The organism is Bifidobacterium pullorum subsp. gallinarum (genome assembly GCF_000741215.1).
Taxonomy (GTDB): Bacteria; Actinomycetota; Actinomycetes; order Actinomycetales; family Bifidobacteriaceae; genus Bifidobacterium; species Bifidobacterium pullorum_B.
Window position 1 is genome coordinate 57,277 of the sequence record NZ_JGYX01000007.1, and the last position, 173,252, is coordinate 230,528.

126 protein-coding genes, 3 tRNA genes and 4 pseudogenes (1 of these 133 running past the window's edge) are annotated in these 173,252 nt (G+C 63.6%); 93 read left to right on the forward strand and 40 right to left on the reverse strand.

Going from position 1 to position 173,252, the window contains the following annotated elements:
* From BIGA_RS08145 to BIGA_RS08170, 6 genes are all read left to right on the forward strand, one after another.
* On the forward strand, nucleotides 1-1,500 hold the 3' portion of the coding sequence (locus BIGA_RS08145; RefSeq protein ID WP_033506882.1) for a S1C family serine protease. It extends 348 nt beyond the left edge of the window; 1,500 of the gene's 1,848 nt are visible here — the last part of the coding sequence; the start codon falls outside the window, past its left edge; the stop codon is at nucleotides 1,498-1,500.
* Nucleotides 1,501-1,879: 379 nt separating this feature from the next.
* The gene (locus BIGA_RS08150; RefSeq protein ID WP_034259921.1) at nucleotides 1,880-4,261 is read left to right on the forward strand and encodes a heavy metal translocating P-type ATPase; all 2,382 of its coding nucleotides are present in this window, start codon (nucleotides 1,880-1,882) and stop codon (nucleotides 4,259-4,261) included.
* Between the two features lie 81 nt (nucleotides 4,262-4,342).
* Nucleotides 4,343-5,788 carry an FAD-dependent oxidoreductase gene (locus BIGA_RS08155; protein WP_033506878.1) on the forward strand — a complete coding sequence of 482 codons (1,446 nt, stop codon included), beginning with the start codon at nucleotides 4,343-4,345 and terminating at the stop codon, nucleotides 5,786-5,788.
* A gap of 182 nt (nucleotides 5,789-5,970) precedes the next feature.
* Complete coding sequence (htpX, locus tag BIGA_RS08160) at nucleotides 5,971-6,927, forward strand: zinc metalloprotease HtpX (protein ID WP_033506876.1); 957 nt, start codon at nucleotides 5,971-5,973, stop codon at nucleotides 6,925-6,927.
* Nucleotides 6,928-6,998: 71 nt separating this feature from the next.
* Nucleotides 6,999-7,072, forward strand: a tRNA-Gly gene (locus tag BIGA_RS08165).
* Nucleotides 7,073-7,325: 253 nt separating this feature from the next.
* Nucleotides 7,326-8,564 (forward strand): ATP-binding protein, encoded by a 1,239-nt coding sequence (locus BIGA_RS08170; RefSeq protein ID WP_051917195.1) that lies wholly within the window; start codon nucleotides 7,326-7,328, stop codon nucleotides 8,562-8,564.
* A gap of 25 nt (nucleotides 8,565-8,589) precedes the next feature.
* On the opposite strand, the gene BIGA_RS09625 is transcribed toward BIGA_RS08170, so the two are convergent.
* The gene (locus tag BIGA_RS09625) at nucleotides 8,590-9,804 is read right to left on the reverse strand and encodes a polysaccharide deacetylase family protein (RefSeq protein ID WP_033506874.1); all 1,215 of its coding nucleotides are present in this window, start codon (nucleotides 9,802-9,804) and stop codon (nucleotides 8,590-8,592) included.
* 117 nt (nucleotides 9,805-9,921) lie between these two features.
* Here BIGA_RS09625 and BIGA_RS09630 point away from each other — a divergent pair, with 117 nt between their 5' ends.
* The 11 genes from BIGA_RS09630 (at nucleotide 9,922) to ilvC (BIGA_RS08230) (ending at nucleotide 24,390) form a co-directional block, all read left to right on the forward strand.
* The gene (locus BIGA_RS09630; protein WP_161786260.1) at nucleotides 9,922-10,413 is read left to right on the forward strand and encodes a hypothetical protein; all 492 of its coding nucleotides are present in this window, start codon (nucleotides 9,922-9,924) and stop codon (nucleotides 10,411-10,413) included.
* Nucleotides 10,414-10,584: 171 nt separating this feature from the next.
* A complete protein-coding gene (gene fbaA, locus BIGA_RS08185; protein WP_033506870.1) occupies nucleotides 10,585-11,673 on the forward strand; it encodes a class II fructose-bisphosphate aldolase in 1,089 nt (362 codons plus the stop codon).
* Nucleotides 11,674-11,865: 192 nt separating this feature from the next.
* Entirely contained in the window at nucleotides 11,866-13,167 is a 1,302-nt protein-coding gene (locus BIGA_RS08190) for an adenylosuccinate synthase (RefSeq protein WP_033506868.1), read from the forward strand.
* A 168-nt stretch (nucleotides 13,168-13,335) separates the two neighbouring features.
* A complete protein-coding gene (locus BIGA_RS08195) occupies nucleotides 13,336-14,208 on the forward strand; it encodes a fluoride efflux transporter FluC (protein WP_161786259.1) in 873 nt (290 codons plus the stop codon).
* Entirely contained in the window at nucleotides 14,205-14,576 is a 372-nt protein-coding gene (locus BIGA_RS08200) for a fluoride efflux transporter FluC (protein ID WP_033506866.1), read from the forward strand. Before BIGA_RS08195 ends, BIGA_RS08200 begins: the two co-directional genes overlap by 4 nt.
* A gap of 223 nt (nucleotides 14,577-14,799) precedes the next feature.
* Complete coding sequence (locus BIGA_RS08205) at nucleotides 14,800-15,948, forward strand: LacI family DNA-binding transcriptional regulator (RefSeq protein ID WP_081929607.1); 1,149 nt, start codon at nucleotides 14,800-14,802, stop codon at nucleotides 15,946-15,948.
* Between the two features lie 228 nt (nucleotides 15,949-16,176).
* Nucleotides 16,177-17,691 (forward strand): sucrose phosphorylase, encoded by a 1,515-nt coding sequence (gene gtfA, locus BIGA_RS08210; RefSeq protein ID WP_033506864.1) that lies wholly within the window; start codon nucleotides 16,177-16,179, stop codon nucleotides 17,689-17,691.
* Between the two features lie 77 nt (nucleotides 17,692-17,768).
* Nucleotides 17,769-19,331 (forward strand): MFS transporter, encoded by a 1,563-nt coding sequence (locus tag BIGA_RS08215; protein WP_033506862.1) that lies wholly within the window; start codon nucleotides 17,769-17,771, stop codon nucleotides 19,329-19,331.
* A gap of 238 nt (nucleotides 19,332-19,569) precedes the next feature.
* Nucleotides 19,570-21,291 carry an MFS transporter gene (locus BIGA_RS08220; protein ID WP_051917197.1) on the forward strand — a complete coding sequence of 574 codons (1,722 nt, stop codon included), beginning with the start codon at nucleotides 19,570-19,572 and terminating at the stop codon, nucleotides 21,289-21,291.
* Between the two features lie 361 nt (nucleotides 21,292-21,652).
* A complete protein-coding gene (locus BIGA_RS08225; RefSeq protein WP_033506858.1) occupies nucleotides 21,653-23,011 on the forward strand; it encodes an MFS transporter in 1,359 nt (452 codons plus the stop codon).
* 326 nt (nucleotides 23,012-23,337) lie between these two features.
* On the forward strand, nucleotides 23,338-24,390 hold the full coding sequence (gene ilvC / locus BIGA_RS08230) for a ketol-acid reductoisomerase (RefSeq protein WP_033506856.1): 1,053 nt from the start codon (nucleotides 23,338-23,340) through the stop codon (nucleotides 24,388-24,390).
* A gap of 344 nt (nucleotides 24,391-24,734) precedes the next feature.
* Here the strand turns inward: ilvC (BIGA_RS08230) and BIGA_RS08235 are convergent, their stop codons facing one another.
* Nucleotides 24,735-25,973, reverse strand: a complete 1,239-nt coding sequence (locus tag BIGA_RS08235; protein ID WP_081929610.1) for an ATP-binding protein — start codon at nucleotides 25,971-25,973, stop codon at nucleotides 24,735-24,737.
* 311 nt (nucleotides 25,974-26,284) lie between these two features.
* On the opposite strand from BIGA_RS08235, the gene ilvC (BIGA_RS08240) reads away from it, so the two are divergent.
* From ilvC (BIGA_RS08240) to BIGA_RS09640, 4 genes are all read left to right on the forward strand, one after another.
* Entirely contained in the window at nucleotides 26,285-27,337 is a 1,053-nt protein-coding gene (ilvC, locus tag BIGA_RS08240; RefSeq protein WP_033506854.1) for a ketol-acid reductoisomerase, read from the forward strand.
* 535 nt (nucleotides 27,338-27,872) lie between these two features.
* Nucleotides 27,873-28,625 (forward strand): alpha/beta hydrolase family protein, encoded by a 753-nt coding sequence (locus tag BIGA_RS08245; RefSeq protein ID WP_237744093.1) that lies wholly within the window; start codon nucleotides 27,873-27,875, stop codon nucleotides 28,623-28,625.
* Between the two features lie 397 nt (nucleotides 28,626-29,022).
* Entirely contained in the window at nucleotides 29,023-29,304 is a 282-nt protein-coding gene (locus BIGA_RS09635) for a hypothetical protein (protein ID WP_051917199.1), read from the forward strand.
* 14 nt (nucleotides 29,305-29,318) lie between these two features.
* On the forward strand, nucleotides 29,319-29,585 hold the full coding sequence (locus tag BIGA_RS09640) for a ribbon-helix-helix domain-containing protein (protein WP_033506852.1): 267 nt from the start codon (nucleotides 29,319-29,321) through the stop codon (nucleotides 29,583-29,585).
* A 12-nt stretch (nucleotides 29,586-29,597) separates the two neighbouring features.
* Here BIGA_RS09640 and BIGA_RS10180 read toward each other — a convergent pair whose 3' ends face one another.
* From BIGA_RS10180 to BIGA_RS08270, 4 genes and pseudogenes are all read right to left on the reverse strand, one after another.
* Nucleotides 29,598-30,341 carry an SGNH/GDSL hydrolase family protein gene (locus BIGA_RS10180; RefSeq protein ID WP_394295750.1) on the reverse strand — a complete coding sequence of 248 codons (744 nt, stop codon included), beginning with the start codon at nucleotides 30,339-30,341 and terminating at the stop codon, nucleotides 29,598-29,600.
* Between the two features lie 18 nt (nucleotides 30,342-30,359).
* Nucleotides 30,360-32,852: pseudogene (locus tag BIGA_RS08260) on the reverse strand (glycoside hydrolase family 36 protein); the annotation flags it as partial.
* A gap of 41 nt (nucleotides 32,853-32,893) precedes the next feature.
* Nucleotides 32,894-34,618, reverse strand: a complete 1,725-nt coding sequence (locus BIGA_RS08265) for a sialate O-acetylesterase (RefSeq protein ID WP_051917200.1) — start codon at nucleotides 34,616-34,618, stop codon at nucleotides 32,894-32,896.
* 78 nt (nucleotides 34,619-34,696) lie between these two features.
* Entirely contained in the window at nucleotides 34,697-35,749 is a 1,053-nt protein-coding gene (locus BIGA_RS08270; protein ID WP_033506850.1) for an SGNH/GDSL hydrolase family protein, read from the reverse strand.
* A gap of 424 nt (nucleotides 35,750-36,173) precedes the next feature.
* Between BIGA_RS08270 and BIGA_RS08275 the strand changes: the two genes are divergently transcribed.
* From BIGA_RS08275 to BIGA_RS08315, 10 genes are all read left to right on the forward strand, one after another.
* Complete coding sequence (locus BIGA_RS08275) at nucleotides 36,174-37,538, forward strand: GH1 family beta-glucosidase (RefSeq protein ID WP_033506848.1); 1,365 nt, start codon at nucleotides 36,174-36,176, stop codon at nucleotides 37,536-37,538.
* A gap of 357 nt (nucleotides 37,539-37,895) precedes the next feature.
* Nucleotides 37,896-38,033: a hypothetical protein gene (locus tag BIGA_RS09570; protein WP_156098676.1), complete on the forward strand. Its 138-nt coding sequence runs from the start codon at nucleotides 37,896-37,898 to the stop codon at nucleotides 38,031-38,033.
* A gap of 67 nt (nucleotides 38,034-38,100) precedes the next feature.
* Nucleotides 38,101-39,795 carry an ABC transporter substrate-binding protein gene (locus BIGA_RS08280; protein ID WP_033506846.1) on the forward strand — a complete coding sequence of 565 codons (1,695 nt, stop codon included), beginning with the start codon at nucleotides 38,101-38,103 and terminating at the stop codon, nucleotides 39,793-39,795.
* A 102-nt stretch (nucleotides 39,796-39,897) separates the two neighbouring features.
* Nucleotides 39,898-40,887, forward strand: a complete 990-nt coding sequence (locus tag BIGA_RS08285; protein ID WP_033506844.1) for an ABC transporter permease — start codon at nucleotides 39,898-39,900, stop codon at nucleotides 40,885-40,887.
* Between the two features lie 86 nt (nucleotides 40,888-40,973).
* The gene (locus tag BIGA_RS09950; RefSeq protein ID WP_237744094.1) at nucleotides 40,974-42,794 is read left to right on the forward strand and encodes a dipeptide/oligopeptide/nickel ABC transporter permease/ATP-binding protein; all 1,821 of its coding nucleotides are present in this window, start codon (nucleotides 40,974-40,976) and stop codon (nucleotides 42,792-42,794) included.
* Nucleotides 42,791-43,603: an ABC transporter ATP-binding protein gene (locus tag BIGA_RS08295; RefSeq protein ID WP_033506840.1), complete on the forward strand. Its 813-nt coding sequence runs from the start codon at nucleotides 42,791-42,793 to the stop codon at nucleotides 43,601-43,603. Before BIGA_RS09950 ends, BIGA_RS08295 begins: the two co-directional genes overlap by 4 nt.
* Before the next feature lie 75 nt (nucleotides 43,604-43,678).
* Entirely contained in the window at nucleotides 43,679-46,399 is a 2,721-nt protein-coding gene (locus tag BIGA_RS08300; protein WP_033506838.1) for a glycoside hydrolase family 2 protein, read from the forward strand.
* A gap of 118 nt (nucleotides 46,400-46,517) precedes the next feature.
* Entirely contained in the window at nucleotides 46,518-47,558 is a 1,041-nt protein-coding gene (locus BIGA_RS08305; protein WP_033506836.1) for a LacI family DNA-binding transcriptional regulator, read from the forward strand.
* Nucleotides 47,559-47,640: 82 nt separating this feature from the next.
* Nucleotides 47,641-49,875, forward strand: coding sequence for an alpha-galactosidase (locus BIGA_RS08310; RefSeq protein WP_034259926.1), 2,235 nt, complete (start codon nucleotides 47,641-47,643; stop codon nucleotides 49,873-49,875).
* Nucleotides 49,876-49,980: 105 nt separating this feature from the next.
* A complete protein-coding gene (locus BIGA_RS08315; protein WP_033507284.1) occupies nucleotides 49,981-51,138 on the forward strand; it encodes a glycoside hydrolase family 26 protein in 1,158 nt (385 codons plus the stop codon).
* An 84-nt stretch (nucleotides 51,139-51,222) separates the two neighbouring features.
* On the opposite strand, the gene BIGA_RS08320 is transcribed toward BIGA_RS08315, so the two are convergent.
* On the reverse strand, nucleotides 51,223-51,735 hold the full coding sequence (locus BIGA_RS08320; RefSeq protein ID WP_152596021.1) for an aldo/keto reductase: 513 nt from the start codon (nucleotides 51,733-51,735) through the stop codon (nucleotides 51,223-51,225).
* 30 nt (nucleotides 51,736-51,765) lie between these two features.
* Here BIGA_RS08320 and BIGA_RS08325 point away from each other — a divergent pair, with 30 nt between their 5' ends.
* Together BIGA_RS08325 and BIGA_RS08330 are read left to right on the forward strand one after the other, a co-directional pair.
* Nucleotides 51,766-52,515: an alpha/beta hydrolase gene (locus BIGA_RS08325; RefSeq protein ID WP_033507286.1), complete on the forward strand. Its 750-nt coding sequence runs from the start codon at nucleotides 51,766-51,768 to the stop codon at nucleotides 52,513-52,515.
* A 193-nt stretch (nucleotides 52,516-52,708) separates the two neighbouring features.
* Nucleotides 52,709-53,512: a sulfite exporter TauE/SafE family protein gene (locus BIGA_RS08330; RefSeq protein ID WP_033507288.1), complete on the forward strand. Its 804-nt coding sequence runs from the start codon at nucleotides 52,709-52,711 to the stop codon at nucleotides 53,510-53,512.
* 91 nt (nucleotides 53,513-53,603) lie between these two features.
* Here the strand turns inward: BIGA_RS08330 and BIGA_RS08335 are convergent, their stop codons facing one another.
* Nucleotides 53,604-54,644: a LacI family DNA-binding transcriptional regulator gene (locus tag BIGA_RS08335; protein WP_033507290.1), complete on the reverse strand. Its 1,041-nt coding sequence runs from the start codon at nucleotides 54,642-54,644 to the stop codon at nucleotides 53,604-53,606.
* A 702-nt stretch (nucleotides 54,645-55,346) separates the two neighbouring features.
* On the reverse strand, nucleotides 55,347-58,643 hold the full coding sequence (locus BIGA_RS08340; RefSeq protein WP_033507292.1) for a glycoside hydrolase family 2 TIM barrel-domain containing protein: 3,297 nt from the start codon (nucleotides 58,641-58,643) through the stop codon (nucleotides 55,347-55,349).
* Nucleotides 58,644-58,949: 306 nt separating this feature from the next.
* Between BIGA_RS08340 and BIGA_RS08345 the strand changes: the two genes are divergently transcribed.
* The gene (locus BIGA_RS08345) at nucleotides 58,950-59,183 is read left to right on the forward strand and encodes a hypothetical protein (RefSeq protein ID WP_033507294.1); all 234 of its coding nucleotides are present in this window, start codon (nucleotides 58,950-58,952) and stop codon (nucleotides 59,181-59,183) included.
* An 86-nt stretch (nucleotides 59,184-59,269) separates the two neighbouring features.
* Here the strand turns inward: BIGA_RS08345 and BIGA_RS08350 are convergent, their stop codons facing one another.
* Both BIGA_RS08350 and BIGA_RS08355 read right to left on the reverse strand, forming a co-directional pair.
* Nucleotides 59,270-60,754 carry an amino acid permease gene (locus BIGA_RS08350; RefSeq protein WP_033507296.1) on the reverse strand — a complete coding sequence of 495 codons (1,485 nt, stop codon included), beginning with the start codon at nucleotides 60,752-60,754 and terminating at the stop codon, nucleotides 59,270-59,272.
* 106 nt (nucleotides 60,755-60,860) lie between these two features.
* A complete protein-coding gene (locus tag BIGA_RS08355) occupies nucleotides 60,861-61,421 on the reverse strand; it encodes a TetR/AcrR family transcriptional regulator (RefSeq protein WP_033507298.1) in 561 nt (186 codons plus the stop codon).
* 117 nt (nucleotides 61,422-61,538) lie between these two features.
* On the opposite strand from BIGA_RS08355, the gene BIGA_RS08360 reads away from it, so the two are divergent.
* From BIGA_RS08360 to BIGA_RS08370, 3 genes are all read left to right on the forward strand, one after another.
* Nucleotides 61,539-62,240: an ABC transporter ATP-binding protein gene (locus tag BIGA_RS08360; RefSeq protein ID WP_033507300.1), complete on the forward strand. Its 702-nt coding sequence runs from the start codon at nucleotides 61,539-61,541 to the stop codon at nucleotides 62,238-62,240.
* 12 nt (nucleotides 62,241-62,252) lie between these two features.
* Entirely contained in the window at nucleotides 62,253-65,855 is a 3,603-nt protein-coding gene (locus BIGA_RS08365) for an FtsX-like permease family protein (RefSeq protein ID WP_033507379.1), read from the forward strand.
* Nucleotides 65,856-65,998: 143 nt separating this feature from the next.
* Complete coding sequence (locus BIGA_RS08370) at nucleotides 65,999-67,525, forward strand: amino acid permease (RefSeq protein ID WP_033507302.1); 1,527 nt, start codon at nucleotides 65,999-66,001, stop codon at nucleotides 67,523-67,525.
* 73 nt (nucleotides 67,526-67,598) lie between these two features.
* On the opposite strand, the gene BIGA_RS08375 is transcribed toward BIGA_RS08370, so the two are convergent.
* Nucleotides 67,599-68,087 carry a MarR family winged helix-turn-helix transcriptional regulator gene (locus tag BIGA_RS08375; protein WP_033507304.1) on the reverse strand — a complete coding sequence of 163 codons (489 nt, stop codon included), beginning with the start codon at nucleotides 68,085-68,087 and terminating at the stop codon, nucleotides 67,599-67,601.
* Nucleotides 68,088-68,217: 130 nt separating this feature from the next.
* Entirely contained in the window at nucleotides 68,218-69,186 is a 969-nt protein-coding gene (locus tag BIGA_RS08380; RefSeq protein WP_237744095.1) for an FAD:protein FMN transferase, read from the reverse strand.
* Between the two features lie 179 nt (nucleotides 69,187-69,365).
* Between BIGA_RS08380 and BIGA_RS08385 the strand changes: the two genes are divergently transcribed.
* The 7 genes from BIGA_RS08385 to BIGA_RS08415 all read left to right on the forward strand — a co-directional run bounded on the left by BIGA_RS08385 (nucleotide 69,366) and on the right by BIGA_RS08415 (nucleotide 77,319).
* On the forward strand, nucleotides 69,366-71,087 hold the full coding sequence (locus tag BIGA_RS08385; RefSeq protein WP_033507306.1) for an FTR1 family iron permease: 1,722 nt from the start codon (nucleotides 69,366-69,368) through the stop codon (nucleotides 71,085-71,087).
* Between the two features lie 45 nt (nucleotides 71,088-71,132).
* Complete coding sequence (locus tag BIGA_RS08390; RefSeq protein WP_033507309.1) at nucleotides 71,133-71,771, forward strand: iron transporter; 639 nt, start codon at nucleotides 71,133-71,135, stop codon at nucleotides 71,769-71,771.
* A gap of 70 nt (nucleotides 71,772-71,841) precedes the next feature.
* Nucleotides 71,842-73,200 (forward strand): DUF2318 domain-containing protein, encoded by a 1,359-nt coding sequence (locus tag BIGA_RS08395; RefSeq protein WP_033507383.1) that lies wholly within the window; start codon nucleotides 71,842-71,844, stop codon nucleotides 73,198-73,200.
* A 15-nt stretch (nucleotides 73,201-73,215) separates the two neighbouring features.
* Nucleotides 73,216-74,517, forward strand: a complete 1,302-nt coding sequence (locus tag BIGA_RS08400; protein ID WP_033507311.1) for an ABC transporter permease — start codon at nucleotides 73,216-73,218, stop codon at nucleotides 74,515-74,517.
* Between the two features lie 19 nt (nucleotides 74,518-74,536).
* Entirely contained in the window at nucleotides 74,537-75,760 is a 1,224-nt protein-coding gene (locus BIGA_RS08405) for an ABC transporter permease (protein ID WP_033507384.1), read from the forward strand.
* Nucleotides 75,761-75,858: 98 nt separating this feature from the next.
* Complete coding sequence (locus BIGA_RS08410) at nucleotides 75,859-76,650, forward strand: ABC transporter ATP-binding protein (RefSeq protein WP_033507314.1); 792 nt, start codon at nucleotides 75,859-75,861, stop codon at nucleotides 76,648-76,650.
* A 117-nt stretch (nucleotides 76,651-76,767) separates the two neighbouring features.
* On the forward strand, nucleotides 76,768-77,319 hold the full coding sequence (locus BIGA_RS08415; protein WP_033507315.1) for an FMN-binding protein: 552 nt from the start codon (nucleotides 76,768-76,770) through the stop codon (nucleotides 77,317-77,319).
* Between the two features lie 19 nt (nucleotides 77,320-77,338).
* Here BIGA_RS08415 and BIGA_RS08420 read toward each other — a convergent pair whose 3' ends face one another.
* Together BIGA_RS08420 and BIGA_RS08425 are read right to left on the reverse strand one after the other, a co-directional pair.
* Nucleotides 77,339-79,516 (reverse strand): YhgE/Pip domain-containing protein, encoded by a 2,178-nt coding sequence (locus BIGA_RS08420; RefSeq protein WP_033507317.1) that lies wholly within the window; start codon nucleotides 79,514-79,516, stop codon nucleotides 77,339-77,341.
* Nucleotides 79,513-82,173, reverse strand: a complete 2,661-nt coding sequence (locus BIGA_RS08425) for a YhgE/Pip domain-containing protein (protein WP_051917203.1) — start codon at nucleotides 82,171-82,173, stop codon at nucleotides 79,513-79,515. Before BIGA_RS08425 ends, BIGA_RS08420 begins: the two co-directional genes overlap by 4 nt.
* A 249-nt stretch (nucleotides 82,174-82,422) precedes the next feature.
* Between BIGA_RS08425 and BIGA_RS08430 the strand changes: the two genes are divergently transcribed.
* Nucleotides 82,423-83,682 carry a putative ABC transporter permease gene (locus BIGA_RS08430; protein WP_051917204.1) on the forward strand — a complete coding sequence of 420 codons (1,260 nt, stop codon included), beginning with the start codon at nucleotides 82,423-82,425 and terminating at the stop codon, nucleotides 83,680-83,682.
* Between the two features lie 252 nt (nucleotides 83,683-83,934).
* Nucleotides 83,935-84,213: an Lrp/AsnC ligand binding domain-containing protein gene (locus BIGA_RS08435; RefSeq protein ID WP_033507319.1), complete on the forward strand. Its 279-nt coding sequence runs from the start codon at nucleotides 83,935-83,937 to the stop codon at nucleotides 84,211-84,213.
* Between the two features lie 5 nt (nucleotides 84,214-84,218).
* On the opposite strand, the gene BIGA_RS08440 is transcribed toward BIGA_RS08435, so the two are convergent.
* On the reverse strand, nucleotides 84,219-85,742 hold the full coding sequence (locus BIGA_RS08440) for a C69 family dipeptidase (RefSeq protein WP_033507321.1): 1,524 nt from the start codon (nucleotides 85,740-85,742) through the stop codon (nucleotides 84,219-84,221).
* A gap of 52 nt (nucleotides 85,743-85,794) precedes the next feature.
* Nucleotides 85,795-86,283 (reverse strand): peroxiredoxin, encoded by a 489-nt coding sequence (locus BIGA_RS08445; RefSeq protein ID WP_033507323.1) that lies wholly within the window; start codon nucleotides 86,281-86,283, stop codon nucleotides 85,795-85,797.
* A 311-nt stretch (nucleotides 86,284-86,594) separates the two neighbouring features.
* Here BIGA_RS08445 and BIGA_RS08450 point away from each other — a divergent pair, with 311 nt between their 5' ends.
* The 4 genes from BIGA_RS08450 (at nucleotide 86,595) to BIGA_RS08465 (ending at nucleotide 91,467) form a co-directional block, all read left to right on the forward strand.
* Entirely contained in the window at nucleotides 86,595-88,019 is a 1,425-nt protein-coding gene (locus BIGA_RS08450) for an APC family permease (RefSeq protein WP_081929618.1), read from the forward strand.
* Between the two features lie 55 nt (nucleotides 88,020-88,074).
* Nucleotides 88,075-88,881: an SDR family oxidoreductase UcpA gene (ucpA, locus tag BIGA_RS08455; protein WP_033507327.1), complete on the forward strand. Its 807-nt coding sequence runs from the start codon at nucleotides 88,075-88,077 to the stop codon at nucleotides 88,879-88,881.
* Between the two features lie 92 nt (nucleotides 88,882-88,973).
* Complete coding sequence (locus BIGA_RS08460) at nucleotides 88,974-90,173, forward strand: esterase/lipase family protein (RefSeq protein WP_033507330.1); 1,200 nt, start codon at nucleotides 88,974-88,976, stop codon at nucleotides 90,171-90,173.
* 94 nt (nucleotides 90,174-90,267) lie between these two features.
* Nucleotides 90,268-91,467, forward strand: coding sequence for a sensor histidine kinase (locus BIGA_RS08465; RefSeq protein WP_033507332.1), 1,200 nt, complete (start codon nucleotides 90,268-90,270; stop codon nucleotides 91,465-91,467).
* Here BIGA_RS08465 and BIGA_RS09575 read toward each other — a convergent pair.
* The 3 genes from BIGA_RS09575 to BIGA_RS08470 form a co-directional block, all read right to left on the reverse strand.
* Nucleotides 91,444-91,632 (reverse strand): hypothetical protein, encoded by a 189-nt coding sequence (locus tag BIGA_RS09575; RefSeq protein ID WP_033507334.1) that lies wholly within the window; start codon nucleotides 91,630-91,632, stop codon nucleotides 91,444-91,446. The genes BIGA_RS08465 and BIGA_RS09575 overlap by 24 nt on opposite strands.
* 481 nt (nucleotides 91,633-92,113) lie before the next feature.
* Nucleotides 92,114-92,269, reverse strand: a complete 156-nt coding sequence (locus BIGA_RS09700) for a hypothetical protein (protein WP_169743579.1) — start codon at nucleotides 92,267-92,269, stop codon at nucleotides 92,114-92,116.
* Nucleotides 92,270-92,810: 541 nt separating this feature from the next.
* Nucleotides 92,811-93,734, reverse strand: a complete 924-nt coding sequence (locus BIGA_RS08470; RefSeq protein ID WP_152596023.1) for a hypothetical protein — start codon at nucleotides 93,732-93,734, stop codon at nucleotides 92,811-92,813.
* Between the two features lie 1,206 nt (nucleotides 93,735-94,940).
* Between BIGA_RS08470 and BIGA_RS09955 the strand changes: the two genes are divergently transcribed.
* The 3 genes from BIGA_RS09955 to BIGA_RS08485 all read left to right on the forward strand — a co-directional run bounded on the left by BIGA_RS09955 (nucleotide 94,941) and on the right by BIGA_RS08485 (nucleotide 97,223).
* Nucleotides 94,941-95,462 carry a tyrosine-type recombinase/integrase gene (locus tag BIGA_RS09955; protein ID WP_237744096.1) on the forward strand — a complete coding sequence of 174 codons (522 nt, stop codon included), beginning with the start codon at nucleotides 94,941-94,943 and terminating at the stop codon, nucleotides 95,460-95,462.
* A 358-nt stretch (nucleotides 95,463-95,820) separates the two neighbouring features.
* Nucleotides 95,821-96,645 (forward strand): hypothetical protein, encoded by an 825-nt coding sequence (locus BIGA_RS08480; RefSeq protein ID WP_237744097.1) that lies wholly within the window; start codon nucleotides 95,821-95,823, stop codon nucleotides 96,643-96,645.
* A 2-nt stretch (nucleotides 96,646-96,647) separates the two neighbouring features.
* Entirely contained in the window at nucleotides 96,648-97,223 is a 576-nt protein-coding gene (locus BIGA_RS08485) for a hypothetical protein (protein ID WP_033507340.1), read from the forward strand.
* A 268-nt stretch (nucleotides 97,224-97,491) separates the two neighbouring features.
* Here the strand turns inward: BIGA_RS08485 and BIGA_RS08490 are convergent.
* The 3 genes from BIGA_RS08490 to BIGA_RS08500 form a co-directional block, all read right to left on the reverse strand.
* Nucleotides 97,492-97,564 (reverse strand) — tRNA-Lys (locus BIGA_RS08490).
* A gap of 198 nt (nucleotides 97,565-97,762) precedes the next feature.
* On the reverse strand, nucleotides 97,763-98,800 hold the full coding sequence (locus BIGA_RS08495) for a glycosyltransferase family 2 protein (RefSeq protein ID WP_033507342.1): 1,038 nt from the start codon (nucleotides 98,798-98,800) through the stop codon (nucleotides 97,763-97,765).
* 163 nt (nucleotides 98,801-98,963) lie between these two features.
* On the reverse strand, nucleotides 98,964-99,725 hold the full coding sequence (locus BIGA_RS08500; RefSeq protein ID WP_081929620.1) for a TetR/AcrR family transcriptional regulator: 762 nt from the start codon (nucleotides 99,723-99,725) through the stop codon (nucleotides 98,964-98,966).
* 258 nt (nucleotides 99,726-99,983) lie between these two features.
* On the opposite strand from BIGA_RS08500, the pseudogene ftsY reads away from it, so the two are divergent.
* The 4 genes and pseudogenes from ftsY to BIGA_RS08520 form a co-directional block, all read left to right on the forward strand.
* Nucleotides 99,984-101,033, forward strand: a pseudogene (gene ftsY, locus BIGA_RS08505) (signal recognition particle-docking protein FtsY); the annotation flags it as partial.
* 417 nt (nucleotides 101,034-101,450) lie between these two features.
* Nucleotides 101,451-102,734, forward strand: coding sequence for an ammonium transporter (locus BIGA_RS08510; protein ID WP_033507346.1), 1,284 nt, complete (start codon nucleotides 101,451-101,453; stop codon nucleotides 102,732-102,734).
* 1 nt (nucleotide 102,735) lies between these two features.
* Entirely contained in the window at nucleotides 102,736-103,074 is a 339-nt protein-coding gene (locus tag BIGA_RS08515) for a P-II family nitrogen regulator (protein WP_033507348.1), read from the forward strand.
* Nucleotides 103,075-103,247: 173 nt separating this feature from the next.
* The gene (locus tag BIGA_RS08520) at nucleotides 103,248-105,170 is read left to right on the forward strand and encodes a [protein-PII] uridylyltransferase family protein (protein WP_033507349.1); all 1,923 of its coding nucleotides are present in this window, start codon (nucleotides 103,248-103,250) and stop codon (nucleotides 105,168-105,170) included.
* Nucleotides 105,171-105,175: 5 nt separating this feature from the next.
* Here the strand turns inward: BIGA_RS08520 and BIGA_RS08525 are convergent, their stop codons facing one another.
* On the reverse strand, nucleotides 105,176-106,516 hold the full coding sequence (locus BIGA_RS08525) for an MATE family efflux transporter (RefSeq protein ID WP_033507351.1): 1,341 nt from the start codon (nucleotides 106,514-106,516) through the stop codon (nucleotides 105,176-105,178).
* Nucleotides 106,517-107,197: 681 nt separating this feature from the next.
* Here BIGA_RS08525 and BIGA_RS08530 point away from each other — a divergent pair.
* The 12 genes from BIGA_RS08530 to BIGA_RS08585 all read left to right on the forward strand — a co-directional run bounded on the left by BIGA_RS08530 (nucleotide 107,198) and on the right by BIGA_RS08585 (nucleotide 120,281).
* Nucleotides 107,198-107,506 (forward strand): hypothetical protein, encoded by a 309-nt coding sequence (locus BIGA_RS08530; protein WP_202805513.1) that lies wholly within the window; start codon nucleotides 107,198-107,200, stop codon nucleotides 107,504-107,506.
* A gap of 55 nt (nucleotides 107,507-107,561) precedes the next feature.
* Nucleotides 107,562-108,416 (forward strand): prolipoprotein diacylglyceryl transferase, encoded by an 855-nt coding sequence (locus BIGA_RS08535; protein WP_161786267.1) that lies wholly within the window; start codon nucleotides 107,562-107,564, stop codon nucleotides 108,414-108,416.
* A 250-nt stretch (nucleotides 108,417-108,666) separates the two neighbouring features.
* Nucleotides 108,667-109,248 (forward strand): LytR/AlgR family response regulator transcription factor, encoded by a 582-nt coding sequence (locus BIGA_RS08540; RefSeq protein WP_161786268.1) that lies wholly within the window; start codon nucleotides 108,667-108,669, stop codon nucleotides 109,246-109,248.
* A 121-nt stretch (nucleotides 109,249-109,369) separates the two neighbouring features.
* Nucleotides 109,370-110,632, forward strand: a complete 1,263-nt coding sequence (locus tag BIGA_RS08545; protein WP_237744098.1) for an ATP-binding protein — start codon at nucleotides 109,370-109,372, stop codon at nucleotides 110,630-110,632.
* A gap of 40 nt (nucleotides 110,633-110,672) precedes the next feature.
* Nucleotides 110,673-112,139, forward strand: a complete 1,467-nt coding sequence (gene dnaB / locus BIGA_RS08550) for a replicative DNA helicase (RefSeq protein WP_033507355.1) — start codon at nucleotides 110,673-110,675, stop codon at nucleotides 112,137-112,139.
* A gap of 2 nt (nucleotides 112,140-112,141) precedes the next feature.
* Nucleotides 112,142-113,740, forward strand: coding sequence for a Mur ligase family protein (locus tag BIGA_RS08555; RefSeq protein ID WP_081929624.1), 1,599 nt, complete (start codon nucleotides 112,142-112,144; stop codon nucleotides 113,738-113,740).
* A 9-nt stretch (nucleotides 113,741-113,749) separates the two neighbouring features.
* The gene (locus BIGA_RS08560) at nucleotides 113,750-114,526 is read left to right on the forward strand and encodes a type 1 glutamine amidotransferase (RefSeq protein WP_033507357.1); all 777 of its coding nucleotides are present in this window, start codon (nucleotides 113,750-113,752) and stop codon (nucleotides 114,524-114,526) included.
* Between the two features lie 192 nt (nucleotides 114,527-114,718).
* Entirely contained in the window at nucleotides 114,719-114,937 is a 219-nt protein-coding gene (locus tag BIGA_RS08565; RefSeq protein ID WP_033507359.1) for a phasin family protein, read from the forward strand.
* Between the two features lie 62 nt (nucleotides 114,938-114,999).
* Nucleotides 115,000-116,859, forward strand: coding sequence for an ABC1 kinase family protein (locus BIGA_RS08570; protein ID WP_051917207.1), 1,860 nt, complete (start codon nucleotides 115,000-115,002; stop codon nucleotides 116,857-116,859).
* Between the two features lie 109 nt (nucleotides 116,860-116,968).
* Nucleotides 116,969-117,529 carry a GNAT family N-acetyltransferase gene (locus BIGA_RS08575; RefSeq protein ID WP_051917208.1) on the forward strand — a complete coding sequence of 187 codons (561 nt, stop codon included), beginning with the start codon at nucleotides 116,969-116,971 and terminating at the stop codon, nucleotides 117,527-117,529.
* Nucleotides 117,530-117,570: 41 nt separating this feature from the next.
* Nucleotides 117,571-118,620, forward strand: a complete 1,050-nt coding sequence (locus tag BIGA_RS08580; RefSeq protein ID WP_033507361.1) for a glycerophosphodiester phosphodiesterase family protein — start codon at nucleotides 117,571-117,573, stop codon at nucleotides 118,618-118,620.
* 266 nt (nucleotides 118,621-118,886) lie between these two features.
* Nucleotides 118,887-120,281, forward strand: coding sequence for an ATP-binding protein (locus tag BIGA_RS08585; RefSeq protein WP_033507363.1), 1,395 nt, complete (start codon nucleotides 118,887-118,889; stop codon nucleotides 120,279-120,281).
* Nucleotides 120,282-120,522: 241 nt separating this feature from the next.
* Here the strand turns inward: BIGA_RS08585 and upp are convergent, their stop codons facing one another.
* The gene (upp, locus tag BIGA_RS08590; RefSeq protein WP_033507365.1) at nucleotides 120,523-121,167 is read right to left on the reverse strand and encodes a uracil phosphoribosyltransferase; all 645 of its coding nucleotides are present in this window, start codon (nucleotides 121,165-121,167) and stop codon (nucleotides 120,523-120,525) included.
* A gap of 142 nt (nucleotides 121,168-121,309) precedes the next feature.
* On the opposite strand from upp, the gene BIGA_RS08595 reads away from it, so the two are divergent.
* Entirely contained in the window at nucleotides 121,310-122,098 is a 789-nt protein-coding gene (locus tag BIGA_RS08595) for an HD domain-containing protein (RefSeq protein ID WP_033507367.1), read from the forward strand.
* 29 nt (nucleotides 122,099-122,127) lie between these two features.
* Here the strand turns inward: BIGA_RS08595 and BIGA_RS08600 are convergent, their stop codons facing one another.
* Together BIGA_RS08600 and BIGA_RS08605 are read right to left on the reverse strand one after the other, a co-directional pair.
* Nucleotides 122,128-123,183, reverse strand: coding sequence for an ATP-binding cassette domain-containing protein (locus BIGA_RS08600; RefSeq protein ID WP_033507369.1), 1,056 nt, complete (start codon nucleotides 123,181-123,183; stop codon nucleotides 122,128-122,130).
* Nucleotides 123,180-124,517 (reverse strand): FtsX-like permease family protein, encoded by a 1,338-nt coding sequence (locus BIGA_RS08605; protein WP_033507372.1) that lies wholly within the window; start codon nucleotides 124,515-124,517, stop codon nucleotides 123,180-123,182. The genes BIGA_RS08600 and BIGA_RS08605 overlap by 4 nt, the downstream gene beginning before the upstream one ends.
* 446 nt (nucleotides 124,518-124,963) lie before the next feature.
* On the opposite strand from BIGA_RS08605, the gene BIGA_RS08610 reads away from it, so the two are divergent.
* The 3 genes from BIGA_RS08610 to BIGA_RS08620 all read left to right on the forward strand — a co-directional run bounded on the left by BIGA_RS08610 (nucleotide 124,964) and on the right by BIGA_RS08620 (nucleotide 131,093).
* Nucleotides 124,964-127,015 (forward strand): DUF6541 family protein, encoded by a 2,052-nt coding sequence (locus tag BIGA_RS08610; RefSeq protein ID WP_237744099.1) that lies wholly within the window; start codon nucleotides 124,964-124,966, stop codon nucleotides 127,013-127,015.
* A 175-nt stretch (nucleotides 127,016-127,190) separates the two neighbouring features.
* Nucleotides 127,191-128,732 (forward strand): hypothetical protein, encoded by a 1,542-nt coding sequence (locus tag BIGA_RS08615; protein ID WP_152596024.1) that lies wholly within the window; start codon nucleotides 127,191-127,193, stop codon nucleotides 128,730-128,732.
* A 702-nt stretch (nucleotides 128,733-129,434) separates the two neighbouring features.
* Complete coding sequence (locus BIGA_RS08620; RefSeq protein WP_033507860.1) at nucleotides 129,435-131,093, forward strand: ATP-binding protein; 1,659 nt, start codon at nucleotides 129,435-129,437, stop codon at nucleotides 131,091-131,093.
* Between the two features lie 253 nt (nucleotides 131,094-131,346).
* On the opposite strand, the gene BIGA_RS08625 is transcribed toward BIGA_RS08620, so the two are convergent.
* Nucleotides 131,347-131,434: transfer RNA gene (locus BIGA_RS08625), tRNA-Ser, on the reverse strand.
* 192 nt (nucleotides 131,435-131,626) lie between these two features.
* Between BIGA_RS08625 and BIGA_RS08630 the strand changes: the two genes are divergently transcribed.
* Both BIGA_RS08630 and murA read left to right on the forward strand, forming a co-directional pair.
* A complete protein-coding gene (locus tag BIGA_RS08630; protein ID WP_033507859.1) occupies nucleotides 131,627-132,802 on the forward strand; it encodes a beta/alpha barrel domain-containing protein in 1,176 nt (391 codons plus the stop codon).
* A gap of 272 nt (nucleotides 132,803-133,074) precedes the next feature.
* Nucleotides 133,075-134,400 carry a UDP-N-acetylglucosamine 1-carboxyvinyltransferase gene (gene murA / locus BIGA_RS08635; RefSeq protein ID WP_033507858.1) on the forward strand — a complete coding sequence of 442 codons (1,326 nt, stop codon included), beginning with the start codon at nucleotides 133,075-133,077 and terminating at the stop codon, nucleotides 134,398-134,400.
* A 495-nt stretch (nucleotides 134,401-134,895) separates the two neighbouring features.
* Here the strand turns inward: murA and BIGA_RS08640 are convergent, their stop codons facing one another.
* Together BIGA_RS08640 and BIGA_RS08645 are read right to left on the reverse strand one after the other, a co-directional pair.
* Nucleotides 134,896-136,293 (reverse strand): MFS transporter, encoded by a 1,398-nt coding sequence (locus BIGA_RS08640; protein ID WP_081929626.1) that lies wholly within the window; start codon nucleotides 136,291-136,293, stop codon nucleotides 134,896-134,898.
* 295 nt (nucleotides 136,294-136,588) lie between these two features.
* Nucleotides 136,589-137,272, reverse strand: a complete 684-nt coding sequence (locus tag BIGA_RS08645; protein ID WP_051917211.1) for a TetR/AcrR family transcriptional regulator — start codon at nucleotides 137,270-137,272, stop codon at nucleotides 136,589-136,591.
* 218 nt (nucleotides 137,273-137,490) lie between these two features.
* Here BIGA_RS08645 and BIGA_RS08650 point away from each other — a divergent pair, with 218 nt between their 5' ends.
* From BIGA_RS08650 to BIGA_RS08685, 8 genes are all read left to right on the forward strand, one after another.
* The gene (locus BIGA_RS08650) at nucleotides 137,491-138,375 is read left to right on the forward strand and encodes a lysophospholipid acyltransferase family protein (protein ID WP_033507857.1); all 885 of its coding nucleotides are present in this window, start codon (nucleotides 137,491-137,493) and stop codon (nucleotides 138,373-138,375) included.
* Nucleotides 138,376-138,553: 178 nt separating this feature from the next.
* Nucleotides 138,554-139,549 (forward strand): NAD(P)H-dependent glycerol-3-phosphate dehydrogenase, encoded by a 996-nt coding sequence (locus tag BIGA_RS08655; RefSeq protein WP_033507856.1) that lies wholly within the window; start codon nucleotides 138,554-138,556, stop codon nucleotides 139,547-139,549.
* 218 nt (nucleotides 139,550-139,767) lie between these two features.
* On the forward strand, nucleotides 139,768-140,898 hold the full coding sequence (locus BIGA_RS08660; RefSeq protein WP_033507864.1) for a D-alanine--D-alanine ligase family protein: 1,131 nt from the start codon (nucleotides 139,768-139,770) through the stop codon (nucleotides 140,896-140,898).
* Nucleotides 140,899-141,321: 423 nt separating this feature from the next.
* Nucleotides 141,322-142,479, forward strand: coding sequence for an ABC transporter substrate-binding protein (locus BIGA_RS08665; protein WP_033507855.1), 1,158 nt, complete (start codon nucleotides 141,322-141,324; stop codon nucleotides 142,477-142,479).
* 34 nt (nucleotides 142,480-142,513) lie between these two features.
* Nucleotides 142,514-143,434, forward strand: a complete 921-nt coding sequence (locus tag BIGA_RS08670) for an ABC transporter permease (RefSeq protein WP_033507854.1) — start codon at nucleotides 142,514-142,516, stop codon at nucleotides 143,432-143,434.
* Nucleotides 143,425-144,303, forward strand: coding sequence for an ABC transporter permease (locus BIGA_RS08675; protein WP_033507853.1), 879 nt, complete (start codon nucleotides 143,425-143,427; stop codon nucleotides 144,301-144,303). The genes BIGA_RS08670 and BIGA_RS08675 overlap by 10 nt, the downstream gene beginning before the upstream one ends.
* 2 nt (nucleotides 144,304-144,305) lie before the next feature.
* Nucleotides 144,306-145,508 carry an ABC transporter ATP-binding protein gene (locus tag BIGA_RS08680; RefSeq protein WP_033507852.1) on the forward strand — a complete coding sequence of 401 codons (1,203 nt, stop codon included), beginning with the start codon at nucleotides 144,306-144,308 and terminating at the stop codon, nucleotides 145,506-145,508.
* Nucleotides 145,509-145,681: 173 nt separating this feature from the next.
* Entirely contained in the window at nucleotides 145,682-146,668 is a 987-nt protein-coding gene (locus BIGA_RS08685; RefSeq protein WP_051917212.1) for a CPBP family intramembrane glutamic endopeptidase, read from the forward strand.
* A 7-nt stretch (nucleotides 146,669-146,675) separates the two neighbouring features.
* Here the strand turns inward: BIGA_RS08685 and BIGA_RS08690 are convergent, their stop codons facing one another.
* The 3 genes and pseudogenes from BIGA_RS08690 to BIGA_RS08700 all read right to left on the reverse strand — a co-directional run bounded on the left by BIGA_RS08690 (nucleotide 146,676) and on the right by BIGA_RS08700 (nucleotide 149,062).
* Complete coding sequence (locus BIGA_RS08690; RefSeq protein WP_033507850.1) at nucleotides 146,676-147,461, reverse strand: mechanosensitive ion channel family protein; 786 nt, start codon at nucleotides 147,459-147,461, stop codon at nucleotides 146,676-146,678.
* A gap of 338 nt (nucleotides 147,462-147,799) precedes the next feature.
* Complete coding sequence (locus BIGA_RS08695) at nucleotides 147,800-148,240, reverse strand: hypothetical protein (protein WP_033507849.1); 441 nt, start codon at nucleotides 148,238-148,240, stop codon at nucleotides 147,800-147,802.
* 126 nt (nucleotides 148,241-148,366) lie between these two features.
* Nucleotides 148,367-149,062 (reverse strand): annotated as a pseudogene (locus BIGA_RS08700) (transposase).
* 393 nt (nucleotides 149,063-149,455) lie between these two features.
* Here BIGA_RS08700 and BIGA_RS09645 point away from each other — a divergent pair.
* Nucleotides 149,456-150,055 (forward strand): annotated as a pseudogene (locus BIGA_RS09645) (transposase); the annotation flags it as partial.
* A gap of 322 nt (nucleotides 150,056-150,377) precedes the next feature.
* Nucleotides 150,378-151,673: an integrase catalytic domain-containing protein gene (locus BIGA_RS08710; RefSeq protein ID WP_193345859.1), complete on the forward strand. Its 1,296-nt coding sequence runs from the start codon at nucleotides 150,378-150,380 to the stop codon at nucleotides 151,671-151,673.
* 31 nt (nucleotides 151,674-151,704) lie between these two features.
* On the opposite strand, the gene BIGA_RS09960 is transcribed toward BIGA_RS08710, so the two are convergent.
* A complete protein-coding gene (locus BIGA_RS09960; RefSeq protein ID WP_152596059.1) occupies nucleotides 151,705-151,941 on the reverse strand; it encodes a hypothetical protein in 237 nt (78 codons plus the stop codon).
* Nucleotides 151,942-151,948: 7 nt separating this feature from the next.
* Nucleotides 151,949-153,628: a glycoside hydrolase family 25 protein gene (locus BIGA_RS08715; RefSeq protein WP_033507949.1), complete on the reverse strand. Its 1,680-nt coding sequence runs from the start codon at nucleotides 153,626-153,628 to the stop codon at nucleotides 151,949-151,951.
* A gap of 349 nt (nucleotides 153,629-153,977) precedes the next feature.
* Between BIGA_RS08715 and BIGA_RS09060 the strand changes: the two genes are divergently transcribed.
* The gene (locus tag BIGA_RS09060; protein ID WP_162175556.1) at nucleotides 153,978-155,984 is read left to right on the forward strand and encodes an InlB B-repeat-containing protein; all 2,007 of its coding nucleotides are present in this window, start codon (nucleotides 153,978-153,980) and stop codon (nucleotides 155,982-155,984) included.
* A gap of 556 nt (nucleotides 155,985-156,540) precedes the next feature.
* On the opposite strand, the gene BIGA_RS08725 is transcribed toward BIGA_RS09060, so the two are convergent.
* The 4 genes from BIGA_RS08725 to BIGA_RS09965 all read right to left on the reverse strand — a co-directional run bounded on the left by BIGA_RS08725 (nucleotide 156,541) and on the right by BIGA_RS09965 (nucleotide 162,187).
* On the reverse strand, nucleotides 156,541-157,773 hold the full coding sequence (locus BIGA_RS08725; protein ID WP_081929630.1) for an ISL3 family transposase: 1,233 nt from the start codon (nucleotides 157,771-157,773) through the stop codon (nucleotides 156,541-156,543).
* A gap of 317 nt (nucleotides 157,774-158,090) precedes the next feature.
* On the reverse strand, nucleotides 158,091-160,223 hold the full coding sequence (locus tag BIGA_RS09065; RefSeq protein WP_162175557.1) for an InlB B-repeat-containing protein: 2,133 nt from the start codon (nucleotides 160,221-160,223) through the stop codon (nucleotides 158,091-158,093).
* Nucleotides 160,216-161,493 (reverse strand): tyrosine-type recombinase/integrase, encoded by a 1,278-nt coding sequence (locus tag BIGA_RS08735; RefSeq protein WP_081929633.1) that lies wholly within the window; start codon nucleotides 161,491-161,493, stop codon nucleotides 160,216-160,218. Before BIGA_RS08735 ends, BIGA_RS09065 begins: the two co-directional genes overlap by 8 nt.
* Before the next feature lie 151 nt (nucleotides 161,494-161,644).
* Complete coding sequence (locus BIGA_RS09965) at nucleotides 161,645-162,187, reverse strand: hypothetical protein (protein ID WP_237744101.1); 543 nt, start codon at nucleotides 162,185-162,187, stop codon at nucleotides 161,645-161,647.
* A gap of 513 nt (nucleotides 162,188-162,700) precedes the next feature.
* Here BIGA_RS09965 and BIGA_RS09970 point away from each other — a divergent pair.
* The 7 genes from BIGA_RS09970 to BIGA_RS09380 all read left to right on the forward strand — a co-directional run bounded on the left by BIGA_RS09970 (nucleotide 162,701) and on the right by BIGA_RS09380 (nucleotide 172,699).
* Nucleotides 162,701-162,931 (forward strand): hypothetical protein, encoded by a 231-nt coding sequence (locus BIGA_RS09970; RefSeq protein WP_237744102.1) that lies wholly within the window; start codon nucleotides 162,701-162,703, stop codon nucleotides 162,929-162,931.
* 129 nt (nucleotides 162,932-163,060) lie between these two features.
* On the forward strand, nucleotides 163,061-164,458 hold the full coding sequence (locus tag BIGA_RS08745; protein ID WP_156098680.1) for a glycosyltransferase family protein: 1,398 nt from the start codon (nucleotides 163,061-163,063) through the stop codon (nucleotides 164,456-164,458).
* Between the two features lie 21 nt (nucleotides 164,459-164,479).
* Nucleotides 164,480-165,442, forward strand: a complete 963-nt coding sequence (locus BIGA_RS08750) for a glycosyltransferase family 2 protein (RefSeq protein WP_237744103.1) — start codon at nucleotides 164,480-164,482, stop codon at nucleotides 165,440-165,442.
* Between the two features lie 102 nt (nucleotides 165,443-165,544).
* A complete protein-coding gene (gene rfbA, locus BIGA_RS08755; protein WP_033507915.1) occupies nucleotides 165,545-166,447 on the forward strand; it encodes a glucose-1-phosphate thymidylyltransferase RfbA in 903 nt (300 codons plus the stop codon).
* Nucleotides 166,448-166,550: 103 nt separating this feature from the next.
* Entirely contained in the window at nucleotides 166,551-167,366 is an 816-nt protein-coding gene (locus BIGA_RS08760; RefSeq protein WP_033507914.1) for an ABC transporter permease, read from the forward strand.
* A 16-nt stretch (nucleotides 167,367-167,382) separates the two neighbouring features.
* Nucleotides 167,383-168,582, forward strand: a complete 1,200-nt coding sequence (locus BIGA_RS08765; RefSeq protein ID WP_081929651.1) for an ABC transporter ATP-binding protein — start codon at nucleotides 167,383-167,385, stop codon at nucleotides 168,580-168,582.
* 28 nt (nucleotides 168,583-168,610) lie between these two features.
* A complete protein-coding gene (locus BIGA_RS09380) occupies nucleotides 168,611-172,699 on the forward strand; it encodes a glycosyltransferase family 2 protein (RefSeq protein WP_081929637.1) in 4,089 nt (1,362 codons plus the stop codon).
* Between the two features lie 165 nt (nucleotides 172,700-172,864).
* Here BIGA_RS09380 and BIGA_RS08775 read toward each other — a convergent pair.
* The coding region (locus BIGA_RS08775) for a transposase (RefSeq protein ID WP_034259935.1) at nucleotides 172,865-173,252 on the reverse strand (388 nt) is incomplete at its 5' end.

Consider the following 173,252-nt stretch of genomic DNA (forward strand, 5'->3'; position numbering starts at 1 on the left):
CCGCCGCAGAACAACCGCAACCCGTATCTGACCGGCAACCCGTTCCTGAACGGCAACAACGGTCCGGCCAATCAGGAGCAGGGCGGCACCGCGCCGAACAACGCCCCGACCAGTCCGTTCATGGCCCCGGTCAACGGTCCGCAGAACAACGGCAACGGGCCGAGCAACCCGCAGGGGTCGATCTTCCCGCCCGTACCGGGCTCCGGCGCGCCGAAGCCGAACCACGGTGGCGGTCGCACGGTCAGCGGTGTGATCATCGCCGTGGTGGCGGCCCTGGTCAGTGCGGCGCTGTGCTTGGGCGTCGGTTACATGGCGATCACCGAAGGCTGGGTCAAGGTGCCGACGACTAGCTCGATGCAGAACATCGACTCCGGCAAGTCCGGCGACGGTAGCGCGCCGATCACCAATGGCGAGGCCGTGGATTGGGCCGCCGTGGCGGACAAGGTCTCCCAGTCGGTGGTCTCGATCCAGACCACGCTGCAGAACGGCACGGCGGCCGGCTCCGGTGCGATCATCGACGAGCAGGGCCACATCGTGACCAACAACCACGTGATCTCCGGCGCGCAGAACATCCAGGTCACGCTCTCGAACGGCCAGATGTACACCGCGCAGGTCACCGGCACCGACACCACCACCGATCTGGCGGTCATCCAGCTGGATGATGCCCCCGACGGGCTGGTTCCGGTCGAATTCGCCGATTCGGATACGCTCGCGGTCGGCGAGCCGGTTATGGCTATCGGCAACCCGCTGGGCTACGACGACACGGCGACCACCGGCATCGTCTCCGCGCTGAACCGTCCGGTCAGCGTGATGGACGACAACAACTCGCAGATCGTGACCAATGCCGTACAGATCGACGCCGCCATCAACCCCGGCAACTCGGGCGGCCCGACGTTCAACGCGGCCGGACAGGTCATCGGCATCAACTCGTCGATCGCCTCCACAGCCAGCTCCAGCAGCGAGGCCGGCTCCATCGGCATCGGCTTCGCCATCCCGTCGAATCTGGTCAAGCGCGTATCCGACGAGATTATGAAGGACGGCCAGGCCACGCATGTGGCGCTGGGCGTGACCATCACCAGCGACACGGTCGAGGCTGACGGCGTGGTCCGCGGCGGCGCCCGCATCACCACGCCGAGCACCGGCGGCAAGGCCGTGGTGTCCGGCAGCCCGGCGGACAAGGCCGGCCTGCAGGCCAACGACACGATTGTGGCGTTCAACGGCAACGCGGTGAACAACAACTACTCGCTGCTCGGCTTCGTGCGCGCGGCGTCGCTCGGCGACACGGTGAAGCTCACCATCGTGCGCGGCGGCAAGACCATGGACGTGGACGTGACGCTCGACCAGCAGGAGGAAGCCGTCAACGGCACCAACCGCAGCGAGCAGAACAACGGCTCCGGCCAGCAGGATCAGCAGAACCAGCAGGATCAGAACGGTCAGCAGGACCAGAACGGCAACGGGTACGATGACGGTGGCCTGTTCGATCCGTTCGGCTTCTGGTAAACCGCACGCGGGCGTCACGATGTGACGTTCCGCGCCCACCTCGGAACGGCACCCCGACCAACGACCGGTGAGAACCGGTTCGGCGGCCGGGGTGCCGTTTTCGTTGCAAGAAGGCGGGACGACTTTCGTGCGGTTCGTGGCTTGGAGGGCGTGTGGCTGACACGCTGTCAGGGCACGCGTGGGTTGGAATCGCGGCGATCTGCTGGTACGCTCGTACGTGCGCCCCGCAGGACGGGCCGCAACTCAATAACTGAAGATGAATTGTTGATCTTTACGCCGTGTGTCGTGCGATTCATGTCGTCGATGGGCTAACAAGGCGTGAATCAAGCACCGGCTGTGCGGAACGTCCGTACGGTCGATACCGACGTAAGGAGAGACGATGAAGATATTCATCGCTATGTTGCACAGGATACTCAACGTGTGCAAGCTCGTTCCCATGCTGCCGATCGTGATTGTGTCGGCTCTGCCCATTGCCCTGTTGTGGGATTTCCGTCCGTGGGATAAGCCGTTCTGGTTCGTCAATCCGAGCATCGGCCAATGGATCGTGATCGTGCTGGTCGCCTATACCGTCATCAACACGCTGCGCGGCATGATCGACGACATCCGCCACGGTCACGTCGGCGTCGACATCCTGGCGGTGGTTGCGCTGCTGTCCACGCTGGCGGTGGAGGAATACTGGGCCAGCTGGGTTGTGGTGCTGATGGTGTTCTCCGGTTCCGCCATCGAGGCCTACGCCGAGGACAAGGCCAAGAACAACCTGACCGCGCTGATGGAGGCCGCGCCGCAGATCGCCCACGTCGCCGACCTGCCGGGGGTGGGTTCCGGCGCGCATGCCGCGTCCGGATCCGACGACGATGCGCGGACGATGTCCCGCGTCGACCGGGTGATGGCCGCCGACGCCCCGGAACCGGATGCGCGGACGGCGGAGGATGCCGGCGCGGATATCGCCCACGCCCCGTACCGCACCGTGCCCGTGGACCAGGTGCGGCTGGGCGACGTGCTCATCGTGCTTCCCGGTGAAACCGTGCCCGTTGATGGTGAACTGCTCAGCGGTTCGGCCACGCTGGACCTGAGCAACATCAACGGCGAACCGGTGCCGCGCGAGGTGTTCGCCGGCGCACGCGTGATGTCCGGCGCCATCAACGGTTCGGCCACGCTGACCATGCGCGCCACCGAGCTCGCCCGCGATTCGCAGTACCAGCGCATCATCGAACTCGTCTCGTCCGCGCAGGAATCGCGCGCCACCGTGGTCAAAACCGCCGACCTGATGGCCGTGCCGTTCACGGTGATCTCCTTCGTCATCGCCTGCACCGCGTGGATCGTGTCCGCCGACCCGACCCGATTCGCGCAGGTGCTCGTGCTCGCCACCCCATGCCCGCTGCTGATCGCGGCGCCTGTGGCGTACATCGCCGGCACCGGACGGCTCGCCAAGGCCGGCATCATCATCAAGACGCAGGAGGTGCTGGAGAACCTCGGCCGCGTCTCGCATGTGTTCTTCGACAAAACCGGCACGCTGACCGTCAAGAAACCGCAGGTCGTGCGCGTGGAGATCGCCGGCGCGGAATCGTCCGACGTGGTGCCGCCGTCCGCGCAGGGTGCGTCGGCCTCCGCGCAATCCGGACGCCGGCCGTATACGGGGCTGGACGCCGACCATATCCTGATGTACGCCGGCGTTGTGGAATCGTATTCGGTGCATATCCTGGCTAAGGGCATCGCCACGGGCGGCACGGCCGTTATGGACCGGCTCAAGGAACGCGCCGCGAACGGTGAAACGCTGGCGGCGGAGGACGAATGGCTGGTGGATGCGCGCAGCTACCCGGTGGTCCGCGGCGTGACCGAGGACGCGGGCAACGGTGTCAGCGGCGAGGTCAACGGGCATCGGATCCGCGTGGGACGGTTCGCCTTCGTCACCGCGACGGAGGATGGAACGGCTGCGGCTCAGACCGCGGCGACGCCGGATGTGGCGGGCCGTGGTGCGGCGGACGCCGGCGGTTTCCGGGCCACCGTTGACGCTGCGCGCAGGCGTCAGGAGGCCAAGGCATCGGCCCTGGCCGCGCGCAAGCTCACCGTGGCGCAGATGTTCGGCGAGCTCGCTCCCGACGAGATGGCCACCTATGTGGCGGTTGACGGCGAACTGGCGGCACGCATCGTGCTCAAGGACGTGCCGCGCGCCAATGCCAAGGAGTCCCTGGACAAGCTGCGTGGCATGGGTGTGGAGCGTCTGACCATGCTGACCGGGGACAAGCGCGCCTCCGCGGACATCATCGCCTCGGAGGTCGGCATCAATGACGTGCATGCCGAGCTGTTCCCGGAGGGCAAGGTGCAGGCCATCATCGACGCGAAGCGGGAGAACCCGAAGCGTCAGCCGTGGTGGGACAAGCTGATTGCGCGGTTCGTGGGCGAATCGACCACGCGGTCCATCACGATGATGGTGGGCGACGGCGTGAACGACGCCCCGGTGCTGGCGGCCGCCGATATCGGCATGGCCATCACCGACGGCACCTCGACCGCCGCCTCCGAATCCGCGCAGGTGGTGATCATGAATGATGACATCGCCGCCGTGCCGCGGGCCGTGGCCATCTCCCGGCGCACCAAGCGCGTGATGATCCAGGCCGTGTGCCTGGGGCTCGGACTGGCGCTGGTCGGCATGATCGCCGCCGCGTTCAACCTGATCCCGGTGGTCATCGGTGCGCTGATGCAGGAGGCCATCGACGTGGTGTCGATCCTGTGGGCCCTGACCGCCCTGATCGACCGCGACTGAGCCGTCCGTTTCGTGAGGATTCGTTGAATGTCGCGCGGCCTGGGCCTAGTGCGATTCGAGGTGTTGCGCTAGGCTGGTCGCGTGACTGAGAACAATGAACTTCGTATTGCCGTGATCGGCGCCGGCCCGGCTGGCGTCTACTCCTCCGATATCTTCCTGCGCCAGCTCAAGAAGACCGGCGCCGAGCTGGGATTGGGCGAGAACGCCCGCATCGATCTGTTCGAGAAGCTGCCCGTGCCGTTCGGCCTGGTCCGCTACGGCGTGGCCCCCGACCATCCGTCCATCAAGTTCATCGCCGACGCGTTGGAGAAGACGCTCGACAACCCGAACATCCACCTGTACTGCGATGTGGAGTTCGGCAAGGACGTGGCGCTGGACGAGCTGCTCGCCCGCTACGACGCCGTGCTGTTCGCCACCGGCGCCGTGGAGGACAAGCCGCTGGGCCTGCCCGGCGCCGACCTGGATGGCGTGTACGGCGCCGCCAAGTTCGTGGAATGGTACGACGGCTATCCGACCGGTGCCCGCATCTGGCCGCTGGAGGCCGAGGAGGTCGCCGTGATCGGCGGCGGCAACGTGGCCATGGACGTGGCGCGCGAACTCATGCGCAACGCCGACGATCTCAAGGCCCGCACCGACATTCCCGACAACGTGTATGAGGGCATCAAGGCCAACAAGGCGCGCGTGCTGCACCTGTTCATCCGCCGTGGCGTGGCCCAGGCCAAGTTCTCGGTGCAGGAGCTGCGCGAGATGGAGAAGCTGCCCGGCGTGCAGCTGATCATCAACGAGGACGACTTCGAACTCGACGACGATACGATCGAGGAGGCCGGCAAGGACAAGCTCACCCGCCAGATGGTGGAGGAGCTGTTCGCCATCCGCGAGATGGCCGAGGACATGGAGGACGACGGCGACGTCGACTTCGAGGGCAACCCGGCCGACCGCAAGTACTACATCCATTTCAACTCCGCACCGACCGAGGTGCTGGGCGAGGGCGGCAAGGTTGCGGCGATCCGCGTGGAGCGCACCGAAACCGGCGCCGACGGCAGGATGCGCCGCACCGGCGAGTTCGAGGACTACCCGGTGCAGGCCGTGTACCATGCGATCGGTTACCAGCCGGCATCGGCCCCGGGCATCGCCTACGACCAGCGTCGCGCCCACCTGGCGAACGCGAACGGCGACGGCCGCATCACCACCGAGGCCGAGGGCGGCGAGGTGCGTGAGCGCCTGTACGCCACCGGCTGGGCCAAGCGCGGCCCGGTCGGCCTGATCGGCTCGACCAAGTCCGATGCGCTGATGATCGTGACCAACATGCTGGAGGACCTCTCTAAGGCCGCCGAGGGCGGGTGTGTGGCGCCGGACCGTGATCCGGAGTCGATTGACCGCCTGCTGGCCGAGCGCGGCGTCAAGCCGATCGACTTCGCCGGTTGGAAGAAGATCGATGCGTTCGAGCGTGCCGAGGGCGCGAAGGAAGGCCGCGAACACAAGAAGGTCATCGACCCCGACCAGATGCGCGAACTGGCCCACGCCTGAGTCTGGGCCGTTGGGCCGTTCGGCCGTTCGGCGGGTGATTCGCCGAACGGGATGACGTACGGACTGTGCGTGAACGTATGGACGCTCACCGTTGCTTGGCTGCGGTCAAGCGACGGTGAGCGTTTTTTTGTTCGGAGCGTACGTCCAGCAAATATCCAGCCAATAAATTTAGGCTGAGCCGTATGGAAGGCAATCTGCGGGTGCGCGGCCATTACAATGGCCTGAAAACAACGATGTTGTTCGCGCTGATGTGGGCCGTGATCATGCTGATCTGGTGGTTGACCGGCGGCAGTCGCGGCACGTTGGGCATTTATATCGTCATCGGGTTGGCGACCACGTTCGGGTCCTACTGGTTCTCCGACAAACTCGCCATCGCCTCGATGCATGCGCGTGAGGTCTCCGAACAGGAGGCCCCGATGCTGTACAAGATCGTGCGCGAACTGTCCGCCAAAGCGGGCAAGCCGATGCCCCGCATCTACATCGCCCCCACCATGAGCCCCAACGCCTTCGCCACCGGCCGCAACGAACGGCATGCGGCGGTCTGCTGCACGCAGGGCATCCTGCAGATCCTCAATGAACGGGAGATTCGCGGCGTGCTCGGCCACGAGCTCATGCACGTTTACAACCGCGACATCCTGACCTCCGCCATCGCCTCCGCCATGGCCACCGTCATCACCTACCTCGGGTATTCGCTGATGTACTTCGGCGGCGCGCAACGGTACGACGACGACCGGGACAACGGCGGCTCCGGCGCGTTCGGCCTGATCGGCGTGCTGCTGAGCGCCATCCTGGCGCCCATCGCCGCCTCGCTGATCCAGATGGCGATCTCCCGCACCCGCGAGTTCGACGCCGACGAGGACGGCAGCGCGCTGACCGGCGACCCGGAGGCCCTCGCCTCGGCGCTGAACAAGATCTCCTACGGCGCGCAGGCCAATCGCATGCCGAAGACCGCGGCCACGCAGGCCGTCTCGTCGATGATGATCGCCAACCCGTTCTCCGCGGTCGGGTTCAGCAAGCTGTTCTCCACCCATCCGCCGACCGACGAGCGCATCGCCCGTCTGATGCAGATGGCGCAGGAGATGCGGGACGCCGGCATCGACGCGGGTTCCGGCGCAGGCGGCGCCCAGATCCGTTACTGAATGTCGCGTTTCACCTGTTCGAGGATTCGTGGTACGCTATGGTTTTGTGCCTGCCACAAGCGGGCCGACTTGCGGGCGTAGTTCATCGGTAGAATGAAAGCTTCCCAAGCTTTAGAGGCGGGTTCGACTCCCGTCGCCCGCTCCACTGTAAAACGTTGGAATATCAATCCGGCGTCAAATTCTCGGATTCTGATCTATCGCGACTCTGATGCAACTCGGCAAAACGTTGAAAAATCAAGGATTTGTAGCGAGGGTATAACGCTGATTGTATCAGAGTCACCAGACGTGTTTTTAGTATACTGAAAAATACTGCGTTCAGGCACTGTTGTCTTTAGTATACTAAAACTAATGCCCGTTAACGCCGCGCATTGTTAGTATCGTGCAATACCGAGGAGCCGATGATGTTGATTGATCGTCCTGCGCTGTTAGCGCGGTTGCGTGCTTACCGCAATACGGATCAGGTCAAAGTGCTGGTTGGTGTGAGGCGTTGTGGCAAATCTACGTTGTTGGACATGTTCAGGCAAGAGCTGGTGTCCGGCGGCGTTGAATTACGCAATGTGTTTGTCAAGCGTCTCGATGGGTTCGATGTCCCCATTGGATATTCGGCAGAAGATCTGCACAGCGAGCTTCAGGCAGCGATGGATGTCAGCGATTCCACGCTCCCTTTCTATGTGTTTTTGGACGAAGTCCAGGATGTATCCGGATGGGAATTGGTCGTAAGGCGGCTGCAATCCCGTGCCAATACCGACGTGTACATCACCGGGTCCAACGCACAGCTGTTGTCCGGAGAACTATCCACTCATCTTGCCGGAAGATTCGTGGAGATCCCTGTATATCCGTTGTCGTTCCGTGAGTTTGCGGGAATGGACAGCCATCGGGACATTTCCCCGGACACTCTGTTCGCTGAGTATATGCGGTATGGGGGTATGCCTGGATTGATGACGTTGGGCGATACCGATGAACGAACCAAGACGGATATCCTTGCGGCGATTTTCGAATCGGTCATCGTCAGGGATGTGGCGCAGCGGTACGGTATTCGTGATCTGTCATCACTGGATAAACTCAGTCGGTATCTGATGGCAACCTCGGGCAATCTGTTTTCCACTAATAGTGTGGTGAACACGTTGCGTTCCGCAGGAGTCAAAACATCATATGTCACGATTGACAATCAGATCCGTGCGTTGGAACAGGCGTGCGTCATCTACGCTGCTGAACAGGAAGGGATCCGCGGCAAGGAGCTGCTGCATCCGCAACGGAAGTTCTACGCGGTGGATAACGGGTTGCGGAATCTGACGAACAATTTCACGTTTTCGGATCGTGGAGCGCAGCTTGAGGGCATCATCTTCATGGAGTTGTTGAGACGCGGGTATCGAGTCACAATCGGCCGGAGCGGCACAGGCGAAATCGATTTTGTGGCGGTATCCGGGACCTCACGCGAATACATCCAGGTCACGCTGAGCATGCTGGAAGAATCGACACGAGAGCGGGAGCTGCGTCCCTTGCAGGGGTTGACTGATGCGTACCCGAGAACGGTACTCACGCTGGACCGGTTTAGCGATGGCGTGACCGAGGAGGGCATCCGCATCGTCAACGCGGTTGACTGGCTGCTGGAAAACGATGGCGCAACTGGCGAGTGATTGCCGATCGGTCCCGCACAGGCGTTTACGCCATCGCCGCCAACTGCTCGACGGTCACGAACTCGTAGCCCTGTTCGCGCAGTTTGTCGATGATATCCGGCAGCGCCTCGATATCCTGCGAGCGGTCGCCGCCGCCGTCATGCATGAGCACAATCGCGCCGTTATGCGCGTTGTCGAGCACCGTCTTGACAATCGCCTCGGCGCCGGGGCGCTTCCAGTCGAGCGTGTCGATATCCCACAGCACGTTCATATCGATCAGATCGGCCGCGTCCCGCCACTGCTGTTCGCCGAACGCACCGTACGGGGCCCGGAACACCTTGGTGTCCACATCGGCGGCGGCGCGTAGAGCATCGAACCCAGCACCGATGTCGGCGCGCATCGCATCCCGGTCCAGATCCGGCATGTTCGGATGGCTGTTGCTGTGCGAGGCGAGCTGGTGGCCCTCACTCACCACGCGCCGTGCGGCGGCCGCGTTGTTCGCCGCGTTCTGCCCGAGGTTGAAGAACGTGGCCTTGACACCCTTATCCTTCAGCACGTCGAGAATCCGCCCCGTATACTGGCTCGGCCCGTCGTCGAACGTCAGCGCGATCACCTTGCGGCCGGCCGGTCGCGGATTGATCGCCTCCACCACCAGATCGACCGGCTGCTCGATCACGCCCTTGTCCACCTCCTTCTTCGAGGAGCGGCCCACCCACACCTCGCGCACGCCGTCCTTGCCGGTCCGGACGAGCCGCTGGATCGAACCGCCGGAACCGACGTCCGCGCCGTGCGGCACCGGATCATGCCGGACATCGTACCCCTCGGTCACATCCCCGCCGGACGTCACCGTCACCGTAGCCGGCTCGGGCAACGGCGTCCCGTCGAACGATTCGGCCGCAACAGGCGAACCGTTCAACGTCACCGTCATCGGCTCGCCGCCGCGTTCGTCGACCACGTCACCGGTGATCGCCAGCAGCCGTCCCGGCTTATGGCCGAAGTCGTTGTTGTCGGCCAGCAACGCGCCCAGCGTCGTATCGACGCGGACCTTGAACGTCGCGTCGTTCACTCGGACCGGAACCAGCCGCCAGTGGTGATCCCACATCCAATATGCCCACGCGCCGCCGCACGCCAACAGCAATGTCGTCAGGGCCATCGCCAGAACGATTGGCCACCGGCGGCGCGGACGGCGTGGAACGTCATTGCCGTGATGCGGTACCCCGCGCGCAATGCCGTCGAACGACAGTTCCTCGATTCGCTCCATAATCCCCTCGCTCCAGTGGGTGTTCACACCATGATACGAGCGGGTGGACTTTGTTCGCGGACCGGTATGGGGGTGGACGACGGTGTTTGGGGCAGGCCGTCGGCTGATAGTCTGGTTGTGCGCGATCGCGCACAGACGCCAGGCAAGGCCGCCAAGGAGGATGATATGGGACTGTTCGACCGATTCAGGAAACCCAAGGACACGGGGCAGGTCAGCATGGACGGGGCGGTTGACGCCCGTTCCGCCGATACTGCCGCCCAGTCGGGGACGGCGCAGGCGGCTGGGGCGGTCGGCGCGGTCGGTGCGACCGGTGCGGCGGGGAGCGCGACTGGGGAGTTCCGGTTGCCGATCGCGGACGTGTTCACCATCGCCGGCAGAGGCGTGGTCGTCGTCGGACAGGTGGCGGTCGGTGCGTGCCGGAGCGGTGATGCCGCGGTCGTCGTGGGCGCGGACGGTGCGTCCGTGGTGGGCGATACCACGATCGTGGGCATCGAAGCGTTCCGCAAGCGCGTCGACGTGGCGCGGCAGGGCGATATGGTGGGGCTGATGCTGCGCGGGGTGTCCCGGGAGCAGGTGCACGCTGGCGATATCGTCGTTGTTCGACAGTAGGCGAGTGGCGGACTGCACCCGCCTCGTACCAGGCAATGCCGACGGTATGGGGCGGATGCATGCGTGTGACAGGGTTCTGGCATGCGATGGGTGCCGGTAGTGTGAGCGAACACACAGTGAATTTCGCCGTAGCGCGGCCCGGTGCCCGTTGCGGCGCGGGATAATGGCAGTATGACCATTGCAACTCCCGAACGATATGCCGAAATGCTGGACGCCGCGCGCCATGGGGGGTACGCGTATCTGGCGATCAACGTGACCAGCTCGCAGACGCTCAACGCGGCACTGCAGGGATTCGCCGAAGCGGAATCCGACGGCATCATCCAGGTGTCGGTCGGCGGCTCGGCCTATTTCTCCGGCAAAACCGTGCACGACCGCGTCGTCGGATCGCTGGCGTTCGCGGCGTTCGCACACGAGGTGGCCGCGCAGTACCCGAACATCACCATCGCCCTGCACACCGACCACTGCGCCAAGCAGTACCTGGACGAATGGGTGCGGCCGTTGCTCGACCATGAGATCGACCAGGTCCGCCACGGCCAGGAGCCCACCTTCCAGTCGCATATGTGGGACGGCTCCACCGTACCGCTGGAGGAGAACCTCACCATCGCCGCCGAACTGCTGGAGAAGTCGGTGCGCGCGCAGACAGTGCTGGAGATCGAGATCGGCGCGGTCGGCGGCGAGGAGGACGGCCACTCCGCGGAGATCAACGAGAAGCTGTACTCCACGCCCGCCGACGGCCTGCGCGTGGCCGAACGGCTTGGCTTGGGCGAGCATGGCCGGTACATGGCCGCGTTCACGTTCGGCAACGTGCACGGCGCTTACAAGCCGGGCGTGGTCAAGCTGCGCCCCGAACTGCTGCGCGATATCCAGACCGAGGTGTGGAACGCCACGCATGATGGGCGTCTCGGCAGCCTGGGGGCCTCAAGTGTGTCCTCCTGCGCGATTCCCGACCTGCCGGAGGGCAAGCCGTTCGCGCTCGTATTCCACGGCGGTTCCGGCTCCTCGCCCGAGGAGATCGCCGCGGCCGTCTCCTACGGCGTGGTCAAGATGAACATCGACACGGATACCCAGTACGCGTTCTCGCGGGCGATCGCCGGTCACATGTTCCGCAACTACGATGCGGTGCTCAAGGTCGACGGCGAGGTAGGCAACAAGAAGCTGTATGACCCGCGCTCCTGGGGCCGCGAAGCCGAGGACGCCATGGCCGCGCGTGTGGTGGAGGCCTGCGTGCAGCTCGGCTCCGCCGGCCGCGCGCTGAAGTAGCCCCCGCCCGGTATAGGGCTCAGGGTACGCTACTTGTGGCGAAAATGTGGCTGTATCCGCCAACGCGTGCCAGACATGTCAGGGTGTGCCGGACATGCCGAGCGCGCCGATGTTCGGGAGGCGCACCACGCATGCAAGCGTGCATGAGGGCGCGGCACCGGACGGGATCGCGGGTGCATAAGGAGGTGCGGAATGCCTGGAATCGTGTTGATCGGCGCTCAGTGGGGCGACGAAGGCAAGGGCAAGGTGACCGATCTGATCGGCACCAAGGTCGATTATGTCGCCCGCTTCAATGGCGGCAACAACGCGGGCCACACGGTGGTGGTCGGCGACGAATCGTACGCGCTGCACCTGCTGCCCAGCGGCATCATCAACCCGAACGTCACGCCGGTGATCGGCAACGGCGTGGTGGTGGACCCGGAGGTACTCTTCGAGGAGATCGACGGCCTGGAATCCCGCGGCCTGGACTGCTCCCGCCTGCTGGTGAGCGAGTCGGCCCAGATCATCGCCCCGTACCATCGCGTGATCGACAAGGTGACCGAACGTTTCCTGGGCAAGCGCAAGATCGGCACCACAGGCCGCGGCATCGGCCCGGCCTACGCGGACAAGATCAACCGCGTCGGCATCCGCGTGCACGACCTGTTCAACGCCGAGCACCTGCATGACAAGGTGGAGGCCAGCCTGCACCAGAAGAACCAGATGCTGGTCAAGCTGTACAACCGCCGCGCCATCGACGTGGACCGCACCACCGACGAGTTGCTTAAGCTCGGCGAACGCCTGAAGCCGTACGTGGCCAATACGAGCCTGGTGCTGAACCGGGCGCTGGACGCCGGCAAGACGGTGCTGTTCGAGGGTGGTCAGGCCACCATGCTGGACGTGGACCACGGCACCTACCCGTTCGTGACCAGCTCCAATCCGACCGCTGGCGGCGCCTGCACCGGCACCGGCGTCGGCCCGACCAAGATCAGTCGTGTGATCGGCGTCTCCAAGGCCTATGTGACCCGCGTGGGCGAGGGCCCGTTCCCCACCGAGCTGATCGACGAGCAGGGCAAGTGGCTGCAGCAGCAGGGCCATGAATTCGGCGTGACCACGGGCCGCCCCCGCCGTTGCGGCTGGTTCGACGCGGTGGTGAACCGCTACGCGGTGCAGGTCAACGGCCTGACCGACATCGTGCTGACCAAGCTGGACGTGCTGACCGGCCTCAAGGAGATCCCGATCTGCGTGGCCTACGACGTGGAGAACCCCGACGGCACGCACACCCGCTACGACGACATGCCGTGCGACCAGGCCGCGTTCGCCGCTGCCAAGCCGATCTACGAGACGATGCCCGGCTGGACCGAGGACATCTCCCAGGTGCACGCCTTCGAGGATCTGCCCCAGGCCACGCAGGATTACGTCAAGCGTCTGGAGGAGCTGTCCGGCTGCCGGATCTCGGTGATCGGCACCGGCCCGCAGCGCGACCATATCATCTCGGTGCATTCGCTGTTGGATTGATGTAACGTTTTGTCTCAGACCCGATCAGCCCGGTCGGCAATCGCCGATGACGGTCGCCCGATTGGGTTGTGCGATGATGCGTATCCCGGCCGTGATGTCGTCGGCGCGGGAAGGCGGGAGGTGGCGATGGCCGGTTACGGACAACGGGACGCCGTGCGGAACGGTCGGATGACGGTTGTACACGATGCCCCGTCTTCTGTATCTTCATCCGGTTCCGATGCGTCCGCGTCCATTCGTGGGGGGAGCGCGGGCGTTCCCGATGCCTCCACCCCGGCCGCGGATTCGGTACCCCCTCAGATCCCGCTGGCCCCGATCAAGGCGTTCCAGCCACGGTTCAACCCGCTGGCCGATGCGATGATCTATCTGGTGGTGTTCGTCGGCGGCTGTGTCGGCACGGCCATGCGCTACGGGCTGTCGGTGGTGGTGCCGCAGGCGGAGAGCGGCGCGATCGCCTCGTCGTTCCATGTGGCCACGTTCGTGGCGAATATGGCGGCGTGCTTCATCTACGCCGCGCTGACCACGTATGTATCACAGGCGTCGTGGATTCGCAGGAGGATCCGCCAGCTGACCAGCCGAGGGGTCGGCATGGGCATGTGTGGCGGGTTTTCCACGCTGTCCGCCATGGTGATCGAGGAGCTGGCCTCGTTGCGGCAGGGGTATGTCGTCGGATTCGCGATCTATATGCTGGTGTCGTTCGCCGGCGGCTTGGCGGTGGCGTGGTACGGCACGCGTCTGGGGTTGGCGGCCTGCGCCAAGCGTCAGGCCAAGCTGGTGGCCGCGGCGTTCTCGCCGCAGCCCGGCGGCAGGCATGCGATGCCGGCGGCCATGGTGACGGCCGTGGAGAACGCGCCGATTGTGGTGGATGCGCCCGTGGTGGTGCCGGTTCCCGACGCCGCCGGCGCGGCAGCCGGCAAGGCCGCCGATGCGGCGGATGAAGACGAGTCGATTCCGTCCGTGTCGTCGTCGGTGATCGAGCCGAAGCCCGATACCGCGGAGATCCCGATGGTCTCCGACCCATTCACGGGGGAGGTGCGCGGATGACGGCGTTGTTGGTGTGCCTGTGCGGCGGTCTGGGCGCGGTGGCCCGCTTTGTGCTGAACACCTCGATCCAGCGGTGGTGGAGCCGCGCGTTCCCGCTGTCCACGTTCGTGATCAACGTGATCGCCACGTTCTGCGCCGGCGTGGCCGCCGCGGCGTATGCGTCCATGGCGGTGGAGCAGTCCACGTATCTGCTGTTCGTCACCGGGTTCCTGGGCGGGTTCTCCACGTTCTCGACCGCGATCAACGAGATGGTGTCGTTGGCGAGGAACGGACGGTTCGCGATGGCCGGCTGGTATCTGCTGGCCACGGTGGTGGTGCCGATCGTGTGCGTGGCGTTGGGCTGGATGGTCGGTTCGCTTGGCCGGTGAACCGGCGGTCGGGACGTTGCCGTGCCATGGGTCCGGCGCCGCGTCAAAGGGCGTGCCCCGGTTTTCGCCGGGATCCTCCGCCGTGCCGGGGCCGATGGTTGTCGAGGTATGTCCGCGCGGTTAAACTCGTACGCATATGTGGACGAGCCGTGTCGTGCGCCATTCGGTTCAGCGGTGACGGATGGTGTGCGGCGCCGGATGAGCGAATAAGGAGCAGTGCGTCATGGTCGGAATGCGCGATGTGGCGAGGAAGGCCGGTGTGTCGCTGAGCACCGTCTCGCTGGTCGTGAACGGGACCGGGTACGTGTCCGCCGAGATGCGCGGGCGCGTGGAGGCGGCGATGCGTGAGCTGGATTACATCCCCAATGAGCTGGCCCGCAACCTGTACAGCGGGAGGACATCGCTGATCGGCGTCATCGTGCCGACGATCCGCCACCCGTTCTTCTCCACGCTGACGGCGTCGCTGCAACGCGCGTTCGCGGCCCGCGGCCTGCGCACGATGCTGTGCTCGACGGCGGACGCCGAAGGCGGTGAGGTGGAATACGTCGACATGCTGCGCCGTCGCATGATGGATGGCATCGTGATGGGTGCGCACACCTCGCACGCCCCGGACTATTGGACGTCGATCGGCCGTCCGGTCGTTGCGTTCGACCGGTATCTGGGCGAGGGCATCTCCTCGGTCGGCTCCGATCACGAGCAGGGGGGCAGGTTGGTGGCCGATCTGCTCGTGCGAACGGGGGCGCGGCATGTGGTGACCCTGGGCGGTCCGCGGGCGCAGTTCCATGATCTGCAGCGGTGGGTGGCCGATCACGCCGCGATAGGGGACGATGGACCCGCCAGCACCTTCCCGACCGTGCGCTATCACTTGACCCTGGAGCGTGAGCTGCGCGCCGCCGGGGCGGTGCACGAATACCTGGAGGCCGGGGAGGTGCATGACATGCAGGCCTACGCGCAGGCCGCGCGGGTGGTGTGTGCGCGCGCGGCCGAGGGGACGGTCGATGCGATCGTCAGTTCGGATGTCGGCGCGGCGTTCTGCGTGCAGGAGGCGCTGCGGCTCGGGCTGCGCATTCCGGAGGACCTTCAGATCGTCGCGTATGACGGGACGTATCTGGCGCAGGCCGCCGGTCTGCGCGTGACCGCGGTCCGTCAGGACTTCGACGCGATCGCCGACGCGATCGCCGGGCGGATGGACGAGGCGATCGCCGGGGGCTGCGTGACCGCGGAGCCCGTCGACGACGGCGCCATGGACGATGCGGCGGGCGGGACAGGCACCGATGGGGCTGACGCCGGGACGGACGTGGTGGCCAGCGTGCTGCGGATGATCGATGATCTGGTGCCGGTCGTGCTGATGCCGGGCGAGACCACGCGCTGACGGGCCCGAGGCTGGTTCCGGCGCTGGGCCTGCTGTGCCTGTTGGCGAGACCACGCGCTGACAGGTCCGAGGGTAGGGGGCGAGGGATGCCCCGTCCATGGCATCGAACCGGTTCGACACGCCATCGCGGTGCCTGTTGCCGTGCGCCTGACCTGCCGTTACACTGGGTCGAACCGGTTCGATGCAAGGGGCGTCCGACCGGCATCATCACCGTTCAAGGAGTTGTCCATGAAAAACAAAGTCCAACTCATCACGTATGCCGATCGGCTGGGGGCGGGCACGCTGGCCTCGATGACCGACATCCTGCGCACGCGGTTCGACGGGGTGTACGAAGGCGTGCACATCCTGCCGTTCTTTACGCCGTTCGACGGCGCCGACGCGGGCTTCGACCCGATCGACCACACCGCGGTGGATCCCCGTCTGGGTGGCTGGGATGACGTGGCCGAGCTGGCCCGGACCCACGGCATCATGGTCGACGCGATCGTGAACCATATGAGCTGGGAATCCAGCCAGTTCCAGGACGTACTCGCCAAGGGCGAGGAGTCGGAGTACTTCCCGATGTTCCTCATGATGAGCACCGTCTATCCGGACGGCGCCACCGAGGAGGAGCTGGCCGGCATCTACCGCCCGCGTCCGGGCCTGCCGTTCACCCACTACACCTGCGGCGCGAAGACCCGTCTGGTGTGGACCACGTTCACCCCGCAGCAGGTCGACATCGACACCGACTCCGAGCAGGGCTGGGCGTACCTGATGTCGATCTTCGACCGGATGGCCGCCTCGCACGTCAGCTACATCCGCCTCGACGCGGTGGGCTACGGCGCCAAGGAAGCCGACTCCTCGTGCTTCATGACTCCGAAGACCTTCGAACTCATCGGTCGGCTGCGCGAGGAGGGCGCCAAGCGCGGCCTGGAGATCCTCATCGAGGTGCATTCGTATTACAGGAAGCAGATCGAGATCGCCTCCAAGGTCGACCGCGTGTACGACTTCGCGCTGCCGCCGCTGCTCCTGCACAGCCTGTTCACCGGCCACGTCGAGCCCGTCGCCCACTGGGCGGCCGTCCGCCCGAACAACGCCGTCACCGTGCTCGACACCCATGACGGCATCGGCGTCATCGACATCGGCTCCGACCAGCTGGACCGCAGCCTCAAGGGCCTGATCCCGGACGAGGACGTGGACGCACTGGTCAACACGATCCACGCCAACACGCACGGCGAATCCGCGGCCGCCACCGGCGCCGCCGCCTCGAACCTGGACCTGTACCAGGTCAACAGCACGTATTACTCCGCGCTCGGCTGCAACGACCAGCACTATCTGGCAGCCCGCGCCGTGCAGTTCTTCCTGCCGGGCGTGCCTCAGGTCTACTACGTCGGCGCGTTGGCCGGCGGCAACGACATGGATCTGCTCAACCGCACCCACGTCGGCCGCGACATCAACCGCCACTACTACACGGTCGCCGAGATCGACGAGAACCTCGAACGTCCGGTGGTCAAGGCCCTGAACGCGCTGTGCAGGCTGCGCAACACGCTCGACGCCTTCGACGGCGAGTTCTCCCACGAGGTCGACGGCGACACGTCGATCACCTTCCGCTGGCAGGGGCGGACCTCGTCCGCCGCGCTCACCTTCGAGCCCGGCCGCGGTCTCGGCGCGGACAACGCCACGCCGGTGGCCTCGCTGGCCTGGACCGATGACGAGGGCGCGCACGCCACCGACGACCTGCTGAACAACCCGCCGGTCGTCGCCTGAGAGCCAGGCCCGCGCCGCCGGCCAACGACCATCCAACGCACTGCAGCATCATCGTGCATGACAAGAGAGGGAAGCATATGAACGATGAACAACGCGACGGCGGGGAGCAGACCCCGCCGCAGATCCCCGGACGGCACTTCGTCCGTCCCGGCATCGACGACCGGCCGGATTACGACAAGGTCCTGAGCGAATCCGACAAGGCGGCCGTGGCCCGCCTCGCGGTCCCCAAGGACACCGAGGCGATCGTCGCCGACCCGTACGTCACGGATGCGGGCGCCCAGTCCGCCAAAATCGCCGAAAGTATGATCGGCGGCAACCGCATCGAACTGCCGGACCCCGATTCGGCGTTCCTGGACATGCGCGACCCGATGGTCGCCGCCAACGGCGAACGCGTCAGCATCAGGGACGTCGTCCGTCTCGGCGCCGGCTTCACGTTCAGCCTGATCATCACCGGCATCGTGTGGACCGCGCTCTCGTCGATCCTCGTGCCGCAGCTGGTCGACCAGATCGCTCCCGACCAGCGCGCTTCGTTCATCGGCCTGATCAACGCCGTCGGCTCGGTCATCGCGCTGGTGGCGAACATCGTGTTCGGCACGTTCTCCGACCTGACCCGATCCCGCTTCGGCAAACGCACGCTGTGGATCGCCAGCGGCGGCGTGCTGTGCGGTCTGTGCGTGTTCGGCCTGACGGCGGCCGATTCGCTGCCGATGATTCTGCTGCTGTGGTGCGGCATCCAGCTGTTCTACAACTGGATGAACGCTCCGTTCGTGGCCACGATGGCCGACCGCGTGCCCGACAAGTTCCGCGGCACCGTCTCCTCGTTCATGGGCGGCGGCGGCGTGCTCGGCCAGACCGCCGGCGCGCTCGTCGGCTCGATGCTCATCAACGACATCCCGCTCGGCTTCAGCCTGGGCGCCCTCGGCTTCGGCCTGGTCGGCATCATCGTCGTCGGCATATGGCCCCGCGAGGCCTCCAACCTGGACGAACAGCGCGTCCCGCTCAACCTGCGCAACGTGCTGCGCGCCTTCGTGCCGCCGCACGGCAAAGGCTCCGGCAACTTCTACTACGCGCTGCTCGGCCGCATGATGATGGTGGCCGGCTACCAGATGATCACCGGCTACCAGCTGTACATCGTCAAGTACTACGTCTTCTCCGACTCCGGCTTGGACGCGGCTGGACTGTCGGAGGCGGCCGCCGGCGTGATCGCCGTGATGTCCGTGATCACGATGGTGGCCTCGCTGTTGGCCGCGCTGGTCTCCGGTCCGATCTCCGACCGGCTGGCCATGCGCAAGATCCCGGTTGCGCTCGCCAGCTGCCTGTTCGCCGTCGGCGCGGCCATGCCGTGGATCCTGCACAGCCCGATGGGCATGTACCTGTTCGCGGCCATCGCCGGCTTCGGCTACGGCACCTACAACGCGATTGACCAGGCGCTTAACGTCTCGATCCTGCCGAACCCGAAGGAGGCCGGCAAGGACCTGGGCGTGCTGAACATGGCGAACACGCTGAGCTCGGTCATCGGCTCGGCCCTGACCTCCACGGTCGTGGCCCTGACCGACAACTACCAGCTCGTGTTCCCGGTGTGCATCGTCGTCGTGCTCGTCGCCGCCGCGCTGATCATGCGCATCCGTGGCGTGCACTGACCGCTCGCGTCGCGTCCCTCGCGTCCGCCGGTTCCGCCGAACGCGAGGACCCGTCTGTCCGGTCGCTTTCCAACTACGCCGTGCCGGGGCGTCCGCCGCGCCGATCGACGGACGCCCCGGCACGCGCGTATGACCTCGCTCGTTGACCGCCGTGAGTACGCTGGAACGGACATGGCGCGCACGATGTCCGGCGGATGCCGGCACACGTGCCGCTGATACCGTGAGGGAAAGACGAGAGATGAACGACGAACCGCAGAACCACCATGACAATCCGACGCCCACACCGCCGCCCCTGCCCGGGCAGATCTTCGTGCGTCCGGGCATCGACGACCGTCCCGATCTCGACAAGGCGCTGACCCCGGAGGACAAGGCCGCGCTCGCGCGCCTGACGGTCAGGCAGAACCCCCGTCAGCCCGAGGCGTCCGGCGACCGTCCCGAGGTGCAGGCCGCGCAGATGAGCGCGGAGGGGGCGCCGATGGCCGCGGCGGCACGTATCGACACGGCCGTGCCGAATCTGGAGTCCTCGTTCCTGGACCTGCGCGACCCGATGGTCGACGCGGACGGCTACCGCCCCTCCGCCACCGAGATGACGCGCATGAACATCGGATTCGCCGCAGGGGCCGTGCTGTGCGCCGCCCCGCTGGGCGCGCTGAACACGGTGATCCTGCCGGTGCTGGTTGATCGATTCGCCGGCGTCGGCCGCACCTTGCCGCTCGCGCTGCTGATTGCCTTCGGCGTGGTGATGTCGGTGCTGTCCAACGCCGTGGTCGCCGTGCTGTCCGACCATACGCGCACGGAGCTCGGGCGACGCACGCCGTGGATTCTCGGCGGAGGCGTCGTCGCGGCGCTGTTCACGCTGCCGTTGGGCGCAGCCGCGAATGCGGTTATTCTGACGCTGCTGTGGTGCCTGGTGCAGATCGGGTATGTGATGCTGTCCGCGCCGATCGCCGCCGCGTTCGGCGAACGCATCCCGGATAAGTTCCGGTCGCGGGCGGACGCGTACCGCGGCATCGGGCTGACCGTGGGACAGTTGCTGGGCGCCGTGGTCGCCGTGCTGCTGATCCGGACGCCGTCCGTGGCGATCCGGCTGTGCGCGGCCTGCTTCGTTGTGGCCGCTGTGGTTGTGGTGTTGGTGCTGCCGCGCGAGCGTTCCAGCGTGGAGCTGCGCTCGCGAGCCATCGAACAGCATGAGTTCTTTTCCCACTACCAGATGCCGAAGGGCGCGCCGAATTTCGTTCGTGTGCTCGTTGCGCGTCTGGTCATGACCGCCGGTGTTTCGCTGACGGGCGTGTTCCTGTGGTACATCGTGCTGTATGCGGTCAACGGCGGCGACGTCGATGCCGCGGTGCCGGTGATGGCGGCTGTGGCGGTCGCCTCGTTCGTCGGCGGACTGATCGCCACGCTGGTGCTGGGGCCGGTGGCGGACCATTGGGAGGACGGCCGTATCCCGTCGGTGCTGGCTTGCGGGCTGTATGTCGTAGGTCTGGCGGTGCCGTGCGTGGCGCCGTCGGCGGCCGGCGTGATCGCGTATGCGCTGCTTTCCGGATGCGCCTATGTGATCTTCGACGGCATCAGCCAGCGTCAGGCGGCTGCTGTGCTGCCGGACATCCGTATGGCGGGCCGGAATCTGGCCGTGCTGAACCTGGCCTCGCAGGTCGGCGTCATCGTCGGCGCATTGCTGGGCGCGCTGGCGTTGTTCGTCGTCGGCACGTATCAGGTGCTGTTCCCGGTCGCCATCGTGGCGGTGATCGTGGCCGCCGCGGTGATCTGGTCCATCCATGAGGACCGGGGGGCGCTGAGCGGCGGTACTGGTGTGAATCGGGGCGTGACCGGCTGTCGGCCACGCCCCGATTCGTATGGATGGGGAGCGTGCCTTGTGTCCTGTTGCCCGCGGATCGAGACGTTACGTGGGCGTCCGCGGATCCATCGTCCGGGGCTTGCGTGCGACCGGCGGATATGATGTCCGGAATGTGGACGCCTCCCTCCGTCGTATGGGGACGGCTCCTATGTTGGTTCATGGTTCGGGCCGGATGAGGCCCGGAAATTTGGAACGTTACCGAAAGGAGGCTCGCCGTGATGAACGGAATGACGATGCACGCAGTCGCGTCCGCACGAATTATGATTCCGTCGTCGCTGGCGGACTGATTCGGCATGCACGCTTGAACCCGCTAGCGACGGCAGGGTTCGCATCATCACACGTGTCCGGGCCCTGCGTCAAGCGCGGGGCCCGTTTCGTTGCGCCCCACAAGGCAACGCATCGGCGCGGACCGCAACACCATCGCGGGACGGACGTCCCGCACCAGTAGCGAAGAGGGGATCCCATGACAACAGTCGACAATCCGACTGGTACCGCCGCCAGCGGCAAGGCGACCGCGGCGGTCCGCGACTCGGTCAAAACCGTCATCGCGGCCTCGATGGTCGGCACGGCCATCGAATTCTATGACTTCTACGCCTACGGCACCGCCGCGGCGAACTACTTCCCGACCGTGTTCTTCTCGGACACCACCAACCCGACCGTCGCGCTGCTGCTCAGCCTGGTCACGTTCGCGGTCGCGTTCATCGCCCGCCCGGTCGGCTCGCTGATCTTCGGCCACTTCGGTGACCGTCTCGGCCGCAAGAAGACGCTGGTCGTCTCCCTGATGACGATGGGCGTGGCCACGTTCCTCATCGGATGCCTGCCGTCCTACGAGCAGGTCGGTCTGCTGGCGGTTGTGATCCTGTGCCTGTGCCGCTTCGTGCAGGGCATCGGTCTGGGCGGCGAATGGTCGGGCGCGGCGCTGGTCGCCACCGAGAACGCGCCGGAGAACAAGCGCGCGCTGTACGGCTCGTTCCCGGAGCTGGGCGCGCCGATCGGCTTCTTCCTATCCAACGGCACGTTCTTCCTGCTGGAGGCGTTCAACGATTCCGAGGCGATGATGAGCTGGGGCTGGCGTGTGCCGTTCCTGCTGTCGGCCGTGCTGGTGGTCGTCGGCCTGGTGGTGCGCGTGCACATGGAGGAGACCCCGATCTTCCGCATGGCGCAGGAGCGCAACGAGGTGGTCAAGGCCCCGGTGGTGGAGGTGTTCCGCAAGAGCTGGGTGCAGGTGCTGCAGGCCACGTTCCTGGTGGCCGTGACCTATACGCTGTTCTACACGCTGGCCACCTGGTCGCTGGCCTGGGGCACCAAGCCGGTCGGTCAGGGCGGCGGCGGCCTCGGGTTCACCAACCAGGAGTACCTGCTCATGCTGATGGTGGCCGTGTGCGTGTTTGCGCTGTTCATCGTGCTCTCCTGCGTGTATGCCGACCGGATCGGCCGGCGCCGCGTGCTGACGTTCTCGTCGGTGGCGCTCGTTGTGTTCGCGGTGGCGTTCCCCTACCTGCTGATGGGTGAGGGCAAGCGCGACTTTGTGGCCGTGATGGTGTTCCTGTGCGTCGGCTTCGCGCTTATGGGCACAGCCTTCGGTCCGATCGGCGCGTTCCTGCCCGAACTGTTCGACGCCAACGTGCGCTACACCGGCTCCGGCATCGGCTACAACTTGGCCGCCATCGTCGGCGCGGCCTTCGTGCCGACCATTGCCACCTGGCTGGCCGCCAATTGGGGCGTGCAGTCCGTGGGCCTGTACCTGGGCGTGATGGCGGTCTGCTGTCTGATCGCCGTGGTCACCTGCCGCGAGACCAAGGACGTCGATTTCACCAAGTGACGGACGGGGTTTGTCCGAATCCCCAGATTCTTACGTTGCGAGCGGTAACGTTCCGATCAAAACGCAAGAATCCCCCGATTCGGACAATCCCCCCACCAGGTGTCCGCATCAGCCATCCGGTCTGCCTACGGCAGTCGGTCAGTATGCGAACATCACCATCCAATATTTCGGTTGCGGTACTAGAACGGGCCGCAACAGTGGCACCCGATCACGTCGGACGACTCTGATCGGATGCCGGGCGATAACAAGTTTCGGACGCCGAACGCGCCCGGCACGCCGCCAGCAAAAGAGGGCGGCGCGACAACGATCAAGAAGGAGCGCCAATTATGGCAGCAACGATCTGGTATGAAAACGACGGCGATCTGTCCGTGCTCAGCGGCAAGAAGGTCGCGATCCTGGGCTACGGCTCGCAGGGCCATGCACACGCGCTGAACCTGCGCGACTCGGGTGTGGACGTGGTCGTCGGCCTGCGTCCGTCCTCCAAGTCGGTGGAGTTCGCCAAGGAGCAGGGCCTTGAGGTCAAGTCCATCGAGGATGCCGTCGCCGAGGCCGATGTGGTGATGATCCTGCTGCCGGATCAGTATCAGGCCAAGGTCTATAAGGAGCAGGTGGAGCCGAACCTGAAGCCGGGTGCCGCTCTGGCGTTCGCGCACGGCTTCAACATCCACTACGGCTACATCAAGCCGTCGGAGGATCATCCGGTGTTCATGGTGGCCCCGAAGGGCCCGGGCCATATCGTCCGCCGCGAGTATGCGGCCGGCCGTGGCGTGCCGGTTGTGGTGGCCGTGGAGCAGGATCCGCGCGGTGATGCCTGGGGGATCACCCTGGCGTATGCGAAGGCTCTGGGCGCGCTGCGCGCCGGCGCCATCAAGACCACCTTCACGGAGGAGACCGAAACCGATCTGTTCGGCGAGCAGGACGTGCTGATGGGCGGCGTGAACCATCTGGTCGAGGCGGGCTTCGAGGTGCTGACCGAGGCCGGCTATCAGCCGGAGATTGCCTACTTCGAGGTGTGCCACGAGCTGAAGATGCTGGTTGACCTGATGAACGAGGGCGGTCTGAACAAGGCCCGTTGGTCCTGCTCCGACACCGCCCAGTACGGCGACTTCACCTCCACCGTGGTGGACGAGTCCACCAAGGACCGCATGCGCTATCAGCTCAAGCGCATCCAGGACGGCTCCTTCGCCAAGGAGTTCATGGATGATCAGGCCGCCGGCGCCCCGAAGTTCAAGGAGCTGCAGGAGAAGTTCAGCCACGAGAAGATCGAGGAGGTCGGCCCGAAGCTGCGCGCCATGTTCTCTTGGAACAACGGCCCGGCCGCCGATGCCGACGAGGCCGAGTCCTTCAACGGCAAGATCGCCCGCACGCAGGTGCAGTGACAGAAATTCCCGCAGGGATTTTCACAGGTCACTGCACGCGAGGCGACAGAGGAAGTCCTGTGGACTTCCGAATCGCCGGAGCCAGCCTTGTGTGACAGAAATTCCCGCAGGGAATTTCACAGGTCACTGCACGCGAGGCGACAGAGGAAGTCCTGTGGACTTCCGAATCGCCGGAGCCAGCCTTGTGTGACAGAAATTCCCGTAGGGAATTTCACAGGTCATTGCGTGTGAAGCGCGTCAGGCCGCCAACCGTGGGGTTGACGGCCTGACTTCGTATGTGGCGGTCATCCGGTCGATGCCGCGGCCCGACCGGTAGTCGGTACGCATGCGGCGGTGCGTGTCGGCTAGGCAAGCGTGGTATCTCGTCCCAATAGCCATTCCACAACGTTCACGTGGCGGACGCCGCCCATACCGGTGGGCGGCAGCGTATCGTTGGTTATCAGATAGCAGGGCGTTCCCACCGGTGTTCCTCGGAACGAGGATAGCTCGCGCTCTCGCGTTCGTGGGTCGGTAACGGTTTCGGACACCTGGATGTAGGCGATGTCCTGCATCTTACGCGCAATGAAATCCACTTCGCCACCCTGTGTCATGCCAACATATACGTTATAGCCGCGTCGGCGCAATTCCAGATAGACGATGTTCTCCAGCACATGCCCGGAATCCAGAGCGTTGTCGCCCGCTACATGATTGCGCAATCCCACATCGGATGCGTAATGTTTCGTCGGCATGGTCAGCCGTTCCTTGCCGCGCAGGTCGTGGCGTACCGCTGTATAGAACAACTGCGCATCCGTCAGATGAGCGATGTAGTTGTTGACGGTTGCCCGCGATGTCTTGATTCCTCCGGAGATGAGTGCGCCGCTGATTTTCGCTGTGGAAATCAGCGAACCGATGTTGCCGTATAGGTATTCGGCGATGCGGATGAGCGTCGGCATATCCCTGACGGTGTGGCGTTCCGCGATGTCTTTGACCAACACGGTGTTATAGATGCCTTCGAGATATGCGTTCTTTGCGGACGGCGAGTCCAACGTCGCCAGTTCCGGGAATCCTCCCCATCGCATGTATTCGGGGAACAGCGCCGCCTCGTATCCTTCGGGAGCGTGCCTGGCTTGCGCATATTCGTGGAATGAGTATGTGTATACGGGGATTTCCACGTATCGTCCGGATAAAAGAGTGCCGAGTTCGGGAGACATGAGCTCCGCATTGGAACCTGTGACGTACAGGTCCGTACCCGGTCTGGCGTAGAGACTTTCCACTGCATCCTCGAAACCGGAGCAGCGCTGCACTTCGTCGATGAACACATACGTCGTCTGCCCTGGAACGAGCCGATCGAGCACGTACTGGTGAAGCGCGTGTTTCTCGCGCAGCGCTTCGTTCTCCAATAGATCGAGGTCGATTACGACCATACGCTCATCCGGCACGTGGCATTCGTCTTTGAGCCATGCTCGGTACAGACGCAGCAAAGTGCTCTTCCCGCAGCGGCGCACCCCCGTAATGACTTTGATGACGTGTTTGCCGGCGAATGCCGCAAGGTGTTCCATATACTGTGGACGTGGGGTCAAGGCATCTGATTCGAGGCTGTTCATGTTTTGATGGTACTACAACATGTAATCCTAAGTTGCAACTATAGAGGATATTTCCGTATGTTGCTACTTAGAGTTGCAACATGAGTGACAATGGTGGAGTGTTGGCATTCTGGATTGCAATGTGAGCGCGCCCGAAAGATGGAACGCCTGTTTTTGCATGCTGGATGTTCCGAGTAATAATGGTCAGCAGTTTGTGAGGACAAAATCCTCAGCACCAGACAGGGCGGGGCAACCCGCGGCCGGGCACCATCCGGCCACATAACGAAACAAGTTTCATAACTCAACACTGAGTGACATAAAGGAGTGCCATTATGGCAGCACAGATCTGGTACGAGAACGACGGCGATCTTTCCGTGTTCAACGGCAAGAAGGTCGCGATCATCGGCTACGGCTCGCAGGGCCACGCGCACGCGCTGAACCTGCGCGACTCCGGCGTCGATGTCGTCGTCGGCCTCCGCCCGACCTCCAAGTCGGTCGAGTTCGCCAAGGAGCAGGGCCTGGACGTCAAGTCCGTGGCCGATGCCGCCGCCGAGGCCGACGTGATCATGATTCTGACCCCGGATCAGGCCCAGCGCAAGGTGTGGGCCAATGAGATCGAGCCGAATCTCAAGCCGGGTGCCGCCATCGCGTTCGCGCACGGCTTCAACATCCACTACGGCTACATCAAGCCGACCGAGGATCATCCGGTCTTCATGGTCGCCCCGAAGGGCCCGGGCCACATCGTCCGCCGCGAGTACGCGGCCGGCCGTGGCGTGCCGGTGGTCGTGGCCGTCCAGCAGGATCCGCGCGGCGACGCCTGGGATCTGACCCTGGCCTACGCCAAGGCCCTCGGTGCCCTGCGCGCCGGCGCCATCAGGACCACCTTCAAGGAGGAGACCGAAACCGATCTGTTCGGCGAGCAGAACGTGCTGCTCGGCGGCGTGAACAAGCTCGTCGAGATGGGCTTCGAGGTCCTCACCGACGCCGGCTACCAGCCGGAGATCGCCTACTTCGAGGTCTGCCACGAGCTCAAGATGATCGTGGACCTGATGAACGAGGGTGGTCTGAACAAGGATCGTTGGTCCTGCTCCGACACCGCCCAGTACGGCGACTACGTCAACACCTGCATCGACGAGCATGTTCGTGAGCGCATGGAGTACCACCTCAAGCGCATCCAGGATGGCTCCTTCGCCAAGGAGTTCATCGAGGATCAGGACGCCGGCGCCCCGAAGTTCAAGCAGCTGCAGGAGGAGTACTCGCACGTCCGCATCGAGGAGGTCGGCCCGAAGCTGCGCGCCATGTTCTCCTGGAACAACGACGGCGTCAAGGATGCCGACGAGGCCAACTCCTTCACCGGCAAGATTGCCCGCGCTCAGGTGCAATGACAGAAATTCCCGCCGGGAATTTCACAAGTCATTGCGCGCGAGGCGGCCGTAGAGGAAGTCCGGTGGACTGAGCCGTGAAGTGGAGACTCCGGTGGAGTCTCCATAGGCGAAGTGAGTGGCCGTTACGGCCACGAAGGACGCGTGCAGCGCGTCATGCCGCCGGAGCCAGCCTTGTGTGACGGAAATTCCCGCAGGGAATCTGAGACTGTAGCGCGTTGAAGGCCACCAGCCATCCGGCTGGTGGCCTTCAACGTATTCGGGCGGACGTGTCGCGTGGGTCTACGACGACACGCCCGAGGTGTCCGCGGAGTTCGGGGGATGGTTTGCGGGGAACCTTGGTTTTCCGCCATTCTCCGCGGACCATCCCCCGAACCTTGCGGTCGTGGCGGGCGTGTCGCGGACATGGCGGCTGCTGTTGGTGCGTCGCGGCCACTGTGGGTCGTCTCGGACATGACGCGGCCGACGCCGGCTCGACGCCGTGCCATTAGGCTGGAAGACATGCCCGTCAACGGGCTCATGGATTCAAGGAGGCATTGTGGAATTCGAAGTGATTCGCGACGGACTGCACCTGCGCGGGGTCATCGACCGTCCCGAGGGCGATGCACCCTGCCCGGCGGTCGTCATGCTGCATGGGTTCACCGGCGACATGGGCGACCGTCCCGGCACGCTGTTCCAGGAGATCGCCGAACGGCTGGTCGCCTCCGGCGTCGCCGCAATCCGCTTCGACTTCAACGGCCACGGCTGCAGCGACGGCGACTTCGGCCGGATGGACGTGCTCAACGAGATTGAGGACGCCATCGCCGTTCTGACCTACGTGCGGTCGCTTGACTGGGTGGGGGACGTCCGTCTGCTCGGCCACTCGCAGGGCGGCGTGGTCGCCGGCATGATGGCCGGGCTGTATCACGACGTGATCGGGCGTCTGGCGCTGATGGCCCCGGCCGCCACGCTGAAGGACGATGCGATCGCCGGCACCTGCATGGGCGTGCGCTACGACGCCGCGCATATCCCGGATGCGGTGGCCATCGACGGCGGCGCGCACGTGGTCGGCGGCCATTACTTCCGCATCGCCCAGACGCTGCCGATTTACGAGGTCTCCGCGCGATTCGCCGGGCCGGCGCTCACGGTCCACGGGCTGGCCGACGAGATCGTCGATCCGGAGGCGTCCCGCCGCTACGGCGCGGCCCTGCCCGACTGTACGGTCCGTCTCTACCCTCAGCTCAATCACGGCATCGAGGGTGTCGACCATGATGCCGCCGTCGCCGAGGCCGTCCGCTTCCTGACCGCCTGACGCGGCTGCGGCCGTTCGTGGCGAAACGTCTCCATACGGTTTTTGGGCATGGCTAATACGGATGTGGTTCGTCGCGTCGTCATGCGTTCGACTGTCCGTGTCCGCGTTCGACCGGCCACGTCCACGCCCGGTGATCCGTCGGTTCGCCGCCATGAGCCGGGCGCGTTTCCGCCTGCATCGTCGTGACGTGGCGGCGCATGGCGTTCCGGCATTGTGGATAACCGGTGGCCTTCGACCACAATGCCCGGCGGAACTTGCACGGTTGGTTTCCCCTCCCGTATCGTCGTGACAACATCGGCGGACGGTTCGATCGGGGGATGATATGCACGGTGCGAACGAATGCGGGGACCTCATATTTCGTATTACAATAAAGTAATACGAAAAGGCGGATGCGGTCATGTCGGATAACCCGATGCGTCCGATCCGGGTCGATGAGCGGGTGCATCGGCGCCATCCCGACGTCACCGAGGATGACGTGCGGTACGCATGGTCCCATATCGTGCGTTCCATGCGCAGAGATGGGAAGGCCGAACCCACGCAGTACCTCGCCGTCGGCGTCGCACCGGACGGTCGTCTGCTGGAGATGCTGGCGATCATCGACGCGGGCAGAGGGACGTGGCACGTCTACCATGCCATGACCGCGCAACGCAAAGCCCTACGCGAGCTGGGGCTGATATGAGAAAGGGGCGGATCATGGCGATTGTGACGGAAGACGGGCATGCGGTCACCGACGCGATGCTCGACCAGTGGGCGGACGACGCGGAGCGTGGCCGCTACCACGGGACCCGCGGCGACATCGTCGTCGGACGGCCGCCGCTGAGCGATGAGGAGCTGGTGACGTTGACGTTCAAGATTCAGCCGTCCGTCCTCGCGCGGGTGGACGCGGCGGCCAGACACGCCGGCATCACCCGTTCCGCGTTCCTGCGCCGTGCCGTCGAACACGAACTGGCCGTTACGTGACGAGGGCGGCGCTCATCCGCGCAGCAGGTCAAGGAAGGCGGGGAGGATCGCGCGGTAGCCGGCCTCGTTGAGGTGCATGCCCTCCATGGTATATTCGGCGCGCAGCCGGCCGCGGTCGTCCAGCAGCGGCGCGTTGAGGTCGACGAACCGGGCGCCGTGCCTCGCCGCCAGCGCGCGTACCGCCCCGTTCGCCGAGCAGAGCCGTTCGTTGGTGCGCGCGGCGAGGCACTGGCGGATGCCCTCGTCGACGGCCACGTCGGGATTGACCGGGTAATACGCCAGCATCGTGACGTCGATGCCCGGCAACGCGCGTTCGACCGCCACGAGGATGCGGTCGTAGCGGGCGACGAGCACGTCGTTCGTGGTCGCCGGGTCGTTGAGGTCGTTCGTGCCGATGTTGATGATCAGCCGGGACGGCCGCAGCGCCAGTACGCATTCGTCAAGGCACGACAGCAGCTCGTCGGCCACGAAGCCCGCGACGCCACGGTTGTGCAGGTTGATGTCCAGCCCCGCCTCGGCGACCATCCGCTCGACCGGGAAGAACTCCATCAGCGACGATCCGGCGCACACGACGCCGCCCGGCTCGACCGTGCGGTTGAGCTCGCGATAGCGCTCGACCTTCGCGCGCTTCTCGGGGTCGAGCGCGTCGGGCGTGGTTTCCGGATTGGCTGCGGTGGACGGGACGACGGAGGTTTGGAAGGCGGAGTCCGCGTTGACGGAGCTTGAGACGGTGGAGCCCGGATTGGCGAAGCTCATATCGGCGGACCTCGAGACGACGCGGAACACGCGAGCCGCCGGCGATGCGGCGTCGGCGACTGTCAGCCGTGCGATGCCGTCCTTATGGTCGATGGTCCACGGACGGGCCGACGGTGCGTGACTGGGAACCGTCGGGTTGGGGAAAACCTGTTCCAGCTGTAGCTCGTCCGGTAGCGGGATGTCCATCGACGCGGCGCCGCCACGACGCCAAACCGTGATGTACCCGTACGATCCATGAGAGGCATCCACGGACATGGAGTCGTGTCCTGCAGGTGGATACGAACGGTATGACGGCAGAGCATCCACAGACAAGGGGCCATCGCCTGTCCATCCGGTCTGGTCGGTCTGCCCGGTTCGTCCGTCCCGTCCGAACCCTGCCCCGGTCAACGGTCCCGGCCTCAGGCCGACGGTCAGCCAGTCGTCGGTGAAGCGGGGCAGCCCGGCGGGCCACCACGGCACCAGGTCCTGCGTCCGCTGTCCGTCCAGCACCGTGCGGTGCAACGCGACCGCGTCACGGACGAGCGCCAGCCGCGCGTCGTCCATCCGGTCGATGAACCCCGACAGATACAGCCGTCCGAGGATGCCCGAGGCCAGCGTGAACACGGCGGTCTCGTCGTCCATCTCCGGCTGGGCGTACCCCCAGTTGCCCTGCTGTTCCGGCAGGATCGTCATGCCGGCGCCGGCGGCGATGGCCGCATAGACCACGGGGTCGCACTGGTCGGAGGTCGACTGCAGGTCGAGACGGGACAGCTGCGCGTAATCGGCGCGCATCGCGCCCGACGCGCAGTTCTCGATCATCACGTCCGGATGGCGGCGCCGCAGGTCATCCAGCCAGTCGAGGTACGCCCGGCAGTGGCCGAGCAGCCCCGCGCCCGCGGAGCCCGTCCCGTCGTCGGCGCCGACGCCGGGCACGGTGTTGTAGTCGAATTTGAAGAACGCGACGCCGAACTCGTCGATCAGCCGGTCGACGGTCCCGGTGACGTGGTCGCGGGCCGACTGCGAACGGAAATCGAGCAGGAAGCGGCCGGAGTCGCAGACCCGTTCGCCGTGGCGACGGATGAACGCGTCGTCCGGCAGCGACGACGCCAGCGGCGACCTGACGCCGATCACCTCGGGCTCCAGCCACAGCCCCAGTCCCATGCCGTGGTTCCGTACGGCGCGGGCCAGACCGGCGAGGCCGGCCTTACCGAAGCGGTTCGTCGAGGGCTGCCATTCGCCGACCATGTCCCACCATCCGCCGTCGGTGCTGTCGTACCAGCCGGCGTCGATGCAGAAGACGTCCGCTCCTGCCTTCGCCGCGCCCTTGATCAGCGGCAGCTCGGTCTCGAGCCGCGGGTCGCCGAACAGCGTGTTCATGTAGTCGTTGTAGACGATCAGCGACCGCGTGCGTTCGAGCTGCGTCGTTCTTCCCAGCTCCGCCGCCTTCGCGCGGCGCAGCGCCCGGCGCTGCAGCGTCATCTCGGTCACCGCCCGCTGCCAGTCGCCCGCCGCGATGGAGAAGGAGACCGGCACGCTGACGAACGGGCCGTCGCGGAGGTCCGTGAACCACTGGTGGTCCTCGTTCTCCGGGCCGAAGCAGACGACGTGCAGCCCGGGGCCGTCCTCGCCGACCTCCCACTCCCAGGGGCCGTTGTGCTCGATCTGCCACATCACGCTGAACGCCGGCACGCCCGTGGACGCGGAGGACACCTCGAGCACGCCGTCGGGCTGATGCCGTCCGGTGCTCCAGGTGGAGGGGGACTGTTGCGCCACGCGCGAGCTGGACATGCCGGGGTTGATGTCGAAGTTGCGGTCCCGCAATGCGGTGTCGCGCAACGGCGCGGCGTGCCAGTCGTTCTCGACGGCCCATGCCGAGTCGGCCCACAACAGCCGCGTATGCCCGGCGTCGCCGTCGTTCGCGTCCATCGGCAGCGTGAGGCTGAGCGACGACACCGCCTCGATGACGTGCGGCCGGTCGGACTCGACCCGCGTGTACGTGCGCACCGCGGACAGCCCGGGGAAGGCCTCGAACACCGTGGTCACGGTGATGCCGGGGCCGCGCGCCGGGACCGGACGGTCCGGCGTCTCCGCGGCCGTCAGCGGCTCCGGCGTCTCGTCGTCCGTGCGGCCTGTCGGACGCAGGTCGTCGAACGACGCGAACTGGACGATCTCCAGACGATGAAGGCACCATGGCCGCGCGGTCCCGGCACCGTCCAGGACAGCCCCGCCGGCGCCCGGAGCCCCGTCGCCGGCGGCCTCCGGTTCGTCGACGCGCGCGGAGACGAACCGCAGGCATCTGCCGGCCACGGTCTCCGTCAACGGCAACCGGTTGTCGTTCGTCCCGCTTGACGGGTCGAGCAGCTCGACGATCGGGCGGGCGCGCCGCTGCGTCGGACCGCTCTTCCGCATCCCGCGCCCCGACAGTCCCAGCAGCCGCACCGGACTATTGCTGTAGGCGCCGAACGTCAGCGTGACCACGCCATTGCCCCAGGCGAACCTGCCGTATTCATCAGGCCGGATGAACCTCGTCATGTCTGCTCCTTACCGAATCTCCCCGTCGGGGGGCATACCCGCTACAGGCCTTCGTGCACGGCGTCGCGGGCGTCCACAGGCCGGCAAAACGGTTCCGCAGGGAGCCGTACGCCGGCTACGTCGTTGAACAGCGGCGCCGGTCCCCACGGCTTCCAAGCGTAGCGCACCAACTTCGGGGCGGGAACGCCGGACGCGTCCACCTGCACCTGCGAGCCGTCGATGCGCGCGGCGGCCGGCGTCCAACGGCCGTCGCCGCACGACAGCTCGAAGCCGGAGCCGTCCGCGTTGCGATACAGCGGGTCTCCGGTCGGCTCGCCGAGCGGCGCGGCGATGTCGGTGCCGAGTTCGTCGCCGTTGTAATGGCCGAAGTGCAGTCCTTCCGCATGGCTTAGGCGGATGACGAGCGAGCCGTCTTCCCGGGGCTCGACCGAATCGAGGACCGGGCCGTCTGTTGCCATCCCCTCGCGTCCGTATACCCGGCGCAGCGCGACGGCGGCGAGGCGCTCGCCGACCGTCCGTTTGTCGAGCGGGTGGATGTTGTCGTATTCGCCGCAGTCGATGATCGGCACCAGATAGACGTCCGGAATCGTGTCCGCCGCGTTCCGCTGCGCCGCGCGGATCTGCGGCCAGTGGTTCGGCGGCACCCCCGATTCGTCCGCGGCGCGGTCGCTCCAGCGCGGCAGCTGCACAATCAGGAATGGCAGTGCGCCGTCCGACCACAGTCTGCGCCATTCCGCGATCATGTCGCCGAGCAGGTGGCGGTAGTCGTCGCAGTACGCCTCGTCTTCCTCGCCTTGGTACCACAGGCATCCGCGGACGACGAACGGTGCGACGCGGCGCAGCATCGCCATGAACGGTCCGGTGGGACGGAACTGCGAGAACGGGGTCATCGGCGGCGGCCACGGGCACGGACCGAGCCGCTTGTCGATGGCGGCCTGCGTGATGTCGGGATCGGCGGCGCGGGCCGACGCGACGGCGGCGTTCCATGCGTCGGACCGCGCCTGCCAATCCGCGAACATGGCGCGGCACTCGGTGTCGGACTTGCCGGCGATCTGCGCATGGTAGCGGTCGAGGTATCCGCGGCCGGCCTCGGACCGAGACAGGTTCTCCCCGCTCATCCAGCAGGTGACCGAGGTGCCGCCCACATAGCAGTCGATGACGCCGACGGGTACGTCTCCCAGCTCGTCGCGCAGACGCCGGGCGGCGTAGTAGGCGACCGCCGACACCGTGCCGACCGTGTCGGGGGCGGCGGACCGCCAGCATGAGACGTTCTCGGCGGCGGCGTCCAGCTCGCCGGTTTTCGGGGTGTTGTAGAAGCGCAGCAGCGGGTCGCGGCTGCCGGCGATGGCGTCGGCCGGTCGCAGGCTGTTGCGCAGCTCGAGTTCCATGTTGCTTTGCCCGCTGGCCAGCCAGACCTCACCGACGAGGACGTCGCGGTATGCGATTCGTTCCTCGCTGTCCGCCACCTGCAGCGTGTGCGGCCCGCCGGCGGGCATGGCGGGCAGCGTGACCGCCCATGCGCCGTCGGCTCCGATCGTCGTCTCGGCCCGTTTCCCGTCGATGCCGACCGTGATTCCGGTGTCGGGTATACCGGTGCCGAATACGACGACCGGCCGGTCGCGCTGCAGCACCATGCCGTCGGAGAAGACGGCCGCGACGCGGAACGATTGACGTGTGGTACGACGGGCCGACTCCGTGGCGTCGGATGTGGGACGGTTGGACGCCGATCCCGGTGCTGGTCCCGTCGCCGCTGCTGTGCTCATCATTGGCCTCCTTGTCATGGTCGTTGCGATGCGTTGGTCGTCGCGATGCGGCTCGGTACGCCGCACTCCATCGCTCGCCGGTCAGCGCCAGATTCGCTCGCCGAACCCTTCGAGGAAGGTGGCGAGTTCGTCGGCCATCTCGCGGTGTTCGGCGACGCGCGGATGACCCGGGGTCGCCGAACCGTTACGTGTATAGAGGAAATGCACGACCTTCGGGTCGGCGATGCCGGCGCACACCTCGCCGATGGCCCGGTCCCAGGCCGCGTCGTGGTTGAGCACCGTGGTGGCCAGCACGATGAGGGCGTCCGGATATCGGCCACGCAGCGCATGCACGAAATCGCCGTACCGCTCCCGCCAGTGGCGCGCCTGCTCGCCGTCGTAGTCGTCGGCCATGAAATCGGTCGGGTGCGCGTCGTTCTGTCCCAACGCGACGACGACCACATGCGGCGTGTATCGCGAGAAATCCCAGGACCTGGACGCCCCGAGCCGCGGATTGTACTCGATGCGGTCCCAAATGCTTTCCATGCCGGTGTAATCAGGACCGTTGAACCATCCGATGCCGTCGAGCAGTGCCGCGCCGCCCTGCGCGACGTCGTGCAGCTGCGCGTTCAGCCGTCGGGCGGCGATGGCGGCGTAGGAGAACCACGCGTTGCTGTACGGACTGAGATCGACGTCCGGATCCGCCTGGCCGGTGTACAACAGGGCTTCGTTGCGCTCGCCGCAGGATACCGAGTCGCCGTACACCTCGATGCGCCGCATCGGTTCCGGTGCGGACGGCGATGCCACGGCCGCGCCGTCGTCGACGATGAAGCCGAGGATCTCGAGATGATGTTCGCCGTCCTGCCGCTTGAACACGATGACGTCGTGCTCGATGTCGGGCAGGTGGTCGGCGAACGGCACGATGACAGGCTCGTCGTCGACGGGGATGCGCGCCCTGACCTGCACGCCGTCGATGACGGCGCCGATGGTGCTGTCACCGTAGTCCCGGCGGTTGACCAGACGCATGCCGACGGACGTACCCGTGCACCGGAATCTCGCCTGCGTGTAGGGGAACACCCATATCGGGCGCGAGGGGTCGGCGTCGTCGATGCGGCCCATGGTGCGGATGGCCGGATGGTTCGGCGGGATGAGCATGGCTGGCCCTCTCCTTCGGGTTCCGCGGGCGCGCGCGATGCGTCATTGCGGAATCACTGAAATGAATCGATTAAGTCATATCATATGACAGTGCGGTCGTCGGCCCGCCGTGTGGCGGATGTTTCCCATGGGAGGCATGAGGCGGTGTCGGTGAATGAAGGTTGTCTCGAAGACTGTAAAGTGCGGCGATATTGTGCGGTTTACGGCGAGTCTGCATGTGAAGGCGACATGTGGGTGCGTGGTCGTGGGGCATGTGGCATGTTGCGGATGGAAGAGTGATCCAAGTGGACAACATAAACTGAATCGATTAATATTCGTGTTGACAACCGCATCATCGGTTCGCGGAGGGCACCAGGCATTCGAAGCCGGTACCGGACGATGGTTGGTGCCGTCGCAACCATATGACATCAGCAAAGGAGCTCTTATGACCGCATCGTTTCCCGATGACTTCCTGTTCGGCACGGCGACGGCGTCCTATCAGATAGAAGGCGCCGCCAACGAGGACGGGCGTTGTCCTTCCATCTGGGACACATTCAGCCACACCGGTCACACGTTGGGTGGGGACACCGGCGATGTGGCCTGCGACTCCTATCATCGGTGGGAGGAGGATCTCGACCTTCTGGCCGATCTCGGCGTGGACGCCTACCGATTCTCCGTGGCCATGCCGCGGGTGATGCCGGTCGAAGGCGGGGCGCCGAACCCCAAAGGCCTTGACTTCTACGAGAGGATCGTCGACGGACTGCTTGCCCGTGGCATCAAGCCGATCGTGACGCTGTACCACTGGGACCTGCCGCAGTATCTCGGCGACCAGGGCGGCTGGTTGAATCGCGACACCGCCTATCGGGTGGCCGAATATGCGGGTGTGGTGGCGCACCGGCTCGGTGACCGCGTGCACACCTACACCACGCTGAACGAACCCTGGTGCTCCTCCTATCTGAGCTACGGTGGAACCGAGCACGCGCCGGGGCTTGGCGGAGGTCCGAAGGCGTTCGCGGCCGTGCACCACCTCAATCTCGCGCATGGCCTGATGACGCAGACTATCCGCGGCGAGGCCGGCGACGGGCCCGAACTGTCGGTCACGCTGAACCTGCAGATGAATCGGGGCGATGCGGACGCCATGCATCGCCTGGACCTGATCGCCAACCGCGCGTTCCTCGACCCCATGCTGCGCGGCTACTACCCGGAGGAGCTGTTCGCTGTCACCCGCGGCATCTGCGACTGGTCGTTCGTCCAGGACGGGGATCTCGAACAGATCCACCAGCCGATTGATGTGCTCGGCATCAACTATTACAGCACCAACCGCGTGGCCATGAGCGGCCGCCCGCAGTTCCCGCAGTCGGCCACCGCGTCCACCGCTCCGGGGGCGAGCGATGTCGACTGGCTGCCGACCGAAGGTCCCCACACCGACATGGGGTGGAACATCGATCCGGACGGGCTGCACGACCTGCTGGTGCGCACCTACGACCAGTACCGCCTTCCGATGGTGGTGACCGAGAACGGCATGGCCTGCAGGGACGAGCTGGTCGTGGAAGCGGACGGGACGAAGGCCGTCCATGACGCAGAGCGCATCGAATACGTCCGGCGGCATCTGGAGGCGGTGTCCCGTGCCATGACCGAGGGCGTCCCGATGCGGGGCTATTTCGTATGGTCCCTGCTGGACAACTTCGAATGGGCGTTCGGCTACGCGAAGCGCTTCGGCATCGTGTATATGGATTACGAGACACTCGAACGCACCCCGAAGGACAGCTTCCGGTGGTACCGCGGGGTGATTGCGAACCGCGGCCTGTGACGGGCTTCATGGGCGGCCGGATGATGTCTCTGGCCGCCCATGGTCGCCATTCCGTCGGATGATTCATCGGAGGTCATCATAGAGGCTCACACATAAATGTATCGGTTCACTAAACTGTCTCACATTTGCTCTACGACGATGGTGCTGTGGGACAAGGTCTGCTCGTTTTTCTCGACAAGTTCGAAATCGTGACAAATCAGCGATAAATCAGCGGTCTGACATAGTCATATGTCTGGAAGGCGAGGTAGTCCTCCCACAGATGCGACACGCCGATGGACATGTCCTGAAGAAGAAAATCACCGCTACAAATTACGTAATCGGTTAAGTAAAACAGTTGAAATTCCAAGGTTGTGTCAGATGGCTGTGAAAGCAGTGTGGGAAAAGCAAAAAAAGTTGAAATTTCAAGATTTGCGTGACCTGATCAATGGTGTTAATCTTTTTCTTGCCGAGATTCAGCACTCAGAGAAGAGAGCAAAATCATCGCTTTGTAACTGAACCGGTAAATAAACAGTACTGTCATTTCTGGCGTATGCCGGAACGACAATGCAACAAAGGAGTTGAGATGACCACACAACATGGCATCCGTCGAATCGCCAAAATCGCGGTATGTGCCGCGGCTGCGGTTTCCATGATGCTGCCGTTGGCCGCTTGCGGCAAAAACGGTGGGCAGAACGCTGGCGGTGGAGATTCCTCCATCATCAACGTCTTCAACGGCGCGACCGGTACCATCACCGAAAACTTCAATCCGTTTTCGCCTACCGCGCTACAGCCGACGCTGGGTTTGATTTATGAGCCGTTGTTCTACTACAACATCTACACCGGCGCCGATCCCAAGCCGATGCTGGGCGAAAGTTGGGAATGGAACGAGGATGGCAGCCAGCTGACCGTCACCACCCGCGAAGGCGTCAAGTGGCAGGATGGCGAACCATTCACCGCAAAGGACGTGGCATACACTTTCCAGTTGATTGTCGACAATCCGGCGCTGAACACCAGCGGCACGCCGATCAAGTCCGCCGAGGCCACCGATGACACCCATGCGGTAATCACTTTTAACGCCCCTAACTCCTACTTGCAGGAATCCCAGATCCTGGGCAACTCCGCCATCGTTCCGGAGCATCTGTGGAGCAAAGTCGAGGACCCGTCCGCCTACACCAACGAGGACCCGATCGGCACCGGCCCGTTCAAGCTCGATAACTTTACATCCCAGGCGTACACGCTCACCGCTAATGCCGATTATTGGAACGGCAAGCCCAAGATCGAAGGCGCCAGGTTCCTGTCGCTGAACGATGCCGACGGCGCTGCCAGCGCCCTGATCGGCGGGCAGATCGACTGGATGTCCTCGTTCATCCCGGGTCTCGACAACCTGCTGAAGGACAACCCGGACATCAGCTACACCAATACGCCGTACATGACCACCGCGATCATCACCTGCGCCAACGGCGATGCCGGCTGCGTAGGTCCCCAGACTGACCCGGCTGTGCGCCAGGCCATGTATTACGCGATGGACCGCACACAGCTCAACAAGCTTGCTGCTGATGGCACGGGCAAGATCGGCTCTCCGACCATGCTGGTGCCGGACCGCGACGAGAAGTGGATTCCCGACGAGTCCCTGCGCACGACCCCGGAGGGCAGCGACATCGATAAGGCCAACGAGATTCTCGACGAAGCCGGCTGGACGATGGGCGACGATGGCATCCGCGTCAAGGACGGCGAACGTCTGTCGATGACAATCCAGACCGTATCCGGCTACTCCGACTACATCACCATCAATAACACGCTGCAGCAGACCTTCAAGGAGGTCGGTATCGAGCTCAAGCCCACGCTGCTTTCGTGGAACGAATGGAACAACAACGAGCAGACCGGCCAGTTCCAGCTGTCGCTCGATTCGCTCGGCGCGGGCTCGTCCACGGACCCGTACTTTATCTACAACAAGTTCATCAGCGAGAACGCCGCCAAGGTCGGCGAAACCGGTGGCGTGAATCTGTCCCGCTACTCGAATCCCGTCGTGGACGAGGCCGTGGCCGCGGCCGCCTCGACCAACGACGAGGCCGAGAAGATCAAGCAGTACGGCATCGTTGAAGCTGAGCTCGCCAAGGACATGCCGTATATCACGATCTATCTGAACACCTGCCTGAATGAGTACAACCAGACCAAGTACACGGGATGGCCGACGGAGGATGACATGTACGCCCTGCCAATCACCTGGCGAGCTTGGGATAACGGCATCATCCTGCAGACCATCGAGCCCAAGCAATGATCGAACGGTAGTTCGACCCCTCTCAGAAAACAATGATGTTCCGGGTCCGTCCGTTCGCGGATGAGCGGACAGGCCCGGAATCTCCGAAACGGAGTTCGGTCAATGAAATTCATACTACGCAAACTCGGATTCTATGTCGTGGCCCTATGGGGTGCCATGACGCTGAATTTCTTTTTGCCCCGTCTGATGCCGGGCAACCCAGTCGACCAGCTGATATCCAAGCTGTCCCAGCACGGCCCGGTCACCCCCGAGACCCGTCACGCCCTTGAGCTGCTGCTCGGAGCGGATTCCTCAGAACCGATGTGGAAGCAGTACATCAACTATTTCGTCTCGATCTTCAAGGGCGATCTGGGTGTTTCCGTGGCCTACTATCCGACCAAGGTGTCGGAGGTCATCGGCAATACCCTGCCGTGGACGGTGGGCCTGGTGGGACTCGCCACCATCATCGCGTTCGCGTTGGGCATCGTGCTCGGCGCCTTCGCAGGATGGAAGCGCGGTTCGGTGATTGACAACATCATCCCCGTGCTCACGCTGTTCCAGTCGATTCCGTACTTCTGGCTCGGCCTGATCCTGCTGTACTTCCTCTCGCTGAAGGCGGGCATCTTCCCGCTGTTCGGCGGATACGACGTCTACACGACCACACCCGGGCTGACCTGGGAGTTCATCTCCTCGGTCATCTACTACGGCATCCTGCCCGCGGTCACCATCGTGCTGTCCTCCCTGGGAGGATGGATGCTCGGCATGCGCAACATGATGGTTTCCACGCTGTCGGAGGACTACATCCTCGTCGCCGAGGCCAAAGGTCTGTCCCCGATGAAGATCATGCGTTCCTATGCGGCACGCAACGCCGTGCTGCCCTCGATTTCCGGCTTCGCCATCTCGCTGGGCTTCGTGGTCTCCGGTTCGCTGGTCACCGAAACCGTGTTTTCGTATCCGGGCATCGGCTCGGCTCTGCTTACCGCCGTGCAGTCAAATGACTACGCCCTGATGCAGGGCATCTTCCTGATCATCACAATCTCCGTGCTCGGAGCCAACCTGATCATGGATCTGCTCTATGGATTCATCGATCCCCGAACCAGGGTGCAGGGGTGACGACCATGGCAACGAATACGAAAGGTGCATCGAATATGGGTGCGAAAGCGAAAAGAAAGCGCGCCGCGGATTCCATGATTCCGAAGATGACGCCGAAACTGGCCGTCGGTCTGACCATCGTGACCGTCATCGTGCTGTTCGCCGTCATCGGTCCGTTCCTGCTGCCCGATCCGCGCGGCATCAGCGACCATCTGCTGGAGGCCCCGAGCGCGCAGCATTGGCTCGGCACCACGCGAACCGGCGAGGATGTGCTCGCCCAGCTCGCCACGGCCTGCCGCGGCTCCCTGATCGTGGGCGTCATCGTCGGCCTGCTCGCCGTGGTGCTGTCGAGCTTCTTCGGCATCGTCGGCGCGTACATCGGCGGCCTGGCCGATGACCTGTTCTCCCTGTTCTCGAACGTCATGCTCGTCATCCCGGGCCTGCCGCTGGTCATCATCATCTCCAGCTACCTGCCGTACAAGAGCGTATGGTTGGTCGCCGTGGTGCTGGCCATCACGTCGTGGGCCGGTTCGGCGCGAGTGCTGCGCAGCTACACGCTTTCGGTGCGCAGCCGTGACTACGTGCTGGCTTCGCGTGTGGCCGGTGAGAAGCCGTGGCGCATCCTGGCGGTCGAGATCCTGCCGAACCTGCTGCCGATCCTCGCCTCCCAGATCATGCAGGCGATCATCTCCGCGATCCTGGGTGAGGCCGGTCTGGCGTTCCTCGGCTTGGGCGCGACCGATTCGCTGACCTGGGGCACGATGCTGTACTACGCGCAGAACGGCCTGGCGCTCAAGCAGGGCGCATGGTGGTGGTTTATCCCGCCGGGCCTTTGCCTGGCCCTGTTCGGCGCCGCCCTCGCGTTGATCAACTTCTCGGTCGACGAGATCATCAACCCGAAGCTGAAGGCGGCCACCAAGTCGGAACTCAAGCGGTGGAAGCTTGAGGAGAAGGCCGGCAAGGCGAAGTCGGACAAGCAGTTCGGTACCGCGGCCAGCGCGCCCAAGCTAGGAGGAACGGAAATCATGACCGAACATGCCATGAACGCCGCAGTTCCGCAGTACGAGCAGAACCCGGTGCTCGAAGTCGACGATTTCTGCGTGGAATACCGTGCGGAGGAAACCGTCAAGGCCGTCAACCATGTCTCGCTCAAACTGGGCCGTGGAGAGGTCCTTGGTCTGGCGGGCGAGTCGGGATGCGGCAAATCGACGCTGGCCTACGGCATCAACCGCCTGCTCAAGCCCCCGGCCGTCATCACGTCCGGCCGCGTGGTGTTCAATTCCCGCGAAGGCTATCCCATCGACGTGCGCGCCCTTGAAGGCAAGGACCTGCGCGCGTTCCGGTGGGAGAAGATTTCGATGGTCTTCCAGGGGGCGATGAACTCGCTCAACCCCGTCAAGAAGATCAAGGACCAGTTGGGCGACGTCTTCGTCACCCACCGTCCCGAGATGGACAGGAAAGCCCGGCTCGATAAATGCGGCGAACTGCTGGAGCGCGTGGGCGTGCCCCGCGACCGCCTGAACGCCTATCCGCATGAGCTGTCCGGTGGTATGCGCCAGCGCGTGATGATTGCCATGGCCATGGCGCTCGATCCGCAGGTGATGATCATGGACGAGCCGACGACCGCGTTGGACGTGGTGGTGCAGCGCGAGATTCTACGCGAAATCACCCGTCTGAAGAACGATTTCGGCTTCGCCGTGATCTTCATCACCCACGATCTGCCGCTGCTGCTGGAGATCTCCGACCGGATCGCGGTGATGCGGCATGGCCAGATTCTCGAGATGAATGACGCCATGTCGCTGTACACCAATCCCCAGAATGAATACACAGCCAAGCTGCTGTCCAGCTTCCCGTCGTTGACCGGCGACCGTGGCGATTTCATCCGTCAGGGCAACGTCGTGTCCGAGTCCACGGAGGTGTCGCGATGACCACCATGCAGATGAAGGACGTGGTGAAGGAATACACCCTGCGCAACGGGTTGAAGACCTCGACGCTGTTCGCGGTCAACCATGTGAGTTTCTCCCTCGAATCCGGCAAGACGGTCGGCTTGGTGGGACAGTCGGGATCCGGCAAATCCACCATCGCCAAGATGCTGCTCGGATTGGAGAAGCCCACCAAGGGCGCCATCCTCATCGACGGCAAGCCGATCGGCCATAGTCGTGAGGAACGCCAGTGGTTCAACAAGAACGTGCAGATGGTCTTCCAGGATCCGTACGCATCGTTGAACCCGTATCATACGGTCGAGCATCATATCGCGCGTCCGCTCAAGATCCACCATCCGGACCTGAGCAAGGAGGAGATCCACAAGCGCGTCGTCGATCTGCTGGACCGTGTGCGTCTTTCGCCCGGTGAGGAGTTCGCCTCGCGCCTGCCCGGCGAGCTGTCCGGAGGCCAGCGCCAGCGTGTGGCCATCGCCCGTGCGCTGGCCCCGGAACCGAGCATCCTAATCGCGGACGAACCGGTGTCTGCGCTTGACGTGTCGATCCGACTGGGCGTGCTGAACCTTATCGCGCAGCTGCAGCGCGACGAGAACCTCGGCATCCTGTACATCACGCATGACATGGCGACGGCCCGGTATTTCTCCGACGAGATCATGGTGATGCGCAAAGGCGAGATCGTGGAACACGGTCCGGCCGACGACATCATCCTGCATCCGCAGCACGAGTACACCAAGACTCTGATCGGCGCGGCCCCCGACCCGGAGCGCAGGCTCAAGGAACTCAAGAGGATCGGCTGAACGTCGAACCGGCGGCGGTCGCATGACCGCCGCCGGCCATCATTTACCATGCCTTAGCAAAGGAATATATCTGTCATGGGAACATGCAACACCTCATTCATGGAGCTGACCGCAGGCTGGACGCTCACCGCGCTCAACCCCGAGGTCGCGCCCTCCGAGCTGCGCGACCGTCTGGCGGCCGGCATCCCGGCCACCGTGCCCGGCGAGGCCGCGCTTGACCTGCTGCGCGCCGGCCTGATCGACGACCCGTTCGACGGCGACAACGAGACCCGCCAGCAGTGGATCGGTGACATCGACTGGCGGTTCGAATGCTCCTTCGCATGGCACGACGACGGCGAGACACGCCACGACCTGGTGGCTGGCGGCCTGGACACCGTCGCCGACCTGCGCCTCAACGGCCGTCCGGTCGGCCATGCGGAGAACTTCCACCGCACCCATCGCTGGGACGTGCGTGGGCTGCTGCGCGACGGCGAGAACACGCTTGAGGTCGTGTTCGCCTCGCCGGTGCGCGAATCCGACCGGCGCGAACAGGAGCTCGGCTACCTGCCGCACACCGAGCACCACGCGTTCAACCAGCTGCGCAAGCCTTCCTATAGCTTCGGCTGGGACTGGGGCATCGACGTGGCCAACGCCGGCATCTGGCGTCCGATCGGCATCGAATCATGGTCCGGCGTGCGCCTGTCCGCCGTCCGTCCGCTCGTCGACGTCGACCGCCACGGCGACGGCGTGCTCGACGTCGAGGTCGAGATCGAACGCGAGGGCTCGGGCCGCGTGATGAACGTGGGCGACGCCCTCCGGCGGACCGCCGTGACCGTCACAGCCGTCGTGCGCGGCCATGGCGCCGAGGTCCGCGGCGAGACCGTCATCGGCCCCGGCGCGTCCCGCGGCAGGGTCACGCTCGACGTGCCCGACGCCGAGCTGTGGTGGCCGCTCGGCTACGGCGACCATCCGCTGTACGACGTGGACGTGGCTGCATCGGTCACGGCGGACGCCGACGGGACGCCCGTCGCCCCCGCCGCGGAGCCGCAGGCCGCATGGTCCGGCCGCGTCGGCTTCCGCACCGTGCACGTCGACACGTCCGCCGACGACGAGGGCCGTCCGTTCCGGATCCATATCAACGGCGCGCCCGTGCACGCCCGCGGCTACAACTGGATCCCCGACGACGCCTACATCTCCCGCGTGGGACGCGCCGACTACGAGCGCGGCGTGCGCGACCTAGTCGAGTCGAACTCGAACATGGTGCGCGTCTGGGGCGGTGGCATCTACGAGGACGACGTGTTCTACGACCTGTGCGACGAACGCGGCGTGATGGTCTGGCAGGACTTCATGCTCGCCTGCGCCGCCTACCACGAGGACGCGTTCACCAAGGCGGAGATCGAGGCCGAGGCGCGCGAGCACATCAGCCGTCTGGCCTGCCACCCGAGCCTGGTGGTGTGGAACGGGTCGAACGAGAACTACGTGGCCCACGCCGAATGGGGCGGCAACAAGCAGGCCGTCCGGGCGGACGACCTGCCGGCGGGGGAGTACGGCTACGGGCAGAGGCCGTGGGGCGAGGCGTACTACCGCGAGGTGTTCCCCGCGCTGCTCGCCGAGCTCGACCCGACCCGCGCGTACATCGAAAGCTCCCCGATGAGCTTCACGCCCTACACCGCCGCGAACCTCGACACCGACGGCACGATGCACATCTGGGACGTGTGGAACCGCGTGGACTACCGCAAGTACGCCGAATACCGCCCGCGGTTCGCCGACGAGTTCGGCTACCAGGCGCCGCCCGCATGGAGCACGCTCGTCCGCGTCGTGCACGACGAGCCGCTCGACCCGTTCGGCGCGCAGATGCTGGTCCATCAGAAGGCCTCGGGCGGCAACATCAAGCTCGCCCGCGGCATGCGCTCGCATCTGACGCCCGGCGACATCAACGACGTCGGCTACGACGCCGACGGCGTCCGCAGCTGGCTGATCCCGACCGACGCCTGGGACGACGTCGAGGACTGGCACTGGGCGTGCCAGCTGCAGCAGGCGCAGGCGCTGCGCTTCGGCGTCGAGTACATGCGGTCGATCGAGCCCGTCAACGCCGGCGCGCTGATCTGGCAGCTCAACGACGACTGGCCCGTCGTCTCCTGGGCGGCCGTCGACTACGACGGCCACCGCAAGCCGCTGTGGTACGCCTCGCGCGGCTTCTTCGCGCCGAGGCTGGCCACGATCCAGCCGCGCGTCTCCGACAGGGCCCGGGAGGACATGGATTGGGAGGGCGTGAAGGTGGCCGGGTACGACCATCTGGCGCTGGCCGTGCTCAACGACACGCTGGAGCCGGTGTCGACCGTATGGATGGTGGAGCGCCGCAGGCTGTCCGGCGAGGTCCTTGCGTCGGCGACGTTCGATGTCGGGCTGGAGGCGAACGGCCATCGCGACGTCCCGCTGCCGGCGGAGGTGTCGGCGTTCGGGGACCCGGCCGACGAGATCATCGTCGCCACCCCGTCCGATCCGCAGGCCGGATTCGCCCGCGCGGTGTACAACCCGGCCGAGGTGATCGACCAGGACCTCGCCGCCGATCCGGTCTCGGTGGAGGCCGTGGCCGTCGACGGCGGCTGCGAGCTGACGGTGACGGCCCGCGCCTACGCCCGCGACGTGTTCTGCATGGTCGACAAGGTCGATCCGTGCGCGACGGTCGACGGCGGCATGGTCACGCTGCTGCCCGGCGAATCGGTGACCTGGCGCGTGACGTGCGGCCCCGACGCCGACCCGTCGGCCTTCGCCGCGCCGAACGTGATGCGCTCCGCCAACGATCTTAAGTGTTGAATCTTTTTTTGGATTCAGCCGTGCAAAAGGATGGCGCCCGGCGTGATGTCCACTCGTGTTAGGGTGAGACTAGAACGCTCGGGCGTCATCGTTTTTCATTGGTAAAAAGGAAGTGCACATGGTACTTGCAAGGACGAAAGTGACCATTTCAGACGTCGCAAAGGCAGCGGGCGTGTCCAACAGTGCGGTTTCATATGCTTTGAACGATAAACCGGGGGTTTCTGACGCAACGCGAAATAAAGTGCTGCGGGTCGCGGAAGAAATGGGCTGGCTGCCGAACAGTGCGGCGAAAGCGTTGTCTGATGCCAGTACAAAATCTATCGGAATCGTGTTTGCGTCGAAGCCTGAGACCATGGCTGTTGATTCTTATACCATGGAGTTGTTGGGCGGCTTGGGGACTGAGCTTGAGAAGAACGGATATTCGTTATTGCTTAGGTTCGCTTCGGATCGTAATCGAGCTCTTGACGCGCATCGTGAGTGGATTGCTTCCGGTAGCGTGGACGGCGTTCTGATTCATGACGTGGAAATCGGTGATTCCCGTATCGAACTGTATCGCAAGCATCCTGAGATTCCTGCGCTGGTACTGGGAGCGCCGTCCTTAGCCGGAGGTCTACCGACTATGTATACGGATGACGCTGCCGGGGCTCGATTGATTGTCGATTATCTCCATGAATTGGGACATCGGCATATCGCACGTGTCGCTGGCCCTGAACGTTTGGGACATACTTTTATCAGGGATCGCGCGTTTGCCGAAGAGACATCGGCGATGGGCATGTACTATGACTGTCTGCACGCGGATTACTCCCCGGAAGAGGGGGGTGACTGTACCATCAGATTGCTGACTTTCCCTGAACGGCCGACGGCAATCGTCTACGATAGTGACAGTATGGCGATTGCGGGACTGCGCGTAGCCAACAGCCGCGATATGTCAGTACCGAATGATTTATCGATAGTTTCGTGGGACGATTCTTTCGCTTGTACAGCGGTTACGCCTCCTCTAACCGCCCTGTGGCGAGATATTCCCCGCCTCGGCAATCGCGTGGCGTCGTTATTACTCAAATTGATTGCTGGAGAACATGTGGAAAATACTTCGGAATCGCCCTACGAATTGGAAATCAGAGGTTCGACCGCAGCGCCGTCGGTGATTTCGAACGAATAGTGCCCGTTCTATTCGAGGCCGATGCATTTGTATTGTCGATTTGTTTATTGCTTATGTTGTTGATTTTACGGAGGAAGTACTGATGTTCGACAACGGAGCGCACGCCGTCCTCGGACGCGACGGCGTCCGCATCATAGTGAAGATTCCCGGCGACGAGATGCCGCAGGTCGAATACTGGGGTCGCGATCTCGGCGCCGTGGGCGACGAGGGGATTCTCGAGGCGCTGGACGCGATGACGCTCAAGGACACCCCGCCGAACAGGCCCGACGCGGCCTGGCGGCCGTCGCTGCTGCCGCAGGGCGCCGAGGCGTGGGCCGGACGGCCCGGACTCGAGGCGCACCGCGGCGGAGCGCCGGTGTTCGCCCGGTGGACGCAGGTCGGGGCACGGGTGTTCGACGGCGCCGACGGCGAAGGCGTCGCCGTCGGGAGCGGGGACGCCGCCCGGTCCCGGATCGTCGTCGGCGACCGTCTCGAGATCGTCGCCGCCGACGCCGTCAACCGCATACGTCTCGAACTGACGCTGGCGGTCCGGCCCGGAGGGCTCGTCACGGTCTCCCGCCGCCTGACCAACACCGACGCCGCTGCCGCCGAACCGCTCGCCGTCGACTGGCTCGACGCGGTCCTGCCCGTTCCCCGACGCGTCGACACGCTCACCCAGTTCACCGGACGCTGGCCGTTGGAGAAGCAGCCGGCGACCGCCGCGATGCCCGTCGGCTCGGTCACGCGCGACTGCCGCCGCGGCAAGACCGGCCACGACTCCCCGTGGATGTTCATCCTCTCCGACGGCGCGCCGCGGTGGTCGGAGGGCGAGGTCTGGGCCTGCCACCTCGCGTGGAGCGGCAACCAGACCTACCGGCTCGACAATCTCGCCGCACATGAGCCGCTGCTTGGCGCCGGCGAACTGCCCGGCCCCGGCGAGATCATGCTGGCGGCGGGGGAGTCGTACCGGGCTCCCGACGTCTGCTTCGCGTATTCCGATTGTGGACTCGACGGAGTGGCCGCTCGGTTCCACGATTGGGTGCGCGCGATGCCCGGGCGCGTGGACCCGGTCGCCAAGCCCCGTCCGTTCACGCTCAACACCTGGGAGGCCGTGTACTTCGACCACGACGAGGCGACGCTCATGCGGCTCGCCGACCGCGCCGCCGCCATAGGCGTGGAGCGGTTCGTGCTCGACGACGGATGGTTCCACCTGCGCCGCGACGATTCCAAGGGACTGGGGGACTGGACGGTCGATCCCGCGGTCTGGCCGAACGGGCTCGACGGACTGGCCCGGCACGTGCACGGCCTGGGCATGGAATTCGGACTGTGGTTCGAACCGGAGATGGTCAACCTCGAATCGGACCTGTACCGGGAGCATCCCGACTGGGTCCTGGCCGCCCCCGAGGCGGTGCCGTGCCGCGGCGACGTCTCGTACCGCAACCAGTACGTGCTCGACCTGGCCAACCCGGACGCCTACGCACACGTCCACGGGCAGATGGCCGGGCTGATCCGGGACCTCGGCATCGACTACATCAAATGGGACCACAACCGCGACGTCACCGAGCCGGTGCACGACGGACGGTACGGGCTGCACGCGCAGACCGAGGCCTGCTACCATCTGTTCGACCAGCTGCGCGGCGAATTCCCCGGTCTGGAGATCGAGAGCTGCGCGTCGGGCGGCGCCCGCACCGACACCGGCATGCTGATGCACGCGGACCGCGTCTGGGGGTCCGACTCCAACGACCCGCGCGACCGCATCGACATCCAGCGCTGGACCGAACTGGTCGTGCCCCCGGAGATGATCGGCGCCCACGTCGGCCCGTCGCCCGCGCATTCCACCGGCCGCGCGACCGACCTGTCCTATCGCGCGGCCGTCTCGCTCACCGGATGCTCGGGGTTCGAATGGAACATCCTCGACTGCGACGACGACGAGCTGCGGAGCCTCGCCGCGTTCGTGGCGCTGTACAAGGAGCTGCGCGGCCTGCTGCATACGGGGCGCGTCGCGCACGCCGACCTGCACGACCCGGCCTGGCGCGCCAGGGGCGTGACGGACGCCGGAAGGACGCATGCCGTCTGGACCGTCGCCACCGTCGACACCCTGCGCGACGCGCTGGCCGAGCGGCTGCGGATAACCGGGCTCGCCCCCGCGCGGCGCTACCGCGTGCGCCTGCGCACCGAGGTCGGCGAACCCCGCTGGGGATGGGTCACGCCCCGCTGGCTCGACGCCGCGCGCCATGGAGGATTCACCGTCCCCGGACGCCTGCTCGGCGAGATCGGCCTGCAGCTGCCGCCGCTGTGGCCGCTGCAGGCGATGATCCTGGAGTTCACCGCGGAATAGGCCGCGCCGGCGTCCGGGCGGCGGCATTACGACGTCCCTGGACGGCGTGGCGACGCCACGGCTATGATGTGCGGCAAAGACGACGACGGTCGGAAGGAGCGCGCCATGATTCCGAACCCCTCCCATCCGGTGGACCCGGATCTCACCCCTCGCGCGAGGGCGCTGTTCGACGCCCTGCACCGGGTCTCCGGCGAATTCACGATGCTGGGACACCAGGACGACACGTTCAGCGCGCATGCGCGGGAGCGCGACGGCTCCGGCTCCCCGGCCGACTCCGACGTGCTGGCCGTCGCCGGGGCGTACCCGGCCGTATGGGGATTCGACCTCGGCCGCATCGAACTCGGATGGTCCGTCAACATCGACGGCGTGCCCTTCGACGACATCCGCCGCGAGATGCGCCGCGCGTACGCCATGGGCGCGGTCGTGACCGCCAGCTGGCATGCGGTGAACCCGGTCACCGGCGGCGGATACGGGGAGAACACGGCACCGGGGTCGGTCGCCGCGGTGCTGCACGGCGGCGACCGGCACGGCGAGTTCCTGGGATGGCTGCGACGCGTGGCCGCGTTCCTGGGGTCGGTGACCGACGAGCACGGCGAACCGATACCGGTCGTGTTCCGTCCGTACCACGAGCACACCGGCGACTGGTTCTGGTGGTGCGTCGGCTCGCCGCTGCGCCCGACCGACACGGGCGCGGGGCGGTACGCCGAATTGTGGCGCATGACCGTCGGGTACCTGCGCGACGAGTGCGGTGTGCACAACGTGCTGTACGCCTATGCGCCGGACCGCAGCCGCATCGACATGGCCACCCCGGCGTCGCGCGAGCACGGTTATCTGTTCGGCTATCCGGGCGACGGCTACATCGACGTGCTGGGCGTCGACGACTATTGGGATTTCGGCCGCGGCGACCCGCCGGCTACCCCGCGGGACCGGCACGCCGATCTGGCGGACATCCTCACGCTGGTCGGCCGTCTGGCCGCGGAGCACGGCAAGCTCGCCGCCGCCACCGAGATCGGGTCTCCGGGCGCGTTCGCGGCGGAGTCGGCGGAGCCGTGGAGCGGGTACCTGCTGTCGGCCCTGACCGCGAACGACGATGCCAGACGCATGCTGTGGTGCCTGCCGTGGCGCAACTCCGCGGACGCGGTCGGCACCACGGCGTACGGTACGCCGGCCCCGGACTCGCCGTACGCGGCGGACTTCCGGGCCTTCGTCCGCGACGGCGCCATCCGTCTGGCGGACACGCTGCCGCCGCTGTACTCCCGATGACGTCGGTTCCCCGGCGTCCCGGTCCGTTCCCGGCGTCCTGGTCCGTCGGCCGTCGTTCCATCTTCCGTCGGCCGACGGCGCCCGTCAGTACCAGCCGAACAGCGACCTGCCCTCGTCGAGGGCGGAGATCGCGTCCATCTCCGCGTCGGTCAGCGAGAAGTCGAACACGTTGATGTTCTGGCGGAGCCGCCCGCGCTTGGACGACTTCGGGATCACGCCGATGCCGAGCTGGATCAGATAGCGCAGGGCGACCTGCGCCACGGTCTTCCCGTGCCCCTCGGCGATGTCGCGCAGCGTCGGCTCCCGGAAGATCGGGCGGCGTCCCTCGGTGAACGGCGCCCACGCCTGCATCATTGTGCCGTAGGCGGCGAGCGTCCGCTGCAGGGGGCGCTGCGCGTGGTAGACGTGCGCCTCCACCTGGTCGACGGCCGGGACCACGTCGCAGGTCTGCAGCAGGTTCTCGTACATCAGCGACTTGAAGTTCGACACGCCTATCGCGCGCACCTGCCCGCGCTCCAGCGCCTCCTCCATCGCCCGGTACATGGCCGGCGACTGGTCGTACGGCTCGTGGATGAGCAGCAAGACTGGCGGCCCCACTCGTATTTGGCATCATCGAAAGGGCCTTCTATGGAATTGTCCATCACCCGCGACGGGCTGCGCCTGCACGCCCTGCTTGAATGCCCCGGCCATGACCGGCTGTGCCCCATCGTGATCCTGTGCCATGGATTCGGCGGCAGCATGGACGCCTATCCAGGCAGCCTGTATCAGAGGATTGCCGAGCGTCTCGTAGCCCGCGGTGTGGCCGTGCTCCGCTTCGACTTCAACGGCCATGGGCGCAGCGACGGCGAATTCTCCCACATGGACGTGCTCAACGAGATCGAAGACCTCATCGCCGTACTCCGGTACGTGCGCTCCCGCACCGACGTGACCGCCATCCGCCTGCTTGGCCAATCCCAAGGCGGCGTGGTGGCCGGCATGGTCGCGGGACTCTACCACGACGTCATCGACCGGCTGGCGCTTCTGGCGCCCGCGGCCACGCTCAAGGACGACGCGCTCGCCGGTACCTGCATGGGGCGCTCATATGACCCCGACCACATCCCCGACATCGTCAAAGTGCCCGGTGCCGGCGAAGTCGGCGGTCACTACTTCCGCATCGCCCAGGTGTTGCCGATCTATGAGACGACGGCCCGATTCACCGGGCCTGCGTTGGCCATCCACGGGCTTGCCGATGACATCGTGGATTCCAAGGCTTCGCGCCGCTATGGCGAGATGATGCCCAACTGCGCGGTCAGCCTGTATCCGCGGCTGGACCACGGCATCAACGGCGCGGATGGCGACAAGGCCGTTGATGAGGTCATTGACTTCTTAAGTGTTTGAATAGGGGGTTCGCACTACCTCAAGGATTAATTTCAGACCCCTTGGAAAAAGCACCCTGTGATTTTCAACGTCGAGGTAGTGCGAACCTACTTTTCCGTGCCGTGCGGTCAGTGCCGCCATAATCCGGAGGAATAGCGGTCGAATCGAAGGCACGGCGGTACACTGGCAGTCGATTGCAAGGAACGAGGGGCTCATGAGGAACATCAACGTGCGGGTTACGGTGACGTTATTGGTCGTTGGCGTGGTTTCCGGCTTGTTGTCCGGCTTGTTCGGCATCGGCGGCGGCACGGTGATCGTGCCCGCGCTGGTGCTGGTCGGTCTGACGCAGCGGCAGGCCGCGGCCACATCGCTGGCGGCCATCGTGCCCACATCGATCTCCGGCGTGGTCTCCTATGCGACCGCCGGCGACGTGGATTGGATCGCCGCGTTGCTGCTCGCCTGCGGCATGGTGGCGGGCTCGCAGATCGGCAGCTGGCTGCTCTCGCGTCTGCCCGAGGTGTTCCTGCGCTGGTTCTATGCGGCGTTCCTGGTGTTCGTGATCGTCTCGCAGCTGGTGTTCACGCCGCAGCGTGATTCAGCCATCCATTTGCACGTGGTGACGGGCATCCTGCTGGTGGCGTTGGGCGTGGTGATCGGCATCCTGTCCGGCCTGCTGGGCATCGGCGGCGGGGCCGTGGCCGTGCCATCGCTGTCGCTGTTGTTCGGGGCTTCCGACCTGATCGCCCGTGGTACGTCGTTGTTGGCGATGTTCCCGAGCGCGATCGCCGGTACGGCGGCGAATTGGAGGCGTGGCCTGGTGTATCTCAAACATGGCCTGATCATCGGCGTATGCGCCGCCGTGACGGCGCCGTTGGGCACGATGCTGGCCGGCATGATTACGCCGCGTATGGGCGCGAACCTGTTCGTGGCGTATCTGGCCGTGCTGTTCGTGCGGAGCGTGTGGACGGCGTTGAAGGTGACACCCGGGACCAATATCTCAAAGGTGCATGATAGGTGAACCTAGGTAAGACTGCGGAGAACGCCATGTTGCCGGAATCATATGATGGCATCAGGCGATGCAGGGCTGATGGCCGGATGTTGTGTGGTAATCAGTTGCGGTCCGTCGGCACGCCGGTGGTGCCGCGCAGCACGGGCGTGGTGGGGACGATGATATGCGGCTCGTCCAAGGGCTTGCCTCGCAGCAGGTCCAGGACGAGGCGTGACGCCTCGCGCCCCAGCATCACCGGATCCTGATGGATGGTGGTCATGTCCTGAATCTGGGCGAGCTGATTGTCGTCGAAGCCGATGAGCGACATCTGTTCGGGCACGCGCACGTGTTGCCGGCGCAGCTCGTTGAGGATGTGCGCGGCCATCTCGTCGGTCTGCACACAGACGCCGGTTGGCCGCTGCGGGGCGGCCAGCAGCGCGGCCACGTTGCGCCGGGCGATCTCGGGCGTCGGCCGGAACTGGTTGGCCTCCTCCGGCGGCGAGATGTAGAGGTTCCCCTCGTCGTATCCGAGTTCCAGCGCGGTTTTGTGGAATCCTTCGCCGCGCAGATCGGTGCTGTAGTCCAGGTCGGGCGGGATGAGGTTGCCGATGTAGGCCAGCCGCTCGTGCCCCAGCGAGTGCAGGAGCTGGACGGCTTGGCGCATGCCTTCGAGGTCGTCGATGCGCACGGAGGCGTTCAGGCCGTCGATATCCGGGTTGTTGATGCCGACCAGCGGCATGTCCAGCGAGGCGAGCGCGGCGCGGAATGCGGCGTCGAGCGTGAACGAGGTGACGATGATGGCATCGACGTCGCGGTTACTGGGCAGCGTCTCGATGAGTCGGGAGAGTTCGGCACGGTTGGTGACGAACGAGGGGACGATGTCGTACCCTTCGGGGGAGAGGATCTCGATGGCCCCCTGCAGGACCGACGAGTTGAACCAGTTGTTGAGCCCGCCGGAGACGAGCAGCAGGATGCGGTGCGTCTTGCCGGAGGCAAGCGATGATGCGCTCTTCGACAAGGTGAACCGCAGCTCGGCCGCCGCGGCCTCCACGCGTTCCCTGGTGGCGGGCGCCACGTTGCTCAGTCCGCGTAGGGCCCGGGAGACGGTGGCCTCGGAGACCCCCGCGAGCCTGGCGACGTCCTGAATGGTGGAGCGTGCCATCGGTGTACCTCCTTGCTGCGTGATAATCGTCCCTTCCACTATATCGATGGGCTGCCGAGATACGACCGATACCGCACGGGCCGATGGCGATGTCCGCCAGGACTGGTTCGAGCCGGACTGACGGACATCAAGGTATCTGGTTTTACCGCCATTTCGGTGTTGAGCAACCATGATCTCCCGCATCATAAGGGGTCGTAACCGTTGTTCTCGTGGTCCCTTTGGCTGCTCATGCGCCAAAGGGACCTTGCGTATGCTCGAACGGTGGCGGACCGGGTAATGGCCTTGCGATTGTTGAATATCCGTTGCTTGCAACCTCGCTAAGCAACAGATATCCGGATAAGTGTAGCTTAAAGGACAATGCGGTGACAGATATCGTGAATGACGACGACGCCTGTTTCCGGCGCGGTAGATGGAACCACACAAGGTCCTTCTGTCTCACAAGCTCAGTGCTCCTGCATCAAAAGGGTGAGATGGGAGGCCCGAAGAAGCCCTTTCGGCGCAGTGGCACCGCAATCCTGTGACATATGGGCCAGATGTGGAGCATGAAGAAGCCCTTATGATGCAGTGGGCTTGTAATCCTGCATCAAATGGGCCAGTAATGAGCTTGGAAGTGGTCCATTTGGCGCAGTGGCTTCGTGATTCTGCATCATAAGGGCTTCTTTACGTGCGCGGGCTCAGCCAGACGCGCTCCGCAGTCGCGGTTCAGCCAATCTCCGGGCGCAGCAGCACGTTGAACGTGAACCGCTCCGCGTCCAGCCGGTACTTGGTCTGCAGCTCGGGGCCGCAGCTGTTCGATCCGATGCCGCTCTGCTGGTAGTCCACGCACACCACGGTGGAACCGCACGGCTCCAGCTCGTGGTTATGCGCCTTGGCGGTCATCTCCTCGGCCGTGTACGGCAGCGCCTGGAAATCGAACGGCTGCGCCCCGTACACGCCGAGCGCGATCCCGTCGCCGGTCACCGTCGCCCAGTCGCAATCGTGGTGGTTGCCGTTCTCCTGCGGCTTGATATACGGCTCGAACAGCGTCTGCGGGGTGCCGGAGAACACGCCATGCCAGCTGGCGCGGCGCTTGTCCACGTAGCTCTCCAACGGGCCCAGACCGCAGTAGCTCACCCGGTCCATCGTCCGCGGCAGCAGCATCCGCAGACCGAATCGCGGCAGGAACGGCATGCGCGTATCCCGCTCCACGGTCATGCGCAGATCCACCGAACCGTCCGAGGCGATCGTCCACACGGCCTTGACCGTGGCGATCCGCTGCACCACCGGCGCCACCACGCCCATCGTCACGGAGACGCGCGCCACGCCGCCGTCCGCGGACCACGTCATGTCGTAGGCGCGGGTCGCGGCATGGTCGTACCGGGCGGCGAACCACTGCGCCTTGACATACTGGTCGTTGTCGGTCGGGGCGCGCCAGATGTCGATGCTCATCGGCTCGTCGAGCAGGCTGTGGTTGCCGACCGTCATCGTGTCGAACAATCCGGTGCGCCGGTCGAGCACATGACGGAACCGCGCGTTCTCGATCACCAGCGTAGCCCCGCGCTCCGCAACGGTCGGCTGCATGGTGTTGGCCTTGCCCGCCGCGTTCGCCGCCCGGACCACCGTCTGGTTGCGCGGGTCGGCCGTCTGTACCGGCACCTCGTCGAATCCGAGGTCGAACCCGGCCGGCAGCAGCTCGTCCGCCGCCTTCAGCGAATAGCGCACCACCAGCGTGGCCTTGCCCTCGTCCGGGATCGCGTCGACCAGACGCGGCACCGCCACGTCGGCCTCGCCATGCGGCGGGATCGACGGCACGTGCGGCGTGGACATCCAGATCGGCTCGCCGTCGCACATCAGCTCCACATGCATCGTCATGTAGCGGGCCAGATCCGTGAAATCCATATAATTGCGAAGCGTCAGCGTGCCGGTCTTCTGGTCGAAGGCCGTCACGCGGGCCGGGCGGTACACGTTCTTGAACTCCTTGAGGCCCGTGTGCGGCGTGCGGTCCGGGTAGACCAGGCCGTCTATGCAGAAGTTGCCGTCATGCGGGTACTCGCCCGAGTCGCCGCCGTACGCGTACACGCGGCGGCCGTCGGGCGCGGTGCCCCGGTCGATCGCATGGTCGCACCACTCCCAGATGAACCCGCCGGCCAGCCCGTCATACCGCTGGATCAGCTCGAAGTAATCCTCCAGATCGCCCGGGCCGTTGCCCATCGCATGGCAGAACTCGCACAGCACGTACGGCCTGGTGCCGTTCGCGCCGTCGTCGCCGTTCGACCCGTCGCCCTGCGGACCCTCGTCGGAGAAGTACTGTTCGATCGACTCCAACGTGGGATACATGCGGCTGTGCACGTCCAGGTTCGAGAAGTCATAGGTCTTGCCGTCGGCCACGTAGCGCGCCGACTCGTAGTGGGTCGGCCGCGAGGGGTCGAAACGCTTCGTCCACGCCAGCGCCGCCTCGAACGTGCAGCCGTACGCGCACTCGTTGCCCATCGACCACATGATGATCGACGGCCGGTTCTTGTCCCGCTCCACGCAGCGGCGCGCACGGTCCACGGTGGCGTCCGTGAACTCCGGATTGTCGGAGATCATCCGGTTCCATCGTTCGAGCGCGGCCCGCTCCGACATATCCGGCGCGACCACGCACGACGCGCCATGGCTCTCGTCGTCCGCCTCGCCGACCACGTAGAAGCCCAGCCGGTCATACAGGTCGTAGAAATGCGGCGCGTTCGGGTAATGGCTGGTGCGGATCGCGTTGACGTTATGCTCCTTCATCAGCTTCAGATCCTGCATGATCTGCTCCTGCGCGATCACCGGCCCGGTCACCGGATCCGAGTCATGCCGGTTCACGCCATGCAGCGTGACCCGCTGCCGGTTCACCCGCAGCACGCCGCCCTCGGTCGAGATCTCGCGGATGCCGATATGGTCCACAATCGTCTCGCCGGCCGTCTCGATCGCAACCGTGTACAGGTACGGGGTCTCCGCGCTCCACAGGTGCGGGTCGTCGACGATGAACGTGGCGGTCGCGCGCGCAACGAAATCGGAACCCGCATAGTCGGTGTCGTCGCCGTCCGCGGTCGGCCGCGCGGGAGCGGGGGAGTCCGCCGCATCCGTCGGCTCGGCTTGGACCTTGGCCAGCGTCTCGTTGTACTCGTTGAGCAGCGTCACCGTCACCGGCGTGGTCGCGCCGTCCAGGAAGTCGAACGCGATGCGCACCGTCGCATGGCCGGCCTCCGGCACCGCACCATCCTGCGCTGTCTCGCGCCAATCGATCTCGGTGCCCACCGCATAGTCGCGGATCGCGGCGGCGGGGCGGTCCAGCAAGTAGACATCGCGGAAGATGCCGCTCATGCGGAACTTGTCCTGATCCTCCAGGTAGCTACCGTCGCACCACTTGAGCACCAGCACCGCCAACGTATTCGCGCCGTCCGCCAACACGTCGGTCACATCGAACTCGCTCGTGGCGTGCGAGACCTGCGAATACCCGACGAACACGCCGTTGAGCCACACGTAGAAGCAGGAATCCACACCCTCGAAATTCAGGAACGACCTCGGCGCGGCGGCATCACGGCGATGCTCGAACGTATGCAGGTACACGCCGCACGGATTGTCCTGCGGCACATACGGCGGATCGAGCGGGAACGGATAGTTCACATTCGTGTACTGATGCCGGTCGACCCCATGGTTCTGCCAGACCGACGGCACCGGAATCGACGAATACCCCGCGGCGCGCAGCTCGTCCGGCCGCGGCTCGTCCGATACGCCCAGCGAGTCGATGAACCCGCGGTCATGGAACGCGGGCAGACCGGCCTGATGCCGACGCGAGACCTCCGCGTCCAGATCGTAGATGCTGGCGTAATAGCGGAACATCCAATCCCCGTTCAGCAGCGTGAACCGGTCGGAATCCGCACGGCGCTCGCCGACGGTGTCGGTGCGTGTGGAGGCGGGGATGAAATAGGCCCGGTTCGGCATGGTGCCGACATGCAGGGTGTGGGGGTCCTCGTAGTGGCGGGGGATGAACATGCGTGTCTCCTTTGAACGGCCGTGTTCGGCACAACCGCGGTTGGTGCGACTGTGGCCGGCGCGACTGCAGTTGGCGCGACCGTGGTTGGCACAACCGCGTGATTGTGGTGTGGCGGATGTTTTCGTTACCATCCATTATCCGCATGCCATGGCGTTCGGCGCGCGCGATGTGAGGTTGCCGGGGTTACGGATTTGTGATTGTTGGGTATAAGGCGGTGGGCTCGTGGATGGCACCGGTTGATGCGGGGTTGTCAACGGTTTACAACGTTGAGATAATGGCGGGGAGTGCGACGAAACGGAGGCGATATGGGTGTCGGCGAGATCGTGTTGGAGGCTGTGATCATCGTGCTATGCGCCGGGGCGGGGGCGATGACGTTGCTCAAGCCCGACTGGATCTGGAGGTTGGGCGTCCGGCTGTCGCTGTGCAAGGGCGAGCAGCCGGACCGGACCTATAAGTCGGTGATCTGGATTGCGGGCGTGGTGCTGGTGGCCATCGCCGCGGTGCATCTGGTGACCACCATGATGCGGCTGGCGATGTAGCCGGCTGCATCGCCGGTGTTTGTGGTACAGAACCGTTCAGGCGTGTGGTTGATGGTTCCGTACCACATTGGCGTGGTGAGGAGCCCCTAGCGGCGCCGCTGCGTGAGCTGATAGGCCACCAGCAGCACGGCCAGCCAAATCACGCCCGCCACCACGGCGATCCGGTAGCTGGCGGAGAAGCACATCAGCACCACGATCATGGCCAGGAACGCCAGCACCACCCACGGGGTCACGCGGGCCGCCGGCAGCTTGAACGCGATCGCGTCCAGCGCCTCCCGGCCGCTCTTGCCGGCCAGCGCCGAATCGTGCGGCGAACCGCCGGCGGCCACCACGCGGCGGAACTTCATCTCGGTGATCATGATCATCGACCAGTTGATGATCGCCGAGATGGTGGCGATGCTCATCAGATAGTTGAAGGCGAACTCCGGCCACACGAACACCACCACCACGGCGATCACCGTGATCGCCGCCGAGGTCAGCACGGCCGCCACCGGCACGCCGTGGAAGTTGAGCCGGCCCAGGTAGGCGGGCGCGTTGCCCTGGCGTGCCAGCGAATACAGCATGCGCGAGTTGGCGTACAGGCCCGAGTTGTACACGCTCATCACGGCGGTCAGGCACACGAAGTTGAGGATCCCGGCGGCCACATGCACGCCGATCGAATCGAAGATCTGCACGAACGGGCTGGATTCGCCGTCGATCATGTTCCACGGCACCACGGCCATGATCACGCCGAGCGCCACGATGTAGAAGACCAGGATGCGCCAGATCACGCCGTTGGTGGCCTTCGGGATGGTGGTGCGCGGATCCTCGGTCTCGCCGGCGGTCACGCCGATCAGTTCGGTGCCGCCGAAGCTGAACATGACCACCACGAGCGCCATCAGTAGACCGGTCCAGGTGCCGTCGGCGGTGCGCTGCATGACGCCGTTCGGCAGGAATCCGCCGTCCAGCGCGAACCAGTTGGCGAAGCTGGCGCGGACGCCGGAGTCGGTGGGCAGATTGAACGCGATGACGGCCAGGCCACCGACGATCATGGCAAGCACCGCCACGATCTTGATGATGGCGAACCAGAACTCGATTTCGCCGAATTTGCTGACGCCCATCAGGTTGGCGGCGGTGATGACCACCAGGAAGAACGCGGCCGACGCCCACTGCGGGATGTTCGGGAACCAGTAGTTGACGAACGAGCCGACCACGGACAGCTCCACCATCGAGACGAGGATGTAGTTGAACCAGTAGTTCCAGCCGGAGACGAACCCCGCGCGCTTGGACCAGTAGCGGGTGGCGTAGTAGCTGAACGCGCCCGCCTTCGGGTCCTCCACCGACATCTCGCTCAGCGCGCGCACGATCATGAAGATGGCGATGCCGCCGATCAGGTAGGCGAGCAGGATGGCCGGGCCGGCCAGCGAGATCGACTCGCTGGAGCCGTAGAACAGGCCCGTGCCGATGGCGCCGCCGAGCGCGATGAGCTGGATGTGTCGGTTCTTCAGCGACTTGCGCAGCGACGGCGGTTCCTGGATGGTGACGTCGCTGGCGGAGCCGGCTGGAGCGCCGGCGTGGTTGGTGTTGGTCATGGGTGGCTCCCCTCTCTGCCGGCCGAATGCCGGTTGAACGGCATTGTAAGCAGCGGGAGGCGACGCGACCCCCCCGTGCGTCCGCTGGATGGGCGGGCGGCGGGCGTCAGCGGGCGGGCAGGGCCATGGTGGTGATGATGCGGGCCACGGTTTCGGGGGGTGCCGTGGGTTCGGAGGCCAGCCAGTGCTGGAGCAGGCCGATGCTGCCGGAGACGGCGAAGTGCATGCGCATCTCGGCCTCCTGCGGGTCGGTGCCTTGCAGCTGTGTGGCCAGGTCGATGCGCCCGTAGATCAGGCCGAGCAGCTGCTGTTGGAATCTCAGGTCGGCCTGCGGGCTCATCAGCACACGCAGATGGCTGCGATTGTCGGCGATGTACCGGCAGACGTGTTCGATGACGCGGCCGACGCTGTCGGGATCCGGCCGTTCGAGCAGTTGCTGGAGCGTGCCGTTGACCCAGTCGATCGTGTCCTCCTCGATGTCGCGCAACAGACTGTCGAGATCCGGATAGTGGGCGTAGAACGTGGATCGGTTCACGTCGGCCCGCTCGCACAGCTCGCGCACGGTGATTCGTGCGAGCGGCTTGTCCGCCAGCAGTTCGATGAGTGCATCGCGCAACGCCCGCCGCGTGTACTGCGTGCGGCGGCTCTCGACCAGCTCCCTTGCCATGGCGTCTCCCTCGCCGCTAATCCGACAACTCGCAACCCGACTGTCGGTTGCCAAACCGACACTGTGTTGGTTTACTGGATAGTATAGCAGTTCCAAGCATGGTCCGGGAGGTGCGCGATGGCATACATCGAATTTGACAAGGTGGTCAAGGAATACCCCTCCGGCGGCAGCGTGATTCGCGCGCTCGACGAAGCCAGCTTCACGGCCGACGAAGGCCGTCTAACCGTGATCCTCGGCCAGTCCGGCGCCGGTAAGACCACCGCTCTGAACATCCTGGGCGGCATGGACACCGCCACCTCCGGCCGCGTGGTGGTGGGCGGCCGGGACATCACCGGCCTTAGGCCCAAGGAGCTGGTCGGCTACCGCCGCAACGACATCGGCTTCGTCTTCCAGTTCTACAACCTGGTGCCCAACCTGACCGCGCTCGAGAACGTGGAGCTCGCCTCCCAGATCTGCCCCAACCACTTCGACCCGGCCGACACCCTCGGCAAGGTGGGGCTTGCCGACCGGCTCGACAACTTCCCCGCGCAGCTGTCCGGCGGCGAGCAGCAGCGCGTCTCGATCGCCCGCGCCATCGCCAAGAAACCCAAACTGCTGCTGTGCGACGAACCGACCGGCGCCCTGGACTACGAGACCGGCAAGGAGGTTCTGCAGCTCCTGCAGGACATCTGCCGGGACGAGGGCATGACGGTGATGATTATCACCCACAACTCGGCGCTCGCCCCGATGGCGCACAAGGTAATCCGGTTCCGCTCCGGCAAGGTGACCGGCGAGGAGGTCAATCCCGATCCGACTCCGATCGCCGACATCGAATGGTAGGTGGTGGTCGCGATGGGTGTGAAACGTCTTGTGAAACACTCTCGCCATAGTGTGAAACATGCCGTGAAACGGAATGTGGTCGCGGCCGACCTCACCGATTTCACCGCATCCCCCCGTGGGCGGAGCCGCCGCCCGCACGGTGGCGCCATCGCCCTGGCCTACGGCAAGGACACGCTGCGCTCCTGGCTGCGCAGTTGGAAACGGTTCCTCTCCATCGCCGTGATCTGCCTGCTCGGCGTATCCGTGCTCACCGGCATCTACGCCGGCTGCCGCGACATGTTCCTGGCCGCCGACCGGTTCTACGACGGGCAGGGACTGCACGATATACAGATCCTCTCCACCTACGGCCTGACCGACGACGACATCGTCGCGCTGCGTCGCATCGACGGCGTCGACACCATCCAGCCAGAACGCACGCAGAGCGCAACCACCGACGTCGCCGGCACCGACAAAAGCGTCACGATGACCGAAATCGGCGTGGAAGGCCTCGACCTGCCCTACCTGCAGGAAGGCAGGATGCCCACCAAGGCCGGCGAGGTTGCCGTCACCGAGAAATTCCTCATCGACTCCGGCCACGACATCGGCGACACCATCACCATCACCCCCGTCGAAACCACAACCACCTTTGGCGTCGATCTATCTGAATCGGAGGATTCGGACAACGCGGATACCGACAAGGACGCCGAAACCTCGCCCGAATTCCCGACCGAACTGACCATCACCGCCCAGGTCCTTGACCCCAAGGACCTGACCAACCCCACCGGATACGCCACCTCTGCACTCCGCAGCCCCACCACCGCCGACTACGTGTTCTTCGCCCCCAGCGACGGCGTCACCGGCAACGTCTACACCGCCATCAGCCTGAGTGTCGAGGGTGCCGCCGAACAGGACACCTTCGGCGACGACTACGACCGCATCGTCGGCGACGTCGTCGCCCGCATCGAACGCACCGTACAGGACGACCGCCAGCAGGCCCGCCGCCAAAGCATCGTCAACGACGCCCAAGACCAGCTCAACGACGCCAAAGCCGACGTCTACGCCCAGCTCGACGACGCCCAACAGCAGATCGACGACCAACGCGCCACCCTCGACGAGAACCGCCAGACCCTGGCCGACACCCGCAGCCAACTCGAAGCCGCGCAAACCGAAATCACCGACGGGGAGACGCAGATCGCCTCGGCGCGCTCGCAGATCGCCGCCGGCCGTCTGCAGATTACGCAAGGCCGCCAGCAACTCAACGAGGCGCGCACGCAGCTGAACGCCGGCAAACAGCAGCTCGCCGACGGCCGCGCGCAACTCGATGCCGACCAGCAGCAACTCGACTCCGGGCGCGCGCAGGCCGAAAGCGGCATGGCTCAGGTCGAACAGATGCTGACACTCGTACAACAGGCGCAGAACCTGCTGACCACCATTCCCGACCACGGACAGATCGATGAAGCAACCTGGGCGCAGATCGTGGCGGCGCTGACCGCCGCCGGCATCCCTGTGGACCCCTCCTCCCAGCCGGGAGAGGGACTGGACGCCATCAAACAGCAGCTGACGGATGCCACCACGCAACTCGAAGACCAAAAACAGCAGGCACAGGATGCGCTGGATCAGATCGCCGCTGGGCAGGCCGAACTCGACGCGCAGAACGCCACGCTCACCCAGAAGGAACAGGAGGCGGCGGCCGGCGAAGCTGAACTCAACGCACAGGCCTCCACGCTGGAGGCCAACGCCACCGCGCTCGAACAGCAGGCCTCCCAATTGAAGACCCAGGCGGCCACGCTCGCTACGAACAAGCAGCAGGTGGAGGATGGCCTGAAACAGGTGGAGGAGGGCGAGGCACAGCTGGCCGACGGCGAGCAGCAGCTTGAAGCCGCACAGGCCGAACTTGACGAACAGCGCGCTAAAGCCGACGAGGAATTCGCCAAGCAGCAGCAGACCATCGACGACATCGCCGATGCCCGCTGGTACGTGCAGGACCGCTCGTCGGTCGGCGGCTACTCGTCGCTCGACTCCGACGTCTCCTCGATCGAGACGCTCGGTTTCGCCTTCCCCGTGGTGTTCCTGCTCGTGGCCGTGCTGATGAGCCTGACCTCCATGACCCGCATGGTGGAGGAGGAGCGCGGCCTGATCGGCACCTACACAGGACTCGGCTACGGCAGCCTGACCATCGCCTCGCGGTACCTGCTGTTCGCCGCGCTCGCCTGCCTGATCGGCGGCGGCATCGGTCTGCTGGTCGGGTTCCTGGGCATCCCCGCCTTCCTGCTGACGGTGCTGGAGAACATGTACGTCATCCCCGGAATCGTCCTCGAATACGACTGGCTGTACGGCAGCCTGGGCATCGCGCTGTTCGTCGTCGCCGTGCTGACGGCCACGGGCGCGGCGTGCCTGGGCGAACTGCGGCAGACGCCGGCCCAGCTCATGCGTCCGAAGGCGCCAAAGGCCGGCTCGCGCGTACTGCTCGAACGCATCAAGCCGGTGTGGAGGCGGCTGAGCTTCCTCAACAAGGTCACCGTGCGCAACATCTTCCGGTTCAAGAGCCGCCTGATCATGACCGTCGGCGGCGTGGCCGGATGCACCGCGCTCATCGTCTGCGGATTCGCGATCAACGATTCGGTCGATACGCTCGGGCCCAAGCAGTATGAGGACCTGTACCGGTACGACCTGCTTGTGGCGGCCAACGACGACAACGCCGACGCGATGGCCGACCTGTTGACCGGCGATGCCGACGTGACCGACACGATGCGCGTGCGATTGGAAAGCGGCGAGATTGCCACCGATGAGGGCAGCGCCACGATCCAGCTGATGGTGATTCCGGACGGCGGGGGCGACGACCTCGCCGGCATGGTCGACCTGCAGGATGTGGAACACGGCCGGCGCGAGCTCACGCTCGAGGACGATGCGGTCATCGTCTCGAAATCGGCGGCGAACGCGCTCGGCGTGAAGTCCGGCGACACCGTATCGCTGACCGACGGGAACATGCAGCACGGCGAGGTGACGGTGACGGCCGTGAACCGCAGTGTGATCGGCTCCGACGTGTACATCGGCGAAAGCGCGTACCGTCAGGCGTTCGACGACGACGCCCCGATGACCTGGAACGCGGTGTACGCGCACTACGAGGGCAGCGGCGACGAGCAGGTGGAATATGCGGAGGAACTGCAGGACGACCCGGTGGTGCTGACCGCGATTAGCTGCGAGGACATGCGCCGCAGCTTCCGGTTCGAACTGATGGCCGCCGTGGTGGCGCTGATCATCGGCCTGGCGGGTGGCCTGGCGCTGGTGGTGCTGTTCACGCTCGCCAACACGAACGTGTCCGAACGCGTGCGCGAGATGGCCACGCTCAAGGTGCTGGGCTTCACCGACCGTGAGGTGCACACCTACGTGAACAAGGAGATGATGATCCTCACCGGCGTGGGCATCGTGGCCGGCCTGCCGCTTGGACGGTTCATCGGCGGCCTGCTGACCGCGGCCCTGAACATGCCGAGCATCTACTTCGAGGTCGAGGTGCACTGGTGGAGCTACCTGATCGCCGCGGTGATCACGCTGGTGTTCGCGCTGCTGGTGCAGCTGATCACCAACCCCGTGCTGGACCGCATCGATCCGGTCAGTTCGCTGAAGTCGGTGGAGTAGATGCGTTCCGGCGCTTGCGGACGCGACCGGTGATGCCGCCGAATGCGGTGGCACCTGCCGTGCGCGCAAGGGGGGCGGGCAATATGGAGCGCATCGCGGAACGTAACACGCATTGTTTACATGTACCCGCTACACTGCCACCCATGGCAGAGACACGGGAAGAGTTGCGGCCGCGTTCGTCGGCGGCCGGCACGGCCGGGCTGGACTCGGTGGAGGCGTTGGATTCCGATAACGAGATGGAACGCGGCCTGTCCAACAGGCATGTGCAGTTCATCGCGATCGGCGGCACGATCGGCACCGGCCTATTCCTGGGGTCAGGCAAGTCGATCAGCCTGACCGGCCCGAGCATCGTGTTCGTGTACATCCTGGTCGGCGTGGTCATGTTCCTGCTGATGCGCGCCATCGGCGAGATGATGTACCGCGATCCGAGCCAGCACACATTCATCAACTTCGTGGAACGCTACCTGGGGCACGGCTGGGGCAAGTTCGCCGGGTGGTCGTACTGGGTGGCGCTCGTGCTGCTCGGCATGACCGAGATCACGGCCGTCTCCACGTATTTCGTGACCTTCTTCGAGACCTTCGGCATCGATGTGAGCGCGTGGAAATGGCTGATCGAGGCCTGTTTCCTGGTGGCGCTCGTGGGCATCAACCTGATTGCCGTCAAGGTGTTCGGTGAGGTGGAGTTCTGGTTCTCGATGATCAAGATCACGTTGATCGTGGCGATGATCGCCACTGCCGTGGTCATGATCGTCATCGGCTACCACTATCCGTCCGTGCAGATCCATGGTGCCGACGCGCCCACGCCGGCCGGTCACGCCGGGTTCGACAATATCCTGGATGGGTTCTCGATCGCCCCGAACGGCTGGCTCGCGTTCCTGATGAGCTTCCAGATGGTGTTCTTCGCCTACGAGATGATCGAGTTCGTGGGAGTGACCGTCTCCGAGACCAAGAACCCGCGTCAGGTGCTGCCCAAGGCCATCAACCAGATCATCGTGCGCATCCTGATCTTCTACGTGGGCGCGCTGGTGGCGATCATGGCCATCGTGCCGTGGCGCAACTTCACCGCCAACGAGGACGGCTCGTTCGCCTCCCCGTTCATCATGGTGTTCCAGTACGCGGGTCTCAACTGGGCCTCGGCGCTTGTGTTCTTCGTGGTCATCACGGCCGCCAGCTCGGCGTTGAACTCGCTGCTGTATTCCGCCGGCCGCCATCTGTACCAGATCGCCTCGGAGTCGCATTCGCCCACTCTGCAGAAGGTCGGTGTCGTCTCCTCGCACAAGGTGCCGGCACGTGCGATCCTGGTCTCCGCGGCGCTGATCATGCTCTCGCCGGTCATCAACGCGTTCCCGCAGGTCTCCAGCGCGTTCGTGCTGTTCTCGTCCGCGTCCAGCGCCGTGTTCCTGTTCATCTACATCCTGACGATGGTGGCGCACCGCAAGTACCGCCAGTCCCCGGACTTCGCCGCCGACGGGTTCGTCATGCCCGCATGGCGGGTCACGAACACCATCGCCATCGCGTTCTTCGTGTTCGTGTACGCCACCCTGTTCCTGGCCGACGACACGCGAGGCTCAGGCATAGCGGGCCTGGTCTGGCTCGTGCTGTTCGGCGGCTACTGTCTGCTGCACGAGCACTTCCAGAACCGCGACCTCAAGGGTGCCTTGGGCCGCTGACGACCCGGATGATGCGGGAATGCATCTTACGCCTGGCCTATGCGCGACGTCGCAGCCGGTGCACCTGCGGGGGCTACTCGCCTTGGGCCGATGCCCCGAAGGCCTCGTCGATCTGCTCCTGGGTGGGGCGGGCACCGTCCGGGCCGCATAGCGATAGGTAGGTGGCGAATTCGTTCATCCGGTCCACGAGTTGACGGGTGTGCTCCTCGCCCATCTGGGAGAACACCCAGCAGACGGTGGAGCAGAGCACCTCGAAGTTGCGTTGGTCCGCGGCCCGACCCGCCTCGGTCATGTTGACCAGCGTGACGCGGCGATCGTTCGGATCGGTGGTGCGGGTGATGAACCCCTTCTTCTCCAGGGACGCGAGCACCGCGGAGATGCGGCCTGATGTGGTGTCGGCGGCGGCGGCCAACTGTGAGGGCGTGCGTGTGCCGTGCACGGCCAATTCGTGGAGGACCAGCGGCTCGCCCTTGGTGCTGTGCGTGAGCCGTTCCTGCATGGCGGCTCCACGGCCGCGCATGTGCTCGATCAGCTCGTCGAGCGCTTCCTGTTCGAATCCCATGATGTGACGCCTCCCTGCCGGATATCTACCCATGGTACCGTGTCTTGCGGCACCGCTCCGGGCGTTTATGCGCGTTTGCGCAGGCGATGGGCCTGCTTGGGCTGAGGGCAGGTTGGGGTGTGTTGGGGCGTCATCCGGTGAACAGCGTGCCGGGGAAATGCCGGCTGCGGGTGGCGACGCGATCGGTGCGGATCGTGACGCAAGCGAAATCGAAGTGTTGGGCGAGCCGTTCCGGGTCGGTGAGGAACAACGCCGTGGCCAAGCCGTCCGCCAATGCCGTGGGGAAGTATCCGCCGGCGGGACGGTTTGCGCTGCGGGCTGTTCCGCCGGGGCGCATGTCCACGACCGCCCAGGTGGCGGCCATATCCGTGACCGGCAGGCCATCCACCGCGTTGAGCAGGTGATGCACCTGTTCGTCGCCTGCCGTCCGCCAATGGCGACGGCTCGGCGCCGAAGCGGCGATGGCGGCGTGATCGATATGCGCGATACCGACGGCCCGGCTGGTATCGTGCGGGTCCTCCAGCGCCACGGTGATCGGGGGCGATGTATGCGCCAGGATGTCGCCGCCGGCATCGATGACGAAATCCGGTGCGTATCCCGGTCGTACGGTCGTCTGCTGTGTCAGCATGGCTGCGATGAGGTCGACGAGATACCCCTTGCCGCAGGCGCCGAAATCAAGATGGACGGGTCTTGCGGTGACCAGTGTGGTGCCGTGGCGTTCGACGTCATGGCGCCAGGTCGGATGGGCGACCCAAATCCGTTGGGAATCCGACGTTCCGGTTTCGAAGGCGAGATCGGGGCCGTACCCCAAGCGTGCCAAGGCGGCGCCCACGCAGGGGTCGATCGCGTCATCCGTCGCCTCGCACAGCCGTTCGTAGAGGTCGAACAGCGGTTCGCACCAGTCCGGAAAATCGAAACTGCCGCCATGCGCGGCGCCGGCCATCGCGGCGAGTATCGAGTCGGATCGGAACCGTGACAGCGTGCGTTCGTACTCGTCGACGAACGCACGTATCGACGTGTCGTCCATGGGAGCCGTCGATTGGACGACAAGACCGGTGCCCAGCGTGTCGGGCAGAATCAACGAGTGGGGAAACGCCATGCCGGCCATCATAGAATCGCCCGGACGGACGCGCCAGATGTCCGCAATATGAGACAAATAACAGCGTATTGTAGGCTCGCATTACCTCGCAGCGAACCAAAAGTCAAGTCTTTTCATTTCGGATAACACCCCATAGGTTGAGAAGCACATCGATCCGCAACAACCTGAAGGGGCCCGACATGACCAGAACCATGACCCGAATCGGTGCCGCACTGCTCGGCCTGATACTGACGGCCGCCGCCGCGCTGTCGCTCATGATTCCCGCAGTCGCGGACGAGCCGGCCGACCCCGAATCATGGATGCAGATCGCCCAGACAATCGTCGCGGACCTCGACGCAGGCGTCGCCGAATACGTTGACGGCGACCACGCGGGTGCGGCCTCCGCGTTCAACGTCGCATACAACACCGACTACGTGGCCTCCAACTTCGCCAAGGTCGTCAACGACACCATCGGCGCGGACCGATACCAGAACCAGCGCCGGCAATTCCAGGATCTGCAGCGCCTCGTCTACCAGCAGAATCGCCGGATCGACATCGAGACCCTGCGCGACGCGCTCGCTGACGATGTCAGGGAATGCGGCGCCACGTTGGATGGGAACAGTGAACTGAGCGATCCGCGCGACTACGCGCGGATGCGCGAGGAACAGACCGCCAAGGAACGCGAGGCGTTGGATGCCGCCAAGGTGCACAAGAACGAGGGCATCGGCACCCGCTCCTGGTCGGATGTTGCCGCGGAAATGGTGGCCGTGCTCGACGATTCGCTGGCCGCCGGCGAATCCGGAGACGGGGAGCGAGGCGCGGAACTCGTCAATGAGGCCTACTACCAGTACTACGAAAAGCTGGGGTTCGAGAAGAACGTGATGAACGCCATCGGCGGCAGCCGCGTCTCCAAGGTGGAAAGCACGTTCAAGGAAAGCCGTAAGGCCATGGTCGCCGGAGACACCGCGGATGCGAAAGCTCATGTCGACGAGTTGAAGACGATGCTCGTCGAGGACGCCGCAGCGCTGGACGGCGGTGCCGGCAGCGAGGTCGGCGGGTTCACACGCCTGATCACCAGCTCGTTCGGTCAGGCGTTCCTGATCCTGATCCGCGAGGGACTGGAGGCCCTGCTCGTCGTCGCGGCGATCATCGCTTATCTGGTCAAATCCGGCAACCGCCGTCTGGTGCGGTGGATCTACCTGGGCGTCGTGGCCGGCCTGGCCGCATCGGGGGTCATCGCCGCGGTGTTCATGGCGTTGTTCGGTGGCAGCGGACCGCAGCAGGAGATCATGGAAGGCGTGTGCGCGCTCGTGGCGATGGGCATGCTGCTGTACACCAGCAACTGGATGCTCAACAAATCCAGCGTCGACGCGTGGAACCGGTACATCCGGGCCAAAACCGAAGCCGCCGTCGCACGCATCGGCGGCACGGCGGGCACCGACCCCACACCGGAACGTCTGGGAGCGGCCGGCATCGTCTCGCTCGCCCTGCTGAGCTTCCTGGCGGTCTTCCGCGAAGGTGCCGAAACGGTGATCTTCTACCAGTCGATCTACTCGATGACACAGGACGCCAGCGGCATGTGGATCGGCGGCATCACCGCGGCGGTTGTGCTGATCGGCGTCTTCCTGCTCATCCGGTTCACATCGGTGCGCATCCCGATCAGACCGTTCTTCATCGTCACTTCGGTGCTGCTGGCCGTGCTTGTCGTGATCTTCGCGGGCGGCGGCGTGCACTCGCTGATCGAAGGTGATGCGCTGGGCGGCATCTACCTGGAAGGCTTCCCGACGAACGACTGGCTCGGCCTGTACCCCTATGTCGAAACGCTGGCCGCGCAAGGCATTGCGTTGGCTGCCGTGCTCGCGCTGTTCGCCATCGGTGCGGCCAGGCAGGCGAAGACCCGCCGCGCCGAACGGATGGCGTAGGCAACCATACCCCTATCCAACAACCAACCAGAAAGAGAGAACACCATGACCACCAAGAAAACGCTGGCAACCCTGCTGGGCCTGTTGCTCGCCGGATCGCTGAGCATGGCGACCGCGGCGTGCGGCGATACCGGTGACGCAAACACCGACTCGGGTGTCGACGCCGCGTCGCAGACCGAGGGTGCCGCCGACCCCGCGGATACCGGTGCCGGCTTCGAGGAGATTCCGATCGGCACCGATGTGGAGCTGGAGGGCGAGATCAACGCCGCCGCGGTCTATTTCCAGCCGATTGATATGGAACCCGCCGGCATGGGCTTGAGCGCCGCGGAGTCGAACCTGCATCTGGAAGCCGACATCACCGCGTTGGAAGGCAACGATCTGGGATATGGGGCCGGCGATTTCGTGCCCGGCCTGACCGTGGACTACGTCATCACCGACAAGAACGATCCGTCCAATACGCAGGAGGGCACGTTCATGGAGATGGTCGCCTCCGACGGTCCGCATTACGGCGGCAACATCGCCTTGGACAAGGACGGCGAATACACGCTGACGTTCAAGATCCACTCCCCGGCCGAGAACGGCTGGATGCTGCACACCGATCCGGAGACCGGCGTGACCGGCCGCTGGTGGAACGAGCCGCTGGAAGCCACCTTCGACTGGGACTACACCGTCCACCAGTGGTGACCGCTCGCCCGCTGAGGGCGGGATTGCGGCCATTGGCCGCACTTGAGAGAAGACGAACGAAAGGATGATCATGCTCGGGCAATTCAACCAGGCGCTTTCCGGCACCATCGGCCCATGCCTGCTGGTGATGAGCCTGAGCGTGCTGCTCACCGTAGGGGAAGGCCGTAACCGGCCGGCCAGTCGCCGGTGGCGCGCGATCGGCGTCGCCATCGGCCTGGCCGCAGCCGTGGTCTTCGCCATACTGCGCGGCACCGCCATCCTCAATCGGCGGTCCACCGTGAACCTGCCGACGCTGATCCTCGGCGTGATCCTCGACGTCGCGCTGATTGCGGTAATCGTTCGCTCCCGGAGCATCGTCGGACGGTGGCGACGGACATCCGCAAGCCGCGTTTCCGTAGACGAGATGGGCGATGCGTCGGTTCGTCGCGCCCGTCTATGGATGAACGTGGCAAATGGCGTCGCCGCGGCGGATATCGCGGTCACGATATTCTTCGCGATGCCGGACGTGATCCTGCAGCTGACGAATTTCGTCGACACCGGCGACTCACCGTTCACCTCCGATATGCTGCTGCGCGCGTTGGGCTTCCTGCTGGGCATCGGCATGACATTGATCGTGGCGGTGGTGTTCCACACCCTGCGCACCCCCGACATCCGCCGCGCCTTCACCGCCGCCGCGCTGATCGTCGCCATCCTGCAGTTGGTCATGCACGCCACGGAACTGTTCTCGCTGCTGATGAACATGATGATCCTGGTGTTGCACGGGCCGGCCTTCCGTGTGCTCATCCTGCTGCACAACCACGAACTGTGGATGACCTATGCACAGGCGCTGGCCTTCCTCATCCCCGCCGTCGCCTCAATCATCATCGGCCTGCGCACCACGCCGAACGGATGCCGCCTGCCGGGAGACGCCGCAATCCCGCCGTTGAACGAGGCGGGGGTTCGCGCACGCATCGCCTTCCGCCGTCGAGCCGTGGCCGCCGGCGCGTGGAGCATGGCGGCCGCCATCGCGCTGACAGCGCTGCTCGCATGGGGAACCTACGAACTGAACAAACAGCCGGTCATCTCCGAACCGGAGGAATACTCGCTTGTGGACGGCGTGGCCACCATCCCCTTCTCCCAAGTGGAGGACGGGCATCTGCATCGTTTCGCATACACGGCGGCCGACGGCACCGAGATGCGGTTCATCATCATCCTCAAGAACGGCGGCGCGTACGGCGTCGGCCTGGACGCCTGCGAAACCTGCGGCGACGCCGGCTACTACGAGCAGGACGGCAAAATCATCTGCAAACGCTGCGACGTGGCGATCAACCTGGCCACCATCGGGTTCAAAGGCGGCTGCAACCCCATACCGTTCCCCTACCAGGTCGACGACGGTGCCATCATCATCCACGCCGCCGACCTTGATGCGCTGTCCGCGCACTTCCAATAACGAAAGGAGGTTCCGGTGTTCATCCTGCGCATGATCTTCCGCTCATTCAGCCGGCAGTTCCGGCGACGGCTGCTCGTCGCCATCACCATCTGCCTATCCTCGGCGGTGGCGACGGCCATGCTCGGCGTCGTCTTCGACGTAGGGGACAAACTCAACGAAGAACTCTCGGCCTACGGCTCCAACATCGTCATCGAACCCAAATCGGACGCGGTGGTCGCCGACCTGTACGAGACGGTGGACGGCAGCGACACCGAACCGACCTCCTTCCTCAAGGAAAGCGATATCCAGAAGATCAAAACGATCTTCTGGGCATACAACATCACCAACTTCGCGCCGAAACTCAATCTGCACGCGGACATCACCGCCGGCACCGGCGGCGATGCCGCAACCGTGCCCGTCGTCGGCACCTGGTTCAACACCACACTGCATCTGGCCACCGGGGAAACCTCGGTCGTCGGCGTACAAGGTATGCGCTCGTGGTGGACCATCAACGGACGCTGGGCGCGGGACGACGCCGACGAGGCGATGATTGGCGCGGATCTCGCCGACCAACTGCACATCGACGCCCCGGGTATGACCATCACCCTATCCCGAGGGAATACGGCGGCCACCGTCACCGTCGTCGGCATCTACGATTCGGGCGACGAGGAAAACGGCGCCGTCTATGTTCCCTCGGCGACGTTGCAGGAACTGAGCGGCCTGACCGACAGTGTCGACGAGGTGGAGGTCAAAGCACTGACCACACCGGAAAACGACCTGGCACGCAAAGTGTCCCGCAACCCCGCGGCCGTCACCCAGGAGGAATGGGAAACCTGGTATTGCACCGCCTACGCCTCGTCGATCGCCTACCAGATCGAGGAGGTGCTCCCCGACGCCGTGGCCAAACAGATTCGCCAGATCTCCGAACTGCAAGGCGATGTACTCAACAAGACTCGCGCGGTCATGATCGTCATGACCGGCCTGAGCCTGCTCGCCGCAGCCATCGCCGTGGCGAACCTGATGGCCGCCTCGATCACGGAACGGTCCTCCGAACTCGCGCTGCTCAAGGCGATCGGAGCGACCGACGGCGCGGTGTCGCGGCTCATGCTGTTGGAAACCGCGGTGATCGCACTGATCGGCGCGCTCGCGGGTGCCGGATTGGGTGTCGGCGCGGCGCAGCTGATCGGACAGGTCGTGTTCGCCTCGTCGATCACGCTACGGCCGATGGTGTTCATCCTGGTGGCCGTGCTGATCGCCGCGACCGTGCTGGCCGCCTCCTGCTCATCCATCCGTTCGATCCTGGGAGTACGTCCCGCGGAGGTGCTTCATGGCCGCTGACCGCAATGCCGGGCGTCGTATGACGAACCGGCGCATGTTCCTCACCATGGTGTTCGGGGCGGTATTCCGCCGCCGTTCGCGTGCCATCATGGCCGTGGTCGCCTCGATGGTCGGCACCGTCACACTGTTCGGGCTGGCCGCGATCTGCCTGACCGTGCCGCAGCAGATGGGCGACGAGATGCGGGCGTACGGCGCGAATCTCATCGTCACCGGTCCGCAAGGAGGCATGGACGACGACGTCGTCCGTACTGTCGAAACGCAGGTGCGGGCCGCGGCGGAGGCGGACGCGGCGACCTACCGGTATGAAACCGTACGCGTCAACGCGGCATCGTATGTGTTGGCCGGCATCGACGTCGACGCGACGCGCGCGCTCAACCGGCATTGGGTCGTCGACGGCGACTGGCCAAGCGATGGGCAGGTATTGGTCGGTTCGGATGCGGCCGAAGCGATGAGCCTGCAGATCGGCGACACCGTGACCATCGGATACCGCGCGGACAATGCGGGCGCTCCCGGCGACGCCGGCGGCGGAACCTCGTCGGAGGATTCCTCGGGCAGCGTCGCGGGGCAGATGAGGGACGGCCGTGTGTCCACCGACATCCTGGAAACCGGCGGCGTCGGGTATCGCGTGGCCGGAATCCTGGAAACCGGCGGCAACGAGGACGGCATCATCTACGCGACCGTGGACGACATCGTCGCGTTGGCGGGCGACCGTGGACCGGACGTCATCGAATTCGCCTCACAGGCCGATGACGGGCATCTCGAAGCCCTCGCCGATGCGATCAACGACGGCGAACTGGGCGTGAGCGCACAGCGCGTATCCCGGATGACCTCGTCGAACCGCCGCATCATCGCCATGCTGCAGACGCTGTTCTGGTTCGTTTCGGCGGTGGTGCTCGCGCTGACGCTCGTGGGCGTATCGACCACCATGTCGTCGATCGTCTCCCAGAGGCGCAATGAGATCGGCCTGCGCAGGGCGCTCGGAGCCACAACGCGTTCCGTGGTGGCCGAGTTTGCCGCCGAATCGGCGTTGTATGGCATGGCCGGCGGCCTGTGTGGTGTCGGTTTGGGGTATGCGCTGGCGCGTGCACTGTGCCGGATGGTGTTCGACCGAACATTGGATTTCAGCGTGGCGTTGGGTTCCGCATCGGTGGCGCTGAGCGTGGCGGTGGCGGTGGCGGCGTCGACTCCGCCGATTCGGAACGCCACGCGCATTGACCCGGCCGTGGTGCTGCGGGAGGAATGACGGTCCATGACAGGTTTTCCGGCCGGACCGCAGGGCGACGAGTCGTTCGATCGGATTGCGATTTCGTTCATCCATTCACGACAGGGAAAGGACAAGGCATGTTACTGGAACTCGACCATATCTCCAAGATCTACGGCGAACTCAACGCTGTCGACGATCTGAACCTGACCGTGCCGGAAGGACAGTGGCTGGCGATCGTCGGCTCGTCCGGTTCCGGCAAAACCACGCTGATGAACATCATCGGGTGTCTGGATTCGCCCAGCCGCGGTTCGGTGACGTTGGAAGGGCGGCGACTGGAGGACTTGAACGCCGCGCAGCTGGCCGACGTGCGCAAGAACGTGATCGGTCTGGTGTTCCAGAAGTTCCATCTGGTGCCGCATCTGACGGCGGTGGAGAACGTGATGGTCGCTCAGTATTATCATTCGGTGGTTGATGAGGCGCAGGCCATGGCGGCGCTTGAACGGGTGGGACTGAAGGAGCGTGCCCACCATCTGCCCGCCCAGCTGTCCGGTGGCGAGCAGCAGCGTGTGTGCATCGCGCGGGCGTTGATCAACTGCCCGAAACTGGTGCTGGCCGACGAACCGACCGGCAATCTCGACGAACGCAACGAGCGCATTGTACTCGACCTGTTCCGGCAGCTGCATGAGCAGGGCACCACCATCATCGTGGTGACGCATGACGCGCTGGTCGCCTCCTGCGCGCAACGAGAGATCATGCTCAACCACGGCGTGCTGGTGGGGGAGCGGTGGAACGACGAAACGGCCCGGCTCGCGTATGAGGCGGCGGGCGGGCGACCGGCATCCACCGGGGCGCAGGTGGAGGGCGCGCAGACCGGGGAGGCGGCAATGGCGTTCGCCGACCCGACCAAGGCCGCGAAAACCGGGGCGTGAGTACAGGCGGAATAGGTGCGGCAGCCGGGGACGGAGAGACTGAACCACGCCGGAGGGCCGCGTCGGTTTGTCGGTTCGACAGTAACGGTGCGACTGCGAACGGAAAGGATATGCGATATGGAACGGAACGCAGTGGCGTTCAGCGGCCGTGCAATCGGCATGACGGTGGCCGGTCTGGCGGTGACCGCCGCCCTGCTGGGTGGGTGCGGCGAACCCAAAGCCGTGCCGATGGACGACGAGTTCGCCGGGAATTCCGGGCAGTCGGCGGATTCGGGGACGACGGGAACGGGCACCGCCGAGGATGCGGGCAATGGTGAGGCGCCGGACGGTTCTGATGGCGGGAATGGCGGAGCCCGGCGGGATACCGGCGTCTACGCCGACGGCACCTATGCGATTAAAGGCCAGTATGGGCCGGTCGGCGAGGACACCATCGACGTGTATCTGACCATTGCGGACGGTGCCGTCACCGATGTTGATGTCGTCGGACACCCGTTCACCACCATCTCCAGGCACCATCAGGAGGCGTTCGCCGAAGCCGTGCCCGGCGTGGTGGTGGGCAAGCCGCTCGAAGGGTTGAAGGTGGACAAGGTGGCCGGTGCCAGCTGGACGTCGGACGCGTTCAACGCCGCCCTTGACGTGGCGAGGCAGGAAGCCTCCGTCGTCCAGTAGCGCGCGGGTCGGTCGCAGCTCATCCGATGAGCTTGGTACGCTCCAATTGTTCCCCGAACCGGCGGTTCAGCCCGACCAACGGCTTGCGCAGCAACAAGCCGAGCAACAGCAGCGGCGGCACGAACAGCAGCAGCTTGCCCAGCTCCATCCAGTAGTCGTTCTGGTAGATGCCGGCGATCGCGGCGCGCATCGCGTTGATCGCATGCGTGATCGGCAGGAACGGGCTCAGCCGTTGCATGAACCCCGGCAGCACCTGCAGCGGGTACGAGCCGGCCGACCCGGACACCTGGAACACCAGCATCAGCATGCCGATCGCCTTGCCGATGTTGCCGAAACTGACCACCATCGTGTAGATGAAGAACGCGAACACCAGTCCGCCCACCCAGCCCGAGAGCATGAACAGCAGCGGGTGCACGGCCTGCACGCGCAGGAACAGCAGGCTGCCCGCGCAGCTGACCGTGCTCTGCAGCAGCGAAATCAGCGCGAACACGCCGAAGCGTCCCAGGAACACCTGATGCGGCCGCAGCCGGCGGAACCGCCGCCGCTGCTCGTCCGCCAGCGAGGTCCTGACCGCCAGGGCGATGAGGATCGACGCGGTCCACAACGGGATGAACGTGTAATACGGCGCCATGCCCGAACCGAAATTCGCCACCGGGAACACGGCCTTGCGATCCAGTTCGACCGGTGCGGCCAATGCGGAGGCCAGCGAGGACGCGTCCCCGGCGAGCAGCGAACGGACGGCGTCGGCGTCGCCGCTCGTCAATGCGTCGGCCAGATCGTCATGGAAGGTGGTCAGCCCGGCGCCGGCCTCGCGCAGGTGCGCGGCGGTGTCGTCCAGCATCGTGCGGATGTCCGCCACCGTGGCGCCGGCGTCCGCCGCGGCGCCGTCCAGTGTGGAGACCGTGGAATCCAACCGTTGCGTGTCCTGATCCAGCACGGAGGAGGCGTCCCGCACGGCGGCGGTGAGTTGGTCGACCTGCGGGGCGATGTCGGCCGCGAACCCGTCCGAGACGTCGGTGACGGATGCGACGGCCTGGTCGATGAGCGTGCGGATCTGCTCCCGCTGTCCGAGCGCGGCGTCGGCGTCCCGCGTCACCGTGTCGGCGGCCGTGGTCAACGCCGTGGCCAGCGTGTCCAGCTGGTCGGCGGTGCGCTGCAGCGCGTCCGCCGCGGCCGTCAGGTCGGGGTTGTCGGCCGCGCCCGGCAGTCCCAGCAGCGTATCGTGCAGCTGCCGGTAGAGCGCCGCCTGGTCGCTCACCGCGGAGGACTGCTGACGCAGCGCGTCGGCGGTGGCCGTGGCATTGCCCTGCGCGTCGTCGAACACCGTGTCGAGGTCGTCGCGCACGCCGGTGAACCCGTCGGCGCTGGCGGACAGCGCGTCCGTCACCGTGCCCGCGGCCGCCGAGAGCGCGTCGGCCGTGTCGCGGACCGCCTGACGGGCGTCGCCCAACGGTTCGGCGTCGTCGTCGATGGCCGTGGCGGTCTGCCCGACCAGCGCCGACGAGCTCTCCAGCAGCGACTGGGCCGTGTCGGTCAGCGCGCGGTAGGTGGCGAGGGAGTCGGCGGTGTCGTTCAACTGGGCGGCGAAGTCGGCGATGTTGGCCTGGAAATCGTCCATCGCGTTCCGGGCCTCGGGGCGGTCGAGCTGCCGGACCAGCGCCGCGGCGATGTCCAACGCGGTGCCCGTCAGCGTTTCGGCGAACATCTCGTTGACCTGCGCGGCCACCTCATCGGCGCCCGCACCCGTCAGGTTCGGGGCGACCGCGTTCTTCTTCTCGTTGCTGTAATACTCGATGACGGCGTGGTGCGCGTCCTCGGTGAAGAACGTCATCATCGTGGCGCTGAAATCCTTCGGGATCACCAGCGCGGCATAGTATTCCCCGGACTTCGTGCCCTCGATCGCGTCCTGCCGCGTGGTGAACGTCCAATCCAGCTGCGAGTCGGCGCGCAGCTGGTCCACCACCTCGGCGCCGATCGACACACGGACCGGGATCAGGTCGGACTGGTAGCCCTCATCGTCGTTCGCCACCGCGAACCGCATCGCACCCATGTTGCCGAACGGATCCCAACTGGCGGCGATGTTGAACCAGGCGAACAGGCTGGGGATCGCCACCAGGCCGATCACGATGATCACGGAGACCACGTTGCCGGTGAGCCGGCGCACATCGTCCACGAACAGATGCCAGATATCCCTCATGCCCGGTGCCTCCCCTTGGAATCATGCAACCCGATCAGATCGGTTTCGACGATTCGGCGCGCGGCCTCCCGCGTGCGGTCCGCACGGCGTGCGCGCCTGCGCCGCCGCGCTCGGCGGGCGCGCATGCGGTCCAGATCGCGCAACGCCAGCTGCACGCGGATCTCCTCGTCGTCCAGATTGCCGAGCTCGACCTGCCGGCGCAGATGGTCGCGCATCAGCTCGATGCCCATCAGGAACGCGATGATCAGCAACACCCACACGGTCCACGCGCCCAGCATCGCCAGCTTGGCGTCCGTGGTCAGCGAGAACGTGACCGCCAGCACGACCGGCACCACGAACCCGGCGATCGTCGCGCCGCGCCGCAGCCGCGGATACAGCTCCTCGAACGCGGCCGCCCGCTGCACGATCGCCTCCCGATACTCCGCACGGTCGCCCAGCACGCGCAGGATCTGGCCGATCGGATACTCGTGGCCGCGCAGCGTCACCGGCTCGCCGTTGAGGATCCCGGCCTGGGCGATCTGCCGGGCGAACAGCCGGTTCACGTTCGTCAGCCGCGGCCGGACGCCGATGCCGACGGCGAACGCGACGGCGGCGAACACCAGCAGATGCGCCATGCTGGTCCACCAGACGTCGCCGTAGAACCCGCCGATCGTCTCGCGCAGGGCGTCGATCGCGTAGGTGAACGGGAAGAACGGGTGCAGGGCGCGGAAGAACCCGGGCATCATCTCGATCGGATACATGCCGCCTGCCCCCGGAATCTGCACGATGATCATCACCATGATCAGGGCCTTGCCCACATGCAGCAGCGTGGTGGCCAGCATGTACGCGACCGCGCTGTACGTCACCGAGGCGATCACCCCCGTGGCCACGAACGCGACCGGGCTGACCGTCTGCACGCCGATCACCAGATCGCCGACGGTCACGATCAGCCCCTGGGCGGCGGCCATGACGGCCAACAGCAGCCAACGGCCCAGATACGCCTGGGTGGCGGTCAGGTCCTCGACGCCCTCGTCGTCGGCCTCCAGCTTCATCAGCGCCACCAGCATGAACACGCCCGCCCACATCGCCAGATTCGTGAACAGCGGGGCCATGCCGGAACCGTACGAGTTGACCGGATACACGACATGCTCGTCCAGCACGGTGGGGGAGAGCATGAAATCCGCGATCTTGCGCTCGTCGAGCGTGCCGTCCCCGCCGAACAGGGCGTCCAGCGTGCCGGCGGAGGACAACGCGTTCAAATCCGTGCGCAGCGTGCCCAGCCGGGTCTGCACGCGCGCCAGGGCGGCGTCGGTGTCGGACAGGGCGGTTGTCGCCTGCAGGAGCGCCTGGTCGAGCTGATCCACGATCAGTGACGCCTGGTCGATCAGCGTGCCCTGCGCTGACAGCTGGCCGCCGAGCGTGCCGCTCGCCGTGGATAGCGCACCCAGCCCGTTGCCGAGCGCGGGCCAAGCGTCGGCGTTCAGGGTGGACCGGGCCTGCGCGGAGGCGTCCAACGCCTGTTGCATGGCCGTGCCCAGATCGTCCGCCAGCGCGCCGGTGTCCGTGGCGGTGGCGCCGATGGTACCGTTCAGCGCCGTCAGGCTTTCGATGGTGCCGTCCAGCGTCGTGTTCGCCTGTTGCAGCTGGTCGATGGCCTGCATGATGGTGCCTGACGAATCCGGCAGGGCTTCGGACAGGGCCTTCAGATTGTTCAGAAGCGTGGCGTTGCGGTCGGTGATGTCCTGCAGCGTGGCCAGGCTGCCGGCGACCTGGCCGTTGGCCGCGGTGATCGCTCCCGCCGCCGAGGCCAGAGCGCCCGTGGCCTTGGCATTGGCTTGGGAGAGCAGGGCGTTGCCGGTGTCGAACGCCGTGGAGGCGGTGCCGACGGTCTGCCCGAGCGCGGTCCGCGTGGTGTCAAGCAGGCCGGAGAGGCCGTCCAGCCCGCTGGCGGCGTCGGCGCCGAGCCGGCGGACATCGTCGAGCGTGGCGCGCACACCCGTCAGATCCATCGGGTCGTCGGCATCGGTGACGTCGGCGATGGCGGAGCGGATCGAGGCGACGGCATTCTGCGCGTCCGCCAGCGCCCGGTCGGCCTTGGCGCGGGCGGCGTCCGCGGAATCCGACGCCTGGGCCTCGGCCTGGTTGACGGCCTGTGCCACCACCTCGCTGACGGTGGCGACGAATGTGGCGTTGACCTGACGATCGACCGCATTCGCGGCGGTGTCCGTGACCTTCGGCGCGATCGGACTGACCTTCTCGTTGACGAAATACTCCAAGGCCGGCCGCTGCGCGCCTCCGTCGGCGATCAGCTCCGCCAGCCGGTCGCTGAAATCCGCGGGGATGACGATCGCCGCGTAGGAACGACCGGACCTCACATCCTTCATGGCCGAGTCCTCGTCGGCGAACACCCAGCCGAGTTCATGGTTCCCCTGCAGCGAGGCGACGATCTGGTCGCCCAGATTCGTGCCGGCGATCGGCTCCTTGTCGGTCCCGGCATCCAGATTGGCCACCGACACCTGCACATTGGCGGTGTTCCCGTACGGATCCCAGAACCCGATGATGTTCACCCATGCGTAGAACGCGGGCAGCACGGCCAGACCGAACACAATCACCCACGCCGCCGGCACACGCAGCAGCCGTCGGACATCACGCGCGACGATCGACCACACATTGCGCACAGGACACCCTCCCATCATCGGCCGCAACGGGAACGCGGCATCTCCGGTAGCATAGGCTTCCGGCGCATCACGCCGCACCGTGATTCACCCCAAGAGGGGGTGGCTTGGGCATGTCCATGGCTGCTGTCCGATTTTGGCGGCGAACTCCATCGTGAACGAGGGGGTGGCTTGGGCATGTCCGTGGCTGCTGTTCGATATCAGCCGCGGGAACGAGCGCCGCCGTGCCGCGCATCTGCTAGCGTGGGGGCAATGGAACCTGCAACGCACGATGAGACACCGGCCACCGCAGCCCTTGGGACCCCATCCCGCCGCCTGCCCGGCGACGTCAACGGCGATGGCCGCGTCGACATCGACGACCGCCGGTTGCCGCTCATCGCCCGCATCTACGGCGTCCTCGTCCTGCTGAGCGGCATCGTCACCGTCCCCGCACTCGTCTTCATCGCGGTTCGCGGCATCGTGGGCGTCCTGAGCGGACACTCCGTCATCGACGTGCTGGACCTGACCTTCATCCTGACCTGCGTCCAGGTCGGCGTCATGCTCGTCTCCTCGTCCTGCATGGTCGTCTTCGGCGTCTTCCTGCTGTGCAACCGCCGCAAGAACGCGGCGCGATGGGCGTACGCCATCATCCCCCTGACCATCGCCGACGGCATGCTCTCCCTGGCGCTCGTCGGCGTCGACTGGAACCTGATCCCGCCGATCGCGCAGCTGGCCATCCTCACCACCCTGTCCATCGTGCTCGACCCCGCCCTGCTGGAGGAACGCCGACTGCAGCGCACCCTCAAACGCATGGACGAACGCAGCGACTACGAGGAGGCGCTCGCCAAAGGCATGCTCGGCCGCGATCCCAGCGGCAAGGGATACATCGAACTCGAATTCTTCAACATCTTCTGGCTGTTCATGATCGGCTGCGTGTTCGGCCTGGTGGTCGAAACCCTCTACCACCGTGTGGTATGGGGCGAATGGCAGGACCGCGCCGGACTGCTGTGGGGACCGTTCTCGCCGATTTACGGCTGCGGCGCGGTGGTCCTGACCGCATGTCTGAACCGGCTGTGGCGCTCGCATCCGCTGCTGATCTTCTGCGCCAGCGCGGTGATCGGCGGCGCGTTCGAGTATTTCGTCAGCTGGTTCATGGAGGTGGCGTTCGGCATCACCGCCTGGGACTACACCGGCCAATGGCTCTCGATCGACGGGCGCACCTCCGGCAAGTACATGGTGTTCTGGGGGTTCCTCGGGGTGGTGTGGATCAAGCTGCTGCTGCCGCGGATCCTGTGGCTGATCAACCGGATCCCGTGGAAGGTCCGGTATTCGCTGACCGCCGTGGCATTCGTGTTCATGCTCGTCAACGCCGCGATGACGCTGATGGCATTCGACTGCTGGTACGGCCGGGTGTCCGGCAACGAGCCGGACTCCCCGGTGACGTGGTTCTTCGCCGAGCATTACGACAACGCCTACATGGAACACCGGTTCCAGACCATGTCGATCGACCCCTCGCGTTCGGGGCGTCTGTAGCGGGCGGGTTCCGGTCGTTGTGTGAGACCGGGCGCGGCGGGTGATGCCGGGCCTGCCGATGAATCCGATATATTTGCGGCCCGGAGGATTAGGCGCCTGGTCATGTTGGCGATGCCGCGACGGTCGAACGTCGATGTCCGCACAGCGTACATGTCGGACTGCGGCCGGAGGACGATTGCTTATAATGAGCGGCAACGGTGCTCCACGGCCGGAACCGCCTGGACGCCCGCCGGACGGATGAAGGAGGATCCCATGACCAACGCGATTGTGCTCATCGATGCGGAAAGCGGCAAGGCCAACGAGGCCGCCCGGGCCGTGGCGGAGATCCGCGGCGTGCGCGAGGTGTATTCGGTGGCGGGAGACATCGACCTGGTCGCCGTCATCAACGCGGACGACATCGACCAGCTGACCGAGATCATCCCCGGCGGCATCGCCAAGGTCGACGGCGTGACCCGTACCCGCACGCTCATGGCCTTCAAGACCTTCAGCAGCAGGGACGAGGCCGCCGCCTACGACCTCGGCCTCGACTGACGGGACTACACCCAGCGGTCGGACATGGCGAAGGAGTTGCGCATCAGGTTGCTGGACGTGTACAGCACATCCGCCAGCAGCCTGGCGGTACGCTCCCGCAGATACGCGGCCATGACCTCGTTCGCCTCGGTGAGCTGTGTCGCGGCCGCATCCATCCCATCCGTCGCGCCGGCACCTGCCAGTGCCGCGTCGGTGTCGAACACATGCCGGTGCCCGAAGCTGCGCACCTGCTCCGCATACTGCTCGATGGCGTTCGAGCATTCGATGTAATGCGGGTCGGCCATCGCGGCGATCATGCGGATCGACCAATAATACGAATCGGTGGACGGCTCGGCCGGCGTATCCCGCAGATAGGCGGGCGTATCCAGCACATTCGCATAGAACGGCGCCACCGCGTTGAACGGTCCCGAACCGAACGACACCCACATCACCGCGCGGTGCGCGGCCGGCACGTCGCCGCGCAGCTCCATCGCCACCATGTGGCCGGTGCGGTTGATGCCGATCGGACGGTACCGGTGGCGTGACTCCGGCGTGCCCAACGTGCCGTACGGGTCATACGGCGTGCCCTCGAAATGCGAGCTCATCAGGAAGTCCACATCCTCGACGCTCACCTTGCGCTCCGGTTCGCGGCACCACGGGATGTCGTCCGAGGTCGGCGTGTACCGGGCGTTCGGGGAATCCCAGTCCTCGCCCGGGTTCAGGTACCGCTGCATGTACCAGGCACGCGGCGTGTTGTAGATGTGATCCTTGGTGGTGGCGGTGCCGAAGGCCGCACGCGTGTCCAGATGGTGCGGGCCGCGGTTCATGGCCATATCAAGGTGATGACGCTCGATGAACTCGATGAGATCCGCGCTGCACATGTGCTCGCGCCGCTGGCCGAACGCGTCGTCCAGATCGAACTCGTCGATGCCCAACTGGTTGGGGATCGTGGCGTAGCAGTCGTCCGGCACACGGCGGGCGATCCAATGATGGCCGCCGATCGTCTCCACATACCAGATCTCGTCGGCGTCGCTGATCGCGATGCCGTTCGACTCGTACGTGCCGTACCGTTCCAGCAGACCGCCGAGCCGGATCACGCCCTCGCGCGCAGTCGTCACATACGGCAGCACCAGCGTGATGATATCCTCCTCGCCGATGCCGCCCGGCCGCTCCGGCACGTAATCGGCATCGCCCGGCTGCCCCTGCGCCGGACGCAGCTCAACCAACGGATCGGCCGCAAGCACACGCTCGTTGACGGCGATCGTTTCGGTGGCGCTCATCGCCACATTGTGCACGTTGACGCCGGCCTCGGCCAGCACACCGCGGTTCGGCAGCACATTCGGCGCGATTGTGTACCGGCACGGATCGTCCGGCAGATCGATCTCGACATGGCTGAGCACCGAACGGTAACGACGCGGCTGGTCCTCGGGACGGACCACAACGAACCGTTTCGGATCGTAACGGCCCGACCCCGAGTCGTCATCGCGCGCGATAATCGTCGCCCCGTTGTAGCTGGCCGCTTTTCCAATCAATATCGTGGTACAAGACATAGGATGCCACTGTAGTCCCGGTGGCGCACAGCACGGGGGATTATCGCCCCGACTAGTCGCCCAACTGCCTGAGCAGCGACGCCACATGCCCCTTGGCCCGCACGTTATACCGCGCCAGCACCACGTGCCCGTCCGGACCCACCACCACGGTCGAACGGATCGTTCCCACATGCACCTTGCCGTACAACTTGCGCTCGCCATACGCGCCATACGCCCGATGCACCGCGCAATCCGGATCGGACAGCAGCGGGAACGTCAGATGATCGCGCTCACGGAATCGGGCGAGCGTGGATGGCTCGTCCTTCGAGATGCCGACCACCTCATAGCCGGCGGCGGTCAAACGGTTGAGGTTGTCCCGGAAATCGCAGGCTTCTGCGGTGCAGCCGGGCGTCATCGCAGCGGGGTAGAAGTAGACGATGACGTTGCGGCCGCGCGCCAGCAGGTCCGTGAGCCGGAGCGTGGAACCGTCGTCGGCGGTGAGGGAGAAGTCCGGGGCCATCTGGCCGGGTTCGAGGCGGATGAAATCGGTGTGCTCTGTCATGGCTCCCACTGTATACGGTTCGCCGCGGGTGCGGGGTTTATCCCCGAGCGGAACGGTGCAACGATGTATCGGCGAGGCCGGGCGATTTGCTAAAACGTTTAGCACGGCCTAAGATGCATCATGTCCACATGACACAGCGGAACGGCGACGACGCCTAGCAACCGCGCACCCGGCACCCTGACCCGAGGATAACGGCATCCCCGTCGGTGCCTGACGCGTAAGCCACCGGCTCGATGACGAGACGTCGATAGTGTAATGACGCATCGTCTCCACTGCGCCATCAACCCTACGCATATCAAAGGGGTGAATCAATGTCCGAGACAGACAAGAAGCCGGCCGGGAACAAGGGTCTGCAACGAAGCCTGAAACTGGTGTTCGTGTATACCGTTGCCACCGGTTCGATCTTCACCTATGTCAGCTATTGGGACTCCGTGTTCTTCGGGTACTGCGGATCCGGCACGTTCCTGGCATTCGCGCTGATGACCGTGGCGATCCTGCCGACCGCGCTGGTCTACAGCGAGATCTCGTCGATGTTCAAGACCGCCGGCGGCGAGCTGATCTACAACACCGTCGGGTTCAACAAACACGTCGGATTCCTGGCCTCGTGGCTGATCATGGCCGCCTGGATCTCCGTGCCGCCCGCCGTGGTCATGGCTGTGGCCACGTTCATCAGCAAGCTGTTCGGCCTGAACCTGAGCTTCGGCACCACCATGATCATCGCCGTGGTGTTCCTCGTGCTCGTGTTCATCATGAGCATGCAGGACATCCAGTTCCTCGTCAAGGCGCAGGCCACCTGCCTGTTCGCCAACATCATCACCACGCTCATCACCGCCGTGCTGATCCTGACCTGCGGGCATTGGAGCTTCTCGAACATCGTGGAATCGTTCGGATTCACGAACATCGACCCCTCGCTGGGCATCCCCGGCTGGATCATCGGCATGGCCCTGCTGATCACCCCGTACTTCGGCTTCGAAACCGTGCCCCAGATGGTCGAGGAGGGCGACTTCCCGACCTCGAACGCCAAGAAGGCCATCTGCGGTTCGGTCATCACCTGCGGCGCGATCTACGCGATCTTCTTCTTCTGCGTGGCCGGTCTGTCCCCCGCCGACGAACTGCTGGCGGGCGACGCGGCCAACGGCTTCATGACCATCACCGCCATGCAGAATATCCTCGGCTGGCGCTTCTGGCCGGTGGTCTACGGCCTGGTCTCCATCCTGATGGGCATGACCGCCTCCATCCTGGGCTTCTGGATGTCCACCGTGCGCATGCTGTATTCGATGGGCAAGAAGAACTTCCTGCCGGAGGCCTTCACCAAGGTCAACAAGCATCAGCAGCCGATCCTGCCGAACATCTTCCTGCTGGTCATCAGCCTGGTGTTCATCCTGCTGCAGAACGCCGGCACGTTCATGAACGACTTCTTCAACCTGATGTCGTTCGGCTGCGCCTGCGCCTACGCCATCACGATGGTCTCGGCCGTGCGCATGCGCCACAAGCATCCCGAGTGGTACAAGAACAACAAGAACGTGGTCAAGGGCGGCGATTTCTTCCGCATCCTGGCCATGGTCATCATGATCGCCATCGCGTTCTTCTGCACGCTCGGCCAGGGCGTCGGCTCGTGGATCTCGTTCGGCGTCTATCTGGGCGTCGGCGTGCTGATCTGGCTGTGGATGGTCTTCGTCCGCTGGAAGAAGACGTCGGTCGTCATCGAAACGCCGGACGGCGAACAGGAATTCTGATCTCAACCCAATCCGTAACCGCAAACCAACATCAACATACAAAGGAGTTATCACCATGGTTCAGGGCAAGCTCGAAGGCAAGGTCGCCATCATCACCGGCGCCGCAGCCGGACTCGGTGAGGGCATTGCGGAGACGTACGTCAAGTACGGCGCGAAGATCTGCATGGTCGACCTCGACCCGAACGTGGACAAGACCGCCGAGCGCATCCGCGGCATGTATCCGGACGCCCAGATCATCACCGTGGTGGCCAACGTGGCCGACAAGCAGCAGATGATCGACGCGGCCGCCAAGACCAAGGAGGCCTTCGGCTCCCTCGACGTGGCCTGCTGCAACGCCGGAGTCTGCCGTCTGGCCCCGTTCGAGGAGATGACCGACGAGACCCGCGACTTCCACATCGACGTCAACATCAAGGGCGTGTGGAACACCTGTCAGGCCGCCATCCCGTACATGCTCGAGGAGGGCAAGGGCGCGATCGTCATCGCCTCCTCGGTCACCGGCGACATCGTGGCCGACGCGGGTGAGGCCGCCTACGCCATGACCAAGGCCGCGCTGGTCGGCTTGACCCGCTGCCTGGCCGTCGAATACGCGGACCGCCACATCCGCGTCAACTGCTCGCAGCTCGGCTACGCGCGCACCCCGATGGTGGAGAAGATGGCCGTCGAATCCAACCCGGAGGATCCGGAGTCGGCGATCAACGACATCGCGGTCGGCGTGCCGATGAAGCGTCTGGCCAAGCCCACCGAGGTCGGCGAACTGTTCGCGTTCCTCGGCTCCGACGAGGCCAGCTATCTCACCGGTTCGCAGGTGGTCATCGACGGCGGCAGCACCCTGCCCGAGACGATGAGCATCGGCACCAACTGATTAGTCCGCATCGGTCCCTTTGACGCATGAGATCCGTTCCCATGCGTCAAAGGGACCTTTTGATGCCCGCCCAATGGGCGGATAATGGGTGTATGAACGATCGACCCCGCGCGCTGCACCTCAAGGCCTGCCGCTTCGGCGTGACCGTGCTCAAGGTGTTCTGGTGGACCACACTGGTTGCCGTCATCGCCCTCGCCGCCGCGTTGGCCGCCGTTACCGCCGGTCTGTGGCCGATCGGACCCTGGCTCGGCTGCACGGCCGTTGTCGCCGTGGTCGAGACAATCGTGTTCTGGACGGGCATCGTCACCGTCTATCTCTCATCGGTGCAGCTCGGTCTCAAATGGCGGGTCATCGGCGTCCTCTGCGGGTGGATACCCGTCGCCAACCTCATCGCGCTCCGGCGGATCATCTGCATCGTCGAGCGTGAAGTCATCTTCGAAACGGCCAAGGAACAGCTGAACGCCAGCCGCGCGCAACAACGCGTCTGCGCCACCCGATACCCGATCCTGCTGGTGCACGGCGTCTTCTTCCGCGATTCCAACCTGCTCAACTACTGGGGGCGAGTGCCCGCCGAGCTGGAACGCAACGGTGCCACCGTGCTGTACGGCAACCACCAATCCGCCGCATCGGTACCGGACAGCGCCCGGGAACTGGCCGAACGCATCCGCGGCATCGTGGCCGAAACAGGGTGCGGCAAAGTCAACGTCATCGCCCACTCCAAGGGCGGGCTGGACCTCCGGTACGCGATCGCACGGTACGGCATCGGACCATTGGTCGCCTCGCTGACCACCATCAACACCCCGCATCGCGGCTGCGGGTTCGCCGACTATCTGTTGGGGCACATCCCCGCGGCCGCCCAGCAGCGGGTCGCCTCGGCCTATAACGCCGCGGCGCGGCGGCTGGGCGACCGTGCCCCGGATTTCATGGCCGCGGTGCATGATCTGACCCAGGCGGGCTGCATGCGGCTCAACGCTGCGATGGGCGATCTGGACGAGCCGCCGGCGGGCATCGTATGCCGCAGCGTCGGCTCGCGGCTGGTCAAGGCGACGCACGGCAAGTTCCCGCTGAATTTCACCTATCCGCTGGTCGCCTGGTTCGACGGGCCGAACGACGGGCTGGTGGCGCGTGACTCGTTCCCGTGGGGAGAACGGTTCATCTGGTTGGAGCCGGCCGGACGGCGCGGTATCTCGCATGCCGATATGATCGATCTGAACCGTGAGAACATCGAAGGATTCGACGTGCGCGAGTTCTACGTGCAACTGGTGGCCGAGCTCAAGACACACGGATTGTGAGCGTCCCGCGGTTACGCCGGCCATGTGGCCGCACGGCCGCGGGGTGACGGTGTAGGGTGTGCATATGCGACATACGGAGGAGGTATGTCGGCGTATGGCAAGGTTGGGTGGGACGTCGCATGCGGTGCCCCTGCGGAAGAAGGGGGAGCAGGACATGGGCGATGAGGGTTGGCTGGCTCGTCACGGCCTGTACTTCTGGTTTCTCGTCATAAGCGGCGTATGCCTGGTGGTGAATCTGGTCGATGGCATGGTGCTGATGAGCCACGGGCCGTCGGTCGGCATCGGCGTCCTGCTGGTGGCGTGCGTTGTGGCGGATCTGTGGATGGCGGTGCGGCCCCGCATCGGCTGCTGGACCGTGTTCCTGGTGCTGCTGGCGGGAACGCTTTCCCCGGTGCCATTCCCCGCGTCGTATCTGTTGTCCTGCCTGGCGGCGGCGGGATTCCTCGGCTATCTGGGTATCAAGCTGGGTGTGGCTGCCTGTGTTCCGGGAGTGTTGTACGCCGTGCTGCTTGCCGTGCTGCACCATCAGGAATACCGGCCGGGGCAGGGGACCCCATTGTCGTTCGCATTGCTCTGCGTCATAGCCGCGTTGGCCGGCATCTCGCTCCGACTCACACGGCAGAGGGATACGGAGCGCATCCGTCGTGCGGCGGCAGGCAGAAACGCGCAAACCGCGCGCCGACTGCACGATTACACCACCAATGACCTGTGTTCCATCATCATGATGACCGACAGACTCGAACACGGGGAAGTGGGCGTTGGCCAGGCCGGCGGGCAAATCCGTGATCTGGCCACGTCAGCATTGGAACACACCCGTACGGTCATCCGAACGCTGGAATCATCGCTTCCCGACGACGGGGAGCCCAGTGAACCGCAGGATTTCACCCGTCAGCTCGGCGGCATCGCCTCGGAACAGCAACGAAGCCTGAGCCTTATGGGGTTTCAGGGGAGCATATTAGTGCCGACCCATCTGGCGTGGGAGCCGGATCCGGAACGCGGTGATATGATCTGCGGGCTGTTACGGGAACTGGCCGGCAACATCGTCAAGTATGCCTCGCCGTCTGGCGGCTACACCATTTCGGTGATGCAGACGGGCGAGGCGATTATCGTGTCCGCGCTCAACGCGCACTCGCAGAGCGGAGCGGTGGGGTTGTCAAGCGGTTTGCGGCGGTACCGGGAACTCGTGGATCGTAACGGCGGCACATGGAGCCAGTCGGATGACGGGATCACGTGGAGTCTGCACGTCGAACTCCCGAGAGGCGCGATGGCGTCACAGGCCGAAGATATCGCATAGCCACTGGAACGCCGGCGAGCATTCCAGATACATCGGGGCCGCCGAATGTCCGTCGGCTCCCGGGGCGTCGGTTTCCGCGCAATAGGCCGACGGTGCGGAAACCAATGCGAACAGCACCGCCGTGGCGGCCGCGCAGAGAGCCTTCGTCTTCATGGGCTTCTCCATGACTTCTCCCTTCTTGGGATTGTGTGGTGTGGGGCGGTACTGCAAGCGCGTCCGCGGGAACCGGCGGTGGGTCGCAGGCTGCTGGGATACCGTCGTCTGCGAGTATATCCACCGCGCACGCCGCCAGCCCCCTACGTGCGGCACCTGATATCCAGTTCACCATGTGTAGAAGGCGTGTTGTCGCATAGTTGCGACGAAACGCCCTCTAAGCGGTGGACTGTAGTGCGTGTCGTCGTAACCGTATGACGACGCGGTATCTAAGCGGGTGATGCGGGCGCGTGTTTATCATCCGGTGACGACGAAAAGTCCTTTAAGAGTCCGCCGATGAACAGCGGTTTCACGCTTACTTAATTTCCGACAAGCCTCGCCGGAACGGAACGTGACATGTCTGTCCGGGTAGAAGCGATGAAGTAACGTAAGGTTAATGACCCCCGGAAGTGAAAGCCCGTCCGGGCTCGCGCCCGGGCGGGTCGGGGTGCCGCTACTGGCGGCTATGGGTGGTCATCGCGTATGCCGTGATCGACAGCACCGCGATGTCAGCCGCGATGGGATGCATCGCGGGTGCCAGGCAGGTGACGATGACCGCCATCAGCCAGATCACGAGGCCGCCGCGCGGCCCCTCATTCGGGTTGAGCATGACTGCTCTCCTTATTGGATCGAGCCCGGACTTGCGTCTGATTCGGCCGCGGTGCGTGGAGGAATCATCAACACTCATGTGATCTTCTCCTTATAATTCTTGCCTTGACCCCATCCCCGATTCATGTAGGCGCCGGGACCCCGGAGGGCCCCGGCTTGACTCGGAGAAGAGATCAATCGTCCGGCTGGCCCGGACGACGACACCCATTACAAAACGCGACACGCCGTGTCCTGGCCGGACAGGATGCCGCTTTCCAAACCGCAAAACCGACAAACCGGAATACCGAAAGAACGAGATACCGAACACCACGAAAATGCCCGCCGGCTTCCCTCCGGCGGGCAAATCGACCGAGCGTTAGATGCAACTAGCCAATAGGACAATATCCATCAGAAGTGCAAGCACTTCCACCATCATTGATGTGATTTAGCCAATCAAGATTTCCGCCATTGGATGATGCCCCGCCTCCAGAAGAAGACGAGCCGCCACCCGTGTAAGAAGGAGCCGACCCGCCTGTATAAGCGGGCGCGTATCCGCCATTGGATTATCTGCCGTCCGAATATGACGGCGTGTAGGTAGGTGTGTATGACTGTTGGGCCTGTTGCGCGGCCTGTGCCGCGGCGGCTTCGGCGGCGGCCTTCATGTCCGCGTCGCTCTTGGCCTTCACCGAGTCGTTGACCGCGGCCGTCGCCTGGTCCAGCGCGGCTGAGGCGTCGTTCATGGCCTTCGCGTCGTCGCCAGCATCCAGCAGCTTCCTCGCCTCGTCGATCGCCTTGCCCAACGCGTCGCGCGTGGCGTTGTCCTGGACCTTGCCATCCGAATCCTTCAGCAAGGTAGAGGCCTGGTCCGTCTTCGCCTTCAACGCCGATGTGGCGTCCGCCAGGGTCTTCGCATCACGCGATGCCACGACCGCGTCCACCGCCTTCGCCACCGCCTCGCGCTTCGACTCGAACCGCTCCTTGGTGTGTGCGGGGAGCTCAATGATTCGGTCGGGATGCAGAGCATACCATTCGACCGTGCACGCGTCGATCCGCTCGGTCCCGTCCGCGTCCTGCAGCGCGTCCTTGAGCGCGGTCACGGTGTCGGGATCCTCGACCTGATCCGCCGTGACGGCCTCCGCGTCCTTCATCTCGTCGGATTGGACCAGTTTCGTGAGCTTGGTGCCGGCGGCCGTGGCCTGCGACGTCATGGACTCGCAGGACGCCACCGCGCCCCGCACGCGCAACGCCTGCCAGACACCCAAGCCCGCCAGCACGATCGCGACCACGGCGATCACGGACGCGACCACCATCCACGCGCGCACGCGCCGCGGCCTCCGCGGCCCGGACCCCTCCGGATCAGGGGACGCCCAGCCCGGCCCGCGGTTCTCGGCCCACTCCGGCGTCGCGTTCGGCCTGCCACGCAGGCCGAACGCCTCATGGTCCGTGTTGTTCGCCGGATCGAACACCCAAATCCTCGTAACGCTCATCGCAATACTCCCATACCGAAATACCTAAAAACCGGAATAGCTAAAAACCGGAATAGCTAAAAACCGAAGGGGGCATCATCCGTCACGAAAAAGAGAAGTCCGTCCGGGCTTGCGTCCGGACGAGCCGGGACGTTACCTGCGGCTATGGGCCGTCGCCGCGTATACCGTGATCGGTAATACGGTAATACTGCAATGTCGCCTGCGATGGGATGTATCGCGGGCGCGAGACAGATAACGATGGTCGCGTGGTCTGCCGGGCCACAAGATGAGCATTCGCGTTTGCCCGTACGGGTATCGCGTGGAGGTGCGGATCTTCTTCGCTGCGGGAAGGATTCATAGGAAACGTTCAGCGCAGTAGCCGAGACCAATGAGGCTGGTCAAGATGAGAGTCGGATTTCGCTAAGGTCTACGGGCCTGAAGCTGTACTCGATAAAAGCAAAAGAACCCCGGCCGACGTGCGGCCGAGGTTCCTTGTTGCTCCGGTACCCCCGTGGGATTCGAACCCACAACCCACGACTTAAACGTATCATCCCCCTTATGGGGCAACGGGAATTGATTGGAACGCAGTGCGCTGAACCGTCTTCCGGGCCGGTCGGCGAGTGTGGAGAAGCCGTGGAGAAGAAACGCGAATGCCCCTGTGTCGCCCCCGATTACGCCAGTCGTATCGTATCTTTCCTTGTAATGCGTTACCTCGTGACGAAGGCAGTGGAAGCCGCGGCGAGGAAGCGCTAAAGACAATCCACTGGACATATGCGCCGGCCAATCATTGGCCGGCTTTTTGTTTACAAGGGGAGCAACGATGGAATTCTCCGACCGCAGACAACCACCCCGTGAATGGACGCCATGGCTCGACGACTGGGTGGGCGCGATGCGCGCGCAGGGCAACTCAGCTGCGACCATCGAGAATTGGTGATACATCGTAGGGCATCTTGCGCTCAGGGCGAGGAAAAGTCCTGCGGACATCACGGGCGATGACATCATCTCTTGGCTGAACCGGGGTGTGACCGCCAACTCCAGACGTTCCGACGTGAACGCGTGCACCGCGTTCTTCGGATGGGTGTGCAAGGCGGGACGGAGAACCGACAATCCCATGGATCTCGTGCCGACCGTCCGCCGCGACAAGCAAAGCAGCCACCCGCCCCGGCCGAGGCCGTCGAGAAGGCCAAGCATTGCACGGACAAAAGGGTTCCGCTGATCATCATGCTCATGGACGAGGCTGGGCTGCGCCGGACGGAGCTTGCGCGGGCGCACACCCGCGACGTCATCGACGACCTGACCGGCAAGAGCATCGTCGTCCACGGAAAAGGCGGCAAAGACCGCGTCATCCCATTGAGCGACCAGCTCGGATGGATCGTGTCCTCGCTGCCGGAGGGTTACTTCTTCCCAAGCGGGCATGAGGGACACGTGCACCCCGACACCATCTACCGAATCGTGAAGAACGCGACTGGCTGGCCGCCGCATGCGTTCCGCCGCAAGTTCGCCACCGACCTGTGGCGGGCGACCGGGGACACCATGAAGGTCAAGGAGATGCCCGGGCATGAATCGTTGCAGACCACGCAGAACTACATCTTCACCACCATGGACGACCTGCGCGACGCGGTCGATGAGCTGCGCGCATACCGAAGGACAAACACGCAGGGATTCCGCCCCGAGAAGATACTCGAGGCGTACAACGTCCCTCCCGCCATCGCGAAGCTCCTGCTCGACGGCCTCCGCAACCAGGAATGATCCACGGCGCTCTTCTGGTCCACCGGACCAGAAGAGCGAGGTCTCGCGGTCTCCCCGCGAGACCCGTTCGACCGACTCGCCGTCACGGTTCCGGAGTGCGTCCCCATATGAAACACGGTGGCGTCGTCAGTGCGGCGGGATTGTGCGCCACCCGGTACGGGTGAAATGCTTCGGACTTTTTGTGAGAACGGCATTCGCTGGCTTTCGGCGCGGGGGCCGTCCAACGCCGCATGGTTCGGCGGCTATATGGACTGACAGGCTCTTGCATGACCTTACAGCGCGATATTGCATAGTTATATCAATTACCCGCTACACCATATTAGGTTTTGTTTGGCTTTGGTTGTATGGCATTGGACATGTGGCTATCATTGGGAACAATGAAACGTTGTCGGCGAAAGTGAGGTTCCGGATGCCGGAGGAGCAAATCGACTGGAGGGAGACAATTGATTGTCTGCTCGATCGTTCGAAAAGGCCGTTCGTTCCGATCGATAAGACGTTCGTCCAGATGCCTAGGGGGAGTGCGAATCGTGAGGGGCCTCTGGCGACTTTCGTGAGAAACAGGGACCTTCGAGGGTTGAAAGCCTACCTGCTGATCGTCGCGTCCGCCAGCAGTGCGGACGAGAACGGCGAGTGGCACACGACACTCCCTCTGCAGGCCTGGGCCAGGGCGTTCGGATGCTTCAAGTACACGAGCGGACAGTTGTCGGCGAAGGCCGCCGCAGGGAAAATATTCGCCAGGCTCGAGAAGCGTGGACTGATCAAGAGAACGCACGATGGCGGGAAGCGCGACGTCAGGGTGCAGCTGCTCGCGCAAGACGGGTCGGGCGGGGACTACCAGCGTCCGAAGACGGGATTCCTCCGCCTGTCCCACGAGTTCTGGAAATCGAAGCTCGACGAACAGATCAGCCTGCCTGCGCTGGCGATGCTTCTCGTCATCCTTGGCGAGCGGCAGCCCTGCGAACTGCCCTCCGAACGAATGCCCGAATGGTACGGCTGGTCCGCGGATACCGCGGAACGAGGGTTCCGCGAACTGGCGGCCTTGGGAATCATCGATAAGCAATCCCGCCCCAAGAAGACGCCCCTCAGCCCGACCGGGTTCACCACGGTGAACGAGTATTCCGTTCTTCCTCCGTATGACAGAAGCTCGCTGGAACGGGCCCTTCGCAAGCGGAAAAGGGGATAAGCATGAGTGAGTTAATCGCCTGGGGCGATGAAAGCGTGCAACGGCAGGGCGGCATCGCCCCCACGTACTATGTGGGGGTCTGCATCTGCGGACTTGAGGAGGACGAGGTACGCCGAAGGCTCCTCGCCCCGATCCGGAAGAAGATCCCGAAGCTGCACTGGCGAGACATGACGCGCACCGAGAAGCGATGCTCCATACCGACGATCGAGAGCCTGTCGTTGCCCCATATCGTGGCAGCGGCCGCACCCCTGGACAACATCAAGCTCGACAGGGCCCGCCACAAATGCTTGGAACGACTGCTTCCCGAACTGGAACAGCAATACGGCGTGACGCGTCTCGTACTGGAGTCACGGGAAGCGAGCCAGGACGAACGGGACCTTGCCTGTGTTCGCGGACTGAGAAGCAGGGGTTTCATCCGCCGACTGCGTGTGGATTTCATGCCCGGCGAATCAGATGCTCGGCTGTGGATTCCCGATCAGGTGCTTGGAGCCATCGGAGACGCCAAACGCGGCGGCGAAGGCTATTCAGGATTGATCGCGTCAGTGCATATGCTCGATGTAGATCTCAGCGATCAATGAGCCGGACAAGGCTCTGCCTTGATACGCATGAGGGCAACGTGACAAAACGCGAGTCAACGTAAAGGATTGCAGCATTACGCAAGATGACCTATCATGGTGATAAGCCATCCTCCGAGGAGGAAACGGAAGCGGGAGCCGGACACCCTGTGTATCATGGGGGCCGGCTCCTGCGTTTGTGGCGGGCGGGACATATCCGGTCTTGGGGTTATAGGCCATAAAAGCAAGAGAACCCCGGCCGACGTGCGGCCGAGGTTCCTCGTTGCTCCGGTACCCCCCGTGGGATTCGAACCCACAACCCACGACTTAAAAGGACGCTGCTCTAACCGTTGAGCTAGAGGGGCAACAAACTCACATTATACAACGCGACGCGCCGAAGAGGCAAACGCGTTGCATATCGTCGTCACACCGCACCGTACTGCGACCGTCAAGCCGGCGAATCCATTCGCGGCAAGCAAGTGGCAAGCAGTACGGGACCGCCACAGGTAATGGACTCCGCGGATTCAAGGGCTGCGGCACCCTCGGCGCGCAATCCTCTGCGCTTAGTTGAATCCGACCACCAGATTCGCCACGCGGTAGCCCACGCGGATCATCCACCGTCCGACCGGGCCGCGCAGGTTGAGTGCGCGGGAGATCAGCTTGCGCCGCACATCGTGGTAGATGCCGGGCGAGGTCCGGCGGATATTCTCCCACAGCTCATCCTTGACCTTGTAGTTCTCCGGCTTGCGCGAAAGGATGAGGAACACGCTGGTCACCGAGCTCTCGATGGCCAGGAAGTGAATCATGTACCGGTACAGTCCGTCCGGCACGGTGCCGCGTTCCGGCGTGGCCGCCAGCATGCAGCGGTTGACCAGCTGCAGCTGGTTGACGCGGCGGATCATCACGTCGGTCTGCACGCTCTGCCCCTCGCGGCCGATGAAATAGTGGTAGAACGGCACGTCGAGGTACATCAGCGTCTTGACCCACGGGAACGGGTGGTACGAGTAGATGAAGTCCACGTAGAACGTGTGTTCCGGCAGCTGCATGCCGGAGGCGCGCACGACCTCGGTGCGGAAGGTCAGCGTGTGCATGATCATGTACTGCGCCACGCTGAACCGGCCGAGATCGTCCCAGGTGAGTACACGGTTCGGCTTCATCACGTGCTTGAAATCGACCACGTGCTTGACGCGCTTGCCGACCTTGTCGTACACGTAGTCGGTGACGAGCAGATCGATCGGCGCGCCGCTGGCCGCCTGCGTGCGCAGCGTCTCCATCACCCGTTCGAGCGCCTCCGCGCCGATCCAATCGTCGGAATCCACCACCTTGACGTACACGCCGCTCGCCTCGGCCACACCGGTGTTCACCGCGCCGCCGTGCCCCTTGTTCTCCTGGTGGATGGCGCGTACGATGCCGGGGTATCGCCGTTCGTATGCGTCGGCGATCTGCGGGGTGTTGTCATGGGAGCCGTCGTCCACGATCAACACTTCGATGTCGTCGTTGCGCTGCGCTGCGACCAACGATTCGATGCACCGGCTGAGGTAGGTCTCCATATTGTATGCAGGCACCACGAAGGTGATGGTTTTGGGAGTGTTCTGCTCCATAATGCTAGGTGTTCCTCGGTTGTTGGCCGTAAGGGGCCGGTCGGTTTGCTCTATCTGGTTCCAACGTAGCACTTCGCGCATCGACATGCGCGGCGGCTGCGGTGAATCATCCCCTGAAATTATGCAGGGGAGACCCGGAATGCACCCCCGACGTCGTCCGGGGTCAGTTCCGGGTCGGTTCCGGATCGGGTGCGTCGTCCTCGTCGTGCAGATCCGGCGCGGCATCCGTGTCCGTCACCGGTTCGACGGTGATGATGGCGGACGACGGCAACGCGGCGGTCTGCGCGGCGTTGCGCTTGGCCTTGGCCCCCTCGAACCGCAGCGTGGGCTTGGCCTCCAGTCGTGACAGGCCATGCCACGCCAGATTGACGATATGCGCGGCCAGCTGCTCCTTGCTGATCTTGCGCTGGTCCGCCCAGTACTGTCCGGTGAACACGGTCATGCCGACGAGCATCTGCGCATAGTACGGCACACCCTTGGTCGGCAGTTTGCGCTGCTTGAACGAGACGACCAGCAGCTCCTCGACCTTCATGCTGACCTCGCCCAGCAGCGAGCTGAACGAGCCGGCCGGGTCGGTGGACGGCGAATCGCGCACGAGCACCTGGAAGCCCTCGGCATTCTCCTCGATATAGGTGAGCAGCGCCAGCGCCGTGCGTTCCACGATCTGCCGCGGATGGTCGGAGGGGGTGGCCAGCGCGGACGACAGTGCCTCGGTCAGCGCCCGCATCTCGCGATCGACCACCACGGCGTACAGCCCCTCCTTGCCGCCGAAGTGCTCGTAGACAATCGGTTTGGACACCTTGGCGCTCGCCGCGATCTCCTCCACGCTGACCGCCTCGAACCCCTTGGACGCAAAGAGCGAACGTCCGATGCGGATAAGCTGTTCGCGCCGCTGCAGCGACGTCATACGAGAGGAATTGGCCATGTGCACCAGTGTAGGCGGATGCGTGCCTAGCCCCTGTCCGTTGCGGTTTTTAGGCTTGGTGTCATGGAACCGAATGTGATCATCGGCATTGTAGCCGCCATTGTTGTTATCGCCGTCATCGCGATTGTCTGGTATCTGCACTCCCGCCGTTCCGCGGATCGCAAGGCGCAGCAGGAACAGTCGCCGACCGCCGCCGTCGGCGACCAGCGGGCTTCCGATCGGGAACCGGGCCGGCCCGAGTCGGCGGAACCTGAGGCCCCCGGGCAGTCCGCAACGTCGGCCTCCGCCGGCAACGCGCCGGAGTCGAGCGCCGTGACGGAACCGGCCGCAGCGTCTGCCGTTGCGACGCAAACCCCCGTCCAACCCGCGTTGGACAAGCCGGAGGGCGCGCGCTCCCGCATCGAACGGCTGCGCGCCAAGCTTGCCAGGTCGTCGAATCCCTTCGGCAAGGCGCTGTTCAACATCCTGGCCAAGGACAACCTCTCCGAAGCCGATTGGGAGGACGTGGAGGATACGTTGCTGCTCGCCGACGTCGGCGCCGAAGCCTCCGCGCAGCTGGTCGACGAACTGCGCACCGATTCGCGCATCACCGGCACCGCCGACCCCGCGCAGGTGCGTGAGGCGTTGCGTTCCAAACTGCTCGACCTGGTCGGTCCGGATATGGACCGTCGACTCAATGCGAGCAAGGAGGGTGCGAACACGCCGTCCGTCATCATCATGGTCGGCGTGAACGGCACCGGCAAGACCACGACCGCGGGCAAGCTGGCCCGGCTGTTCGTGGCCGACGGCAAGCGGGTGATGATGGGCGCGGCCGACACGTTCCGCGCCGCGGCCGCCGACCAGTTGGAGACGTGGGGCGCCAAGGTCGGGGTGCCGGTGGTCCGTTCCGACAAGGACGGCGCCGACCCCGCGTCGGTGGCGTTCGAGGCCGCCGCGCGCGCGAAGGACGAGCACGCCGACGTGCTCATCATCGACACCGCTGGTCGTTTGCAGAACAAGGCGAACCTGATGGACGAGCTGGGCAAGATCCGCCGCGTGACCGAGAAGAACCTGCCGGTTGACGAGGTGCTGCTCGTGCTCGACGCCACCACCGGGCAGAACGGCATGGCCCAGGCCAAGGTGTTCGCCGAGGCGATCGGCATCACCGGCGTGGTGCTCTCCAAGCTGGACGGCTCCGCCAAGGGCGGCATTGTGATCTCCGTGCAGAAGGAGCTGGGCGTGCCGGTCAAACTGGTCGGCCTGGGCGAGGGCCCCGACGATCTGGCCCCGTTCGATCCGGAGGGATTCGTGGACGGCATCCTGGCCTGAGCGGCGCCGGACGCCGTCGTCCCCCCATCGACGGGTGTCGGACGACATCGGTTCCCCCGCCGCCGGCCCGGTGGTTGTCGCCGGGTCGGGCGGTTGCCGGGCCTGACGGTCGCCCGCGCCTCCGTCGGGAGTCCGCATCGCGGACGGTGCTCGAACGGGGGTCTCCGACGTCGTCACATACACGCAACAATCGCCTCCAAACGGCGGCAACTGGCGAAAAACTCCGGCGCGCTGCCCCCTTCGGGTGCCGTCCGTGGTCCCTGGAACGTAATCATCCAGAAACACAACGTAACGTGTTGAACATCGGACGGACGTTTGATACCGAACGTCGGTGTTCCGACGGACGGCCGATGCGGTCGGCCCGTCCGTTCGGGCGACGAACTGATATGACATTGCAATAAGAGAGGGAGGTAGAACATGGACACCGGAGCTGCCGCATGGCTGTTGACTTCCGCGGCCCTCGTTTTCCTCATGACGCCGGGTGTGGCGTTGTTCTATGGCGGCATGGTGCGAGCCAAGGCCGTGCTGAATATGTTGATGCTGTCCGCCGCGGCGCTGGCGGTCACCATGGTGGTCTGGGTGCTGTGGGGCTGGTCGATCTCCTACGCGGGCAATGACGTGGCCGGCATCTTCGGCGACCCGGTCACCGGCTTCCTGCTGCGCGATTCGATGACCGCGCAGGACGGCGTGTTCACCGCGGTCGATACGTCCGGCGCGTACCCGGGCAGCATCGACGTGGCGTTCCAGGCCGCGTTCGCCATGATCACCGTGGCGTTGATCTCCGGCGCGCTGGCCGAACGCATCAAGTACGGCACGTGGATGATCTTCGTGGCGCTGTGGATCACGCTGTGCTACTGCCCGCTGGCCCACATGGTGTGGAACGGCGGCCTGCTGTCCCCGGATGGCGCGATCTCCCAGGCGATCGGCGCCTCCGCCCACGATTTCGCGGGCGGCACGGTCGTGCACATCAACGCCGCAGCCGCCGCGCTGATCGTGGTGCTCATCATCGGTCGCCGTAAGGGATTCGGCACGCAGCCGATGCGTCCGCACAACGTGCCGATGGTCATGCTGGGCGCGTTCCTGCTGTGGTTTGGCTGGTTCGGTTTCAATGCGGGCTCGGCGTTCGCGGCCAACGGCACCGCCGGATACGCCTGGGTGAGCACCGCCGTAGCTGCGGCCGCGGCCATGCTGGCCTGGGGCTTCACCGAGAAGATCCGCTCCGGCCATTACACCGCCATGGGCGCGGCCTCGGGCATCGTGGCCGGTCTGGTGGCCATCACCCCGGCCGCCGACGTGGTCTCCCCGCTGTGGGCCATGGTCATCGGCGCGGTCGCCGGCATCGTCTGCTGCTTTGCCTGCGGCCTGAAGTTCAAGCTCGGCTATGACGATTCGCTCGACGTGGTCGGCGTGCACGGCGTCGGCGGTCTGATCGGCACCCTGCTGATCGGCCTGTTCGGCGAGGGCACCGGCCTGCTGGCCGGCGGCGACTGGCGTCAGCTGGTGGTCCAGCTGCTGGTGGCGCTGGTGGCCATCGGATTCTCCGCGGTGGTGACGGCGATCATCGCGTTCGCGCTGGAGAAGACGATCGGCTGGCGCGTGACCGAATCCCAGGAGATCGGCGGCATCGACCTGGCGGACCAGGGCGAGCGCGCCTACGACTTCGCTGGCACGGCCAGCTCCGTTCTCAAGGAGGTGAAGTGAGATGAAGCTCATCACGGCCATCATCCAGCCCCATAAACTCGACGAGGTCAAGACCGCGTTGTCCGCGGCCGGCGTGCACGGCATGACGGTGTCGGAGGCGAACGGCTACGGCCGTCAGCGCGGCCATACCGAGATCTATCGCGGTGCCGAATACACGGTGGACCTGATGCCGAAGATCCGTTTGGAGATCCTTGCGGACGACGCCGACGTGCAGGTGCTGGTCGACGCGATTGTCAAGGCCGCCGCCACCGGCACGATCGGCGACGGCAAGGTGTGGGTCGCGCCGCTTGATTCGGTGACGCGCGTGCGCACCGGCGAGACCGGTTCGGCCGCTATCTGACGGCCGGCTTCGTCCGGATGATTATGGTGGATCCCCGCACGCCGATGGTGTGCGGGGATTCCTTGTTGATGCGGCGCGGTTCGGGGGAGCCGCTGTGGTTGTTGCTGATATGGTGCGGGCGGTCGGGGCGTGGTTCGGCGTCGGTGTTGCGCCCGCAAGGTGAGGAGTCCGATATGAGTGCCGTGGATGGGCTGAAGGCGCGGTTCCTGGAGCTGAGCGCCCCGGATGCGGACGGCGTATACCGTGATGGCGCGGGCAAGCGTCGTGCACGCACCGCGCTGGCGATGGACCGGTTGCGAGCGTTGTGGGACGAGGCAAGCGCGGCGACATCGTTCGTGGTGCCGGACCGCGGCGTGGGATTGGCCGCCACCGGTTCCCTGTCCCGTGGACAGATCGGTCCGTGTTCGGACCTGGACCTGGTGCTCATCCACGACGGGCATGTGCTGGACGAGCATCAGATCACCGAGCTGGCGAATCTGCTGTGGTATCCGCTGTGGGACAGTGGTCTGGATCTCGACCATGCCGTGCGTTCGCGCGCGCAGTGCGAGGCGGTGACGGACCATGATCTGCCGGCGGCCACCGGATGGCTGGAGGTGCGGCCGGTCGCGGGTGATGCGGAACTGATCGAGGACACGGCGTCGTCGATTCTCGAACGATGGCGCCGTGCCGCGCGCCGTCGTCTGCCCGAACTGCTGGACTCGGCGCAGGCGCGTCTGTTGGAATCCGGAAGACTGCCGTATCTCAACCAGCCGAACGTCAAGGAGGCGCACGGCGGTCTGCGCGACACGGTGCTCGTGTCCGCGCTGGCGGCCTCGTGGCTGGCCGATCGCCCCCATGGCGGGTACGACGACGCCGTCGAACGGCTGCTGGACGTCCGCGACTGCATCCACCTGGCGGCGGGACGCGATACGAACCTGCTGCTGACCGCATACCAGCCCGCGGTCGCCGCGATGCTGGGCCTGGCGGACCCCACGCTGCCGGAGGGGGAGCGCGCCGCCGCCTCCATCGACGACCTGATGACGATGATCGCCCGACTGGGGCGCACGGTGTCGTTCGCCTATCTGGACACCGCCTCGCGCGCCCGGCGCTCGCTGGTGCACGACCGGCCGCGATTCGCGTTCTTCCAGATCTTCCAGCCGCGTGCGGCGGGGCGGCGTGAGGCGCCGACGTTCGACGTCATCGCCCCCGGGGTGGCGCGGCATGAGGGGGAGATCGTGCTCGCGCCCGGTGCCGATCCGTCGTCCGATCCGGCGCTGCCGTTGCGCGTGGCGGTGGCCTCGGGCGAATCCGGGTTGCCGATCAATCCGGTGACGTTGTCCAATCTCACACGCTGCCCGATGCGCGACCATGACTGGAACGCCGAGGAGCGTGCGTTGCTGATCCGATTGCTGTCCTGCGGGGCGCACCTGCCGGAGGTGTGGGAGCGTTTGGATTACGTCGGCGTCCCCGGGCGGTGGATGCCCGAATGGTTGGGCATCCGCAACCGTCCGAGCGTCTCGGCCGCGCATCGGTACACCATCGACCAGCATATGATCCAGGTCGTTTCGCGATTGGGTCGCGGCGATGGGCGGTCCGACGGCCATGGCGGTTCCCGCGGCGTTGACGCGAGTGTCAGGGGCGCGGCCCCGATCGGTGCGGTCCCGTCGGATGCATCGATGCCGGGACTGTCGGAGCATTACGATGGCGAGCGGTATGCTGCGCTGCTGCTGGCGGGACTGCTGCATGACATCGGCAAACGCCCCGGCGTGCGCGACCATGCGGCCGAAGGCGCACGCCACGCGCCGGTGATCCTGCGCCGCATGGGGTTCGGCGAACACGTGGTCGGGATGGCCACACTGCTGGTGCGCGAGCACCTGACCCTATCCGAATTCGCCACCGGGCGTGACCCCCATGACCCGGCCGTCGGCGCCGAACTGGCGGAACGGGTGGGGCGTGACCCGGTGATGCTGGACATGCTGTTCGACCTGACCCGCGCCGACGGATCGTCATTGGGCGCCACATCCGACGAGCAGATCACCAAACGGTACGGGTGGTCGTCGTGGCGGGAATCCACCGCGCGCATGATGTTCGCCGCCGCCCGCCGTTCTCTGGCGTGACCGGGTCAGCGCATCCAGCGGTCGGTGCGGATGCGTAGGCCGTTGAAGATGGCGCGTGCGCCGATGAACAGCAGGTTGATCACCGTCCAGAGCGCGGCCATTCGGACCGCATCATTGGTGAGGATCACGCCGTCGGCCAGATGGAGTCCCCACAACGCCGGCAGGTAGACCACCGCCGTGGCCGCGCAACCGGCCGCCAGATAGCGGTAGTCGCCCGCGCCGATCAGGATGCCGTCCACGGCCCACATCCATCCGCCCAACGGCAGGAATATTCCCAATACCATCATGCCGACTGTGATGAGTCGTTGCACGTCGGGTGTCGGGGAGAACAGCGGCGCGGCAACGAATCCGACCGCGATCAGGGCCACGCCGATCGCCACGCCGCCGATCAGCCCGGAGCGGCCCGCCGCACGCGTCATCAGGCGCGCACGGTCACGGTGCCCGGCACCCAGTTCGGCGGCCACCAACGCCTGCCCCGCAATGCCGATCGCATCCAATATGTTGATGACGAAGTTCCAGCATGAGTTCACCGATTGATAGGCCGCCAGCACCTGCGTGCCCATCGACGTGGCCGCCATGACGGTGGCCACCATGCAGGCGCGCAGCGCCAGCGAGCGGATGAACAGCACGGAGCCGTCGCTGGCGCTGCCGAGGATGCCGCGCAGCCGTGGCCGCCAGTCCGCGCCGTCCGCCCGCGCCCACAGCAGCGCCGGCACGACCAGGAACAGTCCCATGAACCACTGGGCGATGAGCGTGGCCACGCCGGAGCCCGTGACGCCCCAGTCGAATCCGAACACGAACAGCACGTCGAGCACGGTGTTGACCACCGCGCCGCACACCGCCGCAGCCAGGGTGATGCGCACCTTCTGCAATCCTCGGAAGATGCCGTTCGCCGCATACACCAGCATCATGCCGGGCATTCCGAACACCACGGCCTGCAGATAGGCCGTGGCGTTGTCGAGCACGTCGCCGCGCGCGCCCATGGCCCAGCACAGCGGTTCGGCGGCCAGGAAGATGACCAATGACGCCATGGAGCCGATGATGAGGGCCAGCCACAGCCCGTCGATCCCGGCTTCGAGCCCTTCGCGGCGGCGCCCGGCGCCGATGAGGTGGCCGACCTGGCTGGTGGTGCTGTAGGCCAGGAACACGCATAATCCCACCACGGTGAGCAGGATGGTGGAGCCGATCGAGAGTCCTGCCAGCGCCGTGTCCCCGATGTGGCCGACGATGGCCGTGTCGATGAGCACGAACGCGGGTTCGGCGATGAGCTGTCCGAAGGTGGGGACGGCGAGGGCGAGGATCTGGCGGTTGATGGCGCGGGTGTCGGTGGGGTTCGTTTGTGGCATGGGGCGATTGTACAGGAATGGGAATGCTGGGGATAGAGGAGGGGGCGTTCGGTTGCATGTGCTGGATATCCCCGCGAAACGCACACGGAACGGTGTGCGAATACGGAGGCGGATGTGGGTGCTGCGGATGGGATTCCGTCTGTCCTTACCACGATTGGTTCGGATATGCAAATCTCAGTCTCACATCCATTCGGTTATCCCCATGTTATGCACATGGTTATCCCCATATTGTGGATAACCCACCCTGCTATCCACAGAGTTATCCCCAAAATGTGGATAACTCACGTTTTTCTATCCACATTGCAGAGTCCGAGCGTGTCGCCCGGTTGGACTGCGGGTGAACACATGGTGGCGACCATGTGCGGAGTGCGCGGGGATATTGTATCCGGGCGGGAGCTGGCTGGGTATCGCTGGTCGGGCATCGGACGCCGGATGTGATATGGCCGATGCCATCGAATGGCTGGTGCGGCCCTGTTCGTATCGGGCATCGGGATGTGGGGACGGTCCGAATGGTGGAATTGTCGGTGCGATTATGACGAATAGCAGTGCGATTGTGACGGTTGGGTGGTGGTATCGGGAACGCGTGCCCTAAAACGGAAATGGTTTGGGCGTGAGTTGTCTCGAATGCGGGAACGGCGTTCGAATCGTAGAGAATACATGAGTTCAGAGAAAGGTTCTGCCATGACCGTTCCTCAGCAACAGTTGCCGCAGGGGTCGCAGCCCGGTAAGAGTGCGGCCACAGCCAGTCTGGTCTGTGGCATCATCGGCGTGGTACTGTGGTTCTTCGGCTGGTCCGCCATCGTTTCCGTCATCCTGGGCATCGTCGGTCTGGTGTTGGCCAGCAACGCGAAGAAGGCGGGATTCAATGACGGTTTGCGTACCGCGGGTTTCGTTCTGTCGCTGCTGTCGTTGATCTTCGGCGGCATCATCTTTGTGGCGTGCGTCGCCTGCGTAGGCACGTTGGGGACGGCGGGTCTGCTGTCCTCATGATGTCGGTCTGACATCGGCGTTCGGATGGAAACCGTGTCGACGGCCGATGCCGTGGATGCGGTTTCTCATGTATGGATGGATTGTCTCCGAACCGGACGGAAGTGACGACATGTTGCCGTACATCGATGTGCTGGACAGGGCCATACCCATGTATGGCCTATTGGGCGTCATCGGTTTTTTCGCAGCGCTGGGGTTGATTCTGGCGATGAGCCGGCCTCTGGGCATTGATCGTGAGAATGCGGTGTACCTGTTCGTATTCACGGTCATCGGGTGCATGGTAGGTGCGAAGCTGCTGTATCTGCTGACGGTGTTGCCGGATTTGCTGGCGGATTTGCCGGACATGGTCAATGATTTCGGCCTGCTGGTGCGCAAGTATTTGTCGGGCGGGTTCGTGTTCTATGGCGGGTTGATCGGCGGAGTGAGCGTCGCGTTCTGGTATTGCAGGTTTTTCCACTGGCGATTGTCCGATTACCTGCCCGTATTGATGCCGGCGGTTCCCCTGATACATGCGTTCGGACGTCTGGGATGTTTTTGCGCCGGTTGCTGTTATGGCGTTGAGGTTCCTTGGGGGGTGACGTTCGCCGATGCCGTTGCCGGGCCGAATGGGGTGCCGTTGTTCCCTGTCCAGCTTGTTGAGGCCGTCTGCGAATTCGCAATCTGCGCGATTCTGGTTCGGATGTCGGTATCAGGCGCGTCGCGCCGTGAGCCGTGGATGCTGGTTGTCGCCTATATTCTGATGTATGCGCCAGTTCGGTTCGTACTTGAGTTCTTTCGTGGGGATGCCGTACGAGGCGTGTGGTTCGGTCTGTCCACGTCACAGTGGCTGAGTCTGGCGGCCTGTGTCGCGGTGGGGGTCTGCTGCTGCGGATGCGCCGTCGCGAGGCTTAGAATCTACGGTAGTTGGTGGTAAGCCACGGCATGGGGTCGAGTTGTGTGTCCGAAGTCGAGCGTCGTCGCGACGTGTGGTGCGGATGCCGGGGAGGAGGAAGATATGCTGGTGGCGGTTGTGGATGACGATCGGGCTCGGGCGGATATGCTCATGCGAATGGTCCGTGACTCGCCGGTTTGGGCGGAATATCACGGGGGGAGGGGTATGTGCTGCGGGGGAATGCGACGTCCGATGCTTTGGATCCGTTGGGGAATTCGAGCGGTTCAGTCATGTGGAAGCGTGTTCGTTCGATGTCGTGATCGTAGATGGCCGTGTGATCGGCGATGCCGGCGCAGCCGACGACGCCGCTGCGAGGCGACTGTTTTCTCGGGACGGGGTGACGCAGGTCATCTGCATCACCGAAGACGCGGATGGTCGCTCCATCGGGTCCGTGACGCAACCTGTTGGTTTTCTGATGAAACCGGTCACTCGGGAGGCGATGGATGGGATGCTGTCCAAGGCGTTGCGTCGCCGTGCCGAGCGTGCGGAGCGCCCGGTGATTATCGTCTCCGAGGGCCATACGCGCGTTGTGCAACCGCGCGATGTGATGTGGGTCGAAAGCCATCGTCAATTGTTGTGCATACACACCTGTTATGGGGATATGACGACCTACCTCAAGCTGGCTCAGGCGGCTATGATGTTCCCTGATCGCTTTGTTCGCTGTCACCAGAGTTTCCTGGTGAATCTCGACTACGTGACGACATGGAGCAGCGACCGGTTCGTGCTGACCGACGGCAGGGTGATTCCGATCAGTCAGCGCCGTCGCGCTGAGACGAGGGCGGCGGTATTGGCATACGCCCGTACGATGAGATGATTCCGCAGAGCGGGTCGGTTCCCGCTTGCCTACGAGGCTGACCATACGGATTTATGTCTTGATAAATATTAGATATATCTTACATTTTATTTTCTATGTCAAATAATGTAAAATATATTGTATGTTTGAAAGCATGCTGACGTATCCCCGGCCCCGACTGCTGGAATCGTTGATCGCCCACATGGGCACCGACGAGGTCAAGGTGCTGACGGGTGTCCGCCGGTGCGGCAAGTCGACGTTGCTGCGTATGTTCGCCGACCGTCTGAGGGCAAACGGCATCGCCGAATCCAATCTGTTCTTCAAACAGCTCGATGCCGCGGGGCTGCCCTTCGACTACGCTGCGCGTAACCTGTACGAGGAACTGTCTGCGGCGTATCGTGCGGCAGACAAGAACGGTACGTTCGTCATCCTGCTGGACGAGGTGCAGGAGGTGGCGGGATGGGAGAAGGTCGTCCGTCGTTTCCAGACGCAGCCGGATACCGACATCTATCTGACCGGATCGAACGCGATGCTGCTGTCCGGCGAACTGGCCACCTACATCGCCGGCCGGTATGTGGAGATACCGGTCTACCCGTTCTCATTCGAGGAATACGTATCATGCCGTGCCTTGCAGGACGAATCGTCGGATTCGCCCGACGTGCTGCTGGCCGACTACATGCGGTACGGCGGCATGCCGGCGCTGCTTGCCATGGGGCCGGCAGACGAATCGCGCGCCGCGGAGGTTCTGGACGCCATATTCAATACCATCGTCGTCAAGGACGTGGCGAGCAGGTATGGTATCCGTGATCTCGCGACGTTCGACAAAATCGCGCGGTATCTGTTCGCGACATCCGGGAACCTGTTCTCGGTGCGCAGAATCGTCAACACGTTGAAATCATCCGGCGTCGTCATCAGCCCGCAGACGCTGGACGAGCAGATCAGGATGCTGGAGCAGGCGTTCGTGATCTATGCGGCGGAACAATCCGGGCTGAGAGGCAAACAGATTCTCCGTCCCCAACGCAAGTATTATCCGGTTGACAACGGGTTCAGGAATTATGCCCTGGGCTTCGCGGGCGTCGATGCCGGATTCCAACTGGAGGGCATCGTATACATGGAACTGCTGCGTCGCGGATGGACGGTTCACGTCGGTGCGCTGCCCACGGGAGAGGTCGATTTCGTCGCGAGACGAGGCTCGGCGATGCGGTATGTTCAGGTCACCGCGTCGATGGCCGACGAAGCCACACGCGAGCGCGAACTGGCGCCGCTGCGCGCGGTCGGTGACTCTTTCCCGAAGGTCGTCGTGACGCTCGAACCCTACGGCGTCGGTACCACACAGGACGGCATTACCGTCATCCGGGCCGTCGACTGGTTGCTGGACGTCGATGGGGACATGGGCGATCGGTAGATATCTACCGGCTTTCGAGCCTGCATCTATACTCGAACGTATGGTTGATGGAAACAGTTGGGATGAGTCCCGTTCGGGCGGGAACGGCCGTGGTTCGCGCGGCGCGGACGGCTACGCCGGTGACGCGTCGTATACGTCCGGCGCCTCCGGTGCGTCGTCGCGTGACGTGATCTTCGACCGTGTGCCCCCGCACGATGATGACGCCGAGATGGCCGTGCTGGGCGGCATGCTAATGAGCAAGGACGCCATCGGCGAGGTCTCGCAGATGATCGACGTCACCGATTTCTATCAGCCGAAGCATCAGACCATCTATGAGGCCATCATCACGTTGTTCTCCGGCTCGCAGCCGGTGGATGTGGTGCTGGTGGCCAACGAGCTGCTCAAAGCCGGCGACCTGGAGAAGGTCGGTGGCGCCGACTACCTGCACAGTCTGGTGGCCTCGGTGCCGACCGCCGCGAACGCCACGTTCTACGCGGAGATCGTGCACCAGCGCGCGATCCTGCGCAACGTGATCGCCACCGGCACCAAGATCGCCCAGCTCGGGTATTCGGCGGAGGGCTCCCAGGCCGAGGACGTGGTGAACCTGGCCCAATCCGAGGTCTACGAGATGAGCGTGGGCCGTGTGCGGCAGGATTACGCGCCGCTCGGCGACGCCGTCAAGGACACGTTGGAGATGCTGGACAACCTCCAGCAGGGCAATGTGGAACGCGGTGTGCCTACGGGCTTCCGCGACATCGACGACGTGACGCAGGGCCTGCAGCCCGGCCAGATGATCGTGGTCGCCGGCCGTCCGGCCATGGGCAAGTCCACGCTCGGCATCGACTTCGCCCGTGCCGCCTCGCTGCACCACGGCCTGACCTCCATCGTGTTCAGCCTGGAGATGAGCAAGACGGAACTGGCGCAGCGCATCATCTCCGCCGAAACGGACATCCCGCTAGTCGCGCTGCGTCGTGCCGACGACATCACGCCGGAACGGTGGAACACGTTGAACAAGTTCTGGAACCGCATGCAGAACGCGCCGCTGTTCATCGACGACAGCCCGAATATGAGCCTGATGGAGATCCGCGCCAAATGCCGACGGCTCAAGCAGACCAACGACCTGAAACTCGTGGTCATCGACTACCTGCAGCTGATGACCTCGGGCAAGCGCGTGGAAAGCCGCCAGCAGGAGGTCTCCGAATTCTCCCGTGCGCTGAAGTTGCTCGCCAAGGAGCTTGAGGTGCCGGTTGTGGCGCTTTCCCAGCTCAACCGCGGCCCCGAGATGCGCAACGACAAGAAACCGCAGCTGTCCGACCTGCGCGAATCCGGCTCGATCGAGCAGGACGCCGACGTGGTGTTCCTCGTGCATCGCCCCGACTTCTATGACAAGGAGGATCGCCCGGGCGAGGCCGACATCATCATGGCCAAGCACCGTAACGGTCCGACCGATACCTTCCATCTGGCATTCCTCGGCGCGACCTCGAAGTTCAAGGACATGCCACAGGATTACAACAACCAGGGGGTGTAACGATGGCATCGCGGAATACAACAGTGCAGCAACCGGTCGCCGAGAACCAGACAACCGTCACACCGTCACCTGTGGACGCGAAGACTCGCCGCCCTTGGCACGCCTTCGCCACCCCGCTGATCGGCAAGGCCGTGCGCAAGGCGGCGCGGCTCGCGCACTCCGGTGGCAGCGCGTTCCCCGGCAAGATCGCCGAAACCATCGACCCCGGTTTCCTGGCGCGCACGCTCGGCCAACTGCCGCTCGGCGTGGTGCTGGTCTCCGGCACCAACGGCAAAACCACCACCACGCGTATGGTGGCCAGCGTGTTGGAGAACCTCGGCCTGAAGGTGTTCACCAATCCGACCGGCTCGAACTTCACCCGCGGCGTGGTCTCGGCATTGCTGGATCGGGTCACGCTCGGCGGCCGGCTGGACGCCGACATCGCCGTGCTCGAACTCGACGAGGCCTACGCCGTGCACTTCGTGCGCCAGGTCAAGCCGCGCCACTGCCTGTTGCTCAACGTCATGCGCGACCAGCTCGACCGCTTCGGCGAGATCGACAATACCGCCCGTCTGCTCAGCAGCGTGGCCGAAGCCACCACCGGCACCGTGGTGCTCAACCGCGAGGACCCGCGCATCGCCGCGCTCGCCGACGTGGCGCCCGCCACGGCCTCGGTCCGCTACTTCGGACTGGATGCCTCGTTGCGCTCGTTCTTCCCCTCCGACGACGACATGGCCACCACGGTGAGTCTGCCGGGACTCGGAGCCGCCGCCGAGCACATGGAGTCCGGCCAAGCATCCGCTGCCGCATCCGACGGTTCGGGCGTCGCCGGCAAGGCCGGCCAATCCTGCCCTGACGGGGATTCCGACACCGGTGGACGTACTCCCGAAGCGCTTCCCGCTGATGTCGCGTTGATGGCTGTCGGCGATCATCAGGCTACGTTCCGCATCGACGGTGCCGACCTGACCACGCCGGTCCGGCTTGAAGGCGTCTACAACCTGTACAACGCAGCGGCCGCGCTCGCCGTGGTGCGTGCCGTGCTGGCGGATATCCGCCGCGGCACGATCGGAACGACGAGGGCGGAATCGACGGGCTCACCGGACTCTGATGCATCCGCCGCACGCATGACATTGGTCGCGCAGTCAGATACCGACGCGCTGATGGCCGCGCTCTCGACGGTCACCCCCGCGTTCGGACGCGGGGAATCAATCGATGTGAACGGTTCCACGGTGGAGCTGCTGCTGGTCAAGAACCCGATGGGCTTCCGCCTGTCGCTGGCGTCGTTCCCGCCCGAAGAGCATGACACGATGATCTGCATCAACGACGAATACGCCGATGGCCGTGATATGAGTTGGCTGTGGGACGTGGACTTCACCAGCCTGCGCGGCACCGGCGTGGCGATGGTCTCCGGCGTGCGCGCGTGGGATATGGCGCTGCGCCTCGAATACGACCAGGTGCCGGTCGCCGAGGTCGATACGGAACTGGATAAGGCCGTCGAACGGTTCGTGACCGCCAATCCGGGCACGCCGAAGCACATCTACTGCACATACACCGCCATGCTCGCCGTACGTGCACGGCTTGGCCGCATGACCGAAGTCGCCGATGCCGGCGTGGGACGTTAAGGAGCGACGATGAGCGAAACCAACGAGACCAATGGGGTTGCCGGCGTCATCGACGTCGTCTCCCTGTATCCCAAGGATATGAACATCTATGGCGACTCCGGCAACGTACTCACCGTCGCCAGGCGGCTCGCGCTGTACGGGTATGCGCCGCGCATCCACGAGATCAACCAGGGCGACCCGTGGCCGGAGCGCGTGGACATGATCCTCGGCGGCGGCGGACAGGACACCGGGCAGAAGAAGATCATCGACGACCTGTTCGCCCGCGCCGACGACCTGCGCCGCTTCGCCGCGGATGGCGTGCCGATGCTGATGATCTGCGGCCTGTACCAGCTGTTCGGCCATTACTTCGAGACAATCGACGGCACTCGGCTCGACGGCATCGGCATCATCGGCGCCCACACCATCGGGCGCGACGTGCGCATGATCGGCAACCTCGTCGAACATTCCGCGCACTTCGGCGATATCATCGGCTACGAGAACCATTCCGGGCAGACCTTCCTCGATCCGGGCGTCGAACCGCTGGGCCGTGTGGACCATGACGGCACCGGCAACAACGGCGAGGACCACACCGAGGGCGCGCGCGTCAACAACGTCATCGGCACCTACATGCACGGTTCGCTGCTGCCCAAGAACCCGGCCATTGCGGATTTCCTCATCCGCGCGGCCGCGGAACGGCGTTACGGCGCATTCGAACCGCGCCAGGCCAAGGACCGGGTCGCCGAACTCGCGCGCATCGACGGAATCGCCGCCAAAGCCAGGGCCGTGGCCGCCGGCAGGCCGCGGTAAGCGTTCCGTCGGAAAGCGCTGTTTTCCCATCCCCTGCACGGGTATGCGGAAAAGTGTTGCATAACACACTTTTCCGATAAGGGATGGCTTGACGCCACTGTGCCGTTTTTCGATATCGTCCCTCGAATGTTGAACCGGCGTGAAGTGCGGGGTGCGGTAGAGTGGAACCACATCCGTTCAAAGGAGGACACGATGGCTGATTTCGATTTCGGTGAAGGCCTGCGCAAGGTGTTTCTGGCGGGCGTCGGCGCCCTGGCCACCACAGTGGAGAAGGGTCAGGAAATCGTTGACGATCTGGTCAAGAAGGGCGAGCTGACCGTTGAGCAGGGCAAGGCCCTGAACACCGAGCTCAAGCGCAAGGCCGAAGAGGTTAAGGAAGAGCACGAGGCCAGGGCCGATCAGGCCGAGTAAGGCTCTTCCACCTATAACCGTCCGGTGTCGCGCAAGCGCATCGGACGGTTGCTGATGCCGCAATGAGCAACGTATCCCCATCCCCCAAGACCAGTCGGCAGCCATCGGGCGCAACAAAGCGGCCCGACGCTTCAGCGTCGAATAAGCCGACATCGAATATCCCCACGTCGGATGCCGCCGCACCGGATGTCTCTGCGTCGGGCGCCCCCACATCGGCGCCTCCGTACGCGCGCGCATACGTTCCCGGCACCCCCGACGCGGAAGTCGCCGAACTCATCGGCCTATTCGGATCCCGCCGCAACGACGCATTCGCCGCGCGGTACCATCTGACACGGCGCAACAAACTCAAACGACTCTGGCAGATCGCCCGCATCGCCAACCAATTCGACGTCATCCACGGCCTGACCCCGGTCAAGATGCGGCTCATGCTGGAGGCGCTCGGCCCCACCTTCGTCAAGGTCGGACAGATTCTCTCGATGCGCTCCGAGATCCTGCCGCAGGCATTCTGCGACGAACTGGCGAAACTACGCGCCGACGCCGACCCGATGCCGTACCAGACAGTCTTGGAGACGCTGTCCTCGGAATACGGACGCCCCATCGGCGAGATCTTCGAGCACATCGACCCCACCCCGCTGGGCTCCGCATCGCTGGCCCAGGTGCATCGGGCCACACTGCTCACCGGCGAGGACGTGGCCGTCAAGGTGCAACGCCCCGGTGTGCGTGAGACCATGGCCCAGGACGTATCCATCATGCGTTCGATCGCCCGTCTGGCCACCCGGGTCATGCCCAGTGCGCAGGTGGTGGATCTGGGCGGTGTGGTCGAGGAACTCTGGGACACCTTCGAATCCGAGACGGACTTCCTCGTGGAGGCCCGCAACCTGGCCGAGTTCAAACGCTTCTGCCAGCCCTACGTCTACATGGACTGCCCGAAACCCTACATGGATCTGTGCACCGAGCATGTGGTGGTGATGGACTATGTGGAGGGCATCTCCGTCTCGCACCCCGAACAGCTGATCGCCGCCGGATACGACCTTAAGGAGATCGGCACCAAGCTCGTCGACAACTACGCCACCCAGGTGCTCGACGACGGCTTCTTCCACGCCGATCCTCACCCCGGTAACATCATCATCGCCGGCGGACAGATCGTCCTGATCGACCTGGGCATGACCGGCCGGCTCAACGCCAAAATCCGTTCGGTGCTCAAGCAGATGATCTTCGCCGTGGCCAAACAGGACTCGCCGGCGCTCGCCGACGGCCTGCTGCGATTCGCCGGCACTGAGTCCGATGCGTCCGACTATCCGGCGCTGCTGGCCGATCTGGACACCATTGTGGCCGAATACGGCACCGTGGATCTGAAGGACCTGGACCTGGCCTCGTTCGTGACCGCGCTGACCCAGCTGGCGCAGCGGCACGGCATCGAGGTGCCGAGCACGGTGACCACGGTGGCCCGCGCGCTGGTCACGTTGGAGGGGCTGCTGGACGAGTTCATCCCCGACGTGAACATGATCGAGATCATCTCGGAGCACATCGCCACGTCGAAGCCCCTGGACCGCGCCGCCGCGGATGAGGTCAAGTCGTTGGGAGTCGAGGCGCATGCGGCGCTGCACGGCCTGCTCGGCGCGCTCTGTGAGACCAAGGTGGCGGCGCGCATGCTCACGCGCGGCCAGCTGCGGGTGAACATGGAGCTGGCCGGCGCCGAGGAGCCGATGCGCATGCTCTCCGAGATGGTCAACCGCCTGACGATGGCGCTGATCGTGGTCGGTCTGTATGTGGGCTCGTCGATCGTGTATTTCGCCGGTGTGCCGCCGATCGTGTTCGGCATCCCCGTAGTCGGGTTCATGGGCTACGTGGTGGCGTTCGTGCTGTCCGTGTGGATCGTCTTCGACATCTACTTCAAGGGCCGCCGTTCCAAGAGGCGCTGAGGCGCGTGCGAGTGGGAGCTACGATTCGGGCTCGTGCGTCAACCGCACCGCTCCGTAAACGTGGTACTGCCCACCCGCATTCCCCGATGATCCGCGCTACCATGGCGGCATGAAGCTGATTAAGGCATGGACTGGCGACTTGGATAGGGCATACGAACTGTTCGGCAAATTCCAAGCGGACGAGCATGGGTTCGTCAACGATGCGTATGGCCTGAGTCGCGACGAATTCGCCCAATACATGCGCAAGGTCGAGGATATGCACGCCGGCCGCAATCTCCCGGAGGGGTACGTGCCCGCCACCAAGTACATCCTGGTGAACGACAGCGGGGACTATGTGGGCATCTTCAACCTGCGGCACCGTCTCAACGATCGTCTGCGCGAAGGCGCGGGGCATATCGGCTACGGCATCGCGCCCGAGTATCGCGGACGCGGCTACGCCACCGCCGGACTGCGCATGATCCTCGTGACGGCCTTGGCCGAGTACGGCATCAAGGAGGCGTACCTGTCCGTGAACAAGGACAATCCCGCGTCGCTTGCCGTGCAACGGCATCTCGGCGCACGCATCGACCATGACAACGACACCGAATACTTCACCCGCATCCGGATCACGGAGCCTGGTGCCATGCCGGAACCCTGCCGCGACCCCGGCAAAGACGGGGCGTGCGGCTAGTCTCGGTAGCAGTGGACCATCCGACCCGAGGAAGGAGCATCATGGCGGAACGTGGGATGTTCGGTAAGGTGCTGTTGGCCGGCGCGGCTGCGGCGGGTGCCGCGGCGTGGGCGATCGCCCCGCGCAGTTTCTCCGACAAGCGCGACAACTACGTGCCGTCGATTCCGGACGTCTGGTACGCGCATCGCGGCCTGCACGACGCCGGTTCCGGCCTGACCGCGCAGTATGCGGCTGAAAGCGGGGAGTACGTGGCCTTGGCGCGCCGGATGGCGATGAAGGCCGGCTACGGTACGCCCGAATGCGTCGGCCCGATCGCCCCGGAGAACTCCCTGGCCGCGTTCGCCGCCGCCTGTGAGGCCGGGTACGGCATCGAGCTCGACATCCAGTTGACGATGGACGGCCAGGTGGTGGTGGCCCACGATGAGACGCTGATGCGTGTGGCGGGCGATCCGCGCCGCATCTGCGACCTGACCTATGACGAGCTGACCCGGATCCCGCTGTATCCCACGCCGTCGCGCCCCGGCTGCGAGCTGGCCGAGCCGGTGCCGAACGCGGTGGAGGCCCCCGGCCTGGTGGTGACCCCGGCCAAGCCGCCGCTGGGGTATTACCAGCATGTGCCGCTGTTCTCGGACGTGCTCAAGGTGGTGGCGGGTCGCGTGCCGCTGATTGTGGAATACAAGATCGATGGCAGTGATTGGACGCCGCGTTGCGAGGAGCTGATGGAGAAGGGCGACGCACTGTTGCAGGCGTATGCGGGTCCGTATGTGGTGGAGTCGTTCCATCCGATGGCGATGCGTTGGTACAGGGAGCATCGTCCGGAGGTGTGCCGCGGCCAGTTGATCGAGCCGCTGCCGTTGGGGCAGACCGACGTGACCTATTGGGCCGCGGGTCGGCTGCTGTTCAACTGGCTGTCCCGTCCGGATTTCGTGGCGTGCGATTGGCGCAGCGGTGGTTCCCCGCAGGTGCGCCTGAACCGTGCGTTGGGCGCGGTGCCGGTCTCCTGGACCGTGCGCAGCCGCGACGAGGTGGCCGAATGCGACGCTTGGTTCGATCACCACATCTTCGAGTCGTTCGTCCCCGACGAACACTGAGACACGCCCGGCCTGTGCGGACTCTGACACTTTTGTGACTCTGACACTTTCAGAGACTGGCGTTATTCCGCCGTTTTCTGGAATGTATCACAGTCACGATGTGTCAGAGTCCGCGCAGGCCGGGCGTGTCGGGGTGGGGAGTGGGGGCGGGCGGCCTCGTTTGCGGTTGCGTTTGTGGGTTTCCTGGTTACGCGGGGCGCAATTTTATAAAAGTACGGTACTGTAAAGTATAATACTAAGTATTGTACTTGCAGAAAGGCTGCATCATGGTGGGGTTCATCGGACGCGAGACCGAGTTGCGGATGCTGCAGCGCCGTTATGATAGCGGGAAGTCCGAGTGCGTCGTTGTGTACGGGCGTCGCCGGATCGGCAAAACGGCTCTGATCAATCGATTCGTTCAAGACAAGCCCGCCATCTTCTATACCGCCACCGAGAACGGCGCTGAACGCAACCTTAAAGGGCTCAGCGCCAGCATCGCGCGGTACCGCAACGGGCTGAACAGCGTGGGCTCGCCCGTGTATGAGGACTACAGGGATGCGTTCGAGGATGTGTTCCGCATGGCCGAACGCGATCGTCTCATCCTGGTCATTGACGAATACCCGTATCTGGCCAAGGCGGAGCCGATGGTGTCCTCACTGCTCCAGCAGTTGATCGACCAACATCATGGAACAGGTAAGCTCATGCTCATCCTCTCCGGGTCGAGTATGAGTTTCATGGAGCGCCAGGTGCTGGGGTATCAGAGCCCGTTGTACGGGCGTCGGACCGCGCAGATCAAGGTGATGCCGTTCGACTATCGCGAAAGCCGTGGTTTCGTGCCCGATATGGGCAAGGAGGACGCCGCCGTGGTGTATGGGATAACGGGCGGCATCCCCCAATATCTCATCCAGTTCGATGACGGCGTGAGCCTGGAGGAAAACCTGCGTTGGAACGTGTTGGACCCTTCGGCCTACCTCTTTGAAGAGCCCGGCAAGCTGCTGCAGGAGGAGCTGCGGAAGCCGGCTGAGTACAACAACATCATCCAGACCATCGCGTCAGGGGCGAGCAGCGGCGTCAAGATAGCCAACGGCTCCCATATCGAACAAACCGTGCTCTCCCATTATCTGCGCAACCTGTCGGATCTGCACATCATCGTCAAGGAGACACCTTATCCCGAGGGGAGCCGTCGCGGCATCTGGCGGATCGAGGACCTGCTCTTTCGTTTCTGGTATCGGTATATCCCCGACAATATGTCACTGATCGAGTCGGGACATGCCGATATCGCCGTCCAGCTCATCATGAAGGATCTGCCGAACTACATGGGCGGCGTGTTCGAGGACATATGCCGCCAGTGGCTATGGGCCAATACTGCAACCGACCGGGTGCCGTTCCTGCTCACCCATATGGGCCGATGGTGGGGAGGCGATCCGCGAACCAAGCGGCAGGAGGAGATCGACATCGTCGCGGACGGCAAGCCGTCCGGCCGCCGTCTGTATTGCGAATGCAAATGGCGCGGCAAATCGACCGATATCCCCGAGCTTGAGCAGTTGCGGTACCGCAGTGCGCTGGTGGATATGGAGCGCAAGGACTACATGTTGTTCTCCAAAGCCGGGTTCACCGACCGACTTCGGGCGCGTGCGGCGGAGGACGGGAACGTGCGATTGGTGTCGTTCGCGGATATGTGAGCCGGGCCGAATGTGATGCCTGGTTCGACCACCATATCTTCGGGTCCTGTTCCCGGACTCTGATACTTTGTGACTCTGCGATGTCTCGCAAGAATGGCGGAATTTCGCGGCTCTGGGACCATGCATCACAGCCGCGATATCGCAGAGTCACAAATGGCCCGGGTGCATCGGGCGTGGTGTAGCAAAAATCCCGGCCACCAGGTATTCGGTAGCCGGGATTTTCCGTAACAGGCGGACAGGCTCAGTCGATGACGCCATAAAGGCGGTCGCCGGCATCGCCCAGACCGGGGACGATGTAGGCCTTCTCGTTGAGGGCCTCGTCCACCGCGCACACCACCACCTTGAAGTCGATGGACGGGTCGATGTTCTTCTCGACGAATTCGATGCCCTCCGGCGCGGCCAGGATGCACACGGCGGTCACATCCTTGGCGCCGCGCTCGGCCAGGTAGTGCGTGGCGGCGACCAGCGTGCCGCCGGTGGCGAGCATCGGGTCGATCAGGAAGCACTGGCGGCCGGTCAGATCGTCGGGCAGACGGTTCGCGTAGGTGATCTGCTGCGTGGGATGCTCCTCGTCGCGCTTCATGCCGAGGAACCCGACCTCGGCGGTCGGCAGCATGCGGGTCATGCCGTCGAGCATGCCCAGGCCGGCACGCAGCACCGGCACGATGATCGGACGCGGATGGTCGGACAGCTTCTTGCCGACCATCGGGCAGATCGGTGTCTCGATCGGGCAATCCACAACATCGATGTTGCGGGTGGCCTCGTAGGTCTCGAGCATGACCAGCTCGGAGACGAGTTCGCGGAACGTGGCGGACGAGGTGTTCTTGTCACGCAGGACGGTGAGCTTGTGTTCCACCAGCGGGTGGTCCAAAACATGAATTTCCATACTTACTAGGGTAAGCCCTCGCAGCATGTTCGGCCATCCCGTGCGAGCCGCGTGCCGCCCGCGGCATACCCGCTTGGGATGGATGACGGACCGCCCGGCGCCTGGTCTGCGGAATCCGGAGTTTCGTGCATAGAATGGCGGTATGAGCGGCACCATCCCCACCATGGAACAGATCGACGAACTCCACCGCAAGATCGCCCCCTCCCAGGCGGCCTACGACCTGATTCACACGCACTGCGTCATCGTCGCCGACATCGCCCGCCGACTGGCCCGCCGTCGCAACGCCCTGTTCATGCGCCGCTGCACCCTGCCCGCCGATGCGCCGGAACGGACCGGCTGCTACCCGGAGTCACCGGACCGCGCTCCGGACGCCCCGCATGTGGTTTTGTCCGAATCCACCGTCACGGCTCCTACGGACGGGGTGAGCGGCGGCACCGTACCGCCGCGCCTCATCGACGAGCGCCTGGTGGTGATCGGCGGCCTGCTGCACGACATCGGCACCTACCGCGTATTGAAGAAGAAGCATAACGGCAGCAACGGCGAACCGTTGGAGTTCAGCAAGAAACGCTACATCCTGCACGGTCTGCTCGGTTACGAGTACCTGCTTGAGGAGGGCGTGGACGAGTCGATCGCGCAATTCGCGCGCAACCATACCGGCGTGGGACTCACTCGCGAGAGCGTCATCGCCCAGGGCCTGCCGCTGCCGCCCGACGACTATGTGCCGCTCAATCTGGAGCAGGAGGCGGTGATGGTGGCGGACAAGTACCACAGCAAATCCGTGCCGCCGAAGTTCGTGTCCGCCGACGCCTACACGGCCCGCGCCGCCCGCTTCGGCGAGGACAACAAGCGACGCTGGCTCGACCTGGTCCGTGAATACGGCATGCCCGACGTGCCGGCGCTCGCCGAGCACTGGCACATGCGCATGATCTGATTGGCGGCTCCCGACGGCACGGTTTGCCGTCAGAGCGTGACGGTCTGATCCGCCGATTCCGCAACGGCGGCGTCCTGCGTCACGACCACCACGCAACGCTTCGGATCGCCGTGCGCGATGCCGCGCAGCAGTTCCATGATGGTGTCGCGCTCGCCGTCCTCCAGCCCATCCAACGGTTCGTCAAGTACCATGATCTCCGCTTCGCAGCACACCGCGCGTGCGATGGCAACACGACGGCGGTCGACCTCGTTCAGGGAATCGACGCGGTTGTCCAACAGCGTTTCGTCCAGTCCGGACGCCAGCAGCAGTTCGCGGGCCAACACGGGCTTGGGCTTGAGGAAGTTGCGGTTGGAGGCGTCCATGGCGTACACGAGGTTCCGCACCGGCGAGAGGTCGCCGCGCACCGCGAACCGTTGCGGCACCAGGCCGATGCGGTGTCCGCGCAGTTCGAGCGGTTCGATGCTGAGGTACTCCGCGCTGCGGTTCATCAGGTGGCCGGATTCCGGCATCAGCAATCCCGACAGGAGGCCGACCATCGCCGTGCGCGCCATGTCGTCGCCGTCGGGCACGAGGATGGCGGAGACCGTGCCCGCCTCGAACGCGCAGGTCAGGTGTTCGACGGGGGTGCGGCCGGTTTTGCGGTCGCGGTAGGTCACGTCGTGCAGCGACAGCGTGGGGTAGGCGCGCAGCAGGTTGAGATCCTCGTCGCCGACCTTGACCTCACGGTCGATGTGGGTGGAGACGGCCGTGGCGGACGAGGCGGAACGCGGGGTTTCGATGTAATCGGGGGATGAATCGTCGTCGGTCGATTCCCGCGGTGTGGCCAGACTGAGCATGGCGTTGACGTGGTCGGCGTTCGCGGCCACGACGTCCGCGCCGCCGTCCGCCGGTGCCGGCGCGGACGCCGTATCGACTTTGGTCGTCTCGTCGAAATCCACATCGAACGGCAGCTCGTCCGCATCGGACAGCAGTACGTCGTCCACTGCCTCGTTCACATCCACCGTCGTCTCGTCCGTGGTATCCGCCGCAGCGGTCGTATCCATCGACGTGGTCTCGTCCATATCCTTCAGTTCCTTGTCGGTCATGCCGTCACCTCCGAACGGGAATCAAACAGCGAGATGCGCCTGAACGCGGCGACGCGCAGCATCGCCACCAACGCCAGCGCCAGGCAGCAGCCGAGCCCCGCGCCGACCACGGTCCAGACCACGTCGGCCGTCATCGAGGTCGCATGGCCGTCGGCCAACGCGGCGCCCAGCGGTCCGGCGGCGAATCCGCCGGCCAGTGCGCCGATCGCGAACGCCGGCAGTATCACCATCCATACCTCCAGCATGAACTGCCAGCCGAGACGCGCCTTGGAGACGCCCACGGTCAGCGCGTACCCGATCTCCTCGCGCCGTCGGAGCCCGTCGGAGACCACCAACGCCACCAGCAGCAGGCCGCCCGCAACCCACAGCGCGATCATCGTGATCCGCATCGTGTCGTTCAGCGCACCCAGCGGGGCGATCGACTTGCGGTATGCCTCCAACGACGGCGACGAGATCTCATACCCGTCCTTGAGTTCGGCGTCGGCCTTCTTGGCGGCCTTGACGAACGACTGGTAGTCGTCGGGGCTGGACAGCATGAACATGATGTTGAGATCCGGCTTGGCCCATCCCGTCTCCTCGCCGGAATCGAGGTTGTTGCTGACAATGAACGTGTACGCGCTCACATAGATGGCGTTCTGCCGGTTGTCCTTGCTCAGCTCGGCGTCATCGCCACGGCCGGAAGGCGCTTCGTCGTCCACGTATTCGTAGATGCCGCGGACCGTCATCTCCAGCGTGGTGCCGGCATCGGTGGGGTGGCCCACGGTGAACGTGTCGCCGATCTTCAAACCGTTCGCATCGGCCACTTCGCGCGAAATCAGCGCACCCTTCGGCGCCCGGCCGGCATAGCTCAGATGCTTGCCCTCCACCACGCGGTAGCGGCCCAGATCATTGGCGCGCGCCGCATCCAGCGTGTAGAAGCCGCGCAGCGTGAGCTCGCCGCCGGTGTCGTCGGCGCTTGCCTCATCCGCCGTGCCGACCGGCTTGATCGACTCGCTCTGCCGGACCGGCACCGACTCGGTGACCGTATAGCTGAACTGCAGGCCGGCGGACTGCGCCGCAGTGGCGAACGCGGTGTAATCGTCCCAGGACATCAGATGATCGTCGGGCCAGGACGGATCCGCGCCGTCTCGTTCCGCGAACCCCTTGTCGGACAGGGTGATGGTGGCGTTCGCCTGCTGGGCGTCATAGGTGGCGCCGTTCGCGGTCTCGTTCTCCGCGGTCACCGCCAAGCCGAACATCGAACCGAACGTAACGAGCAGGGCGATCAGCAGGGTCAGCAGCGAGCGCCATTTCCGGCGCATCACGGCGGCCCACGCGTTCTTGAGAACGAACATGCGGCATTTCTCCAGTTCTCTCACGGTGCGGCGAAGGCGATGGCCGTCGCCGCGGGTCAACAGTGGCCGGGCGACCGGCCGCGGCGAGGTGTGCGCGGCGGGTCGCCCGTAGCCACCACTATGGTCAGGCTACGTGTATGTTATCTTGTGCATTTCTGTTATACCGCTTGGGGAAGTCTGAGAGCGCGCTGGAAGCCGCGGCGGAGAGAGGCATCGGAATGGTGCCGATTGGGCGGGCCGAGTTCCGTGTGCGGCGATACGATGGCTGGGTGCATGAAGAACGACGGATGACGGGAGTCGAAGCCGTGGCGGATGTGTCGGCGAATAAGGCGGAGAACGGCAGTGGCGAGGCGTGCAGCGGCGAAGCATCGGCAGGCATCATGCGAACCGTTGTACGGTCGGTTGCCGCGCAAACAGCCGCGGTGCCGGCGATTACGATGCGGACTGTGGCGAAACGGATGATGCCCGGTCGATTGCTGCTGCCGATCTGCTCCGTGCTGGGCGTGCTGGCCGCGTTCGCGGTGGTGCTGTTGTGGTTCCCGCGCGGGGAGGCGGTGTGGGACTATCCGCTGCATCAGATCGATGCCCCGGCGCATTACTATTTCATCCGCAAGATCCTGGACGAAGGGGTCGGGGCGGCCACCCACCTCTGGCCGAATGACGCGTATTACCCGCCCCTGTTCCACCTGCTGGCGGCGGGTCTGGTGAAGGCCGGCGAGCTGCTGGGGCTGAACGTGAGCGTCTATGCGGCGTTCAACGTGGTGTGGCTGGTGGGTGCCGGTCTGATCTGGCCGGCGGGCATGCAGATGTTCATCGGATATTGGACGCGGCGGGTGGACGGCCGTACGCCGTGGCGTCCGTTCTCCAGTGCGATGGCGGTGCTGGTGCCGCTGCTGGCGGTGGTCTCTCCCTGCCATCCGTATCAGATGCTGCAATCCGGGCCGTTGCTCGCCTACGGGCTGGCGACCTCGCTACTGCCGTTCTGGATGGTCGCAACGCTGCGGCTGTTCGATGCGATTGCCGCGCGGCAGGGTATCGCGCGATGGATGGCCGTCACGGTGCTGACCGGCGGGTTGTGCCTGTTCGCGCATCCGCGCATCGCGTTCACCTGGCTGCTGTTCATGGGGCCGTTCGTGCTGCTGCGTCTGCCGTGGAAGCTGATCCTGGCCATGGTCGGCGCCGTGGCGGTGTGCGCGGTGGCGTTCCTGCTGTACATGATGTCCTCGTACCAGTCCGACCGGTATTTCGACCCGTCAAGCTGGTTCCACACCTTCGTGCCGAACCGCACTGTGCCGGAGGCGCTGCGCGTGTATGTGACCGAGAACCTGACGGGCGTTGCCGGGGCGGTGATGGCCGTGGGCGTGCTGATGGCCGTTCTGGTGGCCGTGGTGGTGATGGTGCGACCGCGATGGTTTGCGGCCGCAGCGGCGTCGACGGTGTCCGGTGGTTCCGATGGTGGTCTCGGCGACGGTCGCGATGGTGGAACCGGCGACGGCGTGGGTACCGCATCATCCGGTTGCCGGTCTGCCGTGCGCTTCTCGGAACGGCCGTTCACCGCTCGCGAGGTGCGCAAGGACGCGATATCACTGCTGCTGGCGTTCCTGCTGAACGGATTGGTCTACGTGTGCTCGACCGCGTTGACCGGATGGTTCCCGAACATCGTGGCCGCCGCCTGGTACCGGGCGGAGACGCGGCCGTTGACGATGATCCCGCTCGGCGTGGTGCCGCTGATCTGTTTCGCCGTGTGCATGCTGGCGTGCGTTCGGGGCGGCGCCGGCGGACGCGGTAACGCTGGTGCCGGTATTGGGGCCGGCATGTCTGCGGGAGCGGAGGACGTGCTCGCAATCGCCGACGAGCGGACGGGACACAACCACCCGAGATCCGGTCGGACGTATTCGACGCTACCTACGGTCATCGCTGTGGCGCTGGTGACGGCGTTGACGACGACCTGCCTGTTCACGGACACCACGCGTGCGACGATGAGCGATTCGATCCGAGCCAATTACGAGTTGAGCGACGACCAACCCACCGAACAACTCACCAGCACGAAATACGAGATCCTGAAGGACGTGGCGGAAACCGTGGGGGACGAGGCCACCGTGATCTCCGACCCGTTGAACGGTTCGATGTACGGCATGGCCGCGTTCGGCACGCAGATGCTGTTCCCAATCTACAATCCGATGGCCGAAAAGAACGGGGCCATCTTCGGACAGGTGGAGCGCACCTTCGACTCCGGTGACGGCGACGTCCTGCTGGACACGGTCTGCCCGATCAATCCGGAGGAACCCGAGTATTTCCTGACGATGGGGCCGCAGGCGGAGAGTCTGCAGATGTTCACCTTCAAGGAGCAATACGATCCGTTCCATCGCCAGGATCTGATCGACCGGTATGTGGCGGACGGCACGCTCGTCAAGGTGCGCGACTATTCCGATGCCGGCGACTATGCCGACGGGTGGGCGCTGTACCGCTTCGGATGCGGGGCTGCGGGCGGCCGGTAATCGGCCGGCAGTCCCTGACACCTCCTGCGCATGGTGGATAAGTATAACTTCATCCACATATCCACAGATTTCCGAAGGCCTGTGGCAACGCGGATCGCGGTGTGCCAGAGTGTCCTGTACGCGCCGATCGGCCGGACCGTCCGGCAGTCGCATATGGCGCGGCAAAGGGGACATCATGGCTATCTTGGCAATGGACACCGTTGGATTCCTGCAGTCGGTCAACCGTTTGGAACGGCGTTTCGGGGAGCTGACCTCGCCCGAGGCCATGCGTGAGGCCTGCGCCCATCCCGAACGGCGGGATCCGTTGGACCACCGGTTGTTTGTCCTGGCTGATGACGTATACGGTTGCGGCGGCTGGACCACCACCATCTGCGCGGCCGCATCGTCTCTGATGGGCGATTTAATCACGGAATGCCGGCGGTTCATGAAGGGAACGGCATCTGTGGTGCGCAAATACGGCATGACGGTATGGTTGTACGACTTGGTCAACGACGCTTCCAAGGCGTTGTTTGTGGGGGAGCCCTCGGACCGCACGCCGTTGCTCATCCACCCGGTGCCCGCGCGGGAATTGGCGAAACGCTGCGCGCGGAACGGCAGACGACGGTACGGCAACAAGCGTGAACAGAAGTGGGCCATGCATGACCATTGCGCGCAGATGTACCGGCTCGCCGCATACAGCATGCTGCGATGGGGCGGACGAGAGCCGCGCAGCCTGGATATCGCCGGCATGATGATTACGCAGCCGTGGCTGGGCATGTGCATGCTGCGTGAGGACGACAAGGTACTCGGCATGGGTGCGTTGCCCGATATGCGCTACCGGCGCGTGGTGGATTACATCAAGGAGCTGCGCGCGGCGGCGGATCTGGACTATGCGCGTGCGCTCGCCGCCGGAGAGGTGACGGTGTTGGACGGGGAACGCGCTCCCGGGTTCGCGGAGGTCGATACGCGTTATGTGTATGACGCCGAACGGCTGATCGAGGCCCTTGAATCGCTGTGGAATGAACGGAGTGACTGCGCGGCGCATGAGATCCTCATGGACGTTGAGCGGACCGGAGACAAGCCGGATCTGCCGTTGTGGCGTAATCCCGCGTATCTGCAGGACGTGGCGAATTCGCTGATGGGTCCCTCGTATGCCGGCATGCTGTGGCTGGGACTTGAGGACCGTGATCGGGAGTTGTTCGATAGAGGTGTGGAACAGCTGCGTGAATTCGTGGGGTTCGTCAAGGACATCGGGTTCCTGGTGCTGCCGGTATACGTGCTCAACACCTGTGCGGATGATCAGGTGCGGCGCGCGATGGAGGCTGCGGTCGCTTCGGGCAAGGTGAAAGCCTCCGACCTGCCGAAATGCACGGGACTCAGCAAGGCGGAGTGTGATGCGATGTTGGATGCGGAGCGACGTGACGCCGATTGTGCCGATGAATCCTGTCTCGATGGGGTGTGCGATGGGTCGTGCGGCGTCACGCCGTGCTGTGATGCACCCGGCGACGAAGAGGGTTCGATGATGAGCGTGGGTGCCGGTATGGCTGTCGTGGCGATGGCGCGCATGCCCAACGAGGACTTGGCGCGCAAGGCCGCGCTCGCACTGATCCTCTGCGAGCCGAAGCAGTACGGCGACACCGTGCTGGCGCTGCTGGAGGATGAGAAGCCGGGTGAGTCCGACGATGACAGCGAGGTCGGCAAGCGTGCTGAGGTCAAGACCGATACGCTCGTGGCGTGACCGAACGTGGTTGTATTCCCGTGTGCGATGCGTGCGTTTTGTGACTGAGCAGGACACGCGCCAGACGCATCTGTCGCACACTCTGTGATGTGTTGCGGATCCGCAACACATCACAGAGCGCACTGCAATGATTACGTATGATCGTTAATATAGTTCGGACGACAAGTCGGAAACAGCTTGAAGTTATGCCCCTGTACGTCATCGGTCGGATGAATACGCATCAAGTTGTGGTTGAATCAAGGTGGGATGTACGGGGTGTACGGTGGTCGGCGTTTGGGGTGCGGGCCGAGCTCTTGTGCTCCGTGGGGATACATCGGCATGTGGTATCGCTGCCAGCCAATTAAGAACGCCTCGGGGCATTGCGATGCTGTGCGTCCGCCGCTCGACGCATGATGCTGACCCAGATATCTCAATCTTGGAAAATCCAATCCTGGCGGCACGGTTCATCGAGTTTGTCAAATTCGTGTACAGGTTGTTGGCCTTTCGGTCGCCTTTATCATAACAATCAGGTTCTGTGCTCTCCTTACCCCCCTAATCAGATGCCGAGACCGGAAAGCCTCTTGTCTTTCCGCCGCTTGATCGTCTTGAGGATATTTTCTCTGAGTTTGGTAGTTCTCTCTGAATTTGGTAATTTTCTCTGAATTCAGAGAAAGAATGTATAATTCAGAGAATAATTCAGAGATTCAAAGTGGGTGATGGCGAATGGCTCATGAATACGGCAAAGAGACCTTAACTAAAGAGTTTAAAAGTGATGTCAAGGAGGCCCAGGGTCTACCTGATTCGGATCTGGTGGAAGCCGTTGTTGCCCTAGCCAATACTGACGGTGGGTGCGTGTATCTGGGCGTCGAGGATGATGGCACGCCGACTGGTGTGCGGCGGAAGCACCAGGATCCTATTGGGATGTCCGCGATGATAGCCAATAAGACCGTTCCTCCGATATCGGTTCGTGCGCAGTTGATTGGCGAGGATATACCCGTGATTCAAGTTGATGTGCCTAAATCGCAGAGCGTTGTGGCGACGAAGTCCGGGAAGATCCTTCGTCGCATGATGAAAGTGGACGGTACTCCTGAAAGTGTGCCCATGTATCCATATGAGATCGCTACGCGTCTGTCGGATTTGGGCAAACTTGATTATTCTGCGCAACCGGTGCCGGGTTCCAGCCGAGAGGACTTTGATCCATTGGAGCGCGATCGCCTGCGTAGGATTATCGCGTCATACCAGTCCAGCGATCGTAATCTTCTGGAACTTGAGGATGAGGATCTAGAGAAGTCCTTGCGGCTTACCGTATCTGTGAATGGTGGTATGACGCCGACTTTGACCGGTTTGCTGCTTATCGGCAGCGAGGAGTCGCTGCGGCGCCTTGTCCCAACGAATGAAGCAGTTTTCCAAGTGCTTGTAGGCACCGATATCCGGGTGAACCAGACATATCGTGGACCGCTGCTCAAAACCATAGAACAAATAGCGGAAGCGTTTAAACCATGGAATCCGGGGACGGAACTGAATGTAGGACTGTTTTCTTCGATGGTGCCTGAATTCGATGAGAGGGCGTTCAGGGAAGCCTTGGTCAATGCGTTTGGACACAGGGACTACTCCGTTCTTGGCCGCGTGCGTGTGCTGATGGATGACGCCGGGCTGACCATCGCTAATCCAGGTGGGTTCGTGGAAGGCATCAGCATTCATAATCTGCTTACTGCCGAGCCTCATGGGCGGAATCCATGTCTCATGGACGCGCTGAAAAGGACCGGGCTTGCTGAGCGGGCCGGCCGTGGCATCGATCGTATTTTCGAGGGTGCTCTGAACTATGGGCGCCCCTTGCCTGATTATTCGAGATCGAACGAGCGCGGGGTGTCCGTGCTTTTGCCGAGGAGCGCGCCTGATACAGCATTCGTGGAGCTCTTGGCTGAGGAGCGTGAGCGTAGCGGCAGATCCTTGCCGCTCGACGGGCTGCTCATCTTGGACAAGCTTAAGGGGGAAAGGCGTTGCAGCTTTGAAGTTCTGTTGAAATCTTTGGACATGAGCGATCAACGTCTGCGTACCGTATTGGGGCAGTTGACTGAGTCTGGGCTTGTCGAAAGCTCTGGCGCTGGTGTTCGGCGCTCATACATGTTGGGGTCGAAAGTGTCCCGTCGCAGTGGCAAAGTGGTGGAATACGTCAGACAGTCGGATATCGATAGGGTGCGTTACCCGGAGCTGATAACAAAGCTGATGAAAAAACAGGGCTCAGTGACCAAAAGCGATGTGATGGAACTGCTGCACCTTGACGCGAATCAGGCATACTATCAACTGCGGAAGCTGGTTAGAGAGGGGCGGGCTCAAAAAATCGGAGGCGGCCGCAGTGCGCGGTACGAGGCAACGCGGTAATGCCGGCTCGGGTACTTTGGAGTGCTTTTTCCTGAATTCAGAGAAAACGGTATGTGTTCCTCGTCTTTATGGGGACATGCGGGCGACTCTGAAGTCTGTCGCTCAAGTGTTTGAGTGGTGCCGCTTATCTTGCCGTCCGTGTTACCGCAAAGTTGGGTCGACAAGGATGATGATGAAGGAGATCGGGCAATCACTGAAATTCCATCGTCGTTGGCAATAAAAAAAGGGTTTTGAGCATGGCTCAAAACCCTGATGGCGGAGGATACGAGATTCGAACTCGTGAGGCTGTTACACCAACACGCTTTCCAAGCGTGCGCCATAGACCACTAGGCGAATCCTCCATGGTGTTCTCGATGCAGACGCATCTCAAGCACAAGATGTAACCATAACACAGCATGGGGACAGTGCCAAATGCGAGTCAGGCACGGCGAGTCTAAACCTGATGGCTGCGGTGCATTCGGCCGCGCGTATGTGGTTGGTCGCGGATCGGAAAACAACCACATTGCGGGGGTGGCGTGTGACAAGATGGAACCATGAACCAGTCTTTCGAGCCGTTCTACGACGTCAACCGCACCTATGACGACAATTACGCGCAAGGCCCGTTCGGCGCCTTCGCGCAGGCGCTGGCGGATCCAGCGCGGGTGGGCAATCAATCTGCAGCGTCGTCGTGCGAATCGTTCCTCGGTTTCCCGGTGAACCTGCCGTTCGGCATCCCCGCCGGACCGCTGCTCAACGAACGGTTCACCACCGCCGCATTCCGCATGGGTTTCGACCTGTCCGTCTACAAAACCGTACGGTCGCGGGCCTGGGGCTGCAACGCGTTCCCGAATGTACTCGCCGTGCATCCCCGGTCTGTCGACGGCCTCCTGACTCCGGGCAGCCCCGAACTTGACGAGGGCGTGCTCGCCGACACCCGTTACGAGACGCCGATCTCCATCTCCAACTCCTTCGGCGTGCCCTCGCGCGACCCCGACATCTGGCAGCCGGACATGCGCCGAGCCATCGCGGCGGCGGGCCATGGGCAGCTGCTGGTGCCCAGTTTCCAAGGCTCACGCGTAGAAGGCATGTCCACCGACGATTACATCGCCGATCACGTGACCACCGCGCGGCTGGTCTGTGAGACGGGCGCGGGACTGATGGCCATGAACACCAGCTGTCCCAACGAGGGACATAACCGGTTGCTGTGCCACGATCCGCATCTGGTCGGTCGCATCACCGAAGCGGTCAAGAACGAGATCGCCGATCGCCCGCTTATCATCAAATTGGCGTACATCCCGCCGGTGGCAACGGAACCGTGGCCGCAGGACTCCAGGGCGGGGCACTACACCTATGCGCGCGTGACCGACGACTCGGCGTTGGAGCTGATGGTGCGGCAGACCGTGGCCCGCGGCACCGTGCAGGCCATTGCCGCCATCAATACGATCTCCGCCAGGCTCGTCGACGCGAACGGTAACCAGGCATTGCCCGGCGCGGGCCGGGAACGCAGCGGCGTATGCGGGCATGCGATCCGTTACGCCGGACTCGATATGGTCGCGCGCCTGGCTGCGATCCGTGAACGACTCGGGTTGGATTTCGCGATTATCGGCGTGGGCGGCGTGGTGGAACCGTCGGATTACGACGATTACCGTACGGCTGGCGCCGACGCCGTGATGAGCGCTACCGGTGCCATGTGGGACGCGCGGCTGGCCCGGCGCATCAAGTCCCGCTGAGTCGTCTCGTCGTCCTATTGCCCCGTCCTCTCCCTAGTGCGGAGCCGTGGCCGGGCTGACTTTATGGTTGCGTCTTTTCCGATGAGAGATGGCGGCGTGCTTCCTGCCTCCATCCGTTGCGCGGTCTTCTCCCGCGCGGTAGGGAGGGGCCGGATTCCCCCAAAAGGGACAGTGCGGCGAAGCATATTACCGCTTATGGCGCATTTCACCGCGTCGCCACAAGCGTTGTGGCACACTGGAATACAGTGTGTTTTCATGAAAAGAGGTTGACTGTGGCCGAGAACAAGGAAGACGTCCTGCACGTTGAGGGAGGCAAGCCGTTGAACGGCACCATCAAGGTGCGTGGCGCGAAGAACTTCGTCAGCAAGGCCATGGTGGCCGCTCTGCTCGCGCCGGGCACCTCGGTGCTCAAGAACGTGCCGGAAATCCGCGACGTGCACGTCGTATCCGACCTGCTGCGCCTGCACGGCGTGGACGTGGACGTCAACGGCGACAAGGGCATCGTGACCATCAACGCTTCCCATGTCGAGATGCCGTCCGTGGCTGACGTCGACACCCTCGCCGGCTCCTCCCGCATCCCGATCCTCTTCTCCGGACCGCTGCTGCATCGCCTCGGCGAGGCTTTCATCCCGGCGCTCGGCGGCTGCAACATCGGCGGCCGGCCCATCGACTTCCATCTCGAAACCCTGCGCAAGCTCGGTGCCGATGTGGACAAGGACCACGCCGACGGCATCCACATCACCGCGCCGAACGGACTGAAGGGCGCGAAGATCCATCTGCCGTACCCGTCGGTCGGCGCCACCGAGCAGACCCTGCTCGCCGCCGTGTTGGCCGAAGGCAAGACCGAACTGTCCGGCGCCGCCACCGAGCCCGAAATCATGGACCTCGTGGCCGTGCTGCAGAAGATGGGCGCCATCATCTCCGTGGATGTGGACCGCACCTTCCGCATCGAAGGCGTCAAGGAGCTCAAGGGCTACACGCACACCTCGCTGACCGACCGCATCGAAGCCGCCAGCTGGGCGTCCGCCGCGCTTGCCACTCACGGCGACATCTTCGTCAAGGGCGCCACCCAGCCGGAGATGATGACCTTCCTCAACGTATTCCGCAAGATCGGTGGCGAATTCGACGTCACGGACAAGGGTATCCGTTTCTGGCATCCGGGCGGCGACCTGAACCCGGTGGCCATCGAAACCGATGTACACCCCGGCTTCATGACCGACTGGCAGCAGCCGCTGGTCGTGGCGCTCACCCAGGCCAAGGGCCTGTCGATCGTGCACGAAACCGTGTACGAGAACCGCTTCGGCTTCACCAAGCCGCTGGTGGAGATGGGGGCGACCGTGCAGCTGTACCGCGAATGCCTCGGCTCGCTGCCCTGCCGTTTCCAGCAGCGCAACTACAAGCACTCCGCCGTCATCTTCGGCCCCACCCCGCTGACCGGCCGTGACATCGACGTGCCGGATCTGCGCGGCGGCTTCAGCCACCTGATCGCGGCGCTCGCGGCCTCCGGCCCGTCGAACGTGCACGGCATCTCGCTGATCGACCGTGGCTACGCCGATTTCCGCGGCAAGCTCGCCGCCCTCGGCGCCGACGTGGACTGATCGGCCGGCAGCGGACGGACGCCTACGGGCTCGTCCGTTCCCGTATTCACGTAGCGCCGTCGCCTCCATGCTTGTCGATCGGCAAGTGCGGAGGCGACAGCGGAGCCGTATGTTTCGGAAAGTCGCATATCCGGGGCAATGACCACACGCCATGCACGGTGAACCCGGATGGGCTCACGCCACGAGATGACCGATCTGATCGGCGGTCGTGAGTTGATCGAACTCGGTGGCGCAGGCTTCCCTTCTGCCAATCTGGCTAACCGTAGACTAAGACGTCGGGGCTGCCCTGGCCCGGCGCTTCGGCCACCACGATCACGAAGGTCCGCCGATGCCCGAGGCGATGCGTAATTCCTGATTGTCGGCATGATGAATGCGCATGTGACCGTATCCCAAGCGAAAGGAGCGTCCCAACGTCGCGTCATCGGGTGAGCCTCGGAGGATTGCCGCAATGAACGGGGCGACATATGGTGCGGAAGCCGTCAGATGGCCGTGATGTCAACCGTGCGAGGGGCCGTCAAAGTGGGCGAACAACGGGGCGGATACGGCGGATAGCGCGAGGATCGCCGCAGCCGTGCCCAAAAGGATCCATTCCGGGGCCACCGCATCATACAACCATCCGTACAGCATCTGCCCGAGCGGCTGCGCGCAGGTGGCGAAGCTGGCCAACAGCGACATGACCTTGCCCGTCATGGTCTCCGGTGTGCGTATCTGGATGGCTGGGATGGCGATGATGTTGGTGAAGCTGCACGCGAGGCTCACCAGGCAGCAGGATGAGACCAGCGCGATAAGCTTGGCCATGTTGCCCAACGGGAGCAGGAAGCCGACGCCTGCGGGTAGGATGACCGCGCCGAGTGCGGCCATGGCCGTCGGCATGCGGTCGATGGTCAGCGCGGCGGCGAACAGGCCGGCAAGGATGGCGCCGATGACCGCGGCGATGCCGATGATCCCGTCGCAGATGCCGTACACGGCGGCATCGAAGCCCAATACCGTGCGAATCATGAACGGGAACCCCACGGCCGAATAGCCGACGGCGAAGAGATTGATCACCGAGGCCAGGAGCATGAGCCGGAGGATATTCGGCCGCTCATGCGTCAGGAACCGTAACGCGGCCGCGATGTCGGAGATCCAGCCGCGAGCGGTGCCGGAGGGCGACGTCTCCGTGCCGTCCGATTGAGGTGTGGGGCGGTCGGAGTGTGCGTGGTCCATCGTCGGCGGAATCGGTTCACGGGGTTTGTTCTTCTGCGGCGGTTCGAGGCGGATGAAGCATTCGAGAGCGGCCGTGCAGAAGAAGCAGGCGATGGTGACGCCCAGCAGCGGACCGATGCCGATGAGCCCGTACAAGGCGCCGCCGATGAAGCTCGGCAGCAGCGAGGACAGTTGCTGCACCTGGTTGATGACGGCCATACCGCGGCGAATCACGGCCTCGCCGGATCCCCGGAGCAGTTGCGGCAGCGCGGCCTGCACGGTCGGCGTCTCGAATGCGCTCAGCACCGACAAGGAGACCATCAGCGCGCCGACCGCGATGATGCTGAATCCGCCGTCCTGCACGGCGAACCATGAGGCGGCGGCCAGGACGAGCAGTCCTGAACCCGCGTCGAGCGCGACCATGATGGTGCGGCGGTTGACGCGGTCGGCTAGTACGCCGCCGAACGGGGAGAGCAGGATGGTGGGGACGATCGCCGCGGCAAGCACCGAGGCGAAGACCGTGGCCGACCCGGTTTCGTCCAGCACCCACATCGACATGGCGAACCGCAGCATCATGCTGCCGAACAGGGACAATCCCTGTCCCATGACGAGCAGGATGTAGTCGCGTCCGAGCAGTGGGTTCGTCGGGCGGCGAGGCAGGTGGCCGTTGTTCGGGGCGGGACGTGGGTTTGTGCTGTGGCGATGCATGGTCGCTCCTTTCTGTTACATACCGACCGACGGTATGAATAATTGGGTGTGATTGGCGTCGACGAATCGACGTGTTGGTTTTGTAAGTCGATGGGGACTGGTGCGGGGTGGCGGACTGGGGTGAGGTGGACTGGGACGGGGTGGACTGGGACGGGGTAGTGGACTGGGGACGACAGGCGACCTGCCGGCGGGTTGCCGGGCGGGTGCCTGGCAGTGGCTGTCGGGGATCTAAGGGCGGAGGGGCAGAGCTTCGTATGGCCGTTGCCGGGACGTGCGAGGGTCTGTGGGCGCGGGACTAGCGGTTGCGATCGTCGGCGGTGTCGTGCGGTTCGGGGTAGAAGCTCGGGGCGTTGAAGGCCTGGAATCCGCGAACGGTCAGATCGATCAACTCCTCGTTGAACACCGGCAGGCCGATGGCGGCCAGCATGGTCGCCACGCATCTCGTTCGGGGCTCGGTGTCGGCGGCGGTGGGGGCGCAGGCGACCCAGTAGTTGAGTAGCAGTGAGAGCAGGATGGCAGCCTCGCGCGGGTATTCGGTGGTGATGGAGCCGTCCTTCACGCCGTCCATGATGAGGGTGTGGAATCCGTCGGCCACCGTGGTCTGCCAGCTTTGCAGGTTGTGGGCCAGCGTGGTGGAGTCCTCGAGGAACTGTGCGGCGTCGCGCTGGATATCCAGATGCGTCTCGCTGGTGACCGACCGGCGTATGACCTCGCGGATCTTCTCCAGTCCGGTCAGGTCGGTGCGTTGGCGTAGTTCGTCGAGTAGGCCGTGGCTGGCTTCCCAATCCCGATGCGTGAGCTCCTCAAGGATGGCTTCCTTGCCGGGGAAGTGGTGGTAGATCGCTCCCTTGGAGAGGTTGCCAAGCTCATTGACGATGTCCTGCATCGAGGTGTGTTCGAATCCCTTTTCGGAGAACAGCTTCTGCGCGGCATCGAGGATGCGCCGCCGTGTGACTTCCGGGTGTGCGTTGCGCGCCATGGGCTCTCCTTCCGTACCCGTCCGCATGTGCCAATTTACTGATCGAGCTTGTGATCCCAGTATACATACCGTCGGTCGGTATGTAAAATTCGAATGTCCGAATCGGGGGATTCTGCCGAGTGAGCGTTCACATACGACACCGTTGCGAACGAACCCCCGATTCGGACAAACGGTGCGTGCCGTAACCGAAGTTCGGGGGAGTGCGGCACAATGGAACCATGGCATCGAAAGGAAAACCCTCCCCGCGTTCAGCCGTCAAGCCGCTCAGCGATGAGCAGGTCGCACGCCTCGACGCAAAGCATCACCTCGTGGACCCAACCCGCTACTATCCGACCGGTCCGCGCACGCCCAACACCGCCGAAATCAACGCACAGAACCCCAAGGCCACCGAGCGTCTGCTCGAAGGCGTCTCTAAGGTGCTGCGCAACCGCAGCAAGGTGCGCGCCTGGGGTCTGGAGCGCGTCCCCGAAACCGGCACGTTTATCACCGCCGCCTCGCACGTGACCATGTATGACGTGTTCGTGCCGATGATGAGCCTGTTCCACATGGGCCGTCGCCCCCGCTATATGGCCAAGGCCGAAATGGCCAAGTGGCCCCTGATCGGCAGATGGTTCCAGCTCGTCGGCATGCAGCCGGTGCCGCGCCGCAGCGGTCAGGCCAAGGCCATCGAGGAGGAGTCGATCAAGATCATCACCTCCGGCCGGCCGCTGACCATCTGGCCGGAAGGCACCGTGACCCGCGACCCGAAGAAATGGGTCATGAGCCTCAAGCCCGGCATCGGCTACATCGCGCTCGAATCCTCCCGTCGGCTGGGCCGGCAGGTGCCGATCTTCTGCGCCGTCACCTGGGGCGCCGCCAGCATCAACCAATGGTGGCCGTGGCCGCGCAAGAACGTGGTCATGTGCTACGACGGGCAGCTCGACTACGCCGACCTGCTCGCCGACATGGACTCCTGGGGCGAGGAGCCGCCCGCCGACAAGGTGTCGGAGCTCACGATGCGCGTCTTCCGCCGCATGAACGAGGTCATGGAAGAGATCCGCGGCGAACGTATGCCCGCCGAAGGATACTGGGATTACCGCAACATGCGCCGCCAGGCGTGGTGAGCCGGATGTGCGGCGTGCGCGGGCACCGGCTCGCTCGCGCACGTGTCGGTGGCGGCGCACATGCGGACAACCTGGTGCGGCGCCCGTTCGTCGGGCGGCGGGAGTCCCGTGCATACCTGCAGGTAGGATGACCGCAGACCTTGAGACATAGTGGACCGATCGGCAAAGGAGCGGAACGATGAAGATCACGGTACTGGGCGCAGGCGCGTGGGGCACGGCATTCGGTCAGGTGCTGGCCGATGCGGGCAACGACGTGACGATGTGGGCCATCGAACCCGAAATCGTCGAAGGCATCCGCGACCGCCACCGCAACGCCGTCCGCCTGCCCAGCGTCGAACGTCTCCCCGAGAACATGACCGCCACCGGCGATCGCGCCGAGGCCGTCAGGGGAGCGGAGATCATCATCGTCTCCATTGCCGCGCAGGCCGCCCGCGTCGCGCTCGAACCGTTCCGCGACCTGATCCCCGGCGACGCCATCGTCGTCTCCCTGATGAAGGGCATCGAACGCGCCACCGGCAAACGGATGGACGAGGTCGTCACCGAGACCCTCGGCCTGCCGGAGGACCGGTTCGCCGCCATCTCCGGACCGAATCTGAGCAAGGAGATCGCCGCGCGCGAGCCGGCCGCCACCGTCGTCGCCTGCACGAACATCGACAATGCGCGCCGTGTGGCCCATGCCTGCACCACGCATTATTTCAAGGCGTTCGTCACCACCGACGTCATCGGATTGGAGATGTGCGGATCGCTGAAGAACGTGATCGCGCTCGCCGTCGGCATGGCGCGTGGCGCAGGCTATGGCGAGAACACCGCCGCGATGATCGAGACGCGCGGCCTGTCCGAGATGACCGCGCTGGGCAAGGCGGCCGGCGCCGACCCCAAGACGTTCTGCGGGCTCGCGGGCGTGGGCGATCTGATCGCCACCTGCGGGTCGCCGTTGAGCCGCAACTACACGTTCGGCGCGAACCTGGGCAAGGGGCTGAGCGTGGAGGAGGCGACGCGCGTGAGCAACGGCGTGGCCGAAGGCGTGCCGACCACCGACGCCGTGGTGGCGTTGGGCAGGAAGCTTGGCGTGCCGACGCCGCTGGCCACCGCGATGAGCCATGTGCTGGATCGCGGCATCAGCTGCAGTGAGATGCTGGCCGAACTGTTCGGCCCCGATATCACCGAGGAGTGAGCGAACGGAGCCATTTCGCTGGGCTGGCGTTTGCAATCAGACGGGAGCAGCAAGACCCTTTTATCGCGGGTTTGTGAAGCTACTGCGTCAAATGGTCCATGCACACATGCGGAAGCGCCGACGTAGAGCACGGCTGCGGGTAGGCTGGTACCCGGTTATCTGATCGAATCGGTCGACTGATCGGCCGAATGAAACACGAGACAAAGGACATGGGCAGCATGGCTAAGAAGCGCATCGTGGTGTTGTACGGCGGCAAGGCGGATGAGCATCCGATCTCCTGCATCTCGACCGCCGGCGTCCTGAAGGCGATGGACACCGAGCGTTTCGAGCCGATTCCGGTCGGCATCACCAAGTCCGGCCAGTGGATCGTCAACGGCGAGGACCCGCGCGGCTGGGACCTGAGCGGCGACGCGCTGCCCGAGGTCAAGGTCACCCCACAATCGCGTCCGGTGCTGCTGGACGTGAGCCGTGGCTGCGACGGGTTCCTGGTCGGCGGCGACACCGTCGAATCCCTCGGCCACATCGATGCGGTGCTGCCGGTGCTGCACGGCCCGTACGGCGAGGACGGCACCATTCAGGGTCTGCTTGAGATGATGAACGTGCCGTACGTCGGCTGCGGCGTGCTTGCCTCGGCCTCGTGCATGGACAAGCATTACACCAAGGTGCTGCTGAACGCCGCCGGCATCGCCACGGCGCCGGGCATCACGCTGGATGCGCGTTCCTTTGACGCCTCGGACGGGTTCGCCTCCGACGCCGCGGCCATCATGGCCGAGGTCGAGGCCGCCGGCCTGCGCTACCCGCTGTTCGTCAAGCCGTCGCGTGCCGGTTCCAGCTTCGGCGTGACCAAGGTGGAGCGCGAGGGCGATGCGGCCGAACTGGCCGCCGCCGTGTTCGAGGCCTCCCACCATGACTGGCGCGTGCTGATCGAGCAGGGCATCGACGCGCGCGAGATCGAATGCGCGGTATTGTGCGCCAAGCCGGGCGACGAGCCGAAGGCCAGCTGGCCGGGTGAGATCGTGCTCGACCGTCGCGAGGACGGCGGCGACCAGTTCTACGACTTCGACAGCAAGTACATGGACTCCTCCGCCTCGCATGTGGAGGTGCCCGCGAACCTGCCGGAGGAGACGCTGCAGCGCGTGCGCGAGACCGCGATCAAGGCGTTCAAGGCCGTGGACGGCATGGGCCTGAGCCGCGTGGATTCGTTCGTGACCGCCGACGGCGCCATCATGATTAACGAGATCAACACGATGCCCGGCTTCACCCCGATCTCCATGTACCCCAAGGCATGGGAGGCCACCGGCCTCAGCTACACCGATCTGATCACCACCCTGATCGAGGGCGTGCTCTGAACTCAGTAGGGGATTATTGCCTTCAGTTGGAAACTTTTCGGGTTTCCAACTGGAGGCAAAGCCATATTTGGCGGTATTCGACGGCGATGATGGCGGATAGGTTTCCAACTGAAGATGACAATCCCCAACTGAATGTGTTGCCCGCAGCCTGACATGAGGTGAGTTCCCACCACCTTTTCTGCAAGGCTGTTGTTCAACCGTTGACTTATGCGCTTAATTGGGGTAGTTTCCGCCATCTTTTCAACAGTTGACCTATGGAGCCGGCGTGTTACCGAAAGTTCAGCGACCGGTCTCCATAATCCGTTGGGGGTTCACGAGACGGCCAACCTGACGTTAACTTGGCCACCTACGCTCCTGAATCGTGAACGGCCGGCAAGCCACTCATCGTTGCCGGGCCGAATGTCACTGAGGAAAGGAACGTAGATGAATTCCCTGCGTAAGATCGCGGCCGGCGCACTTGCCGCCGCTATGCTGATGTCCGTGGCCGCCTGCGGTTCCGCCAACGCGGCCGGCGGCGACAATGCCGGCCAGGCTTCCGACGCCAACGAGGAGTGGGCCGCCGCCACCTCCGTGGCCGACTTCGGCTCCTTCGAGGACCTCGAGGCCGCCGCCAAGGAAGAGGGCGCGCTGAACGTCATCGCGCTGCCGCACGACTGGTCCAACTGGGGCGAGGTCATCGAGACCTTCAAGGAGAAGTATCCGGAGATCGAAGTCACCGAGCTCAACCCGAACGCCTCCTCCAAGGAGGAGATCGATGCCGCCAAGACCAACGCCGGCACCGACGCCGCCCCGGATGTGTTCGACACCGGTCTGGCCGTGGCCTCCACCAACACCGATTACTTCGCACCCTACAAGGTGCAGGCCTGGGACAAGATTCCGGATGAGCTCAAGGATCCGGACGGCCTGTACTACGGCGACTATACCGGCATTATGTCCGTTGGCTGGAACAAGGACAAGTACGGTGAGATCGAATCGATTGACGACCTGCTCGACCCGAAGTTCGCTGGCACTGTGGCTCTGAACGGCAAGCCTGCCGAGGCTGGTGCCGCGTTCAACGGATTCGTGATGGTCAACGCGCTCAAGGGCGGCGACCTGAACAACCTGCAGCCCGGCCTGGACTTCTTCAAGGAGCTCAAGGACGCCGGCAACCTGACCCAGGTGGACGTGACCAACGGCACCATCGACTCCGGCCAGACCGGTGTGGTTTTTGACTGGACCTACAACCAGGCCTCCTATGAGGCCAGCCTGGAGAGCAAGGGCGTGGACTGGGAGTACATGACCTTCCCCGAAGCCCAGGTGGTGAGCTACTACAACCAGTCCATCAACAAGGACGCCCCGCACCCGGCGGCCGCCCGCCTGTGGATGGAGTACCTGTACAGCCCGGAGGCCCAGAACCTGTGGCTCAAGGGCGGCTCCAACCCGATCCTGCTGCAGTCGATGATCGACGAGGGCACCGTGGACCAGGATATCCTGGCTGACGCGGACGTGCTCGAGGGCGATTCCCTGAGCTACACCAACGAGGACTCCACCCGCATCACCGAGTGGCTGCAGGAGAACTGGGACGCGACGATCGGTAACTGATCCGACCGGTCGGCAAGGAAAGTGCACCATTCCCATGTCTGTAGCACTCGCACAGGGACGGCCTGCCGGTAAGACGGCGGGCCCGTCCGCTACCTCCTTCGTCGCCGCGCACCGCAAGGAACTCGGCACCGTCGGCGTCACGGTTCCGTTCTTCGCGTACACGACCTGCTTCCTGCTGGTGCCCACGATCATCGTGGTTGTCGGCGCGTTCACCGGTGCCGACGGCGGCTTCACGCTCGCCAACTTCGCCCGACTCGCCGAGCCGAACACCATCGCCAGCTTCGGCACGTCGATTACGGTGTCGATCATCTCCGCAGTAATCGGCTCGGTCGTCGGCGCGCTTGCCTCCTATTCGCTGGTCATCGGCGCCAAACCGGACGGCTTGCTGCGTCGCATGGTTTCCGCCATCTCGTCGGTGCTCGCGCAGTTCGGCGGCGTCATGCTCGCGTTCGCGTTCATCGCCACCATCGGCATCAACGGCGTGGGCACGATGCTGCTGCAGCAGCTGTTCGGCGTGACCGTGGACCCGAACTGGCTGTCCTCGCTGTCGGGCCTGATCGTGATCTACAGCTATTTCCAGATTCCGCTGATGATCATCGTCTTCCTGCCCGCGGTCGATTCGATCCGCACGGAGTGGCGCGAGGCCACCGAAAGCCTGGGCGGCAACACCTTCCAGTATTGGACGCGCGTGGCCTGCCCGATTCTGGCGCCGCGCTTCATCTCCGCGTTCCTGCTGCTGTTCGCCAACGCGTTCTCCGCGTATGCCACCGCCGCGGCCCTGTTCTCCCAGCGGGCGATTCTCGTGCCGCTGATGATCCAGGGGGCGATGCGCAACGAGATGGATCCGAACCAGCAGGGTTTTGCACAGGTGCTCGCGTTCGCGATGGTCGTGGTCGTCGCGATCGTGATGCTGCTCAGCCACATCATCGAAAAGAGGGCCGGACGATGGCAGTGAATCCCGAAACCGCGCACAGGACCGTGGGCGCCGCGAACCCGCCGCAGCTGCGCGCCATCCGCCTGCGCAGACAACGCATCTTCAAGGCGATCGTGCTGACGCTCACGTTGCTGTTCCTGTTCATCCCGTTGGCGTCGATGCTGCTGTTCACGGTGCGGCATCCGTTGTCCGGACAGTGGAGTCTGGCCCCGTGGCAGGCGATTTTCACCGGCAACGGCGAGTCGCTGGGCGCGGATCTGACCGTGCTGTGGGAGGGACTCGGCTCCTCGCTGCTGCTGTGCGTGGTCACGGTGGTGATCATGCTGGTGCTCATGGTGCCGACGATGGTGATCGTGCACATCCGCTCCCGCCGGTTGGAGCGTGCGATCGAGTGGGTGGCCACGCTGCCGCTGACGATTCCCGCGATCGTGCTGGTGGTGGGTCTGGGACCGATCTACCGATGGCTGTCCGCCGACGTGTTCAGCACCGACCCCGTGTGGTTGTGCTTCGCCTACGTGGTGCTGGTCATGCCGTTCGCGTTCCGATCGATTGCGGTAGGGCTGAACTCCATCGATGTGAAGACCCTGGTGGAGGCTTCGCGTTCGCTGGGCGCCTCCTGGCCGCGCGTGTTCTTCCGCGTGATCATTCCGAACCTGTGGCAGTCGATTCTGTCCGCCTCGTTCATTTCCATCGCCGTAGTGCTCGGCGAGTACACGGTCGCTTCATTGCTCGGCCGTATGAACCTGCAGGTCGCGCTCTACCAGCTCGGCCAGTCGAATTCACAGGTCTCCACTGCCATGTCGCTGCTCGCGTTGATGTTCGGCGTGATACTGCTGGTGGCGCTCGACCTGATTTCCACCGCCATGCGTACATCCAAGGAAGGTAAGTAATCATGACTCTCGCCGATCAGAAGGCGGCTGTTGCCGAAGCATCGGAATCGTTCATCGACAACGAACTGGGCGCCACCGTGACCGAGGCCGCCCAGGCGGTTCTCGAAGACTCCACCGAACGCGGCGGCGGCATCCGCATGCAGCATGTGGACAAGATCTATCCGGGAGCCGCCAGCAAGGCGCTCGACGACTTCAATCTGGACATCAAACCCGGTGAGATGGTGGTGCTGCTCGGTGGCTCCGGCTGCGGCAAGTCCACTGCATTGCGCGCGCTCGCCGGACTTGAGGACATCCAAGCCGGACGTATCCTCGTCGGAGGTCAGGACGTCACCGCCACACCGGTGAACAAGCGCAACATGGCCATGGTGTCCCAAGCCTATTCGCTGTTCCCCCATATGACCGCGCTGCAGAACGTGGAATTCGGTCTGGAGGTGCGTGGCATGAAGAAGGCGGAACGCCGTCGGATTGCCATGGAGAAGCTGGAGCTGGTGGGCCTGACCGATCAGGCCGGCAAGTACACCCAGCAGATGTCCGGCGGTCAGCAACAGCGCGTGGCGTTGGCCCGTGCGCTGGCCATCTCGCCGCGCGTGTTGCTGCTTGATGAGCCGCTGTCCGCGCTGGATGCCAAGGTTCGTGTGCAGCTGCGCGACGAGATTCGCCGCATCCAGCTGGAAACCGGCACCACCACTGTGTTCGTGACCCACGATCAGGAGGAGGCGCTCGCCGTGGCCGATCGCATCGGCGTCATGAACCACGGGCGCATCGAGCAGATCGCCGCTCCGCAGGACCTCTACCAGCGTCCCGCCACCGAATATGTGGCCACGTTCATCGGCTTGACCAATCGCCTGCCCGGCGGCTCCAACGGTTCCGAGGCTGTGGTGTTCGGCCAGCGCGTGCCGCTGCTGGAGGGTTCCAAGCAAGGTCCGCTGGTTGCTGTGCTGGTTCGCCCGGAGGCGCTGACGCTGACTCCGGCCGAGACGAACACCTCCAATGTGGGCGAGCACGCGCGCGTGGAGACCATCCACTTCCTGGGTGCGTTGGTCCGTGTGGACACGGTGATCAGCTCCGGGGAATGGCAACGGTGGAACGGCGGAGAACAGCTGCGCGTGACCGTGCAGCTGCCGGCCAGCGAGCTGCCGGCCGGTCTGGCGATCGGCTCCGATGTGGTGGTGGCGCCCAGGGCCGTGCCCGCGTTGGCGGTGTGAGGATTGTCGGGGCGGCCGGCTCGGATGGCTCGCCGCCCCGACAACTGTTGACTTGTGCGCTTAACGGGGCTGGTTTCTGCGGGTTTTTCAACAGTTGGCCTGGCTGGATCGGCCGGTTAAGGGGTGTGGGCTAGACTGGGGCTCAATCGGACCGTTTAGGGAAAGGAACGGCAATGGATTGGCTGACTCAGGCGCGTTGGCGGTTCGGCCGCATCGGTGCCGGCGCATGCGTGATGCTGGCCGTGTGGGTGGCGCTGAACATGGCGCTGTCCATGATGCTGGTGCAGGCGATGGGGCAGAACGCCGTGAACGCGCCGATATGGCTGCAGTTCCTCATCTCCAGCGGTCCGCTGTACCTGATCGCCATGCCAATGGGTCTGATGCTGATGAAGGCGGTGCCCGAGCTGCCGACTCGCAGGTTCCCGATGACTCCCGGCCGGTTCTTCACGCTGCTGCTCATGTGCCTGCCGATCATGTATGGCGGCAACATCATCGGCAACCTGCTGTCGATGGCTCTCTCCGGAGGCACGGCCCAGAACGCGATCGCGAATCTGGCCATGGCCAATGACCCGGCGATGATCGTCTTCGGCGTCATCCTGGGGCCGATCTTCGAGGAGTGGATGTTCCGCAAGCAGATCATCAGCCGCACCCGCCGGTATGGCGAGAAGCTGTCGATTCTGCTGTCCGCCCTGATGTTCGCGCTGTTCCATCTGAATCTGTTCCAGTTCTTCTACGCGTTCGGACTGGGGCTCATGTTCGGCTATGTGTACATGCGTACGAGCCAACTGCGGTATTCGATTGTGATGCACATGATCGTCAACTTCAACGGTTCGGTGCTGGCTCCATGGGTGCTTTCGCAGGTGGACCTGGAGGCGCTCGCCACCACGGACACCACCGATCCGGCTGCGGCCCAGGCGCTGCTGGCGCAGAACGGCGCCGGCATGATGCTGGTGTCCGGGTATGGGCTGTTGCTGATCGCCCTGTCGATTGCGGGCGTGGTGCTGCTGATCACCAAGCGCCGCACGTTCGAGTTCTATACCACGCCCGAACAGCTGCCGAAGGGCCTGGGCGGGCAGACCGCATTCGGCAACCCGGGCATGGTGATTTACATCGCCATGTGTGCCGCGCTGACCGCCCTGTCGATGTACGGCCTATTCTGACCGGCTACTACTCCGCGGCGATCGGACCGGCGGCGGCGTGTTGTTCGATGAAGTCGGCGCCGGCCAGCGCCCGCGCCGCGGCGTCGGCCGCAGTGGAGGGGAACACGTCGAACCGCGCGTACACCTGCACCTCCGCGGTGATGCCGTACGGCGTGAACCCGGTGAACTTGACCAGCGTCGGTACGTTCTCCAGCCGCATGCCCTCGGTCGCCTTGTTGACCACGTCCAGCGCCCGCCGCTCGACCTGCTTCAGGTCGCTGCCGGCGGCCACCGTGAACGGCACCGGCACATAGCCTTCGGATGCCTGTGTGAGCTTCTCCAAGGACGACGTGTTGAGCACCGAGTTGGGGATGACCATCTGATTGCCGCCGCGTTCGAGGATGACGGTCTGCCGCCAGGTGATGTCCTTGACCACGCCGGTGGTGCCTTGGATGCGCACCAGGTCGCCGGGTTGGATCACCTTGCCGAGCATGAGCCCGAACCCGCTGATGATGTTCGCGATCGTATCCTGCATGCCGAGGGAGATCGCGACGCCGCCGACGCCGAGCGCCGCCAAGATGGTGGTGGGGTTGACGCCGAACACCGGCTGCAGCACGATGGTGATTGCCGCCGCCCAGATGATCACGCGCAGGATGTTGGCGAAGATCGACGCATTCGGTATGCTGGCCCGGCCCAGTACCTCGTTGGTCACACGGACCACGACCTTGGTGGCTATCATGGCGATCGCCATCACGATAACCAGCAGGATGACCTTGCCCGCATGCTGCTGCAGCCAGTCCGTGATCACATCCATCGCACGCCCCATTCCTGTTATGCGCTCGGCGTCTATCGCCGCCAGCCGGCTCGTCTGGTTCCATCCTACCGACTGTGGCTGGAAGGATACGGCATGCGCGGGTTGCCGGCGGAAGCGCCGGTCCTGCTTCGATGCGGAGATATCGGGATCCATCCGGAGGCATTGCGTTCATGTGCATGCATCAATGAACGCTGTGAGAAAAAAAAGATGTCGATATTTGCGGGGATAAAAGGTGCATCCGAACGGGTTCGGATGCACCTTAACGTTTGGTGTATTGCTTGGGGTGCCGCGGGAACCCGTCGTGCGCTGTGCGGCAGATTCCCGCGGCGCATCCCCACTCACTCCGCGTCTGCCGCCTTCTTGCGGCCGCGCTTCTTCATCGTGCCGGCCTTGGCGTCGGCCACGGCGAAAATGATGGCATTGTCGTCGGGCTGGCCGACACCGGGGATGGAGCGGTAGTCGATCTCGTCCTCGGAGGGGTTGTGCAGTTCGAAGAACGCGGTCACGGCCGCCACCACGGCCGGTGCCTTGACGCTGATGGACGTGGTCTGCTTGTCCGCGGGCTTGCTGAACTTCACCGCGTTCTCATCCTTGTCGGCGCACGCCTGGATGGCGATCTGCTTGGCCGATTCGTTGACGAGCACGTGCACGTATGCCGGATAACCCAGTTCCGCGGCCGTGGCCTTGTTGAACCGCACCACGGAATCCGTGACCGTCATCACGGATTTGCTGACCGGTGCCGCAAGAGAAATTTCCTGAAATCCTTGAAGTGATGTCATCTGTTCATACCTCCGTTATGTACCCAATTTTCATGAGGTTGGTTGCAGTATATACTGAAATATCGGTACTTTTCAGCATAAAATGTTTTATGTCTAAGTGTCAATTCCTTTATATATTCATTTGAATCAATTCATTAATTCGTTTGGGTTGTGCCCAATGTCTTGCGCGAATGTGGTCGACCCGTCGTCGGACGTGATCTCGGTGCGTTGATTGCATGGTGCCGTCGAGCCGGGACACGTCCAGGTAACGGTGTGTGCTCCACTGGCTGGCGGTGACGTAGCGGATGTGCGCGTATATGAGCATAAGCGCGCTCCTGCCGTCGGGAAGCTGCCGACGACGCGTGTCTTCTTGCGGATCTCGCGGTTGAGCCGTTCGATCATGTTGTTGGTGCGGATCCGCCGCTGGTGCTCGACAGGGTATTCGTCGAGCAGATAGGTGGTTGACTCGCCTATGCCCTCCCTCAGGCATGAGGCCGTGGCCTTCAGGCCTTTGGAGTCCATCTCCGCGGCCACGCTTTCGGCCTTGTCGAGAGCGTGGCCGCGGTTTTCCATGGCGAACATGGCCTTCAGAATGAAGGTGGTCCACTTCGTATGTTTGCGGCTGACCTTGGAGAGCACGTTGCGCATGAATGCACCATGCACCGCTGGTAGCGCGCCCCGGCGGCATCGCGCTGATCGTGGAGATGAGCTCGGCGCACCGGTCGCCGATCACCAGGCGTACGCCCCTGCGATCATCGAGCGGATGAACTGCTCCCAGCTGCTCCGGTTCTCCTTCATGCCCTCCACGACGCCGATGACCTTGCGGTGACCGGTGTCGTCCACGCCGACCGCGACTAGGATGCTGATGTTCTCGGCCGACCCCTAGGTGCGCTTGTGCCACATACCGTCCGCGAACAGGTACGGGTAGGCGTGCTCCGACAGCGGCTGGCCGCGCCATTCGTTGATCTGCGCGCACACGCACTTTATTCAAAATAACGGAAAAACGGAAGCTTACTGGCTCTTCCGGTTTTCGTGTGTGGCGGGTGTGGGAGAGCCATGGGGCATCATGGTTGTTTGTGCAGAAGATAACCGAAAACGATGTCCCACGGCCTGCGCCCGAGTTTAGCAGGTTCGACGGGAACGTGTTGTTGGGCGCGGGTTCTAGATAGAAGTGCAACACCTGTCTAGGGTTGGAGGTGTTCAAGTTCTGACCGTAGAAGCGCGTTCGCCGGCTACAAGCGCGCCGTCAGGAGGACCGTCCCCCACGCGGTTGAAGTCCTCGACCCGTTCCACGTCGTCAGGCTCGCCGGCGACAACCAATGTAGGCAGCACCTCCAGCGGGAGGCCGCCGGACGGCGCGGCACGACACGCAATCCGCTCTACCGTGCCCGGCGCACGCTGCTGAAGACCCGTGGCACGCTCACCGACCGGCAGCGCGCCACGGTCGCCCGGCTGTTCGCGGACCCGGCGAACCGGCCGCTGGAGGTCATGTGGGGAGCCTACCAGAAGATCATCAAATGCTACGCGGAACCCGACCGGCGCAGGGTGCGCGGCATGATGCACGAGCCCGTCGACGACGTCAACGCCGGGCCCACCAACGCGCCAAGGGAGCCGGGGACCCTGGACCGCACGCTCGGACGCCGCCTGCCGGACGTCCCGGCCTACTTCGACCACGCCCATTCCAGCAACGGACCCACCGAGGCCGTCAACGGCAGGCTCGAACACCTGCGAGGCATCGCCCTCGGCTTCACCAACCTGAACAACCACATCACCAGAAGCCTCCTGCACACCGGAGGATTCAGGCAAACCGTACAAAACCAGATCAATCGACTATAAACCTCACCACACACGGAAACCGGAAAACGTTACCGGCGCCGCTTGACGTGAATATGTTTGCGGGCTTTGCCAGTCCGAAGACTGGCAAAGCCCGCAAACATCGCGATGTCCCGAAGTGAGGCGATATATACTATTTTAGGTGCACAACGTGCATGAAACAAGATTCCACACCCATTGCATATTATAGTCCATACTTGGCCATGCTGTAAAGCCCGACGTGCCTCACGTTTTTTGAGCGCGAATTGCGTAGTGGTGCCTCAGTAAAAGTGAGCGCGAAACCGGGTTGGTTTGTTTGGCTGGTCTTATGGAAGACGGGATCAGCATGGCGGCGAAGAGGCAGGTTACCCTCAGGTTCAGGGACGAGTACGTGAGGGCGTCGAAGAAGCAGAAGGGCGTCATCCTGGACAGGATGTGCGAATCGCTCGGAATCGGCAGGAGCACCGCGAGGCGCCTGCTCGCCCAGGCCGGACGGCGAACACATAACGAGGCGGTCCCCGCGGAGCGTCCGAGGCGGTATTCGGACCGCTCGAGGGAGCTGCTGCGCGAGGTGTGGATGTTGATGGACATGCCGTGCGGCAAGTATCTGAAGGCGATGCTGCCCCAGTGGCTGCCCGTGCTGCGCGCGTGCGGGGAGCTCGACGCGTACGACGGGTCCACGTTCGACGAGCTCATGACGATGAGCGCGGCCACGGTCGACCGGTACCTCAGACCCGTGCGCGACACGGCGCGTCCCAAGGGGATCGCGACCACGCGGCCGGCCGGCGAGCTGCTACGCAACTCGATCACCATCAGGAAGGCGGGCGACGAGCTCGACGGGCTGCCGGGCAACGTGGAGGCCGACACCGTCGCCCACTGCGGGCCCAGCGCACGCGGCGAGTTCTGCCGTACCCTGACCGTGGTCGATTTCGCGACCGGGTGGACCGAGAACGCGTCGGCGAGGAACAACGCGTACCGCAACCTCTCCCGGGCCGAGGCCATGATCGAGGAGCGCCTGCCGTTCGCGATCCGCTCCTACGACAACGACAACGGAAGCGAGTTCATCAACGCGGAGTTCATCGCCCACCTGCAGGCCCTCGACGTCGAACAGACCAGGAGCCGGCCCTACCGCAAGAACGACCAGGCCACCGTCGAGTCCCGCAACAACCACATCGTCCGCAGGCACGCGTTCTACTACCGGTACACCGTCGAGGAGCTCGACCTGCTCAACGAGCTCTGGGAGCTCGTGAGGATCAAGGCCAACCTGTTCACCCCCTCCAAGAAGCCCGTGGGACGCTCCAGCACCCGTGACGGCAGGCCCCGCCGCGTCTACGACCGGCCCATGACCCCGTGGGAGAGGCTCAAACGGTTCGACCGGGAGGACCGCGGCAACGGCGGAAGCGGGTTCATCCTGCCCGGCCGGCGCGAACAGATCGAGGAGACCATCGCCGCCACGAACCCCGCCGAACTCGTCCGCCGCATCCACGACATCCAGGACCGGCTCGAGGCGATGGCCGCGCCACGCACGCGCCGCCTCGAGAAGAGGCTCGGCCCCGACATGGCATACTTGGACAGGACACTCGCGCGAATCACGGGCGTCACACCGGAAAACCACAACGAAACACCAGCCGACACCGACTAGGATTTCGCGCTCACCCCCGGTGAGGCACCAGTCACAATTTCGCGCTCACTTTCAAATGAGGCACCTCGAGCCAGCGTGGCGCATCCATCGACGTGTCGCGGAGTCGTGCCGGATTGGTCGACGGAACAAGCTGGACTGACGGATGATAGCGCGGAATCTCGATATTCGTCGGGTCGGATTGGTTTCTCATGCATACCGGGCCGGTGTGGCTGTGGCCGAATGCCTGCGGCCGCACCGGCATTGCTGGTGGAGCGCGGTTCGTGACCACGCCGCTATCACAGCGAGTACCAAGCGATTCCCTCCTGATGCCATCCCGCAGTGCCGACCCGCTGATATTCCGCGAAGTTGGTGGTGTAGATATGCTCGCCGCTGCCGGGGTTGTACAACCGGTACACAGGCACGTTGCCATCTGCCGGAATCTGCCAGCCCACGCCTTCGTTGTTCCACCCGGCGTTGATCAGGTCTCGGCGTTCCTTGCCATCGATGGTATACATGTGGTTGCCGTCGTTCGGATTGTACAGTCGGTAGACGCTCGTGCCATCATCCCCGCTGCCTACCGCACAGAACGCGGTCCCTTCGTCGCTCCATCCTGCCGCGACCAGTTGCACGCGCTCCGCGTCGGACGTGGTGTAGTGGTGAAGTCCGCTGTTCCTGTTGTACACGCGGTACACGGCGGTGTCGTTGCAGGTGATGACGGGCGCCGGCTCCCCGTCTTGACCGGGATCTGATACCGGAGGGGTGGCCGATCCGTCGTTTCCGGGCCAGTCCTTGACGCCGAATGCGTTGAGGTCGACGTTGCCGGTGATGCCGTTCACCGTGCCGCTTGACGTGTACTGCCATCCTCTGTCGTTGGACGAGTATCCGAAGTTGGTGCGGGCGCCGTAACTGGCTACCCAGCGTGTCTTGCTGCGGATGTTGGCGGAGTTGAGCGCGCTGTTGAGATAGGAGGTGTAGGAGTACACGGACAGGTTGGTGTATCCGGCGGACTGCAGCTGCGCGTACCAGGCGTTGACGATGCCGTCGTATACGGCAGGGCTCGTGGGCGGCGTGTGCCCCGTCCAGGTCCAGTTCTCAAGGTCGTAATAGACCGGATAGCTCAGGTCGTTCGGGCTAACGCCGGCCTGCTGCAGCAGACTGACGGTGTTGGCACCTTCGGCGGAGCCGCATGCCGCGTCATAGGCGTAGGAATACACGTAGATGCCGAACGGGATGCCCAGACGCTTGCATTCGTTGATGTTGCGCACAGCGTCGGCGTCGAAGCCGTTGCCCCATCCATAGGCCAACCGGATGATGGCCCCCTCGACGCCGTCGGCCTTGGCGGCGGCCCAATCGATGGTGCCCTGCCATTCCGACACGTCCACCACGCCCTTGGCGTGCTGCGCGAACAGCGTGTCGTCGGCCTCGAAGAACGCCGGAGCGTTGCTGTAGGTACCCCAATACGCACCATATATGTTATTGTCCAGCGCGACGGTGCGGACGGTGCCTTGGGTGCCCATTGCCGCGCTGCTGCGGGCGGCGGACTGTTCTACCGTGTCACTGTCGTCGACGGCTTCTCTGACCTCCGCCGCGGAGACCGGAATGAACGATTCCCCATCGGTTTTGGCCAGCGGGTCGGCCTGCGTATCCGTGGTGCCCACCAGGTCGGGGTCGGTGATGACGGTTCCGGATTCGATGTCGCGGACGGTGCCGTCCTCGTCCATGGCCAGGTCTTCGGACACCACGGTGGCGTCATCGGCGATTTCGTCGCTGACGGAATCGGGCAGGGGTTGCGAGGGATTGTCGGGCATTGTGCCGCCCGTGGACACGATTTCCTGATCGGCAAGCGTTGCGGTTCCCCGGATGCCGACGGCATCCAGATTCGTGTCCGTCAACGCGAAGGCTGGAGTCGTCAACAACGCGAGGCTGGCGATGGCGGCGGAAAGTGAGACGCCTACCTGGTGTATCTTCAATGACATAGGTTCTCCTTGATCGTGGCCCGCGGTGCGCCGGGGCTGAAACACCACTACGCTAGCCTACGGATATTGCCACGCGTTGACGATGCCAGGTGTTTCGTGCGAAGTGTTGACATTTCGATATGGTTTTCCATATGCGCTTCTGAACATTGCGCTGAGACACGGTCGAGTTCATCTGGAAGTAACTTGACAGTAGTCCGGGGCATGGAGTAAAAACATACATAGTCGGGTGGGGAAAGTCCCCGCAGCGAACCCGATGTCCCTAGAAGAAAGGTTCCTGATGATGACAGGAAACAACAAGGTTTGGCGCGCGCCGGTCGCCGGCCTCGCCTCGGTCGCCATGCTCGCGACCATGGGTGTGAGCACCCTGACGGCCAACGCCGCCAACACGTACGACCTGACAAAGATGTATGCCGACGGCACCAGCGAGACCATTCATGGTGTCACCTCCATCGATGGTGCGCAGCTGGTTCCGGGTGCGGATCCCGCCGGTCAGACGGTTACCGGCTGGTACACCGAGGAAGGCAACGGCAACGGCACGAAGGTTCAGCCGGGCACGAAGATTACGGCTGATACGACGATTTACGAGCATTCCAGCGCCGATGTCTACACCGTGAATTTTGCGAATCCGGCTGGCAAGGACGTCATCGATGGCGTTGCCGAGTATGACGGCGATACCGACACCGATACGACGTATGTCGCCGAGGGTGATTCCCTTGCCGCTTGGCAGATTCCGGGCGATGACGGCGTTGCGAACCATCAGGTGCTCGCAGGCTGGACCGCCAACGGTGGCGCGGTCGATTTCAACGCTTCCATGAACCCCGCCGATTACGTGAGCATCTATAACGGTGAAGCCAGCGATTATGTGACGTTCACCGCCGTTGCGGCCGACGCTTGGACGGTCTCCTTCTACGGCGATAACGCGATTACGGGTTATGCCAACTACGATCTGTATGTCGGCGATAACGCTGTCGCTTCGCCTTATCAGGTGGATGTGAACAAGGATAACAGCAGCTACACCGGCACCATGCCGACCGCCAAGCTGCAGGGCCAGCCGGACAAGATTGCTGCCGTCTGGAAGACCAGCCGTGGTACGGACGACAAGAAGCTGACCGACTTCGACCCGTCCGCGAAGGTCACTTCGGATATGAATCTGTATCCGTTCAACGCCGTGGAGCACTTCACCGTGACGTTCGACGACCAGGTCGCCGGCACCGAGAACGCGACCGCCGACGTCGCCAAGGACGCCACCGTGTCCGCCCCGGCCGATCCGACCCGTGCCGATGGCAAGTACAAGTATGCCTTCGCCGGCTGGTACACGACCTCTGCTTGCGCTGACGCGGATGCCTACGATTTCAACACCAAGGTTACCAAGGACATCACTCTGTACGCGAAGTGGATCGTTTCCGCTGTGAAGGTCTCCTTCCAGCCGGGCTACGGTTCCGCCAAGCCGACCGAGATGTGGTTCGAGGACGGTGATGTGTTCGAGACCCCGGAGATGACGCGTGACGATTACGTGTTCGAGGGCTGGGGCACCATCACCAGCGTCGAAGGCAATGAAGTCGATGTCGAGGATCTCGCCGGCTATCAGGTCACCTTCGTCAATGGTGGCACCGCGGCCGATCCGACCGCCAAGCTGCAGGTCGTGACTCCGAACGGCGCTGATGGCTTCTATCACTACACGCTGGCGGCGTCCTACAAGGCTGAGTGGTATTCGTATGAGGAAGCCCTCTACGAGTTCGAGAGCCTCGTGAACGTCAATATGGATGCCGACAAGCAGAAGCTCTATACGGACTCCTATAAGGCCTATGTCGAGTCCTTCAAGAAGGACTACACGGAGGCCAAGAAGGCTGCCGCGAAGGGTGGCTACAGCCGTTCCGAGTATGATGCTCTGCTGGCTCAGCTGAAGGACATGCAGGCGAAGCTGGTCGAGGTTGGCGACACGAACCTCTATCGTGTCTACAACCCGAACAACGGCGACCACTACTTCACCACTTCGCAGGCTGAGGCTTCCGCTCTGGTCAAGCTCGGCTGGAACGCTGAAGGCGCGCCGTACAAGGTGGTGCTCAACCGTGTCACCAAGTTCGGCACTCCGATTTACAGCGCCTACAACCCGAACACCGGTGAGCATCTGCTGACCGAGAAGGGCGAGGCCGAGGCTCTGGCTCAGGTCGGCTGGGTGAACGAGGGCATCAAGTTCTACACGGTCCAGAATGGTTCCGAGTCCGTGGTTCGTGTGTACAACCCGAACACGAACGGCCCGGCCCACCTGTACACCGATGCGTCCGAGGCCAACGGCCTGGCCAAGATCGGCTGGAGCATCGACAACAACGGCGCCCCGGTCTTCACGCTCGACTGAGCATGAACTGAACCGAGTACCGGTTACACAACAATAGTCAGAGGAGTCCCTCCGGTTATCCGAGAGGGGCTCCTTCTTTTTGTGGTTCTGAAAACGAACACGACACGGACAAAGATACGACTTTCAAACCAGAACCGTTATTCGTGTCCGCATCTCACATTTCCTTGACTGTCGACGACCGTGGGAAAACCATCTGGATTTCGCCAACAATCTGTATCGTGCTCCTGTCGGAAAGTTCGGCAAATAACTAGGCTTCCTTTCATTCTAGGCGCAGCCATGCACACGGCAGTGCCATATTCTGTGAGGCCTGTGCGAACCTTTACAGCAGCAAGATGCTCTGCAGTGACTATCTGACGACTGTGGCTTTATCTGTTTATCGAGGCCGATCACGAAATAGATGAAACGTCGAGGCACTGTAATACGAAAAACCGGGATACCAAAGAACGTTCATATGGCTGTATGTTGCTATTGCAGTCGTCGTATCAATATCATTGAGTATTTTTGCTCAATCACTGAGCAAAAATAGGCCTTTCGCTGTTTGGTGTGGGTGGGTCTGTCAGGTGGTGACGGTGCTGAGGTCGAGTTTGCCGCAGGTCAGGTAGATCATGGTGCTGAAGTAGTCCATGTTCTTGAATCCGCGGGCTCGGGTCTTGACGTTCTGGATGACGCTGTTGAGTCCTTCGAGGATCGCGTTGGTGTAGGGGTGGTCGAAGTAGGCGAGGATGTCCCGCCAGTGGCGGCGTATCTGGCGGGCGAACTCTTTCATGGGTTCGAGTCGGGAGCGCGTCATCCACGAGCACAGACGCTTGAGGGCCGTCTCGGCCTCGGCTCGATCGGCGCTGGTGTCGTAGATGTCCCGGAGGGTCTCGCGCATCTGACAGGCGCGTCCGGTTTTCAATCGTTGCCGTTGCAGGCTGCGCTTGGTTTCCAATTGCAGGCCGGTCAGGTTCGATTCGTTCCTCAACCACAGGTACTTGGTCCGCCTGAGCAGCGCGTTGCCGCGGGCCTCCTGTTTGCGGACCTTGTCGACGGCCTCGTTGGCGTGTTTGATCACGTGGAACTTGTCGATGATTCTCGCCGCGTTGGGCAGCCGCTCGCGGATGCCCTTGGCGAACCCCAGGCTCATGTCGCAGGTAACCAGACGCACCCGGTCGGGATCGCCGTTGTGGTCCATGAAATCCCGCGCGAACCGTTTGATCGTGGTCGAGTCCTTGCCCGGGACCACGCAGATTACGTTGCGCTCCACCAGGTCGGCGACCACGGTGATGCACCGGTGGCCCTTCCGGCTGGTCTCGTCGATGCCTATGGCCTCCACGCCCGTGTAGTCCTCGTAAAGCCTCGCCTCGTCCACGTAATGGCGGATGAACCGCCACAGGCGGGTGTCATGTTCGCCGACCTGCTCGGCGATGTCCGCGACCGGCTGGCTTTTGGCCAGCTCCACGACCATCGCCTCGAACAGGAGCGTGAACCCGCTTCCCGTCCTCGCCCACGGCACCGGGACCGCGTGCACGCCGTGGGCGGGGCACGTCACGCGCGGCACGCCCGCGTGAATGAACGCCTTGTACTGGAAGAAGTTCAGATGCCGCCACACGCGCTCCCTCGCGTCATGCACCGGACACGCGGCCTCGCCGCACCCCGGTTCCGGGCAGGGGAACCGCGAACCCGCCGCGAACCCGATCGCGATATGCAGTTCCCGTCTGCCGTCCTCCTCGTCACGGAACTCCACGCCCGACACCCTCCACGGGTCAGGCAGTTGCAGGGCGGCGGTGAACAACGACGTGGTATCCATACCCCCAAACTACCCGACCAGCACCACCACCCCCCGACCCACTCACCCACACCAAACAGCGAAAGGCCCAAAAATACTCAAAGTATATGGTTTTGCATAGTCATCTGCAATTACGATGTTCCAAGAGAGAAAGGTTTCCGATCAACCTGCTTTCAGGCCCGCGTTTCCGTCGATAACACTTGCAGAAAAGCTGTGAACACACAGCGAATTACAACATATCGGCCGAAATTGCATGAAATGTAGACAGCAAAAAGGACTCCCCCACAAGGGGGAGTCCTCGATTTATTCAACCGTTAACGTCGCATCGGTATCAGGGTTCAGTCGAGCGTGAAGACCGGGGCGCCGTTGTTGTCGATGCTCCAGCCGATCTTGGCCAGGCCGTTGGCCTCGGACGCATCGGTGTACAGGTGGGCCGGGCCGTTCGTGTTCGGGTTGTACACACGAACCACGGACTCGGAACCATTCTGGACCGTGTAGAACTTGATGCCCTCTTTCACCCAGCCGACCTGAGCCAGAGCCTCGGCCTCGCCCTTCTCGGTCAGCAGATGCTCACCGGTGTTCGGGTTGTAGGCGCTGTAAATCGGAGTGCCGAACTTGGTGACACGGTTGAGCACCACCTTGTACGGCGCGCCTTCAGCCTGCCATCCCATGGCGACCAGAGCCTTATACTCACCCGTGTCAGTGGTGAAGTAGTGATCACCGTTGTTCGGGTTGTACACACGGTAGAGGTCGGTGTCGCCGACCTCAACCAGCTTGGACTGGATGCCATTCAGCATCTGCAGCATTTCGGAATACTCAGCCTTGGTGTAACCACCCTTAGCGAGCTCAGCCTTCTTAGCCAGATAATCCTGGAAGTCCGCCACATACTGCTCATAGGAAGCAGCGGTGTAGAGGTCCTGCGTCTCCGGGTCCAAGTTCACATCGACATAACCCTCGAGGGTACCCAGCTTCTCCCCGGCTTCGGGCTCCGGGGTCCACAGCGCCTCGTAGAGCGGGCCCAGAGTAGCAGACAATACCCCATCCTCACCATCAGACACAATATAGGTCAGCTGACCTTGCGGAGCATTTTCAGGCTCGGACTCGAGCGTGAGCTTGGTGCCATCAGTGGGGGCCATCCAACCAGCGAAGACATACCCATCACGCTCCGGAGCGGCAGGAGCCTTAAACGCGTCGCCGTCGCCATACCACTGCTCGATGACCTTGGAACCGGCGGAAACGGGATCGAAGGTGACCTTCATCTCGGACACCTTGAAGTAGGCCTGCAGATTCAGGTTGCCGGAAACCGGAGTGTTGAAATCATACTCTTTGCCACTGGTGGTGTCATACCAACCCGCGAACTCATACTTGTAGCTGTCGCTATCCTTCAGAGTCGGATCGGCGGGCTTCGAAACCTTGTTGCCCTTCTCGACCATCTGAGTCTCAGGAGCGTCGGAATAACCAGCCTCAGCGTTACCAGTGGTGAACGTCACGGTATAGGACTCGGCACCCGGCGTCGCAGGACACCACACCGTATTCGAATTCTCGGTCACAACGTCAGAAGCGTTGAACACGACCTTCTTGTCCTTATCCTTCACGAACTGCGTGGCGGCAACGGTCTTGTCGGCGTACACAAACGCGGCCGTCGGGACGGTGCCCTGGAACGGTTCGTTCAGCGGGGTCTCGATATTGACATCGTCGGTCTTGCCGTTCAGCTCAACGTGACGTTCAGTCTCACCCCACAGGTCATGAGCCCTGAACGTAACATACGTCGACTCCTTCCAAGCGGCCTTCAGCGCAATCGTAGTGCCCGTCTTGGGGAGAATGCCCGACAGATCATCGTCCGGCTTCACGGCAGCACCGGTCTGGACCGAGGTCCAGCCAGTCAGCATGTGGTCATCATCATAGGCATAGTCAGTCGGAACCTGCCAAGAAGCGACCTGATCCAGGACATCATCCCTGTAAGCCAGCGTCACGGGGTCATTGTCGGACAGCGTGACACCATCACCATCAAACGTCACCTGATACCGGGTCTCGGACCAATGCGCGTAAACGGTGGTGTTCGTCGTCACGCCCGGCTGAACGGCCGTATCGGGGGCACCATACTGATCAGTCGTGTACCAACCGGTGAACGCGGCGTGAGAACCTTCCAGAGCACTAGTAGCCAGCTGAATCTCGCTCGAATCGAGCTTACCGTTATCGTTGCTGTCTTCTACCGTGAACTCGCTCTTGCCGTTATTGAAGGTCAAACCGTTACCTTCAAAGGTGAACTCCACATCAGCGGCGTTGGCCGTCAGGGCGCTCACACCCACGGTCGCGAGCATGGCGACCGAGGCGAGACCGGCGATCGGCGCACGCCAAATCTTGTTGTTTCCTGTCATTGTCAGGAACCTTTCTTCTAGGGACATAGGTTCTGCGGGAAAAACACTTTGGAAATAACCAGATTGCATGGTACTGATCAATTGATCAGTCACGCTTGGACACGATGGCTGTGGTTCGTTCGGCATCGATGACGTCCGCCACTTGCCCGAGACGTTCCGGGAACAAGAATCCGTAGATGTCCAGCGTGAGACTGGCCGATGTGTGACCCATTTGACGCTGAAGGATTTTTACATCGGCTCCTGCTGTTATCGCGATGGCGGCATAAGAATGCCGCAGGCTGTGCGGTGTCAGCCCCTCGATATCTTCGAGTCCGGCGAGTTGCACGGCTTTCCGCCAAATTCGTCGACGCCAGTTGTGATCGTTGATATGTCCTCCTTTGACGGCTCGGAACACGTAAGCTGTCTCAGGCTGTTCTTTGACGAGCTCGCGTAGCGGCTGGGCCAGGAATTTCGGGAATGCCACCGTCCTTGGTCTGCCGGATTTGGGTGGGCCCAGTCGCTGCGCCTTGGCACTGTTCTTCCATGTGCGCCGTACGCGTATCTGTCTTTTCTCGAAGTCAATATCACCTACCTGTAAGGCGAACGTTTCATTGATTCTGGTACCTACATAGCTCTGAAATCTTATGATGGTGCCGTCTACGGGTCTCCCGACCCGTTCTGCCGCGTCCGCCAGAGCTTCGATTTCACGGATGTCAAGGAAAACGAGGTCTTTGTATTCCGGTTTGGGGATTTCTACGTCGCGCGCTGGATTTTCCATGAGGTATCTCACTTTGACTGCGTAATCAAGCACCCCTGCGAATACCACCTTGACTATGCTTTTGATACTGCGCGGCGAAAGCGGCTTGGGATTGTGTTTCCAGTGCAGCTTCGCGGGATAGTTTCCGGTCGAGAGCTCAGTGACCCAACGCGCGATATCGTCATGACGGATGGCTCCGATGGGTACATTCGACCATTTCGGGTTTATATACGTGCGAAGCTCGCATTCGTATCGGGCTCGAACGCCCTCGCTGACATTGTTTTTGGATCTGAGCCACATGTCAGCGACGTCTTTGAACTTACGTTTGGCGTCGCTCGGATTGACGTAACGCCCGCAACGCACTTCGTCCTCCATCGAAGCTCGGAAGGCTTCGGCATCGGTCAGTTTGGCGAATGATTTTGAATGTTGCTTGCGTGTCGTGCCTTTCACGCTGTACCAGCGGCAGCGCCAGCGCATGCCGTGCCCATAACGGGAAGTGCGCCATCGTTGTGGGACTTTGGCGCGTAAGGGGTCGCTCGACGCGGCGAGCGAACGTTTCGCCAACGATGACGGGGGTATTCCATTGTCGTCTTTCAACCAGAGATCATCAATCCAGACTTTTGCCATGAGCCTACGTTAGATGCGTAAACGCCACTGAATATGGTCTTCATTGGACACGATGGGAACACGATGCGTCGAATGTCTTGGAGCGAGGTGCCTCGTTTGAAAGTGAGCGCGAAACTGTGGCTGGTGCCTCACCAAAAGTGGGCGCGAGATCCTAGTCGGTGTCGGCTGGTGTGTCGTTGTTGTGGTCTTCCGGTTGGACGCCCGTGATGCGTGCGAGTGTCCTGTCCAAGTATGCCATGTCGGGGCCGAGTCTTTTCTCGAGCCGGCGTGTGCGGGGCAGTGCCATGTCCTCGAGTTGGTCCTGGATGGCGTGGACTCGTCGGACGAGCTCGGCCGGGTTGGTCCCGGAGAGGATCGTCTCAATCCGTTCGCGCCGGCCGGGCAGGATGAACCCGGCACCGCCGTCGGCGCGGTCCCGTTCGTCGAGCCGTTTGAGCCTCTCCCACGGGGTCGCGGGCCGGTCGTAGACGCGCCGCGGCCTGCCGTCGCGCGTGCAGGATCTGCCGATGGGCTTCTTGGATGGGGTGAACAGGTTCATCTTGATCGAGACGAGCTCCCACAGCTCGTTCAGCAGGTCGAGCTCGGGCGGCTCGTACCGGTAATAGAACGCGTGGCGTCTGACGACGTGGTTGTTCCTGGATTCGGCGGTGGCCTGGTCGTTCTTCCGGTACGGCCGGCTCCTGGTCTGTTCCACGTCGATGGCCTGGAGGTGGGCGATGAAGTCCGCGTTGATGAACTCGCTGCCGTTGTCGCCGTCCGTGGGAGCGGATACGGAACGGGAGACGCTCCTCGATCACGGCCTCGGCCAGGGAGAGGTTGCGGTACGCGTTGTTGCGGGCGGACGCGTTCTCGGTCCACCCGGTCGCGAAGTCGACCACGGTCAAAGTGCGGCAGAACTCGCCCCTGAGGCTGGGACCACAGTGGGCGACGGTGTCGGCCTCCACGTCGCCGGGAAGCCCGTCCAGCTCGTCGGACGCCTTCCTGATCGTGATCGAGTTGCGCAGCAGTTCGCCCGCCGGCCGCGTGGACGCCAATCCCCTGGGCCGGGCCGCGTCGCGCACCGGTCTGAGGTACCGGTCGACCGTGGCCGCGCTCATCGCCATGAGCTCGTCGAACACGTCCCCCGCCATAGTCGTCGAGCTCCCCGCACGCGCGCAGCACGGGCAGCCACTGCGGCAGCATCGCCTTCAGATACTTGCCGCACGGCATGTCCATCAACATCCACACCTCCCGCAGCAGCTGCCTCGACCGGTCCGAATACCGGCATGGCCGCTCGGCCCGCCGCCGCTCGGCGGATCCCTCGCGCGAGGCCGCGGCGAGCCTGCGTCTGGCGGTGCTCCTGCCTATCCCCAGCGTCTCGCACATGCGGTCGAGGATGACGCCCTTGTCCTTCTTCGATGCCTTCGCGTACTCGTCCCTGAACCGCAGGGTGATCTGATGCTTCGTCGCCATGCCGATCCTGTCTTCCATGAGACCAGCCAAACAGACCGACCCGGTTTCGCGCTCATTCCCGATGAGGCACCACTACACATTTCGCGCTCAAAAAACGTGAGGCACGTCGGGAGCTATGCACGCTGAAAGCGTGCTGTATGATGGCTTTGTGAACACACGGCGATGGTTACTGACATGTGGGTCCGCGTTCCGGCGCATTGCGGGGAATGTTGCGGAGCAACGCTGTTATGGCGCGTTGAGGTGGTGTCTGCTGGCGTTATGCGGAGCGTTCTATATGTGGATCGCCGGGAAAATCGGGTTGGGCGCCACCGACGGCGGTCCCGACGAGATGATGCGATCGCTGATTCCCCGATGCATGATCAATGGCAATTGGCTACCGTCGGGTTATGACAGTTGTGCCATCTACGGAATTGGCAATTGGTCATACGCGTTTTATCCCCAGTTCATTGCCGCGTATCTGAGCGCATTTTTCATGAGTATCGCCAAAATGCTTGGAATGTCCGCGAGCATGATTTTCATGTGGGGCCGTGGGGCGAGCATCGTTTTCGGGTTGGTGACGTTGTTCTGCGTTAGCGAAACGGTTTCCGTCGTGTTTCGTGGCGCCCGGAACCGTGGCCTGATGGTGTGCCTGGCCGTGGCTTTGATGGGAGCGTGGCCCCAGTTCGCTTTTCTGAGCTCATATATGAATAACGATATCGCCGCAATGTGCGGTGTTACGTTGTTGGTCTATGCCATGGTTTCGGGCGTCAAGGACGGATGGCGGCTCCGCAACGCGCTGGTGCTGAGCTTGGGCGTGATCGTGGCCGGGCTTGGGTACTGGAATGCGTATGGATTCGTGTTGGTTGCGATTTGCGTGTTCATTGCCACGGCACTTCTGCAGAACCGTGACGACATGGTGAAAGGCGTGCGGTTGATCGCCGTCGCTGCCGGTGTTTGCGCCGTGGTGGTGCTGCCGTTCTTCGCCGTCAATGTGGTGCGCTACGGCGACCTGATCGGCATGTCCACATTCCACGAGCGATATGTGGAATGGCTCGCCGCGGGCGGGGAGGTGCTGCAGCATCCGTGGCGCGACACCGTGGATGAATTGTTCTTCGAATCCAATTTCGTCCAGGACACCGTCCAATCGTTCATCGGCGATCTTGGATACATGGCGGTCACGATGCCATATGCGAAGTACCTGCTGTATATCACTTGGACGCTGATCGGCACGGGGCTGTTCCTGTCTGTGGTTCCCCGTTATGCCAGGAACGTGAAGTTTCTCACGGTTGCGATTGCGGTGCTGGCCGCATCGGCGATTACGCTGTGCCTGTACATGTATTACAATCTCAACACGGATTATCAGCCGCAGGGACGGTACATCATCTATTTGCTCGTCCCATTGGTGATCGGCATCGTTGCTGGCATCGGCAAGGTCTATGAGTTTCGTGGGATGATACCGAAGATCGTGCTTCTGCTGGCGGTAATATGGTATGTTAGCGTTGGCGTGGACTTTTTTCGTCACGACTGTGAATGAGCAGGGATGGGAGGGTGTGCTGTGGACGGGGCTGATATAGATCGGCTGAAAACCATCGAGGTGCTGGTTCCCTGCTATAACGAGGAATCGGTGCTTCCTCTGCTGTTCGAACGGTTGGACTCGCTTGCCGTTGCGGTGGGCGAGCAGGGGAAGCCGTATCGGTTGGCGTTCCTGTTCGTCGACGACGGTTCGAAGGACGGGACCCGTGATCTGATTCGTGGCTATGCGGTCGGCCGAGATGATGTAAAATACGTGTTCCTGTCGCGTAATTTCGGCAAGGAGACTGCGATGCTTGCGGGCATCGATATCGTGGACGCCGATGCCTTGGTCATCATCGATGCTGATTTGCAGGATCCGCCGGAGCTCATTCCGGAGATGGCCGATCTGTGGTTGTCCGGATACGAGGATGTCTATGCCCGACGGCGTTCCAGAAAAGGGGAGAGTTGGCTGAAAAAGGTCACATCGCATTTATATTATTCCCTGTTGCAGAAAGTTACGAATATCGACATTCAGCGGGATACCGGCGATTTTCGCCTTCTGGACAGAAAATGCGTCGAGGCGTTGAAACGGCTTCGCGAGACCGATCGTAATTCCAAGGCCTTGTTCAGCTGGATCGGATTCAAGAAGATCGAGTTCATCTATGACCGCGACGCAAGGGCCGCCGGCAAAACAAAGTGGAACTACATACAGCTGGTCAAACTGGCACTGGATGGCATCACCTCGTTCACGGTGGCGCCGTTGCGCGTGATGACGCTCATCGGCGGTGTGATTTCGCTATGCGCGGTGGTCTATGCGTTGGTGGTCTTCGTCAGGACCTTGGTCTGGGGCATCGATGTTCCCGGATATGCGTCATTGCTGATCATCGTCCTTGTGCTGGGCGGAATCCAATTGATCGGATTGGGCATAATCGGCGAATATCTCGGACGTGTGTTCGTGCAGACGAAGAACCGCCCGAATTACTTTGTCGAAGAAGAAAAGTTGTAGAGGGTTTGCGATAAAAGGGCCATCCTCGTCCGGGCGGTTTCCGTCCCTCCTTCCCTCTGATTATCCTTGAGACAGGACACCAACAACGAAAGCAGGTTCTTCATGAAGGGCATCATTCTCGCCGGTGGTTCGGGTACACGGTTATATCCGTTGACGACGGTGACGTCGAAACAGTTGCTTCCTGTGTATGACAAACCGATGATCTACTATCCGCTGAGCGTGATGATGATGGCGGGAATCCGTAACATCCTGATCATTTCCACGCCGCATGATCTGCCGAATTTCGAACGTTTGTTGGGCGACGGTTCGCAGTACGGCGTCCGGTTCTCCTATAAGGTGCAGCCGAGCCCGGATGGCTTGGCACAGGCCTTTTTGTTGGGAGAGGAGTTCATCGCGGGGGAGCCGTGCGCGTTGGTGCTGGGTGACAACATCTTCTACGGCAACGGGCTGACCCGTACGTTGCGCGGTGCCGTGAAGAAGGCCGAAGAGGGCGTCGCCACGGTGTTCGGCTATTACGTGGATGATCCGGAGCGGTACGGCGTGGTGGAATTCGATGCGAATCACAGGGCAGTGAGCATCGAGGAGAAGCCTGCCGTGCCGAAGTCGAATTATGCGGTGACCGGCTTGTATTTCTACGACTCCCGTGTGGTCGAATATGCGAAGAAGGTGCGGCCGTCGGCGCGTGGCGAGCTGGAGATCACCGATCTGAATCGTATGTATCTGGAGGACGGCACGCTGAGCGTGCGCACGTTGGGGCGCGGTTATGCCTGGCTGGATACCGGCACGATGGATTCGCTGTTCGAAGCGGGGGAGTTCGTTCGCACCGTGCAGAGGGCACAAGGTTTGCCAATCGCCGTGGCTGAAGAGATTGCGTACGAGAACGGGTGGATCGACCGGGAACAGCTCCTCAAATCAGCGGAGAAGTACGGCAAGAGCCCCTATGGCAAGCATCTCAAGGATGTCGCCGACAACAAGATCATCGCCGGTCCCCGTTATGAAGATTGACGGCAAACGCGCGAATCGGTCGTGGGAGCCGTCGGTGTGGGCCGACGGTTTGGTACAGTATCGGTACCGGCGATGAACATTGCGGGTCGAAGGAGCGGACAGAGTGAGCATACTGGAGATTTTTTCCCATAAGAACTGGCTGTTGCTGAAGGCCATGGTGTCTTCGGACTTCAAATTGCGGTACAAGCAGTCGATGCTGGGATACTTGTGGTCAGTGCTCAAGCCGCTGATGCTGTTTGGCGTCATGTATGTGGTCTTCATCCACTTCCTGCGCTTCGGCGACAGCGTGCCCCACTTTTCCGTCGGTCTGCTGTTGGGCATCGTCATGTGGAACTTTTTCTCGGAGACGACCTCTGGGGGACTGAACGCCGTGGTCGGTCACGGCGACCTGCTGCGCAAGATCAAGTTTTCGAAATACATCGTCGTCGTGTCCGCCGCCACGAGCGCGCTGATCAATCTCGGCATAAGCTTCGTCGTTGTGATGCTGTTCGCACTGGCCAACGGCGTGCACTTCACATGGTCGGCGCTGCTGATCATACCGATTTTCATCGAGCTGTTCTTTCTTGCCTTGGGCGTTGCCTTTTTTCTGGGAGCGGCGTACGTGTATTTCCGTGACCTCAGTCCGATTTGGGAAGTCGTGATGCAAGCGGGTTTCTACGCCACGCCGATCATCTATCCGGTATCTCTCGTGGTCACGAACGCCGGCGAGTTCATCGCCAGGCTGCAGTTGCTGCTGAATCCCGCGGCACAGATCGTGCAGGATGCCCGTCATGTGCTCATCGCTCCCGAAAACGTGACGGTATGGGAGAACTGGCCGCCGTATATCGCGGTCATACCGGTGATTCTTTCGTTCCTGATTTTCCTGGGCGGATTGAAGTTCTATACAGCCAAGTCGAAGTCGTTTGCGGAATTAGTGTGAGGGGAGCGGCACGATGATGAACAAGGAAATGCAGCTGCCGGAAGACGTGGCTTTGAGGGTCACTGACGTCTCCAAAAGCTTCAAACTGCCGACCGAACGCGCGGGCAGTCTGAAAAACGCCTTGGTCAACTGGGCGCGTGGCATACGGGGATACCGCATTCAGCAGGTTCTCGAGGGGATCACCTTCGATGTGCATAAGGGCGATTTCTTCGGCATCGTGGGAAAGAACGGTTCCGGCAAGTCTACGCTGCTGAAGATCATCTCGGGCATCTACGCGGCGGATACCGGGACGGTGCAGACCGTGGGCAAGCTGGTGCCGTTCATCGAGCTTGGCGTCGGATTCAACCCGGAGCTCACCGGCCGTGAGAACGTCTATCTCAACGGCGCGATGCTGGGCTTCTCCAACGATGAGATCGACGCGATGTATGACGACATCGTCGAATTCGCGGAGCTCGGCGATTTCATGGAACAGAAGCTCAAAAACTATTCGAGCGGCATGCAGGTGCGTCTGGCGTTTTCCGTGGCCATCAAATCACAAGGCGACATCCTGGTGCTCGATGAGGTGCTTGCCGTCGGTGACGAGGCATTTCAGAAGAAATGCCAGGATTATTTCTTCGAAGCGAAACGCAAGAAGAAGACGATCATCCTGGTGACCCACTCGATGGCGGATGTCCGTCGGTACTGCAATCGCGCCATGTTCATCCAGGACGGCCGGATCGCCCAGATCGGCGATCCCGACCTGATCGCCGATGCCTATTCGAATTCATTCCTCGGTACCACTGCGACCGTGGGGAGCGGCACCAAAGGTTACGGTCATGACGCTACGCTCGATGGCATCGAGATTCAGGTCGACGGTGCCGAGCAGCAGTATCTCGACCAGTACGAGGATTTCGACATCGTCGTCGACCTGGATTGCAAACGAGATCTGCGTTCGGATCAGATTCATATCGATGTCGTAGATGGTCGCGGTTGGATGGCGTTCTCGCTGCCGAACCAGGGCGAGAAGCCGTTCATTATCACCAAGGGCAAACACCGTCTGACGTTCCATGTGCAGAATGTGCTTGCGTTTGGTGACTACCATATCGACGTTGCCTTTGATGATGGCAACGACCGTTACCTCATCGCCCAGCGCGCCTACAGCTTCCATCTTGTCGGACACGCCGTCGCCGCCAGTCCGTTGACGGTGCCTCATTCCACCTGCGTTATGGACCACTGACCGAACCGCGAATCGAGAGAGTAGACCCATGTACAAGCTTATAGACGATACGAACTACAGCGCGTTCATCGAGTCCGTTGAAACGAAACGCACCAGCGTCTCGACGACGGTGGCGGTGATTCGCGGGTGGGCCGTCGATAAATTCCGGAAGACCGCGATGACTGTGACGGTCGAGGACCCCCATGTGACGGTGAAGCAGACGGAACGCGGCGACGTGGCTGACGTCTTCGAGCTTGATCATCATGAGCCTGCGGGTTTCAGGATCGAAACGGCCTCGCAGGACCGGCGGATCACGCTAAGGCTCAGCGGTCCGGGAACGTCGGTCGAGAAAAACATTGACGTCGCGAACGTGCGCCGTATGTTGCGGATGCAGGGGATGAAAACCCGTGCCCGTCGTTGGACGTCGTATGCATTGAACGTATGGCATCCTTCGGGGTTCCGCGCGGTGGCGGATGTCGTTCGTCGCAGGGTGGTTACGGGTGATCCCGGCTATAACATGTGGATCAAACGGCATGAGACGATGAATCGTCGTGACGCGGAGGCGCTGCAACGCGGTTTCGCCAGGCGTCCGTTGATTTCGATCGTCACTCCCGTGTACAACGTCGAGGAGCAATGGCTTCGCCGTCTGGTGCAGAGCATGAAGGACCAATGGTATCCGAACTGGGAACTGTGTCTGGCCGATGACTGTTCGCCGGCGCCGCATATCAAGCCGTTGCTGGAGGAACTCGCCCGTGAGGATCCGCGAATCAAGGTGGTGTTCCGGACCGAGAACGGGCGTATCGCGAAGGCGACCAATTCCGCCATTGAACTGGCCTGTGGCGAATACGTTGGTTTCATGGACAATGATGACGAGCTTCCGCCCCAGGCGTTGTTCGAGGTCGTTCGCGCGGTGAACAAGCGTCCCGATATTGATTTCATCTACACCGATGAGGACAAGATCAACGAACAGGGTGTGCGGTTCGATCCGTTCTTCAAACCCGGGTTTTCTCCGATGCTGTTGCTCGGACACAACTACATCACGCATTTCGTCGTGGTGAGTCGTGGACTGCTTGATAAGGTTGGTTATCTGCGCGCCGAGTATGACGGAAGCCAGGATTACGATTTCGTATTGCGTGCGACGGAGCAGGCGCGTTGCGTGCATCATATCCCGCAGATTCTGTATCACTGGCGTACGCTTGACAGTTCAGTAGCGGGGGATCCCCGCAGTAAGATGTATGCCTACACAGCGGGACAAAGGGCTCTCGAGGATGCGATGCGCCGTCGGGGGATCGATGCGGTCGTGACGATGCTGGATAATTACGGCACTTACAAGATCGACTGCCGGTTCGACCAGCCAAAAGTGACTGTGGTCGTGAGTTCGTATACGGACGAGCAGCTTGATCACCTGCGTCGGATGACGGATTATCCATGTGCCGAATTCATCCGGTCGTCGTCCTTTGACTCGGAACGTGTGGATACCGAGTATGTGATGTTGTTGGACGGGTTGATGCCGCAGGCCTCCGACTGGCTTCGGGAAATGGTGAACTACGGTCGGTTCCCCGGAGTCGGCATCGTCGGCGGCAAGACTTTCGACAGGAACGACCGCGTATTAAACGCAGGACTCACGCTTCGGGCGATGCGGACGTCGCAGCCGTTCGAGATGCGCGGAAAATGGGATGAAGGAATCGGATATTATTTCCGTGATATTCTGCCACGTGAGATGTTCGCGGTCACTGAGGACTGCATGCTGATCCCGCTGGAGGACTACCGGAAACTGCACGGTCCGGACAAGACCCTGCCCGCGGGCATGCGGGGTGTGGACATATGCGTCAGGGAACGTGCCCAGCTGAAGAAGCGTGTGGTATGGCAGCCGTATTCGGCTTTCGTCGATATCAAGGCCAATCCGATCGCCCTCGACAAGGCGGACATCGTCGATTATGTCTCGCAGCACCTGGGACTGACGGATCCGTATGCCGCCGCCGCCTTCCCCTATGCACAGCAGGAACAGCCGGGACTTGCGTACTCCATCGATTCCGTGGATTGGGAGGATGGTTCGAGACAATACCGAATCATCGGCTGGGCGGCGGATCTGCACAGCAGAGATGTGCCGGAATTGTCCTTGGTCAAAAACGGTTGGGCACATTTGGACTCTCTCGAACGGACGTTGCGCCCGGATGTCAACGCCCGGTTCAATCTGCCGGGAGACAGGATGTACGGGTTCGTGGTCTTCGTCTCCGTGGATGATACCGTGATGGAATCCGGCGATCATACGTTGAAATTCCGCATGGTCACTGCGACTGACAGGAAAATCGCCAAGGTCCACGTGTCCTCGACCAGGATGGGGCGCAGACTGTCGGATGCCATGGGGAAAGCGCGTGTGTTGCGTTATCCGAGAAGCACGTTCTTCCGTTTGAAGGACCGTTTCATGAAGGGGCGTTGGCAGACGATTCGCTACCGCAGGCTTGTTGCGAAAACCGAACGTTTCGATGCCGATGCCATCGCCCGGGAAATAGCGGATATGCAGTACAAGCCATTGATTTCGCTGTTGGTTCCCGTATACAACGTCGAACCTCGTTGGCTGCGTCGCTGCGTGGAATCCGTACGACAGCAGTTCTATCCGAACTGGGAGCTTTGCCTGGCGGACGATTGCTCGACCGATCCGAGGGTGCGCGCCACACTTGAGGAACTGGTTGCGCAGGATTCGCGTATCAAGGTGGTGTTCCGTGAAAAGAACGGGCACATCTCGCGTGCGACGAATTCGGCTCTTGAAATCGCAGTCGGCGAATTCATCGGATTGCTGGACAACGACGATGAACTGCCTCCGCATGCCTTGTATGAGGTCGTTAAAGTGTTGAATGCTGATAATGGCCTCGATTTGATCTATACGGACGAGGACAAGATCGACGAGCAGGGGAAGCGCTTCAGCCCACATTTCAAGCCGGACTATTCGCCGGATCTGCTGCTAAGCACGAACTACATCAGTCATTTCGGCGTATACCGCAAATCGATCGTCGATGAGATTGGTGGACTGCGCGTAGGTTACGAGGGGTCGCAGGATTATGATCTGGTGCTGCGTTTCGTTGAACATACTACGCGTGATCGGATCTGCCACATTCCAAAGGTGCTGTATCACTGGCGGACGCTGGCCACGTCGACCGCATCCAGCGGCAATGCAAAGAGCTACACCTCCGATGCAGGCCTTCGCGCCCTGCGGTCCGCGATGGATCGGCGCGGCATTCCCGCGGAGGTGCATCTGGAGGGGCCCAACGGCATTTATGACGTGGAATATGACATCGCCGAACCGGCATTGGTTTCGGTCATTATCCCGACGAAAAACGGGTACGATAATATCGAGCGATGCCTGAATTCCATTATTGAGAAGACCACGTATGAGAATTACGAGATCATCATCGCGGATAACGGCAGCACCAATGAGAAGATGTTTGATCTGTACGACCGGTACCGTGAACGGTTAGGTGACCGTTTCCATGTGGAGGAGATCGATATCCCCTTCAATTTCTCGCGCATCAACAATCTCGCCGCGCAAAAGGCCCAAGGCCGGTATCTGCTGTTCATGAACGATGATACCGAAGTCATCATGCCGGATTGGATGCGCACGATGGTGTCGTTCTGCCAGCTTGAACGTGTGGGTGTAGTCGGGGCGAAGCTGTACTACCCGGACAATACCATCCAGCATGCCGGCATCGTGCTCGGACTGACGGGGGTGGCCGGGCATATCCAGGTCGGGTTCCCTCGGGGTGATTTCGGGTATTTCGGCAGGCTGATAGAGAACGTGAACTATTCGGCCGTGACCGCAGCGTGCTGCATGGTCAAGGCCGAGGATTTCCGTGCGGTCGACGGATTCGACGAGGATCTCGCGGTGGCCTATAACGATGTCGATCTATGCATTCGCATCGGCAGGCTCGGTCGTGACATCGTGTGGGCTCACGAGGCGGAACTTTACCATTTCGAATCGGTGACCCGTGGCTACGACGTCAAAAACGAGCGGAAGAAGGCCCGGTTGCAGACCGAGGCGAAGAAGCTCTACGCCAGATATACGGATTTGATTGATAACGATCCGTACTACAACCCAAATCTCTCGAGGACATCGGGCAACTATTGGGTCAGAAAGGTCTGACGCCACCGATATGACGACAGCGGGCCGGAACCCCATGACTGGTTTCGGCCCGCTGCTCATTGCATCAGTATATGATGGCGCAGTATACGAATGCGGCGCATGTTTCGGGGTCGGTTGTGCCCGAAGTCTTGCGCAAAAGCGGTCTGGCCCGTTGCCGGGTCGGTTTCAGTCGGTTGTCTGCATGGTGTCACCGAGCCGGGACATGTCCAGGTAGCGGCGCGTGGACCATTGGTTGGCGGTGACGTATCGGATGCGCGCGCAGACGAGCATGAGCGCGCTCCTGCCGTCGGGGAACGAGCCGACCACGCGCGTCCTGCGGCGGATCTCCCGGTTGAGCCGTTCGATCATGTTGTTCGTGCGGATCCGCCGCCGGTGCTCGACGGGATACTCGTCGAGCAGGTAGGTGGTCGCCTCGCCGACGCCCTCCCGCAGGCATGAGGCCGCGGCCTTCAATCCCGTGGATTCCATCTGCGCGGCCACGCATTCGGCCTTCTCCAACGCGGATTCCCGGGATTCCATGGCGAATATGGCCTTGAGCGCCGACGCGGCCCAT

Excerpts from the sequence above, each read along its gene's own strand:
- BIGA_RS08665 (WP_033507855.1), top strand. The coding sequence starts at position 141,322 with ATGAATTCCCTGCGTAAGATCGCGGCCGGCGCACTTGCCGCCGCTATG.
- BIGA_RS08570 (WP_051917207.1), top strand. The coding sequence starts at position 115,000 with ATGAGCAACGTATCCCCATCCCCCAAGACCAGTCGGCAGCCATCGGGC.
- BIGA_RS08370 (WP_033507302.1), top strand. The coding sequence starts at position 65,999 with ATGGCAGAGACACGGGAAGAGTTGCGGCCGCGTTCGTCGGCGGCCGGC.
- fbaA (WP_033506870.1), top strand. The coding sequence starts at position 10,585 with ATGACCATTGCAACTCCCGAACGATATGCCGAAATGCTGGACGCCGCG.
- BIGA_RS08515 (WP_033507348.1), top strand. The coding sequence starts at position 102,736 with ATGAAGCTCATCACGGCCATCATCCAGCCCCATAAACTCGACGAGGTC.
- BIGA_RS08725 (WP_081929630.1), bottom strand. The coding sequence starts at position 157,773 with ATGGATACCACGTCGTTGTTCACCGCCGCCCTGCAACTGCCTGACCCG.
- BIGA_RS08580 (WP_033507361.1), top strand. The coding sequence starts at position 117,571 with ATGGCGGAACGTGGGATGTTCGGTAAGGTGCTGTTGGCCGGCGCGGCT.
- BIGA_RS08655 (WP_033507856.1), top strand. The coding sequence starts at position 138,554 with ATGAAGATCACGGTACTGGGCGCAGGCGCGTGGGGCACGGCATTCGGT.
- BIGA_RS08575 (WP_051917208.1), top strand. The coding sequence starts at position 116,969 with ATGAAGCTGATTAAGGCATGGACTGGCGACTTGGATAGGGCATACGAA.
- BIGA_RS08645 (WP_051917211.1), bottom strand. The coding sequence starts at position 137,272 with ATGGCGCGCAACGCACACCCGGAAGTCACACGGCGGCGCATCCTCGAT.
- BIGA_RS08235 (WP_081929610.1), bottom strand. The coding sequence starts at position 25,973 with ATGAACAGCCTCGAATCAGATGCCTTGACCCCACGTCCACAGTATATG.
- BIGA_RS08350 (WP_033507296.1), bottom strand. The coding sequence starts at position 60,754 with ATGACCAACACCAACCACGCCGGCGCTCCAGCCGGCTCCGCCAGCGAC.
- rfbA (WP_033507915.1), top strand. The coding sequence starts at position 165,545 with ATGAAGGGCATCATTCTCGCCGGTGGTTCGGGTACACGGTTATATCCG.
- BIGA_RS08365 (WP_033507379.1), top strand. The coding sequence starts at position 62,253 with ATGGGTGTGAAACGTCTTGTGAAACACTCTCGCCATAGTGTGAAACAT.
- BIGA_RS08345 (WP_033507294.1), top strand. The coding sequence starts at position 58,950 with ATGGGTGTCGGCGAGATCGTGTTGGAGGCTGTGATCATCGTGCTATGC.
- BIGA_RS08430 (WP_051917204.1), top strand. The coding sequence starts at position 82,423 with ATGGAACCTGCAACGCACGATGAGACACCGGCCACCGCAGCCCTTGGG.
- BIGA_RS08765 (WP_081929651.1), top strand. The coding sequence starts at position 167,383 with ATGAACAAGGAAATGCAGCTGCCGGAAGACGTGGCTTTGAGGGTCACT.
- BIGA_RS08695 (WP_033507849.1), bottom strand. The coding sequence starts at position 148,240 with ATGACATCACTTCAAGGATTTCAGGAAATTTCTCTTGCGGCACCGGTC.
- BIGA_RS08395 (WP_033507383.1), top strand. The coding sequence starts at position 71,842 with ATGCTCGGGCAATTCAACCAGGCGCTTTCCGGCACCATCGGCCCATGC.
- BIGA_RS08690 (WP_033507850.1), bottom strand. The coding sequence starts at position 147,461 with ATGGATGTGATCACGGACTGGCTGCAGCAGCATGCGGGCAAGGTCATC.
- BIGA_RS09955 (WP_237744096.1), top strand. The coding sequence starts at position 94,941 with ATGGACGAGGCTGGGCTGCGCCGGACGGAGCTTGCGCGGGCGCACACC.
- BIGA_RS08630 (WP_033507859.1), top strand. The coding sequence starts at position 131,627 with ATGAACCAGTCTTTCGAGCCGTTCTACGACGTCAACCGCACCTATGAC.
- BIGA_RS08205 (WP_081929607.1), top strand. The coding sequence starts at position 14,800 with ATGGTCGGAATGCGCGATGTGGCGAGGAAGGCCGGTGTGTCGCTGAGC.
- BIGA_RS08310 (WP_034259926.1), top strand. The coding sequence starts at position 47,641 with ATGTTCGACAACGGAGCGCACGCCGTCCTCGGACGCGACGGCGTCCGC.
- BIGA_RS08745 (WP_156098680.1), top strand. The coding sequence starts at position 163,061 with ATGCACGCTGAAAGCGTGCTGTATGATGGCTTTGTGAACACACGGCGA.
- BIGA_RS08275 (WP_033506848.1), top strand. The coding sequence starts at position 36,174 with ATGACCGCATCGTTTCCCGATGACTTCCTGTTCGGCACGGCGACGGCG.
- BIGA_RS08675 (WP_033507853.1), top strand. The coding sequence starts at position 143,425 with ATGGCAGTGAATCCCGAAACCGCGCACAGGACCGTGGGCGCCGCGAAC.
- BIGA_RS08680 (WP_033507852.1), top strand. The coding sequence starts at position 144,306 with ATGACTCTCGCCGATCAGAAGGCGGCTGTTGCCGAAGCATCGGAATCG.
- BIGA_RS08375 (WP_033507304.1), bottom strand. The coding sequence starts at position 68,087 with ATGGGATTCGAACAGGAAGCGCTCGACGAGCTGATCGAGCACATGCGC.
- ilvC (WP_033506854.1), top strand. The coding sequence starts at position 26,285 with ATGGCAGCACAGATCTGGTACGAGAACGACGGCGATCTTTCCGTGTTC.
- BIGA_RS08435 (WP_033507319.1), top strand. The coding sequence starts at position 83,935 with ATGACCAACGCGATTGTGCTCATCGATGCGGAAAGCGGCAAGGCCAAC.
- BIGA_RS08605 (WP_033507372.1), bottom strand. The coding sequence starts at position 124,517 with ATGTTCGTTCTCAAGAACGCGTGGGCCGCCGTGATGCGCCGGAAATGG.
- BIGA_RS08355 (WP_033507298.1), bottom strand. The coding sequence starts at position 61,421 with ATGGCAAGGGAGCTGGTCGAGAGCCGCCGCACGCAGTACACGCGGCGG.
- BIGA_RS08325 (WP_033507286.1), top strand. The coding sequence starts at position 51,766 with ATGGAATTGTCCATCACCCGCGACGGGCTGCGCCTGCACGCCCTGCTT.
- BIGA_RS08660 (WP_033507864.1), top strand. The coding sequence starts at position 139,768 with ATGGCTAAGAAGCGCATCGTGGTGTTGTACGGCGGCAAGGCGGATGAG.
- BIGA_RS08390 (WP_033507309.1), top strand. The coding sequence starts at position 71,133 with ATGACCACCAAGAAAACGCTGGCAACCCTGCTGGGCCTGTTGCTCGCC.
- ilvC (WP_033506856.1), top strand. The coding sequence starts at position 23,338 with ATGGCAGCAACGATCTGGTATGAAAACGACGGCGATCTGTCCGTGCTC.
- BIGA_RS08190 (WP_033506868.1), top strand. The coding sequence starts at position 11,866 with ATGCCTGGAATCGTGTTGATCGGCGCTCAGTGGGGCGACGAAGGCAAG.
- BIGA_RS08335 (WP_033507290.1), bottom strand. The coding sequence starts at position 54,644 with ATGGCACGCTCCACCATTCAGGACGTCGCCAGGCTCGCGGGGGTCTCC.
- BIGA_RS08410 (WP_033507314.1), top strand. The coding sequence starts at position 75,859 with ATGTTACTGGAACTCGACCATATCTCCAAGATCTACGGCGAACTCAAC.
- ucpA (WP_033507327.1), top strand. The coding sequence starts at position 88,075 with ATGGTTCAGGGCAAGCTCGAAGGCAAGGTCGCCATCATCACCGGCGCC.
- BIGA_RS08485 (WP_033507340.1), top strand. The coding sequence starts at position 96,648 with ATGAGTGAGTTAATCGCCTGGGGCGATGAAAGCGTGCAACGGCAGGGC.
- BIGA_RS08530 (WP_202805513.1), top strand. The coding sequence starts at position 107,198 with ATGACCGTTCCTCAGCAACAGTTGCCGCAGGGGTCGCAGCCCGGTAAG.
- BIGA_RS08585 (WP_033507363.1), top strand. The coding sequence starts at position 118,887 with ATGGTGGGGTTCATCGGACGCGAGACCGAGTTGCGGATGCTGCAGCGC.
- BIGA_RS08170 (WP_051917195.1), top strand. The coding sequence starts at position 7,326 with ATGATGTTGATTGATCGTCCTGCGCTGTTAGCGCGGTTGCGTGCTTAC.
- BIGA_RS09640 (WP_033506852.1), top strand. The coding sequence starts at position 29,319 with ATGGCGATTGTGACGGAAGACGGGCATGCGGTCACCGACGCGATGCTC.
- BIGA_RS08620 (WP_033507860.1), top strand. The coding sequence starts at position 129,435 with ATGGCTCATGAATACGGCAAAGAGACCTTAACTAAAGAGTTTAAAAGT.
- BIGA_RS08300 (WP_033506838.1), top strand. The coding sequence starts at position 43,679 with ATGGGAACATGCAACACCTCATTCATGGAGCTGACCGCAGGCTGGACG.
- htpX (WP_033506876.1), top strand. The coding sequence starts at position 5,971 with ATGGAAGGCAATCTGCGGGTGCGCGGCCATTACAATGGCCTGAAAACA.
- BIGA_RS08195 (WP_161786259.1), top strand. The coding sequence starts at position 13,336 with ATGACGGTTGTACACGATGCCCCGTCTTCTGTATCTTCATCCGGTTCC.
- BIGA_RS08615 (WP_152596024.1), top strand. The coding sequence starts at position 127,191 with ATGGCTATCTTGGCAATGGACACCGTTGGATTCCTGCAGTCGGTCAAC.
- BIGA_RS08650 (WP_033507857.1), top strand. The coding sequence starts at position 137,491 with ATGGCATCGAAAGGAAAACCCTCCCCGCGTTCAGCCGTCAAGCCGCTC.
- BIGA_RS08150 (WP_034259921.1), top strand. The coding sequence starts at position 1,880 with ATGAAGATATTCATCGCTATGTTGCACAGGATACTCAACGTGTGCAAG.
- BIGA_RS09570 (WP_156098676.1), top strand. The coding sequence starts at position 37,896 with ATGGCTGTGAAAGCAGTGTGGGAAAAGCAAAAAAAGTTGAAATTTCAA.
- BIGA_RS08330 (WP_033507288.1), top strand. The coding sequence starts at position 52,709 with ATGAGGAACATCAACGTGCGGGTTACGGTGACGTTATTGGTCGTTGGC.
- BIGA_RS09950 (WP_237744094.1), top strand. The coding sequence starts at position 40,974 with ATGACGCCGAAACTGGCCGTCGGTCTGACCATCGTGACCGTCATCGTG.
- BIGA_RS08715 (WP_033507949.1), bottom strand. The coding sequence starts at position 153,628 with ATGTCATTGAAGATACACCAGGTAGGCGTCTCACTTTCCGCCGCCATC.
- BIGA_RS08220 (WP_051917197.1), top strand. The coding sequence starts at position 19,570 with ATGAACGACGAACCGCAGAACCACCATGACAATCCGACGCCCACACCG.
- BIGA_RS08295 (WP_033506840.1), top strand. The coding sequence starts at position 42,791 with ATGACCACCATGCAGATGAAGGACGTGGTGAAGGAATACACCCTGCGC.
- BIGA_RS08465 (WP_033507332.1), top strand. The coding sequence starts at position 90,268 with ATGGCAAGGTTGGGTGGGACGTCGCATGCGGTGCCCCTGCGGAAGAAG.
- BIGA_RS09575 (WP_033507334.1), bottom strand. The coding sequence starts at position 91,632 with ATGGAGAAGCCCATGAAGACGAAGGCTCTCTGCGCGGCCGCCACGGCG.
- BIGA_RS08565 (WP_033507359.1), top strand. The coding sequence starts at position 114,719 with ATGGCTGATTTCGATTTCGGTGAAGGCCTGCGCAAGGTGTTTCTGGCG.
- BIGA_RS09970 (WP_237744102.1), top strand. The coding sequence starts at position 162,701 with ATGTCCATCAACATCCACACCTCCCGCAGCAGCTGCCTCGACCGGTCC.
- BIGA_RS08405 (WP_033507384.1), top strand. The coding sequence starts at position 74,537 with ATGACGAACCGGCGCATGTTCCTCACCATGGTGTTCGGGGCGGTATTC.
- BIGA_RS08545 (WP_237744098.1), top strand. The coding sequence starts at position 109,370 with ATGTTTGAAAGCATGCTGACGTATCCCCGGCCCCGACTGCTGGAATCG.
- BIGA_RS08470 (WP_152596023.1), bottom strand. The coding sequence starts at position 93,734 with ATGAGCGTTACGAGGATTTGGGTGTTCGATCCGGCGAACAACACGGAC.
- BIGA_RS08450 (WP_081929618.1), top strand. The coding sequence starts at position 86,595 with ATGTCCGAGACAGACAAGAAGCCGGCCGGGAACAAGGGTCTGCAACGA.
- BIGA_RS09625 (WP_033506874.1), bottom strand. The coding sequence starts at position 9,804 with ATGGAGCGAATCGAGGAACTGTCGTTCGACGGCATTGCGCGCGGGGTA.
- BIGA_RS08225 (WP_033506858.1), top strand. The coding sequence starts at position 21,653 with ATGACAACAGTCGACAATCCGACTGGTACCGCCGCCAGCGGCAAGGCG.
- BIGA_RS08460 (WP_033507330.1), top strand. The coding sequence starts at position 88,974 with ATGAACGATCGACCCCGCGCGCTGCACCTCAAGGCCTGCCGCTTCGGC.
- BIGA_RS08600 (WP_033507369.1), bottom strand. The coding sequence starts at position 123,183 with ATGACCGACAAGGAACTGAAGGATATGGACGAGACCACGTCGATGGAT.
- BIGA_RS08200 (WP_033506866.1), top strand. The coding sequence starts at position 14,205 with ATGACGGCGTTGTTGGTGTGCCTGTGCGGCGGTCTGGGCGCGGTGGCC.
- BIGA_RS08535 (WP_161786267.1), top strand. The coding sequence starts at position 107,562 with ATGCGGTTTCTCATGTATGGATGGATTGTCTCCGAACCGGACGGAAGT.
- BIGA_RS08340 (WP_033507292.1), bottom strand. The coding sequence starts at position 58,643 with ATGTTCATCCCCCGCCACTACGAGGACCCCCACACCCTGCATGTCGGC.
- BIGA_RS08270 (WP_033506850.1), bottom strand. The coding sequence starts at position 35,749 with ATGCTCATCCCGCCGAACCATCCGGCCATCCGCACCATGGGCCGCATC.
- BIGA_RS08710 (WP_193345859.1), top strand. The coding sequence starts at position 150,378 with ATGGCGGCGAAGAGGCAGGTTACCCTCAGGTTCAGGGACGAGTACGTG.
- upp (WP_033507365.1), bottom strand. The coding sequence starts at position 121,167 with ATGGAAATTCATGTTTTGGACCACCCGCTGGTGGAACACAAGCTCACC.
- BIGA_RS08440 (WP_033507321.1), bottom strand. The coding sequence starts at position 85,742 with ATGTCTTGTACCACGATATTGATTGGAAAAGCGGCCAGCTACAACGGG.
- BIGA_RS08280 (WP_033506846.1), top strand. The coding sequence starts at position 38,101 with ATGACCACACAACATGGCATCCGTCGAATCGCCAAAATCGCGGTATGT.
- BIGA_RS08360 (WP_033507300.1), top strand. The coding sequence starts at position 61,539 with ATGGCATACATCGAATTTGACAAGGTGGTCAAGGAATACCCCTCCGGC.
- BIGA_RS08685 (WP_051917212.1), top strand. The coding sequence starts at position 145,682 with ATGGATTGGCTGACTCAGGCGCGTTGGCGGTTCGGCCGCATCGGTGCC.
- BIGA_RS08305 (WP_033506836.1), top strand. The coding sequence starts at position 46,518 with ATGGTACTTGCAAGGACGAAAGTGACCATTTCAGACGTCGCAAAGGCA.
- BIGA_RS08520 (WP_033507349.1), top strand. The coding sequence starts at position 103,248 with ATGAGTGCCGTGGATGGGCTGAAGGCGCGGTTCCTGGAGCTGAGCGCC.
- BIGA_RS08525 (WP_033507351.1), bottom strand. The coding sequence starts at position 106,516 with ATGCCACAAACGAACCCCACCGACACCCGCGCCATCAACCGCCAGATC.
- BIGA_RS08285 (WP_033506844.1), top strand. The coding sequence starts at position 39,898 with ATGAAATTCATACTACGCAAACTCGGATTCTATGTCGTGGCCCTATGG.
- BIGA_RS09700 (WP_169743579.1), bottom strand. The coding sequence starts at position 92,269 with ATGCTCAACCCGAATGAGGGGCCGCGCGGCGGCCTCGTGATCTGGCTG.
- BIGA_RS08380 (WP_237744095.1), bottom strand. The coding sequence starts at position 69,186 with ATGGCGTTTCCCCACTCGTTGATTCTGCCCGACACGCTGGGCACCGGT.
- BIGA_RS08445 (WP_033507323.1), bottom strand. The coding sequence starts at position 86,283 with ATGACAGAGCACACCGATTTCATCCGCCTCGAACCCGGCCAGATGGCC.
- BIGA_RS08265 (WP_051917200.1), bottom strand. The coding sequence starts at position 34,618 with ATGATGAGCACAGCAGCGGCGACGGGACCAGCACCGGGATCGGCGTCC.
- BIGA_RS08595 (WP_033507367.1), top strand. The coding sequence starts at position 121,310 with ATGAGCGGCACCATCCCCACCATGGAACAGATCGACGAACTCCACCGC.
- gtfA (WP_033506864.1), top strand. The coding sequence starts at position 16,177 with ATGAAAAACAAAGTCCAACTCATCACGTATGCCGATCGGCTGGGGGCG.
- BIGA_RS08385 (WP_033507306.1), top strand. The coding sequence starts at position 69,366 with ATGACCAGAACCATGACCCGAATCGGTGCCGCACTGCTCGGCCTGATA.
- BIGA_RS08555 (WP_081929624.1), top strand. The coding sequence starts at position 112,142 with ATGGCATCGCGGAATACAACAGTGCAGCAACCGGTCGCCGAGAACCAG.
- BIGA_RS08315 (WP_033507284.1), top strand. The coding sequence starts at position 49,981 with ATGATTCCGAACCCCTCCCATCCGGTGGACCCGGATCTCACCCCTCGC.
- BIGA_RS08640 (WP_081929626.1), bottom strand. The coding sequence starts at position 136,293 with ATGCATCGCCACAGCACAAACCCACGTCCCGCCCCGAACAACGGCCAC.
- BIGA_RS09060 (WP_162175556.1), top strand. The coding sequence starts at position 153,978 with ATGGGTGTGAGCACCCTGACGGCCAACGCCGCCAACACGTACGACCTG.
- BIGA_RS08495 (WP_033507342.1), bottom strand. The coding sequence starts at position 98,800 with ATGGAGCAGAACACTCCCAAAACCATCACCTTCGTGGTGCCTGCATAC.
- BIGA_RS09635 (WP_051917199.1), top strand. The coding sequence starts at position 29,023 with ATGTCGGATAACCCGATGCGTCCGATCCGGGTCGATGAGCGGGTGCAT.
- BIGA_RS08420 (WP_033507317.1), bottom strand. The coding sequence starts at position 79,516 with ATGAGGGATATCTGGCATCTGTTCGTGGACGATGTGCGCCGGCTCACC.
- BIGA_RS08215 (WP_033506862.1), top strand. The coding sequence starts at position 17,769 with ATGAACGATGAACAACGCGACGGCGGGGAGCAGACCCCGCCGCAGATC.
- BIGA_RS08735 (WP_081929633.1), bottom strand. The coding sequence starts at position 161,493 with ATGGCAAAAGTCTGGATTGATGATCTCTGGTTGAAAGACGACAATGGA.
- BIGA_RS08560 (WP_033507357.1), top strand. The coding sequence starts at position 113,750 with ATGAGCGAAACCAACGAGACCAATGGGGTTGCCGGCGTCATCGACGTC.
- BIGA_RS09380 (WP_081929637.1), top strand. The coding sequence starts at position 168,611 with ATGTACAAGCTTATAGACGATACGAACTACAGCGCGTTCATCGAGTCC.
- BIGA_RS10180 (WP_394295750.1), bottom strand. The coding sequence starts at position 30,341 with ATGAGCTTCGCCAATCCGGGCTCCACCGTCTCAAGCTCCGTCAACGCG.
- dnaB (WP_033507355.1), top strand. The coding sequence starts at position 110,673 with ATGGTTGATGGAAACAGTTGGGATGAGTCCCGTTCGGGCGGGAACGGC.
- BIGA_RS08670 (WP_033507854.1), top strand. The coding sequence starts at position 142,514 with ATGTCTGTAGCACTCGCACAGGGACGGCCTGCCGGTAAGACGGCGGGC.
- BIGA_RS08500 (WP_081929620.1), bottom strand. The coding sequence starts at position 99,725 with ATGGCCAATTCCTCTCGTATGACGTCGCTGCAGCGGCGCGAACAGCTT.
- BIGA_RS08510 (WP_033507346.1), top strand. The coding sequence starts at position 101,451 with ATGGACACCGGAGCTGCCGCATGGCTGTTGACTTCCGCGGCCCTCGTT.
- BIGA_RS08415 (WP_033507315.1), top strand. The coding sequence starts at position 76,768 with ATGGAACGGAACGCAGTGGCGTTCAGCGGCCGTGCAATCGGCATGACG.